The sequence below is a fragment of the Pseudomonas sp. CFSAN084952 genome (assembly GCF_009648855.1).
Lineage (GTDB): Bacteria > Pseudomonadota > Gammaproteobacteria > Pseudomonadales > Pseudomonadaceae > Aquipseudomonas > Aquipseudomonas paracarnis.
The window spans coordinates 3,214,153-3,434,269 of sequence record NZ_CP045767.1 but is presented as its reverse complement, the minus strand read 5'-3'; the positions used below and the strand labels follow the sequence as shown (position 1 = coordinate 3,434,269).

General features: G+C 60.0%; 238 protein-coding genes, 7 tRNA genes and 7 pseudogenes (1 of these 252 cut by a window edge). 153 read left to right on the top strand and 99 right to left on the bottom strand.

From position 1 onward, the window contains the following. The first annotated feature begins 156 nt into the window (after positions 1–156). The 18 genes from GH769_RS15465 (at position 157) to GH769_RS15380 (ending at position 19,601) form a co-directional block, all read left to right on the top strand. Positions 157–1,167 (top strand): aspartate-semialdehyde dehydrogenase, encoded by a 1,011-nt coding sequence (locus tag GH769_RS15465; RefSeq protein WP_032903803.1) that lies wholly within the window; start codon positions 157–159, stop codon positions 1,165–1,167. Between the two features lie 161 nt (positions 1,168–1,328). Continuing rightward, a complete protein-coding gene (locus GH769_RS15460) occupies positions 1,329–3,854 on the top strand; it encodes a FimV/HubP family polar landmark protein (protein ID WP_153649858.1) in 2,526 nt (841 codons plus the stop codon). Between the two features lie 243 nt (positions 3,855–4,097). Next, on the top strand, positions 4,098–4,922 hold the full coding sequence (gene truA / locus GH769_RS15455) for a tRNA pseudouridine(38-40) synthase TruA (RefSeq protein ID WP_003192549.1): 825 nt from the start codon (positions 4,098–4,100) through the stop codon (positions 4,920–4,922). A gap of 63 nt (positions 4,923–4,985) precedes the next feature. After that, on the top strand, positions 4,986–5,618 hold the full coding sequence (locus GH769_RS15450) for a phosphoribosylanthranilate isomerase (RefSeq protein WP_032903801.1): 633 nt from the start codon (positions 4,986–4,988) through the stop codon (positions 5,616–5,618). 245 nt (positions 5,619–5,863) lie between these two features. Continuing rightward, the gene (accD, locus tag GH769_RS15445) at positions 5,864–6,784 is read left to right on the top strand and encodes an acetyl-CoA carboxylase, carboxyltransferase subunit beta (protein ID WP_014719154.1); all 921 of its coding nucleotides are present in this window, start codon (positions 5,864–5,866) and stop codon (positions 6,782–6,784) included. Continuing rightward, positions 6,781–8,088: a bifunctional tetrahydrofolate synthase/dihydrofolate synthase gene (folC, locus tag GH769_RS15440; RefSeq protein WP_032903800.1), complete on the top strand. Its 1,308-nt coding sequence runs from the start codon at positions 6,781–6,783 to the stop codon at positions 8,086–8,088. The genes accD and folC overlap by 4 nt, the downstream gene beginning before the upstream one ends. Beyond that, on the top strand, positions 8,072–8,740 hold the full coding sequence (locus GH769_RS15435; RefSeq protein WP_014719152.1) for an SPOR domain-containing protein: 669 nt from the start codon (positions 8,072–8,074) through the stop codon (positions 8,738–8,740). Before folC ends, GH769_RS15435 begins: the two co-directional genes overlap by 17 nt. Positions 8,741–8,982: 242 nt before the next feature. Beyond that, positions 8,983–9,540 (top strand): CvpA family protein, encoded by a 558-nt coding sequence (locus GH769_RS15430; RefSeq protein WP_014719151.1) that lies wholly within the window; start codon positions 8,983–8,985, stop codon positions 9,538–9,540. Positions 9,541–9,581: 41 nt separating this feature from the next. Then, positions 9,582–11,087: an amidophosphoribosyltransferase gene (gene purF / locus GH769_RS15425; protein WP_003192537.1), complete on the top strand. Its 1,506-nt coding sequence runs from the start codon at positions 9,582–9,584 to the stop codon at positions 11,085–11,087. Between the two features lie 65 nt (positions 11,088–11,152). Beyond that, positions 11,153–12,364, top strand: coding sequence for an O-succinylhomoserine sulfhydrylase (locus tag GH769_RS15420; protein WP_014719150.1), 1,212 nt, complete (start codon positions 11,153–11,155; stop codon positions 12,362–12,364). An 11-nt stretch (positions 12,365–12,375) separates the two neighbouring features. Further along, positions 12,376–13,140 carry an SDR family oxidoreductase gene (locus GH769_RS15415; protein ID WP_014719149.1) on the top strand — a complete coding sequence of 255 codons (765 nt, stop codon included), beginning with the start codon at positions 12,376–12,378 and terminating at the stop codon, positions 13,138–13,140. 107 nt (positions 13,141–13,247) lie between these two features. Continuing rightward, positions 13,248–13,323 (top strand) — tRNA-Val (locus tag GH769_RS15410). 56 nt (positions 13,324–13,379) lie between these two features. Further along, positions 13,380–13,456 (top strand) — tRNA-Asp (locus tag GH769_RS15405). 105 nt (positions 13,457–13,561) lie between these two features. Beyond that, positions 13,562–13,638, top strand: a tRNA-Asp gene (locus tag GH769_RS15400). A gap of 388 nt (positions 13,639–14,026) precedes the next feature. Continuing rightward, positions 14,027–16,858, top strand: coding sequence for a xanthine dehydrogenase family protein molybdopterin-binding subunit (locus tag GH769_RS15395; protein WP_032903799.1), 2,832 nt, complete (start codon positions 14,027–14,029; stop codon positions 16,856–16,858). Then, positions 16,851–17,390 (top strand): (2Fe-2S)-binding protein, encoded by a 540-nt coding sequence (locus GH769_RS15390; protein WP_032903798.1) that lies wholly within the window; start codon positions 16,851–16,853, stop codon positions 17,388–17,390. The genes GH769_RS15395 and GH769_RS15390 overlap by 8 nt, the downstream gene beginning before the upstream one ends. Before the next feature lie 2 nt (positions 17,391–17,392). Further along, positions 17,393–18,628, top strand: coding sequence for a cytochrome c (locus GH769_RS15385; RefSeq protein WP_032903797.1), 1,236 nt, complete (start codon positions 17,393–17,395; stop codon positions 18,626–18,628). 1 nt (position 18,629) lies between these two features. Beyond that, the gene (locus GH769_RS15380; protein WP_032903796.1) at positions 18,630–19,601 is read left to right on the top strand and encodes an XdhC family protein; all 972 of its coding nucleotides are present in this window, start codon (positions 18,630–18,632) and stop codon (positions 19,599–19,601) included. 136 nt (positions 19,602–19,737) lie between these two features. On the opposite strand, the gene GH769_RS15375 is transcribed toward GH769_RS15380, so the two are convergent. After that, the gene (locus GH769_RS15375; protein ID WP_032903795.1) at positions 19,738–21,021 is read right to left on the bottom strand and encodes an FAD-binding oxidoreductase; all 1,284 of its coding nucleotides are present in this window, start codon (positions 21,019–21,021) and stop codon (positions 19,738–19,740) included. 184 nt (positions 21,022–21,205) lie between these two features. Between GH769_RS15375 and GH769_RS15370 the strand changes: the two genes are divergently transcribed. The 4 genes from GH769_RS15370 (at position 21,206) to GH769_RS15355 (ending at position 26,089) form a co-directional block, all read left to right on the top strand. Then, positions 21,206–21,282, top strand: a tRNA-Val gene (locus GH769_RS15370). A gap of 523 nt (positions 21,283–21,805) precedes the next feature. After that, a complete protein-coding gene (locus GH769_RS15365) occupies positions 21,806–22,732 on the top strand; it encodes a DUF1837 domain-containing protein (RefSeq protein ID WP_032903794.1) in 927 nt (308 codons plus the stop codon). A gap of 13 nt (positions 22,733–22,745) precedes the next feature. Further along, positions 22,746–25,244: a DEAD/DEAH box helicase gene (locus tag GH769_RS15360; RefSeq protein ID WP_032903828.1), complete on the top strand. Its 2,499-nt coding sequence runs from the start codon at positions 22,746–22,748 to the stop codon at positions 25,242–25,244. Positions 25,245–25,444: 200 nt separating this feature from the next. Continuing rightward, positions 25,445–26,089 carry a hypothetical protein gene (locus GH769_RS15355; protein WP_032903791.1) on the top strand — a complete coding sequence of 215 codons (645 nt, stop codon included), beginning with the start codon at positions 25,445–25,447 and terminating at the stop codon, positions 26,087–26,089. A 453-nt stretch (positions 26,090–26,542) separates the two neighbouring features. Here the strand turns inward: GH769_RS15355 and GH769_RS29295 are convergent, their stop codons facing one another. Then, positions 26,543–26,830, bottom strand: coding sequence for a hypothetical protein (locus tag GH769_RS29295; protein ID WP_306108844.1), 288 nt, complete (start codon positions 26,828–26,830; stop codon positions 26,543–26,545). 260 nt (positions 26,831–27,090) lie between these two features. Further along, the gene (locus GH769_RS29115) at positions 27,091–27,243 is read right to left on the bottom strand and encodes a hypothetical protein (RefSeq protein WP_238344581.1); all 153 of its coding nucleotides are present in this window, start codon (positions 27,241–27,243) and stop codon (positions 27,091–27,093) included. Positions 27,244–27,291: 48 nt separating this feature from the next. Between GH769_RS29115 and GH769_RS15340 the strand changes: the two genes are divergently transcribed. Next, complete coding sequence (locus tag GH769_RS15340; protein ID WP_032896165.1) at positions 27,292–27,867, top strand: hypothetical protein; 576 nt, start codon at positions 27,292–27,294, stop codon at positions 27,865–27,867. Positions 27,868–28,197: 330 nt separating this feature from the next. Continuing rightward, the gene (locus GH769_RS15335) at positions 28,198–28,962 is read left to right on the top strand and encodes a hypothetical protein (protein ID WP_032903789.1); all 765 of its coding nucleotides are present in this window, start codon (positions 28,198–28,200) and stop codon (positions 28,960–28,962) included. 243 nt (positions 28,963–29,205) lie between these two features. Here the strand turns inward: GH769_RS15335 and GH769_RS15330 are convergent, their stop codons facing one another. After that, the gene (locus GH769_RS15330; protein WP_032901718.1) at positions 29,206–30,030 is read right to left on the bottom strand and encodes an IS3 family transposase; all 825 of its coding nucleotides are present in this window, start codon (positions 30,028–30,030) and stop codon (positions 29,206–29,208) included. An 8-nt stretch (positions 30,031–30,038) separates the two neighbouring features. Further along, entirely contained in the window at positions 30,039–30,341 is a 303-nt protein-coding gene (locus GH769_RS29455) for a transposase (RefSeq protein ID WP_014717988.1), read from the bottom strand. A gap of 953 nt (positions 30,342–31,294) precedes the next feature. Between GH769_RS29455 and GH769_RS15325 the strand changes: the two genes are divergently transcribed. The 4 genes from GH769_RS15325 to GH769_RS15310 all read left to right on the top strand — a co-directional run bounded on the left by GH769_RS15325 (position 31,295) and on the right by GH769_RS15310 (position 34,151). Further along, positions 31,295–32,011, top strand: a complete 717-nt coding sequence (locus tag GH769_RS15325; protein ID WP_032903937.1) for a DUF969 domain-containing protein — start codon at positions 31,295–31,297, stop codon at positions 32,009–32,011. Next, entirely contained in the window at positions 32,008–32,958 is a 951-nt protein-coding gene (locus GH769_RS15320) for a DUF979 domain-containing protein (RefSeq protein WP_014719142.1), read from the top strand. Before GH769_RS15325 ends, GH769_RS15320 begins: the two co-directional genes overlap by 4 nt. 7 nt (positions 32,959–32,965) lie before the next feature. After that, complete coding sequence (gene pcp / locus GH769_RS15315; protein ID WP_032903936.1) at positions 32,966–33,595, top strand: pyroglutamyl-peptidase I; 630 nt, start codon at positions 32,966–32,968, stop codon at positions 33,593–33,595. Positions 33,596–33,659: 64 nt separating this feature from the next. Then, positions 33,660–34,151: an anti-virulence regulator CigR family protein gene (locus GH769_RS15310; RefSeq protein ID WP_014719140.1), complete on the top strand. Its 492-nt coding sequence runs from the start codon at positions 33,660–33,662 to the stop codon at positions 34,149–34,151. Between the two features lie 12 nt (positions 34,152–34,163). On the opposite strand, the gene GH769_RS15305 is transcribed toward GH769_RS15310, so the two are convergent. The 3 genes from GH769_RS15305 to GH769_RS15295 are packed head-to-tail and all read right to left on the bottom strand — an operon-like array spanning position 34,164 to position 36,535. Then, positions 34,164–35,564 (bottom strand): heavy metal sensor histidine kinase, encoded by a 1,401-nt coding sequence (locus GH769_RS15305; protein ID WP_032903935.1) that lies wholly within the window; start codon positions 35,562–35,564, stop codon positions 34,164–34,166. Beyond that, on the bottom strand, positions 35,561–36,232 hold the full coding sequence (locus tag GH769_RS15300) for a heavy metal response regulator transcription factor (protein WP_003192516.1): 672 nt from the start codon (positions 36,230–36,232) through the stop codon (positions 35,561–35,563). The genes GH769_RS15305 and GH769_RS15300 overlap by 4 nt, the downstream gene beginning before the upstream one ends. Positions 36,233–36,274: 42 nt before the next feature. Then, positions 36,275–36,535, bottom strand: coding sequence for a DUF2790 domain-containing protein (locus tag GH769_RS15295; protein WP_014719138.1), 261 nt, complete (start codon positions 36,533–36,535; stop codon positions 36,275–36,277). 184 nt (positions 36,536–36,719) lie between these two features. Here GH769_RS15295 and GH769_RS15290 point away from each other — a divergent pair, with 184 nt between their 5' ends. After that, positions 36,720–37,424, top strand: coding sequence for an HAD family hydrolase (locus tag GH769_RS15290; protein ID WP_014719137.1), 705 nt, complete (start codon positions 36,720–36,722; stop codon positions 37,422–37,424). On the opposite strand, the gene GH769_RS15285 is transcribed toward GH769_RS15290, so the two are convergent. From GH769_RS15285 to csrA, 3 genes are all read right to left on the bottom strand, one after another. Further along, complete coding sequence (locus tag GH769_RS15285; protein ID WP_014719136.1) at positions 37,386–37,682, bottom strand: hypothetical protein; 297 nt, start codon at positions 37,680–37,682, stop codon at positions 37,386–37,388. The two genes, GH769_RS15290 and GH769_RS15285, sit on opposite strands and share 39 nt — an antisense overlap. A 98-nt stretch (positions 37,683–37,780) precedes the next feature. Then, positions 37,781–38,041, bottom strand: a complete 261-nt coding sequence (locus GH769_RS15280) for a hypothetical protein (protein WP_014719135.1) — start codon at positions 38,039–38,041, stop codon at positions 37,781–37,783. 210 nt (positions 38,042–38,251) lie between these two features. Next, positions 38,252–38,446 (bottom strand): carbon storage regulator CsrA, encoded by a 195-nt coding sequence (gene csrA / locus GH769_RS15275; RefSeq protein WP_003192511.1) that lies wholly within the window; start codon positions 38,444–38,446, stop codon positions 38,252–38,254. A 264-nt stretch (positions 38,447–38,710) separates the two neighbouring features. On the opposite strand from csrA, the gene GH769_RS15270 reads away from it, so the two are divergent. Beyond that, positions 38,711–39,076, top strand: coding sequence for an SPOR domain-containing protein (locus GH769_RS15270; RefSeq protein WP_019820896.1), 366 nt, complete (start codon positions 38,711–38,713; stop codon positions 39,074–39,076). A 35-nt stretch (positions 39,077–39,111) separates the two neighbouring features. Here the strand turns inward: GH769_RS15270 and GH769_RS15265 are convergent, their stop codons facing one another. The 3 genes from GH769_RS15265 to GH769_RS15255 all read right to left on the bottom strand — a co-directional run bounded on the left by GH769_RS15265 (position 39,112) and on the right by GH769_RS15255 (position 41,337). Beyond that, positions 39,112–39,801: an endonuclease gene (locus GH769_RS15265; protein WP_019820898.1), complete on the bottom strand. Its 690-nt coding sequence runs from the start codon at positions 39,799–39,801 to the stop codon at positions 39,112–39,114. A gap of 4 nt (positions 39,802–39,805) precedes the next feature. Continuing rightward, the gene (locus tag GH769_RS15260; RefSeq protein ID WP_014719132.1) at positions 39,806–40,057 is read right to left on the bottom strand and encodes a DUF1654 domain-containing protein; all 252 of its coding nucleotides are present in this window, start codon (positions 40,055–40,057) and stop codon (positions 39,806–39,808) included. Between the two features lie 191 nt (positions 40,058–40,248). Further along, positions 40,249–41,337, bottom strand: coding sequence for an asparaginase (locus GH769_RS15255; RefSeq protein ID WP_019820900.1), 1,089 nt, complete (start codon positions 41,335–41,337; stop codon positions 40,249–40,251). 565 nt (positions 41,338–41,902) lie between these two features. On the opposite strand from GH769_RS15255, the gene GH769_RS15250 reads away from it, so the two are divergent. Genes GH769_RS15250 through GH769_RS15220 form a run of 7 tightly spaced genes read left to right on the top strand, consistent with a single transcriptional unit; the run spans position 41,903 to position 48,871 of the window. Continuing rightward, the gene (locus tag GH769_RS15250; RefSeq protein ID WP_014719130.1) at positions 41,903–42,862 is read left to right on the top strand and encodes a sugar ABC transporter substrate-binding protein; all 960 of its coding nucleotides are present in this window, start codon (positions 41,903–41,905) and stop codon (positions 42,860–42,862) included. Positions 42,863–42,919: 57 nt separating this feature from the next. Further along, positions 42,920–44,473: a sugar ABC transporter ATP-binding protein gene (locus tag GH769_RS15245; protein WP_032903934.1), complete on the top strand. Its 1,554-nt coding sequence runs from the start codon at positions 42,920–42,922 to the stop codon at positions 44,471–44,473. Continuing rightward, positions 44,470–45,447, top strand: a complete 978-nt coding sequence (locus GH769_RS15240) for an ABC transporter permease (RefSeq protein ID WP_032903933.1) — start codon at positions 44,470–44,472, stop codon at positions 45,445–45,447. Before GH769_RS15245 ends, GH769_RS15240 begins: the two co-directional genes overlap by 4 nt. 3 nt (positions 45,448–45,450) lie before the next feature. Continuing rightward, entirely contained in the window at positions 45,451–46,473 is a 1,023-nt protein-coding gene (locus GH769_RS15235) for a LacI family DNA-binding transcriptional regulator (protein ID WP_153649857.1), read from the top strand. Between the two features lie 23 nt (positions 46,474–46,496). Then, positions 46,497–47,414, top strand: a complete 918-nt coding sequence (gene rbsK / locus GH769_RS15230; RefSeq protein ID WP_032903931.1) for a ribokinase — start codon at positions 46,497–46,499, stop codon at positions 47,412–47,414. Beyond that, complete coding sequence (gene rbsD / locus GH769_RS15225; protein WP_019820905.1) at positions 47,411–47,815, top strand: D-ribose pyranase; 405 nt, start codon at positions 47,411–47,413, stop codon at positions 47,813–47,815. The genes rbsK and rbsD overlap by 4 nt, the downstream gene beginning before the upstream one ends. Positions 47,816–47,842: 27 nt before the next feature. Beyond that, positions 47,843–48,871, top strand: coding sequence for a nucleoside hydrolase (locus GH769_RS15220; protein ID WP_019820906.1), 1,029 nt, complete (start codon positions 47,843–47,845; stop codon positions 48,869–48,871). A 29-nt stretch (positions 48,872–48,900) separates the two neighbouring features. On the opposite strand, the gene GH769_RS15215 is transcribed toward GH769_RS15220, so the two are convergent. After that, on the bottom strand, positions 48,901–49,107 hold the full coding sequence (locus GH769_RS15215) for a hypothetical protein (protein WP_014719124.1): 207 nt from the start codon (positions 49,105–49,107) through the stop codon (positions 48,901–48,903). A gap of 156 nt (positions 49,108–49,263) precedes the next feature. Here GH769_RS15215 and GH769_RS15210 point away from each other — a divergent pair, with 156 nt between their 5' ends. Then, positions 49,264–49,569, top strand: a complete 306-nt coding sequence (locus tag GH769_RS15210) for a hypothetical protein (RefSeq protein ID WP_014719123.1) — start codon at positions 49,264–49,266, stop codon at positions 49,567–49,569. Positions 49,570–49,713: 144 nt separating this feature from the next. Next, complete coding sequence (locus GH769_RS15205; protein ID WP_003192494.1) at positions 49,714–50,034, top strand: I78 family peptidase inhibitor; 321 nt, start codon at positions 49,714–49,716, stop codon at positions 50,032–50,034. Between the two features lie 67 nt (positions 50,035–50,101). Here the strand turns inward: GH769_RS15205 and GH769_RS15200 are convergent, their stop codons facing one another. Together GH769_RS15200 and GH769_RS15195 are read right to left on the bottom strand one after the other, a co-directional pair. After that, entirely contained in the window at positions 50,102–50,314 is a 213-nt protein-coding gene (locus GH769_RS15200; protein WP_003192493.1) for a cold-shock protein, read from the bottom strand. A gap of 289 nt (positions 50,315–50,603) precedes the next feature. Beyond that, entirely contained in the window at positions 50,604–50,918 is a 315-nt protein-coding gene (locus GH769_RS15195) for a hypothetical protein (protein ID WP_019820908.1), read from the bottom strand. 364 nt (positions 50,919–51,282) lie between these two features. On the opposite strand from GH769_RS15195, the gene thrS reads away from it, so the two are divergent. From thrS to GH769_RS15150, 9 genes are all read left to right on the top strand, one after another. After that, positions 51,283–53,205 carry a threonine--tRNA ligase gene (thrS, locus tag GH769_RS15190; RefSeq protein ID WP_003192490.1) on the top strand — a complete coding sequence of 641 codons (1,923 nt, stop codon included), beginning with the start codon at positions 51,283–51,285 and terminating at the stop codon, positions 53,203–53,205. Next, entirely contained in the window at positions 53,205–53,756 is a 552-nt protein-coding gene (infC, locus tag GH769_RS15185; protein ID WP_015884933.1) for a translation initiation factor IF-3, read from the top strand. Before thrS ends, infC begins: the two co-directional genes overlap by 1 nt. 59 nt (positions 53,757–53,815) lie before the next feature. Continuing rightward, positions 53,816–54,010 carry a 50S ribosomal protein L35 gene (gene rpmI / locus GH769_RS15180; RefSeq protein ID WP_002553160.1) on the top strand — a complete coding sequence of 65 codons (195 nt, stop codon included), beginning with the start codon at positions 53,816–53,818 and terminating at the stop codon, positions 54,008–54,010. Positions 54,011–54,039: 29 nt separating this feature from the next. After that, the gene (gene rplT, locus GH769_RS15175) at positions 54,040–54,396 is read left to right on the top strand and encodes a 50S ribosomal protein L20 (RefSeq protein ID WP_003192488.1); all 357 of its coding nucleotides are present in this window, start codon (positions 54,040–54,042) and stop codon (positions 54,394–54,396) included. A gap of 109 nt (positions 54,397–54,505) precedes the next feature. Next, positions 54,506–55,522, top strand: coding sequence for a phenylalanine--tRNA ligase subunit alpha (gene pheS / locus GH769_RS15170; protein WP_153649856.1), 1,017 nt, complete (start codon positions 54,506–54,508; stop codon positions 55,520–55,522). Between the two features lie 26 nt (positions 55,523–55,548). After that, the gene (pheT, locus tag GH769_RS15165) at positions 55,549–57,927 is read left to right on the top strand and encodes a phenylalanine--tRNA ligase subunit beta (protein WP_003192485.1); all 2,379 of its coding nucleotides are present in this window, start codon (positions 55,549–55,551) and stop codon (positions 57,925–57,927) included. 3 nt (positions 57,928–57,930) lie between these two features. After that, positions 57,931–58,233 carry an integration host factor subunit alpha gene (ihfA, locus tag GH769_RS15160; RefSeq protein ID WP_002553164.1) on the top strand — a complete coding sequence of 101 codons (303 nt, stop codon included), beginning with the start codon at positions 57,931–57,933 and terminating at the stop codon, positions 58,231–58,233. Continuing rightward, on the top strand, positions 58,214–58,570 hold the full coding sequence (locus GH769_RS15155; RefSeq protein WP_003174972.1) for a MerR family transcriptional regulator: 357 nt from the start codon (positions 58,214–58,216) through the stop codon (positions 58,568–58,570). Before ihfA ends, GH769_RS15155 begins: the two co-directional genes overlap by 20 nt. A 90-nt stretch (positions 58,571–58,660) precedes the next feature. Further along, positions 58,661–58,737: transfer RNA gene (locus GH769_RS15150), tRNA-Pro, on the top strand. Between the two features lie 79 nt (positions 58,738–58,816). On the opposite strand, the gene GH769_RS15145 is transcribed toward GH769_RS15150, so the two are convergent. The 6 genes from GH769_RS15145 to GH769_RS15125 all read right to left on the bottom strand — a co-directional run bounded on the left by GH769_RS15145 (position 58,817) and on the right by GH769_RS15125 (position 62,782). Beyond that, complete coding sequence (locus tag GH769_RS15145; protein ID WP_256670328.1) at positions 58,817–59,980, bottom strand: tyrosine-type recombinase/integrase; 1,164 nt, start codon at positions 59,978–59,980, stop codon at positions 58,817–58,819. Continuing rightward, on the bottom strand, positions 59,866–60,252 hold the full coding sequence (locus tag GH769_RS29110) for a hypothetical protein (RefSeq protein ID WP_232458773.1): 387 nt from the start codon (positions 60,250–60,252) through the stop codon (positions 59,866–59,868). The genes GH769_RS15145 and GH769_RS29110 overlap by 115 nt, the downstream gene beginning before the upstream one ends. A gap of 2 nt (positions 60,253–60,254) precedes the next feature. After that, complete coding sequence (locus tag GH769_RS15140) at positions 60,255–60,473, bottom strand: hypothetical protein (protein WP_153649854.1); 219 nt, start codon at positions 60,471–60,473, stop codon at positions 60,255–60,257. Positions 60,474–60,515: 42 nt separating this feature from the next. After that, the gene (locus GH769_RS15135) at positions 60,516–61,475 is read right to left on the bottom strand and encodes a hypothetical protein (RefSeq protein ID WP_153649853.1); all 960 of its coding nucleotides are present in this window, start codon (positions 61,473–61,475) and stop codon (positions 60,516–60,518) included. A 64-nt stretch (positions 61,476–61,539) separates the two neighbouring features. Continuing rightward, entirely contained in the window at positions 61,540–61,872 is a 333-nt protein-coding gene (locus GH769_RS15130; RefSeq protein ID WP_153649852.1) for a hypothetical protein, read from the bottom strand. 49 nt (positions 61,873–61,921) lie between these two features. Then, positions 61,922–62,782, bottom strand: coding sequence for a hypothetical protein (locus GH769_RS15125; protein WP_153649851.1), 861 nt, complete (start codon positions 62,780–62,782; stop codon positions 61,922–61,924). Between the two features lie 91 nt (positions 62,783–62,873). Between GH769_RS15125 and GH769_RS15120 the strand changes: the two genes are divergently transcribed. After that, positions 62,874–63,521, top strand: coding sequence for a hypothetical protein (locus GH769_RS15120; RefSeq protein ID WP_153649850.1), 648 nt, complete (start codon positions 62,874–62,876; stop codon positions 63,519–63,521). On the opposite strand, the gene GH769_RS15115 is transcribed toward GH769_RS15120, so the two are convergent. Continuing rightward, positions 63,522–63,824: a DUF4406 domain-containing protein gene (locus tag GH769_RS15115; protein WP_153649849.1), complete on the bottom strand. Its 303-nt coding sequence runs from the start codon at positions 63,822–63,824 to the stop codon at positions 63,522–63,524. It lies immediately after the preceding gene. 130 nt (positions 63,825–63,954) lie between these two features. On the opposite strand from GH769_RS15115, the gene GH769_RS15110 reads away from it, so the two are divergent. After that, on the top strand, positions 63,955–64,239 hold the full coding sequence (locus GH769_RS15110) for a hypothetical protein (protein ID WP_153649848.1): 285 nt from the start codon (positions 63,955–63,957) through the stop codon (positions 64,237–64,239). Here GH769_RS15110 and GH769_RS15105 read toward each other — a convergent pair. After that, the gene (locus tag GH769_RS15105; RefSeq protein ID WP_153649847.1) at positions 64,236–66,284 is read right to left on the bottom strand and encodes a DNA cytosine methyltransferase; all 2,049 of its coding nucleotides are present in this window, start codon (positions 66,282–66,284) and stop codon (positions 64,236–64,238) included. The two genes, GH769_RS15110 and GH769_RS15105, sit on opposite strands and share 4 nt — an antisense overlap. A 6-nt stretch (positions 66,285–66,290) precedes the next feature. Beyond that, positions 66,291–66,779: an HNH endonuclease gene (locus GH769_RS15100; RefSeq protein ID WP_153649846.1), complete on the bottom strand. Its 489-nt coding sequence runs from the start codon at positions 66,777–66,779 to the stop codon at positions 66,291–66,293. A gap of 375 nt (positions 66,780–67,154) precedes the next feature. Here GH769_RS15100 and GH769_RS15095 point away from each other — a divergent pair, with 375 nt between their 5' ends. Continuing rightward, positions 67,155–67,367 (top strand): hypothetical protein, encoded by a 213-nt coding sequence (locus GH769_RS15095; RefSeq protein ID WP_153649845.1) that lies wholly within the window; start codon positions 67,155–67,157, stop codon positions 67,365–67,367. A 57-nt stretch (positions 67,368–67,424) separates the two neighbouring features. Here GH769_RS15095 and GH769_RS15090 read toward each other — a convergent pair whose 3' ends face one another. The 18 genes from GH769_RS15090 to GH769_RS15005 all read right to left on the bottom strand — a co-directional run bounded on the left by GH769_RS15090 (position 67,425) and on the right by GH769_RS15005 (position 77,895). Beyond that, positions 67,425–67,736, bottom strand: a complete 312-nt coding sequence (locus tag GH769_RS15090) for a hypothetical protein (protein ID WP_153649844.1) — start codon at positions 67,734–67,736, stop codon at positions 67,425–67,427. A 69-nt stretch (positions 67,737–67,805) separates the two neighbouring features. Further along, positions 67,806–68,276 carry a hypothetical protein gene (locus tag GH769_RS15085; RefSeq protein ID WP_153649843.1) on the bottom strand — a complete coding sequence of 157 codons (471 nt, stop codon included), beginning with the start codon at positions 68,274–68,276 and terminating at the stop codon, positions 67,806–67,808. Next, entirely contained in the window at positions 68,273–68,515 is a 243-nt protein-coding gene (locus GH769_RS15080) for a hypothetical protein (RefSeq protein ID WP_153649842.1), read from the bottom strand. The genes GH769_RS15085 and GH769_RS15080 overlap by 4 nt, the downstream gene beginning before the upstream one ends. 2 nt (positions 68,516–68,517) lie before the next feature. Next, entirely contained in the window at positions 68,518–69,180 is a 663-nt protein-coding gene (locus tag GH769_RS15075) for a lambda exonuclease family protein (protein WP_034097469.1), read from the bottom strand. Beyond that, entirely contained in the window at positions 69,180–70,145 is a 966-nt protein-coding gene (locus GH769_RS15070) for a RecT family recombinase (protein ID WP_034097470.1), read from the bottom strand. The genes GH769_RS15075 and GH769_RS15070 overlap by 1 nt, the downstream gene beginning before the upstream one ends. Before the next feature lie 53 nt (positions 70,146–70,198). Beyond that, positions 70,199–71,359: a hypothetical protein gene (locus GH769_RS15065; RefSeq protein WP_244962436.1), complete on the bottom strand. Its 1,161-nt coding sequence runs from the start codon at positions 71,357–71,359 to the stop codon at positions 70,199–70,201. Positions 71,360–71,416: 57 nt separating this feature from the next. Further along, positions 71,417–71,644, bottom strand: coding sequence for a hypothetical protein (locus GH769_RS15060; RefSeq protein ID WP_090403828.1), 228 nt, complete (start codon positions 71,642–71,644; stop codon positions 71,417–71,419). Continuing rightward, a complete protein-coding gene (locus GH769_RS15055; protein ID WP_034097476.1) occupies positions 71,634–71,870 on the bottom strand; it encodes a hypothetical protein in 237 nt (78 codons plus the stop codon). The genes GH769_RS15060 and GH769_RS15055 overlap by 11 nt, the downstream gene beginning before the upstream one ends. Continuing rightward, the gene (locus GH769_RS15050) at positions 71,848–72,159 is read right to left on the bottom strand and encodes a hypothetical protein (protein WP_153649841.1); all 312 of its coding nucleotides are present in this window, start codon (positions 72,157–72,159) and stop codon (positions 71,848–71,850) included. The genes GH769_RS15055 and GH769_RS15050 overlap by 23 nt, the downstream gene beginning before the upstream one ends. A gap of 105 nt (positions 72,160–72,264) precedes the next feature. Beyond that, the gene (locus GH769_RS15045; protein ID WP_153649840.1) at positions 72,265–72,789 is read right to left on the bottom strand and encodes a hypothetical protein; all 525 of its coding nucleotides are present in this window, start codon (positions 72,787–72,789) and stop codon (positions 72,265–72,267) included. 64 nt (positions 72,790–72,853) lie between these two features. Beyond that, entirely contained in the window at positions 72,854–73,108 is a 255-nt protein-coding gene (locus tag GH769_RS15040) for a hypothetical protein (RefSeq protein ID WP_010211459.1), read from the bottom strand. Positions 73,109–73,536: 428 nt separating this feature from the next. Beyond that, the gene (locus GH769_RS15035; protein WP_153649839.1) at positions 73,537–73,788 is read right to left on the bottom strand and encodes a DUF1654 domain-containing protein; all 252 of its coding nucleotides are present in this window, start codon (positions 73,786–73,788) and stop codon (positions 73,537–73,539) included. A 167-nt stretch (positions 73,789–73,955) separates the two neighbouring features. After that, complete coding sequence (locus tag GH769_RS15030) at positions 73,956–74,750, bottom strand: hypothetical protein (RefSeq protein ID WP_153649838.1); 795 nt, start codon at positions 74,748–74,750, stop codon at positions 73,956–73,958. Positions 74,751–74,859: 109 nt separating this feature from the next. Continuing rightward, positions 74,860–75,186, bottom strand: a complete 327-nt coding sequence (locus GH769_RS15025; RefSeq protein WP_153649837.1) for a DUF2388 domain-containing protein — start codon at positions 75,184–75,186, stop codon at positions 74,860–74,862. 91 nt (positions 75,187–75,277) lie between these two features. Then, positions 75,278–75,754 carry a DUF4411 family protein gene (locus tag GH769_RS15020; RefSeq protein ID WP_153649836.1) on the bottom strand — a complete coding sequence of 159 codons (477 nt, stop codon included), beginning with the start codon at positions 75,752–75,754 and terminating at the stop codon, positions 75,278–75,280. Further along, the gene (locus GH769_RS15015) at positions 75,741–76,886 is read right to left on the bottom strand and encodes an ImmA/IrrE family metallo-endopeptidase (protein WP_153649835.1); all 1,146 of its coding nucleotides are present in this window, start codon (positions 76,884–76,886) and stop codon (positions 75,741–75,743) included. The genes GH769_RS15020 and GH769_RS15015 overlap by 14 nt, the downstream gene beginning before the upstream one ends. Positions 76,887–76,963: 77 nt before the next feature. Continuing rightward, complete coding sequence (locus tag GH769_RS15010) at positions 76,964–77,221, bottom strand: hypothetical protein (protein ID WP_153649834.1); 258 nt, start codon at positions 77,219–77,221, stop codon at positions 76,964–76,966. Positions 77,222–77,235: 14 nt separating this feature from the next. Continuing rightward, complete coding sequence (locus GH769_RS15005) at positions 77,236–77,895, bottom strand: LexA family transcriptional regulator (protein ID WP_153649833.1); 660 nt, start codon at positions 77,893–77,895, stop codon at positions 77,236–77,238. Between the two features lie 109 nt (positions 77,896–78,004). On the opposite strand from GH769_RS15005, the gene GH769_RS15000 reads away from it, so the two are divergent. From GH769_RS15000 to GH769_RS14790, 43 genes are all read left to right on the top strand, one after another. Continuing rightward, the gene (locus GH769_RS15000; RefSeq protein WP_153649832.1) at positions 78,005–78,184 is read left to right on the top strand and encodes a Cro/CI family transcriptional regulator; all 180 of its coding nucleotides are present in this window, start codon (positions 78,005–78,007) and stop codon (positions 78,182–78,184) included. Between the two features lie 50 nt (positions 78,185–78,234). Further along, positions 78,235–78,849: a hypothetical protein gene (locus GH769_RS14995; RefSeq protein WP_153649831.1), complete on the top strand. Its 615-nt coding sequence runs from the start codon at positions 78,235–78,237 to the stop codon at positions 78,847–78,849. Positions 78,850–78,918: 69 nt separating this feature from the next. Then, positions 78,919–79,776, top strand: a complete 858-nt coding sequence (locus GH769_RS14990) for a BRO family protein (RefSeq protein WP_153649830.1) — start codon at positions 78,919–78,921, stop codon at positions 79,774–79,776. Further along, positions 79,776–80,582, top strand: a complete 807-nt coding sequence (locus tag GH769_RS14985) for a phage replication protein (RefSeq protein ID WP_153649829.1) — start codon at positions 79,776–79,778, stop codon at positions 80,580–80,582. The genes GH769_RS14990 and GH769_RS14985 overlap by 1 nt, the downstream gene beginning before the upstream one ends. Continuing rightward, a complete protein-coding gene (locus GH769_RS14980) occupies positions 80,572–81,378 on the top strand; it encodes an ATP-binding protein (RefSeq protein WP_153649828.1) in 807 nt (268 codons plus the stop codon). The genes GH769_RS14985 and GH769_RS14980 overlap by 11 nt, the downstream gene beginning before the upstream one ends. Further along, positions 81,378–81,566, top strand: coding sequence for a DUF1382 family protein (locus GH769_RS14975; RefSeq protein ID WP_153649827.1), 189 nt, complete (start codon positions 81,378–81,380; stop codon positions 81,564–81,566). Before GH769_RS14980 ends, GH769_RS14975 begins: the two co-directional genes overlap by 1 nt. After that, positions 81,563–81,901, top strand: a complete 339-nt coding sequence (locus GH769_RS14970; protein WP_153649826.1) for a hypothetical protein — start codon at positions 81,563–81,565, stop codon at positions 81,899–81,901. The genes GH769_RS14975 and GH769_RS14970 overlap by 4 nt, the downstream gene beginning before the upstream one ends. After that, positions 81,898–82,416, top strand: a complete 519-nt coding sequence (locus tag GH769_RS14965) for a hypothetical protein (protein WP_153649825.1) — start codon at positions 81,898–81,900, stop codon at positions 82,414–82,416. The genes GH769_RS14970 and GH769_RS14965 overlap by 4 nt, the downstream gene beginning before the upstream one ends. Beyond that, positions 82,413–82,889 carry a hypothetical protein gene (locus GH769_RS14960; RefSeq protein WP_153649824.1) on the top strand — a complete coding sequence of 159 codons (477 nt, stop codon included), beginning with the start codon at positions 82,413–82,415 and terminating at the stop codon, positions 82,887–82,889. The genes GH769_RS14965 and GH769_RS14960 overlap by 4 nt, the downstream gene beginning before the upstream one ends. Next, a complete protein-coding gene (locus tag GH769_RS14955) occupies positions 82,886–83,302 on the top strand; it encodes a recombination protein NinB (protein WP_153649823.1) in 417 nt (138 codons plus the stop codon). The genes GH769_RS14960 and GH769_RS14955 overlap by 4 nt, the downstream gene beginning before the upstream one ends. Next, the gene (locus GH769_RS14950; protein ID WP_153649822.1) at positions 83,302–83,457 is read left to right on the top strand and encodes a hypothetical protein; all 156 of its coding nucleotides are present in this window, start codon (positions 83,302–83,304) and stop codon (positions 83,455–83,457) included. Before GH769_RS14955 ends, GH769_RS14950 begins: the two co-directional genes overlap by 1 nt. Continuing rightward, a complete protein-coding gene (locus tag GH769_RS14945) occupies positions 83,454–84,035 on the top strand; it encodes a recombination protein NinG (RefSeq protein WP_153649821.1) in 582 nt (193 codons plus the stop codon). The genes GH769_RS14950 and GH769_RS14945 overlap by 4 nt, the downstream gene beginning before the upstream one ends. Next, positions 84,032–84,712: a hypothetical protein gene (locus tag GH769_RS14940; protein WP_153649820.1), complete on the top strand. Its 681-nt coding sequence runs from the start codon at positions 84,032–84,034 to the stop codon at positions 84,710–84,712. The genes GH769_RS14945 and GH769_RS14940 overlap by 4 nt, the downstream gene beginning before the upstream one ends. 157 nt (positions 84,713–84,869) lie before the next feature. Next, complete coding sequence (locus tag GH769_RS14935; RefSeq protein WP_153649819.1) at positions 84,870–85,169, top strand: hypothetical protein; 300 nt, start codon at positions 84,870–84,872, stop codon at positions 85,167–85,169. A gap of 289 nt (positions 85,170–85,458) precedes the next feature. After that, positions 85,459–85,546, top strand: a tRNA-Gly gene (locus GH769_RS14930). A gap of 4 nt (positions 85,547–85,550) precedes the next feature. After that, positions 85,551–85,626 (top strand) — tRNA-Ile (locus GH769_RS14925). A 215-nt stretch (positions 85,627–85,841) separates the two neighbouring features. Then, a complete protein-coding gene (locus GH769_RS14920) occupies positions 85,842–86,180 on the top strand; it encodes a hypothetical protein (RefSeq protein ID WP_010211438.1) in 339 nt (112 codons plus the stop codon). Then, a complete protein-coding gene (locus GH769_RS14915) occupies positions 86,177–86,512 on the top strand; it encodes a hypothetical protein (RefSeq protein WP_153649818.1) in 336 nt (111 codons plus the stop codon). The genes GH769_RS14920 and GH769_RS14915 overlap by 4 nt, the downstream gene beginning before the upstream one ends. Continuing rightward, entirely contained in the window at positions 86,487–86,858 is a 372-nt protein-coding gene (locus tag GH769_RS14910) for a hypothetical protein (protein WP_256670061.1), read from the top strand. The genes GH769_RS14915 and GH769_RS14910 overlap by 26 nt, the downstream gene beginning before the upstream one ends. 51 nt (positions 86,859–86,909) lie before the next feature. Then, positions 86,910–87,101 (top strand): hypothetical protein, encoded by a 192-nt coding sequence (locus tag GH769_RS14905; protein WP_153649816.1) that lies wholly within the window; start codon positions 86,910–86,912, stop codon positions 87,099–87,101. Further along, on the top strand, positions 87,098–87,349 hold the full coding sequence (locus GH769_RS14900; protein ID WP_153649815.1) for a hypothetical protein: 252 nt from the start codon (positions 87,098–87,100) through the stop codon (positions 87,347–87,349). The genes GH769_RS14905 and GH769_RS14900 overlap by 4 nt, the downstream gene beginning before the upstream one ends. A 9-nt stretch (positions 87,350–87,358) precedes the next feature. Then, entirely contained in the window at positions 87,359–87,982 is a 624-nt protein-coding gene (locus GH769_RS14895; RefSeq protein ID WP_153649814.1) for a putative metallopeptidase, read from the top strand. A gap of 32 nt (positions 87,983–88,014) precedes the next feature. Further along, positions 88,015–88,530, top strand: a complete 516-nt coding sequence (locus tag GH769_RS14890; protein WP_256670060.1) for a DUF2280 domain-containing protein — start codon at positions 88,015–88,017, stop codon at positions 88,528–88,530. Further along, positions 88,527–89,864, top strand: coding sequence for a hypothetical protein (locus tag GH769_RS14885; RefSeq protein WP_153649813.1), 1,338 nt, complete (start codon positions 88,527–88,529; stop codon positions 89,862–89,864). The genes GH769_RS14890 and GH769_RS14885 overlap by 4 nt, the downstream gene beginning before the upstream one ends. Then, positions 89,864–91,324 carry a DUF4055 domain-containing protein gene (locus GH769_RS14880; RefSeq protein WP_153649812.1) on the top strand — a complete coding sequence of 487 codons (1,461 nt, stop codon included), beginning with the start codon at positions 89,864–89,866 and terminating at the stop codon, positions 91,322–91,324. Before GH769_RS14885 ends, GH769_RS14880 begins: the two co-directional genes overlap by 1 nt. After that, entirely contained in the window at positions 91,242–92,354 is a 1,113-nt protein-coding gene (locus GH769_RS14875) for a minor capsid protein (RefSeq protein ID WP_372242384.1), read from the top strand. The genes GH769_RS14880 and GH769_RS14875 overlap by 83 nt, the downstream gene beginning before the upstream one ends. Before the next feature lie 8 nt (positions 92,355–92,362). Then, a complete protein-coding gene (locus tag GH769_RS14870; protein WP_153649811.1) occupies positions 92,363–92,845 on the top strand; it encodes a DnaT-like ssDNA-binding protein in 483 nt (160 codons plus the stop codon). 67 nt (positions 92,846–92,912) lie between these two features. After that, positions 92,913–93,551: a hypothetical protein gene (locus GH769_RS14865; protein WP_153649810.1), complete on the top strand. Its 639-nt coding sequence runs from the start codon at positions 92,913–92,915 to the stop codon at positions 93,549–93,551. A 109-nt stretch (positions 93,552–93,660) separates the two neighbouring features. Then, positions 93,661–94,398: a hypothetical protein gene (locus GH769_RS14860; RefSeq protein ID WP_153649809.1), complete on the top strand. Its 738-nt coding sequence runs from the start codon at positions 93,661–93,663 to the stop codon at positions 94,396–94,398. 3 nt (positions 94,399–94,401) lie between these two features. After that, entirely contained in the window at positions 94,402–95,379 is a 978-nt protein-coding gene (locus tag GH769_RS14855) for a major capsid protein (RefSeq protein WP_153649808.1), read from the top strand. Positions 95,380–95,435: 56 nt separating this feature from the next. Beyond that, on the top strand, positions 95,436–95,741 hold the full coding sequence (locus tag GH769_RS14850; protein WP_153649807.1) for a HeH/LEM domain-containing protein: 306 nt from the start codon (positions 95,436–95,438) through the stop codon (positions 95,739–95,741). A 10-nt stretch (positions 95,742–95,751) separates the two neighbouring features. Next, a complete protein-coding gene (locus GH769_RS14845; RefSeq protein ID WP_153649806.1) occupies positions 95,752–96,129 on the top strand; it encodes a hypothetical protein in 378 nt (125 codons plus the stop codon). A gap of 2 nt (positions 96,130–96,131) precedes the next feature. Next, positions 96,132–96,524: a hypothetical protein gene (locus tag GH769_RS14840; protein ID WP_153649805.1), complete on the top strand. Its 393-nt coding sequence runs from the start codon at positions 96,132–96,134 to the stop codon at positions 96,522–96,524. 1 nt (position 96,525) lies between these two features. Next, positions 96,526–97,170 carry a hypothetical protein gene (locus tag GH769_RS14835; protein WP_153649804.1) on the top strand — a complete coding sequence of 215 codons (645 nt, stop codon included), beginning with the start codon at positions 96,526–96,528 and terminating at the stop codon, positions 97,168–97,170. Continuing rightward, entirely contained in the window at positions 97,167–97,586 is a 420-nt protein-coding gene (locus GH769_RS14830; protein WP_153649803.1) for a phage tail terminator-like protein, read from the top strand. Before GH769_RS14835 ends, GH769_RS14830 begins: the two co-directional genes overlap by 4 nt. Before the next feature lie 68 nt (positions 97,587–97,654). Beyond that, a complete protein-coding gene (locus GH769_RS14825) occupies positions 97,655–98,326 on the top strand; it encodes a phage tail protein (RefSeq protein ID WP_153649802.1) in 672 nt (223 codons plus the stop codon). A 2-nt stretch (positions 98,327–98,328) separates the two neighbouring features. Next, positions 98,329–98,709 carry a phage tail assembly chaperone gene (locus GH769_RS14820; protein WP_153649801.1) on the top strand — a complete coding sequence of 127 codons (381 nt, stop codon included), beginning with the start codon at positions 98,329–98,331 and terminating at the stop codon, positions 98,707–98,709. Between the two features lie 17 nt (positions 98,710–98,726). Beyond that, positions 98,727–99,029: a DUF1799 domain-containing protein gene (locus GH769_RS14815; RefSeq protein WP_256346097.1), complete on the top strand. Its 303-nt coding sequence runs from the start codon at positions 98,727–98,729 to the stop codon at positions 99,027–99,029. A 27-nt stretch (positions 99,030–99,056) separates the two neighbouring features. Then, positions 99,057–102,098, top strand: coding sequence for a phage tail tape measure protein (locus GH769_RS14810; protein WP_153649799.1), 3,042 nt, complete (start codon positions 99,057–99,059; stop codon positions 102,096–102,098). Next, positions 102,098–102,436, top strand: coding sequence for a phage tail protein (locus tag GH769_RS14805; protein WP_058409918.1), 339 nt, complete (start codon positions 102,098–102,100; stop codon positions 102,434–102,436). Before GH769_RS14810 ends, GH769_RS14805 begins: the two co-directional genes overlap by 1 nt. Before the next feature lie 9 nt (positions 102,437–102,445). Next, entirely contained in the window at positions 102,446–103,198 is a 753-nt protein-coding gene (locus GH769_RS14800; RefSeq protein WP_153649798.1) for a phage minor tail protein L, read from the top strand. A gap of 2 nt (positions 103,199–103,200) precedes the next feature. Beyond that, a complete protein-coding gene (locus GH769_RS14795; RefSeq protein WP_153649797.1) occupies positions 103,201–103,956 on the top strand; it encodes a C40 family peptidase in 756 nt (251 codons plus the stop codon). A 34-nt stretch (positions 103,957–103,990) separates the two neighbouring features. Beyond that, positions 103,991–104,158 (top strand): hypothetical protein, encoded by a 168-nt coding sequence (locus tag GH769_RS14790; RefSeq protein WP_153649796.1) that lies wholly within the window; start codon positions 103,991–103,993, stop codon positions 104,156–104,158. A gap of 1 nt (position 104,159) precedes the next feature. Here GH769_RS14790 and GH769_RS14785 read toward each other — a convergent pair whose 3' ends face one another. Beyond that, positions 104,160–104,408: a hypothetical protein gene (locus tag GH769_RS14785; protein WP_153649795.1), complete on the bottom strand. Its 249-nt coding sequence runs from the start codon at positions 104,406–104,408 to the stop codon at positions 104,160–104,162. A gap of 476 nt (positions 104,409–104,884) precedes the next feature. On the opposite strand from GH769_RS14785, the gene GH769_RS14780 reads away from it, so the two are divergent. The 9 genes from GH769_RS14780 to GH769_RS14740 all read left to right on the top strand — a co-directional run bounded on the left by GH769_RS14780 (position 104,885) and on the right by GH769_RS14740 (position 113,527). Beyond that, positions 104,885–105,475: a hypothetical protein gene (locus GH769_RS14780; RefSeq protein ID WP_153649794.1), complete on the top strand. Its 591-nt coding sequence runs from the start codon at positions 104,885–104,887 to the stop codon at positions 105,473–105,475. 17 nt (positions 105,476–105,492) lie between these two features. Next, positions 105,493–105,915, top strand: a complete 423-nt coding sequence (locus GH769_RS14775) for a hypothetical protein (protein ID WP_153649793.1) — start codon at positions 105,493–105,495, stop codon at positions 105,913–105,915. Positions 105,916–105,970: 55 nt separating this feature from the next. Next, the gene (locus tag GH769_RS14770) at positions 105,971–106,564 is read left to right on the top strand and encodes a tail assembly protein (protein WP_153649792.1); all 594 of its coding nucleotides are present in this window, start codon (positions 105,971–105,973) and stop codon (positions 106,562–106,564) included. Between the two features lie 59 nt (positions 106,565–106,623). Further along, on the top strand, positions 106,624–110,445 hold the full coding sequence (locus GH769_RS14765) for a phage tail protein (protein WP_153649791.1): 3,822 nt from the start codon (positions 106,624–106,626) through the stop codon (positions 110,443–110,445). 325 nt (positions 110,446–110,770) lie between these two features. After that, positions 110,771–111,418 carry a hypothetical protein gene (locus GH769_RS14760; RefSeq protein WP_032903613.1) on the top strand — a complete coding sequence of 216 codons (648 nt, stop codon included), beginning with the start codon at positions 110,771–110,773 and terminating at the stop codon, positions 111,416–111,418. A gap of 28 nt (positions 111,419–111,446) precedes the next feature. Beyond that, positions 111,447–111,977: a hypothetical protein gene (locus GH769_RS14755; protein ID WP_153649790.1), complete on the top strand. Its 531-nt coding sequence runs from the start codon at positions 111,447–111,449 to the stop codon at positions 111,975–111,977. Positions 111,978–112,263: 286 nt separating this feature from the next. Next, positions 112,264–112,518 (top strand): hypothetical protein, encoded by a 255-nt coding sequence (locus GH769_RS14750; RefSeq protein WP_019816795.1) that lies wholly within the window; start codon positions 112,264–112,266, stop codon positions 112,516–112,518. Positions 112,519–112,574: 56 nt separating this feature from the next. Next, a complete protein-coding gene (locus GH769_RS14745; protein ID WP_153649789.1) occupies positions 112,575–113,000 on the top strand; it encodes a cell wall hydrolase in 426 nt (141 codons plus the stop codon). Beyond that, positions 113,000–113,527 (top strand): lysis system i-spanin subunit Rz, encoded by a 528-nt coding sequence (locus tag GH769_RS14740; protein ID WP_153649788.1) that lies wholly within the window; start codon positions 113,000–113,002, stop codon positions 113,525–113,527. The genes GH769_RS14745 and GH769_RS14740 overlap by 1 nt, the downstream gene beginning before the upstream one ends. On the opposite strand, the gene GH769_RS14735 is transcribed toward GH769_RS14740, so the two are convergent. Next, positions 113,508–113,867 (bottom strand): hypothetical protein, encoded by a 360-nt coding sequence (locus GH769_RS14735; protein WP_153649787.1) that lies wholly within the window; start codon positions 113,865–113,867, stop codon positions 113,508–113,510. The two genes, GH769_RS14740 and GH769_RS14735, sit on opposite strands and share 20 nt — an antisense overlap. Positions 113,868–114,194: 327 nt before the next feature. After that, positions 114,195–114,569: pseudogene (locus GH769_RS14730) on the bottom strand (integrase); the annotation flags it as partial. A gap of 542 nt (positions 114,570–115,111) precedes the next feature. Here GH769_RS14730 and aqpZ point away from each other — a divergent pair. Next, a complete protein-coding gene (gene aqpZ, locus GH769_RS14725) occupies positions 115,112–115,804 on the top strand; it encodes an aquaporin Z (protein ID WP_014719121.1) in 693 nt (230 codons plus the stop codon). 40 nt (positions 115,805–115,844) lie between these two features. On the opposite strand, the gene GH769_RS14720 is transcribed toward aqpZ, so the two are convergent. Both GH769_RS14720 and GH769_RS14715 read right to left on the bottom strand, forming a co-directional pair. Further along, entirely contained in the window at positions 115,845–117,176 is a 1,332-nt protein-coding gene (locus tag GH769_RS14720; protein WP_014719120.1) for an LLM class flavin-dependent oxidoreductase, read from the bottom strand. A gap of 1 nt (position 117,177) precedes the next feature. After that, on the bottom strand, positions 117,178–119,370 hold the full coding sequence (locus GH769_RS14715) for a TonB-dependent receptor (protein ID WP_032902007.1): 2,193 nt from the start codon (positions 119,368–119,370) through the stop codon (positions 117,178–117,180). Positions 119,371–119,567: 197 nt separating this feature from the next. On the opposite strand from GH769_RS14715, the gene GH769_RS14710 reads away from it, so the two are divergent. The 12 genes and pseudogenes from GH769_RS14710 to gspD all read left to right on the top strand — a co-directional run bounded on the left by GH769_RS14710 (position 119,568) and on the right by gspD (position 130,415). Then, entirely contained in the window at positions 119,568–120,608 is a 1,041-nt protein-coding gene (locus GH769_RS14710) for a LacI family DNA-binding transcriptional regulator (protein ID WP_014719118.1), read from the top strand. Between the two features lie 255 nt (positions 120,609–120,863). Next, positions 120,864–122,531 (top strand): type II secretion system ATPase GspE, encoded by a 1,668-nt coding sequence (gene gspE / locus GH769_RS14705; RefSeq protein ID WP_230957573.1) that lies wholly within the window; start codon positions 120,864–120,866, stop codon positions 122,529–122,531. Then, on the top strand, positions 122,528–123,724 hold the full coding sequence (gene gspF / locus GH769_RS14700; protein ID WP_032902006.1) for a type II secretion system inner membrane protein GspF: 1,197 nt from the start codon (positions 122,528–122,530) through the stop codon (positions 123,722–123,724). Before gspE ends, gspF begins: the two co-directional genes overlap by 4 nt. 20 nt (positions 123,725–123,744) lie before the next feature. Next, a complete protein-coding gene (gene gspG, locus GH769_RS14695) occupies positions 123,745–124,155 on the top strand; it encodes a type II secretion system major pseudopilin GspG (RefSeq protein ID WP_019821138.1) in 411 nt (136 codons plus the stop codon). A gap of 7 nt (positions 124,156–124,162) precedes the next feature. After that, on the top strand, positions 124,163–124,588 hold the full coding sequence (locus tag GH769_RS14690; RefSeq protein WP_032902005.1) for a GspH/FimT family pseudopilin: 426 nt from the start codon (positions 124,163–124,165) through the stop codon (positions 124,586–124,588). Next, positions 124,585–124,917, top strand: a pseudogene (locus GH769_RS14685) (type II secretion system protein). Before GH769_RS14690 ends, GH769_RS14685 begins: the two are co-directional and overlap by 4 nt. Beyond that, complete coding sequence (locus GH769_RS14680; RefSeq protein ID WP_032902004.1) at positions 124,914–125,522, top strand: prepilin-type N-terminal cleavage/methylation domain-containing protein; 609 nt, start codon at positions 124,914–124,916, stop codon at positions 125,520–125,522. The pseudogene GH769_RS14685 and the gene GH769_RS14680 overlap by 4 nt, the downstream one beginning before the upstream one ends. Further along, positions 125,519–126,220 (top strand): hypothetical protein, encoded by a 702-nt coding sequence (locus GH769_RS14675; protein WP_032902003.1) that lies wholly within the window; start codon positions 125,519–125,521, stop codon positions 126,218–126,220. The genes GH769_RS14680 and GH769_RS14675 overlap by 4 nt, the downstream gene beginning before the upstream one ends. Beyond that, positions 126,217–127,209, top strand: a complete 993-nt coding sequence (locus tag GH769_RS14670; RefSeq protein ID WP_032902002.1) for a PilN domain-containing protein — start codon at positions 126,217–126,219, stop codon at positions 127,207–127,209. The genes GH769_RS14675 and GH769_RS14670 overlap by 4 nt, the downstream gene beginning before the upstream one ends. After that, the gene (gene gspM / locus GH769_RS14665) at positions 127,184–127,786 is read left to right on the top strand and encodes a type II secretion system protein GspM (protein WP_032902001.1); all 603 of its coding nucleotides are present in this window, start codon (positions 127,184–127,186) and stop codon (positions 127,784–127,786) included. The genes GH769_RS14670 and gspM overlap by 26 nt, the downstream gene beginning before the upstream one ends. Further along, positions 127,783–128,283, top strand: coding sequence for a general secretion pathway protein GspN (locus tag GH769_RS14660; RefSeq protein WP_032902000.1), 501 nt, complete (start codon positions 127,783–127,785; stop codon positions 128,281–128,283). Before gspM ends, GH769_RS14660 begins: the two co-directional genes overlap by 4 nt. Positions 128,284–128,288: 5 nt before the next feature. Further along, entirely contained in the window at positions 128,289–130,415 is a 2,127-nt protein-coding gene (gene gspD / locus GH769_RS14655; RefSeq protein WP_032901999.1) for a type II secretion system secretin GspD, read from the top strand. 147 nt (positions 130,416–130,562) lie between these two features. Here the strand turns inward: gspD and GH769_RS14650 are convergent, their stop codons facing one another. From GH769_RS14650 to GH769_RS14640, 3 genes are all read right to left on the bottom strand, one after another. After that, positions 130,563–131,399 (bottom strand): 5'-nucleotidase, lipoprotein e(P4) family, encoded by an 837-nt coding sequence (locus GH769_RS14650; protein WP_032901997.1) that lies wholly within the window; start codon positions 131,397–131,399, stop codon positions 130,563–130,565. A 90-nt stretch (positions 131,400–131,489) separates the two neighbouring features. Next, entirely contained in the window at positions 131,490–132,704 is a 1,215-nt protein-coding gene (locus tag GH769_RS14645) for a DUF1835 domain-containing protein (protein ID WP_020300752.1), read from the bottom strand. 267 nt (positions 132,705–132,971) lie between these two features. Beyond that, entirely contained in the window at positions 132,972–134,048 is a 1,077-nt protein-coding gene (locus GH769_RS14640; protein ID WP_020300751.1) for an aldo/keto reductase, read from the bottom strand. Between the two features lie 214 nt (positions 134,049–134,262). On the opposite strand from GH769_RS14640, the gene GH769_RS14635 reads away from it, so the two are divergent. The 4 genes from GH769_RS14635 to GH769_RS14620 all read left to right on the top strand — a co-directional run bounded on the left by GH769_RS14635 (position 134,263) and on the right by GH769_RS14620 (position 137,729). Further along, positions 134,263–134,895, top strand: a complete 633-nt coding sequence (locus GH769_RS14635) for a glutathione S-transferase family protein (RefSeq protein ID WP_014719095.1) — start codon at positions 134,263–134,265, stop codon at positions 134,893–134,895. Positions 134,896–134,911: 16 nt separating this feature from the next. After that, positions 134,912–135,832: a LysR family transcriptional regulator gene (locus GH769_RS14630; RefSeq protein ID WP_032901996.1), complete on the top strand. Its 921-nt coding sequence runs from the start codon at positions 134,912–134,914 to the stop codon at positions 135,830–135,832. Next, complete coding sequence (locus GH769_RS14625; protein WP_020300749.1) at positions 135,832–136,716, top strand: LysR family transcriptional regulator; 885 nt, start codon at positions 135,832–135,834, stop codon at positions 136,714–136,716. The genes GH769_RS14630 and GH769_RS14625 overlap by 1 nt, the downstream gene beginning before the upstream one ends. A gap of 80 nt (positions 136,717–136,796) precedes the next feature. Continuing rightward, positions 136,797–137,729 carry a pyridoxamine 5'-phosphate oxidase family protein gene (locus tag GH769_RS14620; RefSeq protein ID WP_020300748.1) on the top strand — a complete coding sequence of 311 codons (933 nt, stop codon included), beginning with the start codon at positions 136,797–136,799 and terminating at the stop codon, positions 137,727–137,729. Between the two features lie 162 nt (positions 137,730–137,891). Here the strand turns inward: GH769_RS14620 and GH769_RS14615 are convergent, their stop codons facing one another. Beyond that, positions 137,892–138,365, bottom strand: coding sequence for an Sbal_3080 family lipoprotein (locus GH769_RS14615; RefSeq protein ID WP_032901991.1), 474 nt, complete (start codon positions 138,363–138,365; stop codon positions 137,892–137,894). 357 nt (positions 138,366–138,722) lie between these two features. Between GH769_RS14615 and GH769_RS14610 the strand changes: the two genes are divergently transcribed. The 5 genes from GH769_RS14610 to GH769_RS14590 all read left to right on the top strand — a co-directional run bounded on the left by GH769_RS14610 (position 138,723) and on the right by GH769_RS14590 (position 141,612). After that, complete coding sequence (locus GH769_RS14610) at positions 138,723–139,118, top strand: RidA family protein (RefSeq protein ID WP_003192423.1); 396 nt, start codon at positions 138,723–138,725, stop codon at positions 139,116–139,118. A 172-nt stretch (positions 139,119–139,290) separates the two neighbouring features. Then, positions 139,291–139,953 carry a hypothetical protein gene (locus GH769_RS29105; protein WP_032901988.1) on the top strand — a complete coding sequence of 221 codons (663 nt, stop codon included), beginning with the start codon at positions 139,291–139,293 and terminating at the stop codon, positions 139,951–139,953. Beyond that, positions 139,950–140,468 (top strand): hypothetical protein, encoded by a 519-nt coding sequence (locus GH769_RS14600; RefSeq protein ID WP_003192421.1) that lies wholly within the window; start codon positions 139,950–139,952, stop codon positions 140,466–140,468. Before GH769_RS29105 ends, GH769_RS14600 begins: the two co-directional genes overlap by 4 nt. Beyond that, positions 140,465–140,971 (top strand): hypothetical protein, encoded by a 507-nt coding sequence (locus GH769_RS14595; RefSeq protein ID WP_032901985.1) that lies wholly within the window; start codon positions 140,465–140,467, stop codon positions 140,969–140,971. Before GH769_RS14600 ends, GH769_RS14595 begins: the two co-directional genes overlap by 4 nt. A 41-nt stretch (positions 140,972–141,012) precedes the next feature. Further along, entirely contained in the window at positions 141,013–141,612 is a 600-nt protein-coding gene (locus tag GH769_RS14590) for a hypothetical protein (protein WP_003192417.1), read from the top strand. 23 nt (positions 141,613–141,635) lie between these two features. Here GH769_RS14590 and GH769_RS14585 read toward each other — a convergent pair whose 3' ends face one another. Further along, a complete protein-coding gene (locus GH769_RS14585; protein WP_032901982.1) occupies positions 141,636–143,123 on the bottom strand; it encodes an aldehyde dehydrogenase family protein in 1,488 nt (495 codons plus the stop codon). Between the two features lie 236 nt (positions 143,124–143,359). On the opposite strand from GH769_RS14585, the gene GH769_RS14580 reads away from it, so the two are divergent. Next, a complete protein-coding gene (locus GH769_RS14580) occupies positions 143,360–144,529 on the top strand; it encodes a p-hydroxyphenylacetate 3-hydroxylase oxygenase component (protein WP_032901980.1) in 1,170 nt (389 codons plus the stop codon). A gap of 56 nt (positions 144,530–144,585) precedes the next feature. Next, positions 144,586–145,059, top strand: a pseudogene (locus GH769_RS14575) (flavin reductase family protein); the annotation flags it as partial. A 32-nt stretch (positions 145,060–145,091) separates the two neighbouring features. Here the strand turns inward: GH769_RS14575 and GH769_RS14570 are convergent. After that, positions 145,092–146,414, bottom strand: coding sequence for a hypothetical protein (locus GH769_RS14570; RefSeq protein WP_032901976.1), 1,323 nt, complete (start codon positions 146,412–146,414; stop codon positions 145,092–145,094). 217 nt (positions 146,415–146,631) lie between these two features. On the opposite strand from GH769_RS14570, the gene GH769_RS14565 reads away from it, so the two are divergent. The 6 genes and pseudogenes from GH769_RS14565 to GH769_RS14540 all read left to right on the top strand — a co-directional run. Then, the gene (locus GH769_RS14565) at positions 146,632–148,131 is read left to right on the top strand and encodes an APC family permease (protein ID WP_032901975.1); all 1,500 of its coding nucleotides are present in this window, start codon (positions 146,632–146,634) and stop codon (positions 148,129–148,131) included. Continuing rightward, positions 148,094–148,660, top strand: coding sequence for a DUF3156 family protein (locus GH769_RS14560; RefSeq protein ID WP_032901972.1), 567 nt, complete (start codon positions 148,094–148,096; stop codon positions 148,658–148,660). Before GH769_RS14565 ends, GH769_RS14560 begins: the two co-directional genes overlap by 38 nt. A 113-nt stretch (positions 148,661–148,773) precedes the next feature. Further along, entirely contained in the window at positions 148,774–149,715 is a 942-nt protein-coding gene (gene feaR, locus GH769_RS14555) for a transcriptional regulator FeaR (RefSeq protein ID WP_032901969.1), read from the top strand. A 109-nt stretch (positions 149,716–149,824) separates the two neighbouring features. After that, positions 149,825–150,067, top strand: a pseudogene (locus GH769_RS14550) (helix-turn-helix domain-containing protein); the annotation flags it as partial. Between the two features lie 181 nt (positions 150,068–150,248). Further along, positions 150,249–150,419 (top strand): annotated as a pseudogene (locus GH769_RS14545) (helix-turn-helix domain-containing protein); the annotation flags it as partial. 109 nt (positions 150,420–150,528) lie between these two features. Further along, positions 150,529–150,771 (top strand): annotated as a pseudogene (locus tag GH769_RS14540) (helix-turn-helix domain-containing protein); the annotation flags it as partial. 115 nt (positions 150,772–150,886) lie between these two features. On the opposite strand, the gene GH769_RS14535 reads toward GH769_RS14540, so the two are convergent. Genes GH769_RS14535 through GH769_RS14515 form a run of 5 tightly spaced genes read right to left on the bottom strand, consistent with a single transcriptional unit; the run spans position 150,887 to position 154,958 of the window. Next, complete coding sequence (locus GH769_RS14535) at positions 150,887–151,642, bottom strand: SDR family oxidoreductase (protein ID WP_020301333.1); 756 nt, start codon at positions 151,640–151,642, stop codon at positions 150,887–150,889. Then, positions 151,632–152,435, bottom strand: coding sequence for an SDR family NAD(P)-dependent oxidoreductase (locus tag GH769_RS14530; protein ID WP_020301332.1), 804 nt, complete (start codon positions 152,433–152,435; stop codon positions 151,632–151,634). Before GH769_RS14530 ends, GH769_RS14535 begins: the two co-directional genes overlap by 11 nt. Beyond that, positions 152,428–153,249, bottom strand: coding sequence for a molybdenum cofactor biosynthesis F family protein (locus tag GH769_RS14525; RefSeq protein WP_014719081.1), 822 nt, complete (start codon positions 153,247–153,249; stop codon positions 152,428–152,430). The genes GH769_RS14530 and GH769_RS14525 overlap by 8 nt, the downstream gene beginning before the upstream one ends. 13 nt (positions 153,250–153,262) lie before the next feature. Continuing rightward, positions 153,263–153,628: a cupin domain-containing protein gene (locus tag GH769_RS14520; protein WP_020301331.1), complete on the bottom strand. Its 366-nt coding sequence runs from the start codon at positions 153,626–153,628 to the stop codon at positions 153,263–153,265. Positions 153,629–153,659: 31 nt separating this feature from the next. After that, positions 153,660–154,958, bottom strand: a complete 1,299-nt coding sequence (locus GH769_RS14515) for an FAD-binding oxidoreductase (RefSeq protein WP_032902375.1) — start codon at positions 154,956–154,958, stop codon at positions 153,660–153,662. A 207-nt stretch (positions 154,959–155,165) separates the two neighbouring features. Here GH769_RS14515 and hpaR point away from each other — a divergent pair, with 207 nt between their 5' ends. Beyond that, positions 155,166–155,588: a homoprotocatechuate degradation operon regulator HpaR gene (gene hpaR / locus GH769_RS14510; RefSeq protein WP_014719078.1), complete on the top strand. Its 423-nt coding sequence runs from the start codon at positions 155,166–155,168 to the stop codon at positions 155,586–155,588. Between the two features lie 62 nt (positions 155,589–155,650). Here the strand turns inward: hpaR and hpaI are convergent, their stop codons facing one another. From hpaI to GH769_RS14470, 8 genes are all read right to left on the bottom strand, one after another. Then, positions 155,651–156,451, bottom strand: a complete 801-nt coding sequence (gene hpaI / locus GH769_RS14505; protein WP_019821182.1) for a 4-hydroxy-2-oxoheptanedioate aldolase — start codon at positions 156,449–156,451, stop codon at positions 155,651–155,653. Positions 156,452–156,467: 16 nt separating this feature from the next. Next, on the bottom strand, positions 156,468–157,271 hold the full coding sequence (gene hpaH, locus GH769_RS14500) for a 2-oxo-hept-4-ene-1,7-dioate hydratase (protein ID WP_019821184.1): 804 nt from the start codon (positions 157,269–157,271) through the stop codon (positions 156,468–156,470). 11 nt (positions 157,272–157,282) lie between these two features. Continuing rightward, a complete protein-coding gene (locus GH769_RS14495; RefSeq protein ID WP_032902373.1) occupies positions 157,283–158,587 on the bottom strand; it encodes an MFS transporter in 1,305 nt (434 codons plus the stop codon). Between the two features lie 39 nt (positions 158,588–158,626). Further along, complete coding sequence (locus GH769_RS14490; RefSeq protein ID WP_014719074.1) at positions 158,627–159,019, bottom strand: 5-carboxymethyl-2-hydroxymuconate Delta-isomerase; 393 nt, start codon at positions 159,017–159,019, stop codon at positions 158,627–158,629. A 15-nt stretch (positions 159,020–159,034) separates the two neighbouring features. Next, complete coding sequence (gene hpaD / locus GH769_RS14485; RefSeq protein ID WP_014719073.1) at positions 159,035–159,892, bottom strand: 3,4-dihydroxyphenylacetate 2,3-dioxygenase; 858 nt, start codon at positions 159,890–159,892, stop codon at positions 159,035–159,037. Between the two features lie 154 nt (positions 159,893–160,046). After that, the gene (gene hpaE / locus GH769_RS14480; protein WP_014719072.1) at positions 160,047–161,507 is read right to left on the bottom strand and encodes a 5-carboxymethyl-2-hydroxymuconate semialdehyde dehydrogenase; all 1,461 of its coding nucleotides are present in this window, start codon (positions 161,505–161,507) and stop codon (positions 160,047–160,049) included. 5 nt (positions 161,508–161,512) lie between these two features. Further along, positions 161,513–162,283 (bottom strand): fumarylacetoacetate hydrolase family protein, encoded by a 771-nt coding sequence (locus tag GH769_RS14475; protein ID WP_019821191.1) that lies wholly within the window; start codon positions 162,281–162,283, stop codon positions 161,513–161,515. Continuing rightward, the gene (locus tag GH769_RS14470) at positions 162,280–162,945 is read right to left on the bottom strand and encodes a fumarylacetoacetate hydrolase family protein (RefSeq protein ID WP_014719070.1); all 666 of its coding nucleotides are present in this window, start codon (positions 162,943–162,945) and stop codon (positions 162,280–162,282) included. The genes GH769_RS14475 and GH769_RS14470 overlap by 4 nt, the downstream gene beginning before the upstream one ends. A 128-nt stretch (positions 162,946–163,073) precedes the next feature. On the opposite strand from GH769_RS14470, the gene hpaA reads away from it, so the two are divergent. From hpaA to GH769_RS14455, 3 genes are all read left to right on the top strand, one after another. Beyond that, entirely contained in the window at positions 163,074–163,934 is an 861-nt protein-coding gene (gene hpaA / locus GH769_RS14465; RefSeq protein ID WP_014719069.1) for a 4-hydroxyphenylacetate catabolism regulatory protein HpaA, read from the top strand. Between the two features lie 514 nt (positions 163,935–164,448). Beyond that, on the top strand, positions 164,449–165,276 hold the full coding sequence (locus tag GH769_RS14460) for a type III secretion protein (RefSeq protein WP_224796950.1): 828 nt from the start codon (positions 164,449–164,451) through the stop codon (positions 165,274–165,276). A gap of 37 nt (positions 165,277–165,313) precedes the next feature. Next, the gene (locus GH769_RS14455; RefSeq protein WP_239688368.1) at positions 165,314–166,168 is read left to right on the top strand and encodes a hypothetical protein; all 855 of its coding nucleotides are present in this window, start codon (positions 165,314–165,316) and stop codon (positions 166,166–166,168) included. Positions 166,169–166,181: 13 nt separating this feature from the next. On the opposite strand, the gene GH769_RS14450 is transcribed toward GH769_RS14455, so the two are convergent. After that, entirely contained in the window at positions 166,182–166,979 is a 798-nt protein-coding gene (locus tag GH769_RS14450; RefSeq protein ID WP_020301322.1) for a helix-turn-helix transcriptional regulator, read from the bottom strand. A 572-nt stretch (positions 166,980–167,551) separates the two neighbouring features. On the opposite strand from GH769_RS14450, the pseudogene GH769_RS14445 reads away from it, so the two are divergent. Beyond that, positions 167,552–167,716, top strand: a pseudogene (locus GH769_RS14445) (AMP-binding protein); the annotation flags it as partial. 59 nt (positions 167,717–167,775) lie between these two features. Here the strand turns inward: GH769_RS14445 and GH769_RS14440 are convergent. The 3 genes from GH769_RS14440 to GH769_RS14430 all read right to left on the bottom strand — a co-directional run bounded on the left by GH769_RS14440 (position 167,776) and on the right by GH769_RS14430 (position 171,839). Next, positions 167,776–169,293: a glycosyltransferase family 39 protein gene (locus GH769_RS14440; protein ID WP_020301320.1), complete on the bottom strand. Its 1,518-nt coding sequence runs from the start codon at positions 169,291–169,293 to the stop codon at positions 167,776–167,778. Between the two features lie 28 nt (positions 169,294–169,321). Next, complete coding sequence (gene arnT / locus GH769_RS14435; RefSeq protein WP_020301319.1) at positions 169,322–170,977, bottom strand: lipid IV(A) 4-amino-4-deoxy-L-arabinosyltransferase; 1,656 nt, start codon at positions 170,975–170,977, stop codon at positions 169,322–169,324. A 181-nt stretch (positions 170,978–171,158) separates the two neighbouring features. Then, positions 171,159–171,839 (bottom strand): histidine phosphatase family protein, encoded by a 681-nt coding sequence (locus GH769_RS14430; RefSeq protein ID WP_019821204.1) that lies wholly within the window; start codon positions 171,837–171,839, stop codon positions 171,159–171,161. 274 nt (positions 171,840–172,113) lie between these two features. On the opposite strand from GH769_RS14430, the gene GH769_RS14425 reads away from it, so the two are divergent. The 4 genes from GH769_RS14425 (at position 172,114) to GH769_RS14410 (ending at position 177,916) form a co-directional block, all read left to right on the top strand. After that, on the top strand, positions 172,114–172,782 hold the full coding sequence (locus GH769_RS14425; protein WP_020301318.1) for an ABC transporter ATP-binding protein: 669 nt from the start codon (positions 172,114–172,116) through the stop codon (positions 172,780–172,782). A 1-nt stretch (position 172,783) separates the two neighbouring features. Then, positions 172,784–175,246, top strand: coding sequence for an FtsX-like permease family protein (locus tag GH769_RS14420; protein ID WP_020301317.1), 2,463 nt, complete (start codon positions 172,784–172,786; stop codon positions 175,244–175,246). Then, entirely contained in the window at positions 175,236–176,300 is a 1,065-nt protein-coding gene (locus GH769_RS14415) for a lipocalin-like domain-containing protein (protein WP_020301316.1), read from the top strand. Before GH769_RS14420 ends, GH769_RS14415 begins: the two co-directional genes overlap by 11 nt. 167 nt (positions 176,301–176,467) lie before the next feature. Next, a complete protein-coding gene (locus GH769_RS14410; protein WP_020301315.1) occupies positions 176,468–177,916 on the top strand; it encodes a hypothetical protein in 1,449 nt (482 codons plus the stop codon). Positions 177,917–177,921: 5 nt separating this feature from the next. On the opposite strand, the gene GH769_RS14405 is transcribed toward GH769_RS14410, so the two are convergent. Beyond that, positions 177,922–178,623 carry a sterol desaturase family protein gene (locus GH769_RS14405; protein WP_020301314.1) on the bottom strand — a complete coding sequence of 234 codons (702 nt, stop codon included), beginning with the start codon at positions 178,621–178,623 and terminating at the stop codon, positions 177,922–177,924. Positions 178,624–178,917: 294 nt separating this feature from the next. Between GH769_RS14405 and GH769_RS14400 the strand changes: the two genes are divergently transcribed. The 6 genes from GH769_RS14400 (at position 178,918) to GH769_RS14375 (ending at position 185,875) form a co-directional block, all read left to right on the top strand. Continuing rightward, positions 178,918–179,841, top strand: a complete 924-nt coding sequence (locus GH769_RS14400; protein ID WP_014719049.1) for a substrate-binding domain-containing protein — start codon at positions 178,918–178,920, stop codon at positions 179,839–179,841. 63 nt (positions 179,842–179,904) lie between these two features. Continuing rightward, a complete protein-coding gene (locus GH769_RS14395) occupies positions 179,905–181,413 on the top strand; it encodes a sugar ABC transporter ATP-binding protein (RefSeq protein ID WP_020301312.1) in 1,509 nt (502 codons plus the stop codon). Beyond that, positions 181,379–182,371, top strand: coding sequence for an ABC transporter permease (locus GH769_RS14390; RefSeq protein ID WP_020301311.1), 993 nt, complete (start codon positions 181,379–181,381; stop codon positions 182,369–182,371). The genes GH769_RS14395 and GH769_RS14390 overlap by 35 nt, the downstream gene beginning before the upstream one ends. Positions 182,372–182,396: 25 nt before the next feature. After that, positions 182,397–183,476: an alcohol dehydrogenase catalytic domain-containing protein gene (locus GH769_RS14385; protein ID WP_032902371.1), complete on the top strand. Its 1,080-nt coding sequence runs from the start codon at positions 182,397–182,399 to the stop codon at positions 183,474–183,476. A 1-nt stretch (position 183,477) separates the two neighbouring features. Beyond that, positions 183,478–185,010: an FGGY-family carbohydrate kinase gene (locus GH769_RS14380; RefSeq protein ID WP_032902370.1), complete on the top strand. Its 1,533-nt coding sequence runs from the start codon at positions 183,478–183,480 to the stop codon at positions 185,008–185,010. Positions 185,011–185,149: 139 nt separating this feature from the next. Beyond that, the gene (locus GH769_RS14375; RefSeq protein ID WP_014719044.1) at positions 185,150–185,875 is read left to right on the top strand and encodes an SDR family oxidoreductase; all 726 of its coding nucleotides are present in this window, start codon (positions 185,150–185,152) and stop codon (positions 185,873–185,875) included. On the opposite strand, the gene GH769_RS14370 is transcribed toward GH769_RS14375, so the two are convergent. From GH769_RS14370 to GH769_RS14305, 14 genes are all read right to left on the bottom strand, one after another. Further along, positions 185,872–186,876 (bottom strand): LacI family DNA-binding transcriptional regulator, encoded by a 1,005-nt coding sequence (locus tag GH769_RS14370; protein WP_014719043.1) that lies wholly within the window; start codon positions 186,874–186,876, stop codon positions 185,872–185,874. The two genes, GH769_RS14375 and GH769_RS14370, sit on opposite strands and share 4 nt — an antisense overlap. Before the next feature lie 58 nt (positions 186,877–186,934). Continuing rightward, positions 186,935–187,798, bottom strand: a complete 864-nt coding sequence (locus GH769_RS14365; protein ID WP_020301309.1) for a LysR family transcriptional regulator — start codon at positions 187,796–187,798, stop codon at positions 186,935–186,937. A gap of 476 nt (positions 187,799–188,274) precedes the next feature. Continuing rightward, on the bottom strand, positions 188,275–189,678 hold the full coding sequence (locus tag GH769_RS14360; RefSeq protein WP_032902367.1) for an amidase: 1,404 nt from the start codon (positions 189,676–189,678) through the stop codon (positions 188,275–188,277). Then, positions 189,675–190,943, bottom strand: coding sequence for a Zn-dependent hydrolase (locus tag GH769_RS14355; protein WP_020301307.1), 1,269 nt, complete (start codon positions 190,941–190,943; stop codon positions 189,675–189,677). Before GH769_RS14355 ends, GH769_RS14360 begins: the two co-directional genes overlap by 4 nt. Positions 190,944–190,956: 13 nt before the next feature. Next, positions 190,957–191,652, bottom strand: a complete 696-nt coding sequence (locus tag GH769_RS14350; protein WP_032902366.1) for an ABC transporter ATP-binding protein — start codon at positions 191,650–191,652, stop codon at positions 190,957–190,959. Continuing rightward, positions 191,652–192,401 carry an ABC transporter ATP-binding protein gene (locus GH769_RS14345; protein ID WP_014719039.1) on the bottom strand — a complete coding sequence of 250 codons (750 nt, stop codon included), beginning with the start codon at positions 192,399–192,401 and terminating at the stop codon, positions 191,652–191,654. The genes GH769_RS14350 and GH769_RS14345 overlap by 1 nt, the downstream gene beginning before the upstream one ends. Further along, positions 192,398–193,408 (bottom strand): branched-chain amino acid ABC transporter permease, encoded by a 1,011-nt coding sequence (locus tag GH769_RS14340; RefSeq protein WP_032902364.1) that lies wholly within the window; start codon positions 193,406–193,408, stop codon positions 192,398–192,400. The genes GH769_RS14345 and GH769_RS14340 overlap by 4 nt, the downstream gene beginning before the upstream one ends. Position 193,409: 1 nt before the next feature. Next, positions 193,410–194,270 (bottom strand): branched-chain amino acid ABC transporter permease, encoded by an 861-nt coding sequence (locus GH769_RS14335; RefSeq protein WP_020301305.1) that lies wholly within the window; start codon positions 194,268–194,270, stop codon positions 193,410–193,412. A gap of 57 nt (positions 194,271–194,327) precedes the next feature. Continuing rightward, entirely contained in the window at positions 194,328–195,530 is a 1,203-nt protein-coding gene (locus GH769_RS14330; protein ID WP_014719036.1) for an ABC transporter substrate-binding protein, read from the bottom strand. A gap of 237 nt (positions 195,531–195,767) precedes the next feature. Continuing rightward, complete coding sequence (locus GH769_RS14325; RefSeq protein ID WP_014719035.1) at positions 195,768–196,535, bottom strand: FadR/GntR family transcriptional regulator; 768 nt, start codon at positions 196,533–196,535, stop codon at positions 195,768–195,770. Positions 196,536–196,643: 108 nt separating this feature from the next. Beyond that, a complete protein-coding gene (locus GH769_RS14320; protein WP_032902363.1) occupies positions 196,644–197,399 on the bottom strand; it encodes a proteinase in 756 nt (251 codons plus the stop codon). Positions 197,400–197,506: 107 nt separating this feature from the next. Beyond that, positions 197,507–198,919 carry an efflux transporter outer membrane subunit gene (locus GH769_RS14315; RefSeq protein WP_032902362.1) on the bottom strand — a complete coding sequence of 471 codons (1,413 nt, stop codon included), beginning with the start codon at positions 198,917–198,919 and terminating at the stop codon, positions 197,507–197,509. Further along, a complete protein-coding gene (locus GH769_RS14310) occupies positions 198,912–200,885 on the bottom strand; it encodes a MacB family efflux pump subunit (RefSeq protein WP_032902361.1) in 1,974 nt (657 codons plus the stop codon). Before GH769_RS14310 ends, GH769_RS14315 begins: the two co-directional genes overlap by 8 nt. Before the next feature lies 1 nt (position 200,886). Continuing rightward, positions 200,887–202,059, bottom strand: coding sequence for an efflux RND transporter periplasmic adaptor subunit (locus GH769_RS14305; protein WP_032902360.1), 1,173 nt, complete (start codon positions 202,057–202,059; stop codon positions 200,887–200,889). Between the two features lie 336 nt (positions 202,060–202,395). On the opposite strand from GH769_RS14305, the gene GH769_RS14300 reads away from it, so the two are divergent. The 4 genes from GH769_RS14300 to GH769_RS14285 all read left to right on the top strand — a co-directional run bounded on the left by GH769_RS14300 (position 202,396) and on the right by GH769_RS14285 (position 206,534). Next, positions 202,396–202,878, top strand: a complete 483-nt coding sequence (locus GH769_RS14300; protein WP_014719030.1) for a sigma-70 family RNA polymerase sigma factor — start codon at positions 202,396–202,398, stop codon at positions 202,876–202,878. 119 nt (positions 202,879–202,997) lie between these two features. Then, positions 202,998–204,335 carry a lysine N(6)-hydroxylase/L-ornithine N(5)-oxygenase family protein gene (locus GH769_RS14295; protein ID WP_014719029.1) on the top strand — a complete coding sequence of 446 codons (1,338 nt, stop codon included), beginning with the start codon at positions 202,998–203,000 and terminating at the stop codon, positions 204,333–204,335. Between the two features lie 100 nt (positions 204,336–204,435). Beyond that, positions 204,436–205,656: a putative DNA modification/repair radical SAM protein gene (locus GH769_RS14290; RefSeq protein WP_014719028.1), complete on the top strand. Its 1,221-nt coding sequence runs from the start codon at positions 204,436–204,438 to the stop codon at positions 205,654–205,656. Next, a complete protein-coding gene (locus GH769_RS14285) occupies positions 205,653–206,534 on the top strand; it encodes a TIGR03915 family putative DNA repair protein (protein WP_020301302.1) in 882 nt (293 codons plus the stop codon). The genes GH769_RS14290 and GH769_RS14285 overlap by 4 nt, the downstream gene beginning before the upstream one ends. A 127-nt stretch (positions 206,535–206,661) precedes the next feature. Here the strand turns inward: GH769_RS14285 and GH769_RS14280 are convergent, their stop codons facing one another. The 7 genes from GH769_RS14280 to ctlX form a co-directional block, all read right to left on the bottom strand. After that, on the bottom strand, positions 206,662–207,159 hold the full coding sequence (locus tag GH769_RS14280; RefSeq protein WP_014719026.1) for an Lrp/AsnC family transcriptional regulator: 498 nt from the start codon (positions 207,157–207,159) through the stop codon (positions 206,662–206,664). 4 nt (positions 207,160–207,163) lie between these two features. After that, entirely contained in the window at positions 207,164–207,994 is an 831-nt protein-coding gene (locus GH769_RS14275) for an ABC transporter ATP-binding protein (protein ID WP_272949497.1), read from the bottom strand. Positions 207,995–207,997: 3 nt separating this feature from the next. After that, positions 207,998–208,711, bottom strand: a complete 714-nt coding sequence (locus GH769_RS14270) for an ABC transporter permease (RefSeq protein WP_014719024.1) — start codon at positions 208,709–208,711, stop codon at positions 207,998–208,000. Further along, positions 208,708–209,409 (bottom strand): ABC transporter permease, encoded by a 702-nt coding sequence (locus tag GH769_RS14265; protein WP_014719023.1) that lies wholly within the window; start codon positions 209,407–209,409, stop codon positions 208,708–208,710. The genes GH769_RS14270 and GH769_RS14265 overlap by 4 nt, the downstream gene beginning before the upstream one ends. A 178-nt stretch (positions 209,410–209,587) precedes the next feature. Continuing rightward, positions 209,588–210,367, bottom strand: a complete 780-nt coding sequence (locus tag GH769_RS14260) for an ABC transporter substrate-binding protein (RefSeq protein WP_014719022.1) — start codon at positions 210,365–210,367, stop codon at positions 209,588–209,590. 227 nt (positions 210,368–210,594) lie between these two features. Beyond that, entirely contained in the window at positions 210,595–211,641 is a 1,047-nt protein-coding gene (locus tag GH769_RS14255) for an ornithine cyclodeaminase (RefSeq protein ID WP_020301301.1), read from the bottom strand. Positions 211,642–211,652: 11 nt separating this feature from the next. Continuing rightward, complete coding sequence (gene ctlX / locus GH769_RS14250; RefSeq protein WP_032903430.1) at positions 211,653–212,579, bottom strand: citrulline utilization hydrolase CtlX; 927 nt, start codon at positions 212,577–212,579, stop codon at positions 211,653–211,655. A gap of 283 nt (positions 212,580–212,862) precedes the next feature. On the opposite strand from ctlX, the gene GH769_RS14245 reads away from it, so the two are divergent. Continuing rightward, entirely contained in the window at positions 212,863–213,756 is an 894-nt protein-coding gene (locus GH769_RS14245) for a GNAT family acetyltransferase (RefSeq protein WP_081036837.1), read from the top strand. Positions 213,757–214,006: 250 nt separating this feature from the next. On the opposite strand, the gene GH769_RS14240 is transcribed toward GH769_RS14245, so the two are convergent. The 5 genes from GH769_RS14240 to GH769_RS14220 form a co-directional block, all read right to left on the bottom strand. Continuing rightward, entirely contained in the window at positions 214,007–215,026 is a 1,020-nt protein-coding gene (locus GH769_RS14240; RefSeq protein ID WP_032903431.1) for a branched-chain amino acid aminotransferase, read from the bottom strand. A gap of 205 nt (positions 215,027–215,231) precedes the next feature. Beyond that, on the bottom strand, positions 215,232–216,611 hold the full coding sequence (gene lpdA, locus GH769_RS14235; RefSeq protein ID WP_014719017.1) for a dihydrolipoyl dehydrogenase: 1,380 nt from the start codon (positions 216,609–216,611) through the stop codon (positions 215,232–215,234). Positions 216,612–216,615: 4 nt separating this feature from the next. After that, positions 216,616–217,881, bottom strand: coding sequence for a dihydrolipoamide acetyltransferase family protein (locus GH769_RS14230; protein WP_032903432.1), 1,266 nt, complete (start codon positions 217,879–217,881; stop codon positions 216,616–216,618). After that, on the bottom strand, positions 217,882–218,940 hold the full coding sequence (locus tag GH769_RS14225; protein ID WP_005789444.1) for an alpha-ketoacid dehydrogenase subunit beta: 1,059 nt from the start codon (positions 218,938–218,940) through the stop codon (positions 217,882–217,884). A gap of 1 nt (position 218,941) precedes the next feature. Then, a protein-coding gene (locus GH769_RS14220; RefSeq protein WP_014719015.1) for a 3-methyl-2-oxobutanoate dehydrogenase (2-methylpropanoyl-transferring) subunit alpha crosses the window boundary here: on the bottom strand, positions 218,942–220,117 show its 3' portion. 60 nt of this gene lie beyond the right edge of the window; the window shows 1,176 of its 1,236 coding nt (coding positions 61–1,236); the start codon falls outside the window, past its right edge; its stop codon occupies positions 218,942–218,944.

The window sequence follows — 220,117 nt, the reverse complement described above, 5'->3', positions numbered from 1 at the left end:
AGCTCTGGACGCTCTGCGTCTGCTTTAGAGGCGTGACGCGGAGCGTCAAAGGAGGCATTCCCACGCAGAGCGTGGAAACGATCAGGGGGGCTGTAATTGCCTCACCCTCTACCACCCGGTAAAGTGCCGCTCCCCCGTAATGCCCGAGGCAATCCCATGACCCAGACCTTTGAAATCGCCGTGATCGGCGCCACCGGCACCGTGGGTGAAACCCTGGTGCAGATTCTCGAAGAACTGGAGTTCCCTGTGGGCACCTTGTACTTGCTGGCGGGCAGCAACTCGGCGGGGGCTTCGGTGCCGTTTCGGGGCAAGAACGTGCGGGTCAAAGAAGTCGACACGTTTGACTTCAGCAAGGTGCAGTTGGCGTTCTTCGCTGCAGGCCCGGCGGTGACCTTGAGCTTCGCCTCGCGTGCCACCGCCGCTGATTGCGCGGTGATTGACTTGTCCGGCGCACTGCCCGCCGAGCAGGCGCCGCAAGTGGTACCGCAGGCCAACGCCCATGTGCTGAACGCGTTGAAAAAGCCTTTTCAACTCGGCAGCCCGAGCCCCTGTGCCACGTACCTCGCGGTGGTGCTGGCGCCCTTGCGCGGTGTGGTGGACATCCAGCGCGTGAGCGTCACCGCTAACCTGGCCATCTCTGCCCAGGGCCGCGAGGCCGTCAGCGAGTTGGCGCGCCAGACCGCTGAACTGTTGAACGTGCGTCCCTTGGAACCGGCGTTCTTTGATCGGCAAGTGGCGTTCAACCTGCTGGCGCAAGTCGGCACGCCGGATGCCCAAGGTCATACCGCCCTGGAGAAACGTCTCGTACACGAACTGCGTGCGGTGCTGGAAACACCTTTACTAAAGATTTCCGCCACCTGCGTTCAAGCCCCGGTGTTTTTCGGCGATAGCCTGGCTGTGTCGCTGCAATTGGCCGCGCCGGTCGACCTGGACGCGGTGAACCGTGCGCTCGACGCTGCACCGGGAATAGAGCGGGTCGAGGAGGGCGATTACCCCACGGCCGTAGGCGATGCCGTCGGCCAGGACGTGGTGTACGTAGGGCGAGTTCGCGCAGGTATCGACGACCCGGCGGAACTAAATCTTTGGCTGACGTCAGATAACGTACGCAAAGGCTCGGCCCTGAACGCCGTGGAGCTGGCGCAGTTGTTGATAAAAGGCCTTGTGTAAAAGATACTTGGCGGCAATTTGTAGATTGATTCTAACCAGGCGCTATGCTTGGTCCCAAGTGAAACACAAGCGCGTCGGTGACCTATCGGCTCGCCATGCCTAATGGCAGCGGTTACCAACCTTCTCGCAGGGCGGGAAGCGTTCAAACAAAGGATGAGGCTATGGTTCAAGTTCGCAAACTGGTGTTAGCAATAGCGGCCGCCTCGGCGCTGTCCTCCGGTATGGCGCAGGCGCTGCAACTTGGGGAGATGACCCTCAAGTCGAAGTTGAACCAGCCGCTGTCGGTGGAAATCGAATTGCGCGATGTGGGCGGCCTTACGGCGTCCGAGATCACCCCTAGCCTGGCGTCGGCCCAGGCCTTCGTGGATGCGGGTGTCGACCGCCAGGCGTTTCTCGATGACCTGACGTTCACGCCGGTGATCAACCCCGAAGGTCGCAGCGTGGTGCGCGTGACCTCCAGCAAGCCTCTGCCCGATTCCTATGTGCGCTTCCTCATGCAGGTGCAATGGCCCAATGGCCGTTTGATGCGTGACTACAGCGTACTGCTCGACCCGGCCAAGTTCGATCAGCCAGCGCCGACGGCGAGCGCGCCGGCCAGTACCGCGCCAGCCGCCAGCACGCCTGCCCAGCACACCACCACGTCCCGCGATACCTTGTGGGAAATTGCCGCAAAGAACCGCAATGGCGCCTCGGTCCAGCAAACGATGCTGGCCATCCAGGCGCTTAACCCGGATGCCTTTGTCGACGGCAATATCAACCGCCTGAAAACCGGCCAGGTCCTGCGCCTGCCAGATGCCGCGCAAAGTACAGCGCTGGCGCAGCCGCAAGCGATTGCCGAAGTGAGCGCGCAGAACGCCGCCTGGCGCCAGGGCCGCCGTGGCCCTCAGAGCCAAGTGGCCGGCAAGCCGCAGTTGGACGCGACCAAACGCACCCAGGCCGGCAATGCGCCGTCGAGTACCCAGGCCAAGGATAACCTGAGCCTGGTGTCGGCCGAAGCTGCCAAGAAAGGCGCGAAGGGCACCGTCGGTGACAGCCGCGCCCTGAGCGACAAGCTGGCAATGACCCAGGAAGAGCTCGACACCACGCGGCGCGACAACGAAGAACTGAAAAGCCGTGCCGCCGACTTGCAAAGCCAGTTGGACAAGCTGCAGAAGCTGATCCAGCTGAAGAATGACCAATTGGCTCGTTTGCAAGCGCAAACGGGCGAGCCACAGACAGCCGCGATGCCCGCGCAGTTGCCGGGTGAACCTGCAGCTGAGCCGGCGGCCCCCGTTGCAACACCAGCGCCAGTGCCTGAACCGGCCAAGCCGGCTGCTGCGCCGGCCAGCACCGAAGGCAAGTTCAACGACCTGCTGACCAACCCGATTGTGCTCGGCATCCTTGGCGGTGCGGCCCTGCTGGTGGTGTTGCTGCTTCTGCTGCTGTGGGCACGCCATCGCAATGCTCGCCGCGAAGAAGAGAAACATCTGCGTATGGCACGGGCGTTGGCCGAAGAGCCTGAGTTCGTTTCCAATATCGATCAAGACCTGCCGCCTGACAGCTTCGAGGGCCTTGAAGTGCCGCCGCCGAGCGTCAAGCTCGCCACCGCAACGCCGCCAGCATCTGCGCCCGCGCCGGCGCCGGTGGTTGAGACGGTAGTGGCACCGACGGTCGCCTCCGTGCTGGCGCCGTTGGCGGTTGCCGTGGCTCAGGAAAACGCCAGTGACGCCCTGGCCCAGGCCCAATCCCATATCGACCGTGGCCATCTGAACCAGGCGGCGGATGTGCTTGAACAAGCCATCAAGCGCGAGCCCAAGCGCAGCGACCTGCGTTTGAAGCTGATGGAAGTCTATGGGCTGCAGAACAACAAAGACGGGTTCGTCACCCAGGAGCGCCAGTTGGTGGCCAACGGTGAGAACCATGCCCAGGTCGAGCAGCTCAAGGCGCGTTTCCCGGCCATGGCCGTGTTGGCGGCGGGTGTCAGTGCCGCAGTGGCTGCCGCGGCCCTGGATGCGCAGTACGTCAAGGACCTGCTCGATGACAAGCCGACCCCGGCCCCGCAGGCAGACACCTTCGACACCGATTTCGACCTGAGTCTGGATGACCTGGAAGCTGCCTCGCCGGCCGAGATCGCGCAAGACCAGCAAACCTTTGAATCGCTGCTCAAACAACAGACTGAGCCCAAGGCCGATGCGCCGGACCTGTCGGACTTCGATCTGGACCTGCAACTGGACCCGCCGACGTCGCAATCCGATGACGACTTCCTGTCGGGCCTTGAAGGGCAGATCAAGGATGTCCCGCCGGTTGAGCCGCCGACCCTGACGCCGGCCGCGCTGGACGAATTCGACCTGCCAGAAGACTTTGACCTGTCGCTGGCGGACGAGCCGAGCGCCCCGGCAGCCAAGCCCGATGCTTTTGCTTCGGAGCTGGACGACGTCAACGCTGAACTGGATCGTTTGTCACAGAGTCTGGAGCATCCGCCGATCGAGCCTTCCTTCACGGCTGAAGATGCCGCGCTGGGTGCTGAGGATGAGCCAGAGTTCGATTTCCTCTCTGGCACTGATGAAGTGGCCACCAAGCTCGACTTGGCCCAGGCCTACATCGACATGGGCGATGCGGACGGCGCGCGAGATATCCTGTCCGAAGTGTTGACCGAAGGCGACGAGGGTCAGCGTAGCGAAGCCAAGGAAATGCTCGGCAGAATCTAACGGCCGACGCAGAAAAATGTGGGAGCGGGCTTGTTGTGGCGAGGGAGCTTGCTCCCGCTGGGGTGCGTAGCGCCCCTGAAAAGCGGGCTCCAGCTGCGCTGTCGAACGGGAGCAAGCTCCCTCGCCACAAAAGCCCCAGATTAAAAGCCCCCTCTTATGCACCCTGACGCCCTATAATGCCCGCCTTTGCGCAACTCATCAGGCTCTCAGTTCTTGGCAAATATAGATAACGCGGCTGCCGAAATGGCGGCCGCAGGCTTTTACCGCATCGCCCTGGGCGTGGAATACAAAGGCTCGCGCTATCGCGGCTGGCAGCGTCAGGCCTCCGGGGTGCTGACGGTGCAGGAAACCCTGGAAAACGCCCTGTCCAAAGTCGCCAACTCGCCGGTGTCGCTGATGTGTGCCGGGCGCACCGATGCCGGCGTGCACGCGTGTGGCCAAGTGGTGCACTTCGACACCCAGGCCGAGCGGTCGATGAAGGCGTGGGTGATGGGGGCCAATATCAATTTGCCCCATGATGTCAGTGTCAGCTGGGCCAAGGTCATGCCGGCGCATTTTCACGCCCGTTTCAAGGCCATCGCCCGGCGTTACCGCTACGTGATCTACAACGATCAGATCCGCCCGGCGCACCTCAATGAAGAAATCACCTGGAACCACCGCCCGCTGGATGCCGAGCGTATGGCCGAAGCCGCGCAGCATCTGGTGGGGGTGCATGACTTCAGCGCCTTCCGTGCCGGGCAGTGCCAGGCCAAGTCGCCGATCAAGGAAGTCCACCACCTGCGGGTGACGCGCCACGGCAAGATGATCGTGCTGGATATCCGTGCCGGGGCCTTTCTGCATCATATGGTGCGCAATATCGCTGGGGTGCTGATGACCATCGGCACCGGTGAACGCCCGGTGGAGTGGGCCAAGGAAGTGCTGGAAAGCCGCATTCGCCGTACGGGCGGGGTCACGGCGCATCCGTTCGGCCTGTATCTGGTGGATGTGGAGTACCGCGACGAGTTCGAACTGCCGGAACGCTTTATCGGGCCGCACTTCCTCACCGGTTTCAGCGAACTTGGCGGCTGACGCCCGGAAAAGCTTTTGTTACCATCCGGGACTTTCTCGGACCAACCCTGAGGTTCCTACGACATGTCAGCCGTTCGCAGCAAGATTTGCGGGATTACCCGCATAGAAGACGCGCTGGCGGCAGTCGAAGCGGGGGCGGATGCCATTGGCCTGGTGTTTTATGCCAAGAGCCCACGGGCGGTGAATGTGCTGCAGGCGCGGGCGATTATCGCTGCGTTGCCGCCCTTCGTGACCACCGTGGGGTTGTTTGTCAACGCCAGCCGCTGCGAGCTCAACGAAACCCTGGATGCGGTGCCGCTGGATATGTTGCAGTTCCACGGCGACGAAACGCCAGAGGAATGCGAAAGCTATCAGCGCCCGTACATCAAGGCGTTGCGGGTCAAGGCCGGGGACGATATTGCCGCAGCCTGCGCCGCGTATGCCGGCGCTCGCGGGATTCTGCTGGACACCTACGTCGAAGGCGTACCCGGTGGTACGGGCGAGGCGTTCGACTGGTCGCTGATTCCCGAGGGGTTGAGCAAGCCGGTTATTCTCGCGGGTGGGCTCACCTCAGAGAACGTCCAGGCGGCCATCGAACAGGTTCGGCCGTATGCCGTCGACGTCAGCGGTGGGGTGGAGCAGGGCAAGGGGATCAAGGACCCGAGCAAGATTCGCGCGTTCATGCAGGCCGTGCGCAACAGCAGGGGTGGGATGTGACGGCTGGCAGTCTGCCGCCGTCCATAACTACCACTGTGTAAAACAGCCCGGCGCCGCCTGTGGGTGGCCCGGAAACGAAGTGGCAACCCTGCGCTGGCAGGTTGTCTGGAAGGCTGAGGATACGGGCGGGAAATGGCAGGTCCAACGTCTGACCCCGTCCCGCCTGTGTCATCGCCACATATGAATTTAGCTCAAGGGCATACGCGGGGCTGTGTTCAAGCCACCGGTACTGGAGAAAAGAAAGCATGAGCAACTGGTTAGTAGACAAACTGATCCCTTCGATCATGCGTTCCGAGGTGAAGAAAAGCTCGGTTCCTGAAGGTCTGTGGCACAAATGCCCATCCTGCGACGCGGTGCTGTATCGCCCGGAGCTGGAAAAGACCCTGGACGTTTGCCCCAAGTGCAACCACCACATGCGTATTGGCGCACGCGCTCGTATCGACATCTTCCTGGATGCCGACGGCCGTAATGAGCTGGGTGCCGACCTGGAGCCGGTTGACCGTCTCAAGTTCCGCGACAGCAAGAAGTACAAGGACCGCCTGGTCGGCGCACAGAAGCAGACTGGCGAGAAAGACGCGCTGATTTCGGTCAGCGGCAAGCTGCTGGGCATGCCGGTGGTGGTTTCGGCCTTCGAATTCTCCTTCATGGGCGGTTCCATGGGTGCCATCGTCGGTGAGCGCTTTGTTCGCGCTGCCAACTATGCCCTGGAAAACCGTTGCCCGATGATCTGCTTCGCCGCCTCCGGTGGTGCGCGTATGCAGGAAGCCCTGATTTCCCTGATGCAAATGGCCAAGACCTCGGCGGTTCTGGCGCGTCTGCGTGAAGAAGGCATTCCGTTCATCTCCGTGCTGACCGACCCGGTCTACGGCGGCGTCTCCGCCAGCCTGGCGATGTTGGGCGATGTGATCGTTGGCGAGCCTAAAGCCCTGATCGGCTTTGCCGGCCCACGCGTGATCGAGCAGACCGTGCGGGAGAAACTGCCGGAAGGCTTCCAGCGCAGCGAGTTCCTGCTGGAGCACGGTGCGATCGACCTGATCATCCCGCGTGGCGAGTTGCGCCCGCGCCTGGGCAGCCTGCTGGCGCAAATGATGGGCCTGCCGACGCCTGTGTACGTCGCACCTAAAGTCGAGCCGATCGTTGTGCCGCCGGTGCCAGCAAACCTATGACCCAACGTACCCTGGGCGAATGGCTCGCCTACCTTGAGCAGTTGCATCCGTCCGCCATCGACATGGGCCTGGAGCGCTCGCAACAGGTAGCGGCCCGCCTCGGGTTGGGCCAGCCGGCACCGCGTGTGATCACGGTGACCGGCACCAACGGCAAAGGCTCCACCTGTGCTTTTGTGGCCGCGCTGTTGCAGGCCCAGGGCCTCAAAGTCGGCGTGTACAGCTCGCCGCACCTGCTGCGCTACAACGAGCGGGTGCAGCTCAATGGCGTAGAAGCCACTGATGCCCAGCTGTGCGAAGCCTTCGCAGCCCTGGAAGCCGGGCGCGGCGACATCTCCCTGACCTATTTCGAGATGGGCACACTGGCGGCGTTCTGGCTGTTCGAGCGTTCGCAACTGGATGTGGTCGTGCTGGAGGTCGGCCTCGGCGGGCGTCTGGATACGGTCAACGTGGTGGATGCCGACCTGGCGCTGGTCACCAGCATCGGTGTTGATCACGCCGACTATCTAGGCAATACCCGCGAGTCTGTGGCCTATGAAAAGGCCGGGATCTTCCGCCAGAGCAGGCCCGCGCTCTGTGGCGACCTGGATCCGCCGCAACCTTTGCTGGACAAGGTGCGCGAGCTGGATTGCCCGTTCTACCTGCGCGGTCGTGAATTCAATCTCGACATCGGTGCGACCCACTGGCAATGGCGTGGGCGTGATGCCCGTGGCAAGGTGGTAGAGCTGCTCGATTTGCCGTTGCTGAACCTGCCGATGGAAAACGCCGCACTCGCGCTGCAAGCCTATTTGCTGCTGGATCTGCCGTGGGATGCCAAGCAGATCGGCGCAACCCTGCGAGCGACGAAGGTGGTGGGGCGCCTGGATCGCCGGGTGCTGGACTGGCAAGGCAAGCGCCTGAACCTGTTGCTGGATGTCGGGCATAACCCCCATGCGGCTCACTATCTGGCTCAGCGCCTGGCGCGCACACCACCGGCCGGCCGCCGCCTGGCGGTGTTCGGGTTGCTGGCCGACAAGGATCTTGATGGCGTAATAGCGCCGTTGTTTGGCAGCGTACAGTCTTGGGCCGTTGCGCCGCTGGATACGCCGCGCAGCCGTCCTGCGGTTGAGCTGGAAACTGCCTTGCAGAACCTTGGCGCGCCCGTGACGTCGTATGCAAGCATCACTGCCGCCCTTGAGGCGCAGTGTGCGCTGGCTGCGGCCGAAGACGAAATCCTGTTGTTCGGATCATTTTATTGTGTTGCCGAGGCGCTCGAATGGCTGGCCCGGCGCTCCACGGAGGAAGCTGCACATGGCATTACTGGATAGCGCATACAAGCAGCGAATGGTCGGGGCCCTGGTGCTGGTGGCGTTGGCGGTAATCTTTCTGCCGATGCTGTTTTCCCGCCAGGACGAACAGCGCCAGGTGGTGGTTGAAGCTCCCGCTGCGCCCCAGGCGCCGGTGGTGCCCCAGGTTCAAGTCGAACCGGTAGTTGTGCCTGAGCCTCAGGTGTTGCCGGAAGAACCTGTGCCCGTCGAGGAGGAGGTCGTCACCCAACAGGCACCTTCGCAGGCCCCTTCGATGCCGGTGCAGCCAAGTGTGCCGGTGGTCAAGCCGACGCCAGCCCCGGCTGTCGCCGCCAAACCGGCTGCACCGGCGCCAGCGCCCAAGCCTGTGGCGCCGCAGCCTGCTGCACCGGGTAAGCCGGATGTGGGTCAGAGCCGCATCGACCCTAATGGCTTGCCGATCAGTTGGTCGATCCAGCTCGCCAGCCTGGCCAATCGCGAAAGCGCCGATGCCTTGCAGAAAAAGCTGCGTGCCCAGGGATATAACGCCTATATCCGCAGTGCCGATGGCAAGAACCGTGTTTTTGTGGGGCCGCTGATCGAGCGTGCCGAGGCAGATCGCCTGCGCGATTTGCTGGGTCGTCAGCAGAACCTCAACGGGTTTGTGGTGCGTTTCCAGCCCGAGCGCGGCTGAACGGGCAATAGGCTCTAAATGTGGGAGCTGGCTTGCCTGCGATGGCGGTGGTTCAATCGACAACGATGTCGAATATGCCGCCCTCATCGCAGGCAAGCCAGCTCCCACATTGATTTATGGTGGGCTTGAAATGGCGTTCACACCGCCCAATCTATTGATTTGCAAAGCAGCCGCAATCACCGCTTACCGATAGCCCGGCGCTCTGCTAAAATGCGCCGCCTTATCCGTACGTAGGCTGCACTGTGCCATTTACCTGGGTTGATTGGGCGATCGTTGCAATCGTCGCCATCTCCGCTTTGATCAGTCTGAGCCGCGGCTTCGTAAAAGAAGCACTGTCGTTGCTGACCTGGATCATTGCAGGAGTCGTAGCCTGGATGTTCGGTGGTTCACTGTCGGTCTACCTGGCCGGGTACATAGAGACACCTTCGGCTCGCGTCATCGCGGGCTGCGCCATCATGTTCATCGCCACGCTGTTGGTGGGGGCAATGGTCAATTATCTTATCGGCGAGTTGATACGTGTCACCGGCATCGAAGGGACCGATCGATTTCTCGGCATGGCCTTCGGGGCTGCGCGTGGCGCGCTGCTGGTGGTCGTGGCGGTCGGGCTGTTGAGCCTGGGGCCGGTACAGCAGGATTCGTGGTGGCAGGAGTCGGTACTCGTGCCAAAATTTCTATTGGTTGCAGACTGGTCCAAGAACCTCATTCTGGGGTGGAGCAGTCAGTGGCTGGCCAGCGGAATCAGCGTACCCGCTGATCTTCCGTTCAAGGAACACCTCTTACCGGCCAAAACGCCTCAGTAAGCTGTGTTCAGTCAAGATTCATTAAGTAGGGGTTGTGTCGCATGTGTGGCATCGTCGGTATCGTCGGTAAGTCGAACGTCAATCAGGCGCTGTATGACGCGCTAACCGTCCTCCAGCACCGCGGCCAGGACGCTGCCGGTATTGTGACCAGCCACGACGGCCGGTTATTCCTGCGCAAGGACAATGGCCTGGTGCGTGACGTGTTCCATCAGCGTCACATGCAGCGCCTCGTCGGGCACATGGGCATTGGCCATGTGCGCTACCCGACTGCCGGTAGCTCGACCTCGGCCGAAGCTCAACCTTTCTACGTCAACTCGCCTTACGGCATCACTTTGGCGCACAACGGTAACCTGACCAACGTTGAACAACTGGCCAAGGAGATCTACGAATCTGACCTGCGCCACGTCAACACCAGCTCCGATTCGGAAGTGTTGCTCAACGTGTTCGCCCACGAGCTGGCCCAGCGCGGCAAGCTGCAGCCGACCGAAGAAGACGTGTTCGCCGCCGTGATCGACGTGCACAACCGTTGCGTCGGTGGTTATGCCGTGGTGGCGATGATCACCGGTTACGGCATCGTCGGTTTCCGCGACCCGCACGGCATTCGCCCGATCGTGTTCGGCCAGCGTCACACCGACGAAGGCGTCGAGTACATGATCGCTTCCGAAAGCGTGTCCCTGGACGTGCTGGGCTTCACCCTGATCCGCGACCTGGCGCCGGGCGAGGCTGTCTACATCACCGAAGACGGCAAGCTGCACACCCGCCAGTGCGCCGTAGCGCCGAAACTCACCCCGTGCATCTTCGAACACGTCTACCTGGCGCGTCCGGACTCGATCATCGACGGTGTCTCGGTCTACAAGGCGCGCCTGCGTATGGGCGAGAAGCTGGCCGAGAAGATCCTGCGCGAGCGTCCCGAGCACGATATCGATGTGGTCATCCCGATTCCGGACACCAGCCGCACCGCCGCGCTGGAGCTGGCCAACCATCTGGGCGTCAAATTCCGCGAAGGCTTCGTGAAGAACCGCTACATCGGTCGTACTTTCATCATGCCCGGCCAGGCTGCGCGCAAGAAGTCGGTACGCCAGAAGCTCAACGCCATCGAGCTTGAGTTCCGCGGCAAGAACGTGATGCTGGTAGATGACTCCATCGTACGCGGCACCACCTGCAAGCAGATCATCCAGATGGCCCGCGAAGCCGGGGCGAAGAACGTGTACTTCTGCTCTGCGGCGCCCGCGGTGCGTTACCCGAACGTGTACGGTATCGACATGCCGAGCGCCCATGAGCTGATCGCGCATAACCGTTCGACTCAGGACGTGGCCGACCTGATCGGCGCCGACTGGCTGATCTACCAGGACCTGCCGGACCTGATCGAAGCGGTTGGCGGTGGCAAGATCAAGATCGAGCAGTTCGACTGCGCCGTGTTCGACGGCAAGTACGTCACCGGCGATGTCGACGAGGCCTACCTGAACAAGATCGAGCAAGCGCGCAACGACTCGTCGAAGATCAAGACCCAGGCGGTCAGCGCGATCATCGACCTGTATAACAACTGAGTAAACACCGGCCCTGAGGGGCCGGTTTTGTATCTTAAACAAAGAATTGAATAAGGAGTCGCAGCATGAGTCAGGAATGGGATGCCGGTCGGTTGGACAGCGACCTCGATGGCGTAGCTTTCGATACCCTGGCTGTGCGCGCCGGCCAGCACCGTACCCCGGAAGGTGAGCACGGCGACCCGATGTTCTTCACCTCCAGCTACGTGTTCCGTACTGCCGCCGACGCCGCTGCGCGGTTTGCTGGCGAAGTGCCGGGCAACGTGTATTCGCGCTACACCAACCCGACCGTGCGTGCGTTTGAAGAGCGCATCGCGGCCCTGGAAGGTGCCGAGCAGGCCGTGGCGACTGCCACCGGCATGGCGGCCATCCTGGCGGTGGTGATGAGCCTGTGCAGCGCCGGCGACCATGTGCTGGTATCGCGCAGCGTGTTCGGCTCGACCATCAGCCTGTTCGAGAAGTACTTCAAGCGTTTCGGTATTGAAGTCGATTACGTGCCCCTGGCGGACCTGTCCGGTTGGGAGGCGGCCATCAAGGCCAATACCAAGCTGTTGTTCGTCGAATCGCCGTCCAACCCGCTCGCTGAGCTGGTGGACATCGCCGCGCTGTCCGAAGTCGCCCATGCCAAGGGCGCGATGCTGGTGGTGGACAACTGCTTCTGCACCCCGGCCTTGCAGCAACCGCTGAAGCTGGGTGCGGACATCGTGGTGCACTCGGCAACCAAGTTTATCGACGGCCAGGGCCGTTGCATGGGCGGCGTGGTGGCCGGTCGCAGCGAGCAGATGAAGGAAGTGGTGGGCTTCCTGCGCACCGCCGGCCCGACCCTCAGCCCGTTCAACGCCTGGATCTTCCTCAAAGGTCTGGAAACCCTCAGCCTGCGCATGAAAGCCCATTGCGCCAACGCCCAGGCCCTGGCCGAGTGGCTGGAGCAGCAGGACGGTATCGAGAAAGTGCATTACGCCGGCCTCAAGAGCCACCCGCAACACGCCTTGGCCCAGCGCCAGCAGCGTGGTTTCGGGGCGGTGGTGAGTTTTGAAGTGAAGGGCGGCAAAGACGGCGCCTGGCGCTTCATCGACGCGACGCGCTTGATCTCCATTACCGCCAACCTGGGTGACAGCAAGACCACCATCACCCACCCGAGCACCACCTCCCACGGGCGCCTGGCGCCGCAGGAGCGTGAAGCGGCCGGCATTCGTGACAGCCTGATCCGCATCGCGGTGGGCCTGGAAGATGTTGCTGACTTGCAGGCAGACCTGGCCCGCGGGCTGGCGGCCTTGTGATCGAGTGGTCCATGGAGGCTGCGGCGGCCAGTAACGGGCGCGTGGCGCTGGTGACGGGCGCGGCGCGGGGCATTGGCCTCGGGATTGCCGCGTGGCTGATCAGTGAAGGTTGGCAGGTGGTGCTGACCGACCTGGACCGCGAGCGCGGTGCCAAGGTGTCCAAGGTGCTGGGCGACAATGCCTGGTTTATCACCATGGACGTGGCCGACGAGAAGCAAGTGGCCCAGGGTGTCGCCGAGGTGCTGGGGCAGTTCGGGCGCCTGGATGCGTTGGTGTGCAATGCGGCGGTGGCCGACCCGCGCAATATCACCCTGGAAAGCCTCGATCTGACGTATTGGAATCGGGTGCTGGCGGTCAACCTCAGCGGGCCGATGCTGTTGGCCAAGCACTGCGCGCCTTACCTGCGTGCCCACGGCGGCGCTATCGTCAACCTGGCCTCGACCCGGGCGCGTCAATCCGAGCCCGACACCGAAGCCTATGCGGCCAGCAAAGGTGGGCTGTTGGCCCTGACCCACGCGTTGGCCATGAGCCTGGGTCCCGAAGTGCGGGTCAATGCGGTCAGCCCTGGCTGGATCGACGCACGTGACCCGGCTGCGCGGCGTGCAGAGCCGCTCACCGACGCCGATCATGCCCAGCATCCGGCGGGCAGGGTGGGGACGGTGGAGGACGTGGCGGCGATGGTGGCCTGGTTGCTGTCACGCCAGGCCGGGTTCGTCACCGGGCAAGAGTTTGTGGTGGACGGCGGCATGAGCAAGAAGATGATTTACAGCGAGTAGGGCGGGTAGCCGCCTTGAAGTTATTTTGTCTTTTTCAGAAAAACTTCAAGCAGGCTATTGACTTAGGTCCGCTACCTGCGTAAATTTCGCGGCCTCAACGAAGCAAAGGGTGATTAGCTCAGCTGGGAGAGCATCTGCCTTACAAGCAGAGGGTCGGCGGTTCGATCCCGTCATCACCCACCACTTCTTGAGAGTTTTGCCCCTAGGGCAAGACGCAACGTTAAAGGTTGCACCGACGCGCAGCGGTAGTTCAGTCGGTTAGAATACCGGCCTGTCACGCCGGGGGTCGCGGGTTCGAGTCCCGTCCGCTGCGCCATATTTTCCAGGTTCGATCTGTCGGGCTTGAGATTGAACAGCCAAGGCTGATCGATCAGATGTTTAAAGGTGGTTGAGGGTTCATGCTCAATCAGCCAAGCGATACGCAGCGGTAGTTCAGTCGGTTAGAATACCGGCCTGTCACGCCGGGGGTCGCGGGTTCGAGTCCCGTCCGCTGCGCCATATCTGCCTCAAGGCCCACTGAACGCCTTGAAGCACAAGGAAAGCCACTGGCTCACCTTGATGCGATAGCAAAGACCCTGGTCGAAAGGCCGGGGTTTTTTGTGTCTGGGGTTTGAAAAAAACCTCATCTTCTTCGCTGCCAACAGCGCTCATTATCGGCAAACGGCCGACAGATCATTTCGATTCTGTCGGCCGTTTTTGCGTTCTTGTGTCAAAAAATTTCAATGTGGTTATTTGCCGCAGGCGCAGAAACCTTTAAAGTTAACCCTTCGGTCAACTTTGCACTGTCATCATGGCCTTTTGATTCGTCGAGAAAGGCTTCTGCAAGTCTCCAGATTCGGTGTACTTAACCATAAGGGCGGATTTATAACCGCTCAGAGGATGATCCATGTCCAACCGTGAAATAACCCGGCGCTCGTTCCTTCAGGGCGGGCTGGTGGCGGGTGTGAGTGTCACGCTCACGCCGCTCAGCACCCAGGCGCTGGCTGCCTTGATGGAAAACAGCGTGACCGTGCCGTCTGAAAAGTGGCTCGGCCATAACGGCAAGGCGCGCCAGCGTAACGATGCCTTGTCGAAAGTCTGCGGCAGCAAGGTGTTTGCCCGCGACATCCGTTCCAAGGACATGCCTGGCTGGCCCCAGCAGCAAGGTCACGCCATGTTGCTCAAAACCATCAAGGCCGACCACATCTACGCGGGCTACGACCTGTCGTGGCTTGGCGCCGAGTTGCAGCCGGACCGCATTGTCACCGCTGCCGACCTGGACAAAGACGGTATCGTCTTCCCGGAAGAACATGCGCCGGATCCGTTGTTGCCCGAGGGCAAAGTGCCGATGTTCATCGGTCACCCGGTGGCGATCCTGATCTGGAACGACTTCGAGCGTTTCCGTCAGGCCAAGAACAAGCTCAAGTTCAATGACAAGGCGATTCGTTACGGTGCCAAAGTGCCGTATTACGAAGGTGACCCCTACGGTAGCTTCCGCTACGTGCGCGTGGGTGGCCCGACCTCGGCCGACGAAGACGAATTCGCCAGCCTCAAGGATTCGATCCTGTTCCCGATGCTGAAAAACCGTCGCCCGGTGTGGAATTCCCAGCCAAACCTGCACGGCAACCTGACCGAGCGCGGGCTGTTCTACGCCGAGCGCATGAAAAGCCAGATCAACACGCCACCGGACAACTGGCTGGTGTTTGACGAGCGCTACAAAACCCCATCGATCGAACCGGCCGCCATGGAGCCGGACAACGGCAACGGTTGGTACGATCCGGCGACCAAGACCCTACACTTTGTGGTGGCCACCCAGTGCCCATTGGAAGTGGCGACCGAGACCGCCAAGATGATCTCGCCGTCGCGCTTCGGCCTGGCCCACCTGAACATGCATCCGGGTTATACCGTGGGTTACGGTTCCAAAGACCACAACATTTTCGTCTACTACGCCGCCCTCGCTGCGTTGTATGGCGCCGGTGTACCGGTGCGTCTGGCCAATGATCGTTACGAGCAATTCCAGAGCGGCATCAAGCGTCACTCGTTCGATATGCGCTATCAGTTGGCGGTCGACAAGAACGACCACAGCTTCAAAATCTTCCTCGCCGACATGAGCGTCGACGGCGGTGGCCGGATCAACTACAGCCCGTCGGTGGCTGCGGTCGGCGCCACGGCGGCGCAGTCGATCTACTACATGCCGCAGAACGACCTGCAAGTCACTGCGTACCACTCCCGTGGCGTTGAAGCCGGTTCGATGCGGGGCTACGGCACCCTGCAAAGCATGGCGGCGACCGAAATGATGGTCGACGAAATCGCCGGTCGCCTGGGTGTGGATGCCATTGAATTGCGACGCAAGAACGCACTGCGTTCGGGCATGAAGAACACCCAGGGCGCGATCCCTGCCGGTGCGTTGCGGCTGCACGAAATTCTCGACAAGGCCGCTGCGCACGACGTATGGAAAAACCGCGACGCGATCAAGCAACAGCGTGAAGCCGCAGACCCGGATAACTGGTATGGCGTCGGTTTTGCCATCTGCCAGAAAGACTTCGGCACCGGTTCCGAAGCGCCGATGGCCAGTGTTGAATTCAGCGCTGACGGCCGCATCAGCCTGCGCCACATCGGGATCGAAATCGGCACCGGCATGTCCACTTCGCAATCGCTGGTGGTCGCCGACTTCCTTGGCAGCCCGGCCCACGAAGTGAAGACCGGCGAAACACAATGGCAGGAAATGCAGTTGGTCACCGGCGGCAACCCCTACACCATGAGCCAGGCCGAGCAGGACAACCTGCTGCGCAACCCGCGTTGGGTGGGCAAGCTCGCGTCGGCGTCGTCCGCGACCAACTCGGCGTACTACTTCAGCCACGCCACCCGTGAAGCGGCGCGTGTGCTGTTCAACCACGGCCTGTGGCCAGCGGCGCTGGAGATCTGGCGCCAGGGCCCGTTCGGCGGCCAGGCCAACCCCTATGTGGTGCGCCGCGAAGACGCACATTGGGTGGACGGCAAGCTCACTGCCAACGGCATGCAGCCATTGAGCTTTGAAGAACTGGCCAAGCGCGCTCATGAGCGCGGCCTGGTCACCGCTGCCACGGTCCACGGGTTCAACCGCTGGAGCTGGGCCGAGGCTGAGTACAGCATCGACGGTGTGCGCGAGCGCCTGCCGCTCGACGGTCTGGCGGTGAAATACGGCGATGGCGCACCGAAAGCCAAGCAGGCGCTGATGAGCACTGCCGGTTTCCACCTGCTCGATCGCCAGAACGTCAGCTATCCCGCCACCCAGTTGAATAACGCTGCGGTGACGTACTACAGCCCCGTCGCCACGTTGGTCGAGTTGAAGGTCAACAAGGGTTCGGCGCAGGTCGAAGTGCTCAATCACCATTCATGGGTCGAGTGCGGGCGTGTGCTGGTTGAAGAGTTGGTCAAAGGCCAGCTCGAAGGTGGAGTGGCCATGGGTATCGGTCACGCGTTGATGGAGGAAATGCCGTTGTACGAAGGCGGGCCGGGGGAGGGCGACTGGAACTTCAACCGCTACCGTCTGCCGATGGCGCGTCACGTTGCCGTATGGAAACAGACCTCGGAGATTCTGCCGGCGCTGTCGCCAAGCGACCCGTCCAAAGGTATCGCTGAAGTGGTGATGATCCCGATTGTCGGGGCCATTGGTAATGCGGTGGCACACGCCATCGGTAAACGTGTTCGCGACCTGCCAATCACGGCTGCCCGCATTAAGGAGGCCCTCAATGGCTAACCGTCCGCTTCAACTGACCCTCAATGGTCAATCCGTCGGCCCGGTGGACATCCCTGATGACCTGCCGATGATTGACTACCTGCACGAGTACAAGAACCTCACCGGCTCGCGACTGGGCTGCGGCCAGGGCATTTGCCACGCCTGCGTGGTGATCGTCGACAACCCGGATGGCACCAGCGAAGAAGTGCGCACCTGCATCACCGGCGCGCATTACTTCGAAGGCAAGCAAGTGCGCACTATCGAAGGCCACGCCAAGCGCGATGAGTCGGGCCAGGTCACTGAGCTCAACCCGATCCAGCAGCGCTTCGTGGATGAGTTCGCCTTTCAGTGCAGCTATTGCGCGCCGGGCTTCGTCAATGCGGCCACCGTGTTGGTGGAGAAACTGCAACGCCAGCCGACCGTGCACAGCAAGCTGGAACAAGTCATCGAGGACAGCCTCGGTCATCACGTCTGCCGTTGTACCGGGTACGTGCGTTATTACAACGCCACCCGCAACGTGCTGACCGATCTCGGCCTGGTCAAGGAGGGTTAAGCATGAAGCTTTTTCTGACCCGCCTGGCCTTGGCGGTCGGCCTGGCCGCGCCGGTATTGTTTGCCCACGCTGATGATCAAGCCAAGCGCGGCGAATACCTCGCCCGCGCCGCTGACTGCATGGCCTGCCACACTGCACCGGGCGGTGCGCCGTTTGCCGGCGGCCTGCCGATTGTCTCGCCGTTTGGCACCATCTATGGCACCAATATCACGCCAAGCAAAGAACACGGCATCGGCTTGTACAGCGATGACGAGTTCTTCGCTGCGTTGACCGAAGGCAAGCGTCGCGACGGTGCGTACTTGTATCCGGCGATGCCCTACACCTCGTACCACCTGATGCCGCGTGAAGACTCGGACGCCATTCATGCGTACCTCAAAACCATCGAGCCGATCAAGCGCGCAGCGCCGGTCACGAGCCTGAGCTTTCCCTTCAACGTGCGCCTGGGCTTGATGGGCTGGAACGTGTTGTACGGCAAAGCGCTGAAACTGGAACCGGCCGAAGGCAAGAGCGAAGCCTGGAAGCGCGGCCAGTACATGGTCGAAGTGCTCGGCCACTGCGGCGAATGCCACACGCCACGTGGCCTGCCCGGTGCGATGGAGCTGGACAAGCGCCTGACCGGCGGCATCCTCAATGGCTATCTGGCGCCCAGCCTGCTCGCCACGGACCTGGCCGCGCGCGGCTGGAATGAGCAGGACCTGGCCACGTTCCTCAAGCACGGCATGAGCGCCCAAGGGACGATGTTCAACGAGATGTTCCCGGTGTTCCACAACAGCACCCAGGGCCTGAGCGATACGGACCTGGCCGCGATGGCGACCTTCCTGCTCGGCGATAAACCGCCGGCAGCCAAGGCGTTGGTCGAAGTGCCGGTGGACAAGCTCGGCCCGAGCGCTCTGCGCGGCCGCCAGGAATACCTGAACGTCTGTGCCGGTTGCCATGCCGCGGGGGGTGAAGGCAAGCCGCACATCGCGGTGGCGATGCGCGGCAACACCACGCTGCGTCTGGAAGACCCGCGCAACCTGGTGCGGGTGATCGAGGACGGGATCGGTGAGCAGAAGTTCTCCGGGTTCGAGCACATGCAACCGATGCCGGGCTTCGCTGGAAAACTCAGCCCGGCGCAACTCACCGATCTGATCAATTACCTGCGCCAAGGCTGGGGCGGGCAATCGGCGGAGCTGGCGGTGAGCGATGTGCAGAAGTTGCAGGCTGAGGCGCCGTCCATCGAGCACAAGGCGCACTGACATGCAGCATCTGGACCTGCAGGTGATACGACGGGCGCTGGAGTGGTCGGTGGCCGGGCAACGCATCTGGCTCTGTACGGTACTGGCCACCTACGGCTCGGCGCCGCGTGCGCCGGGTTCGTTGCTGGCGGTGAACGCCGCAGGGCAGTGGATTGGGTCGTTGTCGGGTGGTTGCGTCGAGGAAGACTTTCTCGAACGCGTCGCTGACGGTGCGTTTCTCGATGCGGTCAACGTGGTGCGCTACGGCGCAGGGGACGATCCGCGCTCGCGGGTCAGCCTGCCCTGCGGCGGCATTCTCGAAGTATTGGTTGAGAAGTTCGAGCCTGACTGCGAGGTGCAGGCGCACCTGCGTGAAGTGGAGTCGGCGCTGCTCGGGCAGCGGCGCTTGATTCGCCAGGTCGACCTGGCCAGCGGGGCGCGCCGCCTGGTCGCTGATTGTGAGCAGGGCGCGCGCATCGAGCGTGACAGTGAGCGGGTGCGCCTCCGCGTCGGTGCGGCTCAGCGTCTATTGCTGGCCGGGTACTCCAGCGTGGCGCAGGCGTGTGCCGAGTTTGCAGTCGGCCTCGGGTTCGAAGTGATTCTCTGCGACCCACGCGATGAAGTGCTCGAAGGCGTGGTGCTCAATGGCGTGGAGATTCGTCGCCAGTTGCCGTCGGTGTTTATTGCCGATGGCGGCTGTCACCGTGATACGGCGGTGGTTGCGCTGACGCATGACCCGCGTATCGATGATCTGGCGATGATGGAAGCGGTGCGTACCGACGCGTTCTACATTGGCGTGATGGGGTCGTTGCAGACCTCGCAGAAGCGCTTTGAGCGACTGCGCCGCATCGGTGGGTTGGGGGAGCCTGAACTGGCGCGGATACACGCGCCCATCGGGCTTAACCTGGGGAGCAGGACGCCGTCGGAAATTGCGTTGGCGGTATTGGCGGATATCGTGCGGATTCGCAGCGGGATTACTCGCGACCGGCTCTGAGCGCATCTTTGCTTGAAGGCTTGATGTAAATGTGGCGAGGGAGCTTGCTCCCGCTGGAGTGCGTAGCGCTCCCAGGCTTTTGGGGCCGCTTCGCAGCCCAGCGGGAGCAAGCTCCCTCGCTACAGTCTGCCTGTGTTTACATCCCGAATTTATCCCGCAACCCGTAGTACCAAGCCCCCAGCGCCGCAAACGGCGTGCGCAACATTTGCCCACCCGGGAACGGGTAATGCGGCAAGCCCGCAAACGCATCAAAACGCTCAGCCTGACCCCGCAAGGCCTCTGCCAGTACTTTGCCTGCCAGGTGCGTGTACGTCACGCCATGGCCGCTACAGCCCTGGGAGTAATAGATGTTGTCACCCAGGCGACCGACCTGCGGCAAACGCGACAGGGTCAGCAGGAAATTGCCAGTCCAGGCGTAGTCGATCTTCACGTTCTTCAGTTGCGGAAATGCCTTGAGCATTTTCGGCCGGATGATCGCTTCGATATTCGCCGGGTCTCGTGCGCCATACACCACGCCGCCGCCGAAGATCAGGCGCTTGTCGCTGGTGAGGCGGTAGTAGTCGAGCAGGTAGTTGCAGTCCTCGACACAGTAATCTTGTGGCAATAAAGTCTTGGCTACTTCATCGCCCAGTGGCGCCGTGGTGATCACTTGGGTGCCACACGGCATCGACTTGGCCGCCAGCTCCGGGACCAGATTGCCCAGGTAAGCGTTCCCCGCGACGATAATGAATTTGGCCCTGACCTTGCCTTCGGCGGTATGCACCACCGGATTAGCGCCGCGCTCGATGCGCACCGCTGCCGATTGCTCATAGATCGTGCCGCCCAGGGATTCCACAGCCGCGGCTTCACCGAGCGCCAGGTTGAGCGGGTGGATATGGCCGCCGCTCATGTCCAGCAAGCCGCCCACATAGTTGTCACAGGCCACCACTTCGCGGATGCGTCGCTCGTCCAGCAACTCCAGTTGCGTATGGCCGTAGCGCTCCCACAGACGCTTCTGCGACTCCAAGTGGCCCATGTGCTTGCTGTTGAGGGCGGCGAACACGCCACCGTCCTTCAAGTCGCACTGGATCTGGTACTTGGCCACGCGCTCACGGATGATTCTGCCGCCTTCAAACGCCATCTGCCCCAACAACTGCGCCTGCTGAGGCCCGACGCTGCGCTCGATCACGTCGATATCGCGGCTGTAACTATTGACGATTTGCCCACCGTTGCGACCCGAGGCACCAAAACCGACCTTGGCGGCTTCCAGCACCGTAACGCGAAAGCCGTTCTCCAGCAGAAACAGCGCACTGGAAAGCCCGGTATAGCCGGCCCCGATCACGCACACATCGGTCTCGACCTCACCTTGCAACTCAGGACGGGGCGGAACTGCATTCGCAGAAGCGGCGTAATACGACTGGGGGTAGGGGGTGTTCGCCATCCTGGAACCTCTGTTTTATATTTTTTACGAGTGCGCCGATCCTACCTGAGTTGAAAATTGCCTGCCAGCCACCCGGAAATCACGGGTGTACCCGACGCAAATAAAAAATTCGCATATTCATAGGGTTAGCTGCAAAAAAGATGTTGACACCCCTTCGGAATTCCGTAGAATGCCGCCTCACAGCAGGCACGTAGCTCAGTTGGTTAGAGCACCACCTTGACATGGTGGGGGTCGTTGGTTCGAGTCCAATCGCGCCTACCAAACAAAATCCGCTCTGCTGGGCGGTCTAGAAGGGCTCACCGAAAGGTGGGCCCTTTTTTGTTGGCTTGGATTTCTTCAGAGCGTTCACAAAATATAGTGTTCGTTCACACTGGGTAATGTGAACGCCAATAACGGTTCATTTACGTGTGAATTTTACTTTTGAATTGGCGGTGTCGAAGTAGGCGGTGGCGGGTTGTCTGAAACCTTTAACTAGCTGTTTTTTAATAGTTTTATTAGTGGGGGATCTCGGAGTGGAACAGCCCCTAATGATACCTAAGTAGTGTGCTTGAACGTCTTTTTACTTCCTGAATAAAATTCCTCCACATCCCTGTTGTGCCGGCGTAACCTCGACCTCGGACATCCCACCTTCCAATCTATACGCCCCAACAGAAAAATTGGCTTTCAGCTCCGCTACGGTATAGTGGCAATCTGTCTTCGCGTTTTTTGTAGGCTTGTCGGACTCTAAGCACCGATAGATAGAAAAAGCTCGAAATTGAATTGTGCAGAGGTGGAGTGACAAGGAATGGTCAAAATTGCAGAGATAAAATCTCTGATCACAGTAAATAGTAATGACTATACCGCGTGTATCGACTCTATTGAACATAGCGATACTATAAGTTCTATTAGAACCAAGCTGCGATTTCATCACCTGAAATTCGATGGTAACGGGCGGCCGATGGTGAAGGCTTTAGCAGGGCTTTTATATAACTATATAATCGATTATTGTATTGCTGCGAAGAATCGACCTACGCCTATAACATTCAAAGATGCTGCTCGTCTCACTAAAGAGGCCAGGAAGCTCTTTCGTCATCCGGACATAACTGATGATAGTCCCGATAAGACAGGTGAGGCCGGAGAAGCTTTACTGTATTTTCTGATTGAAGCAATAGTTCAAGCTCCGCAAGTAGTAGCGAAAATGGAGCTAAAGACAAACAGAAAGTTAGAGGCAAACGGCTCTGATGGTATTCATGTTAAGTGGAATGCGGATGATCAGCTTGTCGATTTTTATTTTGGTGAGTCAAAGCTTTATCAGAATATAGATGATGCAATTAGTTCGGCTATCAAAAGTATTGATAGCTTTCATGCTGATGAAATCTATAAGCATGAATTCACAATGATCACAAAACATTTCAAATACGCGGATAAAGAAGTTCAGGATGCTGTCACTGAGCATATCCGGCTTGGTGAGCCCGGTCCCGGCGCAAGAATAAATCATGCCTGCCTTATAGGTTATAACTGGGATGCATATTCAAGTGCGCCCGGTGTTTCTCATCCCGTTTTAACTAATGAGTTCAGAGCAAGGTTTTCGAAAGAAACAAATCTAATCGCTTCTAAATTAGAGAAAAAACTCTTGGGTTTTTCAAGGTCTCATCTATGTCTTGATGTTTTTTTTATTCCATTTCCCTCTGTGCAGGAGTTTAGGAATGAATTCAATGCGGCGTTAGACTGATATGGGAGTCGAGATGGGTAAGTTTCAAGCGGATATAGATAAGCTATTTAAATATAGTGTTGATCATTTGCTGCCGGGGCATAGAGATAAGGCGGAGTTAAATTCGGAAGAGGTGAGAAGGTTGATAGGTGTTTCGTCAATTCTATCTCTTTCGGATGAGCCTGAAGAATTGGCTCTAGCTTATGAAGTGATAAGCCGTCTCGTCGAATGTGCTTCCAACGATAAGCCCAAAATAGTTCAGGCTGCTGATATTATCTTTTCTAGGATTGGTAATTTTCCGGGGAGAACCCTCTTACGGGAAAGATATAGGGAGTTGGAGGATTTTTCTCCGTCGCTGATGCTGTCATTAGAACGTATAGCTAGAGAGGTGGAGAACACGGTTGCTGACGAAGTGATACTAACTGACTTTCAGCACAAGCTTTACACATCACTAGAAAACCAAAACTCTGTAAGTGTGTCTGCACCAACGTCTGCCGGCAAATCGTTTATCCTAAATCTTGATCTAGTAAGAAGGCTAAAGAGTGGAGCTGAGGAGAATATAGTCTATATAGTCCCCACAAGAGCACTTATATCTGAGGTTTCTTCAAGGGTAAGGCGAACTATTAAGTCTGAAAATATTGAGGGTGTTTTAGTTAGAACTGCACCATTTCCTCTTAAGGTTTCACGGAACATAAAAAATATCATATATGTGTTAACTCCTGAGAGGCTGCTAAGTCTGCTTAAGCCGGAAAATAATAAAAAAAGTATTACATCTATATTTGTAGATGAGGCACACGAGATACAGAAGGGGAATCGCGGTATTACATTGCAAAGTGCGGTAGATTTGGCGCTTGTTAAGCATCCTTCAGCCTCTATATTATTCGCAAGTCCCCTTATAAGTAACCCCGGTTATTTTTTGAGTTTGTTCGGGCGCCAAGATGAGGGGGTTTATTTTACAGAGACCGTATCACCTGTATCACAGAATCTTATTCTTATATCCGAAGTTTCACGGCAGCCAAGCTTTATTAATGCGTCTTTACTTGCCGGTGGTCGAAGTGTTAATCTTGGGAATGCTTCTGTTGATTTTAGTTTTAGAGGCTCTCGGACGAAACAGAGGGCTTGCTTTGCCAATGAGATAACGGGCAGCGATGAATCTACAATTATATTTGCCGATGGGCCCGGTCAGGCAGAGAAGGTTGCGGAAGAGTTATTGTTAGTTAGCGAAAAGCCTTTGATTTCAGAAGATGTAAAAGACTTTATCAACTTTATTAAAGCTGAGGTGCATGAAGACTATCCGTTGGCAGTTAGTTTAGCATCAGGAGTAGCCTTTCACTACGGGGTTATGCCATCGATAATTCGATCTGGTGTTGAAGATTTGTTCAAGGCGGGTGAAATCCGATTTCTTTGCTGCACTAGTACGTTGTTGCAAGGCGTTAATCTACCAGCAAAGCATATTGTAATAGAAAATCCTCATAGTGGGACAAAGCCAATGTCTCGATCAGATTTCCTAAACCTTTCTGGACGCGCTGGCAGGCTGCTGCAAGAGTTTCATGGCAATATTTGGTGTATCAGACCAAGTGATTGGGAAGAGCAATCTTATAAAGGTGACAACCTTCAAGAGGTGAAAGCTTCGATGCAAAAACTTATGGATGATGGTGGTTCCATCATTCATAGTCTCATGACTGGGGAGATTGATGCCGACAAGAAAGATTTCGCGGAAGCAGGTTTCAGCCGACTTTATCGCGAAGTAATCGAAAATGAAGAAAGCGAGATTATAAAAAAATACCAAACAGTGGAAAACTCTGAAGTGTTAGCTCAAAATTTGAGGCACGTTCAAAATTTGACAATAACGCTGCCTCAAGAAATTCTGGAGTCTCATAGTAGTCTAAGGCCGGACCATTTGCAGATGCTTTACGATAAGCTGCATGGAGCGGTCTACACAGAAGAATTTTCGTTATTGAACCCTTATGCTGTGGGTGGTTATCATCGAATGGTAAGAGCCATTGATATGATATCTGATGTGTTTCAGTGGGCTGAAAGCCAAAAATTTAGAAGTTGGGTTTGCTATTTATCTCATCAGTGGGTAACTGGAACGCCTATAAATGTTCTGATTAGGGATCGAGTTAATTATATCAGGCGTCAAGATAATTTCTCTACTAAGACTTCTACTATCATTAGGGAGTTGTTAGGGATTATAGAATCTGACATACGCTTTAAGCTTGTGAAGTATTTTAGCGCGTATGAAGATGTCATTAGTTATTGCCTTAAGAACAAGGGGCTTTCTGAAGATGAAGCACGACAAGCGGCTTATCACACTTTTCTTGAGTTTGGAGCATGTTCCAGCGTTGAGCTAAGCTTGATGTCACTTGGGTTTTCTAGATTCACAGCACTGCGTTTAGGGAAAATGTTGGATTGGGGGGATTCAGTGGAAGTGGAGGACTTTGCGTCAGTGATTGCGAGAAGCAATGTTGACTCGTTGAAAATTCCCAGAGTTTGTATAAAGGAGATAAAGGAAATTCTTGGTCAGCAATAGTGTTTTACATATGATGCATTGGTAATGTTGGATAGTGAAAGATGGCCGTCGGTGGATTTTACTTGCTAATCTATACCCAACAGTATCTACCCTACGATTTATATAGGTAATTGGCTCGGTAGCGCGGGTGTGGATTTGCTATTGAGTCAAAATGCCATTATCTTGTGTGAGCGCGGCACCATAAGGGCAGGGATGAGAAAATGAAATCACGGAATTTATATACGATTCATGATGTTATTGTTAGGAACTATACGATAACTGGGCTTCCAAGCGGTAAGTTTTTACACCAGTTCACGCCTGCGACCGCTGAGACTCTTTATCAGTTCGAAACGAATAGTAGCGCTGCGGAGCTTGTAAACGGTGATCGTTACAATATTGGTTTTATAACGGAGCGTGATGGTAGAAATATCATTGAACCTTCAGCTTTGGGGAAGGCGGACAGCGTCAATAAGTTGCTGAGTTATTCAGCGGCCAAGCATTTTTCTCTGGATAAACTTGCAGAAAACAAAGGGAAAAATGATGATCGTGTCAAACATCGAGCAGTCAACGGTTATTATTGGGGGCGAAAATACGCTTGGCGACGATTTGGTTTGGTAATGGCAAAAGGTGCTTTTTACCAGTATATGGAAGAAATTGCTCACCCTTTCGTTCCTTGCAAGACTATCAATGATGATATCGGAATTCATTCTAATGAAGATTCGATTGCTTATATGGAAGAAGGATTGGAGGAGGCGATGGATGCATTGATTGATACGGCGGAAAAGGTCGGTCGTTACTTTAAATCACCCCGTTATAGTAGAAAATTTCAAATTCGCCCTGTTAACGCGATATCCGATAAAAAATAAGTAAATTTTCAATATCGAGTAGCTAACGCTTTTCTAAAACCCCCTATATTGCCCGTGCTAGGGGGTTATTCTTTCGCTTTAACCAAGATTTAAATTTTGTGCAGATCATCTGCAACCAATCGAAGTTGACTTGTCTTGGGAGTATCAATGGTTCTGTAAACGGTAATTGAGGCTTTTATTACGCACCTTTCTTTTGGTGTCAGAAGTGTGAGTGGTGCGGGTTGGTGGAGTGTCGGTTTCCCGACTATTTTTTCCTCCCCCCTCTTCATAACCGTGATCCAGTGTGTTTTCTCACGCGTCCCGGACTTGTGGCCAAACAGCGGTTGTTCTTCGGTGAGGGCAAGAATCGTGCTGACCCGTATCTGGGGTTCGTTCCACTTGAAGACGAGGAACTGACTTGGCCGCAGAACGCGGAAGCATTCGGCGCACCCCTTTCGAAGATCGTCGCGCCAGTCACCGGTCCGGGGTCCGTACTTCAGCCGCAACCAGCTTCCACACCGGCGCGCACCACATCAGGTGCGATGGATCGAACACCAGCATGTTGAAGCTGGCGTCGGGGAATGGCAGGTGTCGAAAGTCCATCATAACGTCGGGCTCAGCTTTCAGCACCCGGCCATCGCACCGCACATGCTCTTCATCGCGGATGTCCCCGAACAGGGCGCGCTGGTCCTCTTGTCGAACCACATCATCCGGCTGGTTGCACGGGTCAGATAACACACTGCAATCGCGAAATGACCACATGTCACCTGGGCGGCCGGAGTGCGTAGCGCTTCCTGCACGTCGAAGTTACGCTGCGATGATCCATTGGCGCATTCGGTGAGAAACGGTGCTGCCAGGGGCTGCGCCAGGGGGTGATGGGTACCGCCTGTGCTGCTGGTCGATACGGATTCATCCACGCCATGTGTGCTTGTGTGCCAACTAGGGGCCTCTTACACGTCGGCTACGTAATGCGCTGTGTTTGGGTGGTTGGCGATGCACAGCCAGGGCGATTTGGTTGTGGTTCACGGCCACGTCCGGCTCCGGTATGTCCGTGCGATGCCGGTGTCGGTGCCGGCATTGCCGGCGGACAGGCCGACTAGCAGTTCCTTTTCGAACGGCAGGCCCATGCTCGGCTGGTCATGGATGAACTGAGGTAATTTCTGTTGTGCGGACATAGGGGACCCTCGCCGGTTATAGTTCCGAGATTTGCAGGAGAGCGGGCGATGAGCTGGGAAAGTATTTCTTTTTGGATCGAACATCACCCAGGATTAGCGTCATGGGTTCAGGCGATTGGATCGCTCTTGGCATTGGGTGTTGCTATAGGCGTTGCACGGCAGCAAGGACGCCAGTCGCAAAAGTTGTTTCGAGACCAGGTGAACCACGTATCGGAAGAAGCAAGGCTTCAGCGTATTGCGTCGCTGAGGGCTACAGTCGAGGTTGCTGAAATTGTTGCCAGGCGCGTCATTGAGGTAGCCAGGAAGATGCCAGACATCATCATTGAGGGGAGTGCACCCCTACATAGGGAAGCTCTTGAGGCCGCAGCGCTATGGATTGCAAGGCTTCCTATTTACGAACTCCCTGGAGCTTTGGTCGCTAGGGAAGTGCAGAACATAGCCCTGTACGCAAATCGAATGCACAAAGTTCTAGATCAAATATCCACTCAAGGGTATCAGTCTGATGAAAGCCTAAAGTCTTTGTGGATACTCCACGGCGCCCCCGAAAAGGCTTTAGTGAGCTTAACTTCTTTTGCAGACGAATATAGTGGCGGGGTCGAGGTAATCAGGGCTGCTGATTTTTAAGCTGCGCTCAGCGCAATAGGTAGGGGCTGATCAGGCAGCTGACTGCTCGGCGATGAAGTAGTCCCAGGCTGCTTTATCGCCTTGGGCCAGATACCATTTTAGCTCTGCGCTTTCTTCCGTATCAGTGACTGATCTGCACTGAGCCAAGCGGCCGGCGGACGCTACTGAACCGCGATACGTCCGGTTTACGCATGCGTCCGCCTCCATACGCACCGAGCAGGACGCAGTTTGCCGATTACCTAATCATGCGAGGATTGCAGGTTGTCGTATAGAGTAGTGGCGATTTGATTGTATTGTTTGATATAAATGCCTTCTACCTAAGGAGGGTTTATGCATTGGAAGACGGTGACAGGGGTTTGCATCGGAGGGGCGCTTTTTGCCCTCTTAGGGTTGGTTGTCGGTATTAATATGAACCCTCAATCAACAGTTCGTTTTGTTCCTAATTTGGGCAGTTTGGGTGATTGGTTGGCGGCAGCAGGCACATTCGCAGCAGTTTGGGTGGCTCTTTCTCAATCATCGAAACAGGCTGAAAAGGAGCGGCCGCGCGCTAAGGTTTATCAAGAATATGAGGGTAGTTCTTGGTCCGTGCGAGTGCTATCTGAAGGACTTGTGCCATTCACCGTCCTAAGTTCTGAACTCAAATACGATGGGCTGTCTCGCTCGCTAGATCTTTCAGCTTGGCTGCCAGCCGGTAAGTCCCTGCCTCAGAAGCTCGAGAGAGGAGACGTTCTTAATCTCATGGAGATGAGCGAACGGGATTTTGCCTCGCTCGCTCGATGTGTTGCTGATCCTGTCATCAAAGAACTTGGTGAAAAGGGGATTACTCCTAATGATCATGATTTGGGGGTTAACGAAGCGTTCTTTGATGACCTAAAAGCTTCTTCGGAAGGAGAGGCTAAATTATCAATTCGCAGCGGGCACAGTGACGACGAGCATCAGCTTCCGGACGGGCTTGTTGCCAAATTATTCGCGCTGATTGCAGAGGAAGAGCGAAACGATCGGCTTTACGAAATTACACGAGCCAAGAAAGATCTTGCCGAGCTAAAAAAACTGTTCGACCTCTCGAGCTCTAACAAAGGGAAGTCCCCGGAATAGAGAAAACTCGATCTATTTCCTGGATCGCTTATATCAAAAAAACCAACCTCAGCCATGCCGAAGTTTTTATGGTGCGCCATGCATGGCGCGTTGCGCGCAAGCGCAACCAGTTTGCGATGCGGTGGCCTCGCTGGTGACTTGGAGGTGGAAGTTCTCTACACACCCGGCAAGGGGGAAGTGTTAGCCAGAGGCAAGGGGGGGCGCGGGTGAACTGGTCAAGTAATCTTGGACACCGATTAAGGTTCACGCCACCAACCTTTCCTTCGCGACCGGCGACCGGTAGTCGTTGTAGCTGTGAGGCCTGCTGATGTTGTAGCGCGAGACATAGCGCTGCACGTCTGCCCGGGCCTCATGTTCCAGTTTGTAGCCCGTTTCAGGAACCCACTCTGATTTCAAACTACCAAAGAAACGCTCCATGGGGGCGTTGTCCCAGCACTCGCCTTTACGGCTCATACTTTGTCTAAATCCGTGTTTCACAAGCTCGTTTCGGAATTTATGACTGGTGTACTGACAACCTTGGTCTGAATGAAACAACACATCCTGGGGGCGGCCGCGTAGCTCAACCGCCATGCGTAGCGCTTCGCAGGTCAGATTGGCATCAGAAATCATCGAGAACGACCAACCCACGATCCTCCGAGCGTACAAATCCAGAACGGCGGCGAAGTACATCCATCGCTTGCCGACCTTGATGTAAGTTACGTCGCCACACCACACCTGGTTAACCGCCGTTACATCAAATTTTCGCTTGAGCACGTGCGGCGCAACCAATGCCTCAACGCCCGGCGACTTGTACTTATGGCGCCTGCGCTGACGACTAGCGATGCCAGCTTCGCGCATCAAACTGCGAGCCATATAACGTCCGATACGATGCCCTTTGGCTTTTAGCTCCTTGGACAAAGTACGTGCGCCGGCCGACTCTCTGGACGCCCTGTGGTGCTTGACCAGCGCGGCTTTGAGCTTGTCCCGTTCAGGATTTGCTCTGCCCTGGCGCTGGCGCCAGGCGTAGAAACTACTACGGTTGATCCCAAACGCCCGGCAACACCTTTTAACGCCGTATTGCTCGTCCAGCTCATCGATCAGCGTGAATGATCTTTGGCGTCCAAAAGCAGGAGAGCACTGGCCTTTTTTAGGATTTCAATGTCCAGGTCTTTCTCCCTGAGTAGGGCTTTGAGCCTCTGGATTTCTCGCTGATCAGCGGTAATCGCCTTGGCCCCTACCGGGGTCGAACCCAGGCGTTCTTTCTGCACTTGATCGACCCAGCGGCGTAGAGCAGTGGGGCCGATATCTAGGCTGGCACAGACCTCAGTAACCGGCTGGCCTTCATCCAGCACCATGCTGGCAGCCTTGAGCTTGAACTCACTCGAATAAGATTTACGCATATCCAAACACCTCAGATTTGGGCGCTATCATAACGCCCGATTGAAGTGTCCAAAATCATTAGGCCAGTTCAGGGTGACTGCGAAACTGAGGGAAGCCCGAGGCAAAATGCTGGCCTGACGAACAGGAAGCGGATGAGGCGGCACGGCGGGGTAAGGTTGCAATAATCGCCAAAGCCCAATACTTGCACGGAACGCTGTGACGTAGATCCGAAAGGCATAACCAAGAAGGTCGAGCGAATTACCCTGGGAGATTTGTAGTTTTGCCGTTGTGCTACCAAGTGCCGAGAGGCGACGAGATGAACCTGCAGAAGTCAGCCGAAGCCGTAGTAAGTGGCGAATAACCACGCCATCAAGAGCCGAATAGGTTGTGCCGCCAGTGGGCGTCAGAGTCTCGTCGAAATTTGGGCACAGCAAAGCCAAGACGCCTGGCGGCGTCCTTTGAGTGCTTGAATATTCGATCAGGCGAAAAGCGTCGCCACCGCCAGCAGGCAAATTACCTGGGCGAACAGCTGGCAGCGTATTTCGCCAAGCGTGGTCGCCATATTACTCATTTGTCCGGCATACATAGCGGGAACCCTCATTGTCGGCGTGACACCGTGAATGAACTGCAAGTACACACAGCTGCACCGTGGAGTATAGGTGCAGATCAGGAATTTTCCCTGCCGACGCCATAGCGAGTTCATCCTCCCGTCTTTTCCAAAAAAACTGCGCTGAATCTCTCCATGGTGCCGTACCCCCGATGCCATCCCCCCACAAAAATTATTGGTTTGCAGCAACAATTTTTCTTGTTGGACACCCCCGTCCCCAGGCAGCAAAGTTGCCGCCACTGACGCTCGACCTTCCAGGTCAACAATAAAAAACCGAGCCGATTGCACGCCATTTTCATGCTGTGAGCCCTTTGCCCACATCCTGCTGTAATGGCGCCGCAGCGCGCACTAAAGGACCTCTTCGCCATGCAAACTGTTGTGAACTTATGGCCGTTGATCGGCGTACTTGTCATCGTGTTCGGCTTTGTATTGCGCTTCAATCCGCTGTTGGTGGTCACCGCGGCCGCCATCGCCACCGGGCTTGCCGCACAGTTCCCGCTGGAAAAAATTCTCGCCACCATGGGCGATGGCTTCCTTCAGACCCGTGCCTTGCAACTGATTCTGTTATTGCCGCTGGCGGTGATTGGCCTGCTGGAACGCCATGGCCTGCGCCTGCATGCGCAGAACTGGATTGCACGCTTCGAACGCGCCACGGTCGGGCGCTTGCTGATCATTTATCTGTTTGTGCGTGAGTCCACGGCTGCCATGGGATTGACCAGCCTGGGTGGGCATCCGCAGATGGTGCGGCCGCTGCTGGCGCCGATGGCCGAGGGCGCCGCAGAAAAACGTTATGGCAAGCTGCCTGACAAGCTACGCCACAAGGTACTGGCCATGTGCGCTGCCACCGACAACGTCGGGTTGTTCTTTGGTGAGGACATCTTCGTGGCCTTTGGTGCGATTGCGTTGATGCACACCTTCCTGCTTGGCTCGGGGATTGATGTGGAGCCGCTGCACATTGCGGTGTGGGGCATCCCGACGGCGATCTGCGCCTTCATCATTCACGCTATCCGGTTGCATCGTTTCGACCGGCGCTTGACCCGCGAAATGAGCTCGGCCACCGCTCCAGTGGAGGCTGCTCAATGATTATTTCCATTCAATACCTGTACTGGCTGGCGGGCGTGCTGTTGCTGATCACCGCCGGCATGATCCTGCTCGACCGTTCCCACCCCAAGCGCTGGTCCAGTGCGCTGTTCTGGTTGTTGTTCGCCGTACCGTTCCTTATAGGCGAGCGCTTGCCTTCGGTGGTCATCGGAGTGGGTGTGGTGGTGATGGCATTGATTGCGGGCTTGGGCGGCGTTGGTCGTGGCCGCCATGCCCAATTGCACGACAAGGCGTCTCGCGCCAGTGCCGGGCGCCTGGGCCACAAATTGTTCATCCCGGCGTTGGCGATTCCGCTGACCACGGTGATTGGCTCAGTGTTGCTCAAACACACCGAAATCGGTGGTGTACCGCTGCTGGACCCGAAGAACACGACCTTTGTCTCCCTCGGCATCGGTTGCCTGATCGCCCTTGGCCTGGCCTGCTGGCTGACCCGTGATACGCCGGTGCAAGCGTTGCGCGAATCCCGTCGCCTGACCGAAGCCCTGGGTTGGGCCATGGTGCTCCCGCAAATGCTGGCGATGCTCGGGCTGTTGTTCAATGAGGCCGGGGTGGGCACGGCGGTCGCTCATGTCACCACCACCTACATCAACCTGGACTACAAGTTGGTGGCGGTGATGGTCTATGTGTTGGGCATGGCCTTGTTTACCGTGATCATGGGCAATGGTTTTGCGGCCTTTCCGGTGATGACCGGTGGCGTCGGCGTGCCGGTGCTGGTGGGGATTTACGGTGGCAACCCTGCGGTGATGGCGGCCATTGGTATGTTCTCGGGCTATTGCGGTACGTTGATGACGCCCATGGCGGCCAACTTCAATATCGTACCGGCGGCGCTACTGGAACTGCCGGACAAAAATGCGGTGATCAAGGCCCAGATACCCACGGCGCTGATGATGCTGGTGGTCAATATCGTGCTGCTTTACCTGTTGATGTGAGGTCATTGTGCAAAACGTATTGCTGACGGGCTTCGAGCCCTTTGATAAGGCGGCGGTAAACCCTTCTTGGGAGGCCGTGCGCCAGTTGGACGGTGTGCCGTTGAGCGAGGGCGTGAAGATAGTTGCGCGTTGCTTGCCCTGCGCATTTGCCACCGCGGCCGAGACCTTGCTGCAGTTGATCAACGAACTGCAGCCGGCAATGGTCATCGCCACGGGCCTGGGGCCTGGGCGCAGTGATATTTCCATCGAGCGCGTTGCGATCAACGTTAACGATGCGCGTATTCCCGACAATCTGGGCGTTCAGCCAATTGATACCTCAGTGGTGGAGGGCGGCCCGGCGGCGTACTTCTCGACGTTGCCGATCAAGGGCATGGTCAAGGCGGTGCGTGAGGCGGGTATTGCGGCCTCGGTATCGCAGACGGCGGGTACGTTTGTGTGCAACCAGGTGTTTTATCGTTTGCAGCACGCCTTGGTGGGGACTGGGGTGCGCAGTGGGTTTATTCACGTTCCCGGCTTGCCCGGATCGAGCGAGCCGTCGATGGTGCTATCGACAACCGTGGAAGGGCTGCGGGTTGCGGCGCTGGCAGCCTGGCAAACCCAGGCGGATGTCGTCCTTGCCGGTGGCCAGATCAGCTGACAGCTGTACGCTGTGTTGCAATTTCAACTACAGTTCCAGCACACCCTTGCCTCGGAAAGTCGCCATGTTAAAGCGTACGAAACTTGTATCGGCTGCGTTGTCGCTTGCACTGTCCGTCACCAGTGGCCTTGCCCTTGCAGATCCAGGTAATGGCAAAGGCCAAGGCAATAACAAGGGTGACGCCTATGGTGGGCAGGACAACGGCAAAGGTCACGGTAATAACAAAGGTAATGCCCAGGGCGGGCCGGGTAAGGCCAAAGACAAGGGCGGCCAATCCAGGAACGACTTCAGCGTTGATCGCGGTCTTGTACTGAACGTGCTGGGCGGTCACCGCGATTATTGGCGCCCAGGGCCAGCCTTACCGCCTGGCATTCAGAAAAACCTGGCACGCGGCAAGCCCCTGCCGCCTGGTATTGCCAAGAAGCTGGACGGCCGCTTGCTGGGGCAGTTGCCTCGTTATGATGGTTACGAATGGCAGCAAGCGGGAACCGACTTGATATTGGTGGCCATTGCGACCGGTATCATCTACGAAGTTCTGAACGGTGCGTTTGATTGAGGTGCAGCGCCCTCAGGCTTCACGGCCGGGGAAAAACAACTCAAAACAGGTCACGCCATCTTCACTGCTGACGCGGTACCGCCCGTTATGCAGCTGCATGATGGTCGCCACGATCGAGAGCCCCAGGCCGTTGGACTGGGATGACCGCTCGCGGGATTCATCGACCCGGTAGAACCGTTCGAACAGCCGCGGCAGGTGCTCAGCCGGGATCGTCTGGCCTTGGTTGCTGACTTTCAGGTTGATGCCCGCGCCATCCGGCACTGCCTGGATACTCAGCTCCGAGCCCGGCGCGCCATACTTGATGGCGTTGGCACACAGGTTGGCCAAGGCACGGCGCAGCAGCATCGGTTCAGCCCAGATCACCCCTTCGCCCAAGGCCGTGATGTGCATGTCCACATCACCGGCCAGCCCCTCGAAGTAATCCGCGATGCGTTCCACTTCATCCGCCGCGTCCAGCGCCTGGCGTTGGCGCAGTGCGCTGGCGGGGTCGGTGCGGGCCAGGAACAGCATGTTGTCGAGCATCCGCGCCAGGCGCTCCAGCTCTTCGACATTGGAGGCCAGCAGTTGCTGGTAGCTCTCGATGCTGCGCTGCTGCTGCAGGGCCACCTGGGTTTCGCCGAGCAGGTTGTTGATCGGGGTGCGCAGTTCGTGGGCCATATCGGTGGACACTTGGCCCAGTTGTACAAAACCTTTGGCCAGGCGCTCAAGCATGGTGTTGAACGAGTCGATCATGGGCAGCAATTCTTTCGGCGCGCCGTGGCTGTCGAGGCGTTCGGCCAGATTGCTGACGCCGATCCCTTGGGCATGCCGGGCCAGGCGGCGCAACGGCAGCAAGCCGCGATGAACCAGCAGGTAACCCACCAGCGCCAGGATGATCGCGGCGATACTCGCCAGGATGTAGACGCTGAGTCGATAACTGGCGAGCACGGCGGTGCGCTCGGTCATCAGGCGGCCGCTGGTGATTTGCAAACTGCCCAGGTCGCCGGAGTCGATGTCCACGGCCACCAGCGAGAAGGGAATGCCGTTCAGGCCTGGCAAATGTTGCACGTCGCTCAATATGAGCCGGTGATCCTTGGGCAGCGGCTGGATCGACGGCAACTCAATATTTCCCGGGTTTACCAGCAGCAGCGGCTGCTGGCCGGGTGCGGCGATACTCAGCACCGATTCGCGGTTGCCCAACATGTTCTGGAACAGCTCTGGCTTGGTCTTGATCAAGTCCAAGGTATTGCTGTCGTTAAGCAGGTTGCGCAACTGATCCACTCGCGATATCAGCGCGGCGTCATCGCGGCGGATCAGTTCGCGCTCCAGCTCCCGGTACAGCGCCACGCCCAGGGTTGCCAGCAGGGCGAAGGCGAGCAGGGCGAAGATCAATGCCAGGCGCAGGGTCAGGGAGTAAGGGTGCTGGCGGCTCATGGCTGGGTATCGAAGCGGTAGCCAATGCCCCGCACGCTGTGGATCAGCTTGAGCTGGAACGGGTCGTCGATTTTCAGGCGCAGGCGGCGCACGGCGACATCCACCACATTAGTGTCGCTGTCGAAGTTCATGTCCCATACCCGCGAAGCAATCAGCGAGCGGGACAGCACTTGGTCCTGGTGCGTGGCAAACAGGTGCAGAAGGGCGAACTCTTTGTTGGTCAGGGTAATGCGCGTGCCGGCGCGGGTGACCCGACGTTTGAGTACGTCAATGTGCAGGTCGGCGATGTGCAGTTGCTCTTCATCCCGGCTCGGGCCACGACGGTTGAGGGTACGCAGGCGCGCCACCAGTTCGGCGAACGAAAAGGGCTTGATCAGGTAGTCATCGGCACCCAATTCAAGGCCTTTGATGCGGTCGGCGATGTCATCGCGGGCGGTGAGGAACAGCACCGGCGTATCGGCCTCTTTGCGCAGGCGACGCAGCACTTCCCAGCCATCCATTTTCGGCATCATCACGTCGAGTACGATCACGTCGAAGGGCGTTTCAAGGGCCTGGTGCAAACCGTCCACGCCATCGCGGGCCAGGCTCACACAATGCCCCAGTTCCTGCAGGCCATTGAGCAGATAATTGCCGGCCTTGGGTTCGTCTTCGACTACAAGGATGTTCATGGGAAGTGCTCTGCTTCAATAAGTTGCGCCAGTGTAGCCCGATCAATTGTCATTGGCGCAACCGGTGCCCTGGACTTGGTAATCCAGCACATGTTCGCGGTCTTGGTGGTCCAGGTAGCGCAGTTGCGCCGGCACAACCCCGCATTGGCCGTAGGTGTCGGTGCTCGACAGCACCTTGGCGACATCCAGGTGCACGAAGAAGCCGGTCTTGTCATGGATCACGTTGGCGGCAGGGGCGGCGTCGGCAGCGAATACCGAGCCAGTGACGAGCAAAGCGGCGAAGCCCAGGGCAATCAGTTTCATGGTGGTGTCTCACGTTCCGGGTGGGTAGTGAGCTCACGGTAACCAGGCGACCCCAACAGCCAACCAACAGGATCATGACAAGTTCGTCATTTTTGCCTCGGAACTGACGGGCCAGATCTCGGCGTTTACAAGCGTCAAGGTGATCCGTAGATTGCAGGGGCCCAGCCCATGAGGAAGCCGTGCAGTGTCCAGCCCAACTCCAAACGTATTTACCCGGCGTTACCGCGCCTTTCTGTTCGATATGGACGGGACCCTGCTCAACTCCATTGCGGCTGCGGAGCGCGTGTGGGGCATCTGGGCTGCACGGCATGGCTTGGATGTGGAAGCGTTCCTGCACACCATTCATGGTGCCCGCGCAATTGATACGATCACCCGCCAGGCGTTGCCGGGTGTCGATCCACAGGTAGAAGCCCAATGGATCACCGAGGCTGAGCTGGACGATGTCGAAGGCATCGTGGCAGTTCCCGGCGCGGTGGCGTTTTTGGCCAGCCTGCCCGTCGATCAATGGGCGTTGGTCACCTCTGCGCCAAAAGCGTTGGCCGTGCGCCGGCTGCAAGCGGCGGGCATTCCGGTGCCGGCGGTACTGGTGACAGCCGAAGATGTAAAGACGGGCAAGCCCGATCCGGCCTGTTATGTGCTGGGTGCCCAGCGCCTGGGCGTGCCGGTGCAAGACTGCCTGGTGTTCGAGGACGCCACAGTGGGCATTCAGGCTGGGGAAGCGGCGGGGGCGGATATCATGGTGGTGACCTCGACACACATGGCGCCGATGGTGACTGCCCATGCTTGCATCGAGGAATATAGTGCGTTGAAAGCCGAGCGTGGGGCTGATGGCTTGCTGTCCTTAAGTCCGTTACCGGTCTCGGCCTTCCAGGCAGTCGAGGGAGTCTGATAGCGCCTGCAACCGGCTGTTTTTCATGCCTTGGCGCGACATCACCATTTCCCTGAGTATCTCGGTGGCGAGCTGGTTGATGGCCTCTGTACCGTGATAGTGCGCACGCACGATGCCGGTAATCGCGAAGTGATCGGTCTCTGGGCCGCTGAGCACGGCTGACAGGGTGCCGTCGGCATGCAGCGTGCACTCAACCCTGTAGCTCGGCAGGCGTTCTGCCAAGGCTTTTTCGATTTGGGATTTGTTGAGGGTGTCCATCTGCTTTTGCACCTTTGATTAGCTGCGCAACGCAAGCCCAATGATAGGTGGTGGTGCGGCGGTGTAAATACCGGCGATCCGATAACCGCTAAACGCCCTCAGCGTGCGGCTTTTTCATGGGCGCGATGAGCGGCGCGCTGACACAGCTTGCGCAAGATCACCTTCTGGATGGGCTTGAGGCAGAACACAAGCAGGTAGCCACAGAGTAGAAGCGCCAGATCCACCCAGGAATGGGTGTCGGGATCGGCCCCTTCAACTTCCATTCTCAGGCCACACCCGAGTGCCACGAAGGTCAGCCCTATCAACAGGGCAATCATCCAGGATCTGGAAACAAGGGATTGCGACGCGGCTGGCCTCATCGACGTGTTCCTGAAATGCACTCGGATGGCAGGATAAAGTGTCAGAAATTGGGCTGCCAATAGCGCGACAAGTTCCGGATACCCTGACAGTTTCATCTTGCAGCGAAGGGAAAGCTCAAGGCGCGCTGGTCACGCGGGGAAACGCGAGCAGGCCAATTGGGTTTTCGCCAGCCGTTACAGTGAACGAAAAGGCTGGCTACTGGAGGCGTTTCAAGGCGTCTGGTTTTTGTCGGGTGCAGTCAGGCCGGCCTGGATACGCTGGTAAATCTCCTCGCGATGCACGGCAACATCCTTAGGGGCGTTGATGCCGATTCGTACTTGCTGGCCGCTAACGCCCAGGATGGTGATCGTAATGTCATCACCGATGTTTATGCTTTCACCGACTTTGCGGGTGAGTATAAGCATGGACTTCTCCTTGAATTACTTTTAAGGACACATGTTTCAGACAGGGTAGGTGTCGGATGTGTGTAGCTTACTGCGAAGCGCTTCCCTGTGACTGCCTCTTTCTAGGACGCATAGAGGCGACATTAATTCCCATGGCGGTATCATACAGGTCGCGATACATGATTCGCATTGTTTAAGCCAACGTTTATGACGGCCAGAATAGACAGTGAATGGTAAAGTTGCCTCTTTGATCCTCAAAGGAGCAGGGCAGTGCGTAAAGTAGCGATGGCAATTGTGGTGTTGGCGTTGGCCGGATGCGGTGAAGGTAAGTCGGTCGATGCCCCCAAGGCCAAGCCTGCCGTGACCGAAAGCCTGCCGCAAACCGGTGCGATTGCCGCTCAGGAGTGGGATATACGGGTCGGCCCGCCGGACCACAAGCTGCAGGCGATCACCGACCTGACCGCCTGGTTGCTGGAACACGGCTTCAATTTCTATATCGTCAAAGTCGACGGCAAGGATGAGGTGCTATTGGGGCCGTTCGCGACCAAAGCCGAGGCCGAAGCCAAGCAGGCGCTGCTAAACGAAAAAATGGCACGGGCCAAGAAAAACGACACCGTGTCGGAGATCATCGAACACAAGGCTGCGCAGTAGCAGCAGGCCAAGTGGGCGGGCAGCCCCGCCCACGTTCAGCCGCAGGCCTTCAGGTTGACCGGGCCGACGAACTCATTGCCGCGCCCCATCACGCAAGCCACGGTCTGGTTGCGCTGGCGCTCCCAGATTTGCACCGGATAGGTCTTGTTCCAGGCTTCATACAATTGCCGGTCCTGCTTCGACAGGCGTAGGCCGTATTGCTTGCTCATATAAAAATACGTACGTGCGATCATTCCGCGAATGGACGGGCGCGGCATGACTTTCTTTGCCTTGAAGTCCACCTGGGTCAGGCATGAGCCATACTGCCCGCTTTGCACCGGTAGCCAGCCAAAGCTGAAGTTGTTACGGTCGCCATTCACTTCGCCGATGCTCGGCACCAGGTTGTGCAGGTCTGCCTCGGCGCGCTTGAACACCTCATCATGGCGCGTGCAGTTTTTTCGCCCGCCATTTTGCCAGCATTGGCGCAGATGCCCGATTTGCCAGGCCGGTACGATGTGTTCCCACTCAATGCGCGCGGCGCGGTTGGCGTTTTTGCGGGGGATGTAACCGCAGGCTTTCAGGTTGACCCGGTTACCGGTGTATTTGCAGCCGCAATAAAATTCGGTGGATTGCGGCGCGTAAAGCTTCCAGGCGATTTTCTTGGCTTCGCTGAAGGTTCGAGGGGCTTGGGCGTTGGCGGTGACGGTTAAAAACAGACAGCACACAGCAATAAAACGGGCACTCATTGAATCAATCTTCCTTCGGCACAACCCAGAAAATCTGCACGCCGCCGTCATCTCGATAGGCGAGGGTGACGTTGTCGTTTTCCGAAATCTCTTCCAGTAAACGTTGCCAATCGGTCTCCGGTTCATCGGGTAAACGGAAGATCAACGCTGCCTTGGCTTTTTGGGCGTTGGTCGAATTGATGATTTTTTGCACGCGGATAGCCAGGCGCTGGTAGGCGTCAGGCGATGCAGGGGCTGCGGAAGAGGGCTTTGCCACAGAACATTCCTTAATTGGCTGTACGCACATACAGTATTTAACTGTAGGCAATTTCGCAACTGCTTAAATTTCAAGAAGTTCGTCTGACAGCGAATCAGGAAGTTTGTTGAGGTGCGGGGGGAGAGGGGTTGAATATGGCGAGGAAGCAAGCTCCCTCGCCACAAAAGCATCTACAGGTGAATCAGCAGGGATCAGTATTCCCAGAAGATCCGTTGCAGTTCCTTGCTGTCCTGGGTCTTGGTCAGTGCGACCATGGCCAGGATGCGGGCTTTCTGCGGGTTCAGGTCAAGGGCGGCGACCCAGTCGTATTTGTCGTCTGGCTGTTCGGCGTTACGCAGAACCATGCCACCGGCGTTGACGTGGGAAGAACGAATGATCTGCACGCCTTGCTTGCGCAATTCCACCAATGCTGGAACGACCTTGGACGATACCGAGCCATTGCCGGTACCGGCGTGAATGATCGCTTTGGCGCCCGCTTGGGCCAATGCTTTGTAAGCGGTGTCGCTCACGTTGCCGTAGCCGTAGGCAATTTCAACGTCAGGCAGGCTTTTGATGGTCTTGATGTCGAACTCAGAATCCATGGTGTGACGCTTGGCCGGCAGGCGGAACCAGTAGGATTTGCCTTCAACGACCATGCCCATTGGCCCCCATGGGCTCTTGAAGGCTTCGGTTTTGATGTTGATCATCTTGCTGACGTCGCGACCCGATTGGATCTCGTCGTTCATGGTCACCAGCACGCCTTTGCCGCGGGCTTCCTTGCTGCCTGCGACCGCAACGGCGTTGTACAGGTTGAGCATGCCGTCTGCCGACATCGCGGTGCCTGGGCGCATGGAGCCGACGACCACGATAGGCTTGTCGGTTTTTTCCACAAGGTTCAGGAAGTAGGCGGTTTCTTCAAGGGTGTCGGTGCCGTGGGTGATCACGATGCCATCCACGTCCTTGCTGTCGGCCAATTCGGCGACACGGCGACCCAATTGCAGCAGGTTTTCGTTATTGATGCTTTCCGACGCAATTTGCATTACTTGTTCGCCGCGAACATTGGCGATCTGGCTAAGCTCAGGAACGCCGGCGATCAGTTGTTCGATGCCGACTTTGGCTGCCTGGTAGGTGGCGCTGTTGGCCGCGCTGGCGCCGGCGCCAGCGATGGTGCCGCCGGTGGCGAGGATGACCACGTTGGACAGTTTGGTCTTGCTTTCAACTTCCTTTGCCTGGGCGGCAACGGGGAACAGCAGCAGAAGGGCCAGGGCGCCCGGAATAACGTTCTTCAATGCAGATTTCATTATTTTTCTCTCTGGTTTTTGATGAGTGCTGTAGCAGGTTCATCTAGAACACCCGGGCGGTTCTGAACGCCGCGAGGTGCTGAGAAAGAGCAGGATTTGTACCAGGCTGAGTATGTTAGTTTTTTTAAATTAACTTATTGATTTAAAACAACTTAAAGCAAGATTTCGGTTTGGTGGGGGTCGGTGCTGTCCGGCTTTCCGAACGAGAAGGGCTGTGGTGTTCGGTTGTCCGAAAAGCGTTCACCATTTGTCCGGGCACCCTGCATGATCATTCGCCCCCCAGGCTGTCGTTTCAGCGAAGGTCAGAGAGGGCGAGCTTGCTTAAACGTATCAGCGGCCGATAGCTGAAGGGAGGGCCTGGAGGGCGTCCGTGAAAGCCTTGCTGTTACCGTTGACAAATCTCGACAAGGTTCTCATAGTTTGCTCAACGCAAACGTTTGCGAGATGTTTCACTGCGCCCTTGGCACATCGTGACAGCTCGTATCAGCCGCCCAGGTGGGAGGGCTGCCGAAGGGGTCTTCGGTGCAAGCGTTGCTCACAATAATCATAAGATCGGAGTGAACCCATGAAGCTGCCATTTGCTGGACGTCTTCTTGCTGTTGCTGTGCTTGCTGCCGCATCCGCCGCTTTGCCTCTCTCTTCTGCATTTGCCGATGACGCTGCCAAAACGCCTACCGTGGGTTTGGTGATGAAGTCCCTTGCCAATGAGTTTTTCGTCACCATGACCGACGGTGCGAAGGACTACCAGAAAGCGCACCCAACAGAATTCAAGTTGATCTCCAACGGCATCAAGAACGAAACCGATACCAGCGCGCAGATCGCCATTGTCAACGAAATGATCAACGCCAAGGTCGATGCGCTTGTCATCGCTCCCGCCGACTCCAAGGCACTCGCCAGTGTGCTGAAGAAAGCTTCCGATGCCGGTATCAAAGTCGTCAACATCGACAACCGCCTGGACCCGGAAGTACTCAAAAGCAAAAACCTCAATATCCCGTTCGTAGGCCCGGATAACCGCAAAGGCTCCAAGCTGGTGGGCGACTACCTGGCCAAGCAACTGGCCGCCGGTGACAAGGTCGGCATCATCGAGGGCGTACCCACTACCACTAATGCCCAGCAGCGCACCGCAGGCTTCAAGGATGCGATGGACGCGGCAGGCATGAAGATTGTTTCCACCCAATCCGGGAACTGGGAAATCGACCAAGGCAACAAGATCGCGGCAGCGATGCTGAGCGAAACACCGGATATCAAGGCGCTGTTGGCCGGTAACGACAACATGGCGCTGGGCGCTGTTTCCGCCGTGCGTGCGGCAGGCAAGGCCGGCAAGGTGCTGGTTGTGGGTTATGACAACATTGACGCGATCAAACCAATGCTCAAGGACGGTCGTGTGTTGGCCACCGCTGACCAGGCCGCTGCCCAGCAAGCCGTGTTTGGTATCCAGAACGCGCTGAAGCTGGTCAAGGGTGAGAAAGTCGATGCCAAAGATGGCGTGATCGAAACCCCGGTCGAGCTCGTCATCAAGCAGTAATCCTGGCAGTACCCAACAGCGCCTGCTCGTCCTGAGCGGGCGCCTGGAGATTTTCCTATGTCATCTTCCGCCCCGAACGCTGTCCTCTCGGTCAGCGGTATCGGTAAGACCTATGCCCAACCGGTTCTGTCCGACATCACCCTGACGCTCAATCGCGGGGAAGTGTTGGCGCTGACCGGTGAGAACGGCGCAGGCAAAAGCACCTTGTCGAAGATCATCGGTGGCTTGGTCACGCCCACTACCGGGCACATGCAATTCAATGGTCAGGATTACCGCCCCGCCAGCCGCACCCAGGCCGAAGCCTTGGGCGTGCGCATGGTCATGCAGGAACTCAACCTGCTGCCGACGCTGACCGTGGCTGAGAACCTATTCCTGGATAACCTGCCGAGCCGCTGTGGCTGGATCAGCCGCAAACAACTGCGCAAAGCCGCGATCGAAGCCATGGCCCAAGTCGGCCTGGACGCGATCGACCCGGACACGCTGGTGGGCAGCCTGGGCATCGGTCACCAGCAAATGGTCGAGATCGCCCGTAACCTGATCGGCGACTGCCATGTACTGATCCTCGACGAGCCCACGGCGATGCTTACTGCTCGTGAAGTCGAGATGCTGTTCGAACAAATCACGCGCCTGCAGGCTCGAGGCGTGGCGATCATTTATATTTCGCACCGGCTCGAAGAGTTGGCCCGTGTCGCCCAGCGCATTGCGGTATTGCGCGACGGCAAGCTGGTCTGCGTCGAGCCGATGGCCAATTACAACAGTGAGCAGTTGGTGACCTTGATGGTCGGTCGCGAACTGGGTGAACACATCGATTTGGGCCCGCGCACCATCGGAGGCCCGGCCTTGACGGTGAAGGGCCTGACCCGTTCGGACAAGGTCCGCGATGTGTCCTTTGAAGTGCGCGCCGGTGAAATCTATGGCATTTCCGGCCTGATCGGCGCCGGCCGCACCGAGTTGCTGCGCCTGATCTTCGGCGCCGATCCGGCCGACAGCGGCACCGTGGCCTTGGGTTCGCCGGCCAAGGTGGTGAGCATTGGCTCGCCGGTGGACGCGGTCGGTCATGGTATTGCCTTGATCACCGAAGACCGCAAGGGTGAGGGCCTGCTGCTGACCCAATCCATCAGCGCCAACATCGCCCTGGGCAACATGCCGGAAATTTCCGGCGGTGGCGTCGTCAACAGTCGCAACGAAACCGCTCTGGCCAAGCGCCAGATCGACGCCATGCGTATCCGCAGTTCCAGCCCGACGCAACTGGTGTCCGAGCTGTCGGGTGGTAACCAGCAGAAGGTGGTGATTGGCCGCTGGCTGGAGCGCGATTGCGCGGTGATGCTGTTCGATGAGCCCACCCGTGGTATCGACGTCGGTGCCAAGTTCGACATCTACGCTTTGCTCGGTGAATTGACCCGTCAGGGCAAAGCGCTGGTAGTGGTGTCCAGTGACCTGCGTGAGCTGATGCTGATCTGTGACCGCATCGGTGTGTTGTCCGCCGGGCGGCTGATCGAGACCTTCGAGCGTGACAGCTGGACCCAGGACGAATTGCTCGCCGCCGCCTTCGCCGGCTATCAGAAACGTGATGCGCTGCTCAACGAAGCCGCGCCTAGGAATACCCCATGAAAACAAGCACTTCCCCCGGTAAAACTGGCGGCAACTTCTATGGCCTGGGTACTTACCTGGGGCTGGCAGGTGCCTTGCTGGCGATGATTGCGCTGTTCTCGGTGCTCAGCGATCACTTCCTGTCCTATGACACCTTCAGCACCCTGGCCAACCAGATTCCTGACCTGATGGTGCTCGCGGTGGGCATGACCTTCATCCTGATCATTGGCGGCATCGACCTGTCCGTGGGCTCGGTGTTGGCATTGGCGGCCTCGGCGGTCAGCGTGGCGATCCTGGGCTGGGGCTGGAGCGTGTTGCCCGCCGCCCTGTTGGGCATGGGCTGCGCGGCGTTGGCCGGCACCATCACCGGTTCCATCACGGTGGCCTGGCGCATTCCCTCATTTATCGTATCCCTCGGCGTGCTGGAGATGGCCCGCGGCGTGGCATACCAGATGACGGGCTCGCGCACCGCTTATATCGGTGACTCGTTTGCCTGGCTGTCCAACCCGATTGCTTTTGGTATTTCCCCGTCGTTCATCATCGCCTTGCTGGTGATCATCGCGGCCCAGTTGGTGCTGACCCGTACTGTGTTCGGGCGTTACCTGATCGGCATCGGTACCAACGAAGAAGCGGTGCGCCTGGCGGGTATTAACCCCAAGCCATACAAGATTCTGGTGTTCAGCCTGATGGGCCTGTTGGCCGGTGTGGCGGCGCTGTTCCAGATTTCGCGCCTGGAAGCGGCGGACCCGAATGCCGGTTCGGGCCTGGAGCTGCAAGTGATCGCCGCCGTGGTGATCGGCGGCACCAGCCTGATGGGCGGGCGTGGCTCGGTCATCAGTACGTTCTTCGGGGTGTTGATTATTTCGGTCTTGGCCGCCGGGCTGGCACAGATCGGTGCGACGGAACCGACTAAACGCATCATTACTGGTGCCGTGATCGTGATTGCCGTGGTCCTCGACACTTACCGCAGCCAGCGCGCCAGTCGGCGGGGCTGAACCATGGCAACGATCAAGGATGTGGCAGCGCTTGCAGGTATTTCCTACACCACCGTGTCCCATGTGGTGAACAAGACGCGCCCAGTCAGCGAGCCGGTACGCATCAAGGTCGAGGCGGCGATCAAGCAGTTGGACTACGTGCCCAGTGCCGTCGCACGCTCGCTCAAGGCCAAGACCACGGCCACCATCGGCCTGCTGGTGCCCAATAGCCTCAACCCGTATTTTGCCGAACTGGCTCGGGGTATCGAGGATTACTGCGAGCGTAATGGTTATTGCGTGATCCTCTGCAACTCGGATGACGACGCAGAGAAACAGCGCAGTTATTTGCGCGTGTTACTGGAAAAGCGCGTCGATGGCTTGATCGTGACATCCGTGGGCGGCGATGACAGTGGCCTTGCCGCGGGCTTGAGTGCAGTGCGCACGCCCATGGTGATTGTCGACCGGGCGCTGGATGGGATTGATGTGGACCTGGTGCGCATCGATCACGAAGAGGGCGCTTACCTGGCGACCCGGCACTTGCTTGAACTGGGGCACCGGGACATCGCCTGTATCGGCGGCCCTGCGCATACCCGCGTGGCGCAGATGCGCCTGGCGGGTTACCAGCGTGCATTGCGCGAGGCGGGCATCGAGGTGTTGGCCAGTCGTACCCTGGAAAGCGATTTCACCAGCACGGGCGGGTATGCCGCAGCCGTAGAGTTATTATCGCAACACCCGCCCAGCGCGATTTTCGCCAGCAACGATATGATTGGTTTTGGCGTGCTGCGCGCCGCCGCCGAGCGCAATGTGCGGGTGCCGGGCGAGCTGTCGGTCATCGGTTTCGATGACATCCAGATGGGGCGCTACGTCTACCCCGCGCTGACGACGGTCGGCCAGTCGATCCTGCAATTGGGCGAGACTGCGGCCGAATTGTTACTGCAACGAATAGCAACACCCCAACTGCCGATCGATCAACGTATCGTGACGCCCAGTATTGTTTTGCGTGAGTCGACTGCGCCATTGGCTGATGTGTTCGCCCAATACCGCTGAACCGAATTGATGAGTACTGATGTATGCCAGCAAAAGTAGTGGTAATAGGCAGCTTGAACATGGACCTGGTCACTCGCGCCAGTCGCTTGCCGCGTGCCGGTGAAACCCTGATCGGCCAGACGTTCTCCACTGTGCCCGGCGGCAAGGGCGCCAACCAGGCCGTCGCCTCGGCACGCCTGGGGGCGAGTGTCGCCATGGTGGGATGCATCGGTACCGACGCCTATGGCAGCCAATTGCGCGATGCGCTGTTGGTGGAAGGGATCGATTGCCAGGCCGTCAGCACGGTGGACGGCTCCAGCGGTGTGGCATTGATCGTGGTCGATGACAGCAGCCAGAACGCCATTGTCATTGTGGCCGGCAGCAACGGTGAGCTGACGCCTGCGTCGCTGCGAACGTGCGACGCTGTGCTGCAGGCGGCAGACGTGATCATCTGCCAGCTTGAGGTGCCGATGGAGACTGTTGGGTATGCGCTCCAGCGGGGGCGCGAACTGGGCAAGACGGTCATTCTCAACCCGGCCCCGGCAAGCGGGCCGTTGCCCGCTGATTGGTATGCCTCGATCGATTATCTGATCCCCAATGAAAGCGAGGCCAGCGCTCTGAGTGGCGTGACGGTCGACTCCCTCGACAGCGCCAAGGTCGCCGCGACCGCGCTGATCCAGGCGGGCGCCGGTAAGGTCATCATCACCCTGGGCGCCCAGGGCGCGCTGTTTGCCGACGGCCAGAGCTTTGAGCACCTGGTGGCGCCGAAGGTCAAGGCGGTGGATACCACCGCTGCTGGCGATACCTTTGTCGGTGGCTTTGCCGCCGCGCTGGCCGCGGGCCAGAGCGAAGCCCGGGCGATCCGTTTTGGCCAGGTGGCGGCGGCATTGTCAGTGACCCGCGCCGGCGCTCAGCCTTCCATTCCTACGCTGCACGACGTACAAGGTTTTGGGCCCGCATGAAAAAGACACCTTTGCTGAATATCGCCCTGTCGCGCGTGATCGCGTCCCTGGGTCACGGCGACATCCTGGTCATCGGCGATGCCGGCCTGCCGGTGCCTCCCGGCGTCGAACTGATCGACCTGGCACTGACTCAGGGCATCCCTGACTTCATCAGCACCTTGCGCATCGTGCTTAGCGAAATGCAGGTGGAAAGCCATGTGCTGGCAGAAGAGATCCTGCTGAAGCAACCGCCCGCGCTGACCGCGCTAAATGCGCTCACAGAGCAGGCTGCACTGGGTGAGCGCCGCCTGCTCAGCCATGACCAATTCAAGCAATTGAGCCGCAATGCCCGCGCCGTGGTGCGCACTGGCGAATGCCAGCCGTACTGCAATATCGCGCTGGTGTCCGGCGTAACGTTCTAGCGTCCCCCCAATGACAAGGAGTGCTTTATGCAACGTGGTCTACCTACCCTGAAAAACCTGTTCCGGAGTGTTCTGCTTTTGTCCGCGCTCACTGCTGCAAGCGCCCAAGCGGCGGAAAAAATCGACCTGATCATCGATACCGACCCGGGTGCCGATGACGTGGTGGCCTTGCTGTTCGCCATGGCCTCGCCGCAGGAGTTGAGCATTCGTGCGCTGACCACCGTCGCCGGCAATGTGCGCCTGGACAAGACCTCCCGCAACGCACGCCTGGCGCGCGAGTGGGCAGGGCGCGAGGACATCCCGGTGTACGCCGGTGCGCCAGCGCCGCTGCTGCGCAAACCGATCTACGCCGAGAATATTCATGGCAAGGAAGGCATCTCGGGCGTCACGGTGCATGAACCGAAAAAAGGTCTGGCCGAAGGCAATGCGGTCGACTATCTGATCAACACCCTGAGCAGCGCCAAGCCGCACAGCATCACCATCGCCATGCTCGGCCCGCAGACCAACCTGGCACTGGCACTGACTCAAGCGCCCGAAATCACCCAGGGCATCAAGGAAGTGGTCGTGATGGGCGGCGCCCACTTCAATGGCGGCAATATCACCCCAGTGGCTGAGTTCAACCTGTTCGCCGATCCGGTGGCGGCGGAGATCGTGCTCAAAAGCGGTGTGAAGTTGACCTACCTGCCGTTGGACGTGACCCATAAAGTCCTCACCAGCGACGCCCGCCTGAAGAAGATTGCGGACCTGAACAACAACGCGAGCAAGGTCGTCAGCAGTATTCTGAATGAGTACGTCAAAGGCGATATGGAGCACTACGGCATTCCGGGTGGCCCGGTCCATGACGCTACCGTGGTGGCGTACCTGCTCAAGCCTTCGCTGTTCAGCGGTCGTGAGGCCAATATGGTAGTCGACAGCCGCGAAGGCCCGACCTTCGGCCAGACCATCGTCGATTGGTACGATGGGCTCAAGCAGCCAAAGAATGTGTTCTGGGTTGAGAATGGCGACGCCCAGGGCTTCTTCGATCTGTTGACCGAGCGCCTGGCGCGTCTGAAGTAAGTTAGCGGGGCGGCACTCGTCGCCCGGTTCTAATCGCGCTCTTGGGCGCCCCTGTAGTCGGCCGGGTATTTCTCGAATATCTGGCCGATGAACGCTTGCGCCGCCTGGGTGCCCAGTTCCTTGACCAACAGATCGATACCAATGATCGCCAGTTCTTCCGGGCTTCCGGGGCTGTAGGAACTTTGCCCTTGGGGCCACTTGGCTTTGATGTCGGCTTGAAGCGTTACGGTGGTCATGGAAATCTCACGGGCTGAAAATGCGGGGTAGTGCACTGGAACGCCGTTCCAGAGGGGCGCAGTCAAGCATTTTGTACGGCATTTGGCACTGCTACTTAGGCATGAAGCAGCGGCTGTGCGACACTGTCGGCCTGTTAAATGGCCGGGAAACACCGCGTGCAAATCGATTTGAGCAACCCCGACAACCTGACGCTGGAGGCCGTGCGCCAACTGCTTGGCAGCGCCAGTGACGACGAACATACCCAGCTGCGGGTGAGCAAGGCAGGCGTTGCCTACATTTCTTCCGGCGTAGTCGGGGGGGCTGATATCGGTGGCCTGCTGTTTCGCCTGGAGACCTGGGCCAAGGGTTCCGGTTATGTCGGCCTCGTGGCGGCCAGTGATGAAGTGTGGGTCATGCAGATTTTTAACGCGCTGAAGCAGAATTGGCCTACAGCGACGTCAGACTATATCGACATCTACTAAGTGCGTTCATATCTAGTCACGATTGACAGGGCGCTTGCCAGCAGTGAGTCAGGCAGACTTGCCCACAAGCGGTTAACGTCTTGAAACCAATCGCTTTGACTGATGTCGCACGATCTCTCTCCACTTTTTATCATAGGAGGCTTCATGCCTTGGAAGCTCGCATCATTCGGTACTTTGTTGGCTGCGCTCGCGTTGGCAGGTTGCAGCACCCCGGGTGCCTCTGAGCCAGGCAAAGCTGCCACTGCGACCGATGCCGGTCATAGCCGCTGTGAGTCGAAGGCTGCAGAGTTCGCCATCGGCCAGAAGGCCTCGCCCCAGTTGCTGGAGCAAGCTCGCACACGTGCCGGCGCGCAGAATGCACGCATTCTCAAGCCCAATGACATGATCACGCTGGAATATCGCTCCGACCGCTTGAACCTGAACACCGACAACAATCTGGTGATCAACCGGGTTAACTGCGGCTGATACGGCTTTTGCATTACCCATAAAAAACCCCGTCACATGGACGGGGTTTTTTTAGCTCGGCGGAGAATTACTCGCCGCGAACCTGTGCAGCTTGCATACCCTTTTGGCCTTTCTCAGCCACGAAGGAAACGGTTTGGCCTTCTTTCAGGCTTTTGAAACCGTCGCTTTCGATAGCTTTGAAGTGTACGAACAAGTCGTCACCGCCACCTGTAGGAGTGATGAAGCCGAAGCCTTTTTCATCGTTGAACCATTTAACGGTGCCGGTTTGGCGATTAGACATGGTGTATCTCCAAGAAACATATATTTTCAGTAGTGCTGTGCTGCTCAGGCCAACTGGGCACACTGGGCTATCATAGTCGAAATGTTCGGCTTGGGAGCCCCCCCAAGGCACTGTTTGCTAATCAATCGCTTTGCGTTTGATTCATCATTCGGCTGAAAGCCCCGATTTACGGGGCTTTGCGACGAAATATCAGCTGTTAAAAAAAGCCGTAAAACCTGCATAATTTGTGTGAAATGGCAGTTTTCAGGCTGTTTTTCCAGCGAAATGGCCGTCGAATCGTCAGCCAATCTTACTTTTTCTTCACCACTTTGCAGGACGAAATAGCCGCGACCGCTTTGTTTTTAAGCTCCGGGCTGGCGTTCTGGTTGGTCATCAATTCCTTGATCTCGGCAGTGCTCAATTCGGCATTGATCTTGTCAGCGCCGCATTCGCAGTGGGCCTTGGCGGTCTTGACGTCCACGTTCTGGCTGGCGGCGGCACTGCAGTCGTTGACGAAGGCGTCACGGGCGCCGGCTGGCCAGTTGGAAGGCGCTGCAGCCTGCGCGCCGAGGGAAAGGAGGCTCAGGGTAGCGGCGACAGCGAGGGTAGAGGTAAAACGCATCATGGGATGCTCCTTTGGGTCGAGGACGAACGGCGATTCTCAGTGGCTTTGAGGCCCTGCGTACAGCTCAAGTTCACTTTCGCAGCTATAAAGCCATGAATTGCTCTTTACCCAACGCTTGGCCGACGCGATGACCGTTCATCTGTGCTAGCATCCTTGCCTGGCTATTTCCGGGCGCGCCATTTGCCGCCTTGCCAGGTCCTTTTTGTTCACTCCAGTCACTCTGGTTCGATTATCGGTTGGCCGAAAGGCTCCTGCCGCTGTAAGGCAGGCGTTCTTCATTGAACGGCCTGGTGTTGGATCTTGTACTGGCTCATCCCAACCCACGTGACCTTTGGTAGGGGTCACCACTAGGAGAGGAGGCGCCATGCCAACTATTACTCTTCCCGACGGCAGTCAACGTTCATTCGATCATCCGGTTTCCGTAGCCGAGGTCGCCGCATCCATTGGTGCTGGCCTGGCCAAGGCCACCGTGGCCGGCAAGGTCGACGGCAAGCTGGTTGACGCCAGCGACCTGATCACCAGCGACGCCAGCCTGCAAATCATCACGCCCAAGGACCAAGAGGGGCTGGAGATCATTCGCCACTCTTGCGCGCACTTGATTGGCCATGCGGTCAAGCAACTGTATCCAACCGCCAAGATGGTGATCGGCCCGGTCATTGAAGAAGGCTTCTATTACGACATCGCCTATGAGCGTCCTTTTACTCCGGACGACCTGGCGGCCATCGAGCAGCGCATGCACGCGCTGATCGAAAAAGATTACGACGTCATCAAGAAAGTTACCCCCCGTGCCGAAGTGATCGACGTGTTTACCGCGCGTGGCGAAGACTACAAGCTGCGCCTGGTGGAAGACATGCCGGACGAGCAGGCCATGGGCCTGTACTACCACGAAGAATACGTCGACATGTGCCGTGGCCCGCACGTGCCGAACACGCGCTTTCTCAAGTCGTTCAAGCTGACCAAGCTGTCCGGTGCCTACTGGCGCGGCGATGCAAAGAACGAGCAACTGCAACGGATCTACGGCACTGCCTGGGCTGACAAGAAACAGCTGGCCGCCTACATCCAGCGCATCGAAGAAGCCGAAAAGCGCGACCACCGCAAGATCGGCAAGCGCCTGAACCTGTTCCACCTTCAGGAAGAAGCGCCGGGCATGGTGTTCTGGCACCCGAATGGCTGGACCCTGTACCAGGTGCTTGAGCAGTACATGCGCAAGGTGCAGCGCGAAAACGGTTACCTGGAGATCAAGACCCCACAGGTGGTCGATCGCAGCCTGTGGGAGAAATCCGGGCACTGGGCCAACTACGCCGACAACATGTTCACCACCCAGTCGGAAAACCGCGACTACGCCATCAAGCCGATGAACTGCCCGTGCCACGTGCAGGTCTTCAATCAGGGCCTGAAGAGCTACCGCGAGTTGCCGATGCGCCTGGCCGAATTCGGTGCCTGCCACCGTAACGAGCCATCGGGTGCGCTGCACGGCATCATGCGCGTGCGTGGCTTCACCCAGGACGACGCCCACATCTTCTGCACCGAAGAGCAGATGCAGGCCGAGTCCGCAGCGTTCATCAAGCTGACCATGGACGTTTATCGCGATTTCGGCTTTACCGAAGTCGAGATGAAGCTGTCCACTCGTCCGGAAAAGCGCGTCGGTTCCGACGAGCTGTGGGATCGCGCTGAAGCGGCACTGGCCGCTGCGCTCGACAGTGCGGGCCTTGCGTACGATCTGCAGCCGGGTGAGGGCGCCTTCTACGGTCCGAAGATCGAGTTCTCGCTCAAAGATTGCCTTGGCCGTGTCTGGCAGTGTGGTACCCTGCAGCTCGATTTTAACCTGCCGATCCGTCTGGGAGCCGAATACGTCTCCGAAGACAACAGCCGTAAACACCCGGTTATGCTGCACCGGGCGATCCTCGGTTCGTTCGAGCGGTTCGTCGGTATCCTGATCGAGCACTACGAGGGCGCGTTCCCTGCGTGGCTGGCTCCGACTCAGGCAGTGATCATGAATATCACTGATAAACAGGCAGATTTTGCCGCTGAAGTTGAAAAAACTCTCAACGAAAGCGGGTTTCGTGCCAAGTCCGACTTGAGAAATGAAAAGATCGGCTTTAAAATCCGCGAGCATACCTTGCTCAAGGTTCCCTATCTCTTGGTTATCGGAGATCGGGAAGTCGAGATGCAGACTGTCGCTGTGCGTACTCGTGAAGGTGCTGACCTGGGCTCGATGCCCGTCGCCCAGTTCGCTGAGTTCCTCGCGCAAGCGGTTTCCCGGCGTGGTCGCCCAGATTCGGAGTAATTATTATTAAGCGTGAAATGAGACAAGATAAACGAGCTGCACCGAAAGCCCCGATCAACGAGAATATCTCGGCACGCGAGGTTCGGTTAATTGGCGCTGATGGCGAGCAGATTGGCATCGTCTCGATTGATGAAGCGCTTCGTATTGCAGAAGAGTCCAAGCTGGACCTGGTGGAAATCTCCGCCGATGCAATCCCACCTGTTTGTCGGGTGATGGACTACGGCAAATCTATCTTCGAAAAGAAGAAGCAGGTTGCCGCAGCGAAGAAGAACCAGAAGCAGATTCAAGTAAAAGAAATCAAGTTTCGTCCAGGGACGGAGGAAGGGGATTACCAGGTAAAACTGCGCAACCTGGTACGTTTCCTGAGTGATGGGGACAGGGCCAAGGTATCCTTGCGATTCCGCGGCCGTGAGATGGCCCACCAGGAGCTGGGGATGGAACTCCTCAAGCGGGTTGAAGCTGACCTGCTCGAGTACGGTTCGGTCGAACAGCATCCTAAGATGGAAGGACGCCAGCTTATTATGGTCATCGCCCCGAAAAAGAAGAAGTAATCAACAGGGCACGGCAGGCCTTCTGATTATGTTTATCAACTGAATGCGGAGTACCGAACATGCCAAAGATGAAAACTAAAAGTGGTGCTGCTAAGCGGTTTCTGAAAACTGCTAACGGCATCAAGCACAAGCACGCTTTCAAGAGCCACATCCTGACCAAAATGTCGACCAAGCGTAAGCGTCAACTGCGCGGTAGCAGCTTGCTGCATCCGTCTGACGTGGCAAAAGTCGAGCGCATGCTGCGCCTTCGTTAATTTTGGTTCAAGAATAGAGGAAGTAACTCATGGCTCGTGTAAAGCGTGGCGTCATGGCCCGTAAGCGTCACAAAAAAATTCTGAAACTTGCTAAAGGCTACTACGGCGCGCGTTCACGCGTATTCCGTGTTGCCAAGCAAGCGGTAATCAAGGCAGGCCAATACGCCTACCGCGACCGTCGTCAGAAAAAACGTCAGTTCCGCGCTCTGTGGATCGCTCGTATCAATGCTGGTGCACGTGTTAACGGTCTGTCCTACAGCCGTTTCATCGCTGGCCTGAAAAAAGCGTCCATCGAAATCGACCGTAAGGTTCTGGCTGAACTGGCCGTGAACGAAAAAGCGGTGTTTGCTGCGATTGTCGAGAAAGCTAAAGCCTCCTTGGCTTAAGTACCCCCGACAGTCACCCTGGGCTACTCCTGTGGCCCAAGGTGGTAAACGTCATAAATAGGGGAAGAGCCTTCAAGCTCTTCCCCTATTTTGTATCTGGAGTCTGTACATGGAAAACCTGGACGCGCTCGTCGCCCAAGCCCTTGAGGCTGTGCAAAGCGCTGAAGATGTAAATGCCCTGGAGCAAATCCGGGTTCACTACCTTGGCAAGAAAGGTGAATTGACTCAGGTGATGAAGACCCTGGGAAATCTGCCTGCTGAAGAGCGTCCGCAAGTCGGTGCGCTGATCAACGTCGCCAAGGAGCGTGTCACAGAGGTTCTCAATGCGCGCAAGGCGTCGCTCGAGGAGGCCGATCTTGCGGCCAAGCTCGCCGCCGAGTCCATTGACGTGACCTTGCCTGGTCGTGGCCAGGCCTCGGGCGGTCTGCATCCGATCACCCGGACTCTGGAACGTATCGAACAGTTCTTTACCCACATCGGCTACGGCATTGCCGAAGGCCCTGAGGTCGAAGACGACTACCACAACTTCGAGGCGCTCAACATCCCAGGCCATCACCCGGCCCGGTCGATGCACGACACCTTCTATTTCAACGCCAACATGCTGCTGCGCACCCATACCTCGCCGGTACAGGTCCGCACCATGGAAGCGAACAAGCCGCCGATCCGCATTGTCTGCCCAGGCCGTGTGTACCGTAGCGACTCGGATATCACCCATTCCCCGATGTTCCACCAGGTCGAAGGCCTGCTGGTTGATCGCGATATCAATTTCGCCGACCTCAAAGGCACCATCGAGGAATTCCTGCGGGTGTTCTTCGAAAAAGAGTTGGCGGTACGTTTCCGTCCTTCGTTCTTCCCGTTCACCGAGCCATCGGCTGAAGTCGACATGGAATGCGTGATGTGCAGCGGTAAAGGCTGCCGTGTGTGCAAGCAGACCGGCTGGCTGGAAGTGATGGGCTGCGGCATGGTTCACCCCAACGTGCTGCGCATGTCCGGGGTCGACCCGGAAGAGTTCTCGGGCTTTGCCTTCGGCATGGGCGTTGAGCGTCTGGCCATGCTGCGTTACGGCGTGAACGACTTGCGTCTGTTCTTCGACAACGACTTGCGGTTCCTCGCGCAATTTCGCTAGTCGTAACGAATCTTTAGGAGAGCAGGATGAAATTCAGTGAACAATGGCTGCGTGGCTGGGTAAGCCCGCAGGTAGATCGCGACGAGCTGGTTGCTCGTCTGTCGATGGCCGGTCTTGAGGTCGATAGCGTTACGCCGGCCGCCGGTGTTTTCAGTGGTGTGGTGGTGGGCGAGGTGTTGAGCACCGAGCAGCACCCGGATGCCGACAAATTGCGTGTGTGCCAGGTCAGCAACGGTTCGGAAACCTTTCAGGTCGTATGCGGAGCGCCTAATGTGCGCCCGGGCCTGAAGATCCCGTTCGCCATGATCGGCGCCCAGTTGCCGGGCGACTTCAAGATCAAGAAGGCCAAGCTGCGCGGCGTTGAATCCAACGGCATGCTGTGCTCCCAGGCCGAGCTGCAAGTAGGTGAGGGCAATGATGGCCTGATGGAGCTGCCGGCCGACGCGCCAGTGGGTCAGGACATTCGTGCTTACCTGGAGCTGGAAGACGCCAGCATCGAGGTCGACCTGACCCCCAACCGCGGCGACTGCCTGTCCCTGGCTGGCCTGGCCCGTGAAGTGGGCGCGCTGTACAACGCACCTGTCACTCGTCCAGTGGTCGCTGCCGTACCGGCGGTACACGACGAAGTGCGCTCGATTGAGGTACTGGCACCAAACGCCTGCCCGCGTTACCTGGGGCGTGTGATCCGTAACGTGGACCTGTCCAAGCCAACCCCGCTGTGGATGGTCGAGCGCCTGCGTCGTGCCGATGTACGCAGCATCGACGCCGCCGTCGACATCACCAACTACGTGATGCTGGAACTCGGCCAGCCGTTGCATGCGTTTGATCTTGCCGAAATCAATGGCGGCATCCGCGTGCGTATGGCCGAAGAAGGCGAGAAGCTGGTGCTGCTCGATGGCCAGGAAGTCAGCCTGCGTGCCGACACTCTGGTCATCGCCGACCACGCTCGCGCCCTGGCAATTGCCGGCGTGATGGGTGGTGAGCACAGCGGTGTATCCGCGACCACCCGTGACGTATTCCTTGAAAGCGCGTTCTTCGACCAGATCGCGATCGCTGGCAAGGCTCGTTCCTACGGCTTGCACACCGATGCGTCGCACCGCTACGAGCGTGGCGTGGATTGGAAACTCGCCCGTGAAGCCATGGAGCGCGCCACCGGCCTGCTGCTGGAAATCACCGGTGGCGAAGCCGGCCCGATCACCGAAACCGTCAGCGAACAGTACCTGCCGTCGATTGCGCCGATCACCCTGCGTGCCAAAAGCGTTGAGCAGATGCTCGGCCTGGTCATCGAACCGGCTGAAATCGAGCAACTGCTGTCCGCGCTCGGCCTGGGTATTTCCGCGGGCGGGGAAGGGCAGTGGCAAGTTGCAGTACCTAGCCATCGCTTCGACATCAGCCTGGAAGTCGACCTGATCGAAGAGCTGGCGCGCCTGTACGGTTACAACCGCCTGCCGGTTCGCTATCCGCAAGCACGCCTGGCACCGCAACCCAAGGCCGAAGCGCGTGCGCACTTGCCTGAACTGCGTCGCCTGCTGGTTGCCCGTGGTTACCAGGAAGCCGTGACCTATAGCTTCATCGATCCAAAGCAGTTCGAACTGTTCAACCCTGGTGTTGAGCCGTTGCTGCTGGCCAACCCGATCTCCAACGATATGGCTGCCATGCGTTCGTCGCTGTGGCCAGGCCTGGTGAAGGCGCTTTCCCACAACCTGAACCGCCAGCAAGACCGCGTGCGTCTGTTCGAAAGCGGCTTGCGTTTCGTCGGCCAGCTTGATGGCTTGAAGCAAGAGCCGATGCTGGCGGGCGTCGTTTGCGGCAGCCGTCTGCCAGAAGGCTGGGCGCAAGGCCGTGAGGTCGTGGACTTCTTCGACGTCAAGGCAGACGTGGAAGCGGTGCTCGGCTTTGCCGGTGCGTTGGACGCCTTTACGTTCGTGCCGGGTAGCCACCCAGCCTTGCATCCAGGCCAGACTGCACGTATCGAGCGTGAAGGTCGCTTGGTAGGCTTCGTGGGCGCCATTCACCCAGAACTGTCGAAAACCTTGGGGCTGGACCGTCCAGTCTTTGTGTTTGAGCTAGTCTTGGCTGAAGTTGCGTCGGGCAAGATGCCTAAATTCAGCGAGTTGTCGCGCTTCCCTGAAGTGCGTCGCGACCTGGCCCTGATTGCCGACCGTGAAGTCGCTGCCACTGCAGTTCTGGATGTAATCCGTGAAAATGCAGGGGAATGGCTGACAGACCTCAGGCTATTTGACGTCTATCAGGGTAAAGGCATTGATCCGCATAGAAAAAGCCTTGCAGTTGGCTTGACCTGGCAGCATCCATCGCGCACTCTTAATGACGATGAGGTGAATACCACGACGCAAAATATCCTCACCTCGCTCGAACAAAGGTTGAACGCCACGTTAAGGAAGTGACGTATGGGGGCTTTGACGAAAGCTGAGATGGCGGAACGTCTGTACGAAGAGTTGGGTCTGAACAAGCGCGAGGCCAAGGAATTGGTCGAGCTGTTTTTTGAAGAGATCAGACACGCTCTGGAAGACAACGAACAGGTCAAATTGTCCGGTTTCGGCAATTTTGACCTGCGAGACAAACGCCAGCGGCCTGGCCGCAATCCAAAAACGGGAGAAGAAATCCCGATCACGGCTCGCCGTGTGGTCACCTTTCGTCCAGGGCAGAAGTTGAAGGCCCGAGTTGAGGCTTATGCTGGAACCAAGTCATAACGACGAGCTACCCGTCATCCCAGGCAAACGCTACTTCACCATTGGTGAAGTCAGCGAGCTGTGTGCGGTAAAACCGCACGTGCTGCGCTATTGGGAGCAGGAGTTTCCTCAACTCAACCCCGTCAAACGCACCGGGAACCGTCGGTATTATCAGCGCCAGGACGTGCTGATGATCCGACAGATCCGCGCGTTGCTGTACGACCAGGGGTTCACCATCAGCGGCGCACGTCAGCGTATGTCCGGTGATGAAGCCAAAGACGACACTACCCAATACAAGCAACTGATCCGCCAGATGATCTCCGAATTGGAAGATGTACTGGTGGTGCTGAAAAAATGATTCAAGCTTTAAAAATACTTCCACATTTCAAAAGCTTGCGGTATATTCCGGTTCGCTTCGTTAAGAAGCGAACCCAGTAACACGCCTAGTCGGGGCGTAGCGCAGTCCGGTAGCGCACTAGCATGGGGTGCTAGGGGTCGAGTGTTCGAATCACTCCGTCCCGACCATATTATTCAATGACTTAGGCCAATGTTCACAGCATTGGCCTTTTTCATGTGCGTGACATTTGCGTGACTTGTCGTTTTTTCACGCCTGCTTCCTCTTCAAGATTGTCAGCACCGGTCCGCGAGAATCGGTTGCTGATACCATATTCGCAGCTTCAATCAGATGCCCGAGCTCAGCGCCCGAGTAGTGACTGGTGATGCTGCCGTTCTTGTGCCCCAAAAGGGCCTTGCGGTCTTCCTCAGTTACGCCTGCTGCGCGTAGCCGACGGCCAAACGTGTGTTTAAGGTCATGGATCCTGATGGATGCATACCCAGGGTGAGCGGGGCGAAGGTTTTCCTCCTGCCAGAGCTTCGCCGCTCTCACCCGAGCCTTCTTCCAGGCCGAGTCGTTCATGCGGTGCATCGCGGTGCCGTTGTATGGGAAAACCCATTCCTTGCTGATGCCGCGCTGATTCTCGATGATCGACTTGGCCACGCTGTTCAGCACCACCAGCCTCTCGTCACCGTTCTTCACGCCAGAGCGCTCATGCCGGCCACCAAAGTCGGCCGGTATCAGAAAAACGCTGGTGCCCAGTTCCGGTACCGCAATCTCCCAATCCCATCTCAGCTTGCAGACCTCCTGCTCCCGCGTGCCGGTGTTCACTTTGAACAGCGCCATGGTTTGCAGGTGGGCCGGCAACTCGCCAAAAAGAATCGACTGCTCCGGCCATGACATTGGGTACGGCTTGCGGCTCGATTTCTTCTCTTCCAGCTTCGTGAGCATCGGCACGCTATCCAGCCATGGCCTGCGCTCATCGTCTCGCCACTTCCTGGCACACAACGACAAAACCCGAACCACACGCTCGATCGAGATATTCACCGTTCTGTTGCTGACACCTTTCTTTACCTTCCCATCTTCAAGCCTTTTCGTCGCCAACCTGTCCTTGATGAATGGCACCAGGGCATGGTCATCTATGTGGGTCAGCGGCATGTCGCCAATGAATGGGTCGAGCTGTGAAAGGTGGTGCGCGGATAGCTTGATTGAAGGCTGATCCTTGAATTCCAGCAGGAAGCGAGTCGCCGCCTCCCGCCAGGTCCTAACCTTCTTCACGCCGTATATCTTCTGCTGCCGGATCTGCTCCAGCCTGAAGATCAGGTAGCGCTCCGCTTCTTCCCGGTCACCAGTTCCAGTGCTTTCGTAAAGTCGTTCTCCGTTGATTTTCTTGTCGATATGCCAGATGCCTTTCCTTTGGGAGAGGCCTGTGATCGATTTTCGCGCCATGATTTATCTCCTTTCTGGCGCTCGCTGCGGGGCGATTGTTGCTCCGTTGCGCCTTTTTTATCAATCGCCTTTGCCTCGACGTACGCCGTGGCCCAGTCGTCCAGCTCCTGTCGATCAAAGCCAACGCCGCGCCCGCCGATCGGGAACTCGCTGACGAAGGGCCTGACGGTCTCGTCGAAAATTGCCCGGCACATGCCCAGGTATCCGGGCGCTTCCTTTGCTCGAATGAACCGCGGTATCAGTTGTTGCGCGCCCATACCTACCTCCCGCCCACCGTGGGCCGCGCTGTCTTGATGATGTGGATTGCCAGGCCAAAGCTAATCAGCAACCAGGCGCATGTGCCGGCGAAGGCGTAGAGCAGTGCCTCGGTGGTGCCGGTGTCCAGCAGGTCGATAGCGAGCCAGCCGAACCAGCCGAGTGTTCCTACCAGGTACAGCAAAGCGCCCAGCAGTATCAGGGTGAGTTTCATAGCGAACATGGGGTGTCCTTGCCGCGCTGGGCGGCAGAAGGTGGTGATGGGTTATGCGAGTGGGGCGTAAGTTTCGCCGCGACGCTCGGCAGAAGCCTTCCGGTACGTCTCGTTGGTGTAGGGTGCGTCGGGCTCACGGCGTACCAGGGTCATCTGGTATTGGGAGCCTTTGGCGCGATGCGTTCCGGCGCAATATTTCTCGATCAGGAACTGGGCGTCGTGCTTGTCGCCTTTCTCTGCCCGGCTACCCGTGCCAATCGTTCCGCCTTTCCACGAGCCTTTCTCGGGGCCGGTCTCGCCATCAAAGGCGATATCCAGCTCAACGAAAGTTCGCGTGGGGCGCAGTGCACCGAAGTACTTTTTCACCCAGCCGGTACCGATTCGGTAAACGCGCTTCTCCATATGGCAATAAGCTCGTATTTCCTGGCCGTCATAGTCCTTAAGCAAAAACACATAGCGGGGCATTGTGTCTTTGATGGCCTGAGCTTCCTTGTAGCCAAGGCGAACACCTTTGCTCTTCTCGATATGCTCAACGCCGTTTGCGTCACACAGCGCATTCAGGACCAGATCGAATTCGCGCCAAGGGAATGAAAAGTAACGAGACTTTTCGGATTGCGAGTCCATTGTGCTAGGCCCAAAATTCGTGTGAATTCCTCGGGTTTGCAGGCGGAACCCGTACTTGCGAGCGTGATACTCGAAGTAGTCGAGATGCCCAAACTGTTCAAGCCGTCGCGCTGTAGCTTCCGGGCTCAATGTAGTGAATGTGTGCTTCTGCGCCCAGGGTTTGATGATGTTGGGAAGTTTTATCCAGGCTGAATACTTCCAGACATGGATGATCAGCTTGTTCCCCGGGTAGTCGCCGTTGTCGCCGGAGTCGATGGCGATGCCGAATACGTTGTCACGCTGGCCCTTGTAGTAGAGGTCGATGAAGTTGAGGATTACGAACTTGTCTTGCCATGGGTTGGCCCGGAAAACATTGCGGGACAACCAAGCTTTGATTATTTCGAGCATGCAGGAATACCTCGCCCGCCGCTCACCGGCAGGCATGTAGGGGGATTGGGGTTAGGGCTGAGGGTTACGGTTTCCAGCTTTTGCCAACGCGAAAAACCATCATCAGGTTGTGGTGGAGAGGTACTTTGAGCACGCGGTCGAAGAACTCGCCCTTGCCGGTGATGAACCCCGTAGGCACCTTGCTTTCAGTGGTCCCGAATTCCCGCCAGCATTCTTCGCCACCGTTCTTTTCCCAGTAGGCGCGTTCTCGTTTCGGAATCTCGTCGTAGGTTTTTTCGAATACAGTGTGGTCGGGGATATCACAGATACGACGCCATGCCGGATTCTTCTTGCACCACTCTTCTGCGTGCTTTGCAGCTTGCGCAGCTGAGTAGAACTCTCCTGTTGCTTCTCTCATGGCCTTGGCCCCTTGTAGATGAAGACGTAGGCGAACCAGAGGGTGGCGATCATGGCGTCACCCGCTTGAACTCGACCACCCAGACCCACGGGTTGGCCTCCCACTCGCCGCCTGTTGATGCCCACAGATCACGAAAGGCGAATCCGGCAGGGCGCTCTACGCCGGTGGCGCGGAAGGATTCAGTTGCTTGGGTGCCTATGCCTTCGGCCAGCGCCTGCTTCTCCGTGATGTCCTGCAACCGCTCGACGCGCACGTCGGTAATCTCCAGCAGGATGCGGCAGGCGGCGCGTGGCATATGAATGCTGGGCTTGTACTTCAAGCCGAAGTCTTTCCTTGCCTCGTCGCTGTGCGATCCGGGGCGGCAGTCTGCAGCGTAGGCGTAGCGCTGAAGCGGGCCGTCCGGGTCTGGGCGATGCTCAACACCGGTACCGCGCAGATCAATGAATGTCTCGCGCACCCACAGCCGATCACTGCGCCGCCCATATGGGCATCCGCCGTACATGGCAAGCTCAGCGGCGCATTCTTGTTCAGTAGCGCCAAAAGCGGCGAAGCCCCAGCGTGGATGGTCTTGAACGACGGCAATCCACTGATGCTCGGGGGAGTCGGATTTGCTACGGCTCGGGATCTGATTGCCTTTGATCAGGCGGCGCGTGACTGTCTTTTGTCCGGACAGAATCGCGCGAACCATCGCACCGTTGAAAAGAATGGGCCGCTCTTTATGGAGTGGCTCCGGTGCCGGACGCGGCTTGGCCATTTTCGCCTGGCATCGCATGCAGCTTACAAGTTCACGGTTGTGGGTGCCGTCCCACTCAACTTCGGATTCTTCGTTCAGCCCGCAGGCCGAGAGCGACCAGCGCTCATTGTCCTGGGTGCAACCTGAGTCGACGATCAGGTGGTTTTTCCTGGCCATGGGTCGTCCTTGCCGCTATAGCGGCTGACTTTGAAGGGGGAGGTTTGTAGAGCTAAACTCAGTCTTTCACCCGATGATGGCGAAACCGAATATGAGTCGAGCAAATGGCTACCTTATTTTTTGCTACTGTTGCTTATTATTTTCAGCGGGGATTGTGTTCGGCTTTATTTTCAGTAAAGGGGGCGAGGTTGGCTTTGTAACTTTCCTTAGCGCGGCTTCGAGTTTAGCTACTGTGGGGGCTGCATTGACGGCCATTCATGCGCTGCACGCTTGGTATCCGCAGTTTAAGCATGCGGAAAAATATAAGCTCATAAAAGAATTCCAGCTTGTAACGGCAAAATCAGAGTTAGTTAGAGCCTTTATTTACGCCCTTAAGGATAGGCTGATCGAAGTCGTTGAAGCCGATCACTCCGTCGCCCCGCTATCACATGATCCGCTTCCCGACGATGAAATGAGAGCTTGGTGGCGTCATATGGATTCAATGCAGTATGCATGGCGAAACATGATCGACCTGTTAAGTGATGAAGAGACTAAGCTTTTCACGACCTCTCCCGGGATAATAGACAATATGACGAAAGATCTTGTTAGTGAAGTTATGGATCTTGCTTATGAGGAAACAGATAGCAATCGTCGGTTGAAGTTGGCTCGGCGGTCAGCTTATGGCGCGGAAATTATTGCGGCAAAATATCAAGAGCTTGAAGATGCCTCTCGCGTCCTGTTGAAAAAACTTGCCTCATAACTAATTCGTTACCAGATCATGGGCACTTACAACCGTCATGCCGAGGCGTTCGGCGATCAGGACTTCAAGGCGGGCACCCTTTGAATGCTCCCAGCCGGGCAGGGTGGCCACGGTGTCGCAGTCCATCAGGGCGGCAATGTCGCGGCGCATGCAGTCGTTCCAGGTACCGCCGTCCGGGTTGATCTCGGCGGGGTTGGTGACGGTGTGGCCGCCGGCGCGCAGGTTGGTGGTCATTGCGTGGAAGGTGGCGAAGTTGAGGCCGGGCAGTCCGGTCATGGGGCCGCTCAGGTAAATCCGTTTCACGGGGAGTCCTTGCCGGGCCATGCCCGGGCGGTGGAAGAAATCAACGGTTGCAAGCGAGTCTTTCGAATCGGCTTGAGTTACCGAAAGGAGAGGATCAGGATGGGCTCTCACTTCATTCGGAGTTACTGCAATGGGCCAAGCCAAGAACGCGATGATGGAAGAAGAGGAAAAAGAGTCCGCTGCAATCAGCATTGCGGTGAGAGCCGGCGTACTTAAGTACTGCGACAGACATTCCAATCATTACAACCCTGGAAAAGATCCCACTCCCGCTTACAAACTTGGAAATTCTCTTATAACAAGTGGCGAGGTGGGAAATTTCGACGACTCGCGTGATATGACCGATCACGTGAAGGATGTCGTCGAGTCTGCGGCAGATGAGTGCTACGCATGTGCTGATATCCGCGATCGGGATTAGGCTGCTACTGCCTGACGCTCATCCATTCGCCACGGGTCGTTGGCCCGCGCCAGCGCCGCCATTGGCGGCGGGCTGACGCTGTTGCCGCACATGTGGACCTGCTGGGTCTTGGTGAACGGCTTACCGTCGGCACCATGGCTGATGATGTAGTCGGCCGGGAAGCCCTGGGCCTTGTACAGCTCGGTTGGCTTGAGCATCCGCAGGCAGATGTCGACGATCACGTAGGGAGTGCCCTTGACCATCACCGTGACCATTGCCAGACGGTCCTTGGTGGTGATTGTCGGCGCCGGTGAGTCACAAGCGCTGATGTTCTCGGTACCGTAGTAGCTGATCAGGAACGCAGCGACCCGCAGGGCTCCAGCCTCATGCTCTGGCGAAAGCGTTAGGGACACCAGGGAACTCTTGCCCCCGCCGCCGGCTGTGATGGTGGGCGCGGGATCTTCCAGGCCCTGGCCAATGCTGCCGCCGAATGCCCGCTCCATGAATGCGCTGACCAATCCGTGGTGCTGGCCGCCGGCGCTGACGGTGTGCAGCGGGTCGTTCACGTCCCGTGCATCGCAGTTGCCGCGCAGGTGCACCAGGTTCGCCACTGCCAACTGCTGCTGGCTGCCGGTGTTGGTCACCGTGGTCATGGGTTCGTGCATGCCTTTGGCGTGCGTGGTGTTGAATCCGCCATTGGCCTGGATCATCAGCGCGGCGCTGACCGACTGACCGCCGCCGCTGGCAGTGACGGTGCCGATCGGCCCGCAGATGTCGTTCACGCCGTGGGAGCGGCGTTTGTTTGCGCCAGAGCCCTCGCCGTGCCCAGCCTGGACGATGCAGGCGGAAGCCAGCGCGCGGTGGTTCTGCGTCATCAGCGTGCCCACCGGCTGTTCCACGCCCACTGGTTTGCCGGAGTACTCCGGGCCGCCGGCCCCAACCATCAGTGGACTGATCAGCGTCAGTTCGCCGCGATTCGCGCAGGTCACTGTCGGTAGAGGTTCGAGTGGGTCGTTGATTCGGTCGCTGCCCTGGTGCGTTGCCGGTGCGATGATTGGGCTGACCACGCTGAACGCTCCGCCCTTCGGGTAGGAGGTTACGGTGCGCAGCGGCTGGTCGGCAGACTGCACCGTCTCGCCAGACCAGTTGGCGATTGGCACAATGAACGGCGCCGCGCTGTCGATAACGAACTTCTTCATGCCCTTGGCAACGCGGCGCAGTGTGGCCGGTGCCAGGTCCTTCTTGCGTCCGAATATGCTTTTGCCCAGGTCGGTGAAGTCGATGCAGTCAGCAGCGGTTTTCCACTTCTGCTGGCCCTTGAGCGGGTTTTTCGCGTGGGTCGGCTCAGGCCACACGATCGGCTGCCCATCGCACCTGGCGATCATGAACAGGCGCTCCCGGCTGGTGGGCGCGCCGAAGTCGCACGCCCGTATCACCTTCCACTCTACGACGTAGCCCATGCCTTCCAGCAGGGCTACGAAGCGGCGCCAGGTCCGGCCGCGCTGCTTCGGGTCAGGAATCAGGAACTGCTGGCCGACTGGCACGATCTCGCCAGGTGCTGCCACGTCACCGCCTAGTTTCACTACCCGGCCGGTGGCCTTGTCGCGCTTGGCGATCAGCCGGCCCCATTGCAGTATCTGCTTAACGTTCTCCAGGCTGATCACCCGGGGCCGCTTCATGCCTGCCCACTTAAGGCCGATCCACGACAGGTTACGGATTTCGCGCTTGCGCGGCTGGCCGCCGGCGGCCTGGCTGTGGTGTGTGCAGTCCGGCGACATATGAAACCATCCCACTGGCTTGCCGCCGCATTCGGTGTCCGGGTCACCCTCGAACACGTCGGTGGTGAAGTGCTGTGCGCCGGGGTGGTTCACGGTGTGCATGCTGATCGCTTGCGGGCTATGGTTCTTCGCCACGTTCACCGCGCGGCCCAGGCCCATTTCCAAGCCAGTCCCGGCGCCGCCACCACCACAGAAGAAGTCGACAACGATCTCATCGTCCTGAGGGTTGAAGCCGAGTCCGTATTGGGTTTTGAAATCGAAGGGGTTTTTCTTCTGTTGTGCGGACATAGGGGCTTATCTCCCGTGATTTTCGTGATAGCCGAGACTGTTTTCGAAGGATTTTCTGGCGGCCGCTGCATCAAACTTTGATGAGTAGCGGCCCAGGGTTATTTGTTTGCCTGCTAGGTATCCGAAGGATCGCCATAGGCCTCGCGAATCCCACGAGACACCGGATATTCCGCTGGAGTTTTTGCAACTGCGCTTTTGGTTTCTTGCGTTTTCCACTGGGCTCGCCGCGCGGAGGTTGATCCAGCGGTTGTCAGTCTTTTTGCCGTTGATGTGATCTACGAACTCGGGCGGGTGCTGGCCGAGCATGTAGACGAATGCGAGTCGGTGCAGGTTGTGCCGCTTCCTATCGATCATCACCGTCAGATAGCCACTGGAAACCAAGCTCCCAGCTATTGAACCCGCGGGTGTTCGGCTTCTGCTCACCAACCAAGTGAACACACCAGTCTCAGGGGAGTAGGCGAGGATCGCCTTCAGGTATTCCGGGGTGATAGGCATAGCTTCGCCTCGCCGGCTGGCTTGATTCGTGAATTTGGGCTATTGGTTTTCAATCACACATACAAATGGAGGCTTATATGAGTGCGAAAACCGATGTGGAAGCTGTACGCCTGATAGGGGATGAAGTTGTGCGGCTACTCAGCCTTCCCGAGGAGAGGCTGGAAGCGGAGGTGCGTCACGGGCTCAAGCTGATCGCGGACCTGGCGCAGTGGCGTGAGCTCGCGTACGGCCCTGAACCTACGAGACACGTCGCACAGCACTGGAGGCCACTTTGATGGCCATGATGGGCGAATAGCGCTGCCTCGCCGGCTGGCGCTGTTCAGTGATATGGGGTATTACGGGTGACCGGCATGGAGCCGGATCAAGGAGTTTCAAATGAAACGAGGCGCCGCTGTTTACAGCAAAGGGAAATTCACTGTCTATGAGAGAGTGCAAACTCATCTCGACGACACGAAGGAGGTCGTGGCCTACGAATTAGTGGGGCCTGGCGCGGATTCAACCTGGTTGTATGATCTGGATGCGGCTATTGCAGATGCTGATCGCCTAGACGCTAAAAGCACTCCTTCTTCAAAACTTCCGCCGCCGTAATTTTTGCTCGGCAGATTACCTAGCGCTTTACCGTCGCATCTCTGCGGCGGTCTTTGGTTATGCTTCTTCGGCGTCGAGCCGTGATGCTTGGCGCTGGCCGATGGCGTAGAGTTCTGCCGCCACGGTTTCGTTAACTTCGATTTTGTGGCGCGAACGAAGCGCTTCACGCGCACCGTCTCTGCCGAGGGAGTGGACATAGCGAAGGGAGCCTGCCATCACTGATGCCTGTTCGGTGTCTTCAGTCCAGGCCATGAGGTCGGCGAGCATTTGCTTCTCGCCAGCCCGTACCCGGTGCCGAAGCTCTTCCTCGCCAAGCTCCTTGCGTTTCGCCGCGCTCTTTGCAGATCGCGCTTTCTGATCCATGGCCATGGCCTACCTCTTCTATTCCGCTGGCCGGCAGTGCTAGCCAGGTTTGACGTTTGCGTTGCTGGATGCGGGCTATGCGGCGCATGAATCTACCTTCACCTGGCGCCATGCGCCGACCGCTTCGAAGATCCGCGCGGCGTGTGCCTCGTCCAGTGATATCGCCTCGGGAATGGCGATCCAGCCCGAAGCCACCATCTGGCTTTGATTCGCCGAATCGCGCAGGTCCTTGTAGCAATGCTCGATCACGTCTTCCAGGTGGTCGGAGAGGTAGACACCATCGGGCGCCACCTCCACCGACTTGCTGTACCGGTCGCCGCGGGCGTCGATGCAAAGCGCGCTGAGGTAGATCGTCCACCGGTGAGGGATGCCACAGACGGCCTGGCCGATCTTTCCGGGTGCGATGTTCTTCAGCGACTTGTAATTGATCATGCCCTGGCGGCCGCTGGGGTCGATGTTGACGACGGCGACGTGGTTTGAGGCCAGCAGCGACCGGCAGGACCGATCAATGCGGGCTTTGAGGTTATGCGACTTGCGCTTGCTCATATTGCCTCCGCAAGTTTGCGCAGCGCTTCACGCTCGGCCCGTGTGATGGGCGGCTTGCGGCGCTTGAGAATGGTTTCGGGATCGATCTTGGTGGAGCGGGGCGGTGGCAGAGGTTTGCGAGGCGGGCTCGGTAACTGCACTACGGTTCCGCCGGCGGCCAGGAACTGCGCTGTACGTTCCGCGATTGAATCAACGTTCTGTCGCTGTTCCTCGACCAGGCTTAGGTGGTTGCTGATCATGATCAGGCTCCTAAACGATGGGCTTGCGCCCGAGCTTTGTCCGCTACCTCGTCAACCATGCGATTCAGCTCTAGGTTGAACTGGACCAGTTCTCTGTGCAGGTTGGCGATGTAGGCTTCGTCGCGGTAAATCGTCTCGATGTAGAGCTGACAATCCTCATCCTGACGCGAGTCGAACGAAATAAAGTCCCACCATTTGCGGCCGGTAACGAACATGCAGCCCTGGACCTGCGGCATGTGTTCTTCGGGCATTCCTTCCAGCCAAGTCCTGATATGTATCGCTTCGTTGAATGGGCACTTCGATTCGGTGCCCCCATCATCATTTATCAGGCCGTCCGGTGAGCAGCCGAGCCAGTCGTACTTGGGGTGAACGATGAATTCGGAGGCGAGGACGATGTTGCCGGTCAGCATTTCGTAGGCGTCCTGGGCCTTTTGTTCTTCAGCGTGCCCCCATTTTAGGGAAGCGCTGCTGACGTTATGTTTGGACTTCTTTGCCAGTCGCTCGAAGCACAGTTCGCGCATGTATGAGGTGCGCGCCCCCATTGGCTCGCGCTTGCCGTTTTTGTCAGGTTTCCCCCAGGCCATCACATCTTTGAAGCGGCTGGCTGTGACGCGGCCGGATCGGTCCGCATGCCACTTCTCAGTGCCCTGAAGCTCAGTTCTCACTACGCGGCCTCCTCAGTGTGGGGTTGGGCGCCGTTGGCGCTGGTCATGTCGGTGAAGTCTGCGTCGACTGTCGCAGCCATGCTCTTGAGTGCTTCATGGCATTCCAGGCCGATTGCTGCACGCTGCTTCGGCTTGAGGCCCGCCCAGGCTGCCGCGTAGGCTTCGATATCTTGGCGCTTCGCAACGGCCAGCAGGTCCGCGAATACTCCGTCGATTTCTGGTGAGGGGGATTTCGGTCCGAATGACACGCCAGCAGCCGCAGCGATGTTCGCGGTCTGCTCGGCGGGTGTGATGTCAATCTCGTTCCCGTATGAGCCTTCAAACTCGTCAGGCGTGTAAACGCCCAGAATTACGTCAGGGCAAAATAGGCGAGCCCATTTCTTTGTTGCGAGGTACGCAATCTGCTGCTTTGGATCGTCAGCCCATAGGGTGGAGTTTCGAGTTCGAGCTTGCGCCATGAGCGTCTCAAGCACTCGCGGTTCATCCTCCCCACGGAAGGTTGCCCAAACTCGGACTCCCAGCCCCACCTCGTCGAGCAGGCCCCAGCCAGGCACGCGGTATTCCTTGTTTTCCGAGTTTTTCTTAACGAGGAATTTGCCAACAATGTTTTCCCAGGGACCAAACCATTCATAGTGCAATCGGTCGATGGTTGGAGCCTTGGATGTGATTACGGCGTTGACCAATTGGGCTTCGTAACTCAGTGCGCCACCCTTCACGATGAACGTTTTCTGGGCTACTGCGAATGGGTTCATCTGCCACTGCATTGCCTGCAAGACGATTGCCATACAGTCGGCCCTGTTACCCCGAAGATGCTCAGGAACCGTCGTTTTTCCATCAGCCATCATGGTCGCAAGATCAGTCATCGACCTCATGGTGCCGGGGTCAAGGATGAGCGCTGCCGCGTTGTGCGATGGATCGTGGTACGTAGCGAGGCCTGTCTGTGCTTGAGTATCTGTATCTGTCATAGCGCCCTCCGTAGCCAGCATGAGATTTGCTGGCTGTGAGATGGAAAGGGTGGTTAGAAGCGGATGGCACGAAGCCAGGCGCGAGCAGTTTCGAGGTCGACGTCAAAGCCCAGCGCTACAACCTCGACAATGTCGTCAACTGCCGGCGCGGTCGTAGTCAAATCGTCCTGTTCAGCGCTGGTCGCCTGTGAGCTGACTGGTGCGAATTCGGCCTTCGCTTCGATTGAGGTAGGAGCCGTAGCAATGATCGGGGCCGGCGCGACAGCTTGGGCGCGCAGACGGGCCAGCTCTTCCTGATCTCGCTGATACTGGGCGTCGCGCTCGCGCTGCTGGCGCTGCTGCTCTTCATGCTGCTCACGCTGTTGTCTTTGCTGTTCTTCCATGTCGCGGCGCTGCTTGTCCAGCTCGTCCTGCTGCTTCTTTAAGCGCTGACGATCTTCCTCGGCGCGCTGCTTGCGCAAATCTTCGGCCTCAGCGTCGGCGATGCGTTGCTTCTCGCGCAACTCGTCGAGCTCTTTCTGCTGGGCCAGTAATTTGGCAGCTGCCTCTTCTCGGTCCACCGCAGACTTGTGCAACGTTTCCAGTTGCTCGATAGCGTTGTCGCGAGCGATGGTGCCCTCGGCTTCGAATTCGGCATATTCTTCTGGCAGGATCACCGATTCCTTGACACTTTGCAGAACCGTTGCGACATCGGCAGCGCTCCGGCTTGCGTATGCGGCAGCGACAGAGCTGAAGCGGGTAATCTTCGCCCGGATGGCTTCGACACGCTCAGCCTCGACACGCTCGCGCTCTGCCTTGGCATCAGCAATGCGCTTTTCTTCGGCCTTGATCGCTTCATCGACAGGCTCTTCAATCGCTAGCACACGACTCTTGAGCGTTTCACCGAACTCCTTTACCTGGTTGACGCGAGCCTGAGCTTCTTTGACCTTTTGCTGATAAGGCACCAACGCGGTTTTGGTGGTCTTATCCAGGGCGTAGCGCACATCGCGGATGTCGACGCGAACTTCCTTCGCGCTCGCCAAACCTTCGCTCGTCGAGCAGTCAACGACCAGCTTCGCGTAGGTTGTTTCCAGGCGAACGATTTGTTCTTCGTGCGGCCGATATTCAGCGATGTCGGTCACCGCTGCTGCAGGGGATACAGCCTTTTGCGCATCTCCGGCTTCGCTCATTTCGAGCGATTCTTGTGCGGGTGCTTTTTTAGGATTTGTGGACATGACGATCCCTCGCCGCGCCTGGCGCAGCATTGAAAGTGTTGTGGTGGGGTGGCGCCGTTAAGCGGCGGAAACGATAGAGGCGTTGTAGTTGGCGTAAATCTTGTCGATACGAGCGCGGAAGTATCGATGTTCGTTGTCGTCTATAACCCGCAGCATGAAAGCAAGGGTTACGCACGATGTGGCCGCCGCGCTGGCGTTTGGCTTGCCCAAGTCGAGAATCATGTTTTCGATCTCGCCTTCGATCCAGCTAACGGCTGTCTGGTGGTTTCGTTGATTAAGATCCATGCTTTACCTCGATGGGCGGACAGATCAGTTCCATCCGAGCCATGGCCAGGCCGATGCGCAGTTTGAGGCTGGCCCGCTCCTTGAGCCGCCGTGCATCGCGCTCTGCCAGGTCGTCTGCCGTGTATTCGTGGAACAGGTCGACGTGCTGCTTTTTGCCGAAGTTCGGTAAGTCCCAGCGCCTGTCGGATTCCCTGGCCTGGGCGCTATCCGCGTAGCTGGTTGGCATGGCGAGTCTCCAGGCGCCGGGCGAGGGCGCACGCTTCGTTGTGATTTCGGCGGAACCCCATCACCTTGCCCGTCCGACTATCCACAACGTGGAAGAAGTCACGGCCCGCTGGCTTCACTATCATTCGGAAGTGGGCCACGGGTTCCGGCCGACCAATCAGCCTGTAGAAGTCGGCCGTGGCGATACGGGAGCGCTGACGCAAACCGTCGACGATGTCGCGGCGTGATTGGATGCTGTTGTGCATGGTCACCTCCAAAGTGGCGGGTTGTTCACCTGTATTCGTCAACACTCATGCCTCCCGCTGGTTGCCGATGGGCGCGGGGGAGGAGTGCTGACGTAATAGAGGTGGGGAAGGGAGGTGCCGGTCTTTCCCGGCTGTCATGGCGTTGGTTGTTCAGTTACTCGCGGCTTCAGCAGCTTCATACTCGCTGCCAAGGATTTCGGTCATCACACCATTCGGTTTTGCCGATGTGCTGACGTAGATGCAGTCAGGCGTAACGACCTGCTTGTAGCCGTTGAAGAACAGCGCGCCGCCGCCAAGCCCCATGGCATCCAGGAAGGGCTGCAGGTCAGCTTTATCCTTCGGCTTGTGCGTCTTGAATTCTTCCTGAAGCTTTTCCAGTTCAAGCTTCAACGCTTTCCGCTCTTCACCTTTGGTGCCCGGCGGTAGGTTTGAGCGCGGGAACTGCGAGCTATCTGCCTTCGGATCAGGCTTCGTCCACAGCGGCTGCGGCATTGCTGGGCTGAACTTCAGGCCGTAGAAGTTACGACCGCTGTGCATGCTGGTCTGGAACAGCGCGGTGGCGCCTACAAAGCGCTTGGCAAACTCTTCGCCCAGCACCTGCAAGCGATCCGCGCTTTCTCTGTACGCCTTCCAAGCCGCCAGAACACCGGCATCGCTTGTCTTGTAGTAGGCCATCTCACTTCCTCCGGTTGTTTTCCCAATGCACCCGAGTAATCAGGTGCATCAGTGAAAAGGCCCTTCATGCTGCGAACAGCTCTTGCTGCTGTGGCTGCGGCATGCAACGCCGGAGCCCGGCGCGTATGGCCGATTCCAGCAGTTCGGCGTCTTGCTCAAGCTCAGGGAATTCCCCGGCAAATTCGCTCACCGCGCTGCGAAGTCCGGCTGCCTCACGCTGCAGAGTTGGAATCACGATGCTGATCATGTTGCCGATCGTGCGCAGATCCAGGCTGCATTCCCGGCAAAGCCGGATGTAGTCGAGCATGTACTTCGGCATTTCACTTACTCCTAGTTGTCATCCCAAGCAGCCCTCGCGAGAAGGCTGCTCAGTGATGCTTTCCGCCGTGACCCGCTACTGGCGTCGGTCACCGGCTTGAATCAAATGTCACTCCAGCCGCGGGCCTTTCGGCTTGTTCTCCCGCTGGATAACTGTTCTTGGCGCTTTACGCTGCACGCCCGGGTCAGTTGCCAACCCTCTGAACCGTTTAGGCCGGTTCATCGCTGCCTTTGAATCTGGGCCGGTGGTGATCCGGCAAGGGGTGAAACCAAAGAGCGGCGGGCTGTGAGCCCTGGCGAGTCCCTGTTGGGTGACTCGATGGAGTGAATTTAAGCAAGCTGAAATAACCATGTCAAGCATGCTGAATAAATAAATTCAGCTTGCTGAAATTAGCAGGCGTAAAAAAGCCCGCTCAATGGCGGGCTAATTTATGCGTCGCAGTATTCTCGCCAGCCGATCCTGACGGTTCCGCCTTCTAGGGTCTCGACACGTACGCCAGCTGTTTCGCTGATCTCATCCAGAAGACGTTGCCAGTCTTCGGGAGCTTCATGCTCCAGCCTGCACACGGTCACCGCCTGGTACTTTTGAACGCATGGAGAGGCGATCAGGGCCTGCAGTCGGCGGCCTGCCGACTCGTAGGAGGATGGTGGTTTCGAGGTGGTAAACACTGGGCTTTGCATGCGACTCTCCTGGTCGTTACTGTATATATGAACAGTATTGATGCTCGGACATATTGGCAAGCTGAATTTAGGGGAAAAATGCATTTATGCATAAATGATCTAAAGCTGGCCCTCCCTCTACGCAATAAAAAGCCCGCTAAAGGCGGGCTTTGCTTTCTATATGGCGGCTACCACTCAAGCATTTCCGGGACTATCCACTCAGGAGGCTGGCCGTCTTTAGATATTCGAACCATACCAGCATCCAGCTGATAGACCTGAACGACAGCGCCAATCTTGACTCCGCGCTTTATGGCTGTGGACGGGTCGGCGGCTGCACGAATAGGCGCCGCGAATGTCGCCGGCTTGGATTTGCTACCCACCTTCAGGGGTGGCGATTTAGCTTGAGGTGTTGCCGGATCGCCAGAAACGTTTGATGGTTTTGCAAAAATCGCCCACTTGGTCAGCGTCCAATAGTTGAGCCTCCCGAGCTCTGGGCTTTTACTATATTCCGAGGCGAGCTTTAGGCCGATCTGCATGTGGTCGCCGCGGACCTGCATTACTGTCCACGATATGTCAGAGCTGACATTGCTCTGATGAAAGCAGTATCTGGACCCAGTGATCTCTGCCCAGGCCGTGTATTCAGCTCTGGCGTAGTGGTCAAGAGCCCTATCGAGGTCACTTACGGTCATGCAGCCGATAGCTGATGAGTCCATCCAAACTTGCTGGTCGGCTCTTGGCGTCGATGGTGATGACGATGAGCCTCCAGATTGCAGGGAGGACCTATCGGACATCGAGCCAAATATCATCAGGGCGCCAAATGCGACGACAGGGGTCAGTACTATCCACAGCAGTATCTTGCCCAACGATCCAGGTTTAGCAGTCTGGGCGGAGGCTGACGTTGTTAGGTCAGCCTGGCAATGCCTGCATCGAATCGCTTCTGCCTTGATTGTTTCTGCGCAGTAAGGGCATGCCTTTTCTTCCATTGCTAACCACTCCCTTTATTGATCCATCACTCTACCATTCGTGGCGTACAGCCACCATTGAATGGTAGGGACGAGTCGTCGTTGTATCAGTTCCGCCTCGATGGAGTGCTCAGGGAGAAACTGCGATCGCCAGGGCTAGTTGCCTGTCTGACATCAGCGGCGGGGTGCTGGTCGAGCGGTAGTATCTAGATGCCTGCTCAAACTGGGCGCCGCGAATATCTCCATCAGAACCAATGAACGCCAGGGCGTCCGTCTTGGCTGACTTGAAAACCTCTGGCGGCTCGGTGGTGAGGGATGTGGTCGCCCCAATTAAAATGGTTGGCGCGGAGATTGTGAGAAATATCGCGGCAGCGATAGGGTTGGCGCCATCACCTGATACGGCCTGCGTGCTGAAGGATGCCAATACGGCGATCGCCAGTGTCTTCCATGAGTCCATTCTTCGATGCTTCCATTGCGATCTGAGGGCGCTACCTTAGCAGAGGAGGGCGCTTGGCAGAAACAAGAAGCCCGGCGCTGGGCCGGGCAATTCAGAATGTGGCTTTGGAGCGTTTGATAAACTCTAAGAAATCTATACATATCGTCGGCGGTTTCTTCTTGCTGCAAACGGCAGGTATTTTGTATTTTGATAGAACCTTAGGCAGGTCAAATTGGACCTTTTCGTTTGAAACTAGATTTAGGCCGTTAGATTCGGCCGTCGCAATTATGATTAGGTCATTTTCCCCTACGCCTGCGCCATACTTATCACCTTGAATTTCAAGCATTTCCTTTAGGCGGGTAGCGCAAAGTAGTATTTTTGTGCTTGGGTGAAGTATTGATATTTCTATCTCATCAAGCCACTTTCCGCACTCGGGGGTTTTGTGGCTAACTTCCTGATGGGCGACGGAGGGGATTGATATCTCCCCAATGAATGCAAGTCCGTCTAGCCAGCTCCATAGTTTTGGAAACTGATCTTTAGGATAGTTATCCCAGGCGTAAATAATTGATGAAGCATCAAGCGCCCACATAATATCCCTTAAGATCGTGTATATCCTTTACCTTGATTCCATCAAGATAGCTACTTGCCTTGGATAGCGTGATATTTTTTGCGGTTAGCGAGTCCAGTACAACTCTCACAAAACCATCACCAAATATATGCTTAGGCTCTCGATGCCGAAAACCTCTGTTCCCGCCAGGGTCAGAGTCAGGGATTGTCAGCCTGCTTCTCCAGGCTCGATATGCCCCATACTCCTCTCCGCTAAGGCGTCCAGAGTCGAGCAATCTGCGCAATATAACCTCGCCGCTTACGCCCCAGCGTTTTCTATAGGGCGATAGCCATTCATCAAATTCGTCAGCGTTCTCGGGCTTATCCCAAGTGCTGATCGTTTCAAGAAAGCTATCAGGTACAAGCACAAGGCCAGCGAACTCGTTGGCTTCGCGCTCTGAGCCGGTACCGTGATGAATATCCGCGTCATCATCAATAGAACTCATCTTGTGCAAGAGTATATGGCCAAGCTCATGCATAAGAGTAAATGTCTGAGTACTTTCAAAGTACTGTTTCTTTACGAGTATAAGAGGGCATCTTTTATCGTATAGAGAAAAACCAAGAACGGGGTTGTCTTTCGCTATTTGCCACTGGCCGTGATATCCATTACTTCTAAATACCAAAATACCTTTGCGCTCTACAGCTGCGCGATACTGATCAAAAGTATTTTCTTTCGATAGTCCCAGCCAGGCTCTTGCAGCTTGAGCAGCGCTAAGTACACCGGTCGATAGCTCGGGCGGTAAAAAAGACGAGGCAATATCTTGGCCAATTTCTTCGCGTAGACCTAAATAGATATCGCGCTGACGCTCGGCTCGCTCAATAAGCGCTCTCAATTTAGTCGAGATAGCGGGCTTCTGATTTGCGATGCTCCTAAAAGCCGCAGTATGAACTTTAACAGGGTCGGCTGGGCCGTCCTCCATAAAGAAAAGAATCCCGCGGCCGAAGTAATCTGCAACTTTCTTTAGTTGATTGAAGGTAAGGCCGCGCCCCTCAGACATTGCTTTTTCGAGAGTGACCTCCGAAATACCAGTGTCTAGAGCAAGATTCGACAGCGTAATTCTACTGTCTTCGCAGCACCAGGCGATCCTGCCTTGATTGAAATCTATTCGCTCCATGTGCCCTCAACCCGCAGGTCAACCCCTCTCATTTTGACATTCAGTCTACGCATCGACCGATTTTTAGTCGACACTCCTTATAAGGTAGATTTGGCTGGTTCTGCACGGTCCCGCACAATCCTTCCCGCCTTCACCTCATCCGCATAACCCGCCAGCTTGTCCTCGGCCTCCTGGAAGGAGAGGGCGATCTTCATCAGATCGTTGGCGCCTTGCTCATCACCAGCCGCCAGCATGCGTTTCGCGACGCCAAACAAATCAACGCCAGCCCACTTAAGGGTAGCCGCGGCCTCTTTCAGGTCGCGGCGCAGCTGCTGATTGGGCTTGGTCAGGGCCATCACAGCCTCCGCACTCAGTAGTGAAATTTCTGGGTGGCTTGGACAACTACGCCGACTATCCGGCAATTCTCATCAAACACTTCAGTCGGATATCCGGGATTCAGCGGCTTTAGGTAGAGCCTGCCACCATCACTTACCAGCTTCTTGAAGGTCGCCTCATTGCTGTCTGGCAGTTTGGCCACGACAAGCTTGCCCGGTGTCGCCTCGACTTCGGTGTCCACCAGGATCAGTGAGCCCTGGGCAATGCTCGTGCCGACCGGAGAGGTCATTGAGTCGCCTTTGACCTCGAGCCAGAACGCGGGGCCCTTCGAGTTGTATTCGGAAAACTCGTAGCGATCCGAAATTCCAGCGGGGTAGGGCTCCACGGCTTCAGACCATGCGCCCGCAGAGACCCAGCTAATCACCGGATAGCGGAAAGATAGAGCTGGCTGCGAAGTTATGGAGAGGTTCGACTCTGAAGCCTCCTTCTCATCCCCCTCACCAATGGCAAGCCATTCAGCCCTAAAGCCCGTGGCTTTCGCCAAGGCGTAGAGATTCTCTGGCCGCAGGCTTTTGCTCTCGCCAGTAATCCATTGAGTAACAGCAGAATTTGCGACCCCACAAAGCGACGCAATTTCGCCCTTCTTTTTCCCGCTGAGCTGTATAGCGCGGGCAATACGTTCGTGTCTTTCCATGGACTCAATATTAAGTTAACTGAATTTAAGCATGCAGTAGCCAGAAAACGCCGTTGACTCGATAACTTAAGCATGCTGAAATTGCGCCAGAGTCGAACGAGGATGCGAAATGAATACGCATGAAGTCGCCGAATTCTTCGGCAGCAAGACAAAGCTGGCATTGGCCCTGGGCATTCGCCCAAGCGCCGTGACCATGTGGGGGGACACCATTCCCGAATCCCGGCAGTACCAGATTCAGGTTCTTTCCAAGGGAAAGTTCAAGGCAGCAAAGAAGGTCCAGGCCGCCTGACACCCCTGTCCGCCGCTCCATTGAATCCAGATTAGAAGAGAGCTGTCCCCATGCAAACGTCCAGTTCCAGACACACCGTACAAACCCGTGATCAGGTGCTGGTCGCCCATGCTCAAAACCAGACCGCGCGCACCAGCTTGAGCCAGGACGACTTCGCTCAGGCTTTGAGCCGCGAACTGCACCTGTCGATTCCTGATCGCGCCAAGAAGAAAGACGTCCCGGACTTCAAATCTGTGGAGCTGACCGGCGACGTGAATGAGTTCGTGAAAGCAACCGGCCGCTGGCTTAAGCGTGTACAGCGCTGGCTAAACGGCGATCAGGAAATGCCGTCCTGGCTGGAGGAGTCGTGGGTCAGCGCCCTTGAGCCTGAATACCGCGATCACTGCCTGAACGAGCTGGCGAGCCGCCACGGCTTGACCGGCGCCCGCCAGATGACCAGCGACCAGTGCGCGAACAAAAGCTTCGGCGCACTGATCCGCGCGTTGGGCGACGTGATCGACACGGGCAGCGAAGTGTTTGACGACCAAGTGATGTGCGAGCAGGACCTGCCGCACTTGCCAGCGTTCGCCAAGCAGTGCCGCCAAGTTGAAGCGAAGGCGGGGGAGTTGCGCCGAAAGGCTGAGGCTCTGCTTAACGGCAAGCCTGCACTGAAATCAATCGCCTGAATGCCAGGCACAAAAAAGCCGACGGTCAAGGTCGGCTTTTTCTACAGCGGTAAACAACTGGAGCGAATCATGCACCAACACACTGAATCGATCAATAGCCCCAACATTTCCGCGCCACGTTTTTCGCAATCTGAAAACGTGGCGCGCAATTCCTCAGTGATCCCGTTCGACTTCGACGGCGCGGCGATCCGGGTCATCACTGACAAGCTCGGTGATCCGTGGTTCGTCGCGCGCGATGTCGCTGACGCCCTCGGCTACTCCAAACCGGAGAACGCGGTGGCCCGCCATTGCAAGGCTGCGACCACTACCCCGAAACAGGGTGGTGGTTTCATGACCATCATTCCGGAGCGGGACCTGTACCGGCTGGTGATGAAGTCGAAGCTGCCGGCCGCCGAGAAGTTCGAAGAGTGGGTGGTGGGCCAGGTGCTGCCGAGCATCCGCAAGACCGGCTCGTTTTCCGCCCAGGGCCCGAACAATTCCAAGATCGTCGGCGAACTCGCAATCTTGGAATGCTTCGACCGCCTCCTGAAGCCTGCGAACTCCAGCAAGATGCTGATGCTGGCAAAGATCGCCGCCAACAACGGCCTGGACGCCAAGTTCCTCCCAGGCTACGCCGTTGACGCCGCCCCTGATGCCGCTGGCGGATCTTCGATGCCGACCAAGGCAATCACCGCCCTCATCAAAGATCACTCCATCGCCAGCACAGCCCGCGCCTTCAACCTTGCACTTGAGGGCCACGGCTTCCTCAAGGTTCTCCAGCGCAAAAACTCCAAGCAGGAAGTTGTCGACTTCTGGTCGGTGACCGAGAAGGGCATGGCCTACGGCAAGAACCTCACCAGCCCTCAATGCCCCCGCGAGACGCAGCCTCACTGGTACGTGGATCGCTTCCTTGAATTGGCCGGCCTTGTCGGCAAAGGAGCCAAGTAATGGCCCGCGCACGCAACATTAAGCCAGCCCTGTTCAAGAACGAAGTCTTGGGCGTGGCCGATCCAATGCTGACGCTTCTGTTTGAGGGGCTTTGGCTGCTCGCCGACAAGGCGGGGCGCCTTGAGGATCGCCCTATACGCATCAAGGGTGAACTGTTCCCCTACCGTGACCGCATCGACACTGAAGGCTTGCTGTCTTGGCTGGCATCCGAAGGGTTCATCACGCGCTACACCGTAGGTGTCAAACGCTTCATCCAGGTCGAGAACTTCGACAAACATCAGAACCCGCATCGTAATGAACCGGAGTCGGTTATCCCTTCTGTGTCAGAGGGTTGTATCACTCCCGATTTTGGCGGAACTACTTCTACCATTGTCGGAAGTGCTCCGGCTGATTCTCTGATTCCTGATTCCGGATCCCTGACTGCTGATTCCCGAAACCCGTCAACGCCTCCGGCATTGCCGACTTCGCCGAGTGGCGACTTGTTCCCGAAGTTCTGGAAGCTGTACCCGAACAAGAAGGGCAAGGTGGCTGCGGAGAAGGCGTGGAAGAAGCACAAGGTCACTGACGACCTGTTCGCCCTGATCGCCGAAGGGCTATCCAAGCAGGTCGTATCCGAGGCGTGGGTCAAGGATGGCGGAAAATTCATCCCGCACCCGGCAACCTGGCTCAACGGCAAGCGCTGGGAGGACGAGGTGAAGCCTGCCAGCAACGTCCACCAGTTCCCGCAATCACGCCACACGGGTTTCGCTGAGCGCGACTACACCGCTGGCCTGACTCAGCGGGAGGACGGCACCTATGCGCTCTGAGAAGACTGTATCCGTCTCGGATGGCGTATTGCCGATCCGCACCCAGCCGGCCGATTGCGAGAAGCACGGCAAATTCGACCAGAAGGTCACCGTGATACTCGGGCGGGAGCTGAAGGGCGGATGCCCTGAGTGTCTGCGCGCCATCGCTATCGAGCGCGAGGAAAGCGCCAAGGCCGAGAAAGCTTACGAGCTGCGCCTGTCCCTGGCCCGCAAGCTGGGTGACGCGCTGATCCCGAAACGCTTCCTGAGCCGCACCCTGGATAATTACCAGGCCGAGCATGACGAGCAGCGCCGAGCCCTGAAGTTTTGCCGCCACTACGTCGCCACGTTCGACCAGATCCGCGATGCAGGGCGCTGCATGGTGCTGATCGGCAAGCCTGGCACCGGCAAGACTCACCTCGGCGTAGCCATGGCCAACGAGCTACTGCACAAGACCTCCCGAACCGCGGTGTACCGCACTGTCGGAGCCGTCCTGCAGGCCATTAAGGCCACCTTCGACCGCAAGAGCGAGCTGTCCGAGTCGGACATCCTGTCGAGCCTGATCAATCCCGACCTGCTGGTGCTGGACGAGATCGGCGTGAGCAAGGAGCAACCGAGCGACTTCGAGCTGACCACTCTGTTCGCAATCATCAATGGCCGGTACGAGCGTGAAGCGCCGACGGTGATCATCTCGAATCTGGGCGCCGGCGAGCTTGGCCGGGCGATGGGTGACCGTTGCGTCGACCGGTTGCGCGAGGGCGGCCTGATCGTCGTTCCGTTCGAATGGGAATCACAGCGCGGCAAGGAGGGCTTTTGATGAAGCGAGCAAACCCAGCACAGCTACGCCAGTCCCTTGAAGTGGCGAACACCCTGGTCAAGCACGGAATCCGTTTCGTGTGCATGCCGGTGGTGGATGAGGCCGACGGTGTGAACCTTTCGAGCCAAGCCGCTGAGCGCCTTGAGCGCATGGCATTGATCGCAGAAGCAGCGGAGCAACGGACATGAGCAATCACACCAAAGAAGAATGGCTCGTAGACCGCCAGGACTATTGCGTCTGCGTCATGCGAGATGGCGAGCCTCTTGAGGTCGCCACCATTGGCGCCATGGATCATAACGGCATCAAATATGTAATTGGCGACGAGAGCTGGGCGAATGCCTACCTCATGCGCACCGCTCCAGAGCTGCTGAAGGCCCTCGAAGCGATGATGGCCAAGGCCTACAAGCAGAATTGGAATGATCAGTACCCAGAATTGCTGGAGCAGGCCGAGAAGGTAATTGCGCTGGCGAAGGCTGGATCTACGCCGGGTGATGGCGGTGAGTCGCTGGAGCAAGAGCTATGACCGACTATATCGACCTCCAGAAGGCTGCCGAATACGCCGCCCAGGACACCATCAAGTTCGCTGGCGAAGGCGAGGAGATGCGTGCGCTCCAGCAGTTCCACGAAGAGGTTAACCCGGAAACGGTCCTGGCCCTGATCGCCGAAAACCAGCGCCTGAAGACGTTGCGGAGCGTAACCGAACGTGATCTTGCGCAAGAGCTTGAGGTTTGGCGTAACGGGCCTTCTTGCTGGAGCTGCGGCGACACAGGCGATGTGCATGACATCGTCGGCGAATGGCGCGGCCAATGCGATTGCAATGCGGCCAAGTTGATTGATGTCACCGGCGAGCGAGACCAGCTCAAGGCCGAGAACGAGGCGCTGCGCAAGGATGCTGAACGCTGGAGATTCTTTTCGATACTGGCGAACGATCTTCAGGCATTCCCTCATGCCTGGGGAAAGATGACTCCTGAAAAAATGGATGCCATGTGTGATCAGGCCATGGCCGACGCCGCCATGGGCAAGGGAGAGAAGTCATGAGCCCGATAATCGCTCACCAAATGCAACCGTGTCCGTACAGCTGCGTGTCGACCTGCATGGCAATGATCGTTGGACGGCCGGCACAGGAGGTCATCGAAGAGATGCACAAGCCCTATCGCGACGGCGATCTGACCTTGCGGCAAATGCTTGAGCGCCTGGGTGTTGAATACACGGCGTTCTTCAGTCTGGATTGCCCGCCGCTGGCAGATGAGGGTGTTTATCTGTGCACGTCACCTTCGCTCAACATCGAAGGCGGTAACCACCAGGTCCTGATCGAGGTCACTGACGAGGGCTACTTCGTCCTTGATCCGGTTCAAGGGCGCGAGGATCGCAAGTATTACGTCGCGCGCGGGAAGGGCGATGGCATTTCGCTGGCGGTCGACCTTGGCGGGTTTGTCGTAGACGCCTTCATCTCGCGTGACCATCTTTTGGCCAAGCGGGCGGGCGCGACTTTGGCGGAGGCTGCAGCATGACCAGCATCCAGATCCGCAACGAATCAGACCGCAACAAGGCCATGGGCTACATCGCCGGCCTGGACCTGGCCAAGCCAAAGAAGCTGGCCATTACCGAAGTGGACCGTAGCGGGGAGCAGAACAAGGCCCTGCACGCGGCGCTGGCCGACATCGCCGCCCAGGTCGAGCACGCGGGCAAGAAGTGGGGCGTCCTGATCTGGAAGCGCCTGCTGACCGCCGCCTGGCTGCGTGAGTCGGGCGATCAACCGCAGATGATACCTGCGGTAGACGGGAACGGCTTCGACGTCATCTACGAGCGCACAAGCAAGCTCACTGTGAAGCAGTGCGGCGAGTTGATCGAATGGGTTTTTGCTTTCGGCGCCGAGCACCAGGTGCGGTGGACGCAGAAGGACAACTGGGGAGGTAGGTACTGATGGATTACGCAGACGTTTACGGAGTCCTGATTGTCTTGGCCCTGGTCATTGGTGTGGTGCTCGATCACCGCCGCAAGCGCTCGGCGAAAGACTTCGAGCGCAAGCGCCGCGACCGGAAAGCGGAAGTAGAGCGGGCAGCGAGGAAGGCGCTATGACCATCGAACGGAAGCCGGCCAAGCCGAAGAAATGCCGCGTTGCTACGTGCGGGGCCTCATTCGTCCCGGCGCGAATGGGTCAGGCGGTGTGCAGCCCAGCCTGCGCACTGATCGACGGGCCGAGGCATGCGCCAAAGGCACGCAAGGCCCTGGCCGACATTGAGCGCAAGGACATCAAGGTCCGAAAGGAGAAGCTGAAGAGCAGGGCGGATCATGCCAAGGACACTCAGCAGGCCTTCAACGAATGGGTGCGCCTACGTGATGCCGATCTGCCTTGCGTGAGCTGTGGTCGCCACCATGACGGCCAATATCACGCTGGGCACTATCGGACTGTTGCGGCAAACCCAGCCATAAGATTCGAGCCGCTGAATGTCCACAAGCAATGCGCTCCATGCAACAACCACAAGTCGGGCGACATAGTGAATTACCGCATTGAGCTGGTGAAGCGTATCGGCGCCGAGGCCGTGGAATGGCTGGAAGGGCCTCATGAGCCAAAGAAGTACACCATCGAGCAACTGAAAGCCATCACCGCCGAATACCGGGCAAAGACCAGAGAACTCAAGAGGGCTGCAGCATGATCTATCGCAACGTGATATCCGCAGTAGTCCGGGCCCTGGCCTCTGAGACCATCAACAGCGCCGGCGGCTGCGACTTCGAGCCGAAGGTTCAGACCAGTAAGTTGAAGGGCGAGATCACCGGCAAGGATGCGGCCCTGCTGATCGACTGCATGGTGCACAAGGTCCTGCACGCCCAGCTCTCGCCGCGGCATTGGAACGCCCTCACTGCTAAGTACAGCACGCACAAGGGGAGGAAGGTCGAGTCTATTGGCCGACTGGTTGCAGCATTCCGCAGCCCGGCCCCCATGCTGTTCACGCAGAAGGCCGTCCAGGCATGGGCAGTACCCCAGATCAGGGGAGTGCGCCGAGAAGCGGTGAAGGTCGCGGCTCCAAAGCCGCGCATCGATGAGCGGGAGCCAGGAAAGTGGGACTGGCGCAACAATGCGGCACGCGCAACAGTGGATCGTGCCAACAAAGCGTCAGCGGCCCGCGCAGAATGCCGATCAAGCGACATGATCGTGCTGGCTGACTCCAATTACGACATGGCGACATGGGACAACCAGGGGCTCACAGAGCGCACCTACCAGCGCTGGAACAAGTCGATCAAGGACGCCTTGGAAGGTCTTGTGGATGAGGCGCTGACCGAGGCGCAACACCTGCTCGAAGCGGCCGAAGTGCTATCGGTGGAGGCTGCGTGAAAATAGTCCCTCAAAAGGGCTTGCAATGTCATGTCGCCATGTCGCATTATTCACCCATCCTGTCATTCCTGCGTGTGTAGGACTGACTTACAAGAACCCGGCCATCGCGCCGGGTTTTTTATTGCCCTAAGAAACCCACCGAAAGGAATGCCGAATGATGAAGCGAATGTCCGCTTACCTGGGCTTGGCGCTTGCTGCCTGCCTGTCCTGTTTCTCACTGTCGGCATTCGCCGAGCCGATTACCAGCGCCTACCGTACTGCGTATGTGTCCGCGTACGGCCTGAGCGAGCCGCAAGGCGTTGCGATGCATCGCCTGGAACTGACCCTGGCAATGTGGCGATCGGGTAGCCAGTCGACCGATGAAGGTCTCGCTTCCAACCTGCGCGCATCCAGCAACCACTTCGTGATGGCTTCGGCCAAGCCTGCCCCTGATGGCGTCGGCCTGACCCCCTGCTGAATACGCCTGGAAGCAACAGAAAAAGCCCGGACATACGCGCCGGGCTTTTTTGTACCTCCGAGGAAAGCAGCTACCCAAGTGGGTGCTTTCCCAGATGTACCCAGTTTCACTGCAGCCAGGGCAGCCTCACGGAAGGCCTGGACGCTGATAAGCCGGTAGTGCAGCGCTACGGAAAAACACCGGCAGCCCGCGCACCCTGATCTCACTGTGCTTACAGGGTGGCGCGAGACAGGAAAGGCGAGATCGATGCATTAGGGTGTCGACGCCGGGAAGGTCTTTGGCAGACAGCGCGGAAAGACGCGCAATTGCGGGTAGCGCAGGTCGCTAGACAGCCTTCCAAGCTTTCGATCAGGGTTCGATTCCCTGTATCCGCTCCAAATCTGGCCCGAAGCATTGAAGGTTGATGCACCCGGCTCATAACCGGGGGAAGAGGGTTCAAGCCCCTACGGGCCGACCAGGCATGAGGCCTCAAGCCTCTGCGGTGTAGATCTGAGATCCTTTCAGGGAGCCAAAACAACTTGAGCAACCGAGGGGGAGTGCCTCGGTGCCTTTTCAGGGCCTCGGCATTGATCGAGGCTTTTTAGTTTTCGGCTCCACCACACCCATTGCTCCGAGCTGGGAGTGCTGTGTAACCCGATTCAATTCCCAAACATGCCCCACGGAGTCGAGCGCATGGAGTATCTACAGCGCCTGCTCGACAAGATCGACAGGTTCGAATTGTTGATTGCGGGCCTGATTGGGGCTGTTGTTGCGAGCTGGTGGCACAAGGACGACTTGTCCGACTGGCGAGCCTGGATGGTGTTCTTGATCACTGGGGTGGCCTGCTCGCTTTACCTGACGAGCATGGTCAGCGCCTACCTGAATGTCACTGAGCCGAAGATCGTCGCCGGGATTGGTTTCCTCCTGGGCACCTTCGGCGGCTCGCTCCTGGCAGCAATCAACCGAGCCATCAAAGCCGCTGACCTCTGGGCGCTTATTCGCCAGCGGTTCGGGGGAGGCAATCCACCATGAATCTCGAACTGATCAACTCCATCGCCTGCGGCCTGATCGCCTTCTGGGCAACCTGGTGCGTATTGAGCGGGAAGGTGAGGGATGGCATCCTTGGGAAGCTGATCTACACCACGATCGCCATCACGGGTTTCGTCGTGTCGGTACGCAGCCAGAACATCTTCTTCGGCCCGACCACTGCTGGCCTGACGCTGCATGTCGCCCTGGCCATGGCCGGTGCCCGCCACATCTTCATGGTCACCTACTGGCAGGCGGTCAAGGCCTGGTTGTGCAAGACGCTTAACTGCGAGCACTGCATGACGTGTGCTGATGAGCGAACGCGCAAAACCGATTAAACCAAAGGCGCCCGGTACTGCCGGCGCCAATCTATTGAGGGTGGCCCGAATGGATTACGTCCTCGGTGACCATACCTACTCAGCCAGCTACCAAGACCTCCGCGAAGAGCATGCCCGATACGTCCAGATGACTGACAAGCGCTTCTTGAAGGAATTACCAGGGGCTCTGCACTTCGCCGTGTTCGTGTGCTGGTTCAAGGAGCTGCCGACCAGCCAGGTGCTTTCGGATGACGGGATCGTTCACCAGCTGGCCCACCTGATCCATTTAAAGGGTGAGCCGCTTGTGATTGGCAGGCTCGTAGATATCCGGGAGCTGTTCGACCAACAACTGCGGCTTGCACCGTAATCCGCGCCACGTTTTCGAATGCGCCAAATCGTGGCGCGAGGTTTTTTGCAGATGAGCAACGTCACCCGCCTGCGCCACGCGCTTCCGTTGGGGCAAGACATCAGCGCTGCGGTAGTCGCTCTCGACAAGGCTATTGCTGATGCCGTGGACGCCGCCAAGGAAGCCGGGCTGCCCCAGGGCTTGATCGTTGGATTGCTACATGGTCACGCGCATGCGCAGACACACCAAATGGTGATCGTATGACCGTCAAGGTTCTGGAGTTCAAGAGGGAGGACTGGCGTGATGCTGCCAAGACCCTGCGCAAGATTGCCGATGACCTCGACGCTGGTGAGCATCCCGAGTGCACGGTAGGCGCCTTGACGCTGATCGGCGCGAAGGGAGAGGTGACCGTGTTCGGCCTTGGCCCCAAGTGCGACGACCTGCAATGCCTGGGTGCGATGCGCCTGGGTGAGCAGAAGCTGATTGATGTGCTGCTGGACGCCGGCGACTGAGGACGACCAATGGATAGGCCAATGCCCCCAGCGTCATTACTTGATTTGTCCGACCTTTCCGACTTCGGCATCCGCCTAACCCCAGCCCCTGAAGTATGGGAATGGCTCCAAGCCGAGATCTTCGCCGACACCGGCAGCATTCACAACGAAGACCATGCCCACCTACTTGATGCAGACATCCGGGTCATGTGGGCGTCTTCCAGCTTCGAGAAGCAGGGTCGCACCGTGCTGGGCCAGGCTGAACAGGTAGCGTTCCGCGCCGGTGGCTGGCAGAAAGCCCGGATGGAGCAACAGATGCGTGATTGGTTCGGCGATGTGCCGGCCTTCATCATCACCTTGGCTGCTGACTACTGCGCCCAGTGCAGCGACGAAGAGTTCTGCGCGCTTCTGGAACACGAGCTCTATCACATCGCCCAGGCGACCGATAAGTACGGTCAACCGGCCTTCACCCAAGACGGCTCCCCAAAGCTGAAGCTTCAAGGCCATGACGTCGAAGAGTTCGTCGGTGTGGTCCGCCGCTATGGCGCCAGCCGAGAAGTGCAGGCCCTGGTGGATGCTGCAAACAGTCCTGCTGAGGTGGGGAAATTGAACATTGCGAGGGCCTGCGGAACCTGTCTGCTCAAGCTGGCCTGAATGTGAGACAGGCATGAGACGGAACCCAATCTATGGCAGCCCTGAAAAACGATGTGAAAGCCTTCATCGTTCAGGCTTTGGCGTGTTTCGACACCCCTACGCTCGTCTCACAAAACGTTAAGCAAGAATTCGACATTGATGTGACCCGCCAGCAGGTGGAGCAGCACGACCCAACAAAGCGCGCCGGAGCCAATCTGGCAGCCAAGTGGCGAATCCTGTTTGAAGATACTCGCAAGCGGTTCCGTGAAGAAACAGCAGAGATTCCTATAGCCAATCGAGCCCATCGGCTGCGAACACTTGGGCGTATGGCTGAGAAGGCCGAGAACTCAAAGAATATGGCGTTAACGGCACAGCTATTGGAGCAGGCCGCTAAGGAGACGGGAGACGTCTACGTCAATCGACGCGTTGAACCCGACAAGACACTGGATGAAGAAATCAAACGGCTTGAGATCGAGAAGCGCAAGGCCGAGCTCAAGCTGATAGAGAAGGGCGGTGGCAACTCCAATGCCCAGCTGCTGGCCGATTTGATCGCGAGGCTGCCGTCATGATCGCGAACACTGGCAACCTGATGCTTGATCGCCAGCTGTCCCGCTGGTACCCGCTGAAGGATCACCCAGTGCAACTCGCCCTGGTCGCGGCAGTGTCGGAAGGGATTCGCTTCCCTCTGGTGCCCGCAGGCCGGCGTAGCGGCAAGACAGAGCGGTTCAAGCGTTTCGTGGTGAAGCAGGCATCGGCCTACACCGGTATGTACTTTGCCGCAGCGCCGACACACGCCCAGGCCAAGAAGATCTTCTGGGATGACCTCAAGGCCTTCACTCTGTGCTGCATGCACAGTCGCCGTCCGTCCGAGTCGGACCTGATCATCTACCTGGACAATGGTAGCGAGATTCACGTCATCGGCCTGGACAAGCCGCAACGGATTGAGGGTATTCCTTGGACTGGTGGCGGCATCGACGAATTCGCCGACATCAAGCCGGACGCCTGGGAGGCAAACATTCTTCCGGCGCTGAACACCGTCAACCCAACCATGCCGGATTACCGGGCCTGGTGCTGGCTGCTCGGCGTACCGGACGGCCTGAACCACTATTACGACCTGTGCATGCAGGCGGAGTCGGGCAATGACCCGAACTTCCGGGTGTTCCATTGGAAGTCGGCCGAGATTCTTCCTGCTGACGTAATGGACGCAATGAAGCGGGCCATGTCGGCCAAGCAGTTCAAGCAGGAATTTGAGGCCTCGTTTGAAACGGCGTCTGGCCGGATCTACGAGGACTACAGCAAGGCGAACACCACGGATGCGGCCATTGAGCCGCATGAGCAGCTGATGTGGATGCACGACCAGAACTTCACGCCTCTGTCATCTGCGATCGGTGTCCGGCGAAACGACGGCAAGGACCTTTACCTATTGGATGAAATTGTGCTGATCAGCGCGGTATCGAAGCAATCAGCCGCCGAGTTCGTGGACAAGTTCAAGGATCACAAAAACAAACACGTCCTGATCTACGGCGACCCGGCGGGCAAGGCGGGCGAGAAGCACGGCCACGCGTCTGACTACACCGACATTGAGGGCGTGCTGAAGGCCAATGGCTGGACGTACACCCGCAAGGTCAAGCCGGCGCACCCATCCATCAAGGACCGGCAGAACGCCGTACGGGCGAAGATCCTGACCGCGTCAGGCGAAACAAGCCTGTTCATCAACCCGGTTACCGCGCCCTGGTGCCACAAGGGCTTGAGTACGGTTCAGCTTCAAATGGGTTCGACCTTCCAGGAAGACCAGAAAAACGACTACCAGCACATCACCACGGCGATTGGCTATTGCATCGACGTTGAGTGGCCGTGCATCAAACGCACAGGCGGAACACGCCGAATTGGAGGCTTGGCCTGATGCCAGTGCAATCGACAAACCCCGACTACGACGCGCATATCGCTGAGTGGGAGATGATGGACGACGCGCTCGAGGGTGAGTGCGCCGTAAAGCGCAACGAGCGCAACCTGCCCAAGCCGAGTGGCATGGTCGAGGCCGAGAAGATCGACGCCACCGGCAACAAATACCTCTACGAGAACTACACGAACCGGGCTCAGTACGAGCATTGGGTGCGCGACTCGCTGCGGTCGATGATGGGCCTGGTCTCGCGGCTTATCCCGGAGATTGAGCTGCCTGCCGGGCTGAAAGGGCTGGAGGACAATGCCACAGCCGACGGCTTCGGCCTGAGGCAGTTGTTCTTCCGCCTAGTGCGCCAGGCCATTTCCCATGGCCGGGTGCCGCTGGTGGTGAACATCGATGATAGTGGCGAGCCGTATTTCTCGACGTACGCCACGCGCAACGCGATTAATTGGGACACCGCTGATCAAGGCGGCCGGCAGGACCTGGTGCTTTCTGTGTTCCGCGAGTTCCGCAAGAAGGGCGGCGATCGCTACAGCCATGACTGCGACACCGTTTTCCGTGAGTTCTTCATGTTGGGCGAGGTCTGCTACACGGCCGTGCGCAACGAGGCTGGCGAGCTGATCGACGACGAACGCCCGCTGGGCACCACCGGTACCGACAACCGTCTCGTCAAAGGCTTGGCCTATTTGCCCGTCATCTACTGCGGCTCGACTGACAATTCACCGGACGTAGACGAGGTGCCACTGCTCACCATGGCACGTGCCGCATTGAAGTCCTACCAGATCAGCGCTGACTACTTCAGCTCTCTGCATCAGACCAGCCACCCGCAACCGTGGGTTTCTGGTCTGGATGAGGCTGTAGAGCTGAGTGTGACTGGCCCTTCGGCAGCATGGGACCTTGGCCCGAACGGCAAAGCTGACTACCTGGAGTTCAAGGGCACTGGTATTGAAGCCAACCGCAAGGCCATGGATGACCAGAAGAACGCCGCGCTTGAGGCTGGCGCTAAGGTCATGGACGTGGGCGGTACCGAGTCGGGCGAGGCTCGGAAGACCCGCCAGAACGACCAGCACGCCACGCTGCACAGCATCGTCATCACAGTGGCCGAGGCGGTGGAGCAGGGGCTGCGCTACGCCGCCGAGTGGAAGGGCTACGACCCTAAACAGGTCAAGTTCAAGGTGAACCCTGAGTTCGTGACTCCGGTGGTCGACGCCCAGGTGCTCGCCGAGCTGCTCAAGGGTGTGATGGCCGGCACGATCAGCGCCGACACCTACTGGCAGTACCTCACCACTGGCAAACTGCCGGACCGCCCATATGACGAAGAGGCCGACCTGATCAGCGATGAGCGCGAGTCGGCCGGCATCAACTTGGACAAAGACGATGCCATCGACAAACCTGGTGCAGGCGGACAGCCAACTGCTGGAGCAGACGACCCGCCATTCGGTAATGCTGGAGCGACTTAAGGCCGGCGAGGTCAAGAAGTTCGAGAAGTACCTGCGCCAGATCGACAAGCTGGTGCGGGATCAACTCACCCGCAAGGAACTGACCACCTACAGCCGGGACCGCCTTGAGCAGTTCCTGGCCCGGGTGGACGGCAAGTTGCTGGATATCTACAAGGCCTACGGCGACCTGGTGCAGGCCGACCTGGTTGATATCGCGCTGTACGAGTCAACCTTCGAGGCTAAAAGCCTGAGCAACGCACTCTCTATCGATGCGGTGGTCCCGACCAACACGGTGATCCGCGCGGCGGTGTTCTCCTATCCGCTGCAAGTGAAGGGCATCGATGGCGGAAAGCTGTTGAAGAGCTTCGTCAGCAGCTGGACGCGAACCGAGACGATGCGCGTCACGAACACTATCCGGCTCGGCTTCGGCCAGGGCCAGACCAATGCCCAGATCATCCAGGCGATTCGCGGGACTGCAGCGCAGAACTTCACGGACGGCGTCTTGGCGGTGAGTAACCGCAATGCTGCGGCCGTGGTGCAGACGGCAATTCAGCATGTGGCCACCACGGCACGAATGGAGACACTGAAGGCGAACAGTGATGTGGTGCTGGGCTACCGCTGGGTGTCGACGCTCGATCGCAAGACCTCGCAGCAGTGCAAGGGCCTGGATGGGATGCGCTTCGACCTGGGCAAAGGCCCGCTGCCGCCGGCGCACATCAACTGCCGATCAACTACGGTGCCGACCACCAGGCTTTCGGAGATGTTCGCGAAGGACGCCACGCGCGCCTCGGTGGGCGATAACGGCGGGGCCCAGGTCGACGCTGGCCTGAATTATTACGAGTGGCTGGCAACGCAACCGGCGAGCTTCCAGGATCATGCCCTCGGGCCGGTCCGGGGCAAGTTGTTCCGCGATGGAGGGCTGACGCCGGAGAAGTTCGCGAAGCTGCAGCTCGACAAATCATTCAAGCCACTGACCCTGGCGCAGCTTAAGGAAGCCGAACCTGACATGTTCACCCGAGCAGGCGTTACACTCGGTGCTCCATCAGGTTGAGATAGCCGATGCAGATCATCGTTGAGGACGGGAAGGGCAGGCCGGACGCGAATAGCTTCGTGCCGCTGGAGAAGCTGATCTTCTACCGCGACTACTACGGGTTTCGGATACCTGAAGCTGAGGCTGAGCGGGGCGAATTGCTGCTACGCGCTGCGGCCGACATCAACAGTCGCCAGTGGAAGGGGCGCAAGGCCAATCCTCACCAGGCAATGGCATGGCCCCGGCGTGACTGCAAGATCGAATACCAGATGCTGTCCGAGACGCTTGTACCCTTTGAGCTTGAATGGGGTCAGGTGCGGCTGGCGGTCGAGCTATATGCCGCCGAGCAGGGCTTCCAGGTAGAGGAGCCAACGCATTGCATTGAGCCCAATGGCCGGCGCATGCGGCTTAACCGAGATACACCAGGCTTTCGCATGCGGCCGCCGCCATACGCACCGAGCAGGACGCAATTCGCCGACTACCTGGTCATGCGCGGTCTTTCAGTGGTTTGAGAGCCCCCGCCTTACGTAGCGATGCATCGTTATGCCTGTTATAAAGCGCCCTCAATAGGAGCGTTTTATGAAGTGGATTCTAATCGGAGTGGTCTTCGCCCTGTGTGCGCTGTGCGGGCTGCTTGGCCTCACCGCGGGTATCAACCTTAATCCTCAATCGACTATTAAATTTGTCCCTGCATGGGGAAGTCTCGGTGATTGGGTGTCAGGTTTCTTTACAGCAGTTGCGGCGGCTACTGCGCTCTACGCAACTCGATCGACAATCAAAGAAAATATTGAGAATTTCACCGTCAATCAAATGGGGCAAACTCACTTAATAGGCTTCGATCTTGTAAGTATGGGGCGGCCGCGAGCTCAAGTGCTCCAGGTTTGGATTGAGCGAATAAAAAACCCCGAAGAAAGCTTGGATATTGCTTTTTTCCTGTCTTCTCATACAGAGGGGCTGAGTGGTTTTGTGGAGCACAGGCAGGCTCATAGGATTTATGTGGTCGGGTCTGCGGAAGTTTTGACCTTTTCGCAAGCGGTATCCAACAAATTTAAAGGGGATCTGAGTGGTCTTGGGCTCAGAATCAAAACATCAATGGGCTTTCACTACGGTAGAGGGTTCGAACTGAGTGAGCCGGTAATTTCCGAGATTCAAGCGTCTATCAAGTCCGGCGAGTGGACGGTCATTGCGCCAGATGGAAGCCAAACATCATTGAGATAACGCAGGGCGCTGATTAAAAAGCGCCCCTTAACGATTACTTAGACCTCGGCCATGCCGGGGTTTTTTTATGCCTGCAAAGCGGGCCGACCAAACCCAAGGGGTGCACCAAGTGGCAGACGAAAACCAGATTGATCTTGAAGACCCGGCAGTTCAGACCGCCATTGCTGCAGCCGTTGAGGCAGCAACCCTGGGCCTCAAGAACAAAAACACCGAGCTGCTTGGCTCGCTCCGGACCACGAAAACTGAACTGGAGGGTTTCAAATCCCAGTTTGAAGGCCTGGACATCGCAGCAGTGAAGGGGCTGCTGACCAAGGTCGGCCAGGACGAAGAGACCAAGCTGATTGCCGAGGGCAAGCTGGACGAGGTCATTACCCGCCGTACCGAGCGCCTGCGCACCGACTACGACACTAAGCTGGCCGCCGCGAAGGCTCGTGCCGACAAGGCCGAGCAGTTCGCCGCCAAGTACAGCGACAAGGTGCTGGCTGATTCCATCCGCGCTGCCGCCATCAAGGCCGGCGCACTCCCCGAGGCTGCCGAGGACATCATCTTGCGCGCCCGGGGCACTTTCAAACTAAGTGAAGACGGTGAGGCAATTGCCACCGACCGTGACGGCGAGGTCGTTTACGGGAAGGACGGGAAAACTCCGCTGTCGCCGCTCGAATGGGCGGAATCGCTGCGTGAAACAGCAACACACCTGTGGCCAAGGGCTCAGGGGGCCGGGCAGACCGGCGACAACGGTGGCAAGGCCACGAAAAAGTGGGGTGAGTACACGGAAACCGAGCGCGCTGCGATCGCCCGTGACAACCCCGAGCTCTTCAAGAAAATCCAGGCCACCAAAGGAGCCTAATCCATGGCAACTACCCAACTGACCGACATCTTCGTCGGTGACTACTACGCCTCCCTGGCGCCGGTTAACAGCCCAGAAAAGACCGCTGTATACGAGTCGGGCATTGTGACCCGCTCGCCCGTGCTGGACGCGATCGCCTCCGGCAGCCAGGGCACCGCCGAGATCAGCTACTGGCAGGATCTCAACGCTGATGAAGCCCCGAACATCAGCAACGACGACCCGAACGACCAGGGCGAAGTCGGCAAGGTCACCCAGGACAGCATGCGTGCCCGTGTCCTGTACCTCAACAAAGGCTATGGCGTTGCCGACCTGACCGCTGAACTGGCGAACAGCGAACCTCAGCAGCAGATCCGCAACCGCTTCGGCACCTACTGGACCCGCCAGTGGCAGCGTTACACCTTGGGCGCGGCTCGCGGCATCATTGCCTCGAACATCGCGAACAACGGCGGTGACATGGTCATCGACGCGGGTGCGACCATCAGCGCGAACGCCTTTCAGGATGCTGCGTTTACCGCCGGCGATGCCGCTGACCAGTTCGGCGCGATCGGCGTGCACTCCGTGGTGATGAACCAAATGGTCAAGCAGGACCTCATCGAGTACCTGCGTGACTCTGACGGCAAGATCATCCTGGCCACCTACCTCGGCAAGCCAGTGTTCATGGACGATGCTCTGGTGTACGGCGCAGGCAAGTACCTTTCCGTGTTTTTCGGCCAAGGCGCTTTCGGCTACGGCGAGGGCACGCCGAAGGTGCCGGTAGAGCTGGAGCGTAAGCCAGGCGCCGGTAACGGTGGTGGTGCCGAAGTGCTGTGGGAGCGGAAGACCTACATCCTCCAGCCGGCTGGCTTCAGCTGGAAGGGTTCCGAGGCTCAGAACCTCAGCCCAACCGCCACCCAATACGCCGCTGCCGCGAACTGGCAGCGTGTCTTCAGCCGCAAGCAGGTCCCCTTCGCCGCTGTGATCAGCGGCACCACCACGCCGTAATCCGGCCCATACAACCTGGCGCCTTTATGGGCGCCGGGGAGCTTTTGAGGTGACTCATGAAAGTGATCTACACGGACAAACCGGGCAAAGAGCGGGGCGTGTGCTACCGCCTGCTGAGCGAATTCTTCGGTGTCATCGGCTCTGCTACCGAGGTGGTGGTCGATGGCGATGCCCCGGACATCTTCGACGCTTACCAATCGGCCGGTATCAAGGTGTCCGACGGCAAGGAGCCAGAGAGCAAAGAAACCGACCCTCTGAAAATGAAGGTCCCCGAGCTGAAAGAATGGCTGACCGAGAAAGGCATTGCCTTCGACCCGTCCGCCAAGAAAGAAGACCTGCAGGCCCTGGTGCCAGCGGAATAAGGACAAGCACATGACCGACTTCATCACCGTTGCCGATGTTGACGCCTCGCTGGGTCCTGGCTGGGCGGGCACCGGTGATCCGGTCCTTGCTGTGGCTATGGCCAACGCCTGGCTCACGGCCAAGATTAAGCGGGCTGTTCCCGATCCGGTTCCGACCGAGATCAAAACAGCCGGCGCCCAGGTTGCCAAAGAGGCGGCGGCGGGCAAGCTGTACACGGCAACGCAGAAGGAAGTGCAGAGCAAGACGGTCTCGGCCCAGTCCGGCACATCGGTGAGCAAGACCTACCTGGCAGGCTCTACCGACCAATCGGCCGGCGTCAACTTCGCACTAGCGCTGCTGGTCCCGTGGATCAAGCGCTCCGGCGTGATGACGCTGAAAAGGATCTGATTATGGGCATGCGCGAAGAGATCCAGGCAGAACTGGCGGAAGCGTTCGACGATCCTGATGGGTTGGCCGACGCAGTCAAGCCGGTCGCAGGCGTGCGCAAGGTTGCGGGCGAGTATGACCCGGAACTGGGCGGCGAAACGCCGGAGACCACCGTGACGTATTCGGGGCGCGGCGTTCTGGGCAGCTACCTGTCCAAGGAAATCGACAGCTCCCTCATCCAGACCACCGACAAGAAGCTGCTGGTGCTGCAAAACGAGATGTTCGTGTCGAATGAGGGTGTGCCGACGGCGGTACCGGCTGCACCAGCCATTGGCGATATCGTCAACGGACTGCGGGTGATGAACGTGTCTGCGGACCCTTCTGATGCAACGTGGACAGTGCAACTGAGGAAATGACATGGCGACCCAATCCGGCAGATTCGCCCTGAGCCTGGCAGAGTTCGCGGCCCAGACCAGCGAAGCCATTGATGCCAGCGTGCGCGAGATCATCATTGAGGTCGGCAGCAGCCTGATCCGCATGTCTCCCGTGGGTAACCCGGAAATCTGGGCCGCAAACGTCGCTCACCGTGAGGCGAACACCCGTGCGGCCGACGACTATGACTTCAAGGTCGCGGTTCGCAATACGATCATCAACCTCAACGAATCGAACTTCACCAAGGCCGGAAAACTGCGAAAGGGCGTGAAGTACGCCAAGCCCCTGACAAAGACTGAGCGCGACCAGAACTTCAATGTGAACGGTTTGGTGGCTGGAAAGGGCTACGTCGGCGGCCGGTTCCGGGCGAACTGGCACATATCGCTCGGCGTGGTCGAGAGCGTCACTTTCGACGAGGTTGATCCGAGCGGCGCCGAAACCACTGCCGCGCTGGTCGCCGCAATGAGCGACTTCACTGCCGGCCAGATGGCCTACATCATCAACAACTTGCCCTATGCGATCCCGCTGGAGTTCGGCCATTCCACCCAGGCCCCCGGCGGTATGGTCAGGGTAACCGTGGCTCGCTTCCAGCAGATCGTGCTGGAGGCCATCAGGAACAACCAGGTATGAGTCACGCAATCATCGCCTCGATCTACGAGGCCAAGCTGATCGCCTGGAACACTGCCAGGTCGGAGAAGCTGAAGATCGTGTTCGAGAACACGGCCTACACGCCGGAGGAGGGCGAAACCTACCTTCGAGCTTTCACCATCCCTGGCGATACCGCAAGCAACACGCTCGGCGGCGATCATCGGCTGTACACAGGAGTGTTTCAAGTCAGCATCATCGCGCCGGCGGGGACCGGCAAGAGCAAGACCAACCCTATTGCTGCCGAGATCATCGCCCTATTCCCGCTGTACGTTCGCGATGTGAAGAATGGCTTCGTTGTCACACCGATGACTCCCGTGGATGTCGGCCCAGGCATTACTGGCGATTCAGCCTATACGGTACCTCTGTCGTTCTCTTACCGGTCCGACACCACGCCATAACCCGCCCGTTGGGCAAATCCTGACCCGCCATTGAGCGGGTTTTGTCATTTCTGCAAAGAGGAAAACCCATGTCTGTCTATTTCCCCAACGGGGCAACGCTTTCGATTTCCAGCGGGTTCGCTGCTGCCAAGCTGATCACCGCAATCAGCAACGCGAACCCCGGTGTCGCCACCAGCGCCGCAAATGGCTTTGCCAATGGCGATATTCTGCTCGTCACCTCGGGCTGGGAGGACATCAACGAGCGCGCTGTGCGGGTCTCCAACGCTGCCGCAGGCGCATTTACCCTGGAAGGCATTGACACTTCCAATGTTGCTTTCTTCCCGGACGGCATCAGCGGCGGCACTGCCAAGAAAGTTACCGGTTGGGTAGCGGTCAACCAGGTGATCGGAAATTCCATGTCTGGCGGCGAGCAGCAATATTGGACTTATGCGCCGCTCGAAGCGCGCCGCGACAAGCAGATCCCGACCACCAAGAATGCGCAGGCCTTCGCCTTTCAGCTGGCCGATGATGACAGCCTGGCTTGGTACGAAGAGCTCGATAAGGCTGACCGCGAGAAGGAAGTACGCATCCTGCGTATGTCGCTGCCCAACGGCAAAACGATCTACTACGCCGGTTATGCCTCCTTCAACAAGACGCCGACGCTGGTGCGCAACGAAGGCGCTGCTGTCTCCTTCGGGTTCACCATCAACGCGGAAATCACTGCGTATCGCGCGCCTGTTGCTGCTGGCGGCGGAGCTTAATCATGGCGAAATTCAAGATTGCCCAATCACCGACGTTTCTGGGGGTCGTGATGGTCCCTGTAGTCGGCCAGGATCCGGTGAAGGTGGGCTTCACCTTCAAATACCGAAACCGTATTGAGCTTGCAGCGTTGTTCGATGAGTGGAACCAGCGGCGCAAGGACGGCCTCGATAAGTTCGGCGAAAAGCCCTCCGTGTCCGAAATCGTTGCCGTTGACACCGAAAACCAGATTCAGCAAATCAAGGATTTGGTTGTGGCTTGGGAGTTCGACGATAAGTTTGATGACGAGAGCATCAAGGCGTTGGTGACGTCCTGTCATGGCACAACCGAGGCAGTCGTAGACGCCTATCAGGATGCTTATTCCAAGGCCCGCACGGGAAACTGATACGCGCCGCCCGCGCCTTGTATGAGTCCCCGCCGGATGCCGAGCAGATCGCTGCATTCGGCTGGGACGCAGAGGACATGGAAGAAGAGTTCGATATTTGGCCGTGCCTTTGGCCAGCCTTCTTGCTGTTCAATCGCATGTCTACCCAATGGCGGGCAGGCGCCGGCGGCGCGATCGGTCTCGATTACAGCAGCATCCGCGACGTGGCCGGCTTCCTCGGCATCAAGAAAAAGAAACTCGCCGAAATCTTCCCTGACCTTCAGGTGCTGGAAGGCGAAGCCCTGCGCGTTATGGCGGAGGAAAGGGAAAACAGCCCGTAACCACGGGCACTTATTCAAGGTGAGTCGATGAACATTGCAGAGCTCGGCGTCAAGATCGACTCGGCCGATGCAATCCAGGCTAAAACGAGCCTGGATGAGATGGCGAAGGCCGGCGGCCGTGCCGAGCAGTCCGCCGTTTCGCTGATGAACGAAATGCAGACCCTGGAGAAGTCGCTATCCACCAGCGCCAAAACCACACAGGACCTGGCGAAGCAACGTGATGCTCTCGCGAAGCTGACAAAGACCGGCGCCTATGGCGAGGCCGAAGCGGCGAAGATATCGGCTCAGCTCGATAAGCAGCAGATCGCCCTGGCCAAGTCAGCCATGGATGAGCAGAAGGCGTTGAACAGCCTGCTGGGGGCGATTGACCCGGCTCGCGCGGCGCTGGCAAAGCTGGACACACAGGTCGAACAGCTCGGCAAGCACCTCGACGAGGGCCGGATCAGCCAGGACCAGTACAACAGCGCCCTGGGCAAGATCGACAAGGACTACGCCAAGCTCGAAAAAACCACCACTGGTTTCGATAAGCTTCGCCTCGGTACCCGCCAGGCTCAGGAAAACGTTGTTCAGCTTGGTAACGCGCTATCGTCGGGCGACTGGGGCAGCGGCGTGCGTGCCGTTGCTCAATTGGGCGCCGGTGCTGGTGCCGGTGCGGCTGGGTTGCTTGCCATACTTGCGCCGCTGGCCCTGGCCACTGCCGCAGTGGGCGGCTTGGCCTACGCCTATCACAAGGGTAGCGAAGAGCAGGACAGTTACAACAAGTCGCTCATCCTCACGGGCAACTACGCTGGCGTCAGCGCCGGCCAACTGGGCGACATGGCGCGGCAGGTCAGCGCAACCGTGGGCACCACCGGCCAAGCAGCCGCAGTGCTGGCGATGCTGGCCGACAACGGCAAGATCGCAGGCGAGAGTTTCACCGGGATCACCCAAGCCGCCGTGTCGATGCAGGAAGCTACCGGCAAGGCGGTAAGCGAGACGGTGTCCGAGTTCACCAAACTGGCCGACGACCCGGTAAAAGCATCTGCCGCGCTCAATGAGCAGTATCACTACCTCACCGCTTCGGTTTACTCGCAAATTGCAGCGCTGGAGCAACAAGGTAATCACGCCGGCGCAGTCAAGCTGGCGACCGAGACTTACGCAGACGCTATCAACGAGCGTACGCCGAAAATTCTGGAGAACTTGAGCTTCTGGGAGAAGGGATACAACGCTGTTGCTCGCGCTGCTGACAACCTCAAGAACATCGGTCGACCGGACATTGGTGCAGACATAGAGCAGGCCCGCCGTGACCTGGTCGATGCTCAGAAAGGCAATATCGGTCTTTTCCAAAACCAAAAAGAGATGATCGAAGTTCGGCAAAATCGCCTGAACATGCTGGAGGATGAGAAGGCGGCCCAGGCCGATATCGCCAAGTGGGAGGGTGAGCAGGCCAAGGCTCAGGGTGATGCCGTATCGTCAATGACGAAAATTGACGCCTTGACCAAGTCTGCGTGGACAAATGAGCAAAAGCGCACAGAGGCGATCAAGGAGTACAAGAGGCAACTCGAAAACATCCGAAAGGTTGCGCCGAACGACCCGCGATTGAACCAAGCAGCGATCGACAAGAACCTGGCGAATATCAACGATCAGTTCAAGGACCCGAAAGCGGCTGGCGCTCAGGTGGATCTGACCGGCTTCAATGATGCGAAGAACAATCTGGCCTCTATCGCCGCCGACTACAAAAACTACCAGAGGGAACTGGAGGCGGCGCAAAAGGCCGGGCTGATATCTGAGGCTGACTTCCTTCTGCGGCGCCAGGCACTGATAGGCAATGAGCGTGACCAGGTGACGGCAGCCTACGAAGCCGAAATCAGCGCGCTTGAGTCCGCCAAGGGCAAGAAAACCACCTCGGCCGCGCAAAGCATCCAGCTGGACCAGAAGATCGCCGACGCACGCGCAGGCATGGTCAAGGCGCAGAAGGACGCTGATAGCCAGCTTGAAGTGCTGGCGACCAATGAGACGGGCCGCCTGGCCAAACAAGAGCGCGCGATCAGTACCTACGTGCAGGCGCTTGGGCAGCAGCAGCGAGCCTTGGAGCTTGCCGGGCAGCGCGCCGTACTTGGCGTTGGCCAGGGTGACCGCCAGAACGCCCTTAGTGGCGAATTGAACAGCCAGCAAGACCGGTTTGCTCAGCAGTCGCTGGAACTGGCCAACCAGAAGTCGGACCCGTCGCGGAACATGTCGGAGGAAGAGTTCAAACGGAAGTCGCAGGCGCTCGCCGACGCGAACAAGGCCGCCACTGACCAGATCCGGCAGAACTACGCGGATGTGGAGGCAGCCCAGGGCGACTGGACGAAGGGTGCTACCTCGGCCTGGGCCAACTACCTGGATTCCGCACAAAACATCGCAGGGCAGACCAAAAGCCTGTTCGGCAATGCGTTCAGCTCTATGGAGGACTCAATCGTCAACTTCGCCATGACCGGGAAGATGTCGTTTTCCGACTTCACCAAGTCAATTCTGGCGGACATGGCGCGCATTGCTACTCGGCAAGCAGCTTCTGGGCTTCTCGGCTCACTTGTAGGGCTCGGTATATCTGCCGCTGGATCGTACTTCGGCGGCGGGGCTACCACGTCAGCAGGCTCGACAGCGGCAGGGTACAGCCCTGATGTATTGGCGGGCTGGTCTGGCGTGACCCAGGCCAATGGCGGCGCCTGGTCGGGCGGCGTACAGATGTTCGCCGATGGCGGCGCATTCACGAACTCCATCGTCAGCAAGCCTACGGCGTTCGGCATGGCCAACGGCAAAACCGGCGTCATGGGTGAGGCTGGAGAAGAGGCGATTATGCCTCTGACCAGGACATCGAGCGGCAAGCTGGGCGTTATGGCGATGGGCGGAGGCGGATCTGGTTCAACGCAGATCAACGTTGAAGTGCACATCGACGGTGACGGCAACGCATCGTCCACCGCTGATGCGCCTGGCTACGACTTATTCGGCAAGGAGCTGGCGACCTTTGTAGAGCAGAAGTATCAAGAACTGCGCTCGAAGGATATGCGCCAGGGCGGCGTCATCAACAAAGCAATCAAGGGGCGCTGATGGCTATCGAAAGATTCACCTGGGCGACGGAGAAGGGCGCGGAGGGCGATATAGCCCAGCGCGTCCGCTCCAAGAAGTTCGGCGACGGTTACGAGCAGTCAGTCGAGGATGGGATCAACAACCGGACGCAATCCTGGCCGGTGACCTTCACTGGCTTGAAGCCGCGCATTAAAGACATCATGGCGTTCCTGGATCGGCACAAAGGGGCCCGGGGTTTCCTATGGGAGCCGCCTCTGGGCGAGCTGGGCCTCTACAAGTGCAACGGCTACAAGCCAGTGCATCGCGGGGGACAGGTCTACGCCATCACCGTCACCTTCGAACAAACCTTTCATCCCTGAGACCTACCCATGGCACTGATCACGGACATCCAGAAGCTGGAGCCCGGCGGCGAAATTCGCCTGTTCGAAATTGACGGGACCGAGTACGGCGCGGATTACCTGCGCTTTCACGGCCACTCCATCCCTCACACGCCCGATGAACTGCTGGCCTATGAAGGCTCTGAAGCGGATTTGCCGGCCAAGTCGATTTGGTGGCAGGGCGCCGAGTACGCGGCCTGGCCGGTGCAGATAGAAGGCATAAGCTCCAGCAGCGACGGCACGGCCTCTCGACCGACATTCGCCGCCGGCAATATCAATGGCCGATTGACTGCCCTGTGCCTGGCCTTCGAGGACCTGCTGAAGTTCAAGCTGACGGTGCGCGAGACTCTGGCGCAGTACCTGGATGCGGCGAACTTCCCCGACGGTAACCCAACTGCAGATCCGACTCAGGAGGCGCTGGAGATCTGGTACATCGACCAGAAAACCAGCGAAGACGGCGAGGCGGTGGTCTGGGAGCTGTCCTCACCGGGCGAGATCGATAACCACGGTCTGCCCGGCCGGCAAATGACGACGTTCTGCCACTGGGCCATGACCAATGGTTACCGGGGGCCAGATTGCGGCTACACCGGCGCGGCCATGTTCGACGACGAGGACAATCCCACAGATGACCCGGCACTTGACCAGTGCAAGGGCTGCCTGTCGTCCTGCAAGTTGCACTTTGGCGAGAGCAACGAGCTCAGTTTTGGTGGATTCCCCGCCGTCAGCTTGATCGCCAGGAGTTGAGCATGCGCAAGCACATCATCGCAGCCATCCAGGCGCACGCTGCCACCGAGTACCCGAAAGAGTGCTGCGGCCTGCTACTGGCAGTCGGGCGCGCACAGAAGTACTTCCCGTGCCGGAACATCGCCACGGAGCCGAACGAAGAGTTCAGGCTTGATCCAGAGGACTATGCCGCGGCGGAAGACTTTGGAGAGGTGATCGGCATCGTTCATTCACACCCGGACGCCACCAGCCGGCCGTCACCGCATGACTTGGCCATGTGCGAGGCCACGGCGCTGCCTTGGCATATTCTGAGTTGGCCCGAGGGCGACCTGCGAACGATCACGCCGACCGGCAACACACCGCTGCTCAAGCGCCCGTTTGTGCACGGCGCCTGGGACTGTTGGCAGGTATGTGCAGATTGGTATCTGCGCGAGTGGGGGCTTGAGTTCGAAGCGTTCCAGCGCGTGGACGGCTGGTGGGAGCGCGCGGAGAACGCCAGTCTTTACGAACAGCATTACGGGGCTGCCGGCTTCCTGCGCGTAGACATTCCTCAGCGCGGTGACATGATCGTTATGCAGGTTGGGCGTACGGTGCACCCTAACCACGCAGGCATATACCTGGGCACCGATCCGGCGCTACCAGGTGAAGAGTCGGGCACGTTTGGCCCCGGGCCTTTCCTGCTGCACCACCTGTATGGAAGGCCATCCGAGATCATCGTCTATGGCGGGCCCTGGCACGACCGGACGCGCCTGATCCTCAGGCACAAAGACGCAAAATAACCAACATGACGCGGCATGGCCGCAGGAGAGTGCTATGAGACAGGAAGGTGATCAAGCCAAGTTTGGCGAAGTTATTTGCAAAAGAAATACCAGCGATGGAAAGCCGGCGTGGATATTGACTGAAGATGGAAGCATCTTTATTTCCGAGCAGGCAGTAAAAGACGCAACCATCCAGTCAGCAAAAATCATTCAAAAGTGCTGAGTTACTTTTTGGGTGTGAACTCTGAGAGCGGGCGAGCCTGTGGAATTGTCTGGCCGGGGAACGCCTTCTGGAATATCTCCTTCACCAGCCCATCGCCGTGACCTCCCTGACGCGAGCCTTCAATTGCAATCGCCAGGTACCCCTTGGTGAGTTCGGGCTCTACTTGTGCAAGTACGTTGGTGAGCGCCAAGACGGCATTCGTCAATTGGTATACCGCATCAACCGTTTCTACGTTGTATTCGCTACTCACATTGACCTCCAGGTCATAAACGCGCCGATATTGGCGCTATCCCAGTCCTTGGGCTCGCAGGCGTAGGACTAGGGAATCCTTTTCAATCGTTCTCGTCGCGCTCAATCATCAGTACTGGGCCGCCGGTGTGGCCTCGCATAAAGAATTTAAAAATTACAATGTGTGACCCTGAGGTATCGGAATAGCTGATTTTTCCTTGCCATGGATCTTTACCAGAAAGGCTATATGAGGCTGATTTACCGGGGAATTTGTTCGCTACAGCTTCCTCAAGAGCTCGTTTCTCGTCCGAGGGCATTTGATACTGTCTGCTCAAAATAAACTTCCTGTCGTGAGAGTTGGTGGCCGAAAGCTACTATCAAACCCTCGCCTTCATCCACTGGTATTCCATCCACGCTGGATGCCTGGACAGGACTCGTAGATTTTGGCTGTGTTCGGCTTGTGATGGTAGATTGCCCTCATTCACAAGGAGATTCGGGATGCAGCGTTTAATACTTGTCGGCGTGACAGCCTTGGCACTAGCAGGTTGTTTTGACAAAGGGCAGGCAGAGGGCGGCCTTGCCGAGGCTGTAAGTGCGGTAGGCACTATTGAGGCGGCGAACAATTCGCCCGACGTGACCGTGAAGTCTTGGTGGCGGGTTAAGGATGCATCAGCAACCATACGGATCGAGGTTTGCAAGAACAATTTGAAGCTTGCGGAACCTTACTTTGGAAAGCTTTCACAGCTGGCCGAGGGCGAGATGATTGGCAAAGGAGAGTGTGAAAAAACGCCGTTGGTCTTTGATCGGCAAATTACGAAAGTAGAGGTTCAGTCTGATACGCGCGCGGTCGTAACTGCCCATATTAAGAATGCAACACCTCCTGAGGATGGTGCAGTGCTTGATGCCGAGGCCAAGAAAAGTAAAGAGGATGGCGAGCCCTTCCAGTATGTGTTGGAGCGGCAAGACACGAAGAGTGGTTGGAAGATCACAAAGATATCGAGCTTTTCCTCTTACACGAAAGATTGGCGGGACGCTTATCCTAAGGACGAGCCTTCTAATAACCGTTACGTTTACGGCTCTTTCCAATAAGCAACCAGGAATATGGCATGCGGATTTTGATAGCAGCGGTAGCGGTGGCGATGTTGGCGGGATGCGCCTCATCGGCGATTTCGGTGCGGGATGCGAAGCCGGTTCCGTCGGACGAGGTCTATGCCTTCCAGGCTAAACCCGTTGGCGAGAGTGGAAAAATCACCGTGGTTCGCGACTCGGGCGCGGTCGGCTCTGGTTGCGATATTGTTGTTTATGTCGACGGCCGCAGGGCTGCAAAAATAGGTACTGGTCAGCGGGCTACATTTTACCTTCCGCCGGGATCGCCCAATCTCGGCGCTGGCCTAGCGGGCTCAGGCCTGTGCGCAGGCGCAGCAATTCGAACCATCGCAGCGACGGTGAAGCCTGACAAGGAAAGCCTGTACCGCATTAGCGGCGATATGGCCGGTTTCTACATTGGCCCTTATGTCGATTACAACTGAACCAAGAAAACTTCGAAGCCGCCTCCGGGCGGTTTTTTATTGCCCGGAGAAAGTGATGCAGACAATGGCGATCAACTATCAACCTATGACAACGATTCGCCTGCACGGTCAACTCCGTCAGTTCGGAAAGTTCTTCAGGCTTGCGGTGAAATCGCCGGCGGAGGCGATCAAAGCACTATGCGTGCAGATCCCTGGATTCGAGCGGTTTCTGTCGAATGCCAAGTCGCGCGGGCTCGAGTTCGCTGTGTTTCGCGATAAACGCAATATCGGGGAGAAGGAACTGAGCTACAACGGCGCCGGAGACATCCGTATTGCGCCTGTGATCGTAGGCAGCAAGCGCGGCGGTATTCTTCAAACCATCGTCGGCGCGATCTTGATTGTTGTGGGTGTTATTTTCTCGGCAACGCCTTTCGGTACTCCGCTCATAGGCGCAGGTATCGGGCTTGTCGCTGGCGGCGTAATCCAAATGCTCAGCCCCCAGGCTGGCGGACTCAAGACCAACGCCGCACCCGAGAACACACCCGGCTACGCCTTCGGCAGCGCGAAGAACACCACGGCGTCGGGTAACCCGGTACCGCTTTGCTACGGCAAGCGCCGGGTGGGCGGGGCAATCATCAGCGCCGCGATCTACGCTGAAGACCAGATGTAACCGACATTCGCAGCAACGCAGCCGCCCCCGAGGCGGTTTTTTATTGCTTGGAGAAAAAGATGGGCGACGACAGCAAGATCGACATCCACGGCGCCAAGGGTGGCGAAGAGAAGCCAAAAACGCCGACAGAAGCCCCAGACAGTCTGCGCTCGGTTGCTGTCGCCAAAATGCTGATCGCCGTGGGCGAGGGTGAATTCGAAGGGACGCCAACGGCCAGGGATATCTACCTCGATAACACTCCGCTGCAAGACCCCCAGGGGAACATGAATTTCCCGAACGTGAAGTGGGAGTGGCGCACCGGGGCCGTGGACCAGACCTATATCCAGGGGATCCCGTCGGTCGAGAACGAGACCACCATCAGCACCGAGCTGCGCAGCGGTACACCTTGGGTCAGGGCGATCAATAACACCCAGCTTTCCGCCGTGCGTGTGCGCTTCGCCTGGCCTGCGCTCCAGTCCGTGGATGCCGGGGGCAACATCAATGGGTACCGGATCGAATACAAGGTTGAGCTGGCCACGGATGGCGGCGCCTACCAGCAGGTGCTGAGCGAAGCTGTCGATGGCAAGACCACCAGCGTGTACGAGCGCACGCGCCGTTTCGACTTACCCAAAGCCACGACCGGCTGGCTGATGCGCATCACCCGCATCACGCCCAACCAGAACAACAACAAAATCTCGGACACCATGCAGATCGCCGGATTTACCGAGGTGATCGACGCGAAGATCCGCTACCCAAACACGGCGCTGCTCTACATCGAGTTCTCCGCCGAGCAGTTCCGAAGCATCCCGGCCGTCACGGTCGAGACTAAGCTGAAGAAGATGCAGGTGCCGAGCAACTACGATCCTGTGTCACGCACTTACTCCGGTGTTTGGGACGGCACGTTCAAGCAGGCCTGGACCGACAACCCTGTCTGGATGACCTACGACATCACCACCGCTGACCGCTTTGGCCTTGGCCGTCGTATCAAGCCGTGGATGGTAGACAAATGGGAGCTGTACCGAATCTCGCAATACTGCGACCAACTGGTGCCGGACGGAAAGGGTGGCCAGGAGCCGCGCTTCATCTGCAACTTGAACCTGCAGAGCAAGGCTGACGCTTGGTCGCTGCTGCGTGACATCTCGGCGATCTACCGAGGCATGACCTACTGGGCCCAGGGCCAGGTGTTTACTCTCTCGGATATGCCGCGCGCCACCGACTTCGACTTTGCCTACACCCGCGCAAATGTCATTGATGGCAAGTTCACTTATTCCAGCGCATCCGAGCGCACACGCTACACCCGAGCGCTGGTCAGCTACGACAACCCGCTGAACAACTACGACACCGACGTCACCGCAGTGACTGACCAGAAGCTGCAGCGGCGCTACGGCGATAACCCTCTGGAGATCAGCGCTATCGGCTGCACCCGCGAATCGGAGGCCCAGCGCCGCGGTAAGTGGGCGCTGCTGACCAACTCCAAGGACCGGGCCGTAACCTTCAAGGTTGGTTTGGATGGTCGTATTCCGCTGCCTGGCTACGTGATCCCGATTGCTGACGAGCTGTTGGCTGGCCGCGCCATTGGCGGGCGCATCTCGGCTGTGAGCGGCAAGGTCATCACCCTGGATCGCGACACCCAGGCCAAGCAGGGCGACCGGCTGATCCTCAACCTGCCAGACGGCAAGTGCGAGGGGCGCACAGTGCAACTGGTCAGTGGCCGGGAGGTTACGGTTACTGTGGCTTATTCCGTTGTGCCTGAGCCGGAGCTGGTGTGGGCGCTCGATGCTGACGACCTGGCCGTCCCGCTTTATCGTGTGGTTAGCGTGGCCCGGCCAGAGCCTGGCGTGTTCGAAATCTCGGCCGTTCAGTACGATCCGAGCAAGTTTGCGCACATCGACACTGGCGCGCGCCTGGAAGAGCGCCCGATCAGTATTATCCCGATCACCGTGGTACCGCCGCCGGCCAGCGTCACATTGACGTCGAGCTACGCGGTGAACCAGGGCATCGCCATTAGCACCATGAACATCTCGTGGCCGGCCGTTGCCGGCGCCGTCGCGTATGACGTGGAGTGGCGCAAGGACAACGGCAACTGGATCAAGGTGCAGCGTACTGGTTCGACGAGCGTGGACGTCACCGGCATCTACTCCGGGGCCTACTTGGCCCGGGTGCGCGCAGTGAGCGCCTTCGAAATCTCATCGATCTGGAAAAACTCCAGTCTGACCAATCTTGAAGGCAAGACTGGCCTGCCGCCGGCGGTGTCGTTCCTGACCACCACCAGCGAGCTGTTCGGCATTGGCATCAAGTGGGGCTTCCCTGCTGGTGCCGAGGATACCCAACGGACCGAGCTTTGGTATGGCCCGGCGAATGACCTGCCGGCCGCGACGAAGCTGGCCGACCTGGCATATCCGCAGGCCGACTACCGTATGCAGTCCTTGCTGGCGGGCGCCACGCTGTTCTTCTGGGCGCGCCTGGTGGACCGTACCGGCAACATCGGTCCGTTCTATCCGGTGGTGAATGGGGTGATGGGCCAGGCCAGCTCGGATGCTGGGCCGATCCTTGAGCAGATCAAAGGGCAGATCGACGAGACGTCCCTGGGGCAACTGCTGAATGAGCGCATCAACCTTATCGACGGCAATGGCCCTGGCTCGGTCAATGGGCGCATCGAAGCGGTCAAGGATGAGCTGGAAGGTTTGATTGACCAGATCGTCGACGCGCTTGAGTACGTCCCTTCCAAGGCTTATACCCTTGGCAATATCGTCCGAGTTGGCCAGCACTTATATCAGGCAAAGGGTGATGTACCTGCGGGCGCGGCGCCCCCAAATGCTACTTATTGGGTTGATATCGGTACGGTGGTGCAGACCGTTGACGCTCTGGTCCTTCAGGTCCAGCAGAATTCCGCGACGATCACGCAACACGGTCAGGACATTACCGCCCAGGCTTCGCAATTGAACGCCGTCAAATCCACAGTGAATGATCCTGTCACCGGGGTTGTTGCGACGGCCAGCGGCCTGAGCACGCTCAAGACCACGGTCACTACGCTAGATGGCAAGGTGACCACTACGGCAGAGCGGGTTGACGGCATTTATCTGCAGGTCAATCCGCCGCTCCAGGGCGACAGCGGTTCGATGATGGGGTCGGAGGCAAGCTATGTGGGTGTCTGGTCTACCCAGTCCGCGCTGATCGAGGGCGACTTGGTACAAGGCCAGCGCACAGATGCGGTCGAGGTAAAAACCTCGGCGAACGCTGCTGCCGTGCTGTCTGAGCAAACCGCTCGCATCAATGCGGATGGTGCTCTTTCCACTCGGATCGACACCGTTACAGCGCAGACGGCGAGTAATGCCTCGGCGGTCCAGGCAGAAATCATTGCTCGGACGAATGCTGATCAGGCTCTCGGCCAGCGCATCGACACCGTTCAGACGACGGTGGGCGGGAATACGCTCGCAATCCAGACCAACGCCACAGCCATACAAACGGTCGACGGCAAGGTCACCGGGAGCTGGTCGGTGCGTATGCAGTACGAAAGTGCCAGCGGCTTGTACAAGTACGCGGGTATCGGCCTGGGCCTGGAGAACGGTCCCGGTGGGTTGCAGTCGCAGTTCATTATCGACGCCGACAGGTTCGCTATCGGCCAGGCCGGGACTGTGCCGTTCGCAGTCACGGGTGGGCAGACCTTCATCAAGGCTGCGTTCATCCAGGATGGCACGATCACCAACGCCAAGATCGGTAACTACATCCAGTCGGACAACTACGACCCGCAAAAGGCTGGATGGAAGCTGTTCTTCGACGGGACGTTCGAAATCAACGGCGTAGCTCCAGGTCAAGGACGATCAATGATGACAAATCGGTCGCTGCGCTTTTGGGATGCGGGCGGTGTAAAGCGCCTACAGCTTGGAGATCAAACCGAATGAGTTCTGCCTTAAGGATCTGGTCTTCGTCGGGGGTGCTGGAGTTCGATACGAGTGTCGCCACATACAGGATTGTTTTATCTGTTCTGGTTTCTTATTCGTCGGGCCCAGCAGGAACTCGAGAGTTTTCGGTGCCGGGTTGCAATACAAGCAACTCGATATGCTTTTTTTTGCCGATAAATAACGATACCTCGCAAGTTTCTGAAAATAGACAGTTGGAGTGCGAGATGGGTCAGGATGTGGTTTATACACGAAACTTCCTGAAAGGCAGCCCGTCTGGGTCTTTTTCATCCGCAACAATGCGGCTAATAGTTGCGAGGTGGGGGTGATGACCTATGGCTTGAGCGTTGTTAACGATGCTGGAGCGATCTCCCTAGACTCTGAGTACGCAAGGCTATGTGTTTTTCATAAAGGCACCTACAGCGCTGGCGTCACAGTCACATTCCAAAATGTGGTTGATACACAGGAACCACCGCTAATTTTCATCAGGCCACCTGACAATGGATCGCTTATACAGTTAGGTGTTCTGCTTGAGGGCTCTGCGGGGGCTTGGACTGGCGCTACTGTTGTGTCCGGGCAAGTCCACTCGGGCAATATTTTCGTGGGGGCGTTTTCGTCGAAGCCCTTAGCATCGTACGGGCTAAGAATGTGGGATGCCAATGGCAAGCAAATCTTCGATTCTGGTACTCAAGCAGCAGTATTTACCAGATCGTTACAAAATTGGACTTACACGCATACTACGTATAGCGCCCAAGGATTGCCGACTAATTGGTATTCTGTTCCGCTGAGTTATGAGCTTGGCGATTACTTGATGATTAATAACGCCAGAATGCCGATGATGGCAGGAAATAATGAGTCTCGTGGAACGGGACTTAGATATGACTTTCCTGCTGGGCTTATAAGATTCAGCGTGACCACCGTGACGAACCCATTTTACTTCTCCCTTGCTGCAGTTTTTGGGAAGGTGGTTGTTTAAATTTAAGTCATCATAAGGATGCAAGCACATGGCAAGACAAGAGATAAACCTTGGTACGGCCCCTACTGGTGTAGGCGGGGATACCACTCGTACGGCTGGCGTCAAGATCAACGCCATGACAGATGAGATATATAAGAACTTCTATCAGAGGTCGAATATTCTCGCTGATGTTGCTGATTTAAACGGCCTTCCGAACGGCGGTATTATCGAGACAAAAACAAACTCAAACGGAACCTATACGAAATTTGCAGACGGCACTCTAATTTGCTTTAACACGTTTATCGTAACTGCGACCGTTAACCCTGGCGCGTCTGTGGTGCCATCTGTAGTTATGCCGTACGCTTTTTCAGGCTCGCCTTATATTGCCAATTCTCTGATTTTTTATACGGCAGGGCAGGGCGCGCAGATATACTCATCCAAGCAAAACTATGGTTTGATTGGGGCGTTCATAAACACTGGTGTGTCTGCATCTTCATCGTTCCCGAGCTTTACGACACTAGGAACTAATATTTCTTATTCCTATGAATATCGCTATTTGGCAATAGGGAGGTGGAAATAATGATAATCAAATTATCGCCGCAGCGTCGGGATGATCAGATGGTCGTCAGTAAGCGCAATGATGTGCTGACAATCAACGGTGAACGGTTCGACTTCCGAGAACTTCCTGAAGGTGCAGTCTTGCCAGCATCTGCTGTGGCTTGCGAATTCGTCGTCGGCGACGTTATGAGGCTCAACGGAGATCTGATCATAACCTTGCTCCTTCCGTGCGGACCTGAAGCAAGCAACTCAGCTTGCTTCCCTGCCGATATCGTCGCCCCACCTAACGGTAATGTGAGTCTTCCCCTATGAGTAATATCGATTTCAGCAAGATGGTTACCGCCGAGCAACGTCATGCGGATGAAGAGCGTGCCGCCCTTGAGTCCGTTCTGTCATCGCGTCGCGCTGCCTACCTGTCCGAGTCCGACCCGCTCAGGCTGGAAGCCGACTACGACGCGTTGAGCCGTGGCCTGGAGCCCGACTACACCGCCTGGCTGGCCTCAGTGGCCGCGATCAAGGCGCGTTTCCCTTTACCGGTGAGCGCTTCCGCCTTAGACGCCTAAAGCCAGCAGTACACCGCCACCCGCCTTGAGCGGGTTTTTTATTGCCTGGAGAAAATATGAACGCATCCGAGAAAGACCGGGACATTCTGACGCGCACGCTCTGGGGTGAGGCCCGCGGCGAAGGACTGGCCGGACAGATCGCCGTGGCCTGGACCATCCGCAACCGCGTATTCGATGGAAAGGCCAAGTCCTGGTGGGGGGAGGATTACGCCGGCGTTTGCCTGAAACCCTGGCAGTTCAGCTGCTGGAACCAGAACGACCCGAACTACGTCTACCTGAGCGGTGCCAAGCCTATCCCGGCCGCGCAGTTCGCCCAAGCCCAGCGTGCGGCTGACCAGGTGATGTCCGGCGCGGTACCGGACCCAACCGGCGGCGCCACGCACTACTACGCAGCCACGATGCCCAAGGCCCCGGCCTGGGCGGCGAAGGCCAAGCAGACGCTGCGCCTTGGTCACCATGTTTTCTTCAAGGATGTGCCGTGATGACGCCCGTACAGAAGCTGATCGGCCTGGGGCTGGCAATCCTGCTGGCGCTGGTCCTCGGCTTTGGCGGGGCGTGGCAAGTCCAGGACTGGCGCCTGGGCAAGAAGATGGCTGAGCGTATCGCAGAGCAGGGCGCCCACCACCAGAAGGAACTGGATGCAATCACTGGTGAGGCGTGGCGTCAGCAGTCGGACGAGCTGGATAAGCGCCTGGCCACCGAGGAAAAGCTCGCGCTCCAGGACCAACAACACACCAAGGAATTATCCGATGCCCAGCGCAACCAGGCTCGCCTGCGTGACCAGCTTGCTACTGCTGATGTCCGGCTGTCAGTCCTCCTTGCCGAGGATCCAGCCAGTAGCTGCAACGTGCCTACCACCCCCGGCGCCGTCGGCGTGGTTCATGCAGCCCGTCGAGCCCAACTTGACCCAGCGCATGCGCAGCGAATTATCGCCATCACCGATGACGGGGATAACGCCATAATCGCCTTGCGTGCTTGCCAGGCGTACGTCAGGTCTGTGGCTCCTTGAGTGCCCGCAGCTCTGCCAGCAATCGCTGGTTTTCCCTGAGAAGGTGGTCTCTCTGCTCCGTGATTATCGCCAACCCGTTTAACTTGCGGCCCTGGGCTGAGTTTTCCAGGTTCAAGGCAGCAACTTGGGATAGTGCGCCTTCCAGGGCCGTCTCGGCCTGATCCTTTCCGGTCATCAGCAGGTCGTTCATCTGCACCAGGCCGGCGATATTCGCCCGTGCTCGACGCAGCATGCGCTCGGTCTCCACAAGCTCATCTACGAGGATTGAGCATTGGTGCTGGTACATTTCAAGCGGAGTGGGGCAGCCGAGCCAATCGTCGGTGTCCATGTCTACGTTCATAGCGTGAATCTCAAATACTGTATGTGCGTACAGTAATCGAGGTGTTGCAGGTTTGGGGAGTGGTGTTCGTCGGCAGGACGCCGGGGAGGGTGCGTGACATTTGCGTGACTCTCTCACGCGCTTGTAAGCTCTTGTGGGCAGTCGATTGCAGCGAGCGCCAATAAAAACAGCTACTTAACAAGGTCTTACAGGTGTACTGCGTGCATGGGGTGCTAGGGGTCGAGTGTTCGAATCACTCCGTCCCGACCATTATTCCTGAGTAAAATCAGACACTTAAGCCGATCAGCTAGATCGGCTTTTTTGTGCCTGCGCAAAACCCGCGAAAAACTACCTGGTGATTTCACTGATATTCAGGTCCGGAACTGCCTCGGACCAGATGATTTCCTCATGGTCTCGCTGGTATTTTTTGGTCATGCCCTCGCTCGCATGACCCGCAGATCTTCTGCCCCTCGAAACGCATGCCTAGGATGTCGGTCCGCCGCTGAGCGGTGATAAGCGCCAGGCCGATTGGCGTTCTGTAGCCAGGCAGGCGACTTTTTCCCTGATAGCCTTCAGGCCCTCAACGGTGTGCCGCTTGCGCTGCTTCTTCTCGACTCGTTTGATGGTGCTGGCCGCTGGGTTGTCCGGGCAGAGGCTCTTGGCTGCGGCGTGGTTGAAAAAGTCGACCAACGGCGCGCGGCATTGGTTGGCTGAGCGCGGGGTGAACCATGATCCCAACATGCTCGACGCTGATTACCGGGATGGGGCTGACGAAGCTGGAAGCTCTGTGGCGGGAGCGGGACGCAGACCTGCTGGCTTAGCAGGTAGCAATGACGATAGCCCGGCCCAGCGCCGGGCTATTGTTTCGCCTCAAGGCAACCCGACTGGTAGGTAATCCATAGCCTTTACCGGGCGGGGCTGCTTTCGGCTCCGGGTTCATACGGATGGGCGTGCAGATCGGCATCAACTCTGTTCTCAGCGCGGCCTTTTCCGTTGAAATCGCCCAGTCGACGACCGAGACCAGCAGAGGTGTCCGCTTGCATGGGGCGCCAGGGGGCGGGTGTTCGAGTCACTCCGTCCCGACCATATTATTCAATGAATTAGCCCAATCGGTGACGGTTGGGCTTTTTCAGGGAAGAAATGCCCTTCCCAGCATCCGTCGCCATTTTTCATAATCACCACACACCAAGGAAATTTCCCACATCCAACGCAGGTACCCCGTTGTTACGCTCCCACTCTTTGACCTAACTTCAAGGAGTTACCTGATGACAAAACGTCTAGCCGCCGAGTTCTTCGGCACATTCTGGCTGGTACTGGGCGGTTGCGGCAGTGCCGTTCTGGCTGCCGCCTTCCCTGAGCTGGGCATCGGCTTTGTCGGCGTGGCCTTGGCATTTGGCTTAACCGTATTAACCATGGCCTACGCCGTCGGCCATATTTCCGGCGGGCATTTCAATCCCGCGGTCACCCTGGGTTTGCTCGCCGCCGGGCGGATTGACGGCAAGGACGTGGCGCCCTACATCCTCACTCAGGTCTTGGGCGCGATTGCAGCTGCCGGGGTGTTGTACCTGATCGCCAGCGGCAAGGCCGGGTTTGATGTGTCGGCGGGGTTTGCCACCAATGGTTATGGTGAGCACTCTCCAGGTGGCTTCTCGTTTCTGTCAGTGGTGGTCACCGAGTTTGTACTCACGGCGTTTTTCCTGCTGATTATCCTGGGTGTTACCGATAAAAAGGCGCCGGCCGGTTTTGCGCCGCTGGCCATCGGGTTCGCCCTGGTCTTGATTCACCTGATCAGCATTCCGGTGAGCAATACATCGGTTAACCCGGCGCGTAGTACGGGCGTGGCACTGTTTCAAGGCGATTGGGCGATAGCCCAGTTGTGGGTGTTCTGGGTGGTGCCTTTGCTCGGTGGCGTGTGTGGTGGGCTGGTGCACAGGTTCGTGTTGGCGACAAAACAGTAATCGCTCAGGCCACCTTTGCTCGGCGAGCTGGCCGTGTTCTTCATGATCGAGCCGCCTTGTAACGGTTGCCCGGGCGCGCCAAACCAAGGTTTTCACGCAGTGTGGTGCCGGTGTATTCGCGACGAAACAAGCCGCGTCGCTGTAATTCGGGAATGACCAGGCGGGCAAAATCCTCCAGCCCGCCCGGCAGGTGCGGTACCAGAATATTGAAGCCATCCGCCGCACCTTCTTCGAACCAGCGCTGCAGTTCATCGGCGATCTGAATCGGCGTGCCGATCACGCTGTAATGACCGCGGCCACCGGCAATGCGTCGGCCCAGTTGCGCCAATGTCAGGTGTTCGCGCTGGGCCAGTTCACTCAGCAGTTGCTGGCGGCTGCGTTGACCGCTGTCGGTCAAGGGTAACTCGGGCAGCGGCCCATCCAGGGGGTAGCCGGACAGGTCGAAATTACCCAACATGCGCCCCAGCAACGCCACCCCCACCTCGGGTTCGACCAGCGCCTGGAACGCTTCGAATTTGGCCTGGGCCAAGGCTTCGGTTTGCCCCACCACCACAAACACGCCCGGCATGATTTTCAGCGAGTCGGCCTCGCGCCCGTATTGGCCCAGGCGAGCTTTGAGGTCGCTATAGAAGGCCTGCGCGTCGGCCAATGAGGTCTGCGCGGTAAACACCACTTCGGCGGTCTGCGCGGCCAGTTCACGCCCGGTTTCCGAGGAACCAGCCTGCACGATCAAAGGCTGGCCCTGGGGCGAGCGCGCCACGTTCAGGGGGCCTTTGACTCGGAAGTGTTCGCCCACATGGTCCAGCACATGGCGTTTACTTGGCTCGTAATAGCGCCCGCTGGCCTTGTCGCGCACGAAGGCGTCGTCGTCCCAGCTGTCCCACAGCCCCGTCACCACCTGATGAAATTCCCGTGCGCGGCTGTAGCGTTCGGCATGCCCCAGGTGCTCGTCGCGACCGAAATTCAGCGCCTCGGCCGCGTTATCCGAGGTCACCAGGTTCCAGCCTGCGCGACCGCCGGAGAGGTGATCCAGCGAGGCGAATTTACGCGCCACGTGGTACGGCTCGTTATAGCTGGTGGTAGCGGTGGCGATCAGGCCGATATGTTCGGTCACGGCACTGAGGGCCGAGAGCAGGGTGAGCGGCTCGAAATGATCCGAACGCGCCATCTGGCTGGCGACCTCGCCGGTGGCGGCGGCGATGCTGTCGGCCACGAACAGTGCGTCGAATTTCGCCGCTTCCGCCACCCGTGCCAAATGCTTGTAGTGGGCGAAATCCAGGCCAGCGTTCGCCGGTACGTCGGGGTGGCGCCAGGCGGCCACGTGGTGCCCGGTAGCCATCAGGAAGGCGCCGAGTTTGAGTTGACGGCCCATGCTAGAAATCCTTGCGTAGTTGCACGCCGAAGTAACGCTCATCGTCACGAGGCACGGCGCGGTAGATGTAGTTGCCGCCGCTGGCCAGCAGCGGTGAGTAGGATTTGTCAGCGAGGTTCTTCGCCAACAGCGCCACGCGCCAGCCATTGGTGTAGTCGGCCAGGGCCACGCTGGCGTTCCAGAGGCCGTAGGCGCCTTGTTTGGTGTCGAGGTTCTGGCTGATGTCGTACTGCACTTCGCTCTGCCAGCTGTAGTCAGTGCCCAGTTCGATATCCAGGCCGTTATCCAGAGGGATGCTGTAGTCGGCGCGCACGTAGCTTTTCCAGTCCGGGCTGAACGGCAGTGGTTTGCCATTGACGTTGCAGGTTGCTGCTGCGCCTGGCGGGCACGCGAACTGATCGATGCGCGCTCGGGTATAGGCCAGGGCGCCGGAGAGCTTGAGTTGCTGAGTGGCTTGCAGGGCGTAATCGAGCTCGACGCCTTCGGTGCTGACGCTGCCGGCGTTGATCAGGCGCGTCACGACTTGGCCGGCAACCGTGTCAAAAAAGTTGGCCTGGTAGTTGTCGTAGTCACTGTGGAACACCGCCAGGTTGGTGGTCAGGCGGTTGTTCCAGGCCGTGGCCTTGATTCCGGCTTCCCAGGTATTGGAGGTCTCCGGCTTGAGCGCGTCGGTATCGCGCGGCTGCATGTTGAAGAACACGTTGTAGGCCGGGCCTTTGTAGCCACGTGAGTAGGTGAGGTAGCTGGTGATGTTGTCGCTGAGGTCGTACTGCACGCCCAGCCGACCGGACCAACCATCCTCGTCTACCGAACCGGAACTCGACGTCGCCGGTTGAATGCCGCTGACGGTAGTGGCAGAGGTGGACACGCGGCGATGGTCGTACTGCAAGTCGTCATGGGTGTAACGCAACCCGGCGATGCCGCGAAAGCGCGAGGTGAAGTTGAGCGTGGTCTCGCCGAACACCGCGTAGCTGTCGCTGGTGGTGCTGTAGTCGGCAATGCCTCTATCGACCCGCGTCGTGGTGGTGAGGGTACGCTGATAGGTCTCCTCATCCTTGCCATGCATGTAGAACAGACCGCCGACGTACTCCAGGAACTCGCCTTTGGGCGAGGCCAGGCGCAGCTCCTGGGAATACTGGTCGAACGCCAGGTCGCCCTTGTCAGCGGTGCCGGGGAACGCGGCGGTGACCGTGCCCAGACGGTCGCCATCCTGATATTGAGTGTTGTCCCAGCCGCGCCAGGCGGTGATTGACGTGAGGGTGTAGTCACCCAGATTCCAGTCCAACTGCGCCGACAAGCCCTTGTTAATGTCTTCCACATGGCTGCGGGTATCGGTGTTGATATCGCGGTTGTCACTTGAGGCGCGCACCGGTCTCAAGGCATTGCTGAACGCCGGGCTGAGGGACTTGCTGACCACGCCATTGGGCGCGTCGTCGTGGGATTGCATGTAGTCGGCGATCAGGGTCAGTGTCACGTCGTCGTTGGGCGTGAATTCCAGCTTGCCGCGAATGCCCTTGTGGTTGTAACCGTTGACCTCCTGGCCGTTGTGGCGGTTGTCGACGTTACCGTCGTAGCTGCCGAACAAAGTACTGATCGAGCCCTTGAGCACCTCCGGCACCAGGCTGCCACCGATGCCAAAGCGCGTGCGGCTTTCATGGCCGCTGTAGAACGACTGGTCGATAAAACCGTGGGTCTGGGCAGTCGGCGCCTTACTGGTGATATTCAGCACACCGGCCGACGCGTTCTTGCCGAACAGCGTGCCTTGCGGGCCACGCAGCACTTCGATGCGCTCCAAATCCAACAGGTCGAGTGTGGCCTGGCCGGGGCGTGCATAGACCACGCCATCGATCACCGTAGCCACCGTTGGCTCAACGCCCGGCGAGGTTGAAATGGTGCCCACGCCGCGCACGAACAATGAGGTGTCCTTGTTCGAAGCGCCGGTGCGAAAGTTCAGCGACGGTACTTGCTGCGCGATGCTCGCCACCCCGTTGCGATTGTCACGCTCCAGTTGCTCGCCATCGAGCACCGAGACGGCCACCGGCACTTTTTGCAGCGATTCTTCGCGGCGGGTAGCGGTGACTGTCACGGATTGGAGCGTGGGTTCCTGTTCGTCAGCCGCTACAGCGCCGCAGACGGGCAAGGCGCTGAGGCCAGCCAGAAGCAACAAATGGGTGTGCCGTGGAAAGTTATGCATGCTGTGCCCGCTCGAAAAAATACCCTGGTCCGCTGCGGTTCTGCGACCTTCAGCGCCTGAAAATGTCTTGGGCATTCGCTCGAGCGAGTAGCAGACAGTGCGCTTTGTTAGCGCTAACATCGGCATTATTGAAGGCGTCGGTTTAGAGCGTCAAATACTAAAAAATTAGTTTTATATTCCTTTTTGAGGTTTTTGCCGTGAACGAACAAAAACCGCGCAAGCGCCGGGGCGCCGGCCGCGTCACCCTCAACACCGTGGCGCGCCAGGCCGGGGTGTCGGCCATTACGGTGTCGCGTTACTTCAACCAACCTGAACAGGTGTCACCCGAGCGCCGTGAACGTATCGCCCAGGTAGTTGCGCAGTTGGGGTATGTGCCGAACCTAGTGGCCGGCGGGTTGGCCTCCGCGCGCGGCAAAATCGTTGCGATGGTGACTCCGAATATCTCGGGGCCGATTTTTGCCAATACGCTGCAGGGCTTCAGCGACACCCTCAGTCGTCACGGCTACCAGCTGTTGCTGGCCTCCAGCTATTTCAGCATCGAGCAGGAGGAAAGTGCGGTGCGCGCTTTTCTCGGTTGGTCGCCGGCAGCGCTGGTGCTGACCAGCCGCTTTCACAGCCCTGGCACCGAGAAGATGATCGCCGAGGCAGATATACCGATCGTCGAAACCTGGGACTACGTGCCGGAACGCGCGCCGTTGCAAGTGGGGTTTTCTCATTATGAAGTGGGCGTCACCGCCGCGCGCTACTTGCATGGCAAAGGCTATCGACGCATCGCCTTCGTACAAAACAGTGCAGTGGGCGACTTCAGCGCATTGGAGCGGCGCGATGGATTTACCGCGACCCTCTCCGAGTTGGGTGTGCACCCGTGGGTCTTTGTGCCGGACGCCGACCGTGCGCCCTTCGAAGCCGGCAAGCAAGCCATGGAAGCGCTGATGGGGCAGGCGATCACGCCCGACGCGATTTTCTTCGCCAATGACAACCTCGCCGCGGGCGGTTTGCTGGCCGGTCAACGCGCCGGGCTGAGCATCCCCCAGGACTGCGCCGTATTGGGTTTTGGCGATTACCCGTTTGCCCACATGTTGTTGCCCAGCCTCAGCACCCTCCAGCCACCCGCGTTGGAGATCGGTGTGCTCGCCGCCACACGCGTCCTGCAAAGTCTGGGTGTATTAGCAACCGATGAGGAAGTTGAGCGCTTGAATCTTTTGCACTGTCAGTTAATTGAACGAGAGAGCACCTGAACAACTTAATTATGGCTAAGTGCAACTAGTGGCTATTAGCTGTCAACGCTCTAAATCAGTGCATTTGGCAATGTTTTGTATTTAATTACCCCCTCGTCCGGAACTAGGGCTATAACTTCCAGTCGATACACCCGGCTAACGCCTGCCTGGGCTATGGCGAACTAATGGCATTGTTCGGTAGTTCTAAATAGCCATACTTTTCGCAACGTTAGATATTCCTCAATGATGTCGTCAGCGCCCATCGATGCTTGCAAAATGCAGATCCCGCATACCGACCAGGTGTGCGCGTGGCTGATGCAGCACGCCGGGCTCAAAATCGCTGATCTGGAACGCGCCCAGCGTTTATCCACTGAGCCTGGCGACCTGCTCGGTTTGCTCACGCGCCTGGGCCTGGTGTCCGAGGTCGAACTGGCTCGCGCCTGGGCCGATTTGCTGAATGCGCCACTGCTGCTGGCCGACGCGGCGCCGCCGTTGCTCGACCCGCTTCCCGTGCTCACCGAGCGCTTTATGCGTCATTACCAGGTCGTGCCGATGGGTTGGCATCAGGGCGGGTTGCGCGTAATGGCCGCCAACCCGGCGCAGTGGTATCCGTTCCAGGCCCTGGCGTATGCCTGTGAGGTGCCGGTCTGGCTGGCCATCGGTTCGCGTAATGAAGTCGACACACTGATCGAGCGCTATTACGGCCAGGGCCGTTCCGCCATGGGCAGCCTGATCGAAAACCTCGATGAGCAGGGCGGCGTGCTGGAAGACATCGAACACCTCAAGGACATGGCCTCCGAAGCGCCAGTGATTCGCCTGGTCAATCTGATCCTGCAGCGCGCCGTGGAACAGCGCGCCTCGGATATCCATATCGAACCCTTCGAAAACCAACTCAAGGTGCGCTACCGCATCGACGGCGTGCTGCACGACGCCGAAGCACCGCCTGCCAGTTCGTCGGCGGCGGTGATCTCGCGGGTGAAGATAATGGCGCGCCTGGACATCGCCGAACGACGCCTGCCCCAGGACGGGCGCATCATGCTGCGCATCCAGGGCAAGGCGCTGGATCTGCGGGTGTCCACGGTGCCCACCAGCTTCGGCGAGTCGGTGGTGATGCGCCTGTTGGACCGGCAAACCGTGCAATTCGATTTCCCCAGCCTGGGCTTTGATGGCCCGCGCCTGGCGGCCTTCCAGGATCTATTGGCGCGGCCCCACGGCATCCTGTTGGTCACCGGGCCTACGGGCTCGGGCAAAACCACCACGCTCTATACCGCGTTGTCGCAGCTCAATACCGCTGAACGCAAGATCATCACCGTGGAAGACCCGGTGGAATATCAGCTTGAAGGGATTAACCAGATCCAGGTCAAGCCGGCCATCGGCCTGGACTTTGCCGGAGCGCTGCGCGCCATCGTGCGCCAGGACCCGGACGTGATCATGATCGGCGAAATCCGCGACCTGGAAACCTGCCGCATTGCCGTCCAATCGTCACTCACTGGCCATCTGGTCCTCTCGACCCTGCACACCAACAGCGCTGCGGCGAGTATCACGCGCTTGCTGGACATGGGCGTGGAAAGCTACCTGATTGCCTCCACGGTCAGCGGTATTCTCGCCCAGCGCCTGGTGCGGCGCCTGGACCCGGCCACGCGAGTAGCCTTCCAGGCCCCAGCGGAATTGATCAAGGAGCATGGCCTGGATCGCCTGACCGAGCAGCGTCCGATCCTGCTTTACCGCGGTGACTATCACGGCCGCAGCGCCCTCACTGAATTGTTGGTGATGAACGATGAGTTGCGTGGCTTGCTGATGGGCCACGCCGACGCCGCCAGCCTCGAGCACGCCGCCCGCCGCGCCGGTTTGCGCACCTTGTATGAAGACGGTTTGCGCCAGGCCCTGGCCGGTGTCACCTCCCTGGAAGAAGTGCTGCGCGTCACCCGCGGAGATGACGCGTGAGCCTGTTCAAGTTCCGCGCCCTGGACAGCCAGGGCGTGGCCCAGAGCGGCACGTTGCAGGCCATTGACCAAGCGGCCGCTGTCGCCGTCTTGCATCAGCGCGGGTGGTTGTTGCTGCACATCGAAACGGCCAGCGGCCCCTTGTTGCGCCAGGCACGTGGGCAGTTGAAGGGCGTAGCGCTGGTGAGTTTCACCCAGCAATTGGCCACGCTACTGGGCGCCGGCCAGCCCCTCGAACGCGCTTTAAACCTGTTGCTCAAGCAAGCCCGCCATCCTCAGGTGCAGGCCTTGATCGAGCGCATTCGCGACCAGGTCAAGGCCGGCAAACCGCTGTCGGCGGCGCTGGAGGAGGAGGGCGGCACGTTTTCCCCGCTGTACCTGAGCATGGTGCGCGCCGGTGAGGCCGGCGGGGCGCTGGAGGGCACCTTGCGCCAGCTCAGCGACTACCTGGAGCGCAGCCAGTTACTGCGCGGCGAGGTGATCAATGCGCTGATCTACCCGGCGTTCCTGGTGGTGGGTGTACTGGGTTCCCTGGCGCTGTTGCTGGCCTATGTGGTGCCGCAATTCGTGCCGATTTTTCAGGACCTTGGCGTGCCGATTCCACTGATCACCCAGGTGATCCTGGCGCTCGGCGAGTTCCTCGGTGCCTATGGCCTGGTGGTGCTGGCCGGGTTGTCGATCAGTGGGTGGATCCTGGCGGCGCGCCTGCGCGACCCCCTGCGCCGTGAGCGTTACGACCGTCACCTGCTGGGCATCCGCGTGATCGGCCCGCTGTTGCAACGGGTGCAAGCCGCCCGCCTGGCCCGCACCCTCGGCACGTTGCTCAGCAATGGCGTGGCGCTGCTGCCCGCGCTGGTGATCGCCCGGCAAGTCTGCAGCAACCGTGCGCTCCAGGCGCAAGTGGCGCTGGCAGCGCAACGGGTCAAGGGCGGCGGCACCCTGGCCGATGCGTTCGGCCGTCAGCCGCTGCTACCGGAGCTGGCGCTGCACATGATCGAAGTCGGTGAACAGGCCGGCGAACTGGACAGCATGCTGCTCAAGGTCGCCGACATCTTCGACGTCGAGGCCAAGCGCGCCATCGAACGCTTGCTCGCGGCAATGGTGCCGACCCTGACCGTGGTCATGGCGGTGCTGGTGGCAGTGATCATGCTCGCGATCATGCTGCCGCTGATGAGCCTCACCAGCCATATATGAACTTTCAAGGAGCAGAACCGATGAAAACCCGACACCGCCAAGGCGGCTTCACCCTTTTGGAAATGCTGGCGGTGATCGTGCTGCTGGGCATTGTCGCGACCATTGTGGTGCGCCAGGTCGGTGGCAATGTGGACAAGGGCAAGTACGGCGCGGGCAAGGCGCAACTGGCCAGTTTGAGCATGAAGATCGACAGCTACGCCCTGGACGTGGGCGCGCCGCCCAACAACCTGCAACAGCTGCTCGACAAGCCGGCCAGTGCTTCGAACTGGGCCGGCCCCTACGCCAAGCCTTCGGAGCTGAAAGACCCGTTCGGCCACGGGTTTGGCTATCGCTTCCCCGGTGAGCACGGCGCCTTCGACCTGATCTTCTACGGCCAGGACGGCCAACCCGGCGGCGAGGGCTACAGTGCCGACCTGGGCAACTGGGAATAACCCGCCCGTGGCCCAGCGAGGCTTTACCCTGCTGGAGATGCTGGTGGTCATCCTATTGATCGGCATTGCGGCGGGTTTGTTGGGGCTGGGTGTACGGCAAGGGCTACAGGTGGCCAAGGAGCGGCGGGTGGTCGCGCAGATGATCGAGGCGCTGCGCGCCACGCGCGCGCGCGCCATCGTCAGCGGCCAGGCGACGCACACTCGGTTTGACCTCCAGGGCCGCACATTCCAGGCTTCAGGGCGTGCGTCGCAGCAGTGGCCAGCGCAGGTGCAAGTGACCTTGCACAGTGCCGAGCAGGCCGGGGCCGCCGTGGTGTTCTATCCCGACGGCAGTTCTACCGGCGGCAACCTGCTGCTGGCCAACGGCAGCCGTCGTTGGCGCATCGATATTGGCTGGCTTACCGGCAGTGTGCAATCCAAGGCGCTGCCATGAAGCACCAGGCCGGCTTCACCTTACTGGAAATGCTCGCCGCCCTGACGTTGATGGCGGTGTGCAGCAGCGTGTTGCTGGTTGCCTTCGGCCAGAGCGCGCGCGCCTTGTCCCAGGTGGCCCGCAGTGACCGCCTTACCCATGCCGCGCTCACGCTGCTGGACCAGGAAGCTGCCGGCCCGCTGATTGAAGGAACCCGCCAAGGCTAACTCGACGGCATCCATTGGCAATTGACCAGCACCCGCCAACAGCCGCACCTGTTTCGTCTTGACCTGAACGTGCGTGAAGGCGCGCATCAGGCGCACTTCAGCACTTTGAAGGCGCGCCTGTGAAGCGCCGTGAGCAGGGTTTCACCCTGCTGGAAGTGCTCGTGGTGCTCAGCTTGCTGTCGGTGTTGTTGCTGCTGGTGAGCGCAGCGTTGCTGGGGGCCAATCGGGCGGTGGCCAAGGCCCAGGCCTACACCGTCAGCCTGGATGAAATGCGCGCCGCCCAACAGTTTTTGCGCACCTCGATCAGCGAGGCGCTGCCGCTAAAGCTCACTGACGATGACAGCCAGGCCGAAGGTTTTTTTATCGGCATGCCTGAGCGTCTGCAATTTGTGGCGACCTTGCCCGGTGTATTGGGCGGGGGGATCCAGCGCTTTACCCTCCAACGGGTCGGGCAGGATCTGCAGGTGGCTTTTTCGCAGAGGGCATCGCAGGCCAACGCGCAGCGCGATGAGCCGCAGGTGCTTTTGCATAACGTCGAGGCGCTGCAGTTCAGCTATCGCGGTGTCTCGCCACTGGGCCAGCCCACCGACTGGTTGAGCCCGTGGCCCTGGCCCCGGCGCTTGCCCACAGCGGTGCGTATCGACGCCTCCGTCGACGGGCCGGTGCCATGGGTCGCCCAGGTGGTTGCGCTGCGCCTGAACCTGTCCAGCGCGAGCAGCGAAGAATGAAGCGCCAACGCGGTGCAGCCCTGTTGCTGGTGTTGTGGGTGCTGGCCTTGCTCAGCCTATTGCTGGGTGGCCTGGCCGGGTGGGTGCAGCTGCAAAGTCGCCAGGCGCTGTGGCTGCGCCAGCATACCCAGACACTATTGGCCGCCCAGGCCGGTATCGCGCAGGTCATGGCGCAAGGGCAGTGGGTGGCGGACGGGCGTTCTATGGCGCTGACCTTCGACGACGCCCGCTTGCAGGTCAGTCTGCGCAGTGAGCGTGGCAAGTTGTACCTGGTCAACGCTGCCCCCCAAGACCTCACGCGCCTGGCCCTGGCCTGCGGCGCCACACCGGTTCAGGCCCAGCAGTTGGCCAAGGCCCTTGAGACGCGGCGCCATCAGGGCCTGGCGCCGTTTCGGGTACTGGAGCAAGTGCGTCAACTTCCCGGCATGACCCAGGCGCTCTACAGCGAACTACTGCCGGAAATTACCTTGTGGAGCGACCTCGACCGGCCCGCTTCGGCATTCGCCAGCCCCTTGATGCGCAAGGCGCTGAACCTGCCACGCCAGGACGCCGAGGGCGTCGACCCCGGCCAGGTCGTGGAAATCGACAGCCGCGCCGAGCGCCCCGGCGGCTATCAGGCACGCCTGCGACTGACCCTTTTATTAAGCCCTGCGGAGGACAGCGCACAGCCCTATCGGGTGGTGCGGTGGCAAGAATGATTCAACTCGAACCAATTGCCCGCTATTGGCGCGGCAGCCTGCTGCAACAAGGCTGGCGCCTGTGGCTCACAGAGTTACGCGGCTGTGTGCCGAAGTGGCTGGCGTTCCAGGACCCGCCCGAGCACGTTCATCACTGGCCGCTCACGGCACCGGTGGTGCCAGGCAATGCGCGCCAGGTGCTGATGCTTGCTCCTGATGCTGTGTTGCAGCAAAGCGTGCAACTGCCTCTGGCTGCCGCGCGCAACCTCGTGGAGGTGGTTGGCTATGAACTGGACCGCTATACCCCGTTCAACGCCGAGCAGCTCTACTTTGTCGCCCGCCTGGAGCGGCGCACGCCCAGCCACCTGGAGGTGAGGGTGGTGGCGATCCTGCGCGAGCGCCTGGACCAGGTCCTCACTGACTGTGCCGCCCTCGGCCTGTACCCACACCGTGTGGACGCGGCGGGCCTGGGTATCGACCTGCTGCCCGCGCCGTTGCGCCCGCGCTCACGTTCTGCCGGCAAGCAATTGCAGCGCAGCCTGCCGTGGTTGTGCGGCGCGTTGCTGATTGCGGCGATGCTGTTGTGGCTCAACGATCGCCAGCGGGTACTCGACAGCATGCACGCCACTGTTCAACAGCAAAAAGCCGAGGTCGCGCAGGTGCACGCCCTGCGCCAGCAACTGCTCAACACCCGTGGTGCGGCGCAGTACCTGTCCCAGCGCAAACGGGCGCAACCCCCCCTGGCCGGCCTACTGAATGACTTGACCAGCTGCCTGCCCGCCGACACCTGGCTCGACCAATTGGACGTCAAGGACGGCGAGGTGAGCTTTTCCGGCCAGAGCGCCAAGGCCAGTGGCCTGATCAGCCGCATCAAAGGCTGCCAGCGCTTGGACAACGCGCAGTTCGAAGGGGTGATCCAACCCGACGCACGCACCGGCAAGGACCAGTTTGCCTTGCGTGCCCACTTACGCCAGGAGGCCGCCGATGCGCCGACCCCTCACACGCCGTGAACGCCGCGGCGCCGCCTTGTTGACCCTGGCGTTGGTGCTCGGCGCGGCCTATTGGCTGTTGATCGACAGCTGGTTCGCCGGGCCGCTGCGGGCCATGGGTGAACAGGCCGAACAGTTGCGTGAACAGCAGCAGCGCTATGCCAGCGTCATACGCCAGGGCGATGCCTTGCGCGAACAGCTGGCGCAGGCACAGCAAGACCCGGCCAGCAGCGCCAGCCTGTTGCCGGGGGACGACCCGGACGTGGTCGCCGCCGACCTGATGCAGCGTCTTGCCGACCTGATCAACAGCCACGCCAACCTCGGCGGCGGCTGCAACCTCACCCAGCGCAAGCCGATCACGCCTGAACAAAACGACAGCGAGCCCTATCGTCAGGTCAAGGTCAGCCTCACGCTCAATTGCGCGATCGAACCGCTGACCGCGATCCTGCATGGGCTGGAGTATCAGCCGCCTTTTCTGTTCGTCGATGAGCTGCATATTCGTCGCGACAAACAGGCGCCAGCCAGTGGTGGGGCAGGCAAGCTGGCGGTGCAACTGCTGGTGCGCGGCTACCTGCAACCGGCGCGGGTGGCACCATGATCGGCCCATTGCGTCCTCTTGAATGGGGCTGGCTCGGCTTGGCCGGGCTCTTGGGGCTGTTGATGGCGATGATCCTCAGCAGCATCGGCGACGCCCCCCGGTGGTTACCCGATGCGCCGGTGCACGCGCCTCCCTCGTTCCAGGTGCAGGCCGCTCCCACGCCGGCGTTGCGAGACCTTGCCGGTACCTGGCAAGCGCCGCTGTTCAGCCCGGATCGCCGCCCGGACCGGGAGGTGGGTAAAACCCAGGTGGCGAGCCTGGCCAACCTGACCCTCAGCGGCATCATGATCACCGGCAACCTGCAAATGGCCATGCTCAAGCAAGCCGGTGGCCCAACGCTCACGGTGCGCTTGGGCCAGGCGTTGCCCAACGGCTGGCGCCTGGAACACCTGACCCCGCAATACGCTCGTTTTGCCCTGGACGGGCGCACCCAGACCCTGAGCCTCTACGGTAAGCGGTTACCCCTGATCTCACATCCCCGCGAGTCTCTCCCTTGATTGATATGCGCACTTCGCTGTTTTGCCTGGCTACCGCCGTCTCCCTGAGCGGCTGTGGCTCTTTGCCCGACACCCTCGACCCGGACGACGACCTGCTGCACGAGGCCCTGCAGGGCACCGGCACACAACGCCCGGCGCTTCAGGCGCCTGTGGCCGAAAGCCCTCCACCTGCCACCCAGGCTCCGCCGCAGCGCCAGCTGATTCGTGGCAATCAAGCGTTTGTACGCCAGCCCGCAGCGCCGGCAAACGTGCCGCAGCAGGGGGGCGACATCGTGTTCAACTTCGCCGACCAGCCTATCGAGGCCGTGATCAACAGCGTGATGGGCGACCTGTTGCACGAGAACTACAGCATCGCCGAGGGCGTGAAGGGCACGGTCAGCTTCTCCACCTCCAAACCCGTGGACAAACAGCAAGCGCTGTCGATTCTCGAAACCCTGCTGTCCTGGACCGACAACGCCATGATCAAGCAGGGCAACCGCTATGTGATCCTGCCGGCCAACCAGGCAGTGGCGGGCAAGCTGGTGCCGCAGATGCGCGTGGCGCAACCGGCCAGCGGCCTCTCGGCACGTCTGTTTTCACTGCGCTATATCTCGGCCACCGAGATGCAGAAACTGCTCAAACCCTTCGCCCGTGAAAACGCTTTTTTGTTGGTCGACCCGGCGCGTAATGTCCTGAGCCTGGCCGGCACGCCCGACGAACTGGCCAACTACCAGGACACCATCGACACCTTCGACGTGGACTGGCTCAAGGGCATGTCGGTGGCGGTGTTCGGCCTGCAACGCGCCTCGGTGGCCGAGCTGATGCCCGAGCTGCAAGCCATGTTCGGCGCGGACAGTGGCACACCCCTGGCCGGCATGCTGCGGTTCTTGCCGGTCGAGCGCACCAACTCGGTGGTGGCGATTTCTTCCCAGCCCCAGTACCTCACCGAAGTGGGCGACTGGATCCGCACCATCGACGAGGGCGGCGGCAACGAGCCGCAGATGTATGTGTACGACGTGCGCAATATGAAGGCCGCCGACCTCGCCAAGTACCTGCGGCAGATCTACGGTAATGGCGCGATCAAGGATGACGCCCCGGCGAAGGTAGCACCGGGCTTGCGTACCACCACCCTGTCCTCGTCCACCAGTGCCGGTTTGCAGGCGAGCGCCCCGGTGCCCGCAGCCGAAGAACCTGAATCCGAGCCTGCCGAAAACACCCAGGCATCGCCCACCAGCGACCTCGAAGCGGGCACGCGCATCACCGCGCAAAAGAGCAGCAACCAACTGCTGGTACGCACCCGCCCGGCGCAATGGAAAGAGATCGAAGCGGCGATCAAACGCCTCGACAACCCACCGCTGCAAGTGCAGATCGAGACGCGCATCCTGGAGGTCAAACTCACCGGCGAACTGGACCTGGGGGTGCAGTGGTACCTGGGCCGCCTGGCCGGCAATTCCACCAGCACCACGGTGGCCAATGCTTCCGGCAGCCAAGGCGCCTTGGGCGGTGGCGGGGCAGGGCTGGGGGCGGCGGACTCGTTGTTCTACTCCTTCGTCAGTTCCAACCTGCAAGTGGCCCTGCACGCCCTGGAGACCAACGGCCGCACCCAGGTGCTATCGGCGCCATCGCTGGTGGTGATGAACAACCAGCCGGCGCAGATCCAGGTGGGGGACAACATTCCCATCAGCCAGACCACCGTCAATACCGGGGACGCCGACACCACCTTGAGCAGTGTGGAATATGTGCAGACGGGGGTGATTCTGGATGTGGTGCCGCGCATCAATCCGGGTGGGCTGGTGTACATGGATATCCAGCAACAGGTCAGTGATGCCCAGAACCCGACGGGGAACAGTGAGACGCCGGTGAACCCGCGTATCTCCACGCGCTCGGTGTCCACCCAGGTGGCGGTGCAGAGTGGCCAGACGGTATTGCTCGGCGGATTGATCAAGCAGGACAACGCTGAGAGCGTCAGTGCCGTGCCTTACCTGGCGAAGATTCCGGGGTTGCGCTGGTTGTTTGGCAATACCGGCAAGTCCAAGGACCGCACGGAGCTGATTGTGCTGATTACGCCGAGGGTGATTACCAGCAGCAGCCAGGCGCGGCAGGTGACGGATGATTATCGCCAGCAGATGCAGTTGTTGCGACCCGCCCAATAAGCCCTCTCCTACATTGATCGTTCCCACGCTCTGCGTGGGAATGCCGCCCTGGACGCTCCGCGTCCCATCTGCACAAGGTGACGCGGAGCGTCACAGGATGTATTCCCACGCAGAGCGTGGGAACGATCATCACGGCAGGGCGTCACCCTATTGCTGCAACAGCAACGCCTGCTGCTTGAGCCTGCGTTTCTGCGCAAACGGCAAGCTCTCATCATCCCCATACGGTGCGCTGTACCAGTTGCCGTAGCTCGGGTTGGGCAGCAGGAACCAACGCTGGCCCAGCCAATTCACATAGGGTTCGACGGCCTTGCGCTGTGCATCCAGGGTGTTGTGCTCGGCCTGCACGAAATCGCCCAGGGAGTCTCCGGCCATCAACAGCACGCGGGCATGCCTGGCGACCCACTGACGGCGGCACTGCTTGCCGTAGCCCGCGCTCTCGCAGTGGCCGGTGGGGGTGCTGGCCGCCAGGATCTGTGCGTCGCTCTCAATCGGGAAACCGCGCAAACGCAGGTTTTTGGCCGTGGCCGCGACCTGGCTGTGTTCTCGGTTGGTGAGGTAGTAAACCTGGATGCCTTTTTGCCGGGCCGCCTGCAGGAACGCCACCGAGCCTGGCAGTGCCTGGGCCTTGGCCTGCTCGACCCAGGTGTTCCAGCGATCATAGGAATAGACCTGATTGTTGATGATGTCGCGGGCGTTGAGGGGCACGTTGTCCAACAGCGTTTCGTCGATGTCCACCACCACCGCCGGGGGCAGGCCGGCCAGGTTGCGTGGGGCAAAAGGCAGGGCGTCCCAGCTCGGGTCGGCCAGGGCGACGTCCAGTTGACGGGTGGCATTGGCGAAGAGCTGGCGGTAGATCAGTTCGTGCTCGATGGACGTCTGGGTCCAGAGCACGGCGTCGAGTTGGTCATTGGCCGGCGGGTGTTGCTGGCAGCCTGCGAGGGCGGTGGTGAGCAAGCAGAGGCTGGCAAAGAACAGGTTGCGCATGGGCTGGGTCTCGAAGAGCGTGGTGGCGTGGTCAGCACGCCAGTCTAATCACTTGCGATGCTCGCGGCTCGTTGCCGTTTCGCAATCGTCTTAAAGCCAGGCTTCACCCCAGGTGGGCATGTGGTGATTGCCCATTCGCCAATGGGGCTGCCGAGGCCTGAGGCACACACCGCCGACCCAACGCTCATGGCTGGCGTGGTCCATCCAGTTGGTGTCGCCGTTCAATACAGCCTGCCCCAGTGGCGTCAACGCCAAGGGGCGCTTAGGCCATGGTTGATCCCTCTCTGTTTCCACCAGCAACGGCTGCTCGCCATCGATCAACGGCCGCATCAGCGCATGAAACATCAGGTCGCCAAGGAACGGCAGGGGTTCGCGCCTGGCCATCAACTCTGCGAAGACCCGGGCAAACGCCACTGGCCCGCTTTCGGCGATATACCTCAGCGCCAAGCGCTCGGTCAGTGAGAGGCCATCCTCAATTCCTGGCAACTCCTGCAATTGGCGGCGTAGCGCCGGTGCAAGCAGCGGCAGGCTCGGGTGAGCGGTACGGGCCAGTTCTGCCAGCTTGGTCGGCGAGGAGTCGCAATAAGCCGACCAGGCTTGTTTGGCCAGGTGCACCGCCGTGTCGTCGATCAAGCGTCGCTGCGGCCATAGCCAGGCAAGCACGTCGGGCGCCAGTTGCCCGATCCCGATAAACCGTTCGACGCCCGGTATGCGGTCGACCTCGATCAGCTCAAGTTTTTTCGGCGTGCGTTCAAGACTTGAGAGTGCGCGAATCAGGAACAATTGGTCATAGGCATCCGCTTCACACCACAACACGCTATGTTCGGCGCCGGCCAGTGCGTCCAATTGGGTGTATTCCCCGTCAACGCGCAGGTTTACATCAGCAGGGGTCAAGGCAAAAGTCTGGCTGATAAAAGCGCTGCGCAGGCGGCGGAATTCGGCGCTGGGAAGATTGCGTACGGGGCCCATGCACAGTGGGTCGCTGAGCATCTGGAAGCGGCCCTTGAACCCAGCCACCTGCAAGCTGTGGGCAATGTCATTGCCACAGCGCCAATGGTGAGTACGTGCCTCGTCGCTGGCCTCGAAACCGGGGTGGCGCGCAGCAAAGTCCAGGGCATCGATATGCGCCTTGAGCTTGGGCCAACTGGCAAAACCCAATTGCCTGGCGACCTGCCATTGGGCCTGGGCCAAGGTGGCGCTGGGGTCTAGTTTTTTCAGGTGCGACAACAGTTCCTTGGCGCGCTTGCGCTGCTGCTCAAGGTTGAGGCGGCCATTGGTAGTGGAGGCTAAAGGGCGTTGCGACATACGAGCTCCTTGCACAAACCTTTTCCGCTTCAAGGTTGGGAGTCGTAGAAATGTGGTGGAGCTGGGATGTCTTGGGCGCAGCCCTTTCCGCGGAAGGTGGCGTAGAGAGCGCCAGGCGGGAAATATAGGCAGCATTGCCGTTCGGTGCAACCCTGAAAATGTGGGCTTGCCCCAATGCCACTCAGTCAAGCGCAGCTCCCACATAGGATTTTCGTTGCTTTGGGGATTGCGTTCGCTTAATTCATCGACATTGGGGCAGGTGCTGTTTTATTTGTCCTGGCGCGCATCCAGGGTTTTTTGATGCTCGGCCAGGAAGGGTTGCTCCGCTGGATCAAAACGATCAATCCCGGCGGTGAAGCGGTGCCAGTAGGGGTACAACGGCTGACGGCGAGTGACGGCTTCGATGCGCGCCGACTGCTCGTCGGTGAGTTTCAGTTCGGTGGCCGCCAGGTTATCGCGCAGGTGTGCTTCCGTACGGGCGCCGACAATCAGCGAGGTGATCCCCGGGCGATCCTTGAGCCAGGCCAGGCAGGTGCGGGCGACCGAGACGCCGTGTTCATCGCCGACGGCGGCGAGGGTCTCGATAATGTCCAGCGCACGTTCCTGGTCGTGGACGTAGGGTTCCGGCCAACCGCTGCCCTGGCGGGTATTGGCCGGTGGCTTGTGCCCGCGTCGGGTTGTGCCGGTCAGCAAGCCTTCGCCCATCGGGCCCCACACCAAAGTGCCGACCTGCTGGTCCAGGGCCAACGGCAGCAACTCGTACTCGGCCTCGCGGGATTCCGGGGTGTAGTAGATCTGCTGGGTAATCGGCTTGAGCATGCCGTGCAGTTCAGCCTTGCCCAGGGTTTTCATCATCTGCCAGGCGGTGAAGTTGCTGGTGCCGAAATAGCGGATCTTGCCCGAACCCACCAACAGGCGCAGGGCTTCCAGGGTCTCTTCGATTGGCGTCATGCCGTCCCAGTTGTGCAGTTGGTACAAGTCGATGTGGTCGGTACCCAGGCGCTTGAGGCTGGCTTCGCACGCGCGGATCAAGTGGTAGCGCGATGAGCCGGAGTTGTTGGGGTTGTCGTCCACCGGGCTGCGGCCCTTGGTGGCCAGCAGAATGTCGTGACGCTTGTCGCCCAGCGCCTTGCCCACCACTTCTTCGGCCAGGCCGTGGGAATAGAGGTCAGCGGTGTCGACCATATTCACCCCGGCGTCGAACGCCATATCGAACATGCGCTTGGCCAGGGGCACATCCACCGCACCGCATTTTTCAAATTCTGCGCGACCGCCAAAAGGGACGGTGCCAAGGATGATTTCCGATACCAGCAGGCCGGAATGACCCAGTTGTCGATACTGCATGTTGCCTCCTACTTAACGTTGCACGTGAAGGTGTGAACGATGGGGGCGGCGATAGTTTGAATTTTTTCGTGAAATCCTCGCGCCCGTCTTGGCATGACGTCAATGAAGATTGTTTCGCTGGATGAAATGCTGGATTGTGAATCCTGGTCATTCCGCCAGACAGGGCAGCGGTAGAACATCCCTGGCGTCGATACCCACTCATTTGGAGCCTGTCATGACCCAGCCTGCGATCAAACTCTATGGTTTTCCCCTGTCCGGCCACTCCCACCGGGTCGAGCTGATGTTGTCCCTGCTGGGGCTGGCGAGTGAATTTATCCTGGTGGACCTCAAGCAAGGCGCGCATAAAACGCCTGAGTTCCTCACCACCCTGAACAGCTTTGGCCAGGTGCCGGTGATTGATGACGGCGGCACGGTACTGGCCGACTCCAATGCGATCCTGATTTACCTGGCCAGCACCTATGGCAGCGGCCAATGGCTGCCGAGCGACCTTGTCGGGCAAGCCAAGGTGCAGCGTTGGCTCTCGGCCGCCGCCGGCCCACTCCATGCCGGGCCTGCCACGGCGCGCTTGGCCACGGTGTTTGGCGCCGAGGTGGACACTGTCGGCGCAATCAACCGTGCCCATGCCTTGCTTAGCGTGATGGAGCAGCAACTGAGCCAGAGCCGTTTCCTCGCCAGTGAACAGCCCAGCATTGCCGATATCGCCTTCTACACCTATGTGGCCCACGCGCCGGAAGGCAATGTGTCCCTGGCCGACTACCCTAAGGTGCGCGCCTGGCTCGCCAGCATCGAAGCACTGCCGGGTTTCGTTGGCATGCCGCGCACGGCGGTGGGGCTGCAATCGCAATAACAACCAAGGGGCGCCGATGGACCGATTTCATGAAATGCAGGTGTTCCTGGCCGTGGCCGAGGAGGAGGGGTTTGCGGCTGCCGCACGGCGCCTGAACACCTCGCCGCCCAGCGTGACCCGCGCCATTGCCGCCATGGAACAACGCATCGGCACCCAGTTGTTGGCGCGCACCACCCGCAGCCTGCACTTGACCGAAGCCGGCCAGCGTTACCTGGAAGACTGCCGACGCATCCTTGCCGAGCTGGACGAAGCCGAGGAAGCGGCGGCGGGCAGTTACTCCATCCCGGGCGGCCAGTTGACGGTGACCGCACCGGTACTGTTTGGCGAGTTGTATGTGGCGCCGGTACTGGGGGATTATCTGGACCGTTTTCCCTTGGTGAGTATCAACGCCTTGCTGGTCGATAGGGTGGTCAATATGACCGACGAAGGTGTTGACGTGGCGGTGCGTATCGGCCACCTGCAGCCATCCTTGCAGCAAACGATCAAGGTCGGCGAAGTACGCCGGGTGGTGTGCGCATCGCCGGCTTATCTTGACCAACACGGGCGGCCCCAGCGCCCCGAGCAGTTGCGTGAGGCCAAGCTCGTCACCTCATCGTCCAGCCAACTGGTCAGTGAGTGGACATTCATCGACGCCGGCCAGCCGCTGAAGGTACCGATCGAGCCACGCCTGGTGGTCACCGCCAACAATGCCGCGATCAACCTGGCCCGCCTGGGCTGGGGCATGACGCGGGTGCTGTCTTACCAAGTCGCGGCAGCGGTGGCGGCGGGTGAGTTGGAGCTGGTGCTGGAGGATTTCGAACCGGCGCCGCTGCCGATCCACGTGGTGTTCCAGCAAAACGGCCGCATACCGGCCAAGGTCAATACGTTTGTGGATTTCCTCAGCCATCGCCTCGGGCAGGACCCGGCCCTGAACGCGGCGACGAAGCAGCGCGCCTGATGGAGCGTTTTCGCGATATGCAGCTGTTTGCCGCGCTGGCCGGGCAACCCAGCCTGGCGTCGGCGGCGCGCCATGCGCAGGTCTCCGGCCCGACGCTGGTACGAGCGGTTGCGCGCCTTGAGGCACGCCTGCGCGTGGTTTTGCTGCAACGCAGCACCCGTGGGGTCAGCCTGACCGATGCAGGCCAGGCTTACCTTGCCGACTGTGTGCGTCTGCTGGCAGCGGTGGACGCGGCCGAGGCTTCGGCCAACGGTTTGCATGTGCAGGCCCAGGGCGACCTGCGGATATTCCTGCCGTTGCTGTTCAGCCGCTATGTCATGGCGCCGTTGTTGGCCGGCTATGCGGATCGCTACCCGGCGGTGCGTGTCATCGCGCACTACCACGATTATTTCCCTAACCTGCACGTAGAAGGGCTGGATGTGGCGGTGCTGGTCGGCGAATTGCCCAGTTCGTCGCTGATTGCGCGGCAGGTCGGGCAGGTGGGCACTGTCCTTTGCGCCAGCCCCGCTTACTTGGCGAACCGGGGCGAACCCCGACATCCGGCCGACCTCAAGCAGCATCATCTGATTGCCAGCGCCGACCCGGTGCACTGGGATTTCCCGCATTACACCCTCAAGGCTCGCGCCCGGCTGCGTTGCGCCACTGTCCAAGGTGCGATCAATGCGGCGGTGCAGGGGGCGGGCGTGATTCGAGCCTTGAGTTACCCCCTGCACGAACACCTGGCGAGCGGCCAGTTGCAGCGTCTGTTGCCTACCTTCGAGTTGCCGCCGCAGCCGGTGTATGTGGTTTACCGCGAAGGTCGTCATGCGTCGATGCGCGTGCGCAGCTTTGTCGACTACTGCGTCACCGCGTTGCGCGAGCATCCGGCGTTTCAGTTGGCGTAATAGTGGATTGCCCAGGGTGGGCATTCTCTCCATCGCGGTGTGGGTGCAGCATCTTCAGTATCTAACCGGAGGTGAGCGCCATGCACTCGATTGAACCAACCCCTTGGCATGTCGGCGAACGACACATGCAGGAAAGTGCCGGCGTCTCTGAACGCATGGCCATGATCGGGCCTAAGGTCATTCGTGATCATCTGCCTGAGCAGCACCGCGATTTTTATCCGCTGCTGCCGTACTTGATCGCGGGTGTGGTGGACGAACAAGGCATCCCCTGGGCAACGATGCTGGAAGGCGCTCCAGGGTTTGCGCATTCACCGGACCCACACACGCTGCAGATCGACAGCCTGCCCGCCAAAAGCGATCCCGCCTGGGCTGGGATAACGGATGGCGCGGCGATCGGCCTGCTGGGCATCGACCTCAACACCCGCCGCCGCAATCGCATGAATGGCCGGATCGGATCGCTTGAGGATGAGGGCTTTACTGTGGACGTAGTGCACACCTTCGGCAATTGCCCCAAGTACATCCAACTGCGGCCCGTCGCTGGCATTGCACGCAAACCCGGCAACCTGGCCGAGCGCAGCAACCGCCTGGACGATGCGGCTCAAGCGCTGATCCGCCACGCCGACACTTTCTTCGTCGCCAGCTACGTCGAACTGCACGGCGAACGTTCGGTAGACGTCTCCCACCGAGGCGGCAATACGGGATTTGTGCGCGTGGAAGGTAACGTACTGACCATCCCGGATTTTGCCGGCAACCTGTTCTTCAACACCCTCGGCAACCTGCACGCCAACCCGGTGGCGGGGTTGTTGTTTGTTGATTTTGAGACGGGTGACGTGCTGCAAGTGGCCGGGCGTACTTCGTTGATCCTGAGCGGGCCGCAAGTAGCTGAGTTCGAAGGCGCGCAGCGCTTGTGGACGGTGACGGTGGAACATGTGGTCCGCCGCCCGGCAGCGTTGGCCTTGCGTTGGCAATTCGCTGAATTTTCACCGCACAGCCTGGCGATGGGCACCTGGTAGCCTGGCACGATAATGCCATGTAGGAGCGAGCTTGCTCGCGAAAAACGTCAACGATAACGCGTGCTTCCTGAGTAAGTGCGGCGCCTGTGGGTTTTTCGCGAGCAAGCTCGCTCCTACAGAAGGTGGTATGAAGTGTGGCGCAGGCAGGTGGATGAGCTCGCTCTAGGGAAGAAGGTCAGCCTGACGTCGAGTCATGCCGTAATCAGCATTGGGAAACAGCTGACTGGTCATCTCGATGATTTTGCTTTGCGCGTCGATGAACTTGCCCATTCGGGCGCCACCCGAAGTTGAGTCATACAACGCCTGTCCGACCCTTCGACCGTTCTCGAACACCTGAATATCGGCGAAGCTCATGTACAGCGCCATGTCCCAGCTCCATGTACCGATATAAGTGGTCGACAGCGCGCAACTGGCGGGCGGGGCGCCTGGCGGCAACTCGCGGGGTTGAAAGCCCTTACTGCGTAATTGAGCGGTGTAAGTCGTATTGAAGCCTTCACGCAAGCCTGCGGCGGGAATCATGCAGATTTCGGGCGAGTGAACAGTTGAGGAGGGAACGGGGGTGACGGTTTGCGTGATACTGCAGCCGGTGAGGGCGCCGCATACCAGTAAGCAAGCGAGGGTTGTTACCTGGTGCATAGCGACCTCCATGTCATAAGTAGTGGCTGGATGATAGCAGTGAAGTTCCAGCATGGATCACTATCTACTGAGACACAGCCGATCCAATGTGGGAGCTGTCGAGCTTTAGCGAGGCTGCGATGGCGGCGGCACTGTCAACATACTCATTGCCTGACCCACCGCTATCGCGGCCTCGCTAAAGCTCGACGGCTCCCACAGGGGAATGTCATTGCCTGGCGGGTTTGCGCGTTTTCATCAGGCCGCCGGGCACTCAAGGTTCAGCGCTTCACCCACGAACATGTTGCTGGATGTTGAACCATCATCCTTAGCGATTCCTTTGGGTTAGCCTTGTTTTCCTACTGACAACAAGGATTGGTCATGCAACGAAAGGTTATTAATCCCACGACGGTATTCAACTCCCTGCAGTACGGTTTCAGCCAGGCCATGGAAGTGCCAGAGGGCCGGCGAATCATGCTGTCGGGGCAGGTGGGGGTAGATGCTCAAGAGCACACGGTCGGCCCCGGCATCGCCGAACAGACCGCCGCAGCGTTGGACAATATCGAAAAGGTGCTGGCCGAGGTCGGTGGCGACCTGTCTCATGTGATCATGCTGCGGCTGTATATCGTCGAGTCTGCCCGTGAGCAGCAAGCGTCGATCGCCCATGCGCTACTTGAGCGCTTCCCGCACAACCCGCCACCGTCTTCGTGGATTATCGTCAGCGGGTTGTCGTTGCCGCAGTGGTTGATTGAGATTGAGGCGGAGGCGGTGATATGAGTGGCTTTCACCGAGCGCTGACAAATGCTGCTGATCATCTGTAGTCAAACCGCGATTCCCCCCGTACCATTCGCCCCCCTCGCAGTGACGCGAGGCGCAGCGCCAGGAAGGCTCATCCCATATTTTTCCTGACGCCTGCCGTTTATTTTTATGCCTGCGTTCAGGGTTCGATATGTCTCACTTCTCTCGGCCTTTGGCCTTGTTCTTGATTACGGCAGCCCTGGCAGGTTGCGGTACTCAGTCTGCGTCGCTGGTTAGCCAGCCGTTGCAACCTGGCCCCCAGGACCCGGTCGCTTATGTAGTCGGATCAATCGGCCCGCAGAGCCTTAGCGCATCTCCTGCGCCTAATCAGCGTTTACTGTTTCGCAAGCGCGGTTCCGAGTTTGGCGCCGCAGCGATCTGGGTGGGCGTCGGTCGGCAAACACCTCAGGATGTGAAGGATGCGGCCGGTGCCGCCAGTGTATTCGTGTTGGCGCTCAAGCCTGGGGATTATGAGTTCTATGATTTTCAGTTTTTCTCCAGCAGTTATTCACCCCCTCTGGGGACGACCTACACCTCGGTGCAGGCGCGAGAGAAATTCAACCTGCCACTGCGCCTGAAGGCCGGCAACGCCTATTACCTCGGTGAATTTCGCTCGTTATGCCTTGGCGCTTCGCTGTGTGCCTTCCGCTGGCGCGACCAGCAAGCACGCGATGAGCCGCTAGCGCGGCACTCTGTTGCGGGCCTGCCGGCTCTGGAGTTGTTGCCGCTGGATTATCGCAGCGCCGACCCTTATATCATCGCGCCGCTGCCATCCGGGGCGGGCCAGAACATCCTTCACGAGACACGCCCATGAACCGTTTTATTACGTTCAGCGCCCTGGCGCTGCTGACCGGGTGTGCAACCACCCATACGCTTCCTGAGCGTGCATTGCCGGATGGCAAGGAATATCTCAAGCCGATCCACGTCATGATCGATGACCCGCTTAATGCAGCACAAATTCGTAACCAATTGCGTGAGACTGGGGTGTTTCGCAGTGTCGAAAGCGGCCGGGGCAACGCGGACGATTACTCGGTGTGGGTGCGCTACAACGTTCAGCGTGATATGCCGCCTTTCCCGGTGGTACTGCTGAGCGCGGCAACTCTGTTTCTGCTGCCCCTGTCCGTGAGCATTGACACCACCACCGAGTTCTCCCTGCAGCACAATGGGAAGCAGCTCAAGCAGTACAGCTACCGCAACGTCACCCACAAATATTCCTGGCTGCTGGATGGCCCTGGCGGGATGGAGCTACAGAGCGGTCACCGTGTTGCACGGGCTTTTGCCGAAGATGTACAGCGCGACGGGCTGCTGCCCGAAGAGCACGCACAATGATCAGGACTACGTTACTGGCCGCCGTGCTGTTGCTCGGTGGTTGCGGTACCGCCCTCAAACCGTTGGATTACAAGGCAGAGCGTGCCTACGTGCCGATGAGTGTCACGATGCCGTCGCCCGTGTCGAGGTTTGAACAGCAGACGCAACGCGAAGTTATCCAGTTGTTGCGTGACACAGGTGCCTTCAGTTTTATGGATGGCGGTTTCAGCAAGACGGGCTACAGCTTGTTGGTCGATCAACGCGGCGGTAAAGGGGCCGGTGCGCTCCCGGCGATACTTGGCGCGTTGACGCTGTTGACCCTGCCAGTGCCCTACACCTACGAGCGCCAGTTGCACGGCTCGCTGTTCAAGGACGGGCAACTGCTCAAAACCTATGCTTACAAGCGTGGTGGTTGGACAGCTACGACCTGGTACATCCCCATGACCGAGCCCCGCAGCGAAAGCGAGATGTTGAGCGAGTTGATGCGGGATCTGGAGCACGATCACTTGATTCCTTATCAGTGACAGCTGGTTATTTTAATTAGTGTTGATAGAGAGGTTCATGGATGAATTACGAATTGTTGTTTGGCTTGGATGTGCAACTGGGCTTTTTGGTGATGGCCTTTGTGTTGGTGATGGCGGTGATTGGCTTCATTCTGGACAAAGACACCACGCCGCAGGTTGTCGTGGCGACCGGCGTTGCGCTGATTTCGATTGCCGCGTGTGCCGTGGTCTCCATCGACGCATTCAATGGGCTGGCGCAGTCACTGCACGAAAAAGGCAAAATCAGCGGTGCTCTGTTTGACCAGGTGAAACACCGCTCCAACCTGTTCCTCTTTGTTTTCCCGTTTGTAACCGCCGCCATCGGCACGAACCTGATTTCCGACGTGTTGACCAAGAAATTGCATTATGAAAAATCCTTGGGCCCTGTGAATTTGTTGCAAGGGTGCTTGGAACTTATGAAAATTCTTTTCGGTTTGGTTATTTTTCCGTTTGTTGCAATTGGCTTGGCGCCCTTCGTGTTGGTCGATACGTGGAAGCGCCATGTCACCCGTTATATGGAAGGGGTTGGCGCAGTGAATCGTCATCTGCAACTCAAGATGCTGAAGGCCGACATCATTTCCAGGAACCTGTTTCGTGGCCCACCCGCCAAACCTGCGCCCTGATTCCGGTCGTCGGCACTCAGCCCTTAATACCGAACCATCACCGACTTAAGCTCGGTGTAGTCCTCAATGAACGCACTGCCAAACTCCCGCCCTAATCCCGAAGACCGGCTGCCACCAAACGGCACTGCCGGGTCGAGCAAGGTGTGCATGTTCACCCACAGGGTGCCGGCCTTGACGGCCGGGATCATGCGCAGGGCCTTGCCCAGGTCATTGGTCCACAGGCTGGCGCTCAACCCGTAGGGCCCGTGGTTCATCATGGTCAGTAGTTCGTCTTCATCGTCGTAGGGCAGGAAGGTGGCGATGGGGCCGAAGGTCTCCTCGTTGAGCAGGGTGTCGTGCAGGTGGTTGGCGAGGATCACGGTGGGTTCAACGTAGCAGCCGGGGCGGTCGATGAGGTGGCCGCCGTGGATGATCGTGTTGTTTTCGGCGCGGGCCTGGTTGAAGTAGCCGAGCAGTTTGTGTTGGTGTTGCTGGTGGGTCACGGGGCCGAAGTCGGTGTGGTCATCCAGGGGTGAGCCGATGGTCAGGCGGCTGAGACGTGCCTTGAGTTTTTCCAGCACGGCATCGATCTGTGAGCGGTGCACGAAGAAGCGCTCGGCCGCTGCGCAGATTTGCCCCGAGTGCAGGAAACCCGCTTCGATAATGCCATCCACCGCTTTGTCTACATCCATGTCGCGCAGGAAGCCGGCGGCGTTCTTGCCACCCAGTTCCAGGGTCGCGCGGGTCAGCCCGGCGCCCATGGCACTGCGGCCTACTGCAATACCGGTGGGCACTGAGCCGGTGAAGGACACCTTGTGCGTGCCGGGGTGTTCCACCAGCCCCTTGCCGACTTGGCCGCCGCCGGTCAGCACGTTGAGCACCCCCGCCGGCAATCCGGCGTCGATGGCCAGTTCGGCGATGCGCAGCAGGGTCAGCGGTGTGAATTCGCTGGGCTTGATGATGATGCTGCAACCGGTCACCAGTGCCGAGGCGAGCTTCCAGATGGCGATCATGGTCGAGAAATTCCACGGCACAATGCCCACCACCACGCCCACCGGTTCGCGCAAGGTGAAGGCGGTGTAGCGCTCGCCATTGAACGAAGGCAGCGACGGCGTGAGGGTCTGGCCGCTGAGCTTGGTGGCCCAGCCTGCGTAGTAGCGCAGGAAGTGCGCGGCCTGGTCGACCTCAAAGGCGCGGGAAATCTGGATGATTTTTCCCGACTGGCAGGTTTCGATCTGCGCCAGTTCTTCGCGATGGTGTTCCAGCAGGTCGGCCAGTTTCAGCAGCACGTTGCCACGGATGGCGGGAGCGGTCTGGGACCACAGCTGGAAACCACGGTTGGCGCAAGCGACCGCGGCGTCGATATCCGCCAGGTCTGCGTCGGCCACGTCGGCGATCACCTGGCCGGTGGCGGGGTTGGTCACGCTCAGGCGTGCATCGGCGTGGCTGCGCACACTGGCGCCGTCGATAAACAGCCCATGACGGCGACGCAAAAAGGCTTCGACGTGAGGCAGCAGCGGGATATCGCTCATGGCAGGTTCCTGGCAGTTCACAAAAGAAACCCCGAGGTTAACCAACGCGCAGGTACGCGGCTTGACTGTGCCTGCCAGGTTTTATGCCTGTGCCTGCCGTGCCTGTGAAAAGTACAACCTTGCCTGCCGAACGTGCATGTTGTGCCGGCGCAAGCCGTTCGATACTGGCCCTGCATCCCGCGCCGTTCCACGATTCGGAGCGCCTGCCGGACTTCCAATAATAAGCAGGGCCGTCCATGAAAAAGCCAAACCCGCTCCTCGAAGACCTCAAGCCTCTTCTGCCTGCCATTGCCGCGAACGCCAGCCGTGCCGAACAGCTGCGCCAGGTGCCGGATGAGAATATCGCGCTGCTCAAAAGCATCGGCCTGCACCGCGCCTTCCAGCCCAAGGCCTTTGGCGGCCTGGAGCTGTCGCTGCCCGAATTCGCCGACTGCATCGCCTTGCTCGCCGGCAGTTGCGCCAGCACCGCCTGGGCCATGAGTTTGTTGTGTACCCACAGCCATCAACTGGCGCTGTTCTCGGCGCAGTTGCAGGAGGAGATCTGGGGCGCCAACCCGGATGCCACGGCCAGCAGCAGTATTGCGCCGTTCGGCCGGGTGACCGAGGGCGAGGGTGGCGTGTACTTCAGTGGCGAGATGGGCTGGAGCAGCGGCTGTGACCATGGCGAGTGGGCGATTGTCGGCTGCCGTCGCCAGAATGCCGAAGGTACCCAGGATTACTGCTTTGCCGTGCTGCCGCGCAGTGACTATCAGATCCGCGATGACTGGTTCGCGGCCGGCATGAAAGGCAGTGGCACCAAGACCCTGATCATCGACAACGCCTGGGTGCCTGAGCACCGGATCCAGAAGGCCAAGGACATGATGGAAGGCAAGTCCGCAGGCTTTGGTCTCTACCCAGACAGCCAGATTTTCTACGCGCCGTACCGGCCGTATTTCGCCAGTGGTTTTTCCACCGTCAGCCTCGGCGTGGCCGAGCGCATGCTGGAGGTGTTCCGCGAAAAAACCAAAAACCGTGTGCGCGCCTACACCGGTGCCGCCGTCGGCGCAGCGACCCCGGCGCTGATGCGCCTGGCCGAGTCCACCCACCAGGTGGCCGCTGCTCGGGCGTTTTTGGAGAAGACCTGGCAAGACCACGCCGAACACAGCGCCGCCCACCGCTACCCAGCGCGAGAAACCCTGGCGTTCTGGCGCACCAACCAGGCCTACGCCACCAAGATGTGCATCGAAGCGGTAGACCGCCTGTTCGCCGCCGCCGGTGGCAATGCCTGGTTCGAACACAACGAAATGCAGCGCCTGTTCCGCGATGCCCACATGACCGGCGCGCATGCCTACACCGACTATGACGTGTGCGCGCAGATCCTTGGCCGTGAGCTGATGGGCCTGGAACCCGACCCGAGCATGGTGTAGCTGCGTTTTCCCTACAACAATCAGGGCGGCCCATAGAGGCCACCCGGGAGTCTTGCATGTCTGACGTATTCGACCCACGGGCCTTTCGTCGCGCCTTGGGCAATTTTGCCACTGGCGTGACCGTGGTCACCGCCGCCACCGTCTCCGGGCGCAAGGTGGGCGTGACGGCCAACAGTTTCAACTCGGTATCCCTCGACCCGCCGCTGGTGCTGTGGAGCATCGACAAGCGCTCCAACAGCCATGCCGTGTTCGAGGAGGCCAGCCACTTTGCCGTGAATGTGTTGGCGGCGGACCAGGTGCATCTATCCAACAATTTCGCGCGCCCCCGTGAAGACCGCTTCGCCCTGATCGAATACGAGCCGGGAGAGGGTGGCTCGCCGGTATTCGCCGATTGCTCGGCGCGTTTTCACTGTGAGAAATACCAGCAGGTGGACGGCGGCGACCATTGGATCATGATCGGCAAGGTGGTGGCCTTTGATGATTTTGGCCGTGCGCCGCTGCTCTATCATCAGGGCGCCTATGCCGAGGTCAGGGCGCTGCCTCCGTGCGCGCCCGAGGCGGTTTAGAACGGCACGGCGACCACCAGTTGGCTGTAGACATTGGTGCCGTTGCCGCCGATCTGATTGCCGCCGTTTTCGGCTGATTTATTCGGTTTGTACAGGCCGAGCAGCGGCGTGATGATCAGGTGCTCGTTGACGGCCCATTCGGCATACAGGTCCAGTTCGCGGCCATCCAGGTTCAATTGGCCGCGGGTGCTGACGGTGTTGTAGTCGAAGAACAGCGCCCCAAGCGTGACGTTCTCCAGTGGCTTGACCTTGAGCGCCACGTGCTGCACGGCGGTGTTGCTGTTGAAGGGGCCGGAATAGTTGCCCGCTACTTCGCCCTGCACCCAGGTGCCGTAGCCACGGTTGAAGCCTGAGAACATGCCGTCCCAGTTCTTCGAATAACGGGCGTAGCGGTAGGTCAGGTCCGGTGACCACGGCAGGTTGGTGAAGGTGTAACCGGCTTCGGCGTAGCCGGCATTTTCCTGGCCGTCGCGACGGCTTTGGCGCGCCAGTTCGAAGGCGAAGTGCGCGTTGTCGATACCGGCATTGCCGGTGCCGCGCAGGCTGTAGAGGTTCATGCCTTTGCGCTGGCGCTGCAGGTCTGTGGCGAAGCGCTCATCCACATCGATGCCGTGAATATAGGTCAACCCCAGGGTGCCCGGCGCGGCACTGTATTCCAGGGTGCCGGCGGCCATTTCGGTGAGGGCTTGGGCGCGGTTGTCGGATTTGATCCACATCAGGCTGCCATGCACGCCGTCCTTGCCACCCAGGCGAATCACCGCCGTCTTATCGAAGGCATGGCGTGCGGCGATGTAGTAGGCGCCGCCGCGATTGAACTCGCCGTCGCCCACACCGTTGCCCAGGTTGGGGCCGTCGTCGTTAAGGATAAAACCGTCGCCCAACATGATGATCTGGCGGCCAAACGACAGGTCCACACCGTCCTTGCCCAACACCGGGAACAGCTCCCCGGACCGCCAGCCGGCGAAGGCTTCGTCAAACTTGGTGGTGCGCTCGGTGCCGTTGGTCAACCCGGCCGCATCGCCATCGCCCCAGGTACCGGAACTCACCAGGTTGGCCGTGCCATACACACCGCCCAGGTTGCCCAGGCTCTGGTCAACGCTCAGGCCGTACTTGATGAACGCCTCACGCCAGGTGGAGCCGCCGCTGCGCCCATCGTAGTTCTTCGGGCTATTGAACATACCGTACACGGCGAGGAAGTTGCCGGTGACCTGAGTGTCGGCGTCTGCATACAACTCGATGGCCTGCGCCTGGCCCACCAGCAGTGCCACGCCCAGGCCGACCGTCTGGCGCAGGCGGCGGTTTTTCAGTGTGTGCTCCATTGTTATTGACCCCATCTTGGTTAAGAGTGAGGGCGCATTAGGGCGAGCGGTATGAGGCCAAGTCTTTTCCCTGCGTGCCAGGCAATTGACTCTGGCCGCCAGGCCACACGCCCTGGCAGGCAGCAACAAAACCGGCGGCAGACAGGGGCAAGACGATCAACGGGAGTGGGGCGCAGAGTGCCGACACATTAAAAAAAACCGCTTCGAGGACCCCTCCATGTCGATCAACGACCGACTCACCGCACACCTCAACCGGGGCACGGTAGGTTTTCCCACTGCGTTGGCCAGCACCATCGGCCTGATCATGGCCAGCCCGGTGATCCTCACCGCCACCATGGGTTTCGGCATCGGCGGCAGCGCCTTTGCCCTGGCGATGCTGCTCGCCGTGGTGATGATGCTGGCCCAGGCCACCACCTTCGCCGAGGCCGCGTCGATACTGCCTACCACCGGTTCGGTGTACGACTACATCAACTGTGGCATGGGTAGGTTCTTTGCGATCACCGGGACCTTGTCGGCCTACCTGATCGTGCATGTGTTCGCCGGCACCGCCGAAACTATCCTCGCCGGGGTCATGGCCCTGGTGAACTTCGAACACCTCAATACCCTGGCAGAGTCGGCCGGCGGCTCGTGGTTGCTGGGCGTCGGTTTCGTACTGGTGTTCGGCGTGCTGAATGCTTTTGGCGTCAGCGCATTTGGCCGCGCCGAGATCATCCTGACCTTCGGCATGTGGACCACCCTGATGGTGTTCGGCGTACTGGGCCTGATCGCCGCGCCGGCGGTGCAGTTGGAGGGCTGGTTCGGCGAGTCGTTGGTGGGCACCGATCTGGTTACCGTGCTGTCGCTGGTGGGCATGGCGATGTTCATGTTCGTGGGCTGCGAGTTCGTCACCCCGCTGGCGCCGGACCTGCGCCAATCGGCCAAGGTGATGCCACGGGCGATGATGCTCGGGCTGATGGGCGTGGCCACCTGCATGTTCATCTATGGCGCGGCGATGAAACGCCAGGTGGAGAACGTGGTGCTCGACGCAGCTTCGGGGGTGCACCTGTTGGACACACCCATGGCCATTCCCCGGTTCGCCGAACAGGTGATGGGGCAGATCGGCCCGTTGTGGCTGGGCATCGGCTTTCTGTTCGCTGGCGCTGCGACCATCAATACCCTGATGGCCGGCGTGCCGCGCATTCTCTACGGCATGGCAGTGGATGGCGCCTTGCCCAAGGTGTTCACCTACCTGCATCCGCGCTTCAAGACGCCGCTGTTGTGCATCCTGGTGGCCATGTTGATCCCGTGCCTGCACGCGCTGTACCTGGGCGGCAACACCGACAACATCATGCACCTGGTGCTGGCGGCGGTGTGTGCCTGGAGTTTTGCCTACCTGTTGGTGACGCTGTCGGTGGTGATCCTGCGCATTCGGCGTCCGGACTTGCCCCGCGCCTATCGCTCGCCGTGGTTCCCGCTGCCGCAGATCGTCTCCAGCATCGGCATCCTGTTGGGCATGTGGTTTATCACCCCGCCCGGCATGAACCCGGCGGACATCTACGTGCCGTTTGGCGTGATGCTCGGCGTGACGGCCACCTACGCGCTGTTCTGGACCCTGGTGGTGCAGAAGGTCAACCCCTTCAAGCCCGCCTGCGTAGAGGAGGTGTTGGCCAAGGAATTCAATCACGAACCGGGGCACGCCCATGCAAGTTATAGCGACCTTGCGGCAAAAACTGTTTGAGCTGTTTCGTGCTGACCGCGCACCCAGTGGGTATCGGCCGGGGGTGACCCTGGCCCACCTGCGGCGTGATCTGGGCCTGGCAACCCTTGAAGTGGACGGTGTGGCCTTCGAAATTGTCGAGCGCACCGAGTCGCAGTTGTTGATGCACCTGGTGCTGACCGAATATGTCCTGCGCGCTCCCGCGGCAGCGGGTGGCGCTGGCAGCTTCGAAGTGCACCATGGCGGCGCGATCCGTCGCAGCGGCATTCATGTGCGGCGCCGCTCTGGCAATCAGGCACTGGGCCGTGAGTTGCAGGCGCGTCTGCTGGCTGACAGCACGTTGTTCCAAGCGTTAATGCCGCTGGATTTCAAGCGCCTGCGCATCGAGCTGCACGACCAGCAATGGTGCGTTCGCCTGGAGCATATGGGCGGCAGCGAGGTGGTCAACCGCATGCCGGCGTTTCGGCGCTACATTGCGCTAAGCCGTGCACAACGCGAGCATCTGCTCGCCACATTGGTCGGCCTGCACAGGGTACTGTCGAATCTCTGATTGGCACCATTAGTGCTTCTGCAAAGGGCAAACAGGTTGTTGTTGCGTGCATATAGATAACATGTTAACTATTGCCCAGAACAACAAGAATAACGCCACTGCGGAGACACCCCATGAGCATCCCACAGCATGCACCCGACGGGCTCGACAGCTGGAACCGCGAACTGCGCGCCGCGTGCGGCCACTTCGATACTCAGCTGGCTTTCAACCGGTCGCTGTTTATTGGCGAGATCCACAACCTGTCGCGTGGCTTGGCCATCCTGCGCACCAACGCCGGGCTGATCAAACGCCCGACGCACCAAGCCGACCATGACAACGACCAGGAATGTTTCCTGGTCAGCCAGCGCAGCGGCTATTCGCAAATCACTCAGAACGACCAGACCGTACAACTGGCCCCCGGCGAAATGCTGTTGATGGACTCGGTAGGCTCCATTGAAATTACCCCTTTCGGCCTGATCGAACATGCTTCGCTGTCTTTGTCGCGCACCGAAGTGTGCAAGCACCTAGGCGGTCAGACGCGGGCGTTCGGCAAGATCTCCTCGACCAAAGCCTGCGGACGCATGTTGCATGTGCTGATGGATCAACTGTGCAAGGACGACACTGACGACGATGCCACGCAAGTGGACGCACTGCAGGCGGCCTTTGTGTCGCTGCTGGGCTCGGCGCTGGAGCAGGGCGATGAGCGCTGTGAAGGCGTCGCCTCGTTGCAGGGCAATAACCTGCGCAGCTACGTGCAGAAGGTTATTGATGAGTCGCTGAGCCAGCCAGGCCTGAGCCCGATCGGCCTGGCCAACCGCCTGAATATCTCGGTGCGCCACCTTTACCGTCTGTTTGAAGAACAGGACGACAGCGTCTGCCGCTACATCCAGCGCGCACGGCTCAAGCGCAGTGCGGACGACTTGACCAACCCGTTCCTGCGCAGTGAGTCGATCACCTCGATTGCCTACAAGTGGGGTTTTACCGACTCGGCGCATTTCAGCCGCTCGTTCAAGAAGCAGTTCGAGGTATCGCCCAAGGATTTTCGTTCCAGCCGGTTGCAGGCGGTGCAAGCGTGATCGTTCCCACGCTCCGCGTGGGAACGCCGCCTCGGACGCTCCGCGTCCCGCTCCAAGTCGTGACGCGGAGCGTCACAGGATGCATTCCCACGCAGAGCGTGGGAACGATCGGCACCTGTACCGTCTGTTTGAAGAACAGGACGACAGCGTCTGCCGCTATATCCAGCGCGCACGGCTCAAGCGCAGTGCGGATGACTTGACCAACCCGTTCCTGCGCAGCGAGTCGATCACCTCGATTGCCTACAAATGGGGCTTTACCGACTCGGCGCACTTCAGCCGCTCGTTCAAGAAGCAGTTCGAGGTATCGCCGAAGGATTTTCGTTCCAGCCGGTTGCAGGCGGTGCAAGCGTGATCGTTCCCACGCTCCGCGTGGGAACGCCGCCCCGGACGCTCCGCGTCCCGCTCCAAGTCGTGACGCGGAGCGTCACAGGATGCATTCCCACGCAGAGCGTGGGAACGATCGGCACCTGTACCGTCTGTTTGAAGAACAGGACGACAGCGTCTGCCGCTATATCTAGCGCGCACGGCTCAAGCGCAGTGCGGATGACTTGACCAACCCGTTCCTGCGCAGCGAGTCGATCACCTCGATTGCGTACAAATGGGGCTTTACCGACTCGGCGCACTTCAGCCGCTCGTTCAAGAAGCAGTTCGAGGTATCGCCGAAGGATTTTCGTTCCAGCCGGTTGCAGGCGGTGCAAGCGTGATCGTTCCCACGCTCCGCGTGGAAACGCCGCCCCGGACGCTCCGCGTCCCGCTCCAAGTCGTGACGCGGAGCGTCACAGGATGCATTCCCACGCAGAGCGTGGGAACGATCGGCATCTGTACCGTCTGTTTGAAGAACAGGACGACAGCGTCTGCCGCTATATCCAGCGCGCACGGCTCAAGCGCAGTGCGGATGACTTGACCAACCCGTTCCTGCGCAGTGAGTCGATCACCTCGATTGCCTACAAATGGGGCTTTACCGACTCGGCGCATTTCAGTCGGTCGTTCAAGAAGCAGTTCGAGGTGTCGCCGAAGGATTTTCGTTCCAGCCGGTTGCAGGCGGTGCAAGCGTGATCGTTCCCACGCTCCGCGTGGGAACGCCGCCCCGGACGCTCCGCGTCCCGCTCCAAGTCGTGACGCGGAGCGTCACAGGATGCATTCCCACGCAGAGCGTGGGAATGATCGGGTTTCAGATTTCGGGCAGCGTCGCGCCACCGTCCACCACCAGCGTCTGCCCGGTGATATAGCCCGCCAGGTCAGAGGCCAGAAACACCATCGCCCCGGCAATATCCGCCGCCACGCCCAGGCGCCCCAGCGGCACACGGCGGGCGATGCTGTCATTCACGGCCGCATCGCCCAGGTTATCCATCGCCGGAGTGGCGATCATGCCGGGCTCCACGCCGTTGACCCGCACATTCAACGGCGCCAGCTCCAGCGCGGCATTGCGGATAAACCCATTCACCCCGGCCTTGGACGCCGCATAGTGGCTCAGCCCCGGGTAACCCACCCGGTTGCCGGTGACCGAAGACGTCACCAGCACGCAGCCCCGGCCTTGCTCGCGAAACCTCGGCAACGCCGCCTGGGTCAGCCAGAACAGCGCCGACAGGTTCACCGCCAGGGTGCGCTCCAGGATCGTTGGGGTGATGTCGGCAAAGGCGGTCAGCGGAAAGTACCCGGCGTTGTGCACCAGTACATCCAGTTGCGCCAAGCCTTGGACGCAAGCAAACACCGCTTTGGCATCCGCCAGGTCAACGCCAACGGCTTCAACTTGATGCCCCCGTGCGCACAACCGGGCAGCCACGGCTTCAGCCTGTTCAAGCAGACGGTCAGCAATCACCACCCGCGCACCGCGTTGGGCAAAGGCCTGGACGATGCCCAGGCCAATGCCCTGGGCGCCGCCGGTGACCAGCACGACCTGGCCGCTGAAATCCAGGTCATTCGTCATGGGCAGGCTCCAGGCGCGTAAACGCCAGCGTCGGCACGTCGACGATGCTGGCCCCACCGTCCGCCACCAACGTGGCGCCGGTAATGATCGAGGCGTCGTCGCTGGTCAGGAAGCGGCACACCTTGGCGATCTCGTCGGCACGGGCGGCGCGCCGCAGCGGGACATCGGCACACACCCGTGCATAGGCCTGCTGCAAGCTCTCGCCGTACGCCTCCATCAACGGCCGCATCTCCGCGTCGGCCATCGGCGTGTGCACCCAGCCTGGGCACACCGCGTTCACGCGCACGCCATGGGGGCCATAATCACGGGCCAGCGAGCGGTTGAGCCCGAGCAGCGCATGCTTGGCGGTGGTGTAGCCACACACCTCGGGGCCTGCCGCCAATGAGGCGATGGAACCAATCAGCACCATGTTCCCGGCGCTTTCCTGCAACAGCGGCAGGCAGGCGCGGGCGCTGTAGAACGCACTGTCGAGGTTGCTGCGCAGCGCGCCTTCCCAGGTGGCCGGGCTGGTCTGGGTCGCGCTGCCTAGCCCGTGGCCACCGGCACAGGCCAGCAGCACATCGAGGCGCCCGCAGTGGCTGCGGATTTGCTGGATAAAGCCGTCCCAGGTGTCCGGGCAGGCGGCATCGCCCACCAGGATCAGCCCGCCGGTGTCCTGCGCCATCTGTTCCAGGGGCTCACGACGCCGACCGATCAGCACCAGCCGTGCGCCTTCCTGTGCGTACAAGCGTGCGCAGGCAGCGCCGATGCCGGTGCCGGCCCCGGTGATCACCACCGTGCGCGGCTCAGTCACGGGGATACTCCGTGCGGTTGAGCACCTGGCAATAGGAACTGATCGGGAAGTTCGACAACGCGTCGAAGGACGCCCCGGCATAGCCGAAGATCTTGCCGTCGCTGCGGTGCTGTTGCAGGTCGATCAGCACCAGGCCGAGGGTCGGTACGATCTTCTCCTGCCACACGAACAGGTACAGCTGTTCGGCGATCTTGTAGTAATGGCAGCGGTCGGTGTCGCACAAGCCTTTCTCCACGCCCTCAAGGCATTGCCAGGCGTAGAACCGAGGGTTGAGGTAGATGTGTTCGTAGACCTCGCTGGGGCTGTAGCGATAGTGGTTGCGCAGGCCGACCAACTCGTCGGTGGGGGCGTGCAGGCAGTGGCCATCCTGCCACGGCCGGTCGAGGCTGCCGTGGAGGAAGTCGACCTGTACCGAGGTCAGCGGTTTGCCGGCCAGGGCGCGGTGGTAGAGGCCTTCGTGGGTCTCTGCTGGTTCCGGCATACGGCCAATCACCGCGGTAAAGGAGGCATTTGGTGTGTCCAGCACCAGGCTGATCGACCAGCTTTGCCCGGCCTCGTGCTTGATAAAGTCCACCAGGTACAGGCCCGGGCGAATCGAGCTGGCGCGGTAGGCGGCGCTGCCGCTGGAGTGGCCATCGGCGGCGTGCCAGGCCAGGCGTTCCTGTTCGAAGCGGTGTTCGATCTGCCAGCCATTGGCAAAGTGCAGGGTGAAGGTCTGGCCGGCCAGGTCGGCCAGGTTCGGCAGGATGAACGCCTCGGGTGCAAACCCCTCAGCCAGGGCGCCCACGGTGATCCAGTCAGATGAATTCGACATGGCAACGCCTCCCTTACACGACGGCGAAGTAGTGTTTGACGAAACTCTCGCTGACCACTTCCCACAGCACGGGCGTGCCCTTGGTCACGAACCAGCTGTCACCGGCCTTGTAGCGGGTGGATTGGCCGGTGGACTCGTCGGTCAGCACCACTTCGCCGGTGACTATCGTGGCCTGTTCGGCGAACGGGTAAACCATGCGGAACTTGCCCTGGGTCGTGCCGAAGTACGCACTGCTGACCGCATCGGTGGGCGCGCCAAAGGTCATCTTGCCGAAGGCGCGTACTTCGCCTTCGAGGATTTGCGAGCCGAGGTCGGCCACGGTGCCCCAGGCGTCGAGTTCCGACAGCTGGACGTTGTGTTTCAGGGCGGTAAGAGGCATGGCAGTGGTTCCTGTGAGTGAGAAAAGAGGGTTAGCGGCGCCCATTCCAGTAGCCGGAAAGTTGGTGCCAGGATTTGCCCGCCGTCAGCAGCAGGGGGCGAATCGCGTCCTTGCCGATGATGGTGGAGCGGTGAATCGAGCTGACCAGGTCATAACGCGCCGAGCCTTCGCTCATGCCTTCGGCCAGTACCTTGCAGATGATGTGGCTGGGCGTGACGCCAAAGCCGGAATAGCCCTGCACGAAAAACGCATTGCTGCGCCCCGGCAAGGTGCCCACTTGCGGGAACAGGTTCGGGCTGCACGCCATCGGGCCGCCCCAGGCCAAGTCGATTTTCACGTCCTTGAGGTAGGGGAAAATCTTCAGCATCAGGTGACGGTTCCAGGCTTTCAGGTCGCCGGGAATGTGCTCCACCAGGGGCGTCGCGGCGCCGAACAGCAGGCGGTTTTCGTTAGTCACGCGGTAGTAGTCGATCACCGGGCGGATATCGCTGTAGGCCCCACGGATCGGGCTGATGCGCTGGATCAACTCCTCGGACAACGGCTCGGTCATCATCTGGAACGCGTAGGTGTTGATGGTCGAGCGGTGCAGTTCTGGCTCCAGCTTGTTGAGAAAGCTGTCACAGGCCCACAGCAACTTGCTGGCGCGTACCGAACCGCGACCGGTGCGCACGGTGATGCGCTCGCCGTAGCTGACTTCCAGCGCCGGGCTGTTCTCGAAGATCTTCACGCCATGGCTGGCCAGTGCGGTAGCTTCGCCCAGCAGCAGGTTCAGCGAGTGCACATGCCCGCCACCCATGTGCAACAGGGCGCTGGTGTAGGCGGTGGAGCCGATGATCTGCTGCACATCGGAGCCGCCGAGAAAGCGGATTTCGTGCTGGCTGTTGATCGACTTGAAGTCTTTCTCCCAGGCGCGCAGGGTTTTTTCCTGGCGGGCGTTGAAGCCCATGTAGCCGTAGCCGTGGCAAAAGTCTGCATCGATGTTGTACTTGGCGATGCGGTTCTTGATGATGTCGGCGCCCAGGTCGCTGATCTCGAACACTTGGCGCAGCCCGTCTTCGCCCACGTCCTTCTTGATCTTCTCCAGGTCATGGCCGATGCCCGCCATGATCTGCCCACCGTTGCGGCCCGTGCCGCCAAAGCCCAGGTAGCGCGCTTCGAGCACCACAATGTTGGTGATGCCTTTTTCCGCCAGCTCAAGGGCCGTGTTGATCCCGGAAAAGCCGCCGCCGATGACCACGACGTCTGCGTCGATATCCTGTTCCAGGGTGGGAAAGCTGAGGTTGTATTTTTTGGTGGCGGTGTAGTACGTGGGGGTTTCGATGTTGATCATGGCGCAGCCTGAAAAAGTGAAGGAAGGCGCTAAAGCGGATGCCTCCATTAGGGCCCCTGGCGGGCTGGAAGTCTTGATCCTGCGTGCCCGGTTTTTTGATTCAGCGCGCCACGGGCGAGGGCACCTACAAGTTATAGCGCGCTCGCCGGCCGGGAATGTTAGAGTTTCGTTAAACTATTAACTAAATACTTCGTGACCCTGAGCCCTATGTCCACACCTCGACAATCCCTGACCCTGGCCTTGCTGCAAGCGCGTGAGGCCGCGATGAGTTTTTTCCGTCCTTCCCTGAATGAACACGGCCTGACCGAACAGCAATGGCGCATCATCCGCATCCTTGAACAGCATGGAGAGTTGGAGATCTACCAACTGGCGGAACTGGCCTGCATCCTCAAGCCGAGCATGACCGGCGTGCTGGTGCGCATGGAAGCGGCCGGCATGGTGCACCGGCGAAAGGCCGAACAGGACCAGCGCCGGGTGCTGATTACCCTGGCGGACAAGGGCAAAGCGAGTTTTGAGTCCATGAGCCAGTGCATGGAGGCCAACTACCAGCGCTTGCAGGATCAGTTTGGCGAAGAGAAATTCCAGACCTTGTTGGGGTTGCTGGATGACTTGAAGAACATCAAGCGCTGACCTAGTGACTGAACCACCACCGGTCAACTGTGGGAGCAGGCAAGCCAGCTCCCACATGGATTTCAGTAGACACCACCGGTATTGGCAGCCACCGGTACGTCTTTGAACTTCCCGGCCAGGCTTTGCAGCCCCCGCATCAACACCGTGGTATCCACCCCCACCGCCACGAACGTCGCCCCCAACTCGATATAGCGTCGTGCGAGATTTTCATCTGCACTGAGAATCCCTGCGGCCTTACCCGCCTTGACGATACGCACGATGGCGTCCTCAATCGCCGCCTGTACCTGCGGATGCCCCGGGTTACCCCGATGGCCCATGGACGCGCTCAAATCTGCCGGGCCGATAAACACACCGTCCACGCCTTCGACGGCGGCAATGGCGTCCAGATTGGCCAGGCCCTCGGCATTCTCAATCTGCACCAGCAGGCACATCTGCGCGTCGGCCTGGTCGAGGTAATCGGCGATGCTGTTCCAGCGCGAGGCGCGGGCCAGGGCGCTGCCGACCCCGCGAATACCCTGGGGCGGGTAGCGCAGGGCGCGCACCCGTTCTTGGGCCTGGGCAGCGTTTTCGACCATGGGCACCAGCAGCGTCTGGGCGCCGATATCCAGCAGTTGTTTGATCAGCGCCGTGTCGCCGATCACCGGGCGAATCAACGCCTGGCTGGGGTAGGGCGCGATGGCCTGTAATTGCGCGAGCATCCCCGGCAGGTGGTTGGGCGCATGTTCGCCGTCGATCAGCAGCCAGTCGAAACCGGCGTTGGCCGCCAGTTCCGCGCAGTAGGCGTTGGCAAGGCCGAGCCACAGGCCGATCTGTACTTCGTGGTTGTGCAGGCGTTGCTTGAAGCGGTTGACAGGCATGTCCATGACAGCACTCCTGGGTTCAGACGAAGCGGCAGGCAATCGAGCCGAGCAGGTCGTAGTCGACGTGGAAGGTATCGCCAGGGCGGGCCGCCACCGGGCGGGTAAACGAACCGCCGAGAATCACTTGGCCGGGCAGCAGGGTGACGTCATAGGGCGCCAGCTTGTTGGCCAGCCACGCCACGCCCTTGGCCGGGTGGTTGAGCACTGCCGCCGAGACGCCGGACTCTTCGATCACGCCATTGCGATACAGTACCGCCGGCACTTTGCGCAGGTCGATCTCGGTGGGGCGCACCGCACGGCCACCGAGCACCACACCGGCGTTGGCGGCGTTGTCGGAGATGGTGTCGAATACCTTGCGCGTGGCGTTGGTGTGCGGGTCGACCTGCTGGATGCGGGCGTCGATGATTTCCAGCGCGGGGATTACCCATTCGGTGGCGTCGAGCACATCGAACACCGTGCAGTTGGGGCCTTTGAGCGGCTTGCCGAGGATGAAAGCCAGTTCCACCTCCACGCGCGGCACGATAAAACGCTCGAAGGGAATGTCGCTGCCTTCGTCGAAAAACATGTCGTCGAGCAGGGCACCGTAATCGGGTTCGGTGATATTCGACGACACCTGCATGGCCCGTGACGTGAGGCCGATCTTGTGGCCCTTGAGCGTGCGCCCGTCCTTGATCTTCTGCGCGACCCATTCACGCTGGATGGCGTAGGCGTCCTCGATCGTCATATCGGGGTAATCGAGGGAAAACTGGCGCACCTGTTCGCGGCTGCGTTCGGCACGGTCCAGGTGGGCGGCGGCCGCGAGGATTTGCTGGGAGTCGAGCATGGCAACGGTCTCTAGTTTGGGTTGACGATGGCGGCCTGGGTGCGCAGCACCAGCAAGCCACCGAGGGCGATAAACAGCGCGAGTACGTACAGTGCCAGGCTGGCGCTCTGGGTGGCGTCGCGCATCCAGCCGATCAGGTAGGGCGCGAGGAACGCCGCGATGCTGCCGAACGAACTGATCATGGCGATGCCCGCGGCCTGGGTGGTGTGGGAGAGAAACGCCGGCGGCAGTTGCCAGAACATCGGCAGGGCGGCACTGGCGCCCATGCCGGCGACCACCAGCCCGCTCATCACCAGCAGCGCATTGGCGGGCGCCAGGCCCGCCACGGCGATACCGAACGCCGCCATCAGCAACGGCACGCACAGGTGCCAGCGGCGCTCGCGGTGGCGGTCGGACGAGCGCCCACAGCCGAGCATAAAGAAGCAACCGGCCAGGTACGGCACGGCGCTGAGCAAGCCGACCTGGCTGTCGCGGCCGATGCCGGCGCCGTGGATCAGGGTGGGCATCCAGAACGCCAGGGTGTTGACCGCCAGCATCACCGCAAAGTACACGGCTACCAGCAGCCACACCTGCGGGTCACGCAGGATGCCGCCGAACGAGGTGATGGTCTTGCGCTGTTCCTCGTTGCTCAGTTGGGTGCGCAGTTGCTGTTTTTGCTCGGCAGTCAGCCAGTGCACCGACTCGAAACTGTCCGGCAACCACTTGAGCACCACCAGGCCCAGCAGCACCACGGGCGCGCCTTCGATCAGGAACATCCATTGCCAGCCGCGCAGGCTGCCGACGTCGTGGAAGTTCTCCAGGATCGCCCCGGAAATCGGCCCGCCCAACACCCCGGCCATAGGCACGGCAATGGCAAACAAGGCGGTGACCTGGGCGCGACGGCGCGCCGGGTACCAGCGGTTCAGGAATACCAGGATCCCCGGAAAAAACCCGGCCTCGGCCACCCCCAGTAGAAAGCGCAGCACGTAGAACCCGCGCGCGCTCTCCACCCACAACATGCCGGTGGAGAGCAGGCCCCACACCACCATCAGGCAGGCGATCCAGCGCCGTGGCCCGACGCGGTCCAGGGCAATGTTGCTGGGCACGCCGAACAGTGCATAGGCGATGAAGAACAGACCGGCGCCAAAGCCATACACGGTGTCGCTGAAGTGCAGGTCGCTGCTCATCTGCATCTTGGCAAAGCCGATGTTGATGCGGTCCAGATGGGCGAACAGGTAACACACCAGCAACAAGGGCATCAGGCGCCAGGTCACCAAACGATGGGTGCGGTCGTGCTCGGCAAGCCGCAGGCTTGCAGTGGAATGGGCTGTGCTCATGATGGTGTTCTTCTTGTAGTTGTAGGAGCCGGGGTCGTTTCAGCTCGCCGCGTTGTTCAGGAACGCGTGCACATTGTTCTGCTTGAAGTTGAGCTGCGGGTGCAGCTCGATCATCTCGAACGACAACGCGAGCAAGCGCTGTGCCTGCAGCTCGGCGAAGTGCGCGATGATCACCGCGAACACCGCTTGGGCGACGGCCTCGCGCGTGGTCAGGTCGCGGCCATGGCCGACCTTGAGGGTCATGTGCACAAAGGCATAGTCATGCTTGCCGTCGGCCATGCGCCAGGTGTCCAGGCGTACGCCGCGACTGCGAATGCCGCCCAGCGGAAACACACCGCTGTCGCCCAGCACGCGGTGGACTTTTTCAAACAGGCCGGGCAAGTCGGCCTGCTGTTCGAGGTTGTCGGTGTACTCAGCGATAAAGTGCGGCATGGGGCTCTCCCAGGGTTAAAGCGGGAAAATCGCGTTGATCTGGCCGGTGCCCGAACTGCCGAACGGCGGCGTGATGATCTCGGCCGGCTTGGCATAGTCCGGCCCACCCAGCAGGCCCAGGAGCATGGCGGTGTCGTGCATCTTGCCTTCGCCAAAACAGTGTTCGGCGTAGTCGGGCAACATGGCGCAGAACTCCTTGAAGCGGCCTTGCTTCCACATTTGCACGACATGCAGGTCCACCTGCTTGTCGAATTCGCGGGTCCAGTTGTGGATATTCGCCTCAGCCTCGCGGTCGTCCGAGAACCGATGGGACAGCGAGCCGGACGCCAGCACCAGTACCTTGCGATCGCTCTTTTCAATCGCCCGGCGCACGGCGGCGCCGAAGGCAAAACTGTCTTCCAGGCGATGCCAGGCGCACCAGGCAGCGATGGAAATGACTTTGAATTTTTCTGCGTCGGGCACGCCCATATGCATGTAGCGCATGGGCACCAGGGTGCCGTATTCCAGCTCCAGGCTCGGGATGTTGTGTGCCATGCTGCGCACGCCAGCCAGGTTGGCTTCGGCGGCGATCAGCTCGCCCAGCTCGGGGCAACCGGGGTAGGCGTAGTCCATGTTCTTGATGAAGTGCGGCAGTTCGTTGCTGGTGTAGGTGCCCTGGAACTGTTCGCCGCAGTTGACGTGGTAGCCGCTGTTGACCAGCCAGTGCACGTCGAACACCACCGCGGTGTCGGCCCCCAGTTCGCGGGCGCGCCGGCCGATTTCCTTGTGCCCGGCAATCGCCGCTTCGCGACAGCCGTGATGTTTGCCGGGCAGTTCCGACAGGTACATCGACGGTACGTGGCAGATCTTCGCTGCCAGAACCACTTCGCCCATGATGACTCTCCTGAATAATTATTCTTGTATGGCCTGTGAGGTCCCTGTGGGGGCTGGCTTGCCTGCGATGGCATCGGCTCGGTACGGCTGAAGGACCGCGGTGCCTGCATCGCGGGCAAGCCCGGCTCCCGCAGGAGGCTTGTTTGAGCCTGGGCTACACGCCCCAGCGCGGAATGTGATGACTGCCCATGGAAATACACACGTTCTTGATCTCGGCAAACACTTCGAAGCTGTACTGGCCGCCTTCACGCCCGGTGCCCGAGCCTTTGACCCCGCCGAACGGCTGGCGCAAATCCCGTACGTTCTGGCTGTTGATAAATACCATGCCCGCTTCGATACCGCGCGCCAGGCGGTGGGCCTTGCCGATGTCCTGGGTCCAGATGTAGGAGGCCAGCCCGTATTCGGTGTCGTTGGCCAATTGCAGTGCCTCGGCTTCATCCTTGAACGGAATCAGGCACACCACCGGCCCGAAGATTTCCTCCTGGGCGATGCGCATCCGGTTATTCACGTCGGCAAACACCGTCGGCTGGATAAACTGGCCGCGGCTCAGGTGCGCCGGCAGGTTGGCCGGGCGCTCCAGGCCACCGGCCAGCAGCGTGGCGCCTTCCTCCAGACCGATCTTGATATAGCCGGTGACCTTGTCGTAATGGGCCTGGGTGATCATCGAGCCGACCTGGGTCTTCGGGTCCTGGGGGTCGCCCACGATCAGGCGCTTGGCCCGCGCCGCGAATTCGGCGACAAATTGCGGGTAGACGCTTTCCTGGATAAAGATCCGGCTGCCAGCGGTGCAACGCTCGCCGTTGAGGGAGAAGATCGTGAAGAGTGCGGCGTCGAGGGCGCGTTCCAGGTCGGCGTCTTCGAAAATCAGCACCGGCGACTTGCCCCCCAGTTCCATGGAGTACTTTTTCAGGCCGGCGCTCTGCATGATTTTCTTCCCGGTGGCGGTGCCGCCGGTAAAGGAAATCGCCCGCACGTCCGGGTGGCGCACCAGTGCATCACCGGCGGTGGCGCCGTAGCCCTGGATCACATTGAGCACGCCATTGGGAATCCCGGCTTCCACCGCCAGGCGCCCCAGTTCATTGGCGGTCAGCGGCGACAGTTCCGACATCTTCAACACCGCCGTATTGCCCAGCGCCAGGCACGGCGCGGTCTTCCAGGTGGCGGTCATGAACGGCACGTTCCAGGGCGACACCAGTCCGCACACGCCCACTGGCTGGTACAGGGTGTAATTGAGCATCTGGTCGTCCACCGGGTAGGTGTGGCCGTCCATGCGGGTGCAGACTTCAGCGAAGAAATCGAAGTTGTGCGAGGCACGCGGGATCAACACATTCTTGGTCTGGTGGATCGGCAGGCCGGTGTCCAGGGTTTCCAGCTCGGCCAGGTGTGGCACGTTCTGTTCGATCAGCTCGCCCAGCTTGCGCATCAAGCGCGCGCGCTCTTTGGCCGGCGTATTGGCCCACTTGGGGAACGCGGCCTTGGCCGCCGCCACGGCCTGCGCGACTTCTTCGGCACCGCCGCTGGCCACTTCACCGATGGCCTCGCCGGTGGCCGGGTTGTAGTTGATAAAGGTGTCTTTGCTTTCGACCTCACGGCCGTTGATCCAGTGTTTGATCATGGTGCTCAAGCCTCTTTGCGCGCGGAGAAAAACTCCGTTTCACTGACAATACGGTTGACCAGGCGGCCCACACCTTCAACTTCCACCACCACTTCATCCCCCGGTACCACATCGGCCAGGCCCTCGGGCGTGCCGGTGGCGATCATGTCGCCCGGTTGCAGGGTCATGAAGCTGGACAGGTATTCGATGAGGTAGGGGATATCGAAAATCATGTCTTTCGTGCTGCCTTCCTGGCGCAGTTCGCCGTTGATCCAGGTGCGCAATTTCAGGTTGCCTGGGTCTGGCACATCGGCCACGTCGACGATCCACGGGCCGACCGGGGTGGTGGCGTCGCGGTTTTTCACGCGAAGGTTGGGGCGGTAGTAATTCTCGAGGTAGTCGCGGATCGCATAGTCATTGCACACCGTGTAACCGGCCAGGTAGTCCAGGGCGTCGGCGCGTTTGACGTTGCGCGCGGTCTTGCCGATCACCGCCACCAGCTCGCACTCGTAGTGCATGTAGGCGACGTTGTCCGGGCGCCAGGTGACTTGGCGGTGGCCGGTGTAGGTGCCCACCGATTTGATGAATGCCAGCGGTTCGGTCGGCGGCGTAAAGGCCAGTTCGGCGGCGTGGTCGGCGTAGTTCAAACCCAGGGCGAACATGTTGCCGGTGGCGGGTGGCAGCCATTGCACCTGGTCTTCGGCCAGCAACCGCCCATCCTCCAGGCGCACGCTGCAGTCGGCTTGCACCAATACGTTGTGGGTTGCACCTTCAAAGCGGATACGTGCGCGTTTCATGCCGATGCCTCTGCTGCAATGGTGTTGCTCAGTCGGCCTATGCCGGTGATGTCGACCTCAACCTGGTCGCCTGGCTGCACATCCACGCGGCCTTGCGGAGTGCCGGTGATCAGCACATCGCCGGGGTACAGGGTCATGAACTCGCTGATCTCGGCGATCAATTGCGGGATGTCGCGTACCCAATGGGCGGTAGAGCTTTCCTGGCGCAGCTCGCCATTGACGAACAGCTTGAGGCTCAGTTGATTGGGGTTGGCCACTTGATCCCGCGCAACCAGCCGTGGGCCCAGGGCGCAAAACCCATCGCGGCATTTAGCTTTGACGGCAGGGCGGTAGTAGCTGTCTTCCGGCAGGCTGAATTCATTCACCACCACATACCCGGCCACATGGGCCATGGCGTTCTCCGGGCTGACACGGCTGGCGCGCTGGCCGATCACCACGCCCAGCGCCGGGCCCGGTTGCAGGCGCTCGCCGTGCGGGTGTAACACCACGCCGTCGTGCCCATTGCGCGTGTTGGGGGTTTTGATAAACAGCACCGGCTTGGTCGGTGGCTGCTGGTAGGGCGCCTGCTGGAAGGCGGCGAGATGCTGGTCCAGCAGGCCTTGGTAGTTCAGCGCAACGCCGAACAGGGTGCCGCTGGCAACATCATGCAGGGTACGACTCATGCGTTTCTCCTGGCGGTGACGACGGCTGCACAGGCCGTTCGTTAAGTTGTTAACGTTATAATTAATATGTTAACTACCGTCAAGCGTGGCACACTGCGCTGGCCTCACAACAACAAGAAGAGAGCCCCGTGAAGCCGATTCCCAACATCAACATCGGGCAGGTCTACGACCAGCGCTACAGCGACGCCGAGGTGCATTACGACAAGCTCGGCAACCTGGCAGGTTTTTTCGGGCGCAATATGGCCGTGCATCGCCATGACCGGTTTTTCCAGGTGCATTACGTCAAGAGTGGCGCGGTGCGGGTATATCTGGATGACCACCAATACGTTGAATCGGGGCCGATGTTTTTTCTCACGCCGCCCACGGTGGCCCACGCTTTTGTCACCGAGGCCGATGCCGACGGGCATGTGTTGACGGTGCGCCAGCAACTGGTGTGGAGCTTGATCGACGCCGACCCCAGCCTTGCTTGCGGTGCCGCATGTGTGGCCTTGACTGGCGACGCCGAGGGTCTGGAGCCACTCTTCGAGGCGCTGTGCAGTGAGATCAACGCCGAACGGGCAGGGCGCGCCGCCGCCCTCGACAGCCTCACAAGGCTGATCATGATCCGCCTGCTGCGCCTGTGCGCCCACGCCCAGCCCGCACGTCCGACAGCCCATGAAGACCTGCGTATCTTCCATCGCTTCAACGAACTGATCGAAGCCCACTATCTGGAACATTGGCCGTTGGCGCGTTATGCCCAAGGTATTGGCGTGACCCAGGCGCGGCTCAATGAAGTGTGCCGGCGCATCGCCGACCTGCCCTCCAAGCGCCTGATCCTTGAACGGCTGATGCAGGAGGCCAAGCGCCTGCTGTTGTTTACCGGCAGTTCCGCGAATGAAATCTGCTACCAACTGGGGTTCAAGGACCCAGCGTATTTCAGTCGGTTTTTCTTGCGGTACGCGCAGATGACGCCGGGGGAATATCGGGTGCGTCAGTCGGCGATACGCTGAGGATTGTTCGGAGAAAAAGCGCAACGCTGAGGAATTTTCTGATAGCGGTTCGTTGAACGAGAAGGATGTTGTTACCTGTCTGGCAGGAACTTTTCCGACCGCCTGGCCACGCATGAGTACTTGTTCAGTGCAGGCTTTCGGCAGCGGCGGTGAGCAAGTAGCGCCTGATAGTTTTCGCTTGTCCTCCTTCAATTAAATGAGACTTCCTACAATGCTCACGCACACTCAGCCTGCTTACTCACCTGCGCACTCAACGTTTACACAGCCTGATAAAACCCTTGATCAACCCGTTACAGATCGACCCAATCCCTTGGGTCAATCACCGGCACATTATCCGATTGGCCCAAGCGTTAACTCAAACCGTGACGCAGAGCTGGGGGAACTGTTGAGGTTGTTGGGTACATTAGTCGTGGCACTTAAAACATGGATGAGCAGGGAGAATGAGGCGCCGAAACCCCAGCCACCCGTTGTGGCTTACCCAACCCCTGTTGTGAGTTCGCCGCACAGACCACTGATGAATACGCAGACTGCACCTGACACCGTGCCAACCGTTAAAAGTGTATGGAAAGAACAATTGGCGCCCTTCATGAACCGGCCGAACCTGGCCAAGACCCGAAGCGCGTTTGATACCGAACTCGCTGAGATGTTTTCAGATAAAAACTATGAGCCAATCACTACGTTTATGTCTGAAAAACCCAAAGGGCAAAAGCCTGACGACCTGCGCAATGGGTTGCGTGCCACGTATGAGAACTTTCCTTACCTGGGCATCTTGGGCCGAGAGGAGCACGTGGCCGCGATCAAGGTTGTCATGGCTACATTCGGGCAAAGCCCTATCGGGATTTTCAAGCACGTCGTCAAACATGGCGACCACTATGACGTGACGATGCGAGACGGCTTCAAGCTGATAATCACCGTTGAAGAACTTGAACTGGCGGCCAGGGCGGCAAAGTTCAGTGGCGGCGATGAAGGCATGGTCAAGGATGCGCAATTTCTGTTTGGCGTGATGAGCAAGCGCCAGCACATTGAGCTGGCGCGCGAGAGGGCCGCGGACCGTTTCTTCAGCCACTATGAAAAAGACAGCGCGTACCATGCCGAGGCTAGTTATCCGGGTGTACTGGTGGGGGCCGGAGGCGGCATCGACGGTGACACGGCGCTGTCCTATCTGGGGCTGAAAGAACATATGCAGGTCATCGAGGCCAGTGCTTTGGGGGCGCAGGTCGGGGTGCCGTTGGACAAGGGCGGGAGAAACAAGAACGGCGTGATTATTGAGGGCGTGATGGAGGGCCAGTTATACAACACGCCGGTTTCACCGTCATTGAAGGTAGTCACCCTTCGCGGGTAATTTGAAGTGTTCGGTAAGTGTCAGGAGGTTATCCAACATGTTAGTGTCTTGCGTTAATGCTGTTGCTCTTGGTCATGCCAGGGCGAGCGATGCTGTAACTTCTCCAGTTGTTGTGTCTTCTTCCAATCCGCCTGCGCCAGCCAGCGAAGCCAAACAACTGAGTAGCCTGGTAGGCGAGTTGGAACGTCTGTTGGCCACGTTATCCGCTCGGTTGAAACCCGACGTTGATTCAGTACCTTTGCCTGCGAGTGTCACCGATAACCGCACCGTCAATCGTGACGAATTCTTGAAAGGTACGCCTGCGAATACGGGCATCAAGCCCACTGATATTTTCAAAAGCTTTTACCAATTGACCGAAGGTAATTGCGTGACGATATCCGCCATTAAGGCCGTGATGATGAGATTCGGCCATAACCCTTACGGTATTTACAAATCCATCGTGGTCACCGACACCGGCTATCGTATTGTCACGCGCGATGGGTTCAAGCTGCACATCACCCATGACGAACTGAAGCAGGCCACGGCCGGCGCCAACTTCGGCTCCGACCGGCCCAACGATGTTCTGGTCAATGCACACTTTCTATATGCCGTCAGTGCCAAACGCGCCTACCTCGAAAATAATGACGGGGAGGCTAATAAGAGTTTTGCCGCAGCCATACGCAGCCTCAATGATGGCGAGTATCCGGGACAGGCCTTGCGTCGCCTGGGCTTGAAAGACTTCGTGGCGCCCGCAACCCTCCAGGACTTCCTGAACGGCGCTATCGGCACGGTCACCAGCGGCTTTCATTCGATGGCCGTGGTGGGCGGCTTCCTGGACAAATACGGGCACAAACAACCACTGGAAAGCGGCGATGCAAACCGGCGTGCCGCGGTTGGGCTCAAGTTACTCTAACGTCGTGTGTTTATCAGGCGCCCACCATCCATTTGGCCAGGCCATGCCGGCCGCTCACGCCCAGCTTGGCGGCTGCGCGCTTGAGGTAGGTCTCGATCGAGCTGTTTTTGACACTGAGTTTCTCCGCGATTTGCGGCACGGTACCGCCGGTCAGCAGACCGAGGCACACCTCCTGTTCCCGCGCCGAAAGGGTGATGTCGCTCAAAGACAAGCGTTTGTAGAATTCACGCTGCAACTGCGATTGTTCCAGCAGGGTATGGGCCGGCTCAGTTTCGGCGCGTGGAGCCTGGCGCAGGCTCTGGGCGTGCCGCTCCATCAACGGCAACAGTGTGTCCGACAGGCGCTTGAGAAACGACAACTCAGCCAGGGAAAACCCCTGCTGGGTCGGCGGACGGTAGAACGAAATCACACAACGTCGATTGCCCTGGCGCGATACCAGGTTGCATTGGTGGGAAGTGCCGCGCGGATGCGCGCTGTTGGCCTTGGCGTTCATCTGGATCAGCAGCGGGTCTTGCATGTGCAGCATCTGCCGCAACAGCGGGTGGTCGTTCAGCGCATGCAAGGTCTGGGGCACCGACAAATCCTTTTTCACCCCGGCGCTGCCCAGTAACTTGATGCCCAGCACGCGGTCGCGCAGTTCATCCAGGGTCCATTCGCTGAGGTCTACCAGGTGAATCGGTACCCACTTGCCCACCAACTGCAACATCGTGGCGGCGAAATGTTCGTCGCCGCTGTTTGAAATCAACTCGCCCATTTCGGCATAGAAAAAATGCGGGCCGCAGGTGCCGCCAATACTGGGGGTCAGACTCATAGCCATCTCATCCTTGATGTCGAAAACCGTCAACGGTTGCCCAAGGCCTGTGCAGGGCGCTCCGTACTGCTTGAACGTAACTCGGCGTTCGAAATTTCATTTAGCCATGGGGCTTTGTCCTACGTATGTAGCGGGAACGAGGGACACAAGCTGCCATAAAAACTGCGCCATTAAACCGACGTTTCTCATGAGTTGAGCCGGCTACGTACAGGCATAAGTTATTTTTAGTTTTGCTTAACTTACTGAAAATCATTAGGAAAATAGAAAAAACAGGAGGTATCAAAAACGCCACTATCGATCAGATGTAGCCAATCTCCTACAGCGCTTTAATCATTTCAGCCATGCACCGTCGGCCAAGGCCTATCCCTCCGTTTGAATGTTCGGGTTTCGGGTGACAGCCCCCCCGGCGGCCATGCTCCCATCCGGCAACTTCGGCGTAATGAGCCACCTCTGCGCGGCGAGTGCCTGACCCCCCATGAGAAGGATCTTATGCAGCATTCCTCCAGCCTGCCGGCCCGCTTCTCCCTCACTGGCGCCCAACAAGACATTTGGCTCGACCAACTGCGCGTGGGCGAGTCGCAATCCTGGCCCGGCGTGGTCTCGACACCCTGGCGGGGTTGTTGGCGATCCTCAAGTCCGAGGCCTGCTACGTGCCGCTGGACCCGGCCCATCCCGCCGAACGCCTGGAGTATCTGCTGCACGATAGCGCACCGGTTGCCATCCTGACCCAGCAGAACCAGGGACACGGCTGGCTGGCCCTTTACAAACCATGACAAAAGCCAGCAAGTACAGTGCCTCAGCGTATCCCCGGAACAAACGCCACACTCCCTCCCTCACGCGCCCTGAACAACCGCTCCCCATTATCCGGCTGGGTCGTCACCACCTGATGGTCCACCCCTAAAAACGCCAACGGCGTCGGCTCGTCCTTGGAATACTGCGTGACGATAATCGTGCGTTGCGGATCAAATCCCTGGCCGCTGGTTTTTTCCAACCACGCCATGAACGCGACGCTGTCGCCCTGGCGCGGGAAGTCCTGGCTTTCGCTGACGTAGTAGAAAGGTTTACCGTGGTTTTGCAGGTACATGGGCAGCTTGTTGTCGACCTCTACCAGCACCAGTTGCCATTGGTTCCAGGGCGCGCTTTTCTCCGCCTGGGCTTGCAGGTCGGCGGCGAAGCGGGTAACGCCGCCGTTGCCATTTGTCCAAGGGTAGATCACGCCCAGCACCAGCAAGAGCAGGCCTGCGCTGAGGCCAAAGCCTGTTTGCCAGCGCGGCCAGCTCATCGGTTTTTTGCGCAGGCGTTCACTCAGCCACCAGGCGGCGAGCAGTTGGGCAAAGGGTACCAGCGGCAACACGTAGTAGCTGCGGCGGCTGCCGCTGGCGGTGAAGAATACAAACAACAGGCCCAGGCCCCACACCAGCCAGCGTACGTTGGGCGGCGCTCTGCGCCAGTTGCGCACGGCCAGCCACAGGCCAAGTATCCAGCAGGGTGCCCAGGGCAGGGTGTAGACCGGCAGGTAAATCAGGTAGGTGTAGATCGGCCCCATATGGTCGAAGGGGTCGAAGAAACGCACCACGTTTTCGCGGAACACCAGCTCCAGGCCGCTCTCGCCGTAAGTGGGGGCGCCGTAGCGGTGGGACAGTACAAAGGGAATCGCGTACACGATGCCTGCGATGAGCAGGGCCAGCACCAGGCGCAGGTTGAGGTGGCGTTTGTAGCGGTGTTCGCTGAGCAAGTGTGGCAACAGCACCAGCGCCGGCAGCACCACACCGATCAAACCCTTGAACAGCGAGGTGGCGGCCAGCAACAGGAAAAACACCGTGTAGCGCCCCAGCCGCGTGTCATCCGGCCCACGCCAATACCACCACACCGCTGCCAGTACGCCACACACGGTGAGTACATCGGCGGTGGCCACGCGAGCCCAGAACAGGAAATAGAAGGTGGTGGCGAGCATCCACCCGGCGATCAGCCCGGTGCCTCTGCGAAACAGGCGTTCACCGATCAGGTACACCAGCCAGATGCTCAACCATGCGGCAACCACCGATGACAGGCGCAGCGACCAGGGGCCGAGGCCGCCCAGCAGGTGGGCAAACCCGGTAATCAGCCAATAGGAGGGCAGGGGTTTGTCGTAATACGGCGTGCCTTTGAGATACGGGTCGAAGTAGTCACCGCTTTGCAGCATCTGCAAGGCGATATTCGCCCAGCGCGTTTCCGGCCCCCACAGGTCGCGGCTGCCCAGGCCCAGCAAGAGCAGCAAGGCCGAGGTGCCCAGCAGTAACACCAGGGCGCCGCGTTCGGTTTTCCAGAAGCTCATGGGGTGGTCCCTGTGGCAGGCGCTGCATTCAAGGTTGTTGGGGGTAAATCGTCAGCACCAGGTTGCCCTTGCGATAGCGTTTGCCGCCGGGGGGCAATTGCCCTTCTTCGCGATGTTCGCTGGTGCTCTTGACCTGCATCAGCACGCCGACCGGCCCGTGTTGGCGTGCCTCGACCAGCCAGGCCTGGACGCTGTCCGGCGTGACCTTGCGCTGTGCCGCGTCTTCGTAGTTCAAGCCGTAGCGCAGCTCGCCCTGGGTGTTATAAAACGCCACATCGGGCCGGCGCAGGCGCCAGGTCAAGGCCGATGCCAGGCCCAGGTCATTGCTTAGCAAAGCACGGGTAGGTTGCAGTTCGTCCAGATGTTCCAGCACGAATTGGTCGGGCATCTCGTTATCTTCGATCAGGGCCGGCATGCCCGCCGGTAGCAGGGCCACCAGCAAGCCAATGCCCAGGGCGGGCATCGCCCACAACGTCAACGGGCGCACCGCTTGCAGCAGGTTGGCGAGGATCCAGCCCAGCAGCACGATAAACGTCAGGGACAGGTTGAACATCTGCGCATGGCTATTGCCGTACAGCGGGCGGGTGATTTGCAGGTAAATCAGCGCCACCATGGCCGTCATGCCGAGCACGAAATTGAGCGCGCCGTTGATGACCAGTGGGCGCGCCTTGCCTTGCTTGATCAGGTCGATCAAACCGTGGCCCATCAACAAGGCCAGGGGCAACAGGCACGGCATGATGTAGGTCGGCAATTTGCCTTTGCTCAGGCTGAAAAAGCCCAGGGGCAGCAACAGCCACAGGGCGAGAAAGGCAATCACCGGCTGGCGCTTTTCCTGCCAGGTTTTTAGCAGGGTGCCGGGTAACAAGGCAGCCCACGGCAGGCACGCCACCACCATGATCGGCAGGAAGAACCACAGCGGCCGCGCATGCTGTGCGTTGTCGGCGGCAAAGCGGCGGATGTGCTCATGCCAGAAAAAAAAATGCCAGTAATCTGGTTCGCGCAAGTGGATGGCCAGGGCCCAGGGCAGGCATACGAGCACGGCGACCAGCACCGCCAACGGCCCGTAGCGCATCAACTCGCCGACGCGCCGCTGCCAGACGAGGTAGGGTACGGCGATCAAGACCGGCAACAGCCAGGCCAGGAAGCCCTTGGTCATGAACCCCATGGCGCAGGCCACCCCCAACACCGCCCAGGCACAGAGGCGTTCGCGTGGCGTGCGGCAGTCCAGGGCAAACCACAACGCCACCAGGCTCAGGTTCACCCACAGGGTGAATTGCGGGTCGAGGTTGGCATACCCGGCTTGCCCGGCTACCAGGCCAAAACTCAGGTAGAGCAGCGCGCAGGCAAAGCTCTTGCGCGGGTCATTCCACACGCGCCGGGCGAGCAGGTAGGCCAGCACCACGCTCAGGACTGTGCTCAGGACCGAGGCGATGCGCACACCGAACAGGTTTTCACCGAACACCGTCTGGCCGAGGGCGATGAGCCAATAGCCGGCGGCGGGCTTCTCGAAATAACGCACGCCCATGAAGTGCGGCGCCACCCAGTTGCCGCTCATCAGCATTTCCTGGCTGACCTGGGCGTAGCGGGTTTCGTCTGGCGTCCATAAACCGTGAAAGCCCAGGGGCAACAAGATGAACACGGCAACACCCAGCAATAGCCAGGCCAGAGGGTTTACGCGGGGCATGCGCACATCGCTCCATAACGTTCAAGTACGGGCAATGGCGGTATTAACTTAATAGGGTGAAGCATCGTAAGGGTCACTAAGTAGTTGTAGGAAAACATAACTAACAGGCGCGACTAAACATGCCAGAACAGGGCTGTCGTTTTGCTGAACACGTTGTGGCTTAATATGTAAACAAGTGTAATTAAAGTTGTTTGAGTGCGGCGGTCCACTCTTCGCTGTTCATGGTGCCCATGGCCTTGAAGGTGCCGTTGGGCAGCACCTTGACGAACAGTGCGCTGCCGTACTCGGCGGCGGCTGCGTGGGGGAAGCCCAGGCTGGTCTGGAAGTCGCTCATGCAGGCGCTGTGGGTGATCAGCATCAGGTTGCGTCCCGGCTGTTTGTGGCCGAGGATTTCATCGCCCATGGCGTCGCCGCAGATGGCCAGCGGGCCGGGGGACAGTTCGGTCTTGCCGAACATGAACAGTGACGTCTGGGCGGTTCGCGTGGTGGGGCTGCTGAGTACGTCGGTCAGGGCCATGCCCAATGAATCAAAGGCTTTGCCCAGTTCGACGGCGCGTTCAGTACCGTTGATGGTCAGGCCATCGGCAGGGCCGAAGCAGGGGTTGGCAGAGCGGTCGCAGCGCTCCTCATGGCGCACCAGCACCACCAGCTCACCCTCGCGCCAACTGGCGAGCACCCCGGAGGTCAGCAGGCGATTGCCCACGCCCAGGTCCAGGGGCGAGCTGGGCCAGAATAAAAAGCCCGTCAACAACAAGGCGGTGACGCTGATGCCAAGCAGGTGCAGGCGGTATTTTCTCAGGCGTTTTAACCTTGACCTTTTGGGTTGGGGGTTGGCCAGGATCATGTCTGCCACGCGGTTCATCCTCGGCACTGTTTATTGTGTTTATAAAAAGGCTGCACGATTGGGCAGTTGCCCTTGGTGAGGCAGGAGACTGTCACAGCGCCGCTGTCTTTTTGCTGAACACTTGCATGTTAGGAGTGTCACTTGGATTAACTAATAAGTTGTGAGTCACCACGAGTTGGCGGGCACTTTAAAGTTCGGTGGATGGGCAGACGGTGAAATCCATGTGAAAAATTTGCGTGGGCAGGAGCGTCAGCCGTTATTCTCGTTGCTGGTCCTTCAGATGAGCGTTCTTATGTTGCAGGTGCAAGGTGTTGTTAAAAACTACGCGACCCCGCAAGGCCCGCTGACCGTCCTGGCCGGCGTCGACCTGCACCTGGGTGAGCGCAGCAGCCTGGCGCTGATGGGCGAATCGGGCAGTGGCAAAAGCACCTTGCTGCACCTGGTAGCCGGGCTGGACCGAGTGGACGCCGGCAGCATCCGCATCGGCGAGCAGCGCCTCGACCAACTCAACGAAGGGCAACTGGCCCATTGGCGCCGCACGCAAATCGGTCTGGTCTTCCAGCAGTTCAACCTCATCGGCAGCTTGCGCGTGGAAGACAACCTGGCGTTCCAGGCGCGGCTGGCGGGGCGTTTCGACCCGCACTGGCAAGCGCAATTGGTGGAGCGCCTGGGACTGGGCGACTTGCTCCGGCGTTACCCCGAGCAACTCTCCGGTGGCCAGCAGCAACGGGTTGCCGTCGGGCGGGCGCTGGCCTCGCGACCGGGTTTGTTGCTGGCCGATGAGCCCACCGGCAACCTCGACGAAGCCACCAGCGATGAAGTGCTGCAACTGCTGTTGGACCTGCTGCGGGACAGCCCCACCAGCCTGCTGATGGTCACCCACAGCCCGCGCCTGGCCGCACGGCTTGACCGGCAAGTGGTGCTGCACCGTGGCCGTGTCGTGCCAATGGACGCGCGCTGAAATGGCGCTGTTTTACTGGACGCTACGCGCATTGCTGAGCCACTGGCGGCGCCATCCGGTGCAATTTTTCAGCGTGCTCACCGGCTTGTGGCTGGCCACCGCGCTACTGACCGGCGTGCAGGCCCTCAACAGCCAGGCGCGGGACAGCTACGCACGCGCCAGCCAATTGATCGGTGGCGAACCCCAAGCCAGCCTGGTTGCGCCGGACGCCGCCAGTTTCCCCCAGGCACTGTTTGCCGAGCTGCGCCGCGCCGGCTGGCCGGTATCCCCGGTGGTGCAGGGGCGGGTGGTGCTCAAGGGACATGAGCAACAGCGTCTGCAATTGATGGGCATCGACCCTGTGTCGTTGCCCGGCAGCGGCAGCGTGGCGGGGCAACGCTTGAGCCAGGCGCAGATGCTGGCGTTTTTCGAGCCGCCGGGGCGTACCTGGGTCGCTGCGCAAACGTTAGAGGCGCTGGGGTTGCAGGCGGGCGAGCAGCCGCTGACGTCCACCGGGCAACGCCTGCCACCGTTGCAGGTACAGGCCGATATGGCGCCCGGCCTGCTGCTGACCGATATCGGCTTTGCCCAACCCCTGCTCAACATGCCCGGGCGCCTGTCGCGCTTACTGTTGGACAACACCTTCGCCGCCCGCCACCCCGCGCCACCCGCCGCGTTGCAACTCAAGCAGGGCGAGGACAACAACCTGTCACGCCTCACCGAGAGCTTTCACCTGAACCTGGATGCGGTGGGTTTTTTATCCTTTGTGGTGGGGTTGTTTATCGTGCATGCGGCCATCGGCCTGGCCCTGGAACAGCGCCGTGGCCTGCTGCGAACCTTGCGCGCCTGTGGGGTCAGCGCACGCATGTTGATCCTGAGCCTGGGCATTGAATTGGGGTGTTTGGCGGTGTTGAGCGGTGTGCTCGGTATCGCCAGCGGCTACCTGCTGGCCAGCCTGTTGCTGCCGGATGTCGCCGCCAGTTTGCGTGGCCTGTACGGCGCCGAAGTCGCTGGCCAATTGAACTTGAGCCCCTGGTGGTGGCTGGCCGGCCTGGGCGTGAGCCTGCTCGGCGCGTTGCTCGCCGGAGCCAGCAGCCTGTGGCGCGCAGCGCGTTTGCCGTTACTCGCGCTGGCCAACGCCCAAGCCTGGCATCAAGCCCATGGGCGCTGGCTGCGGCGCCAGGGCTGGGTGGCATCCGCCGCCTTGCTGATCGCGTTGCTGGCACTGTGGCTGGGCGATAGCCTGGCCGCCGGGTTTGTGCTGATGGCGGCCTTGCTGTTGGGCGCGGCGTTGGCACTACCGGTGCTGCTCAATGGGTTATTGAAAGCCGTGCTGGGGCGTAGTCGCTCGGTACTGGGCCAGTGGTTCCTGGCCGATTGCCGCCAACAACTGCCGGCCTTGAGCCTGGCGCTGATGGCGTTGCTGTTGGCCCTGGCGGCGAATATCGGCGCCGGCTCCATGACCTCGGGCTTTCGCCAGACCTTCACCCATTGGCTGGAGCAACGCCTCACCGCCGAGCTGTACCTCAACCCGCAAAATCCGCAGCAGGCCGAGCAACTGAAAACGTGGTTGACCCGTCAGCCCCTGGTGCAGGCCGTATTGCCCGCCTGGCAGGTGGCGGTGCAACTGCAAGGCTGGCCCGCGGAGGTGTTCGGCGTGGTCGACAACCCCACTTATCGTCAACACTGGCCGCTGCTGGAGGCGGTGGACGCGCCCTGGGACCGCTTGCTGCAAGACGACAGCCTGATGCTCAGCGAACAACTGGCGCGACGCCTGAAGGTGCAACTGGGCGACACGGTGTCCATCCCCACTCCGCAGGGCACCTGGGCGCCGAAGATCGTCGGCATCTATGCCGACTACGGCAACCCCAAGGGCCATCTGCTGGTCAATGTCCAGCACCTGTTGGCGCATTGGCCGACGCTCTCACCGGCGCGCTTCAACCTGCGGGTGGCGCCCGCTGACGTGCCGCCGCTGATTCGTGAAGTGCAGCGTGAGTTCGCCCTGGAAGACAGCCGCATCGTCGATCAACAGCAACTCAAAGGGTGGTCCAGCCAAGTCTTCGAACGCACCTTCGCCGCCACCGCGGCGTTGAACAGCCTGACCCTTGGCGTCGCCGGCGTGGCATTGTTCATCAGCTTGCTGACCCAGAGCCAAAGCCGCCTCGGCCAACTCGCGCCGCTGTGGGCGCTGGGCGTGACGCGCCGACAATTGATGCTGCTCAACCTCGGCCAGACCTGGCTGCTGGCGGTACTCACATTGATCCTGGCGTTGCCGCTGGGGCTGTTGCTGGCGTGGTGCCTGGATGCGGTGATCAACGTGCAGGCCTTCGGCTGGCGCCTGCCGTTGCAAGTATTCCCCGGGCAGCTTGCGCAATTGCTGGGGCTGGCGATGCTTGCCACCTTGCTCGCGTCGGCCTGGCCCCTCTGGCAGCTGTACCGCAGCCGCCCGGCGGATTTGTTGAGGACGTTCGCCCATGAAGATTAAGGCATTGGCGTGCATCGCCTGGTTACTGCTGAGCGGCTGCGACCAGGCGCCCGCACCCGAGGACAGTTTCGCCGGGCTGGGCAGCGATGCGGCGGACTTTGCCCAGGTGGTGCCCGGCAAAGTCTTCAGCTTTCCCGAGGACCACGGGCCCCATGACGGCTTTCGTATCGAATGGTGGTACGTCACGGCCAACCTCAAGGATGACGAAGGCAATGTCTTCGGCGTGCAATGGACGCTGTTTCGCAACGCATTGAAGGCCGGTCCCGTCCAACCGGGCTGGCGCGATTCAACCGTGTGGCTCGGCCACGCCGCCGTCACCTCGGCCACCCGGCACTACGCCGCCGAACGCCTGGCTCGGGGTGGCGTCGGCCAGGCTGGGGCTCAGGCAGAGCCATTCAACGCCTGGATCGACGACTGGAACTTCGCCAGCCGCCCCGGCACCGCCAGCCCCTTGGCCGACATGCGACTCAAGGCCAGTGGCGCGCAATTTGCCTACGATCTGCACCTGACCTCCAGCCGCCCGCTGGTGCTGCAAGGCGACCATGGCTACAGCCGCAAATCCGACCAGGGCCAGGCGTCGTACTACTACAGCCAGCCGTTTTTCACTGCCAACGGCAGCGTCAGCCTCGACGGCCATACCTACCAGGTCAGCGGCCCAGCCTGGCTCGACCGCGAGTGGAGCAGCCAACCCCTGGCCGCCAGCCAGACCGGCTGGGACTGGTTCTCCCTGCACCTGGACCGCGGCGCGCAACTGATGCTGTTTCGCGTGCGGCAGAAAGACAGCGACGGTTACCTCACCGGCACCTGGATCGACGCCCAGGGCCACACCCAGACCTTGCACAACAGCGACATCCAACTCACACCGCTGACCACCACGGCCATCGACGGGCGCAACATTCCCACACGCTGGTCGCTGAAAATTCCCGGCAAACAGCTGGACATCACCACCGAAGCCGTCAACCCGAAGGCGTGGATGGACCTGGGTATTCCGTACTGGGAAGGGCCGGTGCGGTTTGAGGGTGGGGTGGGGTATTTGGAGATGACGGGCTACTAGGAGGCTACAGCTGAGTTAATTTTTCCCTACGACTCGACGGGTAATACTCCCACAGATTTTTTAAAAAATACTGTACATGCATACAGTATTGTCCTACAGTCCATCCCAGGTGACCGGATGTCACCGGTTACCTGAGCTTCAATTTTTTAACTATGGATGGATAAAAAATGAAATCGAAAAAAGCCTTCATTCTGGGCGCGGCCATGGCGGCCTCTTGCTTCGTTTCGGCCTTTGCCCTGGCCGAGCAAACCCCGGCAAAACTCAGCGCGCAGGCGGTCAAGCAGGCCGTGGACAAAGCGTTGAAACCTGGCGGTACGCTGGAAAAGGCCAGCGTCTCGGGCGAGCTCAAGCAAAAGCTCAATGCCGCCAAGACCGGGCAGTCCAACGTCGTCAAAAAAAGCAAGGCAGCCGTCGGTAATGTGGCGATCGACTCCCCGGTTGGCCAGCTGGAAAAACCTGACTCGGCGCACATGAAACAGGCCGCGGTTGCAGCCTTCACGCCGTTGTTTCCCACCTTGGATATCAACACGCTTTACACTCTCACCGGTGTGGAGACCGGCGCGCAAATCGCTTACCACTTCAACCTGCCGAAAAACGCGCGAATCCAGGTGCAGCTGCTGAACCAGAGTGCCGGCACGGATATGTCGTTGACGCTGTTCCATGACGACGGCCAAGGCAACCTGACGCCGTTGGGCACCTCGGATAACCCCGGCAGTGCCGATGAATACCTCAACGGCGTGTTGCCGGCTGGTGACTACTACTGGTTCATGGTGGCCAATGCCGCGAGCAACTCGCAGTTCAGTTTCGGTGTGGCAGTGGACAGCAATATTGATGCCTACGAGCCCAACGACACTGAGCAAACCGCGTTCGCGCTGCCGGATGCCTTGAACCAGGTGACCGGTAACCTCGACAGCGTCAATGACGTGGATTACTTCTCCTTCGTCTCGTTGCGTGGCCAAGGTGTGGGCATGTTCCTGGGCGATGACGGTGCGGGCACGCGTAACCAGTGGATCTTCGAACGGTTCGATGGCACCCAGTGGGTGGAAGTCCCGCAGGGCTCTACTTCTACCTATCCCAACCTGACGCCGGGCTACACGGTCAAGGTGCGCGTGCGGGCCAACCCGGCGGTGGCATTGAACCCTCAGGCTCAATACAAGCTGACCCTCGGCTCGGCGCCACGCCTGAACCAGCACAATGTGAACGGCGATAACGTGGTGCGGATTCCCAGCTCGATCTTCCAACTGGCCACCCAGGCGGCTCGCAATCTGAGCTGGAGCACCCAGTGGTCAGACAGCACTGGCGAGCCCCTGCGCGGCGTCACTCCTGTACTGCGGGTCGACAAGCATTTTGGCGCCACTTACAACTGGGTCGACTATGAGGCCAAGACTGGCATCACCGGCGCGGCCTCGGGGAATGTCGCGCTGGGCACCTGCTCTGGGGACTACAAAGTGCGCTACCCGGACAGCGCCTCGGGCCAGACCTACAACTGGGAAACCTGGTTCAACGAGGGCGGCTGGCGCATCGAGCTCAGGGAGTTCCCTGGTGTGGGCGTGGGTGGCAATACCGTCCAATACGTCAGCCTCGGCCACATCTGCAGCCAGACTATCGTGCGCTGATTGATCTATGTGTGTGAAGCGGGGGGCAGTCCAGTTGGACTGCCCCTTTTTTTTACCGCGGGTTCCCAATGCAAAGTGCCAAATAGATAGTCCATCAACGGCAGCACGATGTTGAAGTTACGTCCCTGCATCAGCTCACGACGGTGATGCAAGGCGTGCAGGCGATGCATCTGGCGAATCCACGGTAGGCGTGCCACCGGGTGTTCGGCAGGCAGGTGTTCGCAGGCATGGAACACTTCGTAGAGCAGGTAGCCAAGGATCATGCAGCCTGCAAACAACCCGGCAACGTTGGGGCTCAGTTGGCTGAGCAGCCACCAGGCTGGGAGGGTGATGGCCAGGCTGTGCAGCACGATCAGCCAGGCTGGAAACAGGATGACGCGCCAGTCCCGGGGGCTGTCGTAAGTCATGTGATCAGGGGTGAAGAAGCTGTGGTGGTCGCCAGTGTGGCGTGCGTAGAACAGCCGGGCGAATGCATGTTTGTGATGGCCCAGGTGGCGGTGCACGAGGTAGATGCACAGGTTGAAGAACAGCAGGGTCAGGGGCACGGTCAGCCACTGCAGGGCGGTGATATCGGCGGTGGAGGACCAGGCCAGCGTGATGCAGGCGATGCCGTAGCCAAGCACGAATGCGGCGTGCAGCCAGGGGTTGTAACGCGGGTTGACGCTTGCGCGGTAACGGTCGCGGAAAGTCTCGGTCGGGTGGGGCATGGCCGGCTGCTCGCTGTGTTTTTATTTGAGGCTGAGCTTAGTTGGCGTAAGCGGATGTGCGAGTTTTTACTGACCACCGCATCCCCCTGTGGGAGCTGGCTTGCCTGCGATGGCGGTGTATCAGGGCCAGATAAGTAGACTGACACTGCGCCATCGCAGGCAAGCCAGCTCACATATTTTTGCCCGAGGCCGACCAGTGGAGACTTGCACAGGTCTGAATTAATTGTTAGCTTCTGGCAAAATGTTAACGATAACATTTGCTCTAAAAATAAAAACAAAACAGAGACCCACGCCATGAAAATGCTCCCAAAAACCCTGTGTTTACTGGCTGCCAGCATCACCCTGGGCAGCGCGACCCCCGCGTTTGCCGACGCCGCCAAGCCCATCCGCATCGGCGCCTCGTTCCAGGAAATCAACAACCCCTATTTCGTCACCATGAAAAACGCCCTGGAAGAAGCCGGCGCGACCATCGGTGCCAAGTTGATCATCACTGACGCCCGCCACGACGTGTCCAAGCAGGTCAGTGATGTCGAAGACATGCTGCAAAAGGGCATCGACATCCTGTTGATCAACCCCACTGATTCGGTCGGCGTGCAATCGGCCGTCAAGTCGGCCCATGCTGCCGGCGTCGTAGTGGTGGCGGTGGATGCCCAGGCAGATGGCCCGTTGGATTCGTTCGTGGGCTCGAAGAACTTCGACGCTGGTTTCCAGGCCTGTGAGTACCTGGCTAAAACCATCGGTGACAAAGGCAATATCGCTATCCTTGACGGCATCGCCGTGGTGCCGATCCTCGAACGTGTGCGCGGCTGCAAAGAGGCGGTGGCCAAGCACCCGGACATCAAGATTGTCAGCATCCAGAACGGCAAACAGGAACGCGATCAGGCCCTGACCGTCACCGAAAACATGTTGCAGGCCCAGCCTACCCTCAAGGGCATTTTCAGCGTGAATGACAATGGCTCCCTCGGCGCGCTGTCGGCCATCGAAGCCAGCGGTATGGACGTGAAGCTGGTCAGCGTCGACGGTGCGCCGGAAGCGATCAAGGCGATCCAGAAACCCGGCAGCCATTTCATCGCCACCTCGGCCCAATACCCCCGCGACCAGATCCGCCTCGCCCTGGGCATTGCCCTGGCCAAGAAGTGGGGCGCCCAAGTACCGGCCAGCGTGCCGGTGGACATCACCCTGATCGACCAGGCCAAGGCCAAGGACTTCAGCTGGTAAACCCCCCAGGCCCCGCGTAGTTCGTGGGGCCCAGGTCTTCCTTCTGAGTGCGAGGTCGGCGGTATGAGCAGTCTTCTGAAGCTGGAAAACATCTGTAAGCGTTACCCTGGGGTGCAGGCCCTCAAGGCCATCAACCTGCAAGTGGAGCGCGGCGAAATCCACGCCTTGCTCGGGGAAAATGGCGCGGGCAAATCCACCCTGATGAAGATTCTGGGCGGGGTCGAGCACCAGGACGAAGGGCAGATCCTTATCGATGGGCAGGCCCGACAATTTGCGACCTATCGGGATGCGATTGCCGCCGGGATTGGCATTGTGTTCCAGGAATTCAGCCTGATTCCCTACCTCACGGCGGTAGAAAATATCTTCCTTGGCCATGAGCTGAGCAACCGCTTCGGCCTGTTGCGCAAACGCGAAATGGCCGAGGCCGCGCAGGCGTTGTTCCAGCGCCTCGGGGTCAGCATTGACCTGCACTGCGCGGTCAAGCACCTGAGCGTGGCCGAGCAGCAGTTTGTCGAAATCGCCAAGGCCCTGGCCCTGGATGCACGCCTGCTGGTGCTCGATGAGCCGACCGCGACACTGACTCCCAGTGAGGCCGAGTTGCTGTTCGAGATCATGCGCGAACTCAAGCGCCAAGGCGTGGCGGTGATTTTTATCTCGCACCACCTGGAAGAGATTTTCCAGGTCTGCGACCGCATCAGCGTCCTGCGCGACGGCAGCAATGCAGGCGTTACCGAAGTGGCCGACAGCGATATCGATCACTTGGTCGAGATGATGGTCGGCCGCCGACTGGAATGCAGTTTCCCGCCCAAACCCAGCAGCGAACGCGGCCCCTTGCTGCTGGAGGTCAAGGATATCCAGCTGGTGCGCAACGGCCCCCACAACCGTTTCAATTTGCACAAAGGCGAGATCCTGGGCTTCGCCGGCCTGGTGGGCTCGGGCCGCACCGAGCTGGCCCTGGGCATGATGGGCGCGCTGCCCACGATGAGCAAAGACGTGTGGCTGCGCGGGGAAAAAGTCAGCCTCGATGACCCGGCTCAAGCCCTGGCCTGCGGCATCGGCCTGCTCCCCGAAAGCCGCAAGAGCGAAGGGCTGATCACCGCCTTCAGCATTCGCGAAAATATCTCCCTGAACAATTTGCCCAAGTATCAGCACGCCTCGGGCCTGATCGACAAGGCCCGCGAGTGCGCCAGCGTCGAAGCGCTGATGCGCCAGCTGTCGATCAAGGCACCCAGTGGCGAAAGCCTTGTGGTGAACCTCAGCGGCGGCAACCAGCAAAAAGTCGTGATCGCCCGCTGGATCAACCACCACTGCGACGTGCTGGTGTTCGACGAACCCACACGCGGCATCGACGTGGGGGCCAAGGCGCAGATCTACGCGTTGATGCGCAGCCTCACCGAACAGGGCTACGCGATCATCATGATTTCCTCCGAGCTGCCCGAAGTCATCGGCATGTGCGACCGCGTCGCCGTGTTCCACAAGGGCGCCATCGTCAAAGTACTGGAAGCGTCCGCCGTCAATCCTCAAGAGGTCATGCGCCATGCAACAGGGGGCTCAAGTGAATACGTCCATTAACACCGCCGGCACCGGCCGGTTGCGCCTGAACCTGGCGCGGCTGCTGCGTTCGTCGGCGTTTTATCCCTTTGTCGGGCTGGTGGTGGTGACCCTGGTGATGATCCTCGCCAGTGACACTTTCCTCACCGCCAGCAACCTCTCCAACATCGCCCGCCAGGTGTCGATCAACGCCATCATCGCGGTGGGCATGACCTGCGTGATTCTCACCGGCGGTATCGACTTGTCGGTGGGGCCGGTGATGGCGTTGTCCGGCACCTTGACCGCCGGGCTAATGGTCGCCGGGTTGCCGCCGGGCCTGGCGATTGGCGTCGGGCTACTAGTGGGCGTGGCCTTCGGCATCGGCAACGGGCTGTTCGTGGCGTACCTGCATATGCCGCCGATCATCGTCACCCTGGCGACCATGGGCATCGCCCGTGGGTTCGGGCTGATGTACACCGACGGCTATCCGATTTCCGGCTTGCCAGAGTGGTTCGCATTCTTCGGTCGCGCCAGTGTGTTTGGCCTGCAGGTGCCGATCCTGATCATGCTGATCACCTACTTGGCGGCCTATGTGCTGCTGCAACACACCCGCATCGGCCGCTACATCTACGCCATCGGCGGCAATGAAGAAGCGGTGCGCTTGTCCGGGGTGCGAGCGGCGCGTTTCAAGCTGCTGGTGTATGGCATCAGCGGCTTCACCGCCGCGATTGCCGGGCTGGTGCTCACCTCGCGCTTGATGAGCGGCCAGCCGAATGCCGGCGTGTCGTTCGAGCTGGATGCGATTGCCGCCGTGGTACTGGGTGGTGCGTCGATTGCCGGCGGCCGCGGAGTGATCATCGGCACCTTGCTCGGCGCCATGCTGCTGGGCGTGTTGAACAACGGTTTGAACATGCTTGGCGTGTCGCCCTACGTCCAGAGCGTGATCAAGGGCGGGATCATCTTGCTGGCGATTTTCATCAGCCGTCAGCGCCATCGTTAATACTTCACTACACAGGACCGAACACATGGACAAGCACACTCACATGCAAGCCGTCGTCTGCCACGGCCCGAAAGACTACCGCCTGGAGCGCATCGGCAAACCCCAGGCGCGTGCCAATGAGCTGGTGATCCGTATCGCCGCCTGCGGCATCTGCGCCAGTGACTGCAAGTGCCACTCGGGCGCGGCGATGTTCTGGGGCGGCGACAACCCCTGGGTCAAGGCGCCGGTAGTACCGGGCCACGAATTTTTCGGCTACGTGGTCGAAGCCGGCGAGGGCGCCGAGGAGCACTTTGAGGTCAAGGTCGGTGACAAGGTCATCGCCGAACAGATCGTGCCGTGTGGCAAATGCCGCTTCTGCAAATCAGGCAAATACTGGATGTGCGAAGTGCACAACATCTTCGGCTTCCAGCGCGAAGTGGCCGAAGGCGGCATGGCCCAGTACATGCGCATTCCCAAGACCGCCATCGTGCACAAGATCCCCGAATCGGTGTCCCTTGAAGACTCGGCGCTGGTGGAGCCGATGGCCTGCTCGATCCATACCGTCAACCGTGGCGATATCCAGCTCGACGACGTGGTGGTGATTGCCGGCGCGGGTACCCTTGGCCTGTGCATGGTCCAGGTCGCCGCGCTGAAGACCCCGAAAAAACTGGTGGTGATCGACATGGTCGACGAGCGCCTGGAACTGGCGAAAAAGTTCGGCGCCGATGTGGTGATCAACCCCGCCCGTGACAACGCTCGCGAGATCATCAACGGGCTGACGGACAACTACGGCTGTGACGTCTATATCGAAACCACCGGCGCACCGGCCGGCGTCACCCAGGGCCTGGACCTGATCCGCAAGCTCGGGCGCTTTGTCGAGTTCAGCGTGTTTGGCGCCGAGACCAGTGTGGACTGGTCGATCATCGGCGACCGCAAGGAGCTCGACGTGCGCGGCGCGCACCTGGGCCCGTATTGCTACCCGATCGCCATCGACCTGTTCGAGCGTGGCCTGGTCACCTCCCAAGGCATCGTCACCCATGATTTCCCGCTGGACGACTGGGCCGAGGCGTTTGAACTGGCCAATTCGACCAAGTCGATCAAGGTGCTGTTGAAGCCGGTGCTCTGAGATGGACTACGTCATCGGTGTAGACATTGGCACCCAGAGCACCAAGGCGCTGCTGGTGGATGCCCAGGGCACGATCATCGCCCAGCATAGCCAAGGCTACCGGGTGGACACCCCGAAAGTGCGCTGGGCCGAGCAGTGGCCGCAGGTGTGGCTGGATGCCGTCGAGACTTGCGTGGCCCAGTGCATGGCCAAGGCCGGGGTGCCGGCGCCGCAGGTCAAGGCGCTGTGCATCAGCAGTTTGTACGGCGGTTCTGGCATTGCCGTGGATGCGCAGATGACGCCGCTGCACCCGTGCCTGATCTGGATGGACCGCCGCGCCGGCGAGCAGGTGGCCTGGGTGCGTGAGCATGTGGACCTGGAGCGCTTGTTCGCCATCACCGGCAACTCGGTGGACAGCTACTACGGCTTCACCAAGATGCTCTGGCTCAAGCAGCACCAGCCTCAGGTGTGGGCGGATACCCGTTACCTGTTGCCGCCCAACAGCTACATCAATTGGTGCCTGACCGGCGAGTTGGCGGTGGACCACAGCAGCGCCGGGAATATCGGTGGTGTCTACGACGTGGCGGCGCGCAACTGGTCAGGCGAGATGCTGGAGGCGTTGGGTATCGCGCAGTCGATGATGCCCGAGCGGTTGCTGTATTCCGGCGAGGTGGTGGGTGGTTTGCTTGCAGACTGGGCCGCACGCCTGGGCTTGCAGGCGGGCACGCCGATCCTCGCTGGGGGCGTGGACGCGGCCATGGCGACCCTGGCGGCGGGTGTCACTCAGCCAGGCAATCATGTGGCGATGATCGGCACCAGCATGTGCTGGGGCTATCTGAACCAGCAGGTGGATGCACGTCACGGTTTGGTGAGCATGCCCCACGTCTACAACGGCCACCGCGACCTGTACATCTTCGGCGGTGCGATCACCGCCGGGGCCTCGGTCAGCTGGTTTCGCGAGCAGTTCTGCCAGGCCGAAGAACAGCAGGCCCAGGCCACGGGGCAAGACAGCCTGGCGCTGCTGGAGCAGAGCGCGATGAAGATTCCGGCAGGCAGCGAAGGCGTGGTGTTTTTGCCTTACTTGATGGGCGAGCGCAGCCCGGTGTGGGATGACCGCGCCAGCGGCAGTTTTGTCGGGCTCAACCTCTACCACAGCCGCTTTCACCTGTACCGCGCGGTGCTGGAGGGCGTGAGTTTTGCCCTGCGCCACAATATCGAAGCGGGTACTCAAGGCGCGCACTCCCTGGACCCGCGCTTGATCGTGGTGGGTGGGGCCAGCCATTCGGATCTATGGATGCAGATCATCGCCGATGTCACACGCTACCCCGTCTACACCATCGTGCAGGAGGTAGAAGCAGCCCTGGGCGCGGCGTTGTTGGCGGCGCATACGGTGGGGCTGGTGAGTGATGGGCAGATGGACACCGGCTGGGTGCAGTTGCAATTGCGGGCGCAGCCCAAGCGGGAGAATGTCATGACCTATGACCGGGCGTTTGCCGAGTACCTGAAGCTGTATCCGGCCCTGAAACCGGTCATGCACAACCTGCAAGCCACCTGATTCAACACAGTCCAAAAATGTGGGAGCTGGCTTGCCTGCGATAGCGGAGTGTCAGTCTCCTTATCGGGAGCTGATACACCGCTATCGCAGGCAAGCCAGCTCCCACAGTGGGTCTTCATTGGTTTTGAGATCTTTATTTATGACCACCACCTTCGACTTCTCGCACCAGCGCATCCTCGTCACTGGTGCCAGCAGCGGCATCGGTCGCGAAATTGCCCAGCAACTGATCGCCAGCGGCGCTGAAGTCTTCGCTCTCGGTCGCGATGCCCAGGCGTTGGCTGCATTGGGGTGCCACACCCTGTGCGTAGATATCGCTGACAGCGTCGCCCTCGACAAAACCCTGCAAGATTTGCCGCCTCTGCACGGTCTGGTCAACTGCGCCGGTATCTCACGCTTGGAGCCTGCCGCGGCCATCAGCGCCAGCGCCTTCGACCAGGTGATGAGCGTCAACGCCCGCGCCGCTGCGCAAGTGGCCAGCCGGGTCGCGGCAAAGATGATCGAAGCGAACATGGCGGGCAGCATCGTCAACGTCTCCAGTCAGGCGTCGTTGGTGGCGCTGGACGATCACCTGAGCTACTGCGCCTCCAAGGCTGCACTGGATGCGATCACCCGCGTGCAATGCGCCGAGTGGGGCCGTTTTCGCATACGCGTCAACAGCGTCAACCCCACCGTGACCTTGACGCCGATGGCGGCCATGGCCTGGTCCGACCCGGCCAAGCGCGACCCGGCGCTGGCAGCGATTCCTTTGGGGCGTTTTGCGCAACCGGCGGAAGTGGCGCTACCGGTGCTGTTTTTGCTTAGCGACGCGGCGAGCATGATCAGTGGCGTCAGCCTGCCGGTGGACGGCGGCTACACCAGCCGCTAGCCGTTTTCCAACTGCCCGGCGATGACCACTTTGTCCCGTGGCTTGTGCGGGTCTTGCAGGCGGTCAAGTAGCAGGCGCACGGCACTGCTGCCGGCCAGGGATGCATCATGGGCTACGCAAGCGATGGGCACGCCGAAGATATCGGCGAAGGGCAGGCGGTCGATGCCACAGATGGTCAGGCTGTCATGGGCGATGTTGTGCATGCGCAAGGCGCGCAGGGCGCCCAGGGTGATCAACTGGTTGAAGCCCATGATCGCATCCGGCGCCGAGTGTGCGGCCAGGTAGTCGAGAGTATGTAAATAAGCCGGCATCAGCGTGTAGTCGCCCGCCTGCACCTCGACCTGAATGTCGGGGTGCTCGGCCAGCACTTCGCGCAGGCCCTTGAGGCGCTCCACGCTGATGCGCGAGTGCTCGGGGCCGGTCAGCACCAGCAGGCGCTTGAGGTTCGGGGTTTGGCGTAACAGGTAGTGCGCGGCTTGCAGGCCGCTGTGGTAGTTGTCGAGCACAACACGGCTGAACGGGCTGTCGTGGATCGTGCGATCGAGCAGTACCACCGGGGTCTTGCCGTTGCCCAGGCGCTCCAGGTAGTCGGGCTGGTAGCTTGGCTCGTCGGAAACCGGCGACAGGATGATCCCCGCCACGCGGTAGCCCAGGAGGGTATCGACTGCCTTGCTTTCGAGTTCTTCAAGTTCATCGGTGTCCACCAGCATGATGGTGTAGCCGTGCTTTTTCGCCTCGCGGGAAATGGCCTTGATCATCTCGCTGTAGAACGGGTTGTCTACCGATGCGGTGATGACCCCGAGGATCAGGCTTTCACTGCGCTTGAGCCCACGGGCGAAGGCGTTGGGCACGTAGTCGAGCTCGCGAGCCACTTCAAGAATGCGCGCCAGGGTGGCGGGTTTGACCAGGTCGGGTTTGCTCAGGGCCCGGGACACCGTAATGGTGGTCATGCCGACCCGTTTGGCAATGTCGCTGATGGTGACGGACTTTTTCTTGTTCATCGGTAAGGCTGCGAGAGGAAACACCAGCAGGCTAGCATGTGCGCAGATGTAGAGTGATTCAAATCAGCGGGTCCCAGCGTTGCGACCAGTCGCCTTCGGCCTTCACCACCGCGCGTAGCAGTTCCAGGGCTTGCTGCAACACCGCCGAATCCCGCGCCCGCGAGTACACCAGGTAGGTCGGAAAGCTGAATTCCGGCGCCTTGGGCACGCGCTGCATCACGCCGCTGTCCAGGTAGCTTTGCACCACCCGTGTGCGGAAGTAGCCGGCACCGCCGTTTTCCAGAATGTACTGCAACGCCAGCGGCCCCAGGTTGAAACTCAGCGCGGCACGCGCACGGTCGGGCAGGGCGGCGTCGTGTTGCTGACGAAAACCCTGGCCCCAGTCGATATACACGTAAGGCGAGGGTTTGTTCGCCAATTGCACCAGGATCAGTTTTTCTTCCAGCACCTGCTCCACCTGCAAGCCCGGCCAGTATTGCGGCTGGAACACCAAGGCGGCGTCGAGCACACCCAACTCCAGTTGGCGCAGCAGGTACTCGCCTTCACGCACCTCGGTGCGCAGCGCGTGCCCCGGAATGTGCTCGCGCAGCGCCTTGGCCCAGCCGAGCATCAATGGGTTGCACAGGCTGACCTCTCCGCCGATATGCAGCACATTGCGATAGCCATCGGGCAACGGCAGGTCGCGTCGCGCCGCTTCCCAGGTCTGCAGCAACTGGTTGGCGTACACCACGAAGGCCTCGCCGTCGGCGGTCAGCCGCGCACCGGCACGGTTGCGCACGAACAGCGTGCAGCCGAGCTGGTTCTCGAGGTTTTTGACACGAGCGGTGATAGCGGTCTGGGTGACGTGCAGTTTCTCGGCCGCTGCGGCCAGGCTGCCGCAGCGGGTGATTTCGAGGAAGGTGCGTGCCAGTTCGATGTCCATGAAGCCCCCGGGGATGAATGGAAGACAGTGTAAAGGAATGCGGTCAAACCTGTGGGAGCTGGCTTGCCTGCGATAGCGACCTGAACGCCGACGCTTATCTACCTGACACCCCGCAGTCAAACTGTGGGAGCGGGCTTGCTCGCGAAGACGGCCTGGCAGTCAACACAGTTGGATGGTGTACATATCCATTGCTGCGGTAACGGCCACTTAGGGTTCCGCCCTGACGGCGGCTAAACCGGCATCCCTGCCGGTTTACCCCCCAAATCCCTGTCGAATTCCGGCCAGCGTGGTTTAACGGGGCGCCTGAGATCAAGATCAAAAGCAGATCAAGAGCGGCTCGCTTCGCATCGTGGTTACCGTTGGCTGCTACAACCTACAAAATTGTGTAGAAGCTGCGACGGCGGTGTGTCAGAGGCCAATGTGCTGACTGAACCAGCGCTATCGCAGGCAAGCCAGCTCCCACAGTTGTAGGTATTTCAGGTCGGGCTTCTCGGTGTGTGCAAGTGTTCTGTGGGGAATGCCTGTGCATATGCGTGACACACCCTCAACACCTGCTCATCGGCAAACCGCGCGCCCACCACATGCAAGCCCACTGGCAAGCCATTTGCCGCCAACCCGCAGGGCACTGACGCCGCCGGTTGCTGGGTGAGGTTGAACGGGTAGGTGAACGGCGTCCATTCCATCCACTCAGTCATTCCCGAACCCGGCGGTACGTTGTGCCCGGCTTCGAACGCGGTGATCGGCATCATCGGTGACACCAGCACATCGTAATGCTCATGGAAAGCCGCCATCTGTGCGACCAGCGCCGCCCGGGCTTCCAGGGCTGCGTTGAAATCATCCAGGCTCAAGCGCTCGCCCCGTTGTGCAATGCGTAGCAGCCCTGGGTCCAGAAGTTGCCTTTGCGCCTCGCTCATCGTGCCGGTCAGGCGTGCTGCGCCGGCAGCCCATAGGGTGCTGAACACCTCCAGCGGGTCGCTGAAACCGGGGTCGATCTGCTCGACATGGGCGCCCAGTTGCACCAGGCCCTCCACAGCCTGGGCAACTACGCTGGCGACCTGCCGGTCGACTTTCACATAGCCGAACGTGGGGCTATAGGCGATACGCAACCCCTTCAAGTCCGTTCCTGGAGCGAGCCAGGGCCTGGTCCTTGGCGCGCCGATCAAGCCATCTCGCGCATCCGGCTGCGCCACGGCTTGCAGCATCAGCACGCTGTCTTCCACGGTGCGCGTCATCGGGCCCAGGTGCGACAGAATCGTCATGGAACTGGCCGGCCATTGCGGTACATAGCCGAAAGTCGGCTTGATCCCGAAGGTGCCAGTAAACGCACAGGGAATACGGATCGAGCCGCCGGCGTCGCTGCCCTGGTGCAGCACGCCCAGGTTCAATGCCGCCGCCGCAGCGGCGCCCCCGGACGAGCCACCGGCGGTGGTGCGCGTGTCCCACGGGTTGCGGGTGATGCCATACAGCGGGTTATCGGTGACGCCTTTCCAGCCGAATTCCGGGGTGGTGGTCTTGCCCAGCAGCACCGCGCCGGCCTTGCGCATGAAGGCCGAGAAGGGCGCGTCCACGTCCCACGGGCCCTCGGCACTGGAGGTGCGCGAGCCTTTGCGCGTGGGCATACCGACCGTCAGCGTTAGGTCTTTGATCGACGCCGGCACGCCATCCAGGGCGCCGCAAGGTTCGCCCTTGAACCAGCGTTGTTCCGACGCCCGCGCAGCGTCCAAGGCGCCTTGCGGGTCGACATGGCAGTAGGCATTCACCACCGGGTTATAGCGCTCGATGCGCAGCAACGCGTCTTCGGTGACCTCCACGGGTGACAAGGTCTTGTCGCGAAAGTGCTGCAACAGTTGCACCGCTGTCAGTTGGCCAATCTCACTCATGCCACATCCCCCTGTGCCGCCTTGACCATGGCGCGCAGCAACACCGCGCAACCCGCCGCCAGGTCATCCGGCGCGGCGTTTTCGATTTCGTTATGGCTGATGCCGCCTTCGCACGGCACAAAGATCATCCCGGCCGGGCCCAGTTCAGCGACGAAGATCGCGTCATGCCCGGCACCGCTGACAATGTCCATATGGCTCAAGCCCAATGCCTGGGCAGCCTCGCGCACGGCATTGACACAGGTCGGGTGAAAGTCCAGCGGCGGGAAGTCGGCGGTGGGCGTCAGGTCAAACGTCAAGCCGTGGCGGGCGGCCGCGTCTTCGATCACTGCGCGCACTTCATCGACCATGGCTTGCAGCTTGTCGGCGTGCAGGTGACGCAGGTCGATGGTCATGTGCACCTGGCCGGGGATCACGTTGCGCGAGCCAGGGTGCAGGTTCAGGCAGCCGACGGTGCCGCAGGCGTGAGGCTGATGCTGATGGGCGATACGGTTGACCGCGCTGACCACCTCGGCAGCGCCCACCAGGGCATCCTTGCGCAGGTGCATGGGCGTAGGGCCCGCATGCGCCTCTACGCCGGTGAGAGTCAGGTCGAACCACTTCTGGCCCAGGCAGCCCATCACCACGCCCAGGGTAATGGCCTGGTCCTCCAGCACCGGGCCTTGCTCAATATGCGCTTCGAAATAAGCGCCCACCGGATGGCCCAGCACCACACGCGAACCGGCATAGCCGATGCGCTGCAATTCGCTGCCTACCGACAGGCCCTGGTCGTCGCGCTTGTCGAGGGTGTCCTGCAGGTCGAACTTCCCGGCAAATACCCCGGAGCCCATCATGCACGGCGGGAAGCGCGAGCCTTCTTCGTTGGTCCACACCACCACTTCGATGGGCGCCTGGGTTTCGATCTGCAAGTCATTGAGCGTGCGGATCACTTCCAGCCCGGCCATTACCCCGTAGCAACCGTCGAACTTGCCGCCGGTGGGCTGGGTGTCGATATGGCTGCCGGTCATGACCGGGGGCAGGGCGGGGTTGCGGCCAGGACGGCGGGCGAAGATATTGCCGATGGCATCCACACTGATGCTGCACCCGGCGGCCTCGCACCACTGCACGAACAGGTCGCGGGCCTGGCGGTCCAGGTCGGTGAGGGCCAGGCGACACACGCCGCCCTTGGCCGTGGCGCCGAGTTGGGCCAGGTCCATCAGCGACTGCCACAAGCGGTCGCGGTTGATCAGCGGGGCATTGCTCTGGAGCGGTTGCGCAAGACTATTCATCAGGAATCTCCACTCAGGCACTCAAGGCCAGGTATCGGTTTTTGATCGTCGGGTCGGCGCGGAAGTCAGCGGCGCTGCCCTCGTACACCACGCGGCCCTGTTCGAGCACGTAATGGCGGTCGGCGAGCTTGTCGCAGACCATCAGGTTCTGTTCCACCAGCAACACCGGCAGGCCCTCGTCCTTGACCTCGCGCAGGATCTTCACCAGCTCGTCAACGATCACCGGGGCCAGGCCTTCAGTGGGTTCGTCGAGGATCAGCAGCTTGGGGTCGTTCAGCAGGGCGCGGGCGATGGCGAGCATCTGCTGTTCGCCGCCGGACAAAGCATGGCCGGCGTTTTTGCGCCGCTCCTTGAGGCGCGGGAACATGGCGTACACGTCTTCCAGTTGCCAGCGGCTGTGTTTGCGGGCGGCGATGCGCAGGTTTTCTTCCACCGTCAGCAGGCGGAAAATCCCGCGGTTTTCCGGCACCAGCGCCAAGCCCTGGCGCGCAATTTCGAAAATCTTCTGCCCCACCAACGCCTGGCCGTTGAAGTGGATCTGGCCCTGGCGCGGGCAGATGATGCCGAGGATGCTACGCAGGGTGGTGGTCTTGCCGGCACCGTTACGGCCCAGCAGGGTCACCAGTTCGCCAGGATTGACGCTCAGCGACACGCCCTCCAGCACATGGCTCTTGTCGTAGTAGGAATGGATATTCTCGACGATCAGCATCAGGCAGCCTCCCCAAGATAGGCAGTACGCACACGTTCATCGGCGCGCACGAACTCCGGCGTGCCTTCCACCAGAATCTGCCCATGGCTCATCACCGTGATGCGTTGGCTGATGGACATGACGATGCTCATGTTGTGTTCGATCAACAGCACCGTATGGTCGCGCCCAAGGTCGCTGATCAGTTGGGTCATGATCGGGATATCGTCGATGCCCATGCCCGAGGTGGGCTCGTCGAGCATCAACAGTTTGGGTTTGGAGCAGATCGACATGCCCACCTCCAGTACCCGTTGCTGGCCGTGGGACAACTCACCGGCCAGGGTGTCGGCGCGGGCCGTGAGTTGCAGGCGTTCCAGCACCTGGTCGGCCATCTCCAGGTGTTCGCGCTGGCTGTCCACCCGACGCCAGAAGTTCAAGGCACGCGAGCCATCGCGGCCCTGGGCGGCCAGGCGCAGGTTTTCGCGCACGCTGAGGTTCTGGAACAGGCTGGTGAGCTGGAACGAACGCGCCATGCCCAGGCCGACGCGGCCGTGGGCGGGCTTGCGCATCAGGTTCTTGCCGTCGAAATGGATCGCTCCGGCGGTGGCCTGGCGTTCGCCCGTCAGGCAATGAAACAGGCTAGTCTTGCCGGCGCCATTGGGGCCGATGATGGTGTGGATGGTGCCGGCTTCGACCTTGAGGTTGACGCCATTGACCGCATGGAACGCGCCGTAGGCCAGCTCCAGGTTCTGGGTTTCCAGCAAGATACTCATAGCCCGTCCTCCTTGGCGACGACTGCGGGTTTGCGCGTGCCGCGCAGCTTTTCGAACAGCGACGCCAAGCCGCCCCACAAACCGCCGCGCATGAAGATCACCACCAGGATCAGGATCACCCCCAGCAGCATCAGCCAGCGCGGCCACAGATCGGAGAGAAAGTCACCCAGCAGCACGATGGAACCGGCGCCCAGCAGTGAGCCGAACAGCGAGCCGGTGCCGCCGACGATGGTCATGATCAGGATGTTCTCGGACATCGCCAGGTCGATATTCGACAGCGGCACAAAGTGCAACAGCATGGCGTACAGCGCCCCGGCAATCCCGGTGACCGCGCCGGACAGCACGAACACCAGGATCTTGAAGTGACGCGTGTCGTAGCCGATGGCCGAGGCGCGGGTTTCATTTTCGCGTATCGCCATCAGCGTGCTGCCGAACGGCGAGGCGATCACCCGGCGTGCGCCGATGAAAATCAGCAGGAACAGCACCGCGACAAAACCATAGAAGGCACGGGCATCGGCCAGGGACAGCAGCACGGTGTCGCCCACACGAATTTCCGGGCGCGGTACGCTGAGCAGGCCGTTGTCGCCGCCGGTCCAGTCGCTCAGGGTGTAGGCGACGAAGTAGGCCATCTGGCTGAACGCCAACGTGAGCATCACGAAGTAAATGCCCGTTCGCCGAATCGCCAGGGCACCCACCAGCAAAGCCAGCACGCCACCGGCCAGCGCCGCGCCCAGCAACGCCATGAACAGGCCCAGTTGCAGGTGGATCATCAACAGCGCCGCACAATAAGCTCCGGCACCAAAGAAGATGCCTTGGCCGAAGGACAGCAGCCCGGTATAGCCCAGCAGCAGGTTGCAGGCCAGGGCGGCCATGGCAAAGATCAGGATCTCGGTGGCCAGGGTCGCCGAGGGCAACACCAGCGGCAGGCCGATCAGCACGGCCAGCACCCACAGCAACATGGCTCTGGATTGGGTCTTGGCAAACGGCAGGGGGTTTTTCTCGCTCATGTCAGGCTCTCCCGAACAGGCCGTAAGGGCGTACCAGGATCACCACGGCCATGGCGCCGTAGATCATCAGGCTCGCACCCTGGGGCCAGAGTGTGGTCATCAGGCTTTGCACCACGCCCACCAGCAAACCGCCGACCAGCGCACCGCTGAACGAGCCCATGCCGCCGATCACCACCACCACGAAGGCGATGCCGAGAATCTCCGGGCCGACGAAGGGCTGGGCGCCGCGCAAGGGCGCGAACAACACCCCGGCGACACCGGCCAGGGCGACGCCGAGGGCGAAGGTCATGGAGAACAGGCGGAAGATATTGGTGCCCAGTAGCGACACGGTTTCGGTGCTTTCACTGCCGGCGCGCACCAGGGCACCGAAGCGCGTGCGCTCCAGCAGCAGCCACAGGCCCAGGCCCACCAGCCCGGAAAACACGATGAGGAACAGGCGGTAGTAGGGATAGACAAAATCACCCACTACCAGCACGCCGCGCAACAGTTCCGGCACGGCGACGCTTTTGCCCACCGGGCCCCAGATCATCACGCTGGCTTCCTGGATGATCAGAGCGATCCCCAAGGTCACCAGAATCTGGAACATGTGCGGCAAGTGGTAGATACGCTGGATCAACAAGCGCTCAATCACCCAGGCCAACGCAGCCACCACCAACGGCGCGATCAGCAACGCCAGCCAGAAGCTGCCGGTGAGGCTTACCGCGGTGTAGCAGATGTAGGCGCCGAGCAGGAAGAACGCGCCGTGGGCGAAGTTGACGAAGTTGAGCAGGCCGAAAATGATCGTCAGCCCCACCGCGATCAGGAAGTAGATCATCCCTAACCCAAGGCCGTTGAGGATCTGGAACAGGTACAGATTAAGCATGCAGGCACCCTCCGCAGGTGGCCGCTTGCGCGGCCCTGCGCGACAAAAGTTAAGCGGTCAGCCGAGTGTGCAGCCCGTCGCCTCGACTGCGGGGAACGACTGGCCAGCGCTGAGCACTTTGGCCAGGTCGTCCTTGTCGGCCATGTCGCCGCTGGCCTTGCCGATCAGCAGGTAGTAATCCTTGATCACCTGGTGGTCGCCGGCGCGGATCGACTCTTTGCCGGTCGGGCCTTCGTAGCTCAAGCCTTGCAGGGCCTTGGCTACGGTCGGGCCGTCGAAACTGCCGGTGGCGATGATGGTGTCGAGCATGACTTTGGTGCTGATGTAGTCGGCGGCCAGCGGGTAGGTGGGGTTGATGCCGTAGGTGGCCTGGGTCAGCTTGACCAACTCACGATTGAGCGGGGTGTCGACCTGGTGCCAGTACTGTGCGCCCAGGTACACGCCTTCGAGCACATCGCTGCCCAGTTCCTGGAACTGATCCAGGCCGGCAGACCACACCAGCAATACCTTCATGCGCTCCTTGATGCCGAAGTTCACGGCCTGGCGCAGGGTGTTGGACGATTGGCTGCCAAAGTTGAGCAGCACCAGCACATCGGGCTTGGTGGAAATGGCGTTGGTCAGGTAACCGGAAAACTCCTGTTCCTGCAGTGAGTGGTAGCTGTTGCCCACGTGTTCCAGGCTATGTTCCTTGAGCACGTTTTTGGCCCCTTCGAGCAAGGCTTCGCCGAACACGTATTGCGGGGTGATGGTGTACCAGCGCTTGGCGTCCGGCAGCAACTTGATCAGCGGCACCATGGTTTCGCGGATCGCACCGTAGGTGGGCACTGACCAGCGGAAGGTCGCCTTGTTGCAGTCCTTGCCTGTGACTTCATCGGCGCCCACCGGGGTCATGAACACGCCGCCGACCTTGTCCACTTCCTTGGCTACCGCCAGGGCGGAAGACGACAGCGTGCAGCCCTGGAAGAACCGTGCGCCGTCCTGCGCGATGGCCTCTTGCACCTTGCGCACCGCCTTGCCGGCGTTGCCTTCGGTATCGATGACCTTGTAGTTCAGCGGGCGGCCGAGCAAGTCGGGGTGTTGTTTCACCGCCAGGCGTGAACCCATATCGGCAAATTTGCCATAGCTGGCAAAGGCGCCAGACATGGACTTGAGGCCGTAAAAGGTAAAGGGCTCGGCGGCGAATGCCGAACGCACGCTCAGCGGAAGGCTGAGGGCGGCGGCGGCGGTGAGGCTGGCTTTCAATAACGTACGACGCTGCATGGGGTGACTCCCTGGTTTAGTTATTGGCAGGAGCGGCAAGGGCGATACGGTGGAGCAAGGGCCTGTGGGCAGGCTTGTTATTGGATAACTCGATTTCGCGGGGGAACGGGGTCAAATGTGGGAGCTGGCTTGCCTGCGATGGCTTCTACTCGGTCCCTCTGTAACACCGAGGCGCCCGCATCGCAGGCAAGCCAGCTCCCACATTGAACGGGTTCCCACATTGGATGGTTGGTGTGTTTAAGAGTGGTCGAACTCCAAGAGGAAGTGCGGGCTCACCTGGCCTTCCAGCGCGGTCATGTGGTGTTCGGCATCGCACATGTGTTCATGCATCAAGCTGCGCACCGCACTTTCATCCCCGGCGCGAAAGGCGATCAGCAGTTGCTTGTGATAGTCGAGGTTGGCCGCATCGAACTGCTTGCGCTTGGGCTTGTAGGCCTTTTTCAACACCACCAGGTCGCGCAGCAAGTCATTGAGGAACTGCGCCATGAAACTCAGCAGCGGGTTGGGGCAGGCCCGGGCCAGCAGGTTGTGGAACTCCAGTTCCGCCAGGCGTTGTTCGCGCTGGCCGGCTTCGCTGTCTTCGGGGGCGCTGCAAAAATCCACGTTGGCTTGCAGGGCCAGGTAGTCGTCTTCGCTCAAACGCCCCAGCACCGACACCGCCAACTCCACTTCGATGACCTTGCGCAGTTGGTAGACCTGCTCGCCGTCCAGGTGCTGGAAATGCAGGTAATTGCGCAGGGCGCGGCTGGCCGGCTCGGTGCCGGCCTGGTTCAAGTACGCCCCGCCACTGGGGCCGGTGCGCGTGCTCACCAGGCCCTCCACTTCCAACGCCTTAAGCGCTTCGCGTGCCGAACCCTTGGAACACTGGAAGCTTTCCATCAGCTCGCGTTCGGTGGGCAGGCGATCGCCGGGCTTCAAGGCGTCGGTGACGATCGAGCGCTTGACCGACTCGACAATTACATCGGACAGCTTCTGGCGTTTGCGGCGTAACGGACGACTCAGCATGGCGGTGATTTATCGTATTAATGCGGATAAATAGCACTTAATAACGATTGGGCAGGTGCGTCAACGCAAGGGGTCGTTTTCGGTGAATAGGGGTCGTAAATGCGCAGGTTATTCCCAGGCGCCCAAATCCAGGCAGCGTGCGGTCGCCGGCGGCTGTTTGCCATAAGCGAGAAAATCCCCTAGCCAGCGGCTCACACAGCCGTCAGCGCCTGCGTGTGCCGACTCCTTGAGCAAGAGCTGCTCGACACCAGCGGCGAGCGCTTCGCCAGGCTCGGTATTGATCAGCACCATGCGCCCGACGCGCTCGGGAAACAGCGTGCCATAGCGGTTGCCCAGGCGCGTGGCCGCGGCGTTGCCCAGGTAGTTGAGGCGCGCCTCGCCCAATTGCCCGCGCACGTACTCCATGTCCCGGGCGGCCTGTTCCACGGCATTGCCCTGGCGCAGGTCGCGGGTGCTCAGCTCGATCACGTCGTAGCGGTCGACCAGGGTGCGATAGGCGGTGGTGGCAAGCGACTCCCAGCGGCTGGCCAAGTGAAGGACGAAAGGTGCGCCTTTGACCCGCTGGGGGTCGCCGGCCTGGATGAACACCACGCCTTCACGGTTGAGCGGCTGCCGTGCGCCTACCCGTGTCACGCTCAGGCGAATGCGGCCGCGCTGGGGGGCGGCATGGTCGCGGGGCACGCTGACCAGGCCGCATTGGGTGCGGCCAACCACTTCGGGGTCCAGGCGCGCTGTTGCAGTGAGTGGGCAGTCCAGCAACCAGTCGATCGCGGTGGGGGCGATCAAGGGCTCGGCCAACGCCAGGTTTGGTATCAGCCAAAAGCCGATGCAGGCCAGGCCGTTTACAAAAGCGCTGGGTTTCATCATGAGGTCCTGGGCATCCGTGTGATAACGGCTTTTTTACCAAGGACCTTGGGGTGGAAAATGTAAGGTGAAGAAACAACTCGTGTAAGAAATATGAGTTTCGTTTATCAGATATCGGTGTTCCAGCCACCGCCCAATGCCTTGTACAGGGCGATGCTGGCTTGCAGGCGCGACAGGCGCAGTAGCACGTTCTGGTCTTGGGCGTCGTACAGGGTGCGCTGGGTTTGCAGTACCGTGAGCAGGTCTTCGGCGCCGGCTTCATAGCGGCTTTGGGCAATCTGGAAGGCGGCCTGCGCCTGTTGCAGCTCTTCGGTTTGCCACTGGCGTTGCTGGTCCAGGCGGGTGATGCTGCTGAGGGCTTTTTCCACATCGGCAAAGCCGTTGATGATCGCCCCACGGTAGGTTTGCAGCAGTTCATCCTGGCGTGCCCGAGCCTTGTCGCGCTCGGCGCTCAGCCGGCCATTATTGAAAATCGGCGCCATCAGGCCCGAGGTCAGGGTGTAGAAGGGACTGCGCAGGATCTCTTCAGCCTTGGACGCGCCTGAGCCGAGCGTTGCGCCCAACGTCACCGTCGGTAGCATGGCCGCACGGGCCACCGTGACGTCGGCGCTGGCCGCCGCCAACTGGGCCTCGGCCTGGGCGAGGTCGGGGCGCCGGCTCAATAACTGGCTGGGCACGCCAGGCCCGATACTTGGCCAGGTCAATGCCTGAAAGGGTTCTGTGCCTAGCTCCAGGGCCTGCACGGGTTGGCCGAGCAAGGCGGCGAGGGTGATCTGCGATTCTTCGGCCGATTGCTCGATCAGCGGCAGTTGCCGTTGCTGACCGGCCACCAGGCTTTTCTGTTGTGCCAGTTCCAGGGCCGTGGCGGAACCTGCGTCGTGGCGGGTCTGCACCAGGTTCAGCACATTGCGCGCATTCGCCAGGTTGAGCTCGGCAATCTGCAGGCGCTGGCGTGCGGCCAGGGTTTGCGCGTAGCGGTCGGCGACGTTGCTGAGCAGGGTCAGCTCCACATTGGCCTGATCGAACTCACTGGCGTGCAAGCTGTGCACGGCGCTGTCGCGGGCAGCGGCGCGGCCACCCCAGAAGTCGATTTCGTAGCTGGCCGTGAGGTTGGCGTCATAGTTGTTGACAGTCCTGTCGCTCTCGGTGGCGTCCAGCTCCGAGTTGCCGCTGCCGCGCAACAGCCGTTGACGGCTGGCGCTGAGGTTGAACTTCAGTTCCGGCAACAACGGTGCACCGGCAATTACCGCCGTGGCCTGGGCCTGGCGGACACGCGCCATGGCCGCCGCCACGTCGAAGCTGTCACGGCGGGCCTGGTCGATCAGGCGGTTCAGCGCCGGGCTGCCAAACTGCGTCCACCAACGTTGGTTGATGGCTTGGGTCGCTTCGCGTTCGGCAAAATGCCAGGCGGCGGGCGCAGCAAGGCCACTGTCGATGGCGGGCGGGTTAGTGCCGCAGGCCGTGAGCAACAGGCACACACTGAGCGCTGACAGTTGTGGAGTGAGAGATCGTTTATTCACTGGTCAACGCCTTAACCGGATCAAGCCGGGCAGCTTTACGGGCCGGCATGAAGCCGAATACGACGCCGGTGACCAGCGCACAGCCAAACGCGCCGAGCACCGCCACCAGGGAAAACTGTACCGCCACTTCAGCCAGCACCAGCACGCCGCCTACCAGCAATGCCAGGGCAATACCGAACAGGCCGCCGACCACCGAGAGCATCACCGCCTCGGTGAGAAACTGGCGCAGGATGTCGCGCTGGCGCGCCCCGGTGGCCATGCGGATGCCGATTTCACGGGTGCGTTCGCGCACGGTCATCAACATGATGTTCATCACGCCGATGCCGCCCACCAGCAGGGAAATCGCTGCAATCGAGCCGAGCATCAGCGACAGGGTGTTCTGGGTCCGTGCTTCGGCCTGGATCATCGCTGCGTCGTTGGTCAGGTGGAAGTCGCGTTTGCCGCCGTGCAGCTTTTGCATAAGCTGACTGATGGCTTGCTCGGCCTCTTGCACCTTGCGTGCATCGGCGGCGGCAATGACAACGTATTCGGGATTATAGGTGCCGAACAGGCGCACGCTGGCGGCGGTATAGGGAATGGCGACACGGTCGTCGCTGTCTTGCATCCCGGAGCTGGAGCCTTTTTCCGCCAACACGCCAATCACTTGGAAGGGCACGTTTTCGATCAGGATGTATTGGCCGATGGGGTCTAGCTGGCCTTTGAACAGTTTTTCGCGCACGCGATGGCCGATCACCGCCACCGTGGCCCCGGCGCGTTCGTCGGCTTCGGTAAAGTAGCTACCTTGGGCCACTGGCCAGTTGAAGATATCCGGGAAGTTGGTGTCGTTGCCGCCCACATAGGCCATGTAGTCGACGTTGCCGAAGCGCACGCCGGCGTAGGTGCCGTTCACCGGCATGATGCGCTTGACCTGGGGCAATGTAGCCAATGCCGCCACATCATTGAGGGTCACGATACCTGCCGGTGTGCGCGGGTTAGGCGAAAAGCCGCTCAGATAGATGATGTTGGAGCCGAAGGCCGCCATCTGCGCCATGACCTGACGCTTGCTGCCTTCGCCCACCGCCAGCATCACTACCACCGACGCCACGCCGATGATGATCCCCAGCAGCGTCAGCGCGGTGCGGAAGCGGTTGATCCACATGACCCGCCAGGCTGCCTGCACCGCGTCCAGCAGCTCGGCTTTCCAGGCACCATTGTGTTCGGCACCGTCGGCCAGGCGCTGGCGCAGATCCACGGCTTGCAATGCGTCGCTGCCGACCGTGACGGGCACGTGGGGGGTACTCAACGCCGAATCGCTGATGATCCGGCCGTCGCTGATCTCAATGATGCGGTTGGCATGCGCCGCGACTTCGCGGTCGTGGGTAATGAGGATAACCACATGGCCCTGGCTCGCCAATTCATCCAGCAGCACCATCACCTCGGCACCGCTGTGGCTGTCGAGGGCCCCGGTGGGTTCGTCGGCAAGGATTATATGCCCGCCGTTCATCAACGCCCGGGCAATCGAGACGCGCTGTTGCTGACCACCGGAGAGCTGGTGCGGGCGGTTGTTGGTGCGATCGGCCAGGCCCAGGCGGGTCAGCAGAGCCTTGGCACGGGCATGGCGTTCGGCAGCGCTGATACCCGCATAGATCGCCGGCATCTCAACGTTTTCCTGGGCCGAGCCGGACGGGATCAGGTGGTAGCCCTGGAACACGAAACCAAAGGCTTCGCGGCGCAGCCAGGCCAGTGCGTCGCTGTCCAGGTGCGCGACGTTTTCCCCTGCGAACAGGTAGTCGCCCACGGTGGGGCGGTCGAGGCAGCCGAGGATGTTCATCAGTGTGGATTTGCCGGAGCCGGAGGCGCCGACGATGGCAACGAACTCTCCTGCATGGATCGACAGGTCGATCCCACGCAATACGTCGACCTGCGGGCTGTCGCCGCCGCCGTAGGATTTGCGGATGTTCTTGAGTTCGATCAGTGGCGTGGTCACATCAACCCCCGCTGCCGCTGGCTGGGCCGATCAACAGGTGATCGCCTTCGTCCAGGCCATCCAACACTTCAACCCGCAGGCGGTCACTGATACCCAGCTGTACTTCTCGCTCCTTGATGGCGCCGTTTTTGGTCACGACCCGCGCGATCTGCTTGTCGGTGCCTTGGCTGCCGAGCAGCGCTGCGACCGGGATGGTGAGAGCGTCCCTGGCCTGGCTGGCGACGAAAAACACCTGGGTGGTCATTTCGGCCATTAACGCATTGTCAGCGTTGTCCACATCCAGCAGTACGGTGTATAGCACTACCCGGCCACTGCCGGTTTTGCTGGTACTGCTGGGGCTGCCACTGCCTTGGCTGGTTTCGTTCAGGGGCTTGGGCGGGATCGGCAGGATCTGGCGCACGGTGCTGGTCCAGCGCCGGGTGCCGCCGGCGAGGGTGGTGAAATAGGCGCTCATGCCCGGTTGGACGTGGCCGATATCGGCTTCGGACACTTCGGCCCATACGGTCATCGGCGACAGTTTGGCGATGCGCAGGATCAACGGCGTCTGTTGCTGGGCGTTGAGCGTCTGGCCGACTCGCGCATCTACCGCCACTACGGTGCCGCTCATCGGCGCGTAAATCCGCGTATAGCCCAGTTCGGCCTCGTCACTGCGCAGGCTGGCCTGGGCCTGGCGGATCTGGGCCTTGAACATGTCCACCCGCGCCTGGGTCGCACTCAGTTCGGCCTTGGCGGTTTGCACATCTTCTTCGCGGGTGGCATTCCCGGCGCTCAGGCGCTGCTGGCGCTGATACTTCTGGCGCGCCAGTTCGTGCTGGGCTTTTTGTTCCTGCAACTGGGCCTCGAGGTTTTCGATGGCGTAGCGGCTGGCGTCGAGTTTGGCCTGCTGCGTGGCAGGGTCGATCTCTACCAGTAGCTGGCCTTGCGTGACCTGGTCACCGGCCTCGACATGGATCTTGCGAATCTGTCCGGAGGCCTGGGCGCCGACGTCTACGTAGCGTCGCGGTTGCAGGGTGCCCAGGGCGGTGACACTGCTCTCAATGTCGCCGCGCACGACAGTGACCGTGGGCAAGCTATCTCGACCTGGCGGCAACAGCTGCCAGGCTGCCACTGCAAGGAGGGGGATCAGGCACACCACAGCAAGCAGGGCGAGGCGGGCGGGGCGAGGGCGTTTCATGCTTTGGTTCCAGCCAGGGAAAGGGGGCCGAGTGGCGAAGAGCTGACTGTTATACGAGAAAATTGCGCGAATATTTAGGCGTTTACATACGCAGTAACAGCTGCGTCGGCGAAAAAAACCATACGTGGGAGCAAGACTTCTTTAAAAGTAGATGAGAATTACTATAAATTGCACGTACTCAAACTGCCATCATCGATGGCTGTCTGTTGGGAGCAAGTTCGCTCGCGAAAACGTCAACGATAACGCGTGCATCCAGATAAAACGATGTGCCCTCAGGTTCTTGGCGAGCAAGCACGCTCCTACAGGATCAACACCACCGGGAGGTGCTCAGGAGTCATGTTGGAAAACTACTATCGCGAGCTGGTGTGTTTCCTGAACGCCAAGCTGGGTAACCGCCAGGTGGCCGAAGATGTGGTGCATGACGCCTATGTGCGGGTGCTGGAGCGCGTAAGCGATACGCCAATCGAGCAGCCTCGCGCGTTTCTTTACCGCACGGCACTGAACCTGGTGATCGACGGCCATCGGCGTAATGCCTTGCGTCAGTCCGAGCCTCTTGAGGTGCTGGACAGCGAAGAGCGCTTCGCCGCCTGTTCCCCCCACACCAGCCACCACCAGGGCCAGCGCCTGGAGATGCTCGAGCGCGCCTTGGCCGAGTTGCCGGCGGCCTGTCGCGACAGTTTCCTGTTGCGCAAACTCGAAGGCCTGTCCCACGTGCAAATCGCCGAACGCCTGTGCATTTCCCGCAGCCTGGTGGAAAAACACATCGTCAATGCGATGAAGCACTGCCGGGTGCGCATGCGCGAGTGGGAAGCGCACTGATCGGCTGTTAGTTAAATTTTATTTCACTGTCCTCGTTTCCTATCAACACACGGCCTGTTGTTCAGGCCATGAAGGTATTCCCGCCCCACCGCCATGGGGCTTATCCAGAGGACACTGGAATGACACAGGCAATTGCTTCGCCCGCGGTTCATGACCTGATCGGGATCGGTTTCGGCCCTTCGAACCTGGCGCTGGCCATCGCCCTGCAGGAGCGTGAAAAGGCCCAGGGCAAGCTGGACGTGCTGTTTCTCGACAAACAAGCCGACTACCGCTGGCACGGCAATACCCTGGTGACCCAGAGCGAACTGCAGATTTCCTTCCTCAAGGACCTGGTGACCCTGCGCAACCCCACCAGCCCGTACTCCTTCGTCAACTACCTCAAGGCCCACGAACGCCTGGTGGACTTCATCAACCTGGGCACCTTCTATCCCTGCCGCATGGAGTACAACGACTACCTGCGCTGGGTGGCGGGGCAGTTCCAGGCCCAGGCCAACTACGGCGAGGAAGTGCTGGCCATCGAGCCGATCCTGCATCAGCAGCAGGTCGAGGCGTTGCGCGTGATCTCCCGTGATGCCCAGGGCGAGCAGCATGTGCGCACCACCCGTTCGGTGGTGGTCAGCGCCGGCGGCACACCGCGCATCCCCGAGGCATTCAAGGCGCTCAAGGGCGATAGCCGGGTGTTTCACCATTCCCAGTACCTGGAGCGCATGGCCAGCCAGCCGTGCGTAGACGGCAAGCCGATGCGCATCGCCGTGATCGGCGGTGGCCAGAGCGCGGCCGAAGCCTTTATCGACCTCAATGACAGCTTCCCGTCGGTGCAGGTCGACATGATCCTGCGCGGCTCGGCGCTCAAGCCGGCCGACGACAGCCCGTTCGTCAACGAAGTGTTCTCGCCGGCCTTTACTGACCTGGTGTTCCAGCAAGTCGGTGCCGAGCGTGAGCGTTTGGTCGCCGAGTACCAGAACACCAACTACTCGGTGGTGGACCTGGACCTGATCGAGCGCATCTACGGGATTTTCTACCGCCAGAAAGTCTCCGGCATCGCCCGCCAGGCGTTCCGCACCCTGACCGTAGTGGAGAAGGCCACCGCCGGCCCGCTGGGCATCGAACTGGCCCTGCGCAATACCGCCACCGGCGAAACCAGCCTCAACCATTACGACGCGGTAATCCTGGCCACCGGCTACGAGCGCCAGATGCACCGTGAACTGCTGGCGCCGCTGCAAGCCTACATGGGCGACTTTGAAGTGGCCCGCGACTACCGCATCGTCACCGACGAGCGCTGCAAGGCTGGCATCTACATCCAGGGCTTCAGCCAGGCCAGCCATGGCTTGAGCGATACCTTGCTGTCGGTGTTGCCGATTCGGGCGGATGAGATTGCGGCGTCGTTGTATGCGCTGGACCATCACCGTGGCAAGGCGCGTTCGGTGCAGGACCTGCTCCTGGCCACCGCCAGCTGACCGATCCGCTTATTGTGGCCAGAGCTTGCTCCTACAGACGGCACTTGTGACAAAGTGTGGCTATTGGTACTGTACAAAAAACCAGTATCGGTAGCCCCCCATGCAGTTGATCGAAAAACTCAGCATCCTCGCCGACGCCGCCAAGTACGACGCGTCCTGCGCCAGCAGTGGCGCGCCCAAGCGCAGTTCCGAGGGCAAGGCGGGGCTGGGTTCCACCAATGGCATGGGCATCTGCCACAGCTACACGCCCGATGGCCGTTGCGTGTCGTTGCTCAAGGTGTTGCTCACCAACTTCTGCCTCTACGACTGCCAATACTGCGTCAACCGCCGCTCCAGCGACGTGCCCCGTGCGCGCTTCAGCCCGGAGGAGGTGGTCACCCTGACCCTGGATTTCTACAAGCGCAATTGCGTCAGTGGGCTGTTCCTCAGTTCCGGCATCATCCGTTCGTCGGACTACACCATGGAGCAACTGGTGCGGGTCGCCAAACTGCTGCGCGAAGAGCATGACTTTCGCGGTTATATCCACCTCAAGACCATCCCCGATGCCGACCCGGCCCTGATCGCCGAGGCTGGCCGTTATGCCGATCGCCTCAGCGTGAATATCGAACTGCCCACCGACGCCAGCCTGCAAACCCTGGCGCCCGAGAAGCAGATCGGCTCGATCAAGCAGGCCATGCAGACCATCTACACCGGCGAACAGACGGTGCTCAACGAACCCCGCGCGCCACGTTTCGCCCCGGCCGGGCAGAGCACGCAGATGATCGTCGGCGCCGACGACACCGACGACAGCACCATCCTGCACGGTGCCGAGGCGTTGTACGGTAATTTCAAGCTGCGCCGCGTGTATTACTCGGCGTTCAGCCCCATCCCCAACAGCCCGAAAAGCGTACCCCTGGCCGCGCCGCCCTTGATGCGCGAGCACCGCTTGTACCAGGCTGATTTCCTGCTGCGCAGCTACGGTTTCAGCGCCAATGAGCTGTTCGCCGGCCCCGGTGACCTGGCACTGGATATCGACCCCAAGCTGGCGTGGGCCCTGGAGCATCGCGAGGTGTTCCCCCTGGACCTCAACCGCGCCGAGCCGACCCTGATCGCACGTATCCCCGGCATCGGCCTGCGCACCACCCAGCGCCTGGTCGACCTGCGCCGTGAGCGCAAGATCCGCTTCGAAGACCTGGCGCGCATGCGCTGCGTGCTGGCCAAGGCCAAGCCGTTTTTCATCACCAGCGACTACCACCCGCAGCAGGCCGACAGCACCAGTGTGTTGTTGCGCGAACAATTGCGGGACCGTCCGCAGCCGCAACAGATGGGGTTGTGGGGATGATCAGCCTGGAGTGCGACAACCTGTTCAGCACCTGGCGCGAACAGGCCCGCTGGTTGCTCAGCCATCAGGTCGACCCCAGCCAGGTCAGCTGGGGCGAGGCGCAGGCGGCGGACCTGTTCGCTACCGATGAACCTATCCCACCAGGGATGGGGCCGTTTCAGGCGCGCATACCCAAGGCGTTGTTGCAATTGTTGGAGTCCGCTGCCTGTTATCAAGGTGATCAGCGCTGGAGCCTGTTGTATGAAGTGCTATGGCGGGTCAGCCACGGTGATCGCACGGCCATGCTGGCAGGTGACAAGCTTGGCAGCGAGTTGCAGCGGCGCATCAAGCAAGTCAGCCGGGAGGCCCACCACTTGCACGCGTTTGTGCGCTTCATCGCGCTGCCGGCCGAGGCAGGGCCGGAACTGCCGGAGTACGTGGCCTGGCATGAGCCGGCCCATGACATTCTCAAGAGCGCCAGCGAGCATTTTATCGGGCGCATGGGCCGCCATCGCTGGATGATCGCCACGCCCCTGGACGGGGTCTATTACGACGGCGAGCAATTGATTCATCAGCGCCAGTGCCCCGAGGCCTGGCAGCAACTGGCGCAGAATGTTGAAGATCCCCACAGCGCCATGTGGCTGACCTACTACAGCCACATCTTCAACCCGGCACGCTTGAACCCTAAGGTGATGGAAGGGCATTTGCCCAGCCGCTTCTGGAAGAATTTGCCGGAGGGCAAGTTGATTCCAGGGTTGATCAGCGAGGCGCGTACGGGCAAGCAGAAGGATGGGCAGGCGAAGCTGGTGGGGGCCAAGCCAGGCAAAAGAATTGCAAACCCGGTCAATGTGGGAGCTGGCTTGCCTGCGATAGCGGTCGACCCGTCAGATGTGGGGTGACTGATTGATCGTTCCCACGCTCTGCGTGGGAATGCCACCCTGGACGCTCCGCGTCTGCTCTTGAAGTTGTGACGCGGAGCGTCATTGGATGCATTCCCACGCAGAGCGTGGGAACGAGCCAGCTGGATCAGGCCAGTTCGGTCGCGGTGTTCTTGACCACCGCCAACTCCGGATGCGCCACCAGCTTATCAATGTGCAACTCATCATTGTTCAACCAGGTCTCGGTCAGCACCCGGTAATGTTCCATATCCCGGCAGCGCATGCGCAGGCTGTAGTCGAACGGCCCGCTGATCAACTGGCATTCGAATACCTGCGGGCAGGCTTTCACGCAGGCTTCGAAGGCCTTTTGCGCCGAGCGCCCGCTTTGGTTGGACAGGGCCACCAGCACCAGCAGCGACAGCCCCGGTGAGACCATCTGCACATCGATGATCGCCCCATACCCACGGATCACCCCGCGTCGTTCCAGCTTGCGCACCCGTTCCAGGCAGGGCCTGGGGGTGAGGTGCACCAGCGACGAGAGCTTTTCGTAGGTAATACGCCCCTGATGCCTGAGTACGTCGATGATCGCTTCGTCGATGCGATCCAGCGTAGGGGAAGAATGGGGTCCGTGGGCCTTGGTATCCATGAGTTCACTTCAAACGGTTGGAAAGAAATTGCTGCAAGCGTTCGCTGGTGGGATGGTCGAGGATCTCGGCGCCGCCGTGTTCTTCGACTCGGCCCTGGTGCAGGAACAGCACTTGGCTGGACACCTGGCGGGCAAAGCCCATTTCGTGGGTGACCATCAGCATGGTACGACCTTCCTCGGCCAACGTCTGTATGACTTTGAGCACTTCTCCTACAAGTTCCGGGTCCAGGGCCGAGGTGGGTTCATCGAACAGGATAATCTCCGGTTCCATTGCCAGCGCCCGCGCAATGGCCACGCGCTGCTGCTGGCCACCGGACAGGAACGCCGGGTATTGGTCCGCCACGCGGCTCGGCAGGCCGACCTTGTCCAGGTACAGCCGCGCACGTTTCTCGGCTTCGGCGGCGCTCACGTTCAGCACCCGGCGCGGGGCCATGGTGATGTTTTCCAGCACGGTCATGTGGCTCCACAGGTTGAAGTGCTGGAACACCATGGCCAGGCGCGTGCGCAGGTTTTGCAGTTGCGCCTGGTGCGGCGCACGGGTGCCGGCGCGGCCTGGTTGCATTTCGATGCTGATGCCGTCCAGGGTGATCACCCCGGCGTCAGGCTGTTCCAGAAAGTTGATGCACCGCAGCATCGTGCTTTTGCCCGAGCCGCTGGCGCCGATCAAGCTGATCACATCGCCCTGGCGTGCGTTGAGGGACACGCCCTTGAGCACTTCGTGTTCGCCGTAGCGTTTATGGATACCTTCGACTTGCAGCTTGATGGCCGCCGTGGCGGTTTTGCCGACGGGTATATCCATTGGATAAGCGGCCAGGGCCTGCGCGGACTGATTCATGGGTTAGCCTCGGGTAGGAACAAGAAAGCGCATCCAGCGACGTTCGGCCAGCCTGAACAGGCCCACCAGTGCAAAGGACAGCAGCATGTAGAGCAGGGCGGCGATGCCGAAGGCCTGGAAGGTCAGGAACGTCTCGGCATTGGCATCGCGGGCGACCTTGAGGATGTCGGCGACGGTGGCGGTAAACGCCAGTGACGTGGCGTGCAGCATCAGGATCATTTCATTGCTGTAGGCCGGCAGGGCGCGACGCAATGCGGCGGGCACGATCACAAACAGGTTCAGCCGCCAGCCGTGCAGGCCATAGGCGCGTGCCGCTTCGATCTCGCCATGGGGAATGTTGCGGATTGCCCCGGCGAAGATTTCCACGGTGTAGGCGCAGGTGTTGAGCACAAACGCCAACAGTGTGCAGTTCAGCGCATTGCGGAAAAACTGGTTGAGCAGGGCGTTGTCCTGCACCACTTCCAGGCTGTACAGCCCGGTGTAGCAAATCAGCAGTTGGATATACAGGGGCGTGCCACGGAACAGGTAGGTGTAAACCTCCACCGGCCAGCGCAGCCAGAAATGCTCTGAGACGCGTGCCAGCGCCAGGGGGATCGACAGGCCAAAGCCGAGCACCACCGAGATAATGAACAGCCACAAGGTCATGGCGACACCGGACAGGCCGCTGCCATCGCTGAACAGATAGGCCAGGCCGTATTGCTGGAACAGTTCGATCATCGCGCCATCCCCTTGATGCCCAGGTTATAGCGCCGTTCCAGGCGCTTGAAGATGCGGTTGGAGAGGGTGGTAATCACCAGGTACACCAGGCCCGCGAGGATCAGGAAGTACAGCGGCTCGCTGGTGGACTTGCCGGCGTTCTGCGCGGCCTTGACCAGGTCTGACAGGCCGATGATGGACACCAGCGCCGTGGACTTGAGCAGCACCAGCCAGTTATTTCCCAGGCCAGGCAGGGCAAAGCGCATCAGTTGCGGGAACAGCACCAGGTGAAAGCGCTGCCAGCGGCTCAGGCCGTAGGCGGTGGCGGCTTCCAGTTGGCCCGCCGGCACACTGAGGATCGCACCCCGGAAGTTCTCGGTGAAATACGCACCGTAGATAAAGCCCAGGGTGATCACCCCGGCGGTAAACGGGTCGATTTCAACGTAGTCCCAGCCGAACGCTTCGGTCAGGTCGTTGAGCCACAGTTGCAGGCTGTAGAAGATCAACAGGATCAGCACCAGGTCCGGCACGCTGCGGATCAACGTGGTGTAGAGCGTGGCCGGCACGCGCAGCCATTTGGCGCTGGAGAGTTTGGCGCCAGCGGCGACCAGGCCCAGCGTAAGGCTCAGAGCCAGGGCGAGGAACGCCAGCTTGAGCGTCATCCAGGCACCCTGGGCCAGCATGGGGCCGTAGCCTTGCAGGTTGAGGAGGTCGTTCATGGGGAAGATCTCGAAGGAGTGCACGGATTTACTGTGGGAGCTGGCTTGTTGTGGCGAGGGAGCTTGCTCCCGTTCGACAGCGCAGCTGGCGCCGGCTTTTTGGGGGCGCTTCGCACCCCAGCGGGAGCTAGCTCCCTCGTCACAACAAGCCCGCTCCCACAGGGGCACGGGTTGCCGGTTACTCGTTGTAGATGTCCTGATCGCCAAAGTATTTCTTCTGGATCTGTGCGTAAGTGCCATCGGCCTGGACGGCGGCGATGCCCTTGTTGATCAGCTCACGCAACGCCTGGTCGTTTTTGCGCAGGCCCATGGCGATGTCCAGAGGCAGGGTCGGGTCCTTGAAGGCCGGGCCGGTCTTGAAGTCGGCGCCTTCGGGCTTGGACAGGAAGTTGAGCTGGGCTTCGAGCTTGTCCGTCAGGGTGGCGTCGAGGCGGCCGTTTTGCAGGTCGGCGTAGTTCTGTTCCTGGGACTGGTATGCCTTGATCTGTGCACCGAGCTTGGCCAGGTGTGCGCGGGCATAGGCTTCCTGCAACGAGCCTTGCAGCACGCCAACGTGCTTGCCGTTCAGCGACTCGGGGGTGTCACCGAAGGTGGCGTTTTTGCGGGTGATCACCGAGGTGGGGCTGAGGAACAGGCGGTCGGTGAAGTCGATGACTTTCTCACGAGCCGGGGTCACGGCCATGGAGGACATGATCGCGTCGAACTTGCGCGCACGCAGGGCCGGGATCATGCCGTCGAATTCGTTGTGCACCCAGGTGCATTTCACTTCGAGCTTGGCGCAGATAGCGTTGCCCAGTTCGATATCGAACCCTTGCAGGCTGCCGTCGGCGGCGACAGATTCGAAGGGCGGGTATTCGGGGAACACGCCAAACCGGATTTCTTTCCAGTCCTGGGCGTGGGCAGCAGTGGCGCACAGTGGCAACAGCAACGCAGCGAAGAGTGATCGCAGAGGAGTCATGTGTCGGTCCCTATATTTTGTAATTGATGTCAGGGGCAGTGAATAACTGGGAGCAGAGAATGCTTCATGGTGGTGCGTTTTTTGTGTCGTTTACCCCCTGCGCAAAGCGCAAATTGCGCTGTTAAAACAAGCAATGCAGCGGAATCGGCTGTGGCACCGGCAAAATCGGCTTTTAACCCACTAGAATCTGGCCTGCCCTGGTCGCAAAGCGGCAGGCCAGAGCGGTTTCAGGCGCGCTTTTTATGCTGTACCACAGGTTGCTGGGCCAGGCGTGCGAACAGGTTTTTCGGGTCGGCCAGGTCCGGCACCAGCTCCAGCTCGCTGCCCACATCCAAGGCTTTGGCCACGTCCAATACATAGCGCAGGGCCGAGTAGTCTTCGATGGCAAAACCCACCGAGTCGAACAGGGTAATTTGGCGGTCATTTTCGCGGCCCGGCTGTTGGCCGTTGATCACTTGCCACAGCTCGGTGACCGGCGAATCTTCCGGCATATGCTGGATTTCACCTTCGATGCGGCTTTGCGGTTCGTACTCGACGATCACCCGAGCGCGCTCGACGATGCGGCGGTCCAGCTCGGTCTTGCCCGGGCAGTCACCGCCCACGGCATTGAGGTGCATGCCTGGCTCGATCATCTCGTCAGTCAGGATGGTGGCGTAGGCTTTGTCCGCAGTCACGGTGGTGACAATGTCCGCGCCTTTGACTGCCTCGGCGACGCTGGCGGCCAGGATCACCTTGATCGCCGGGAACGCCTTGAGGTTGGCGGCGAGCTTGGCGGTGGCCTGGGGGTCGATGTCGAACAGGCGGATTTCAGTAATACCGAGCATGGCGTGGAAGGCCAGGGCCTGGAATTCGCTTTGGCAGCCGTTGCCGATCAGCGCCATGCTGCGGCTGTTGGCGCGGGCCAGGTAGCGGGCGACCAGGGCCGAGGTGGCGGCGGTGCGGATCGCAGTGGTCAGGGTCATTTCCGCCAGCAGCACCGGTTTACCGGTGTCGACGTCGCCCAAGGCACCGAACGCCATCACGGTGAGCATGCCGGCCAGGGTGTTTTTCGGGTGGCCGTTGACGTACTTGAAGGCGTACAGCGAGGCGTCGGACACCGGCATCAGCTCGATCACCCCATCCGGTGAATGGTTGGCCAGGCGCGCGCATTTCTCGAAATCCTGCCAGCGCAGGTAGTCGGCGCGAATGTAGTCGGCCATTTCGGTGATGCAGGTTTGCAGGCCTTTTTGCGAAACCAGGTAGCTGAGGTCGTTGACGTCGATGTAACGGGTCATGGCAAGACTCCTTATTGAAATGAGTGGCGGGCCGGCAGATGCACTTCGGCCAGCATGCAGCGGGCACTGCCGCCGCCGATGCGTTCGATGTTGTCGATATTTACCACCACCGGCCGCGTATGGCGTTCCACATGCTGACGCTGCGCCGGATGCAGGGCGCCCCAGGCACTGGCGGACATCACCAGCAACGGCTGGCCGTCCCGGTCGTGGACCTCCAGCATGTTGCCGGCGAAGGCTTCCAGCTGGTCGAAGTCCAGGCTGAGGATGTCTTTGCCGGTATCACGCAGGGAGCGTTCCAGGGCCAGGCGTTCGCGGTCGTCGGGCAGGGCCTGCAGGCACACCACCGCGAGGTCGCGGCCAACGCTCATCATCACGTTGCTGTGGTAGATGGGTGCCTGGTGGCGGTCCAGGGCGTGGAACACGCAGAGTTGGTAGTCGAGGCGTTCGGCAAACTGGCGCAGGGCCGCGTGGTGGGTGCGCCCCGAATGGCAGGCGTAGCTGATGCGGTGCTGGCGGTCGAGTACCATGCTGCCGGTGCCTTCCAGGAAGATGTTCTGTTGTTCCAGGTGGCTGAGATCGATGGTGGTGTTGATCGCAAAGCGCTGCTCCAAAACTTGCAGCACGCCCTTGTTGCGCTCCAGTCGGCGGTTCTGGCCTTCCATGGGGTAGAGCACCAGGCTGCCGTCGGCATGGCTGCTCCACCAGTTGTTGGGGAAGATCGAGTCGGGCGTGTGAGGCGCCGGCGTGTCCTGCACCACCAGCACCTCCACGCCGTGCTGGCGCAAGGTGTCGACATAACCGTCGAACTCCTCCAGCGCTTTGTGCTGTGCACTGAGCGGGTCCAGCGGCGGGCGTTGGAAACGGTTGTTGATCGCGGTATCCGGGTTGAAGGCAAAGCGCGCCGGGCGGATCATCAGGACGGTATTGGTGGTTTGCATGGGGGCACGGGTCCGTTGGGGATCTTGTGCCGCTATTGTGTGCGTTGCGGGGAAAGGATCCCGGCTGAAACGGCGGGGTGGTTCAGCCAAGAAAGCTGAAAACGGGAGTGGCGCAGCCGAATCGGCTGCCAGATTGAAATACGATCAAACTGTGGGAACTGGCTTGCCTGTGATAGCGGTGTGTCAGCCCCATTCATCTGGCTGGCCCACCGCTATCGCAGGCAAGCCAGCTCCCACATTGGTATTGTGGTGATTGTTATCGCTGTGTCAGCCAGGAGGAACCATGTCTACCGCTGTTCGCCTTGCCCAACCTTCCGATGCCGAAGGTATCAGCCACGTCATCCTGGCTGCGCTGCACAGCAGCAACGCACGTGATTACCCCGCGGATGTGATTGCGCGGGTTGCCAGCAACTTCACCCCCGACGCTGTGCTGGCATTGCTCCAGCGGCGGGTAGTGTTGGTGGCGACTCAGGATCAACTGATCGTCGCTACGGCCTCACTGGATGGCAATGTGGTGCGCTCGGTGTTCGTCAACCCAGCGCTGCAAGGGCAGGGCATTGGCCGATTGTTGATGATCGAGATCGAACTGCGCGCCCGTGAAGCCGGCGTGACGGTCTTGAGCGTGCCGTCCTCGCTGACGGCGCAAGCCTTCTACGCCAAGTTGGGTTTTCACAACGTGCGTGACGTGTACCACGGCAATGAGCGCACGTTGGTGATGGAAAAAACGCTGTTGTCCCGCCACCCCATAGGGCCTTATCGCGACCGTCAACACCGTGCCCAGGTGATTGAGTTATGGCAGCAGGCGTTTGGCTATGACACCGCGCATAACCTGCCGAGCCTGGCGATTGATAAGAAACTGGCGGTCAACGACGGGTTGTTCTTCGTTGCCACCGACAACAAAGCCGTGATCGGTACCATTCTCGCCGGCTATGACGGGCATCGTGGCTGGTTGTATTCGGTGGCGGTGCATACCGACTATCGGCGCCATGGCCTGGGATCGTCGCTGGTGCGCTATGCCGAACAGGCGTTGACGGCGCTGGGTTGCATGAAGATCAACCTGCAGATCACCGGCGGCAATGACGTGGTGGTGGGGTTTTATGAGGCGTTGGGGTATGGGGTGGAGCCGAGGATCAGTATGGGCAAGAAGATTGGCGAGAATATTGCGCCACGCTCTTGAAGGCGTAGAAACCAGTGTGGGAGCTGGCTTGCCTGCGATAGCGGTGGGCCTTTGATCGTTCCCACGCTCTGCGTGGGAATGCCGCCTGGGATGCTCCGCGTCCCGCCGGACAACAGGTGACGCGGAGCGTCAGGGGATGCATTGCATTCCCACGCGGAGCGTGGGAACGATCATATGCTGACTGACAGTTCGCTATCGCAGGCAAGCCAGCTCCCACAGGGTTTTGTGGTGTCGCTGGCTTTTGTGGCTGTCAGACCTTGACGATCCAACCCGCTGGCGCTTCCACGTCACCGGTCTGCACACCGGTCAGCTCTTTGTAGAGCTTCTGGGTGATCGGGCCGACTTCGGTCTCGCTGTGGAACACATGCAGCTTGCCGTTGTACTGAATGCCGCCGATAGGCGAGATCACCGCAGCGGTACCGCAGGCGCCGGCTTCCTTGAACTGATCCAGCTTGTCGATGAACACTTCGCCCTCGACCACTTCCAGGCCCAGGCGGGTCTGGGCCAGTTCGATCAGCGACAGGCGGGTGATGCCTGGCAATACCGAAGGCGACTTCGGCGTGATGAACTGGTTGTCGTGGGTGATCCCGAAGAAGTTGGCCGAGCCGACTTCTTCGATTTTCGAGTGGGTCATCGGGTCCAGGTAGATCGCGTCGGCGAAACCGGATTTCTTCGCTTCCGAGCCGGGCATCAGGCTGGCGGCGTAGTTGCCACCGACCTTGGCGGCACCGGTGCCTTGCGGCGCGGCGCGGTCGTAGCCGGAGATCTGGAAGTTGTGCGGCACCAGGCCGCCCTTGAAGTAGGCACCGACCGGGATGCAGAACACCGAGAAGATGAACTCCGGCGCGCTACGCACGCCAATGTTGTCTCCGGTGCCGATCACGAACGGGCGCAGGTACAGCGCGCCGCCACTGCCGTACGGCGGGATGAAGCGCTCGTTGGCCTTGACCACTTGTTTGCAGGCGTCGATGAACGCGTCGGTCGGCACTTGTGGCATCAGCAGGCGGCCACAGCTGCGCTGCATGCGGGCGGCGTTCTGGTCCGGGCGGAACAGGTTGATCGAACCGTCCTTGCAACGGTAGGCCTTCAGGCCCTCGAAGCATTGCTGGCCATAATGCAGGGCAGTGGAGCCCTCGCTGATGTGCAGCACATTGTCGTCGGTCAGGGTGCCAGCTTGCCATTCGCCGTTTTTCCAGACCTGGAGAAACCGCTTGTCGGTCTTGATGTAGTCAAAACCCAGCTTGTCCCAATTGATGCTCTCGTTACCCATGACACCCTCTATCTCTGGTCAAGTCGGATTTTTTTTCTGGATGGGCGCAACAATACTGCATTCTTGGCCGGTGTGGGAGGAGGGCGGCGGACCATTCAACCTCTGCATTGGCTGATCCACCGCTATCGCGGGCAAGCCCGACTCCCACATTGGAATGCATTCCAAGTGTGGGAGCTGGCTTGCCTGCGATAGCCACGCCACGGTTTTACAGGTGCAACGCGTGCCCCAATGCCCGCAGCGCGGCTTCCTGCACCGCTTCACCCAGGGTCGGGTGGGCATGGATGGTGCCGGCCACATCCTCCAGGCGCGCACCCATTTCCAGGCTCAGGCCGAACGCGGTCGACAGCTCGGACACTCCGGCCCCCACGGCTTGCCAGCCAACAATCAAGTGATTGTCACGTCGCGCCACCACCCGCACGAAGCCGGCTTTGGACTCCAGCGTCATGGCCCGGCCATTGGCGGCGAAGGGGAAGCTCGACACAATGCAATCCAGGCCGGCAGCCTTGGCCTCGTCCGGGGTCTTGCCGACCACCACCAGTTCCGGGTCGGTAAAGCACACCGCCGGAATTGCCGCCGGGTTGAATTCGCGGGCCTTGCCGCTGATCAGTTCGGCAACCATTTCTCCCTGGGCCATGGCCCGGTGCGCCAGCATCGGCTCGCCGCTGAGGTCGCCGATGGCGTACACGTTGCGCATGCTGGTCTGGCAGCGGCTGTCGATCTTGATCGCCACGCCGTTCATGTCCAGGTTCAGCGCTTCGAGGTTCCAACCCTGGGTGTTGGGTTTGCGCCCCACGGCGACCAGCACCTGGTCGGTGTCCAGCGCCAAGATGTCGCCGTTGGGGGCGCGCACCTGCAGTTTGCCGTCGGCAAAGCCGGTGACGCTGTGTTCCAGGTACAGCTTCACGCCAAGTTTCTTCAAGGATTCAGCCACCGGCAGGGTCAGCTCGGCGTCGTAGGCCGGCAGGATGTGCGCCTGGGCCTCGACCACACTGACGTCGGCACCCAGCTTGCGGTAGGCAATCCCCAGTTCCAGGCCGATATAACCACCGCCCACCACGATCAAACGTTTGGGTACATGGGTCGGTGCCAGGGCTTCGGTGGACGAGATAATCGGCCCGCCAATCGGCAGCATCGGCAGGTTGACGCTTGTCGAGCCGGTGGCCAACAGCAGGTGTTCGCACTGGATGCGTTGCTCGCCCACCTCGACGGTCTTGCCGTCGATGACTTTGGCCCAGCCATGGATCACCTGCACCTTATGTTTTTTCAGCAGTGCGGCGACGCCGGTGGTCAGGCGGTCAACGATGCCGTCTTTCCATTCCACGCTCTTGCGGATGTCCAAAGTCGGTACATCCACCTCAATGCCCAGTTGCGAGCCCTGGCTATGGTGCACGGTTTGCTGGAACTGCTCGGCCACATGGATCAGCGCCTTGGAGGGAATGCAGCCAATGTTCAGGCAGGTGCCGCCCAGTGCCTGGCCTTCCACCAGGATGGTGGGGATGCCCAGTTGGCCTGCGCGAATCGCCGCCACATAACCGCCGGGGCCGCCGCCGATAATCAGCAGCGTGGTGTGCAATGTCTGAGTCATGCCCTTACTCCAGGAACAGGCTGGCGGGTTGTTCGAGCAGGCCGCGAATGGCCTGGATGAATTGCGCCGCGTCCATGCCATCGACCACGCGGTGATCGAAGGAGCTGGAGAGGTTCATCATCTTGCGCACCACAATCTGGCCCTTGATCACCATCGGCCGCTCAACGATACGGTTGACGCCGACGATGGCCACTTCCGGCAGGTTCAGCACCGGCGTGCTGACAATGCCGCCCAAGGCGCCAAGGCTGGTCAGGGTGATGGTGGAACCGGACAGCTCATCGCGGCTGGCCTTGCCTGTGCGTGCGGCATTGGCCAAACGCGCGATTTCTTCGGCAGTGCCCCACAGGCTGCGGGCTTCGGCGTGACGTACCACCGGCACCATCAGGCCCACGTCGCTTTGGGTGGCGACGCCCACATGCACGGCACCAAGGCGCGTGATGACCTGGGCTTCGTCGTCGTAACGCGCATTGATCTGCGGGAAGTCGCGCAAGGCTACCACCATGGCCCGCACGATAAACGGCAGCAGGGTCAGCTTGCCGCGTGTCGCACCGTGCTTCTCGTTGAGATGCACGCGCAACTCGTCGAGGGCGGTGACGTCGATTTCTTCCACGTAGCTGAAATGCGCGGCGCGCCGGGTGGCGTCCTGCATGCGCTGGGCGATCTTGCGGCGCATGCCGATCACCGGGATTTGGTGTTCGTCGTTGCGCTCGGCGTAAGGGTTGGCGGCAGTGGCGCCCGTTGCCGTGCCCTGGCGCAAGTAAGCCTCTAGGTCTTCATGCAGAATTCGGCCGGCAGGCCCTGTGCCCTGGACCAGGCGCAGTTGAATCCCGGCATCCAGCGCGTGTTTGCGCACGGCAGGCGAGGCCAATGGGCGTTCGCTGGCTTCACGGGCCACGGGCGCTTGCGGCGCTTTCACTGCTGCAGCGGGCTTGCTTTCTACCGGCGCCTGTACCGGTTTGGCTTCGGCCACAGGCGGCGCGGCCTTCGCCGGCTCGGCAACCACGGGTACATCCTTGGTATTGCCTGCGCCTTCTACTTCAATGCTGATCAAAATACTGCCCACTGCCATGACCTCACCCGGCTCGCCGCCGAGGGAAATCACTTTGCCGTGGACCGGCGAGGGAATATCCACCATCGCCTTGTCGGTCATCACATCCGCCAGCACCTGGTCTTCAACCACCAGGTCGCCGACCTTTACATGCCATACCGACAATTCAACTTCCGCGATGCCCTCGCCAATGTCCGGCATCTTGATAACGTGCGTGCCCATTCAGACCTCCATGACCCGTTTCAACGCCGCGCCCACTCGGGACGGCCCTGGGAAATACGCCCATTCCTGCGCGTGCGGGTAGGGGGTGTCCCAACCGGTGACGCGTTCGATCGGCGCTTCCAGGTGGTGGAAGCAATGCTCTTGCACCAGCGAGACCAACTCGGCACCAAAGCCGCAGGTGCGCGTGGCCTCATGCACCACCACGCAACGGCCGGTCTTTTTCACCGACTTGACGATGGTCTCCAGGTCCAGCGGCCACAGGCTGCGCAGGTCGATGACCTCGGCGTCGATGCCGGTTTCTTCAGCGGCGACTTGCGACACATACACGGTGGTGCCGTACGTCAGCACGGTCACGGCCGAACCCGGACGCACGATGGCGGCCACGTCCAGCGGCACGGTGTAGTAACCGTCCGGCACCTGGGCTTGGGGGTGTTTCGACCACGGCGTTACCGGGCGGTCGTGGTGGCCATCGAAAGGGCCGTTATACAGGCGCTTGGGTTCGAGGAAGATCACCGGGTCATCGTTTTCGATGGAGGCGATCAGCAGGCCCTTGGCGTCATAGGGGTTGGACGGCATCACCGTGCGCAGGCCGCAGACCTGGGTGAACACCGCTTCGATACTCTGGCTGTGGGTCTGGCCGCCATAGATGCCGCCGCCGCAGGGCATGCGCATGGTCAAGGGCGCAGTGAACTGGCCGGCCGAGCGATAACGCAGGCGCGCCGCCTCGGAGATGATCTGGTCGGTGGCGGGGTAGACGTAGTCGGCGAACTGGATTTCCGCTACCGGGCGCAGGCCGTAAGCGCCCATGCCCACGGCCACGCCGACGATGCCGCTTTCCGAAATGGGGGCGTCAAACACCCGCGAGCTGCCATACTTGGTCTGCAAGCCTTCGGTGCAACGGAACACGCCGCCGAAGTACCCGACGTCCTGGCCGAACACCACCACGTTGTCGTCACGCTCAAGCATCACATCCATGGCCGAGCGCAGGGCCTGGATCATGGTCATGGTGGTGGTGGTCATGGCGGTTTCCAGTTCGATGCTGTTGTTGTGGTCGTTCATGTCACACCCCCAACTCTTGACGCTGGCGCTTCAGGTGCTCCGGCATCTCTTTATAGACGTCCTCGAACATGGTCGCGGCGCTTGGAATCTGGCCACCGGCGAGGGTGCCGTACTGTTCGGCTTCCTTCTGCGCCTTGACCACTTCGGCTTCAAGTTCGGCACTGACCGCCGCGTGTTCCTCTTCGGACCACTGGCCAATCTTGATCAGGTGCTGCTTGAGGCGGGCAATCGGATCGCCCAGCGGGAAGTGGCTCCAGTCGTCGGCGGGACGGTACTTGGATGGGTCATCGGAGGTGGAGTGTGGGCCGGCGCGGTAGGTGACCCACTCGATCAGGGTGGGCCCCAGGTTGCGGCGCGCACGCTCGGCGGCCCAGGCCGAGGCGGCGTACACGGCGATAAAGTCGTTGCCGTCCACGCGCAGGGAAGCGATGCCGCAACCGACGCCGCGTCCGGCGAAGGTGGTGGCTTCACCGCCGGCGATGGCCTGGAAGGTGGAAATCGCCCACTGGTTGTTGACCACGTTGAGAATCACTGGCGCGCGGTACACGTGGGCGAAGGTGAGGGCGGTGTGGAAGTCCGATTCAGCAGTGGCGCCGTCGCCGATCCAGGCCGAGGCGATCTTGGTATCGCCCTTGATCGCCGAGGCCATGCCCCAGCCCACGCCCTGCACGAATTGGGTGGCAAGGTTGCCGGAAATAGTGAAGAAGCCCGCCTCCTTGACCGAATACATGATCGGCAACTGGCGGCCCTTGAGTGGGTCGCGCTCGTTGGACAGCAGTTGGCAGATCAGGTCCACCAGCGGCACCTCGCGGGCCATCAGGATGCTTTGCTGGCGATAGGTGGGGAAGCACATGTCGTCGATATTCAAGGCCAGGGCCTGGGCGCTGCCGATGGCTTCTTCGCCAAGGCTTTGCATGTAGAACGACATTTTTTTCTGACGCTGGGCGACCACCATGCGGTTGTCGAAAATGCGCGTCTTGAGCATGGCGCGCATGCCGCGGCGCATGATCTCGGTGGAGACACCCTCGGCCCACGGGCCAAGGGCCTGGCCCTGATCGTCGAGCACGCGGATCAGGCCCTTGGCCAGGTCGGCGGTGTCGGCCGGTTCTACGTCGATGGCGGGTTTGCGTACCAGGCCGGCGTCGGTCAAACGCAGGTAGGTAAAGTCGGTCTTGCA

What these genes read in the sequence shown, in the direction of transcription:
- GH769_RS15465 (WP_032903803.1), top strand. Translation starts at nt 157, where the DNA reads ATGACCCAGACCTTTGAAATCGCCGTGATCGGCGCCACCGGCACCGTG.
- GH769_RS15460 (WP_153649858.1), top strand. Translation starts at nt 1,329, where the DNA reads ATGGTTCAAGTTCGCAAACTGGTGTTAGCAATAGCGGCCGCCTCGGCG.
- truA (WP_003192549.1), top strand. Translation starts at nt 4,098, where the DNA reads ATGGCGGCCGCAGGCTTTTACCGCATCGCCCTGGGCGTGGAATACAAA.
- GH769_RS15450 (WP_032903801.1), top strand. Translation starts at nt 4,986, where the DNA reads ATGTCAGCCGTTCGCAGCAAGATTTGCGGGATTACCCGCATAGAAGAC.
- accD (WP_014719154.1), top strand. Translation starts at nt 5,864, where the DNA reads ATGAGCAACTGGTTAGTAGACAAACTGATCCCTTCGATCATGCGTTCC.
- folC (WP_032903800.1), top strand. Translation starts at nt 6,781, where the DNA reads ATGACCCAACGTACCCTGGGCGAATGGCTCGCCTACCTTGAGCAGTTG.
- GH769_RS15435 (WP_014719152.1), top strand. Translation starts at nt 8,072, where the DNA reads ATGGCATTACTGGATAGCGCATACAAGCAGCGAATGGTCGGGGCCCTG.
- purF (WP_003192537.1), top strand. Translation starts at nt 9,582, where the DNA reads ATGTGTGGCATCGTCGGTATCGTCGGTAAGTCGAACGTCAATCAGGCG.
- GH769_RS15420 (WP_014719150.1), top strand. Translation starts at nt 11,153, where the DNA reads ATGAGTCAGGAATGGGATGCCGGTCGGTTGGACAGCGACCTCGATGGC.
- GH769_RS15415 (WP_014719149.1), top strand. Translation starts at nt 12,376, where the DNA reads ATGGAGGCTGCGGCGGCCAGTAACGGGCGCGTGGCGCTGGTGACGGGC.
- GH769_RS15395 (WP_032903799.1), top strand. Translation starts at nt 14,027, where the DNA reads ATGTCCAACCGTGAAATAACCCGGCGCTCGTTCCTTCAGGGCGGGCTG.
- GH769_RS15390 (WP_032903798.1), top strand. Translation starts at nt 16,851, where the DNA reads ATGGCTAACCGTCCGCTTCAACTGACCCTCAATGGTCAATCCGTCGGC.
- GH769_RS15385 (WP_032903797.1), top strand. Translation starts at nt 17,393, where the DNA reads ATGAAGCTTTTTCTGACCCGCCTGGCCTTGGCGGTCGGCCTGGCCGCG.
- GH769_RS15380 (WP_032903796.1), top strand. Translation starts at nt 18,630, where the DNA reads ATGCAGCATCTGGACCTGCAGGTGATACGACGGGCGCTGGAGTGGTCG.
- GH769_RS15375 (WP_032903795.1), bottom strand. Translation starts at nt 21,021, where the DNA reads ATGGCGAACACCCCCTACCCCCAGTCGTATTACGCCGCTTCTGCGAAT.
- GH769_RS15365 (WP_032903794.1), top strand. Translation starts at nt 21,806, where the DNA reads ATGGTCAAAATTGCAGAGATAAAATCTCTGATCACAGTAAATAGTAAT.
- GH769_RS15360 (WP_032903828.1), top strand. Translation starts at nt 22,746, where the DNA reads ATGGGTAAGTTTCAAGCGGATATAGATAAGCTATTTAAATATAGTGTT.
- GH769_RS15355 (WP_032903791.1), top strand. Translation starts at nt 25,445, where the DNA reads ATGAAATCACGGAATTTATATACGATTCATGATGTTATTGTTAGGAAC.
- GH769_RS29295 (WP_306108844.1), bottom strand. Translation starts at nt 26,830, where the DNA reads ATGTGGTCATTTCGCGATTGCAGTGTGTTATCTGACCCGTGCAACCAG.
- GH769_RS29115 (WP_238344581.1), bottom strand. Translation starts at nt 27,243, where the DNA reads ATGTCCGCACAACAGAAATTACCTCAGTTCATCCATGACCAGCCGAGC.
- GH769_RS15340 (WP_032896165.1), top strand. Translation starts at nt 27,292, where the DNA reads ATGAGCTGGGAAAGTATTTCTTTTTGGATCGAACATCACCCAGGATTA.
- GH769_RS15335 (WP_032903789.1), top strand. Translation starts at nt 28,198, where the DNA reads ATGCATTGGAAGACGGTGACAGGGGTTTGCATCGGAGGGGCGCTTTTT.
- GH769_RS29455 (WP_014717988.1), bottom strand. Translation starts at nt 30,341, where the DNA reads ATGCGTAAATCTTATTCGAGTGAGTTCAAGCTCAAGGCTGCCAGCATG.
- GH769_RS15325 (WP_032903937.1), top strand. Translation starts at nt 31,295, where the DNA reads ATGCAAACTGTTGTGAACTTATGGCCGTTGATCGGCGTACTTGTCATC.
- GH769_RS15320 (WP_014719142.1), top strand. Translation starts at nt 32,008, where the DNA reads ATGATTATTTCCATTCAATACCTGTACTGGCTGGCGGGCGTGCTGTTG.
- GH769_RS15310 (WP_014719140.1), top strand. Translation starts at nt 33,660, where the DNA reads ATGTTAAAGCGTACGAAACTTGTATCGGCTGCGTTGTCGCTTGCACTG.
- GH769_RS15305 (WP_032903935.1), bottom strand. Translation starts at nt 35,564, where the DNA reads ATGAGCCGCCAGCACCCTTACTCCCTGACCCTGCGCCTGGCATTGATC.
- GH769_RS15300 (WP_003192516.1), bottom strand. Translation starts at nt 36,232, where the DNA reads ATGAACATCCTTGTAGTCGAAGACGAACCCAAGGCCGGCAATTATCTG.
- GH769_RS15295 (WP_014719138.1), bottom strand. Translation starts at nt 36,535, where the DNA reads ATGAAACTGATTGCCCTGGGCTTCGCCGCTTTGCTCGTCACTGGCTCG.
- GH769_RS15285 (WP_014719136.1), bottom strand. Translation starts at nt 37,682, where the DNA reads ATGGACACCCTCAACAAATCCCAAATCGAAAAAGCCTTGGCAGAACGC.
- GH769_RS15280 (WP_014719135.1), bottom strand. Translation starts at nt 38,041, where the DNA reads ATGAGGCCAGCCGCGTCGCAATCCCTTGTTTCCAGATCCTGGATGATT.
- csrA (WP_003192511.1), bottom strand. Translation starts at nt 38,446, where the DNA reads ATGCTTATACTCACCCGCAAAGTCGGTGAAAGCATAAACATCGGTGAT.
- GH769_RS15270 (WP_019820896.1), top strand. Translation starts at nt 38,711, where the DNA reads ATGGCAATTGTGGTGTTGGCGTTGGCCGGATGCGGTGAAGGTAAGTCG.
- GH769_RS15265 (WP_019820898.1), bottom strand. Translation starts at nt 39,801, where the DNA reads ATGAGTGCCCGTTTTATTGCTGTGTGCTGTCTGTTTTTAACCGTCACC.
- GH769_RS15255 (WP_019820900.1), bottom strand. Translation starts at nt 41,337, where the DNA reads ATGAAATCTGCATTGAAGAACGTTATTCCGGGCGCCCTGGCCCTTCTG.
- GH769_RS15250 (WP_014719130.1), top strand. Translation starts at nt 41,903, where the DNA reads ATGAAGCTGCCATTTGCTGGACGTCTTCTTGCTGTTGCTGTGCTTGCT.
- GH769_RS15245 (WP_032903934.1), top strand. Translation starts at nt 42,920, where the DNA reads ATGTCATCTTCCGCCCCGAACGCTGTCCTCTCGGTCAGCGGTATCGGT.
- GH769_RS15240 (WP_032903933.1), top strand. Translation starts at nt 44,470, where the DNA reads ATGAAAACAAGCACTTCCCCCGGTAAAACTGGCGGCAACTTCTATGGC.
- GH769_RS15235 (WP_153649857.1), top strand. Translation starts at nt 45,451, where the DNA reads ATGGCAACGATCAAGGATGTGGCAGCGCTTGCAGGTATTTCCTACACC.
- rbsK (WP_032903931.1), top strand. Translation starts at nt 46,497, where the DNA reads ATGCCAGCAAAAGTAGTGGTAATAGGCAGCTTGAACATGGACCTGGTC.
- rbsD (WP_019820905.1), top strand. Translation starts at nt 47,411, where the DNA reads ATGAAAAAGACACCTTTGCTGAATATCGCCCTGTCGCGCGTGATCGCG.
- GH769_RS15220 (WP_019820906.1), top strand. Translation starts at nt 47,843, where the DNA reads ATGCAACGTGGTCTACCTACCCTGAAAAACCTGTTCCGGAGTGTTCTG.
- GH769_RS15215 (WP_014719124.1), bottom strand. Translation starts at nt 49,107, where the DNA reads ATGACCACCGTAACGCTTCAAGCCGACATCAAAGCCAAGTGGCCCCAA.
- GH769_RS15205 (WP_003192494.1), top strand. Translation starts at nt 49,714, where the DNA reads ATGCCTTGGAAGCTCGCATCATTCGGTACTTTGTTGGCTGCGCTCGCG.
- GH769_RS15200 (WP_003192493.1), bottom strand. Translation starts at nt 50,314, where the DNA reads ATGTCTAATCGCCAAACCGGCACCGTTAAATGGTTCAACGATGAAAAA.
- GH769_RS15195 (WP_019820908.1), bottom strand. Translation starts at nt 50,918, where the DNA reads ATGATGCGTTTTACCTCTACCCTCGCTGTCGCCGCTACCCTGAGCCTC.
- thrS (WP_003192490.1), top strand. Translation starts at nt 51,283, where the DNA reads ATGCCAACTATTACTCTTCCCGACGGCAGTCAACGTTCATTCGATCAT.
- rpmI (WP_002553160.1), top strand. Translation starts at nt 53,816, where the DNA reads ATGCCAAAGATGAAAACTAAAAGTGGTGCTGCTAAGCGGTTTCTGAAA.
- rplT (WP_003192488.1), top strand. Translation starts at nt 54,040, where the DNA reads ATGGCTCGTGTAAAGCGTGGCGTCATGGCCCGTAAGCGTCACAAAAAA.
- pheS (WP_153649856.1), top strand. Translation starts at nt 54,506, where the DNA reads ATGGAAAACCTGGACGCGCTCGTCGCCCAAGCCCTTGAGGCTGTGCAA.
- pheT (WP_003192485.1), top strand. Translation starts at nt 55,549, where the DNA reads ATGAAATTCAGTGAACAATGGCTGCGTGGCTGGGTAAGCCCGCAGGTA.
- ihfA (WP_002553164.1), top strand. Translation starts at nt 57,931, where the DNA reads ATGGGGGCTTTGACGAAAGCTGAGATGGCGGAACGTCTGTACGAAGAG.
- GH769_RS15155 (WP_003174972.1), top strand. Translation starts at nt 58,214, where the DNA reads ATGCTGGAACCAAGTCATAACGACGAGCTACCCGTCATCCCAGGCAAA.
- GH769_RS29110 (WP_232458773.1), bottom strand. Translation starts at nt 60,252, where the DNA reads ATGGGCGCGCAACAACTGATACCGCGGTTCATTCGAGCAAAGGAAGCG.
- GH769_RS15140 (WP_153649854.1), bottom strand. Translation starts at nt 60,473, where the DNA reads ATGTTCGCTATGAAACTCACCCTGATACTGCTGGGCGCTTTGCTGTAC.
- GH769_RS15135 (WP_153649853.1), bottom strand. Translation starts at nt 61,475, where the DNA reads ATGCTCGAAATAATCAAAGCTTGGTTGTCCCGCAATGTTTTCCGGGCC.
- GH769_RS15130 (WP_153649852.1), bottom strand. Translation starts at nt 61,872, where the DNA reads ATGAGAGAAGCAACAGGAGAGTTCTACTCAGCTGCGCAAGCTGCAAAG.
- GH769_RS15125 (WP_153649851.1), bottom strand. Translation starts at nt 62,782, where the DNA reads ATGGCCAGGAAAAACCACCTGATCGTCGACTCAGGTTGCACCCAGGAC.
- GH769_RS15120 (WP_153649850.1), top strand. Translation starts at nt 62,874, where the DNA reads ATGAGTCGAGCAAATGGCTACCTTATTTTTTGCTACTGTTGCTTATTA.
- GH769_RS15110 (WP_153649848.1), top strand. Translation starts at nt 63,955, where the DNA reads ATGGGCCAAGCCAAGAACGCGATGATGGAAGAAGAGGAAAAAGAGTCC.
- GH769_RS15105 (WP_153649847.1), bottom strand. Translation starts at nt 66,284, where the DNA reads ATGTCCGCACAACAGAAGAAAAACCCCTTCGATTTCAAAACCCAATAC.
- GH769_RS15100 (WP_153649846.1), bottom strand. Translation starts at nt 66,779, where the DNA reads ATGCCTATCACCCCGGAATACCTGAAGGCGATCCTCGCCTACTCCCCT.
- GH769_RS15095 (WP_153649845.1), top strand. Translation starts at nt 67,155, where the DNA reads ATGAAACGAGGCGCCGCTGTTTACAGCAAAGGGAAATTCACTGTCTAT.
- GH769_RS15090 (WP_153649844.1), bottom strand. Translation starts at nt 67,736, where the DNA reads ATGGCCATGGATCAGAAAGCGCGATCTGCAAAGAGCGCGGCGAAACGC.
- GH769_RS15085 (WP_153649843.1), bottom strand. Translation starts at nt 68,276, where the DNA reads ATGAGCAAGCGCAAGTCGCATAACCTCAAAGCCCGCATTGATCGGTCC.
- GH769_RS15080 (WP_153649842.1), bottom strand. Translation starts at nt 68,515, where the DNA reads ATGATCAGCAACCACCTAAGCCTGGTCGAGGAACAGCGACAGAACGTT.
- GH769_RS15070 (WP_034097470.1), bottom strand. Translation starts at nt 70,145, where the DNA reads ATGACAGATACAGATACTCAAGCACAGACAGGCCTCGCTACGTACCAC.
- GH769_RS15065 (WP_244962436.1), bottom strand. Translation starts at nt 71,359, where the DNA reads ATGTCCACAAATCCTAAAAAAGCACCCGCACAAGAATCGCTCGAAATG.
- GH769_RS15060 (WP_090403828.1), bottom strand. Translation starts at nt 71,644, where the DNA reads ATGGATCTTAATCAACGAAACCACCAGACAGCCGTTAGCTGGATCGAA.
- GH769_RS15055 (WP_034097476.1), bottom strand. Translation starts at nt 71,870, where the DNA reads ATGCCAACCAGCTACGCGGATAGCGCCCAGGCCAGGGAATCCGACAGG.
- GH769_RS15045 (WP_153649840.1), bottom strand. Translation starts at nt 72,789, where the DNA reads ATGGCCTACTACAAGACAAGCGATGCCGGTGTTCTGGCGGCTTGGAAG.
- GH769_RS15040 (WP_010211459.1), bottom strand. Translation starts at nt 73,108, where the DNA reads ATGCCGAAGTACATGCTCGACTACATCCGGCTTTGCCGGGAATGCAGC.
- GH769_RS15035 (WP_153649839.1), bottom strand. Translation starts at nt 73,788, where the DNA reads ATGCAAAGCCCAGTGTTTACCACCTCGAAACCACCATCCTCCTACGAG.
- GH769_RS15030 (WP_153649838.1), bottom strand. Translation starts at nt 74,750, where the DNA reads ATGGAAGAAAAGGCATGCCCTTACTGCGCAGAAACAATCAAGGCAGAA.
- GH769_RS15025 (WP_153649837.1), bottom strand. Translation starts at nt 75,186, where the DNA reads ATGGACTCATGGAAGACACTGGCGATCGCCGTATTGGCATCCTTCAGC.
- GH769_RS15020 (WP_153649836.1), bottom strand. Translation starts at nt 75,754, where the DNA reads ATGTGGGCGCTTGATGCTTCATCAATTATTTACGCCTGGGATAACTAT.
- GH769_RS15015 (WP_153649835.1), bottom strand. Translation starts at nt 76,886, where the DNA reads ATGGAGCGAATAGATTTCAATCAAGGCAGGATCGCCTGGTGCTGCGAA.
- GH769_RS15010 (WP_153649834.1), bottom strand. Translation starts at nt 77,221, where the DNA reads ATGGCCCTGACCAAGCCCAATCAGCAGCTGCGCCGCGACCTGAAAGAG.
- GH769_RS15005 (WP_153649833.1), bottom strand. Translation starts at nt 77,895, where the DNA reads ATGGAAAGACACGAACGTATTGCCCGCGCTATACAGCTCAGCGGGAAA.
- GH769_RS15000 (WP_153649832.1), top strand. Translation starts at nt 78,005, where the DNA reads ATGAATACGCATGAAGTCGCCGAATTCTTCGGCAGCAAGACAAAGCTG.
- GH769_RS14995 (WP_153649831.1), top strand. Translation starts at nt 78,235, where the DNA reads ATGCAAACGTCCAGTTCCAGACACACCGTACAAACCCGTGATCAGGTG.
- GH769_RS14990 (WP_153649830.1), top strand. Translation starts at nt 78,919, where the DNA reads ATGCACCAACACACTGAATCGATCAATAGCCCCAACATTTCCGCGCCA.
- GH769_RS14985 (WP_153649829.1), top strand. Translation starts at nt 79,776, where the DNA reads ATGGCCCGCGCACGCAACATTAAGCCAGCCCTGTTCAAGAACGAAGTC.
- GH769_RS14980 (WP_153649828.1), top strand. Translation starts at nt 80,572, where the DNA reads ATGCGCTCTGAGAAGACTGTATCCGTCTCGGATGGCGTATTGCCGATC.
- GH769_RS14975 (WP_153649827.1), top strand. Translation starts at nt 81,378, where the DNA reads ATGAAGCGAGCAAACCCAGCACAGCTACGCCAGTCCCTTGAAGTGGCG.
- GH769_RS14970 (WP_153649826.1), top strand. Translation starts at nt 81,563, where the DNA reads ATGAGCAATCACACCAAAGAAGAATGGCTCGTAGACCGCCAGGACTAT.
- GH769_RS14965 (WP_153649825.1), top strand. Translation starts at nt 81,898, where the DNA reads ATGACCGACTATATCGACCTCCAGAAGGCTGCCGAATACGCCGCCCAG.
- GH769_RS14960 (WP_153649824.1), top strand. Translation starts at nt 82,413, where the DNA reads ATGAGCCCGATAATCGCTCACCAAATGCAACCGTGTCCGTACAGCTGC.
- GH769_RS14955 (WP_153649823.1), top strand. Translation starts at nt 82,886, where the DNA reads ATGACCAGCATCCAGATCCGCAACGAATCAGACCGCAACAAGGCCATG.
- GH769_RS14950 (WP_153649822.1), top strand. Translation starts at nt 83,302, where the DNA reads ATGGATTACGCAGACGTTTACGGAGTCCTGATTGTCTTGGCCCTGGTC.
- GH769_RS14945 (WP_153649821.1), top strand. Translation starts at nt 83,454, where the DNA reads ATGACCATCGAACGGAAGCCGGCCAAGCCGAAGAAATGCCGCGTTGCT.
- GH769_RS14940 (WP_153649820.1), top strand. Translation starts at nt 84,032, where the DNA reads ATGATCTATCGCAACGTGATATCCGCAGTAGTCCGGGCCCTGGCCTCT.
- GH769_RS14935 (WP_153649819.1), top strand. Translation starts at nt 84,870, where the DNA reads ATGAAGCGAATGTCCGCTTACCTGGGCTTGGCGCTTGCTGCCTGCCTG.
- GH769_RS14920 (WP_010211438.1), top strand. Translation starts at nt 85,842, where the DNA reads ATGGAGTATCTACAGCGCCTGCTCGACAAGATCGACAGGTTCGAATTG.
- GH769_RS14915 (WP_153649818.1), top strand. Translation starts at nt 86,177, where the DNA reads ATGAATCTCGAACTGATCAACTCCATCGCCTGCGGCCTGATCGCCTTC.
- GH769_RS14910 (WP_256670061.1), top strand. Translation starts at nt 86,487, where the DNA reads ATGAGCGAACGCGCAAAACCGATTAAACCAAAGGCGCCCGGTACTGCC.
- GH769_RS14905 (WP_153649816.1), top strand. Translation starts at nt 86,910, where the DNA reads ATGAGCAACGTCACCCGCCTGCGCCACGCGCTTCCGTTGGGGCAAGAC.
- GH769_RS14900 (WP_153649815.1), top strand. Translation starts at nt 87,098, where the DNA reads ATGACCGTCAAGGTTCTGGAGTTCAAGAGGGAGGACTGGCGTGATGCT.
- GH769_RS14895 (WP_153649814.1), top strand. Translation starts at nt 87,359, where the DNA reads ATGGATAGGCCAATGCCCCCAGCGTCATTACTTGATTTGTCCGACCTT.
- GH769_RS14890 (WP_256670060.1), top strand. Translation starts at nt 88,015, where the DNA reads ATGGCAGCCCTGAAAAACGATGTGAAAGCCTTCATCGTTCAGGCTTTG.
- GH769_RS14885 (WP_153649813.1), top strand. Translation starts at nt 88,527, where the DNA reads ATGATCGCGAACACTGGCAACCTGATGCTTGATCGCCAGCTGTCCCGC.
- GH769_RS14880 (WP_153649812.1), top strand. Translation starts at nt 89,864, where the DNA reads ATGCCAGTGCAATCGACAAACCCCGACTACGACGCGCATATCGCTGAG.
- GH769_RS14875 (WP_372242384.1), top strand. Translation starts at nt 91,242, where the DNA reads ATGCCATCGACAAACCTGGTGCAGGCGGACAGCCAACTGCTGGAGCAG.
- GH769_RS14870 (WP_153649811.1), top strand. Translation starts at nt 92,363, where the DNA reads ATGCAGATCATCGTTGAGGACGGGAAGGGCAGGCCGGACGCGAATAGC.
- GH769_RS14865 (WP_153649810.1), top strand. Translation starts at nt 92,913, where the DNA reads ATGAAGTGGATTCTAATCGGAGTGGTCTTCGCCCTGTGTGCGCTGTGC.
- GH769_RS14855 (WP_153649808.1), top strand. Translation starts at nt 94,402, where the DNA reads ATGGCAACTACCCAACTGACCGACATCTTCGTCGGTGACTACTACGCC.
- GH769_RS14850 (WP_153649807.1), top strand. Translation starts at nt 95,436, where the DNA reads ATGAAAGTGATCTACACGGACAAACCGGGCAAAGAGCGGGGCGTGTGC.
- GH769_RS14845 (WP_153649806.1), top strand. Translation starts at nt 95,752, where the DNA reads ATGACCGACTTCATCACCGTTGCCGATGTTGACGCCTCGCTGGGTCCT.
- GH769_RS14840 (WP_153649805.1), top strand. Translation starts at nt 96,132, where the DNA reads ATGGGCATGCGCGAAGAGATCCAGGCAGAACTGGCGGAAGCGTTCGAC.
- GH769_RS14835 (WP_153649804.1), top strand. Translation starts at nt 96,526, where the DNA reads ATGGCGACCCAATCCGGCAGATTCGCCCTGAGCCTGGCAGAGTTCGCG.
- GH769_RS14830 (WP_153649803.1), top strand. Translation starts at nt 97,167, where the DNA reads ATGAGTCACGCAATCATCGCCTCGATCTACGAGGCCAAGCTGATCGCC.
- GH769_RS14825 (WP_153649802.1), top strand. Translation starts at nt 97,655, where the DNA reads ATGTCTGTCTATTTCCCCAACGGGGCAACGCTTTCGATTTCCAGCGGG.
- GH769_RS14820 (WP_153649801.1), top strand. Translation starts at nt 98,329, where the DNA reads ATGGCGAAATTCAAGATTGCCCAATCACCGACGTTTCTGGGGGTCGTG.
- GH769_RS14810 (WP_153649799.1), top strand. Translation starts at nt 99,057, where the DNA reads ATGAACATTGCAGAGCTCGGCGTCAAGATCGACTCGGCCGATGCAATC.
- GH769_RS14805 (WP_058409918.1), top strand. Translation starts at nt 102,098, where the DNA reads ATGGCTATCGAAAGATTCACCTGGGCGACGGAGAAGGGCGCGGAGGGC.
- GH769_RS14800 (WP_153649798.1), top strand. Translation starts at nt 102,446, where the DNA reads ATGGCACTGATCACGGACATCCAGAAGCTGGAGCCCGGCGGCGAAATT.
- GH769_RS14795 (WP_153649797.1), top strand. Translation starts at nt 103,201, where the DNA reads ATGCGCAAGCACATCATCGCAGCCATCCAGGCGCACGCTGCCACCGAG.
- GH769_RS14790 (WP_153649796.1), top strand. Translation starts at nt 103,991, where the DNA reads ATGAGACAGGAAGGTGATCAAGCCAAGTTTGGCGAAGTTATTTGCAAA.
- GH769_RS14780 (WP_153649794.1), top strand. Translation starts at nt 104,885, where the DNA reads ATGCAGCGTTTAATACTTGTCGGCGTGACAGCCTTGGCACTAGCAGGT.
- GH769_RS14775 (WP_153649793.1), top strand. Translation starts at nt 105,493, where the DNA reads ATGCGGATTTTGATAGCAGCGGTAGCGGTGGCGATGTTGGCGGGATGC.
- GH769_RS14770 (WP_153649792.1), top strand. Translation starts at nt 105,971, where the DNA reads ATGCAGACAATGGCGATCAACTATCAACCTATGACAACGATTCGCCTG.
- GH769_RS14765 (WP_153649791.1), top strand. Translation starts at nt 106,624, where the DNA reads ATGGGCGACGACAGCAAGATCGACATCCACGGCGCCAAGGGTGGCGAA.
- GH769_RS14760 (WP_032903613.1), top strand. Translation starts at nt 110,771, where the DNA reads ATGACCTATGGCTTGAGCGTTGTTAACGATGCTGGAGCGATCTCCCTA.
- GH769_RS14755 (WP_153649790.1), top strand. Translation starts at nt 111,447, where the DNA reads ATGGCAAGACAAGAGATAAACCTTGGTACGGCCCCTACTGGTGTAGGC.
- GH769_RS14750 (WP_019816795.1), top strand. Translation starts at nt 112,264, where the DNA reads ATGAGTAATATCGATTTCAGCAAGATGGTTACCGCCGAGCAACGTCAT.
- GH769_RS14745 (WP_153649789.1), top strand. Translation starts at nt 112,575, where the DNA reads ATGAACGCATCCGAGAAAGACCGGGACATTCTGACGCGCACGCTCTGG.
- GH769_RS14740 (WP_153649788.1), top strand. Translation starts at nt 113,000, where the DNA reads ATGACGCCCGTACAGAAGCTGATCGGCCTGGGGCTGGCAATCCTGCTG.
- GH769_RS14735 (WP_153649787.1), bottom strand. Translation starts at nt 113,867, where the DNA reads ATGAACGTAGACATGGACACCGACGATTGGCTCGGCTGCCCCACTCCG.
- aqpZ (WP_014719121.1), top strand. Translation starts at nt 115,112, where the DNA reads ATGACAAAACGTCTAGCCGCCGAGTTCTTCGGCACATTCTGGCTGGTA.
- GH769_RS14720 (WP_014719120.1), bottom strand. Translation starts at nt 117,176, where the DNA reads ATGGGCCGTCAACTCAAACTCGGCGCCTTCCTGATGGCTACCGGGCAC.
- GH769_RS14715 (WP_032902007.1), bottom strand. Translation starts at nt 119,370, where the DNA reads ATGCATAACTTTCCACGGCACACCCATTTGTTGCTTCTGGCTGGCCTC.
- gspE (WP_230957573.1), top strand. Translation starts at nt 120,864, where the DNA reads ATGCAGATCCCGCATACCGACCAGGTGTGCGCGTGGCTGATGCAGCAC.
- gspG (WP_019821138.1), top strand. Translation starts at nt 123,745, where the DNA reads ATGAAAACCCGACACCGCCAAGGCGGCTTCACCCTTTTGGAAATGCTG.
- GH769_RS14675 (WP_032902003.1), top strand. Translation starts at nt 125,519, where the DNA reads ATGAAGCGCCAACGCGGTGCAGCCCTGTTGCTGGTGTTGTGGGTGCTG.
- GH769_RS14670 (WP_032902002.1), top strand. Translation starts at nt 126,217, where the DNA reads ATGATTCAACTCGAACCAATTGCCCGCTATTGGCGCGGCAGCCTGCTG.
- gspM (WP_032902001.1), top strand. Translation starts at nt 127,184, where the DNA reads ATGCGCCGACCCCTCACACGCCGTGAACGCCGCGGCGCCGCCTTGTTG.
- GH769_RS14660 (WP_032902000.1), top strand. Translation starts at nt 127,783, where the DNA reads ATGATCGGCCCATTGCGTCCTCTTGAATGGGGCTGGCTCGGCTTGGCC.
- gspD (WP_032901999.1), top strand. Translation starts at nt 128,289, where the DNA reads ATGCGCACTTCGCTGTTTTGCCTGGCTACCGCCGTCTCCCTGAGCGGC.
- GH769_RS14650 (WP_032901997.1), bottom strand. Translation starts at nt 131,399, where the DNA reads ATGCGCAACCTGTTCTTTGCCAGCCTCTGCTTGCTCACCACCGCCCTC.
- GH769_RS14645 (WP_020300752.1), bottom strand. Translation starts at nt 132,704, where the DNA reads ATGTCGCAACGCCCTTTAGCCTCCACTACCAATGGCCGCCTCAACCTT.
- GH769_RS14640 (WP_020300751.1), bottom strand. Translation starts at nt 134,048, where the DNA reads ATGCAGTATCGACAACTGGGTCATTCCGGCCTGCTGGTATCGGAAATC.
- GH769_RS14635 (WP_014719095.1), top strand. Translation starts at nt 134,263, where the DNA reads ATGACCCAGCCTGCGATCAAACTCTATGGTTTTCCCCTGTCCGGCCAC.
- GH769_RS14630 (WP_032901996.1), top strand. Translation starts at nt 134,912, where the DNA reads ATGGACCGATTTCATGAAATGCAGGTGTTCCTGGCCGTGGCCGAGGAG.
- GH769_RS14625 (WP_020300749.1), top strand. Translation starts at nt 135,832, where the DNA reads ATGGAGCGTTTTCGCGATATGCAGCTGTTTGCCGCGCTGGCCGGGCAA.
- GH769_RS14620 (WP_020300748.1), top strand. Translation starts at nt 136,797, where the DNA reads ATGCACTCGATTGAACCAACCCCTTGGCATGTCGGCGAACGACACATG.
- GH769_RS14615 (WP_032901991.1), bottom strand. Translation starts at nt 138,365, where the DNA reads ATGCACCAGGTAACAACCCTCGCTTGCTTACTGGTATGCGGCGCCCTC.
- GH769_RS14610 (WP_003192423.1), top strand. Translation starts at nt 138,723, where the DNA reads ATGCAACGAAAGGTTATTAATCCCACGACGGTATTCAACTCCCTGCAG.
- GH769_RS29105 (WP_032901988.1), top strand. Translation starts at nt 139,291, where the DNA reads ATGTCTCACTTCTCTCGGCCTTTGGCCTTGTTCTTGATTACGGCAGCC.
- GH769_RS14600 (WP_003192421.1), top strand. Translation starts at nt 139,950, where the DNA reads ATGAACCGTTTTATTACGTTCAGCGCCCTGGCGCTGCTGACCGGGTGT.
- GH769_RS14595 (WP_032901985.1), top strand. Translation starts at nt 140,465, where the DNA reads ATGATCAGGACTACGTTACTGGCCGCCGTGCTGTTGCTCGGTGGTTGC.
- GH769_RS14590 (WP_003192417.1), top strand. Translation starts at nt 141,013, where the DNA reads ATGAATTACGAATTGTTGTTTGGCTTGGATGTGCAACTGGGCTTTTTG.
- GH769_RS14585 (WP_032901982.1), bottom strand. Translation starts at nt 143,123, where the DNA reads ATGAGCGATATCCCGCTGCTGCCTCACGTCGAAGCCTTTTTGCGTCGC.
- GH769_RS14580 (WP_032901980.1), top strand. Translation starts at nt 143,360, where the DNA reads ATGAAAAAGCCAAACCCGCTCCTCGAAGACCTCAAGCCTCTTCTGCCT.
- GH769_RS14570 (WP_032901976.1), bottom strand. Translation starts at nt 146,414, where the DNA reads ATGGAGCACACACTGAAAAACCGCCGCCTGCGCCAGACGGTCGGCCTG.
- GH769_RS14565 (WP_032901975.1), top strand. Translation starts at nt 146,632, where the DNA reads ATGTCGATCAACGACCGACTCACCGCACACCTCAACCGGGGCACGGTA.
- GH769_RS14560 (WP_032901972.1), top strand. Translation starts at nt 148,094, where the DNA reads ATGCAAGTTATAGCGACCTTGCGGCAAAAACTGTTTGAGCTGTTTCGT.
- feaR (WP_032901969.1), top strand. Translation starts at nt 148,774, where the DNA reads ATGAGCATCCCACAGCATGCACCCGACGGGCTCGACAGCTGGAACCGC.
- GH769_RS14535 (WP_020301333.1), bottom strand. Translation starts at nt 151,642, where the DNA reads ATGACGAATGACCTGGATTTCAGCGGCCAGGTCGTGCTGGTCACCGGC.
- GH769_RS14525 (WP_014719081.1), bottom strand. Translation starts at nt 153,249, where the DNA reads ATGTCGAATTCATCTGACTGGATCACCGTGGGCGCCCTGGCTGAGGGG.
- GH769_RS14520 (WP_020301331.1), bottom strand. Translation starts at nt 153,628, where the DNA reads ATGCCTCTTACCGCCCTGAAACACAACGTCCAGCTGTCGGAACTCGAC.
- GH769_RS14515 (WP_032902375.1), bottom strand. Translation starts at nt 154,958, where the DNA reads ATGATCAACATCGAAACCCCCACGTACTACACCGCCACCAAAAAATAC.
- hpaR (WP_014719078.1), top strand. Translation starts at nt 155,166, where the DNA reads ATGTCCACACCTCGACAATCCCTGACCCTGGCCTTGCTGCAAGCGCGT.
- hpaI (WP_019821182.1), bottom strand. Translation starts at nt 156,451, where the DNA reads ATGGACATGCCTGTCAACCGCTTCAAGCAACGCCTGCACAACCACGAA.
- hpaH (WP_019821184.1), bottom strand. Translation starts at nt 157,271, where the DNA reads ATGCTCGACTCCCAGCAAATCCTCGCGGCCGCCGCCCACCTGGACCGT.
- GH769_RS14495 (WP_032902373.1), bottom strand. Translation starts at nt 158,587, where the DNA reads ATGAGCACAGCCCATTCCACTGCAAGCCTGCGGCTTGCCGAGCACGAC.
- GH769_RS14490 (WP_014719074.1), bottom strand. Translation starts at nt 159,019, where the DNA reads ATGCCGCACTTTATCGCTGAGTACACCGACAACCTCGAACAGCAGGCC.
- hpaD (WP_014719073.1), bottom strand. Translation starts at nt 159,892, where the DNA reads ATGGGCGAAGTGGTTCTGGCAGCGAAGATCTGCCACGTACCGTCGATG.
- hpaE (WP_014719072.1), bottom strand. Translation starts at nt 161,507, where the DNA reads ATGATCAAACACTGGATCAACGGCCGTGAGGTCGAAAGCAAAGACACC.
- GH769_RS14475 (WP_019821191.1), bottom strand. Translation starts at nt 162,283, where the DNA reads ATGAAACGCGCACGTATCCGCTTTGAAGGTGCAACCCACAACGTATTG.
- GH769_RS14470 (WP_014719070.1), bottom strand. Translation starts at nt 162,945, where the DNA reads ATGAGTCGTACCCTGCATGATGTTGCCAGCGGCACCCTGTTCGGCGTT.
- GH769_RS14460 (WP_224796950.1), top strand. Translation starts at nt 164,449, where the DNA reads ATGAATACGCAGACTGCACCTGACACCGTGCCAACCGTTAAAAGTGTA.
- GH769_RS14455 (WP_239688368.1), top strand. Translation starts at nt 165,314, where the DNA reads ATGTTAGTGTCTTGCGTTAATGCTGTTGCTCTTGGTCATGCCAGGGCG.
- GH769_RS14450 (WP_020301322.1), bottom strand. Translation starts at nt 166,979, where the DNA reads ATGAGTCTGACCCCCAGTATTGGCGGCACCTGCGGCCCGCATTTTTTC.
- GH769_RS14440 (WP_020301320.1), bottom strand. Translation starts at nt 169,293, where the DNA reads ATGAGCTTCTGGAAAACCGAACGCGGCGCCCTGGTGTTACTGCTGGGC.
- arnT (WP_020301319.1), bottom strand. Translation starts at nt 170,977, where the DNA reads ATGCCCCGCGTAAACCCTCTGGCCTGGCTATTGCTGGGTGTTGCCGTG.
- GH769_RS14430 (WP_019821204.1), bottom strand. Translation starts at nt 171,839, where the DNA reads ATGAACCGCGTGGCAGACATGATCCTGGCCAACCCCCAACCCAAAAGG.
- GH769_RS14425 (WP_020301318.1), top strand. Translation starts at nt 172,114, where the DNA reads ATGTTGCAGGTGCAAGGTGTTGTTAAAAACTACGCGACCCCGCAAGGC.
- GH769_RS14420 (WP_020301317.1), top strand. Translation starts at nt 172,784, where the DNA reads ATGGCGCTGTTTTACTGGACGCTACGCGCATTGCTGAGCCACTGGCGG.
- GH769_RS14415 (WP_020301316.1), top strand. Translation starts at nt 175,236, where the DNA reads ATGAAGATTAAGGCATTGGCGTGCATCGCCTGGTTACTGCTGAGCGGC.
- GH769_RS14410 (WP_020301315.1), top strand. Translation starts at nt 176,468, where the DNA reads ATGAAATCGAAAAAAGCCTTCATTCTGGGCGCGGCCATGGCGGCCTCT.
- GH769_RS14405 (WP_020301314.1), bottom strand. Translation starts at nt 178,623, where the DNA reads ATGCCCCACCCGACCGAGACTTTCCGCGACCGTTACCGCGCAAGCGTC.
- GH769_RS14400 (WP_014719049.1), top strand. Translation starts at nt 178,918, where the DNA reads ATGAAAATGCTCCCAAAAACCCTGTGTTTACTGGCTGCCAGCATCACC.
- GH769_RS14395 (WP_020301312.1), top strand. Translation starts at nt 179,905, where the DNA reads ATGAGCAGTCTTCTGAAGCTGGAAAACATCTGTAAGCGTTACCCTGGG.
- GH769_RS14390 (WP_020301311.1), top strand. Translation starts at nt 181,379, where the DNA reads ATGCAACAGGGGGCTCAAGTGAATACGTCCATTAACACCGCCGGCACC.
- GH769_RS14385 (WP_032902371.1), top strand. Translation starts at nt 182,397, where the DNA reads ATGGACAAGCACACTCACATGCAAGCCGTCGTCTGCCACGGCCCGAAA.
- GH769_RS14380 (WP_032902370.1), top strand. Translation starts at nt 183,478, where the DNA reads ATGGACTACGTCATCGGTGTAGACATTGGCACCCAGAGCACCAAGGCG.
- GH769_RS14375 (WP_014719044.1), top strand. Translation starts at nt 185,150, where the DNA reads ATGACCACCACCTTCGACTTCTCGCACCAGCGCATCCTCGTCACTGGT.
- GH769_RS14370 (WP_014719043.1), bottom strand. Translation starts at nt 186,876, where the DNA reads ATGAACAAGAAAAAGTCCGTCACCATCAGCGACATTGCCAAACGGGTC.
- GH769_RS14365 (WP_020301309.1), bottom strand. Translation starts at nt 187,798, where the DNA reads ATGGACATCGAACTGGCACGCACCTTCCTCGAAATCACCCGCTGCGGC.
- GH769_RS14360 (WP_032902367.1), bottom strand. Translation starts at nt 189,678, where the DNA reads ATGAGTGAGATTGGCCAACTGACAGCGGTGCAACTGTTGCAGCACTTT.
- GH769_RS14355 (WP_020301307.1), bottom strand. Translation starts at nt 190,943, where the DNA reads ATGAATAGTCTTGCGCAACCGCTCCAGAGCAATGCCCCGCTGATCAAC.
- GH769_RS14350 (WP_032902366.1), bottom strand. Translation starts at nt 191,652, where the DNA reads ATGCTGATCGTCGAGAATATCCATTCCTACTACGACAAGAGCCATGTG.
- GH769_RS14345 (WP_014719039.1), bottom strand. Translation starts at nt 192,401, where the DNA reads ATGAGTATCTTGCTGGAAACCCAGAACCTGGAGCTGGCCTACGGCGCG.
- GH769_RS14340 (WP_032902364.1), bottom strand. Translation starts at nt 193,408, where the DNA reads ATGAGCGAGAAAAACCCCCTGCCGTTTGCCAAGACCCAATCCAGAGCC.
- GH769_RS14335 (WP_020301305.1), bottom strand. Translation starts at nt 194,270, where the DNA reads ATGCTTAATCTGTACCTGTTCCAGATCCTCAACGGCCTTGGGTTAGGG.
- GH769_RS14330 (WP_014719036.1), bottom strand. Translation starts at nt 195,530, where the DNA reads ATGCAGCGTCGTACGTTATTGAAAGCCAGCCTCACCGCCGCCGCCGCC.
- GH769_RS14325 (WP_014719035.1), bottom strand. Translation starts at nt 196,535, where the DNA reads ATGCTGAGTCGTCCGTTACGCCGCAAACGCCAGAAGCTGTCCGATGTA.
- GH769_RS14320 (WP_032902363.1), bottom strand. Translation starts at nt 197,399, where the DNA reads ATGAAACCCAGCGCTTTTGTAAACGGCCTGGCCTGCATCGGCTTTTGG.
- GH769_RS14305 (WP_032902360.1), bottom strand. Translation starts at nt 202,059, where the DNA reads ATGAAACGCCCTCGCCCCGCCCGCCTCGCCCTGCTTGCTGTGGTGTGC.
- GH769_RS14300 (WP_014719030.1), top strand. Translation starts at nt 202,396, where the DNA reads ATGTTGGAAAACTACTATCGCGAGCTGGTGTGTTTCCTGAACGCCAAG.
- GH769_RS14295 (WP_014719029.1), top strand. Translation starts at nt 202,998, where the DNA reads ATGACACAGGCAATTGCTTCGCCCGCGGTTCATGACCTGATCGGGATC.
- GH769_RS14290 (WP_014719028.1), top strand. Translation starts at nt 204,436, where the DNA reads ATGCAGTTGATCGAAAAACTCAGCATCCTCGCCGACGCCGCCAAGTAC.
- GH769_RS14285 (WP_020301302.1), top strand. Translation starts at nt 205,653, where the DNA reads ATGATCAGCCTGGAGTGCGACAACCTGTTCAGCACCTGGCGCGAACAG.
- GH769_RS14280 (WP_014719026.1), bottom strand. Translation starts at nt 207,159, where the DNA reads ATGGATACCAAGGCCCACGGACCCCATTCTTCCCCTACGCTGGATCGC.
- GH769_RS14275 (WP_272949497.1), bottom strand. Translation starts at nt 207,994, where the DNA reads ATGAATCAGTCCGCGCAGGCCCTGGCCGCTTATCCAATGGATATACCC.
- GH769_RS14270 (WP_014719024.1), bottom strand. Translation starts at nt 208,711, where the DNA reads ATGATCGAACTGTTCCAGCAATACGGCCTGGCCTATCTGTTCAGCGAT.
- GH769_RS14265 (WP_014719023.1), bottom strand. Translation starts at nt 209,409, where the DNA reads ATGAACGACCTCCTCAACCTGCAAGGCTACGGCCCCATGCTGGCCCAG.
- GH769_RS14260 (WP_014719022.1), bottom strand. Translation starts at nt 210,367, where the DNA reads ATGACTCCTCTGCGATCACTCTTCGCTGCGTTGCTGTTGCCACTGTGC.
- GH769_RS14255 (WP_020301301.1), bottom strand. Translation starts at nt 211,641, where the DNA reads ATGACCCGTTACATCGACGTCAACGACCTCAGCTACCTGGTTTCGCAA.
- ctlX (WP_032903430.1), bottom strand. Translation starts at nt 212,579, where the DNA reads ATGCAAACCACCAATACCGTCCTGATGATCCGCCCGGCGCGCTTTGCC.
- GH769_RS14245 (WP_081036837.1), top strand. Translation starts at nt 212,863, where the DNA reads ATGTCTACCGCTGTTCGCCTTGCCCAACCTTCCGATGCCGAAGGTATC.
- GH769_RS14240 (WP_032903431.1), bottom strand. Translation starts at nt 215,026, where the DNA reads ATGGGTAACGAGAGCATCAATTGGGACAAGCTGGGTTTTGACTACATC.
- lpdA (WP_014719017.1), bottom strand. Translation starts at nt 216,611, where the DNA reads ATGACTCAGACATTGCACACCACGCTGCTGATTATCGGCGGCGGCCCC.
- GH769_RS14230 (WP_032903432.1), bottom strand. Translation starts at nt 217,881, where the DNA reads ATGGGCACGCACGTTATCAAGATGCCGGACATTGGCGAGGGCATCGCG.
- GH769_RS14225 (WP_005789444.1), bottom strand. Translation starts at nt 218,940, where the DNA reads ATGAACGACCACAACAACAGCATCGAACTGGAAACCGCCATGACCACC.